This is a genomic window from Streptomyces sp. NPDC042201, assembly GCF_055582185.1.
Genome location: NZ_JBVJDS010000010.1, coordinates 1 through 227,886, shown reverse-complemented (window position 1 = coordinate 227,886; position 227,886 = coordinate 1). Strand labels below are relative to the sequence as shown.

Here is a 227,886-nt window from a genome sequence, read left to right as displayed (position 1 = left end):
GAGGGCTTCGAGATGGTCGAACCGGGTCTGGTGGCCATGCCGCAGTGGCGGCCCGACAGCCCCGCCGACCTGGAGGACCCGTACGCCTTCTCGGGCTTCGCTGGAGTGGGACGCAAGGCGTGATGCCGTCGCAGCCGGCGGGCGCCGCGGCGGACCCGGACGGCCTGGAGGACAGACTCCGGCGGTTCGCGACGATCTGGAGCCGGGCGATCTTCCCGGCAACGGCCACGTCCCTGACGCGCCCCGAATTCGAATCCCATCTGCTGCCGTTGGCAAGAGAGTTGAACGAGGCGCTGCACGCGCGCCACTTCGACTCCGGGCCCGCGCAGCGGGTCGGGGCCGCCCTGGTGGCGGCGCACTGCACCGACCCCGAGGCCCTCGGCCGTACGCTCGGCGTCGTCGACTCGTATCTGGTGCTGTACTGCGGCGCCGAGGAACTCGCCGCGGAGGACAGCCGGGCCCGCTGCGCGCGGCTTCAGCACTCCCTCGCCGCCGGCTTCGCGCAGGCGCTGCGCGAGCGCACCCTCGCCGAGCAGGAGGCCATCGCACGCTCCGCGCTCGCCGCGCGCAGCGACGCGGAGGACGCGCTGCACGCCACCGAGGCCCGCTTCCGCGCGGTGTTCGAGGGCGCGGCCATCGGCATCGGCATCGCCGACCTCGACGGCAATGTGCTGGAGGTCAACGACACCCTCACCCAGATGTTCGGCGGGCTCGAACACCATGTACGCAGCCGGAACGTGAGCGAGTGGGTGCACCCCGAGGACGTACCCCACGTCTGGCCGATGTACGGCGAGCTGGTGCGTGGCGAGCGGGAGCACTTCCGGGTCGAGAAGCCGTTCTTCCGCAACGACGGCACCGTGCTCTGGACCAATCTGACGGTCTCGCTGCTGCGGGACGCCGAGGGCGCTCCGCGCTACCAGCTGGCGCTGATGGAGGACACCACCGAGCGCAGGCTGCTCAATCTGCGGCTGCGGTACGAGGCCACGCACGACGCCCTGACCGGGCTGCCCAACAGGACGCTGTTCTTCGAGCGTCTGGAGAAGACCCTGTCGGCGGGCGACGGCGCGCGCTTCGGCCTCTGCTATCTCGACCTCGACGGCTTCAAGGCGATCAACGACAGCCTCGGCCACTCGTCGGGGGACCGGCTGCTGGTGGAGGTCGCGGACCGGCTGCAGAGCTGCGCCACCGCGCCGGGCGAGATGGTGGCCAGGCTCGGCGGCGACGAGTTCGTGGCGCTCACCACCGGCCATGACTCCCAGCGGTGCGTGGCCGATCTCGCCTCCCGGATCCTCGGCGCGCTGGCCACCCCCATCCGGCTCGACGGCCGGGAGTTCACGGTCCGGGGCAGCATCGGCATCGTGGAGGGGCCCACCACCGGGCGCACCCCCGCGGAGGTGCTGCGCAGCGCGGACATCACCATGTACCGGGCCAAGGCCGCGGGCGGCAACCGCTACGAGCTGGCCGACCCGGAGGCCGATGCCCGCGCCATCACCCGGCACGGACTGACCACGGCGCTGCCCGCGGCCCTGGAGCGCGGCGAGTTCTTCATCGAGTACCAGCCGCTGGTGCATCTGGACGACGGCACGGTGCACGGCGCGGAGGCGCTGGTGCGCTGGTCCCACCCGCAGCACGGCGTCCTCGGACCCGACCGGTTCATCCCGCTCGCGGAGCACACCGGACTGATCGTGCCGCTCGGCCGCTGGGTGCTGGAAGAGTCCGTACGGCAGGCGCGGTGCTGGCAGCAGCAGCTGCCGGAGGGAGCGCTCGGCGCACCGCTGCGTATCAATGTGAATCTGTCCCCCACCCAGCTGCACCACCCCGGACTCGTCGCGGAGACGGTGGAGGTGCTGGAACGGATCGGCCTCCCGCCGGGCGCGCTCTGTCTGGAGGTCACCGAGTCCGCGCTGATCGGGGCCGACGAGGATCTGCTGAAGCCGCTGCGCCAGCTCGCCGAGATGGGCGTGGACATAGCGCTCGACGACTTCGGGACCGGCTACTCGAATCTGGCGAATCTGCGCCGGCTGCCGGTGAGCGTGCTCAAGCTGGACCGCTCCTTCACCCAGGGCATGCAGCAGCATCCGGCGGACCCGGTCGATCTGAAGATCGTCGAGGGCATCGTCTCGCTCGCGCACAGCCTGGAGCTGGCCGTGACGGTGGAGGGCGTGGAGACCGGGGCGCAGGCGGAGCATCTGCGCCGGCTCGGGTGCGACACCGCGCAGGGCTGGTACTACGCGAGGCCCGGGCCGCCCGAGCAGCTTCACATGCTGTCGCTCGCGGACGCCGTGTGAGCCGCTGACCGGGGAGCGGTCCCGGCGGGTGTCCCGGCCGCGGTCCGGGTGGACAGCAGCACCTTCTGCAGTTCGCGGGCGGCGCGCGGCGGGGCGACATCGCTGCGGTGGGCGAGCGCGATCGTACGGCTCAGTCCCGGCCTGGCCAGGGCCGTGACCCGTAGATCGCGCGCCCGCGCCGCCACCATGCTCGGCACGACGGCCACCCCGAGCCCGGCCCGTACGAAACCGAGGACGGCGTCCATCTCGCCGCCCTCCACGGTGAACGACGGCTCGAACCCCTCGGCCCGGCAGGCGGCCACGGTCAGCTCGCGCAGGTCGTAGCCGTGCCGGAACATCACCAGCGGCTCGCCCTGCAGATCGGCGATCCTGACCGGGCGCCGCGGGGCCGGGGCGGCGGCCGACGAGACCACGACCAGATCCTCGTGCAGCAGCTCGACCGTGGTCAGCGCGGGGGACGGGGCCGGCAGCGGCAGCGCCACCAGGGCGAGGTCCAGCGCCCCGCGCGCCAGTTCCCGTACGAGATCGTGCGAGCCGCTCTCCTCGATCAGCAGCTCGATGCCCGGGTGGAGATCGTGGAAGGCGCGCAGTACGTCGGGCAGCAGTCCCGTGCACAGGCTCGGCGGCGCCCCCAGCCTGACCCGGCCGCGCCGCAGCTGGACCAGCTCCTGCACCTCGTGCCGGGCCGTCTCGGCATCGGCGAGGATGCGCCGGGCGAGGGGGAGGAGCGCCTCGCCGGCGTCGGTGAGGGCGACATTGCCCCGGGCCCGGCTGAACAGCTCGGCGCCCAGCTCCTTCTCCAGCGCCCTGATCTGCTGGGACAGGGACGGCTGCGAGACATGGACCCGTTCGGCCGCGCGGGTGAAGTGCCTGGTCTCGGCGACGGCCACGAAGTAGAGAAGCTGCTGGAACTGCATACACCCATGATAGGCGCAGCCTATGGACATGAGCTGGACCATGTCTTGGACCTCTGGCCCATGGCGATCTAGCTTCGTACACATGGCTCTGGCAACGCGGACGGACGGACGGCCGTCCATGATCCGCACCCTCTGGGGATCGACCATCGGGAAGAAAACGGTCATGGCCGTGAGCGGCCTGATCATGCTCGGGTATCTCGTCGCGCACATGTACGGGAATCTCAAGATCTTCTTCGGGCTCGACTCCTTCAACGGCTACGCGCACTGGCTGCGCACCCTGGGCGAACCAGTCCTGCACTACGAGTGGGCGCTCTGGATCGTGCGGGTGGTCCTCGTCGCCGCGGTCGTCCTGCACGGTGTCTGCGCCTACCAGCTGAGCCGCCGCGACATCGCCGCCCGCCCGAGCAAGTACGTCCACAAACGGCCGCGCGCCAGTTACGCCACCCGCACCATGCGCTGGGGCGGGATCATCCTCGCCCTGTTCATCGTCTGGCACATCCTCGACCTGACGACCGGCACCCTGCACCCCGGCGGCTTCCAGTCCGGCCGTCCGTACCAGAACGTCGTGGACACCTTCTCCACCTGGTACGGCAACGTCATCTACATCGTCGCGATGCTGGCCCTCGGACTGCACATCCAGCACGGCTTCTGGAGCGCCGCCCAGACGCTCGGGGCAGGCAGCGCCGCCCGCGACCGCGTCCTCAAGACCACGGCCAGTCTGCTGGCCCTGGTGCTGACCGCCGGCTTCATCGCCGTACCCGTCGCCGTCATGACCGGAGTGGTGAACTGACATGCACGACTACGCCGAATACACCACGGGTGAGCCGGTCGCCGACACCAAGGCCCCGGACGGACCCGTCGCCGAGCGCTGGAACCGGCGCCGCTTCGAGGCCGGGCTCGTCAACCCCGCCAACCGCCGCAAGCACACCGTGATCGTCGTCGGTACCGGCCTGGCGGGCGGCGCCGCGGGCGCCACCCTCGCCGAACAGGGCTACCACGTCGTCCAGTTCTGCTACCAGGACTCCCCGCGCCGCGCCCACTCCATCGCCGCCCAGGGCGGGATCAACGCCGCCAAGAACTACCGCAACGACGGCGACTCCGTGCAGCGGCTCTTCTACGACACCGTCAAGGGCGGCGACTTCCGGGCCAGGGAGTCCAATGTCCACCGCCTCGCCGAGGTCTCGGTCGAGATCATCGACCAGTGCGTCGCCCAGGGCGTGCCCTTCGCCCGGGAGTACGGCGGACTCCTCGACACCCGCTCCTTCGGCGGCGTCCAGGTCTCCCGTACCTTCTACGCGCGCGGCCAGACGGGCCAGCAGCTGCTGCTCGGCGCCTACCAGGCGCTGTCACGGCAGATCGCGGCGGGCGCCGTCGAGATGCATCCGCGTACCGAGATGCTCGACCTGATCGTGGTTGACGGGCGAGCCCGCGGCATCGTCGCCCGCGATCTGATCACCGGCAGGGTGTCCACGTACTTCGCCGACGCGGTGGTCCTCGCGTCCGGCGGCTACGGCAATGTCTTCTACCTGTCGACCAACGCGAAGAACAGCAACGCCACCGCCGCCTGGCGGGCGCACCGGCGCGGCGCCTACTTCGCCAACCCGTGCTTCACCCAGATCCACCCCACCTGCATCCCGCGCTCCGGCGAGCACCAGTCCAAGCTGACGCTGATGAGCGAGTCGCTGCGCAACGACGGCCGCATCTGGGTGCCCGCGGCGCGCGGCGACCAGCGGCCGCCGGCCGAGATCCCCGAGGCCGAGCGCGACTACTACCTGGAGCGGATCTACCCCTCCTTCGGCAATCTCGTGCCACGCGACATCGCCTCGCGGGCCGCGAAGAACGTCTGTGACGAAGGGCGCGGGGTGGGCCCCGGCGGACAGGGCGTCTATCTCGACTTCGCCGACGCCATCGGCCGGCTGGGACGCAAGGCGGTCGAGGAGAAGTACGGCAACCTCTTCGAGATGTACGAGCGGATCACCGCCGAGAACCCGTACGAGGTGCCGATGCGCATCTACCCGGCGATCCACTACACGATGGGCGGACTCTGGGTCGACTACGACCTCCAGACCACCATTCCCGGCCTGTTCGCGATCGGCGAGGCCAACTTCTCCGACCACGGCGCCAACCGCCTCGGCGCCTCCGCGCTGATGCAGGGCCTGGCCGACGGCTACTTCGTCCTGCCGTCCACCATCAACGACTACCTCGCGCGCCACCCGCACCACGACGAGATCGACGACTCCCACCCGGAGGTCGCGGAAGCCGTCGCCGACACCGAGGACCGGCTGCGGCTGCTGCTCGCCGTCGGCGGCGACCGCACGCCCGACTCCTTCCACAAGGAGATCGGCGAACTCCTCTGGGACCACTGCGGGATGGCCCGCACCGAGGAGGGCCTGCGCAAGGCGCTCGACCGGATCCCGCAGATCCGCGAGGAGTTCTGGCGCCGGATCAAGGTGCCGGGCACTGGCGAGCAGCTCAACCAGTCGCTGGAGAAGGCCAATCGCATCGTCGACTATCTGGAACTCGCCGAGCTGATGTGCCTCGACGCCCTGCACCGCGCCGAGTCCTGCGGCGGTCACTTCCGCGAGGAGTCGCAGACCGAGGGCGGTGAAGCGGCCCGCCGCGACGGGGAGTTCTCGTACGCGGCCGCCTGGGAGTTCACCGACACCGGCGCCGCGCCCGTCCTGCACAAGGAAGACCTCGTCTTCGAGTACGTCCACCCCACCCAGCGGAGCTACGCATGAGGCTCACCCTGCGCGTCTGGCGCCAGCCGGACGCCGACGCCCCCGGCGCCATGGTCACCTACGGCATCGACGACATCTCCGAGGACATGTCGTTCCTGGAGATGCTCGACGCCCTCAATGAGGAGCTGATCCTCAAGGGCGACGAGCCGGTGGCCTTCGACCACGACTGCCGCGAAGGCATCTGCGGCGCCTGCGGGGTGGTCATCAACGGCGACGCCCACGGCCCCGAGCGCACCACCACCTGCCAGCTCCACATGCGGCACTTCGAGGACGGCGACACCATTGACGTCGAGCCCTGGCGGGCCGGCGCCTTCCCGGTGGTCAAGGACCTGGTGGTGGACCGTTCCGCCTTCGACCGGATCATCGGGGCCGGCGGCTACATCACCGCCCCCACCGGCGCGGCGCCCGAGGCACACGCCACCCTGGTCCCCAAGCCCGACGCCGACCACGCCTTCGAGAACGCCGAGTGCATCGGCTGCGGCGCCTGCGTCGCGGCCTGCCCCAACGGCTCGGCGATGCTGTTCACCTCGGCCAAGGTCAACCACCTCAATGTGCTGCCGCAGGGCGCGCCCGAGCGCGAGACCCGGGTCCTCGACATGGTCGCGACGATGGACGAGGAGGGCTTCGGCGGCTGCACGCTCGCGGGCGAGTGCGCCACCGCCTGCCCGAAGGGCATCCCGCTGCCGTCGATCGCGGCGATGAACAAGGAGTGGCTGCGGGCGACCCGCAAGGTCGCGCGTTAGGTCCTGTCCGGCTGGCGTCCGGTGAGCCCGGTGAGCGTGGCCAGCCGTCGGTACGAGTCCAGCAGCGCGGCGCGGTCGTACGTACTCGTCGTGACCAGGTACTCGTCGGCCCCGCTGCGTGCCAGCAGCTTCTCCAGACCGGCCGCCACCTCGTCCTCGGTGCCGTACAGCTGCCCGCGCAGCGCGTCCTCGAAGAGCGCGCGCTCCCGCGCGGTCATGGCGGTGGCGAGGATCGCCTCGACGGACCTGAGCGGCGGGAACGCGCCGTGCGTGCGTGAGTACGCCGTGGACCAGGCCTCCGGGAGCAGCAGCCTGCGGGCCTCCTCGGTGGTGGCGGCGACCGCGACCGTCCCGGACACAACCACATACGGCCGCTCGCCCCAGCCGGAGGGGCGGAAGTCCCTGCGGTACCCCTCGATGGCCCGGAGCATCGCCTCCTCGCCCCGTATGGCCGCGATGACCAGCGGCAGCCCGGCCTCGGCCGCGACCCGCGCGCCCTTCCCGGTGGCCAGGACGAAGGCGGGCACCCGCAGCCCCTCGGCCGGAAGGGCATGGACCTGGGGATGCGCGGTCTGCGTACCGGTGAAGTAGCCGAGGAGCTCGGCGAGCTGCCCGGGGAAGTCGTCGGCGTCCTGCTTGTCCCGGCCGAGCGCCCTGCGTATCCCGTCGGTGAACCCCACCGAGCGGCCGAGACCCATGTCGATACGGCCCGGGAAGAGCGACTCCAGCACCCCGAACTGCTCGGCGACGACCAGGGGCTGATGGTTGGGCAGCATGACCCCGCCGGTGCCGACGCGGAGAGTCGAGGTCGCGGCGGCGACGGCGGCCGCGAGCACGGCCGGCGCGGAGCCGGCCACGCCCGGCACGCTGTGGTGCTCGGAGACCCAGAAGCGGTGATAGCCGAGCGCTTCGATCCGCTCGGCGAAGCGCACGGTGTCGCGCAGCGCCTGCGGAGCGTCGTGCCCCTCGCGGGTGCGGGAGCGGTCCAGTACGGAGAACGGGGTCGTCGCTGCGATGCTCACATCACGTTCAACCCCCTGGCCACGCCAGGATTCCCGCACCGGTCCCAGGGGGTGTCCCCCTAGGGTGGCCGTTGTGACAGAGATCAGCAGGCCGCTGGCCGTATTCGACCTGGACGGAACGCTCGCGGAGACCGGCCACCGCCAGCACTTCCTGGAGCGGAAGCCCCGGGACTGGAACGGCTTCTTCGGCGCGGCCGGCCAGGACACTCCGCTGGCCAAGGGCGTACGGCTGGCGGCCGAGGCCGCGCGGGAGTGCGAGGTCGTGTATCTCACCGGCCGCCCGGAGCGCTGCCGCGTCGACACCCTGGCCTGGCTGACCGCGCACGGCCTGCCCGCCGGCCGGGTCTGGATGCGCCGTAACGACGACCGGCGCCCCGCCCGTACGACCAAACTGGAGGTCCTGCGCCGACTGGCCGGGAAGCGGCAGATCCGGATGCTCGTGGACGACGACGAACTGGTGTGCGCGGCGGCCGAGCGGGCGGGATTCAGGGTCGTACGGGCGGACTGGGCCGGCACGTCAGAGGCGCTGAAGGACGCGCAGGAGCGCGAGGGCCGGACCTGACGGGCCGCTCACACCCCGTCTTCCAGGCGGAAGCCGACCTTCAGCCCGACCTGGTAGTGCTCGATGTCGCCGTCGACGATATGGCCGCGGACCTCTGTCACCTCGAACCAGTCCAGACCGCGGAGCGTCTGGGAGGCACGGCCGACGGCGTTGCGGATGGCGTCGTCGATGCCCTCGTGGGAGGTGCCGACGATCTCGGTGACCCGGTAGGTGTGGTGGGACATGGGGTGGCTCTCCTCTTCAGGCGTCGCGGGTGTCGCGCGTGTCACTCCACCGTGCCCCACCGGACGCCGGTCCGCGAGACGTCCGGCGGGCGGGGGCCCGCGCCGCCGCCCGCCGGACGCCCGTACCTGTCCGGCCTGTCCGGCCTATCCGGCCGCGGGCGCGACGTCCGCGGTGTCCTCCGCGCCGAGGTCCGCACGGAGCGGGAGGTCACGCGGCGCCGGCTCCCCGAGATCCCGGTCGTGCGCGACGCTCCCCTCCGCCGCCCCGTCCTCGAACTGCGTGCGGTACAGCTCCGCGTACCGCCCCCGCGCGGCGAGCAGCACGTCGTGCGTGCCCCGTTCCACGATCCGGCCGTCCTCGACCACGAGGATCAGATCGGCGGCCCGTACGGTGGAGAGCCGGTGCGCGATCACGACGGCGGTACGGCCTTCCAGGGCTTCGGCGAGCGCCGCCTGGACCGCCGCCTCGGAGGTGTTGTCGAGATGCGCGGTCGCCTCGTCGAGGATGACGACACGCTGACGGGCGAGCAGCAGCCGGGCGATGGTCATGCGCTGGCGTTCGCCGCCGGAGAGCCGGTAGCCGCGCTCGCCGACGACGGTGTCGAGCCCGTCGGGCAGTGACCGGACGAGAGCGTCGAGGCGGGCCCGGCGCAGGACGTCCCACAGCTCGTCGTCGGTGGCTCCGGGCCGCGCGAGCAGCAGGTTCGCGCGCACGGACTCGTGGAAGAGATGACCGTCCTGGGTGACCATGCCGAGCGTGGCCCGGAGGGACTCGGCCGACAGGTCGCGTACGTCGACACCGCCGATACGGACGGCGCCCTCGTCGGTGTCGTAGAGGCGCGGGAGGAGTTGCGCGATGGTCGACTTGCCCGCGCCTGACGAGCCCACGAGGGCGACGGTCCGGCCGGGCTCGGCGCGGAACGAGATGCCGTGCAGCACCTCGGCGCCGCCGCGGGTGTCGAGCGAGGCGACCTCTTCCAGTGAGGCGAGGGAGACCTTGTCGGCGGAGGGGTAGCCGAAGCGTACGGCGTCGAACTCGACGGAGACCGGCCCGTCGGGAACCTGCCGCGCGTCGGGCCGCTCCGCGACGAGGGGCTGGAGGCCGAGGACTTCGAAGACCCGCTCGAAGCTGACGAGGGCGCTCATCACCTCGACGCGTGCGCCGGCGAGCGCGGTCAGCGGCGCGTACAGGCGGACGAGAAGCAGGGAGAGCGCGACCACGGCGCCGGGGTCGAGGCTGCCGCGCAGGGCGTAGGAGCCGCCGAGACCGTAGACGAGCGCCAGGGCCAGGGCGGAGACGAGGGTCAGGGCGGTGATGAACGTGGACTGCGCCATGGCCGTACGGACCCCGATGTCCCTTACTCTGCGGGCCCGCGCCGCGAACTCGGCGGACTCGTCGTCGGGCCGCCCGAACAGCTTGATCAGGGTGGCGCCCGGCGCCGAGAACCGCTCGGTCATCCGGTTGCCCATCGAGGCGTTGAGGTCGGCCGCCTCCCGCTGAAGCCTCGCCATGCGGGTGCCCATCCGGCGGGCGGGCACCACGAACACGGGCAGCAGGACGAGCGCGAGGAGCGTGATCCGCCAGGAGAGTGTGAGCATCACGGCGAGGGTCAGCAGCAGGGTCACCACATTGCTGACGACACCGGAGAGCGTGTTGCTGAAGGCGCGCTGGGCGCCGATCACGTCGTTGTTGAGCCGGCTGACCAGAGCGCCGGTACGGGTACGGGTGAAGAAGGCGACGGGCATGCGCTGGACATGGTCGAAGACCGCGATCCGCAGGTCCAGGATCAGACCCTCACCGAGAGTGGCGGAGAGCCGGCGGCCGAGGAGGCCCAGACCGGCTTCGGCGAGGGCGATGACTGCGATGAGCAGGGCGAGCCGGACCACGAGCCGCTGATCGCCGCCGGACACGATCGCGTCGACGACACGGCCCGCGAGGACGGGGGTCGCCACCGCGAGCAGCGCGGTGAGGACACCGAGCAGGACGAACTGGATGATGCGGCGGCGGTGCGGCCGGGCGAAACCGGCGATTCCGCGGAGGGTGGCGCGGGCGAACGGCCGGCGCTCGGGGCGGGCGTTCATGACGTTGTGCAACTGCGTCCAGGCTGTGGACTCCATACTCATGGGAGGACCGTAGAACCTCAAGCAACCTTGAGGTCAAATCGTGTGGTCGTCGTACGGAGAACGGGCGGTGAACGGGCGGCGAGCCCCCCCCATTTCCCGTGTGTCCGGGCATTCCCTGTGCGCCCGGGCTTGACCGGCCCTTTGGTCCATACCAAAATCCCACACACCCGTGCGAATGTTTTCGCAACCCCCACGTCGGGCTCTCTCTTCGTGCCATCACGTCCAGAAGGTTGACCTACGTGAAGAACCGCTGTCTCGCCTGCTCCGTAGCCCTGGTGTCCTCCGTCGCGCTCGGCGGCTGCGGCATGCTGCCGGGCGGAGGGGTCAACTCCACCACGGTCACCGTGTGGCTGATGAAGGACAGCGTCTCGGCCGACTTCCTCGACCGCTTCGTGAGCGACTACGAGGCGGAGCACTCCTCCATCGAGCTGGACATCAAGATCCAGGAGTGGACCGGGATCGGTCAGAAGGTGCTGGGCGCCCTGGACAGCGAGGACGCGCCCGATGTCATCGAGGTCGGCAACACCCAGGTCGCCCAGTACGCGGAGAGCCGCAATCTGCGCGATCTCACCCTGGAGTCGGTACGCGACCTGGGCAGCGAGGACTGGCTGCCGGGCCTCGCCCAGCCGGGCACCATCAACGGCGCGCAGTTCGGCATCCCCTGGTACGCGGCCAACCGCATCGTGATCTACAACAAGGATCTGTTCGCGCTCGCCGGCGTCGAGAAGCCGCCCAAGACCCGTGAGCAGTGGCTCGACGACACCGCCAAACTGAACCAAGGCGGAAACCAGGGCATTTACCTCGCGGGACAGGACTGGTACACCCTCGCCGGATTCATCTGGGACGAGGACGGCGAGCTGGCCGTCGAAGCCGGCGGCGACTGGCAGGGCGCCATCGACTCGCCCGCCGCGCTGCGGGGCATGGACTTCTACAAGGACCTCCAGTCGCTGGGCAACGGCCCGAAGAACTCCGACGAGGCCAAGCCGCCCCAGGCCGACATCTTCGCCAAGGGCGATGTCGCGCAGATCATCGCCACCCCCAGCTCGGCCCGGATCATCGAGGAGAAGAACCCCGAACTGAAGGGCAAGCTCGGTTTCTTCCCCATCCCGGGCAAGACAGCGGCCAAGCCGGGAGCCGTCTTCACCGGCGGCTCCGACCTGATCGTGCCGAAGAACTCCAGCCACCATTCGGCCGCCGTCGACGTCGTCAAGGCGCTGGCGAGCGAGAAATGGCAGACGGATCTCGCCAGGACCATGAGCTATGTGCCGAACAAGGCGTCGCTCGCCGGTGTCATCCGCGGCGACGCGAGCACGGCCGCGATGGCCGAGGGCGCGGCGCAGGGCCGGGCCACCCCCAACTCCCCGCAGTGGGCGAGCGTCGAGGCCGACAACCCGATCAAGCCCTATATGACGGCCGTGCTCCAGGGCCAGGATCCGGAGGCGGCCGCGAAGGCGGCCTCCGAGCTCATCACCGCCGAACTGATCTCCGGTTGAGACGCCGCGCCGCCCGCGGGACTCCCCGCCATTCAGCAGCCTCACATCCGCACTCCGCCATGCGGTCATGTCAAATCCAGTCGGTCACGGAAGAAACAAGGTGCCGGGTCGCCGCGCGAGCGGTGGGCCCCGGCCGCCTGCTTTTCCCACCGGCACTGGAGACAGTCATGTCCACCGTCGTCCCCGCTTCCCCGCTCTCCGTATCCCTCCCCGGCCCCACCGTCGTCACCACCGCTGTCACCACCGCGGCCGCCGAGCCCCGCTATGTGGTCTCCCTCGCCCGTGACCAGCAGGACATACGGGCCGCGCAGCGGCTGCGCCACCTGGTGTTCGCCGGCGAACTGGGCGCCCGGCTCGACGGCCCCGAGCCCGGCCTGGACATCGACGCCTTCGACGCGTACTGCGACCATCTGCTGGTGCGCGAGGAGAACACCGGCGAGGTCGTCGGGACGTACCGCCTGCTGCCGCCCGAGCGCGCCCGCGCCGCCGGACGCATCTACTCCGACAGCGAATTCGACCTCTCCCGGCTCGGCCCGATCCGGCACGACCTGGTCGAGGTGGGCCGCTCCTGCGTCCACCCCCAGCACCGCACCGGCGGCGTCATCGCCCTGATCTGGGCCGGGCTCGCCCGCTATATGACCGTCAGCGGGTACAACTGGCTGGCGGGCTGCTGCTCGATCCCGCTCGCCGACGGCGGCGCCCTGGCATCCTCGACCTGGAACACCGTGAAGGACAAGCATCTCGCGCCCGAGGAGTACTGGGTGACCCCGCACCGGCTCTGGACCCCGGCAGGCACCGCCGCCGCGGCCCCCTCCGAGCTGCCGCCGCTGCTGCGCGGCTATCTGCGGCTCGGCGCCTGGGTGTGCGGAGCGCCCGCGCACGACCCGGACTTCGGCGTCGCCGACCTGTACGTCCTGCTGTCGATGCGCCGTACCAACCCCCGCTATCTGCGACACTTCCTCTCCCTCGCGCCCGCCGCATGAGCGCCTGGCTGCCCACCGCGCCCTGCACCCCGCAGGACTGCTCCGGCCATCGCGGCCCCACGGCCGGCCTGCCGGCCGCGGTCGGCAGGCTGCTGGCGGGGACCGCCCTCGTCCTGGCCGGGGCCCTGCTGACGCCGCTCGTCGCTCCGCTGGGCGCGGCGGTACGGGACCGGCTGACCCGGCGCTGGGCACACACGGTGCTCCGGGCCTTCGGGCTGCGGGTGCGCGTCGTGGGCCGGCCGGAGCTGCGGCGCGGCACCGGGGTGCTGGTCGTCGCCAACCACATCTCCTGGCTGGACATACCCCTGGTCGCCGCCGTGCTCCCCGGGCGGATGCTGGCCAAGAGCGAGATACGGCGCTGGCCGGTCCTGGGAGCGCTCGCTGCCCGGGGCGGCACGCTCTTCGTGGAGCGCGAGCGGCTGCGGGCGCTGCCCGGCACCGTACGGACCCTCTCCGCGGCGCTCACCGCGGGCTCGCGGGTCGTCGTCTTCCCCGAGGGCTGCACCTGGTGCGGGCGCGACCAGGGCCGGTTCACCCCGGCCGTCTTCCAGGCCGCGCTGGACGCGGGCGCCGCCGTCCGGCCCGTACGGATCACCTATCGGGCGGCGGACGGACGGTTCTCCGGCGCCCCGTCGTTCGTCGGGGACGACACGATGCCGGCCTCCCTGTGGCGGGTCGTGGCGGCGGGCGGGCTCACGGCGGAGATCACGGTCCTGCCGCTGATCCCCGCCGGAACCCACACCGACCGCCGCGCGCTGGCGCGGGCCGCGCGGGCCGCTCTCGGACTCCCGGAGAGCGCCGTCGCTCAGAGCGCCGTCACCGAGGTCGCCACCACTCGCACCGCCGTCACTGGGAGCGCCACCACTCGCACCGCCTTCACCGGGACCGCCGTCGCTCAGACCGCCGTGGCGAGCGACAGCGCGAACCGCCCCGCCTCATCGGTCCACCAGTGCGTCAGCTCCATCCCGGCCTCCGCCAGCTCGGCCCGGACGCCGTCCTGACGGAACTTCGCAGACACCTCCGTACGTACCTCCTCACCGGCCTCGAAGTGCACCACCAGATCCAGTTCGGGGATCTTCACGGTGAGGGCCCGCCGGGCCCGCAGCCGCATCTCGATCCACTCGTGCTCCGGATCCCAGAGCGCCACATGGCCGAAATCGGCGGGGTCGAAGTCCGCGCCGAGCTCCCGGTCGATGACCACGAGGACGTTCTTGTTGAACGCGGCCGTCACCCCGGCCGTATCGTCGTAGGCCCTGACCAGCACGGATTCGTCCTTGACCAGGTCCGTACCGAGCAGCAGCGTGTCTCCGGGCGCCAGCAGCGCCCGGACCGAGGCCAGGAACGCAGCCCGTTCGGCGGGCAGCAGATTGCCGATCGTGCCGCCGAGGAACGCGACCAGCCGCGGGCCCGGGGTGCCGGGCAGTGCGAGCCCGCCGGTGAAGTCGGCGATCAGCGCGTGCACATGTAGTCCCGGATGCCCGGCGAGCAGCGACTCGGCCGCCCCGGTCAGCGCGCTCTCGCTCACATCGACCGGCACATAGCTGTGCAGCCCGGTCAGCGCGTCGATCAGATGGCGGGTCTTCTCGGACGAGCCGGACCCCAGCTCGATCAGGGTGCGCGCCCCGGTCGCCGCCGCGATCTCCGGCGCGCGGGCGATCAGGATCTCCCGCTCCGCGCGGGTCGGATAGTACTCGGGCAGCCTGGTGATCTCCTCGAACAGCTCGCTGCCCCGGGCGTCGTAGAACCACTTGGGCGGCAGCATCTTGGGCGTACGGGTCAGCCCCTGGAGCACATCGGTGCGCAGCGCGGCGTCCGTGGCGTCCTCGGGCAGGGTGCGGGTCAGCAGGAACGGGCTCACGAGGGTGGCTCCTTGCTCACGAGGGTGGCTCCTTGAGGGGGGAGAGCAGAACGTCGGCGCGGGTCGCCACCAGCAGGGTGCGGTCCGGGACCTCGCGCCAGCGCGGATCGTCGTCGTACGGCTCCGAGGCCACCACCGCACGGCGGCCGGGCTCTGCGAGGTACCAGAGGGTGTCGCCCCAGGCGGTCGCCGCGATCCGCTCGCCGTCCGTGACCAGCAGATTGAGCCGGGACGCGGGGGCGTCCTTCGCGACATCGAGGACGGTGTCGGCCAGCGCCTGCCCGAGCTCGTCCCCGGCCCGCAGCCGGTGCAGCAGCAGCGCCCACACCAGCGCGGAGTCGTTGCGGGCCGCCAGCGAGAGCAGCTCCTCGGCGGGGAGCGACGCGGCCAGGGCCGCGAGGCTCCCCGGCCAGCCGCCGACCGCGCCGTTGTGGCTGAACAGCCAGCGCCCGGCGGCGAACGGCGCGGCGGCCGCCTCCCCGTCGGCGCCCGGCTCGGTCGCGTCCCGTACCGCCGCGAGCAGCGCGCCGGTCCGGATCACCCGGCCCAGATCCGTGAACCCGGGATCGGCCCAGATCGGTCCCTGGCGCCGGTAGCGCGCGGGCAGCGGATCACCTTGCGCGTACCAACCCACCCCAAAACCATCGGCGTTGACCGTCCCGTACCGCTGGCGGCGAGGCTCCCAGGACTGCCGGTACAGCGCGTGAGGAGGCGCGACGAGCATCTCGCCGAGCGCCATCGGCGTCCCCAGGTACGCGATATGACGGCACATCAGGCATCCCTGGCGGTACGGAAGCCGGCGAAGATCTGGCGGCGGACCGGCAGGTCCCAGTTGCGGAACGTGCCGCGGCAGGCCACCGCGTCCACCGCGAACGAGCCGCCCCGCAGCACCTTGTGGGCGCTGCCGAAGAACACCTCCGAGTACTCCCGGTACGGGAAGGCCACGAAGCCCGGGTAGGGCAGGAAGTCGCTCGACGTCCACTCCCAGACGTCCCCGAGCAACTGCCTTACGCCGAGCGGCGACGCGCCCTGCGCATAGCTTCCCGCGGGGGCCGGCTGAAGATGGCGCTGGCCGAGATTGGCCCGCGCCGGGGTCGGCTCGTCGTCACCCCACGGATGGCGCAGCGACCGCCCGGAGACGGGATCGTGCCGGGCGGCCTTCTCCCACTCCTCCTCGCCGGGCAGCCGCCGCCCCGCCCAGCGGGCGTACGCGTCGGCCTCGTACCAGCTCACATGGAGGACCGGTTCGTCGGCCGGGACCGGTTCCACCGCCCCGAAGCGGCGGCGCAGCCACTGCCCGCCCTCGCGCCGCCAGAACAGCGGCGCGCCGATCCCGTGCTCGCGGATCTGCGCCCATCCTTCCGGGGCCCACCACCGTTCGTCCGTGTAGCCGCCGTCCTCGATGAAGTGCTGGTAGGCGCCGTTGGTCACCGGCACGGTGTCGATGAAGAACGCGGGGACGAGCCGCTGGTGGGCCGGGCGTTCGTTGTCCAGCGCCCAGGGCTCGGTAGAGGTGCCCATCGTGAAGGGCCCCGCCGGCACGAGCACTTCGGCGGGCAGACCCGTGGTGTCCCCGGCGGGCGGCGGGGGCGCGGTCAGCGCGGCGGGCCCCCGGCGCAGCTGATGGGTGATGAGCATCGTCTCGTCGTGCTGCTGCTCATGCTGGGCGATCATGCCGAAGGCGAAGCCCGCGTCCAGCAGCGGACCGCCGTGCAGCGGGCTGCGCTCGATCACATCGAGGACTCGGCCCCGTACGTCGGAGGCGTAGGCCCGTGCCTCGGCGGGCGGCAGAAGCGGCAGCGTGGGCCGCGCCGACCGGGGATGCTCGAACGCGTCGTAGACCGAGTCGATCTCGGGGCGGAGGGCGTCGCGGCCCGCGACGGTCCGCAGCAGCCACTGTTCTTCCTGGTTGCCGATGTGCGCCAGATCCCAGACCAGCGGGGACATCAGCGGCGAGTGCTGCGCGGTCAGATCCCGGTCGTCGACACAGGAGGTCAGCAGGGCGGTGCGGTCCCGGGCGGCCGTCAGGGCGACGACAGCCCGGCGCCGAAGCTGTTCGGCGGGTATGTCAACGGTCTCTGCGGGGTTGTTCATGTGCGGAGATCCTTCCCGTTCACAGGCGTGCCCAGATCGTCGGCGGGGCAGCGGCCCGGCAGGACATAGCGCTCGTTGAAGGCAGCGACGGCTTCCTGTACGGCCGGGGTGGCGCCGATGCGCGGAAGCGCCTCCAGGGCGACGGCGAAGCAGGCCGCCGCGACGGTGTGCAGCTCGGGGTCGGCCAGGCCGTGCCGCGCGGCGTTGAGCCAGAGGAGATTGCGCGGAGCGGGCCGCGAGCCCGCCGTCTCGGCGAGTGATTTGACGGTGCGGTAGGCCGTCTCCGAGGCCTCCGGATCGTCGAACAGCGCGGTGGTGACGGCGAGCGGCACCATCCAGCCGTCCTCGCCCGGCTGGGCGTCGATCATCCGCAGTTCCAGATGGCCGCGCGGCCGGACGGGCGGAAAGAGCGTGGTGAGGTGGTAGTCGAGATCGGCGCGGACCGGCGGACGCGGCAGCCCGGACCGTATCCAGTCCCGGAAGGTCAGCCTCTCGGGCACGGCCCAGGGCCCCTCGGCCGCCCGGATACACATCACCGGTGTGTCCAGCGCGTGCGCCGCCCAGGCGCCACGCGGCTCGCGCCGCACCGGCGGCGCGGTGGTACGTGCCGGGTCCAGCTGGGTCCAGAGCGCCTGCCGGGTGGAGCGCCAGCCGGTCAGCCTGTTCTCCCGCATCGGGGAGTTGGCGAACGCGGCGACCAGCACCGCGCCCAGCAGATGGGCGAGCTGCCAGCGCCTGCCGTAGCCGAGCGGCCCCGGCTCCTCGTGGCCCGCGTCCAGACAGACCTGGATGGAGGCCGTGCTCCGCATCATGGCGCGGCCCGCAGGACCGATCCGGTCGAGGTAGGTCTCCATCGCGTCGTAGCGCGGCTCACGCAGCATCCGGTGCGGTGAGTGCCAGGGGTCCTGTCCGAGACCCGCGAGCGCGAGTCCTGACGTACGCAGTGCCGGGCGTACGGCGTCCAGATCCGCGGCGGTGGAGGTGATGCACTCCATCAGGGACGCGGCGGGCGGCGAGCTGAGCTCCAGCTGGCCGCCGGGTTCGAAGGTGAGTGCCGATTGCAGGTGCAACGTCCGCAGGCCGTCGAATGCCTCTTCGAGACGGCGGGCCGGGACGGATCGTTCGGGGGAGTGGAGATCGTGGACGAGCCATTCCAGTTCTACGCCCACGGTGCGCGGTGGTCCCGTCTTGAAGCAGATACCGCGCAACAGATCCTCGGCGTCGTCCTCGCCGAGCGCTGGTCCTTCGTCGGTGAAACTGTCGGGTGGCATGGCCGGATCCTCCTGTCGAAGACCGTGACCGGTACTCCGCCACGGGGTCGGGGCGGAGCGCTTCGTCCAACCTAATGGCACTCTTGCCGCTTCGCACAAGAGTGCCCTCACGGTCACTGTTTCGTCGGAAATCCGGTTGCCCCGAGCGAGATCGTTCACGCAGGATTCCCCGCATGAGCGCACGGTTGCGGGGCATCGCAAAGGAAACCGAGGAGATCGTCCGAACGGGGAAATACCGCGCCCCGAACGGCCGAGAAGTACTGATCCACCCCGCGGTGGACGCCGCGCTGGAGAGCACCCGGCTGTACGGCCCCGACCCGCTCCCGGTCACCCCGGACACGGACCGTACGGCGTACCGCGCGGCGGCCGTCGAGGTCACCGGCGAGAGCAGCCTGGAGGCGGCCGGCCGGCTGACAGCGGCAGGACCGGGTGCGGTGGCCGTGCTCAACTTCTCGTCGGCCCGTAACCCCGGCGGTGGGTATCTCAACGGCGCGCAGGCCCAGGAAGAGGCGCTCTGCCGGGCCTCCGCCCTGTACGCCACGCTGCTGCGCGTCCCCGAGTTCTACGCCCACCACCGCGCGGATCGCAGCCCGTTCTACACCGACCGAGTGATCCACTCACCCGGCGTGCCGGTCTTCCGCGACGACCGGGGCCGGCTGCTCGACACGCCGTACCACGTCGGCTTTCTCACCTCGCCCGCGCCGAACGCGGGGGTGATCGCGCAGCGCACCCCCGACGAGGTCCACCTGATCCCGGCCGCGCTCGCCTCCCGCGTGGAACGGGTGCTGGAGACGGCGGCGGACCGCGGCTACCGGAGGCTGGTGCTGGGGGCCTGGGGCTGCGGCGTCTTCCGCAACGATCCGGCGGCGGTCGCGGAGGCGTTCCGGGCGCCGCTCACCGGCGCCGGCCGGTTCGCCGGCCACTTCGACGAGGTGGTCTTCGCGGTGCTGGACCGGACGCCGGGCGCGACCACGCTGGGCGCGTTCCGGCGGGTGTTCGCGGGATCGCCCCAGCCGTAGAGGCTGAGCACGGCTCGCTCGGCGCGAGCGCCTTCGCCGGTGGGTCAGCGCCAGCCGTAGAGTTCTTTCAGCCGGTTGACGACCAGGTTGAAGCGGCCCCGGTCCAGGGCGCAGGCCTCGCGGCGCATTCCCTTCTCGTGCACCCGCAGCACCCGGTCGACGGCCACCCAGGACTCGCGGCCCGCGCGGTCCCACGGCCCCACCCCGATCGGCACCCACTCCCGGTCGCGGTCATGGCGCTTGCTGGAGAGCTGGACGGCGAGGAGGGTGCCGGCCGTCTCACGGGCGACGACCAGCACCGGGCGGTCCTTGCCGCGCCCGTCGTTCTCCTCGAAGGGCACCCAGGTCCAGACGATCTCGCCGGGGTCGGGGTCGCCGTCGTGCTCCGGGGCGTAGGAGGTGCGGACCTGGCCCACCGCACGGGGCTTGGCCTCGGTCGTGGCGGCGGGGCCGCCACGACCGGGAGAGTCGAAATCGCGGGTGCTGTCGCCGGTGCCGGCGTCGGAGAGGGACGTCATCCGCATGACGGTAGAACCCCGTGTGCCGAGCCCGTGGGGCGGGGCGCCGTACCGGCTACCGGGCTCCGCCCGTGATCGGCGGAAATGCCCCGTGTACGAAGATCGTCACGGAGGTCATGTCCGTACGGGGGTCATATCCAGCCGTCCAGCGACGCCATGAACCCGTCGAAGTCGTCACGGTGGATGGTGTGCCCGGCGCCCTTGACCGTACGGACCTCGAAACCACGCCGCGCCAGCTCCGCCGCGTCCGGCGGGGAGATCATGGGGCTCGGCTCCGCGAGCTGTACGAGCGAGGGGACGACGGGGCGCGCGGGCAGCAGATCGGCGCCGAACGCGGAGGCGAGACCGAACGCGGTGTTCTCGTCCCAGATCGCGAGGGTCTCCACCTCGATGCCGACGTCCACGGCCTCCCACCGCGGGTTCATGGCCGTGATCTCCTCCCGGGACAGGGTCTTGGCAGCGGCGAGCGCCTCGGGCCCCCCGAAACCTCGCTCGGGGCCCGGCAGATGCCAGGCCGGATCGGAGTAGACCGCGCGCCGCGGCGCCAGCCGTTCCACGGCGAGGGAGAGCGCGAGCCCGCCGAGGGAGTGGCCGACCGCCACCTCGGCGCCGGTGGGCAGGGTCTCCACGAGGTCGTCGGCGAACAACCGCGCGCTGTAGTCGCCGCGGGCGGTCGCGCCATGACCGCGCAGATCGACGGCGATCACGTGCAGCCCCCGCGCGGCGAGTGCGGGGCCCACGCGCCGCCAGGTGCGGTGATCGGCCATGATGCCGTGGATCAGGAGCGCGACGCGGTCGCCCGCGCCCCAGGTACGGGTGTGAAGTCGCACGGGTCGTCCCCTTCGTCGATGGTCACGCGGACGCGTGGTCACGCCCGGCGCGGCCCTCTGTCGCGCCGGTGCGCCGGTGCGGCAGAGGGTCAGGTCCGGACCGCCCGACCCGGTCGCCGGCCGGTCTGGAAAGATACCGGGAGCGATGAGACAGTTACCCGAGCAGTCCACCGAGCGCCGCGTTCCGACCAGTGCCGATGTGGCCCGGCTGGCCGGGGTTTCCCGGGCCACGGTCTCGTACGTGCTCAACAACACCGCGGCCGTACGGATCAGCGAGCCCACCCGGCACAAGGTGCGCGAGGCCGCCGAGCGGCTGGGCTATGTGCCGCACGCCGCCGCCCGCAGCCTGCGCGCCGGGCATACCGGGATCGTGCTGCTGCCCACGGCCCATGTCCCCGTCGGGCCGCTCTACAGCCGCTTCTTCAACGAACTCCAGTGGGCGCTGCGCCGGCTCGACTACACGGTGGTGCAGTACGGCAGCCTCGGCCTCGACGGGGACGGAGCGGCCCGCGCCTGGGCCGAGCTGCGGCCCGTCGCGGTTGTCTCCCTCGGCGAGATCGCCCTGACGCCGCACGGGGTGAACGTACTCAAACGGTCCGGCGCGAAAGCCGTGATAACGCTCGGTCCCGAGCGGGTCGAGGGCGCGCACGCGCTGGTCATGGACCAGCGCGAGATCGGTAGCAGGGCGGTGGCGCATCTGATGGAGCGCGGTTACCGCCGGATCGGTGTGGTGATGCCCGAGGAGCCCGGCCTCGGACTGTTCTCCCACCCACGCCTGGCGGGCGCCCGCGCCGCCGCGGAGGCCGGTACTGCCGGTACAGGCGACGGCACCGGCAGCGGCACCGGCGTCCGGATCGAGCCGCTGTCCCTGGCGTACGAGGAGAAGTCGGCGGCCGCCCTCGCCGCCCGCTGGCGCACGCTCGGCCTGGACGCCGTCTACGCCTACAACGACGAGTACGCCATGCTCCTGATGCGGGCTCTGCAGGACGAGGGGATCGGCATCCCGGGGGAGACTGCCGTCATCGGCGCGGACGATCTGCTGCTCGGCAGGCTGCTGCGTCCCCGGCTCTCCACGGTGCGGGTCGACCTCGTGACGGGACAGCGGCTGGCCGAGCTCATCGACCGTGTCGTCCGCGATCCGGGCGGCGAGCCGGAGCGGCACGACCTGATGGGGGCGTTGGCGGTCCACCGCGAGTCCAGCTGACCGGGCCGGGCGGTGTCCGGCTGACCGGTCGGGCGGTGTCCAGCTGACCGGGCGGGCGGTATCCGGTGACGCGCGCCACCGTCGCGACGTGCGCCCCTGTCGCGGGGTGGTTAGCGTCGCCTGCATGAGCACCGTTCCGCAGCGCTTCGAGATCCTGCTGGTCGCCGAGTTCACCGAGAACCATGAGTCCGAGCCCACCTCGGGCCACGCCCTGCGCTCGGCCGTCGTCGAAGCCACCGGCGACACGGGGGAGTCCGGCTATCCGCGCTACGTGGGCCACGGCATGGAGGCGGACATCGACCCCGAGACCCGCACGGTGGAAGCGCTGCTGATCGACGGCGCGGAACTGGACTACGGCATGTCGGTCCGGGTGGTCGCCGTCCCGCCGGCCTGACCCGGGGAGGTCTCCGCGGCGCCGGTCACGCGCTCCTCCAGGGCCGGTGACACCGCACGTTGACAGCGGTCGGAGTCGGGCAGAGACTCGGGCAGGATCAGGTGAACCAACGTTCACCAGGCGAACGACCACGTCGCCGCTGTGGCAGAGAAGCCGGAGATCCGATGAGCATTCGCGACGTCTATATCGTCGACGCCGTCCGTACCCCGATCGGAAAGTTCGGGGGCGCCCTCTCCTCCGTACGTCCCGACGACCTCGCCGCCCATGTGGTGCGGTCGCTGGTGGACCGCTCCCCGGACCTCGACCCGGCCAGGATCGACGATGTGGTCTTCGGGAACGCGAACGGCGCCGGCGAGGACAACCGCGATGTGGCCCGGATGGCCGCGCTGCTCGCCGGCCTTCCGGTGTCCGTGCCGGGCGTGACCGTCAACCGGCTCTGCGGCTCCGGCCTCGAAGCCGTCATCCAGGCCGCCCGCGCCGTCGCCCTCGGCGACGCGTCGGTGGTCGTGGCGGGCGGTGTCGAGTCGATGTCCCGGGCCCCCTGGGTCCTCCAGAAGCCGGAACGGGCGTTCCCGGCGGGACATCAGCAGCTGTACTCGACCACCCTGGGCTGGCGGATGACCAACCCGAGGATGCCCGCCGAATGGACCGTCGCACTCGGCGAGGGCGCGGAGCTGATCGCGGACAAGCACGGGATCACCCGTGAAGAACAGGACGCGTTCGCCCTCGCCAGCCACCGCAAGGCCGCCGACGCGTGGGCCGCGGGTCTGTACGACGGTGAGGTCGTCCCGTACGACGCCATAGCACTCGCACGCGACGAATGCGTCCGCGACAGCACTTCGATGGAGGCCCTCGCAAAGCTGAAGCCCTCGTTCCGCACGGACGGGTCCGGGACCGTGACGGCCGGGAACGCCTCGCCCCTCAACGACGGCGCCGCCGCGCTGCTGCTGGTCGACGAGGACGGACTGCGCGAGACCGGCCGCGAGCCGCTCGCCCGGATCAGGGCCTCCGCGGTCACCGGCGTCGAGCCGCAGCTCTTCGGCCTCGGTCCGGTCGAAGCGGTCCAGCGGGCCCTGGCCAAGGCCGGCCGTACCTTCGCCGACCTCACCACGTTCGAGCTCAATGAGGCATTCGCCGCCCAGTCGCTGGGCTGTCTCGCCGAGTGGCCCGGCCTGGACCCGGGCGTCGTCAACCCGCGCGGCGGGGCCATCGCCATCGGCCACCCGCTCGGTGCCTCCGGGGCCCGCCTCGCCGGGTCCGTGGCCCATCAGCTCGCCGCGGCGGGTTCGGGTACGGGCCTCGCCGCGCTCTGCATCGGCGTGGGCCAGGGGCTCGCACTCGTCCTCGAACGCTGACGAGGTCCGCCCGGGCAACGGACACCAGGGCAACGGACGGGGGAAGCCGACAGGGGAAAGCCCGGACCGAGGTCGTCAAGGACCTCGCCGGGTTTCAACCGGCCCACGGGCCAGCACTGTTGCTACGGGCGTACTGGCGTACGGGCGCGTACCGGCCCGGCCCGTCAGGCCGCCCCCTCGGCGCCCTGTCCGCCCTCGGCGCTCTTGGCCTTGGCGTCCGCCTCCGCGACCGACTTGCGCACCTCGTCCATGTCCAGCGCGCGGGCCTGGCCGATCACGTCCTCCAGGGCGGCCTCGGGCAGCGCGCCCGGCTGCGCGAAGACCGCGACATTGTCCCGGACGATCATGAGCGTCGGGATGGAACGGATCTCGAACGCGGCGGCCAGCTCCTGCTGCGCCTCCGTGTCGACCTTGGCGAAGACGAGGTCGTCGTGACGCTCCGAGGCCTGCTCGTAGACCGGGGCGAACTGGCGGCACGGACCGCACCAGGAAGCCCAGAAATCGATCAGGATGAAGTCGTTCTCCGACACCGTCCGGTCGAAGTTCTCCTTGGTGAGTTCCAGAGTTGCCATGACCTGATACCTCTTCCTGCTCTCGGGGTGAGCCGCCTTCGACAACGGCGCGCGGCATCGGCGTATTCCAGGCCCCTGCCCGAAGATCGTGTGGCCATGCGACGCGCCCCCCACCAGACTGTCCCCATGACGGAAGCTATGGAGTACGACGTGGTGGTGCTGGGCGCGGGACCGGTCGGGGAGAACGTCGCCGACCGCGCCAGGGCCGCCGGTCTGAGCGTGGCCGTCGTGGAGAGCGAACTGGTCGGCGGCGAGTGCTCGTACTGGGCGTGCATGCCCAGCAAGGCACTGCTGCGCCCGGTGATCGCCCGCGCCGAGGCCCGCCGGGTACCGGGACTGAGCCAGGCGGTGCGGGGACCGCTCGACACCGCGGCCGTGCTCGCCCACCGCGACGACTTCACATCGCACTGGAAGGACGACGGCCAGGTCGCGTGGCTCGAAGGCATCGGAGCCCGGCTCTACCGCGGGTTCGGCCGGCTGGAGGGGGCGAAAAGGGTCGTCGTCGCGGGCCCTGAGGGCGATGAGCAGGTACTGACCGCCCGTCACGCCGTCGCCGTGTGCACGGGCAGCCGTGCCGTCCTGCCGGACCTGCCGGGAATCGCCCGCGCCAAGCCGTGGACGAGCCGCGAGGCGACCAGCTCCCACAAGGTCCCGGGACGGCTCCTGGTCGTCGGCGGGGGAGTGGTGGGCGTGGAGATGGCCACCGCGTGGCAGGCGCTCGGTTCCGAGGTCACGCTGCTGGTCAGGGGCGACGGTCTGCTGCCCAGAATGGAGTCCTTCGCCGGTGAGCTGGTCGCCGAGGCGCTGACGGAGGCCGGCGCCACGGTCCGTACGAATGTCTCGGTCGCCGCGGTCGAGCGCGCCGGCGAAACCGGCCCGGTCACCGTGGTGCTGGCGGGCGGCGAGCGGATCGAGGGCGACGAGGTGCTCTTCGCCACCGGCCGCGCCCCGCGCACGGACGACCTCGGTCTGGAGTCGGTCGGCCTGGAGCCGAGCACCTGGCTCAAGGTCGACGACAGCTGCCGGGTCGTGGGCACCGACTGGCTCTACGCGGTCGGGGACGCCAACCACCGCGCCCTGCTGACCCACCAGGGCAAGTACCAGGCCCGCATCGCCGGAGCCGCCATCGCGGCCAGGGCCCAGAAGGTGCCCCTGCTGGAGACCGACCCCTGGGGCGCGCACGCTGCCACCGCCGACCACGCGGCCGTCCCGCAGGTCGTCTTCACCGACCCGGAAGTGGCCTCCGTCGGTCTCACCCTCGCCGAGGCGCAGGCGGCGGGCCACCGCGTTCGCGCGGTCGACTACGACCTGGGCGCCGTAGCGGGCGCGAGCCTCTTCGCCGACGGCTACCGGGGCCGCGCCCGCATGATCGTCGACCTGGACCGCGAGATCCTCCGCGGCGTCACGTTCGCCGGCCCGGGCGTCGGGGAGATGCTGCACTCGGCGACCATCGCGGTCGTCGGCGAGGTCCCGGTCGACCGCCTCTGGCACGCGGTTCCCGCCTATCCCACGATCAGCGAGGTGTGGCTGCGGCTGCTGGAGACGTACCGAGGCTGAGGAGCGGCCACGGTACGCGCCGGGATGCCCTGACGGACCTGCGCGCCGGGCTCCCCTGACGGACCTGGGGGAGCCCGGACTGGCCCGCACCGGCCCGGGCGCGGTGCTCTACGTAACCGGACGGAAGGCCGGACGGAAGGTCGGACGGAAGAGACGTCGCCCCCTTCCGCCGGGACTCACACGCCATTTGGGGGCAACGTGCCCTGCTCACGCCCAAGTTGCTGTGGCAGACTGCCCGTCATGGCGGTGGGAGCTGGGGGGTGGCGCGTGTGAGTGAGCCGAGGTCTGCCCCGACGATCGGTCAGCTGGTCCTCAGCAGGCAACTCCGCGCACTGCGCGAGCAGGCGGGGCTGAGCCGCGAGCAGGCGGGCAAGCTGCTGCACATCACCGCGGCCACCATCCGGCGGATGGAGACGGCCGAGGTCGGGCTCAAGATCCCGTACGTGCAGATCCTGTTGCCCGCGTACGGCGTGTCCGACGCGGACTGCGAGGTCTTCCTGCGGCTGGCGGACGAGGCGACCGAGCCGGGCTGGTGGCAGCGTTTCCACGACATACTCCCGAACTGGTTCAGCGGCTACGTCAGCCTCGAAGAGGCCGCCACGACCATTCGTACCTACGAGCCGCACTTCGTGCCGGGGCTGCTCCAGACCGAGGACTACGCCCGCGAGGTCCTGACCACGGGCGCCGTGGGGCGGACGACCGACCCCGGTAGGATCGAACGCCATGTCGCGCTGCGCCGGGAGCGGCAGGAGCTGCTCACGCGCCCGGACGCCCCGTCCTTCTGGGCCGTGCTGGACGAGACCGTTCTGCGCCGGCCCGTCGGCTCGCCGTCCGTGATGCGCGCGCAGATAGACCGTCTGCTGGACGCGGCCGACCTGCCGAACGTGACCCTCCAGATAGCCCAGTTCGAGGCGGGCCATCACCCCGGCACCTACAGCCCGTTCGCGCTCTTCCGCTTCGATGTCCCCGAAGTGCCCGACATGGTCTACATCGAGTACCTGACCGGCGCGATCTATCTCGACGAAGCCGGCGAGGTCACCGACCACATGGAAGCGATGGACCGGATGGTGGCCCACGCGGAGTCCGCGAGCCGCACCAGACAGCTTCTCGTCGATTTCCGCAAAGAGCTCTGGAGCTCCGACTGAAGAGAGCCCGGGAGCGCCGACCGAGGAGCTGACTCCCGCCCCTCCTTCCCCCCCGTCCGTCGCAGTTCAGAAACGCAATGGAGCTCCCCCCCATGACCGCAGGCACGCCCAAGCCCCAGGTCGACACCAGTAAGCCCCACCCGGCGCGTGTCTACGACTACCTCCTCGGCGGCAAGGACAACTACCCGGTCGACCGGGAGGTGGGACAGCAGCTCCCCGAAATCGGAAAGCTCAGCGCCCGGCAGAACCGGGCCTTCATGCACCGCGCCTCGGCCTGGCTGGCCGGGACCGGCATCGACCAGTTCCTCGACATCGGCACCGGCATACCGACCGCGCCGAACCTGCACCAGATCGTCCAGCGGATCCGTCCGAAGGCCCGGGTCGTCTACACCGACAACGACCCCATCGTCCTGCGCCACGCGCAGGCCCTGCTGGTCAGCACACCCGACGGCGCGACCGACTACATCCAGGCGGATGTGCGCCGGCCGGAGGTGATCCTCGACCACGCCCGTACCTTCCTGGACTTCAGCCGGCCCGTCGCCATGTCCCTCATCGCCCTCATGCACTTCATCCCCGACGAGAACGATCCGTACGGCATCGTCCGCACCCTCGTCGACGCGCTCCCGCCGGGCAGCTGTCTGGTGCTCTCGCACGGCACCTTCGACTTCCACCCGCAGCTGGCGGCCCAGGTCACGGGCACATACGGCAAGGGCGGCATCAACCTGCGATTCCGCAGCCGTGCGGAGATCGAGCGGTTCTTCGACGGGCTCGACCTCGTCGAGCCCGGAGTGGTGACGGCCCCCGAGTGGTACAAGGACACGCCCCCTCCGGCGAACGAGGAAAACGCCGTCTACGCCGGAGTCGCCCGCATCCCCTAGGTCCTGTCCGGTCGATCTTCGTGGATCAGCCCGCGGCGTCCGGTGCGGTGCATCGCAAGGCGGAGGATCGTCCTCGTACTGGACGTACTTGGACGACTCCGACAACGCGGCGAGGTGCCGTGCCGGGCGTCGCGGGCCCGCGAAGATCGACCGGACAGGGCCTAGAAGTCGCCGCCCAGTTCTCCCGCAGCAAGTGACCGCCACCACGGGCTTCCATACTGGGCGCATGTGGAAATGGTCGTTGACATCCGTGGGCGTGAACCTGCTGCTGGGACTTCCCGCTGTGGTTCCGGTATGGCTGCTGTGGTACTTCGCGGCGAACTGGCCGTTCGCCGCGCTCGGCTGGACCCAGCGGGAGCCGACGGAGAACGACGGCATGCTGCCTTGGTTCCTGTTCGGAGGGCCGGTGACGGTCGGGTTCACCGTGCTCTGGTGGCTGGCCAACCGCCCCGTGCGGCGCAGGGTTGCTGTGGCTTCCCCTTGGTACTGGCTGGCCAGTGCCTTGGTGACCTTGCTGCCGACGTTCGTGCTCGTGATCGTTCCATGAGAGAGGAACCGTAAGCGGCGAAGTACGTGCTCACCACCAGCGGCGACGCCATCGCGACGGGATGACGGTCGCTCGGGGTGTTATGGGGTCGGGACGTTGTACGACATCAGGGAGACCTCTCCGGCCGATACGCGCAACTCGGTGACCGCGCAGTTGCGGAGGCCCGGGAACACGCGGCGGTAGTCGGCTTCGGGGATGCCGAGTAGGCGGCACAGGACCAGTCGGAACAGGGTGTTGTGAGCGACCGTCAGGACGCGGCCGCCCTGGTGGGTGTCGGCCAGTCGGCGCAGGGCTGCGGCGCCCCGGGCGGCGGCCGCCGTCGGGTCCTCCCCGGCCGGCAGCGGATGGCCGGCCGGGTCGCCGCGGAACGCCTCGACCTCCAGCGGATGCGACGCCTCGAGTTCGCCGAGGGTCCGGCCCTCGGCGATCCCGAAGTCGACCTCGACCAGGTCGGGTTCGACCACGGCTTCCAGCCCCGTCGCGTGGGCCGCGGGCTCCGCGGTGCGCCGGGCGCGGGACAGGGGAGACGTCACGATCGCGTCGAGCCCGGCGCCGGAGGCCCAGGCGCCGAGCCCGTAGGCCTGCTCGACGCCCCGCGCGGTCAGGTCGATGTCGCTGATACCGGCGTAGCGGTTCTCCGCGTGCCAGACGGTCTCGCCGTGCCGGGCGAGGAAGAGGGTCGTCGGTGCGGGTGTCATCCGTGCTCCCGTGCGTAGGCGGCCGTGCTCGGGGGGAGCCAGCCGCGCCGTTCGAGTTCGTCGACGAGGGTGACGAAGGGCTCGGCGAAACGCCGGCTGACCTGCGGCCGCGGCTCCAGCACCGTACGGACGCGCACCATACCGCGGACGGCGGACAACGGCGTGGAAGCGATCCCGTCGGCGGGCTGAGTGGCAGGCTCGGCGCCGGTCTCGGGATCGGTACCGGGATCGGCGGCGGTCGCTTCGGCGGCCCCGCGCGTCACGCCGTGCGCGGCGAGGACCGCCATGCCGAGAGCGGAGTCGGTGTGTTCAGGGATCGCGGCGGGCAGGCCCAGCACGTCCGCGCGGAGCTGGTTCCAGTAACGGCTGCGCGTGGCGCCGCCCGTGAAGGTGACCGGCGCGTCGACCGGGGCGCCCAGCAGGCGGACGTAGGCCAGGCACAGCCGTTCGACGAGCGCGACGCCCTGGAGCAGCGCGGCGTGGTGATCGGCGTCGTCGGCCGGCCGGCCGAGCACGAACGCCTCGGCGTCGGGGGCCAGGAACGGGAAGCGCTCCCCGCGTGAGACCAGGGGGTACGCGACGACGCTCGCCGGCTCCCGGTCCGAGGCGAGACGATCGAGGCGCGCGAGGTCGGCCCCGGGGAACGCCCGGGCCAGGGCGCCGGCGCCGACGCTGGACGCGCCGCCGGGGAGCCAGTGCCCGTCCGGGGAGCGATGGCTGTAGAGCACGCCCGCGGGGTCGCGGAGCGGGGCCGCGGTGACGCCCTTGAGGACGAGGGTGGTGCCGAGGACGGTGTTCCACCGCCCGATGTCCCAGGCGCCGGAGCCGAGTTGGGCGGCGCATCCGTCGGTCATGCCCGCGATGACCGGGGTGCCCTCGGCGAGGCCCGTACGGTCCGCGGCCTCGCGGCACACCGTCCCGAGCAGGGCGCCGGGGGCCACCACAGCGGGGAAGTCCAGCTCGGACAGGCCCAGTTCCTCGTGGACGCCGACGGGCCACGTACCGGTGTGCAGGTCGTAACCGGTCTTGAGGGCGTGGCTGGAGTCGGTCGGTACGGGCCGCCCGACGAGCCGGGTAGTGATGAAGTCCGCCTGGTGGCACACACGGGCACCCCTCAGCGCGCGGGCACCCCTGAGCGCGTGGTCGCCCCCGAGTACGCGTGCGCCCCCGCGCACCCGAGCGCCCCCGAGATCGGCCGCGACGCCGTCCCGGCCGGGACGGGTGAGCCACACGAGCTTGGCGAGGGCCCAGCTCGGCTGGATACGGTGGCCGAGGGACCGCCACACCTCGGCGCCGGTCTCCTGGGCGTACCGGGCCTCGGCCCCGGCCCGGCCGTCGTCGTACATGAGCGCCGGCGTCAACGGTGTCCCGCGAGCATCGGTGAGCAGTACGGTGCCGGACGTGCCGCACACCGCCAGCCCCCGCACGCGCGCACCGGAGAGGTGACGCAGCGTCCCGCGGATCGCGGCGACGGCGCCCGCCCACCAGTCGGCCGGAAGCTGTTCGTGACGGTCCCCGTCGCGGTGACCGGTGAGCGGGGCGGAGCCACGGCCGAGTACCCGCCCGTCATCGGTGACGGCCAGGGCGCGCACGCTCTGAGTACCGAGGTCGATCCCCATCCACACGTCCTCGTGGCGTGTGTCCGTCACACGTACCCGCCTCACCTTCTCATCGCCCGTCCGGTGATCTCACGACGCTTTTCACACCGTGGTCACGCCTTCGGCCGGATGGGCCGGCAAGCCTCCGCGGGGCGGACATCCCGTTGTCCCACCTGGTGAGGAACGGGTCGTCGCGTCGAACGACGGGTTGACCCGGTCGCCGTCCGTGGGGAACACTGCCGAACGGTACATCACCAATCCATGTTATATCCTCAGGTCTTGATGTTACTGGTGAGGTCTCGGACGGAGGAGTACGCGTGTCCTCACCCGTCCGTGGGCGACGGATCGGAACAGGACCGACGAATGTCACAGGACAAAAACCCCCGGGGCCCCATACAACGCCGCCGGGAGATCTCCGATCATGTGCTGACCGAGGGCTCGGCATCGGCGTCGGATCTCGCGGAGCGCTTCGGGGTGAGTCCGATGACGATCTACCGTGACATCGACGAACTCGAACGCGAGGGCATCCTGCGGAAGTTCCGCGGTGGCGTCACCGCCCAGCCCTCCGGGGTGTTCGAGAGCAATGTCGCCTACCGCAAGCGATCCATGCGGTCGGAGAAGGAGGCCATCGCCGCCAAGGCCGCGACGATGATCGAACCCGGCATGTCCGTGATGATCGACGACTCCACCACCGCGCTGGAACTGGCCCGGCTCCTCCCGCGCATCGAGCCGCTGACCGTCGTCACCAACTTCCTCGAAGCCCTGAACCTGCTCGCGGACGAACGCGGTCTGCACCTGATGGCCCTGGGCGGCGACTACGACCCGCTGCACGACTCCTTCCTCGGCGTGCCCTGCGTGGAAGCGGTCGAGGCCCTCCGGGTCGACCTGTGCTTCGTATCCACATCGTCCGTCTACGGCGACTTCGCCTTCCACCAGGAACAGCGCATCGTCGCCGTCAAACGCGCGATGCTCAAGGCCGCCGGCCGCACCGTACTCATGATCGACCACTCCAAACTCGGCCGCACCGCCCTGCACCGGCTGACCCCCCTCTCCACGTTCGACCTCGTGCTGATCGACGACCGCACACCGCCGGACGTCCTGCGCTCCCTCGACGAGCGCGGCGTCCGCTACGAGGTCGCGCCGACCTGAGCGCGGCAGCACGCCGCCCCGTGCTCCGATCCACCGCCAAGGAGGCCTCGACGATGAGAATCCTCGCCGCGGGCGACCACTTCGTCGCCCCCGAACTGCTCGCCAGGGAACTGACGGCCGAGATCGGCGCCGGGCACACGATCGGTGAACTGCGCCTCCCCTGGCCCCTGACACCCTTCGGGCGGGTCGCCGAGGTCGACGAGGCGTCCGGCGACGAGGACACCGTCCGCGCCGCGCTGCGCGGGGCCCAGGTGTGCGTGACCCAGATGGCGCCGGTGACGCGGAAGGTCCTCGACGGCTCACCCGATCTGCGGCTGGTGGTCGTCGGCCGGGGCGGCCCCGTCAACGTCAACCTGGACGCGGCGAAGGAGCGCGGCGTCCAGGTGTGCAACACCCCTGGGCGCAACGCGGCCGCCACCGCCGAATACACGGTCGGACTGCTCCTGGCCACGATGCGCCGTATCCCGGAGACCTCGGCCGCGCTCGCCGCGGGCCGCTGGGCGGGGGAGTTCTACACGTACGACAACTGCGGTCCCGGCCTGGACGGAGCGACCGTCGGGCTGATCGGCTGCGGCGCGGTCGGCAGCCGCGTGGCACGCGCCCTCACCGCCCTCGGCGCGAACGTCTGCGTGTACGACCCCTACGCCGACCAGGACACCCTGCGCGAGGCGGGCACCCCCGTCGCCCGCCTGGACGACCTGCTGCGCCGCGCCGACGTGGTCTCGCTGCACGCGCGGCTGACCGCCGAGACGCGCGGTCTGCTCGGCGCCCGCGAACTGGCCCTGCTTCCCGAGGGCGCGGTCGTGGTCAACTGCGCGCGCGGCGCGCTCCTGGACGAGGACGCGCTGTGCGACGCCCTGGAATCGGGGCGGCTCGGCGCGGCCGGGCTCGACGTGTTCGCCGTGGAGCCCCCGCCGCCCGGCTCCCGGCTGCGTTCCGCGCCCCGGCTGGTCATGACGCCCCATCTGGCCGGTGCGAACACCTCGGTCGCGCACAACGCGGCGCGCGTCGCGGCGGCCGAGGTGGGCAGATTCGTGCGCGGTGAACCGCTCGCCCACCGCGTCGCCTGAGAGTTCACAACGAAGCCGCGCCGCCGTCGGCCCGACCCCGCGGGGGGAGGCGCCGCAGGCGGCCAGGAAGGGGAGACACGGTGTTCGTCGGACTGGACATGGGAACCTCGGTCGTCAAGGCGGTGGCCTTCGCCGAGGACGGCACGGCCTTACGCGAGGAATCGACGCCGATCTCGCTCGGCGGCCAGGGCGGACACGTCGAACAGGACGTGGAAGAGGTGGTCAGGGCCGCCACCGGCGTCCTGGCGGCGGTGACCGAAGGACGGCCCCCGGTCCTCGTCTCCATCACCGGCCAGGGCGACGGCCTGTGGCTGGTCGACACCGAGGGACGGCCCGTGCGCCCCGCCCTGTCCTGGATGGACGGCAGGGCCGGCGACCTCGTCGCGGGATGGATGGACGACGGCACCGCGGACCATCTGTACCGGCACACCGGAAACGTCCTGTTCCCCGGCTCCCCGGGACCGCTCATGGCCTGGCTCGACCGCAACGAGCCGCGGTCCCTGGACGCGGCCGCCACCGCCGCGTGCTGCAAGGACGTCATCCACCTGCGCCTCACGGGAGAGCGCGGCACCGACCTGTCCGACGCGTCGGTCCCCTTCCTCGACCCCCGCACCCGAGCCTACTCCCCGGACGTCCTCACGGCCCTCGGGCTCAGCCATCGCGCGGGCCTGTTACCCCCCATCGCGACGACCCTGCCCTACGGGGAGGCTCACGGGCACACCCCGGGCCTGACGCGCGGAACCCCGGTCACCTCAGGACCGTACGATCTCCCCGCGAGCGCGATCGGCGCGGGGGTGACCGAGCCCGGTGACGGACTGCTGATCGTCGGTACGACCCTGGCGTGCCAGGTCGTCGTCGAGCGGGTCGCGTTCGAGGACGATCCCGTCGGGTTCCACCTCGCGACGGCCAGGCGGGATCGCCATATGCGGGCCCTGCCGGCGATGACCGGCACGGTCGCGCTCGACTGGGTGCTCGGCCTGACCGGCGCCACCCACGACCAGGTCTCCGGCATGCTGGACGAGACCCCGCGCGGCGCCCGAGGTGTCGCCGCGCTGCCGTACCTGTCACCCTCGGGTGAACGCGCCCCGTTCGTCGACCACACCGCCCGCGCGGAGTTCACCGGCCTCGATCTGCGGGCGTCACGCGCCGATCTGGTACGGGGCATGTGCGAGGCCATCGCCTTCGCCGCCCGGCACTGCCTGGAGGCCGCGGGCCTCACCGGCGAGCTGGCCGTATGCGGCGGTGGCGCGCGCAGCCTCTCCTGGCTGCGCCTCTTCGCCGACGTCCTCGGGCGCCCCCTGCGCGTCGCACGCGGACCGGAACCAGGTGCGCGCGGCGCCGTACTCGCCGCGGTCGCGGCCCATGGCCCGCGGCTCGGACGGGCGCTGGACACCGCCGCCTGGACCGCCCCCGACGCCGTGGTCGACCCGGACCCCGCAGGCGTCGAGTTCTACGAACAGGCCTACGCCGACTACCTGTTCCGCGTCGAAAGCGCCCGCCGCCGCTGGCGCGGCCCCGCCACCGCGCGCTGAAGTCACCGCCTGGGCCCTCTTCGGCGCCGGCCGTATTTCCTCGCTGCCCGGAGGAGGGGGCCGCTACCGTGGGTCCATGCCACACGCCTCCGCGCTCCTCGTCATCGACATGCAGAACTCCCTGGTGGCGCTCGCGTACCGGCCCGCCGAGACTCTCGCCGTGATCGCCGGGCTCCGTGAACGCGCCCGAGCCGCGGGCGTACCGGTCGTGACGATTCAGCACCGGGGCGACGGGATGGAGGCCGGTACGGACGGCTGGCGGATCGTGCCCGAACTCGCGCCCACCGCCGACGAGGCGGTCGTCCACAAGACCAGCGCGGACAGCTTCCTGGACACCGATCTCGACAAGACCCTGCAGGCGCTGGGAACCACCGAGGTGGTCGTCACGGGATTCGCGACCGAGATCTGCGTGGACACCACGGCGCGGCAGGCGCTGAGCCACCGGTACGACGTGGATCAGGAGTAGAAGTTGCGCTGCCACCGGTGCTCGGCCAGCACGGCGAGCTGACCGGCGGTGAGCGGACGCCCGTCGCTCACGGCCGTGTTGCGTTCGACGTTGCGTACGGTGCGCATGCCGGGGATGACAGTGGACACCGCCGGTGAACTCAGCACGAACCGCAGCGCGTTCTCAGCGATCTCCTCGGGGGCGATGCCGAGGTCGGCGACGATCGCGGCCACCCGCTGTTCGACCTGCGCCGGGCGGTCGTCGCGGAAGTAGCGGTTGCGCCAGTCGCCCTCGGGGAATGTCGTGCCGGCGGTGATCCGACCGGTCAGACCGCCCTCGTCCAGAGCCACCCGCACGATGACCCCGACACCGTGTTCCTCGCAGGCCGGCAGCAGCGCGTCGGCGGGTGCCTGGTCGAAGAGGTTGTAGATGACCTGCACGCTGTCCACGGCGCCGCTGCGTACGAGCGCGAGTGCGCTGTCGGGCTGGTGGTCGTTGATGGAGACGCCGAACAGCCGGATCTTTCCCTCCTGCTTCAGCTCGGCGATCGTCTCCAGCCAGTCGCCTCGGCCGAGCCAGTCATCGCTCCAGACATGGAACTGCAGTACGTCGAAGTGATCCAGGCCACTGGCGCGCAGACTGGTCTCCACGCTGGCGCGGATGTGCTCGCCCGGGAACGTCTCGGCCGGGTCCAGACCGGCGGGCGCCGGCCAGATGCCGTTCTTCGGCGGCACTTTGGTCGCGACGCCGACCTCGTCGCCGGTCCGCTCGCGGACGACCCGGCCGACGATCCGCTCACTCTCGCCGTAGCCACGGGCGGTATCGATGAAGTTCACACCGAGGTCGATGGCGCGGTGCAGCGCGCGTACGGACTCGTCCTCCGTGGCCCCCACCCAGCTGGATGCGCCGATCCCCCAGGCGCCGTAACCGATCTCGGACACGGACAGCCCACTTCGTCCCAGCTGGCGGTAGCGCACAGTCATCCTCCACGTCATGGTCCTCGTCCTGGCCGAGCCGAGACCCTTCACCAGGAATCACGCTGACCATTTTCACCACCCGCCCTGGTACATGTGCAGCCGGACGGGCCCCAGCAGGCCGGTGACGCGTTGGCCCGGGAAGACGAAGTGGGTCGGGCTCGTCGCGTCCAGGCGGGGTGCGAGCGTGCCGAATACGGTGATCGCGATCGTGTGGGATCCGGGCCCGGCCAGTCCTGTCACATCGAAGACGTACGGGGAGCACACCCGTACACCGGCGGCGACGCCGTCGACCCGCACCTCCGCCGTGCCGCGCACCCGCCCGAGATCGAGAGTCACCCGTTCCCCGGCGGCGTCGGCGGGCAGCGTCACCACACGGCTGTAGCGCACACCGCCGCTGTATTCGGCGAGGCCGCGTGTCTCCCAGTCCCCGACACGCGTCCGCCCCGGGCCGACCGCGCAGCGCAGGGGACCGGCCAGGGCGGCGCCGCCCTGGTGACCCGGGTGGGTTTCCACGCGCAGGGCGGCGGTCCGCGACCCGGAGGGGCCGTCGGCGGGCAGCTCGACGGTCACGGTGCGCGAGGTGGTGCCGCCTCTGGCACCGCCAGTGGCCGCAGCGTGCTCGTGGCCGTCGACGAACACGGTCGTGTCGCCGTGTGTATCGACCGTCAACCGGGCTACTCCCGGCGGGAGTTCACACCAGAACCACTCCACCGCGGGCCGCCCTCCCGGCACCGCGAATCCGACCGGTACCACGGTGCCGTCGTCGGCGTCCGGGTCCAGCCAGGCGGCGCCGGGCAGCGGGTGCGGTCTGCGGCGCAGATACAGGGCGGCCGGGTCTCCGACCGGCTCGCGACGCACCATGACCGGTACCCGCTCGCCGGCGCGCTCGGCCCACCACAGGGCGTCGCTGTGCGCGGTCGCCAGGACGCCGGCGCCGTCGTCGTAGAGGACCGCGTCCACCAGTACGGCGGGATCGTCTCCGTCGGCGGTCTCCACCGTGATGTCGTTGTCCCCGGCGCGCAGGGCCGCCGCGATGTCGTGCCGCCGCACGCGCGGCACCGCCTGGTCGGCGTACGGATCGAAACCGCCCTGCCTGCCGACCATCTGCCCGTTGACGCGCAGGACGCACGCCCCGCGGGCGGCGACCTGGATGATCGCCCGTGCCGGGATCACCTTCAGGGCCAGGGTCGTGCCGACGCTGGCCCGGCCACCGGGCTCGTGGGGGCCGGCCGCGAGAATCCACTCCGGACGCCGGAACCGCTCCGGATCGCGGACCAGCGCACAGTGCGCCCGCAGATCCACGTCCTGATCGGGGGTCAGGTCCAGTTCGAGCAGCTGCCGGCCCGCGTCCGCACGGACCGGACCCAGGGCGAGATGGCCCCCGTCGTCCAGGGCGACGGGCACCCCGCCGAGCCGAACCGTCTTCGCCGCGGCCGCCCCGACCGCGAGAAACCCGTCGAAGGCGTGGCCGAGCAGCAGCTCGATCCGGACGCGCGCGACCGTCCCGGCGCCCGTCGGACCGATGTGCACGAACTCCTCCGGCACATGACCTTTGGGCCCCAGCACGGCACGGTGGACCGGGTCCTTGTGGATGCCCCGGGTGTCGGACCATTCGAGGGTCGAGCGAAGCTCCCCGTCCGCGCCGAGCACGATCGCGCGCGGTCCGAACGTCGCGTGGACCGGTGGCCGGGCGGCGGCGTCGGCGCGGCCCGCCTCGGCCCATCCGTCGCGTACGCCGTCCTCGCCCGGCCCTTCCACCCGGTGCGCGAACGTACGGCACTCGGTTTCGGCGGGGCCGGCCGGCGGGCCGGCCGGCGGGCCGGTCGCGGGCCGCGCGAAGTCGCCCCAGGTGTTGTCGAGGGTAGGGACCAGGGTCATGTCCCAGGCGGCGTCCGCCGGGATCTCCATCGTGGTGGGGACCGAGCGCCCGGGCGGCGCGGGCGCCTCACGCCCGGGAGCCTCGGCCACCGCCCCCTTCCGCGTCCGCGCCGGAAAGACCAGTACCGCGGCGGGACCGGTGTCGAAGGGCACCTCGAGGTCCACCGCCCGGGCGTCGTCATCGGCCGTCCTGACCGGTACGACGCGGGGTTCGCCGCCGAAGGGGTCGAGCAGCAGGGCCGGGCCCTCGACGTCGCGTACCCGCACCCGCGCGACGCGCGCGTAGCGGCCGGGGTCGAAGTCGTAGCGGGCATCGAGCCAGCCGAGCGCGGCGCCCCGCTCGTCGGGCGCGGCCACGGCCGCCCGAGTCGCGCGGGGGGAGGCCGCCGTCAGGAACACCACCGTGGCGTCCTCCACCCGACGCGCGAGCGCGGGGACCGATGCCCGGACGACCGGGCACGGCGCGCCCGGCGCCACGGCCAGGGCGGACGCGAGACCGGCCGCCAGATCGGCCGTCAGGTTGTCCGTCGCGGGTACGAAGACGGCCCGGCCATCGGCGAAGCACGCGCGCAACTCGTCGCGCAGCTCGTCCAGGGCGGCGGTCCCGTCGGCTCCGTCCAGGCCGACGACCTGGTCGGGGAGGGCGCCGAGCGCGATCACCCTGCCGCCTGCCGAGGCGAACTCCACGAGCCGGCGCGCGGTGTCCCGTTCGAGGACCGTGCACGCGGGCAGCACGATCGTCGCGTACTCCTCGTCCGCGACGCTCAGCCGCACATCACCGTCCCCACCGCCACCGCCACCATCGGTCTCCAGGACAGGGACACGGACAGGGACACGAACACGAACGCGCGCGCGGGCGAGGGACGCGTCGTCGATCACGTCGGCGTCGAGACCCAGCCGGTCGAGCACGCCGGGACGGGTCCGGAACCAGGCCATGTCCCCGACGAGTGCGAGATACGTCGCCTGGGCCGCCGCCGCCTCGGCACAGACGCCGTCGAGGGCGGTGCCCGCCTGCGCCGTGGTGGTGGGCAGCAGAATCGCCGTGTCGCACAGATGGTGACCGAGGCTCAGGATCGCGCACAGCCGGGTCACGGCGTCGGCGAAGACCCGGTGGTGCCGCCAGTAGGGCTGGCGCCAGTCGGTGCCGGGCGGCGCCCACTCCCACCAGCCGCCTTTGGTCGTGTAGTAGACGGCGTGCGGGTTGTAGAGGGTCGCGCCGGCCCGCAGCCACGGCAGGAGCCAGTCGAACGTCTCCTCCAGCGTGCCGCCCCAGCCGGTGGAGTGGAAGGCCTCGATCCAGGTGCGCGGCCGGCCGTACAGGTGCGCGAGCGAGGAGTGGATACGGGCGTCGCCGTGGTGGTCGGAGCCCGGCGCGGAGTACCAGCGGTGGGTACGGGCGTAGTCGGCGTACAGCGTGACGCCGGCGACGGGATGCCCGGCCCGCGCGGGGTCCTGCTGGTCGCAGCCGATGAGCAGCCCGTGGCGCTCGTGCCACGCGGCGAGGGGCCGGAAGAACGCCTCCTCGGCGAGTTCGGCGCGGGTCAGGTGGTAGTCGTGCCGTACCCGTCGGGCGTCCGGGTGCGCGCTGTCCTCGTACAGGGCGTCGAGGCATGGAGTGAGGTCGTAGCCGCGCAGCCGCAGGAAGGCATCGGCGAACTCCGTCGACCAGGTCGGCAGGGCCGGCAGTTCGTCCTGGAACGAACCGACGACGACGGTCCCGAGCCGGTCGCCGAGACGCCGCTCGAACTCCCCGTGCACCCGGTCCAGCAGCGCCGCGCACGCCCGCGCGCCCAGGTAGTCGAAGCCCACGGCCACCTGATGATGGAGCGTCAGCCGCCATCGGCCGGGCCCCGGTGCCCGTACGGCCCCGCCGTACGGGACGAGCGGGATCGCGGGGCCGACGGGCCGGTCCTCCCCGTCGACCGGTTCCGCCCGGCCCGCGACGGGCCGGCCGTGCGCGGGGCAGCGCAGCTCTCCGCCGCCGTCGACCACGGTACGTACGCGTTCGAGCCGGCGGCCGCTGTAGGCGGGCTGTTCGTCGACCAGCCGTGCCTGGAGGTCGGCGCCGGAGAAGCCGAGCTGGTCGTAGAACCAGAGGCTGACGCCGAGGTCCCGCGCGTCGTCGCACACGCCTTCGAGCAGCGCCCACCAGGCTTCGGAGAGAAACGGGGGGTCGTCGGCGTCGCAGCCGAACAGCGGTCCTGACGGCGCGAGGTTGAGCAGGACGAGGTTGAACACCCCGCCCTCCGCGAAGCGTTCGAGCTGGGCCCGCAGCCGCGCGCGGTCGAGTCGCTCCCCGCTCCACCACCAGAGGGCGGTGGGCGAGAAGGCGCGCGGCGGTTCGGCCAGGACCGCCGCGATGCTCGCGGGCAGGGCGCCCGCGCCGGCGGGTGTGTACGTCATGGATCGGTCGTCTCCGTCGGTCGATGCGGGTTCCGCGGCGCCGCCGGGGCGCCGGCTCTCAGCCCTTGAGCCCGCCCGCGAAGCCCTTGATCACGTAACGCTGGAGGAGCAGGAAGACCACCAGGATGGGCAGGGCCGCCAGGACGAGACCGGCGAACACGAGGCCGTAGTCGGAGACGTACTGGCCCACGAACGAGAACACCCGTACGGGGACGGTCTCTTTGCCGGAGCCGCCCAGATACAGCAGCGGGGTGAAGAAGTCGTTCCAGATGAAGACCGCGTTGAGGATGATCACGGTGCCGGTGATGGGCCGCAGCAGCGGGAAGACGATCCGGGTGAACGCCTGGCGGTGGTCGCAGCCGTCGATGAGCGCGGCCTGCGCGTAGTCCGGCGGCAGGGCGCGGATGAATCCGGTGTAGAGGAAGACGGTGAACGGCAGTTGGATGCCCGTGTAGAACAGGACCATGCCGTGGTAGGTGCCGAGCCAGCCGAGATCGTCGACGAGCTTGTACAGCGGGACCATCCCGAGCTGGAAGGGCAGCACGATGCCCAGCAGGAACAGGATGTACAGACCGTAGCCGAGTCCGCGGGCGCGGCGGGCCAGGTAGTAGGCGCCCGTGGAGCCGAGGACGATGAGCAGCAGCAGGCTGACGACGGTGATGATCGTGCTGTTGAGCAGGGCGGGTCCGAGGGACGCGGAGGACCAGGCGTCGCCGAAGTTGCCCAGGGTGGGCGGATCGGGTGGTGACAGGGGCGACTCCGCGATCTGCCGCGGGTCCTTCATCGCCAGGGTGACCAGGGCGTACACCGGGAACAGGAAGACGGCCGCGGCGGCGGTCATGACCAGTTCGAGCCCGTACTGCCCGTACCCCCGCCCCGGCCTTGTGGTGGTGCTCACGTGGTGACCTCCCGAGCGCGCAGATAGCGGAGCTGGACCAGGGAGACCGCGGCGACGAACAGCGCCAGGACCAGGGCGACGGCGGTGCTGTAGCCGAACTTTCCGTAGACGAACGCCTCCTTGTACAGCACGGTCGACAGCGTCTCGCTGGAGGTGCCGGGTCCGCCGTTGGTGGCGGCGTAGACCTGGTCGAAGAGTTTGAGGCCCCCGATGGTCGACAGCATCAGGTTGATGGTCAGCGCCGGGGCGAGGAGCGGCCAGGTGACATGGCGGAAGCGCTGCCATGCTCCGGCTCCGTCGATCCGGGCGGCCTCGTGGAGTTCGGCGGGGACGCCCTGGAGACCGGCGAGGAAGACGACCATCGAGTAGCCGGCGTACTGCCACACGACCATCGCGGCGACCGACCACAGGGCGAGCGAGGGATTGCCGAGCCAGTCCTGCCGCAGCCCGCCGAGACCGACGGCTCCCAGTACGCCGTTGAGGCCGGCGCCGTTGTCGGGGTTGTAGATGTACTTCCACAGGAACGCGACCATGACGGGGCTCACGACGGCGGGGGCGAAGAAGATCACCCGCAGCAGCGACCGGGACCTGATGTTCGCCTGGACGCCGAGCGCGAGCAGCAGACCGATGCCGTTCTGGACGAGGACCACCGCGAGAGTGAGCGTCAGAGTATTGCCGACCGATTCCAGGGCACGGTTGTCGTCCAGCAGCGTGCGGAAGTTGTCCAGGCCGACGAAGGAGAAGCCGCCGACGCCGGACCAGTCGGTGAAGGCGTAGACCACCCCGGCGAGGCTCGGATAGAGAACGACGACGGCGTACACGACGAGCGCGGGTACGACGAAGATCCACGGCGGTACGGTGAGGTCGCGGCGGAGCCGGGCCGGGCGGTTTCCTGACGCCTCCCCGGGCCGGGAGGTCACGATTTCTGTCCGTATGCCTCGTCCATCCGCCCCAGCGCGCCGTTGACGTCCGTCTCGCCCGCGAGCAGGTCCTGTACGGCCGCGAAGTGGGCGGGCTGCACCTCGGCGTTGGGCCAGCGCTGGTCCATGAAGGGGACAGCGCGATTGCCGTCGATGACGGGCAGGAAGTCCGCCAGCACGGGGTCGATCACGGTGGACGCGTCGCGCTTGAACGGGATCGCGGAGACGGCCGTAGCCCAGCGGTTGATGTTCTCCTGCTGTCCGAGGAATGCGACGAAGGCCTTGGCCCCGGCCGTGTTCTTGGCATGCGCGGCGACGCCGAGGCCGACGACGATGCCTGCCGGGATCCACTGCTTCGCGGCGTCGTCACCGCCGGGGAAGGGGAACATGCCGAGGTCGTCGGGGCCGGCGGCGGCCTGGCGGAAGGTGGCGAGGACGGCGGAGACCTGGACGGCCATGGCCGCCTTTCCGGTCGCGACCAGCGAGGTCTGCTGTTCGAAGGTGGTGCCGTTGGGGTTATCGTTGAAGAAGCCCCGGCGCTGCAGCTCCTGGTATTTCCCCAGCGCGTCGGCCCAGCCCGAGCCGCGGAACGTCGCGCTCCCCGCGGCCATCTCCTCGTCGAAGCGGGGGTTCGCGGCATAGACGGCGTTGGGGACCAGGGCGTAGCTGATCAGCTGGGTGACCCACTGGGTCTGCGCGCCGAGGGCGATCGGCACGATGCCCTCGGCCTTCAACCTGGCGCAGACGTCGAGTAGTTGGGCCCACGTCCTCGGCGGCTGGACGCCGGCCTTGGCGAAGACCTTCTTGTTGTAGATCGCGCCGATGACGCTGCTGCCCGCCGAGTACAGATAGGTCTTGCCCTCGCGGCGGTACGCGGCGTCGAAGTTCGACGGGATGTCCCGGGTCCACGCCTGCGCGCCGAGATCGGCGAGCAGCCCGGCCCCGGCCAGCTCGGCCATGGACATCGCGCTGCCGCTGCCGGGGAACAGCACATGCAGATCGGGCGCGTTGCCGCCGGCCAGCTGGGTGCGTACGACGGTCTGCACCTGGTCGGTGGGGGCGAAGGAGGTGGTGAAGCGGTCGTCGGGGTGGCTCTTGCGGTACAGGGTCAGGAGTTCCTCGATCGGCTTCTGCTGGTCGGCGACGCCGACTATGCGTACCGTGCCGGAGCCGCCCGAGTCCGAGCACGCCGTGAGGACCGGGGGCAGTGCGGTGACAGCGGCGACGCCACCGCCGATACGGAGAAACCCTCGGCGGCTGACCCTGCCCTGGCCGGGCAGGCTGCGGGAACCCGTGGTCATGGTGTGTCCTCCTCGTGTTTCGGTGGGCGGCACGGACACGTCGGCGGTGGCCCTGGGCGGCACGTCGACGGGCGGGCGCGCCCGCCGCCGGGGGACCGGACACGGGCACGTCCTCCCTACGCGCCGCAACGGCGCATCACCGCGGTCGCCCGTCGTCACTCGTCCGGCGTGAAGACGACCACGGTGCATGTGAAATCTCACGCCAATTCTGTGGCGTGGAGACTATGAGCCCGCTACGAGGAGTGTCAAGGGTGTTACCGAGAAGCGTGATCCGCCACCGCATAACGTGATCGAACTGCCCATACTGGCGTCTGCGACAAGCATGGGGCTCCAGCGGCGGGTGCTCTTGTGACACCAGATTCGTATGTGATATTCACCGTGTGATTACCACATGAACGGACGTTAAATCACGCGTCGATCCCACCGGGCCAGGCGGGATCCCGCACGACGAACGGACCAGCATTCATGCGTAGGAACAGTGGGACCGGCGGCGCCGGACGGGTGGGCAGACGCGCGATGCTCGCCGCCTCGGGGACGGCCGCGCTGGCGCTCGCCGCGGGCGGGCTCTCGGCCGGCCGGGCCGGCGCCGACGAGCGCTTCCGTGAGGACCCCTTCACCCTGGGAATCGCGTCCGGGGATCCCTGGCCGGACGGATTCGTGCTGTGGACCCGCCTCGCACCCCGCCCCCTCGACCCCGACGGCGCCGGCGGCATGCCGCCCCACTCCGTCGGGGTCTTCTGGGAGGTCGCGGCCGACGAGCTCTTCCGGCACGTCGTGCGCCGGGGGTGGACCCGCGCGGTCGCCGAACTCGCCCACTCGGTCCACGTCGAGGTGAAGGGGCTGCAGCCCGGCCGGGAGTACTTCTACCGATTTCGCGCCGGCGGCGTGCTCAGCCCCGTCGGCCGTACCCGCACCGCGCCCTCGCCGTACAGCCGCCCCAAGGCCCTGAACTTCGCCTTCGTCTCCTGTCAGGCCTGGTTCGAAGGCTTCTACACCGCCTATCAGCACCTCGCCGAGGAGGACATCGACCTCGTCCTGCATCTCGGCGACTACATCTACGAGAACCCCATCGACGCCATGGGCGGGGTACGGAACGTGCCCGTGGCCGCCGAGCTGCGCCCCGAACCGATGAACCTGGTCCAGTACCGGAACCGGCACGCCCTCCACCGCTTCGACCCCGACCTCATCGCCGCCCACCGGGCCCATCCGTGGGCCGTCGTCTGGGACGACCACGAGGTCGAGGACAACTGGGCGCGCGACATCTCGAAGGTCGACACCGAACCCGACGGGGATCCGGCGGTCTTCCGAGAACGCGCCGCGGCGGCCTTCCAGGCGTACTACGAACACCTCCCGCTGCGCCTGCCCAACAAGCCGAGGGGCTTCGACGCCCGGATGTACCGCGGTCTGCGCTACGGCCGGATGGCCACGTTCCATATCCTCGACACCCGCCTGTTCCGTGACGACCAGCCCTGCGGCGACGGCATCAAGAGCGGCTGCGACGAGCGGCTGTCACCCGGCCGCAGCCTCCTCGGCGCGGAACAGGAGCGCTGGCTCTACAACAGCCTCGGGCGGTCGGACGCGACCTGGAACCTGATCCCCCAGCAGATTCCCGTGACCCAGGTCGACACCGACCCCGGCCCGGGACAGTCCTTCGTCATGGACTTCTGGGACGGCTACGTGGCCTCGCGGCAGCGGCTGTTCCAGCAGATCAGCGACCGTAACGTGCGCAACCCCGTGGTCCTGACGGGTGATATGCACCGCCACCTCGCCGCTGACCTCAAGCAGAACTACGACGACCCGGACTCGCCCACGGTCGGCGTCGAATTCGTCGGCACCTCCATCGCCACCGGGAAGGACGGCATGGACCTCGACCCCTCGGGGGCGAGCCTGCTCGCGGCCAACTCGCACATAAAGTTCACCAACTACCAGCGCGGCTACGTCCGCTGCTCACTCACGCCGGAGACCTGCCGGGCCGACTTCCGGGTGCTCCCGTACGTCACCACCCCCGGCGCCCCCGTCTCGACCCGCACCTCCTTCGTGACCGAAGCGGGCCGGCCCGGCGTCAAACCCGCCTGACTCCCGGAGTCGGACGCGTCGGACGCGCCGGTCCGCACGGACCGGCGCTCCGGCGGTTCGGACAACGTTGTCTGAATTGCCCACGAGTTGAGTAAAGGTTAAGTAATCAGTCGAATAACTTGTTGCCTCACAGGCGAAAAAAGGCTGGACCGGTTTATGGACAGGGTCGAGAAACGGCGTCTACGTTGAGCGCCACGCCGAGCGGGCCGCGTCAGGGCCGCCCGCACTCACTGGAGGCCACGGCACATGACCTCGCACCGGACCGCACCCCGCAGGACCGTCACCGCGCTCGCCGGCGCCCTCTCCCTGATCGCCGTGGTGAGCGGCTGCGGCAAGGGAGGCGATGGAGCGCAGAACGACCCGCGGCAGCTGACCGTGCTGTCGCAGTATCTGAAGGGCACACCGGGCGGAAAGCTCTTCTACGACGAGGCCGCCGCCTTCACCGACAAGACCGGCATCAAGGTCAAGATCGTCGAGGCCGGCGAGGACTTGGACGAGTCCTACGAGACCTCGCTCGCCGCGGGCAAGGAAGCCGACGTCGTCTTCGTCAACGTCTATGACAAGACGCTCGGCTGGACCAAGAACGGCGCCGCTGTCCCCGTCGACCAGTACCTCGACGCATGGGGCCTGCGGGCCAAGGTCGAACCACAGGCCCTGAAGGAGTGGACGGACGCCGACGGCAAGGTCATGGGTTTCCCCTTCGCCGCGTTCTCCTGGCCGGTCTGGTACAACACCGATCTCCTCGAGCGGGCCGGCGTCGGCAAGATCCCCGCCACCACCGACGAACTCATCGACGCCGCGGACAAGTTGCGCGAGGCGGGCATCGAGCCGATGGCGGTCGGCGGCAACGACTGGAGCGGCCAGAAGCTCTTCGCGCAGATCGCCCAGTCCTACTCCACCCCCGAGGAGACCGAACAGCTCTACACCAAAGGCGGATTCTGCGCCTCAGACAAGGCGATGAGGGGCATCGGCCTCTTCATCACCCTGCGGGACGCCGGTGTGTTCATCGACAAGGCGCAGGGCTTCACCTTCGACGCGATGCAGAGCACGTACTTCACCGGCAAGGCCGCCATGATGTCGCAGGGCTCATGGGCCTTCTCCGAGGTCCCCGAGAAGATCCGGCAGAACACCGAACTGGCCGGTCTCCCAATGCCCTCGGGCGCCGCCTTCACCAAGCCGACCTCCTACCTCGGCTACACCAGCACCGGCTTCTGGATCAGCCCCAACGGCGACAAGAAGCAGGACGCGGTGAAGGAATTCATCAGCTACTTCTACCAGCCCGACGTCTCCGGGAAATTCCTCGCCGACGCCAGTATCTACCCGGCGCTCAGCCTCGACGCGGCCCACCGCAAGAGCGACGACCCGCTGCTCAACAGCGCGGTCAACGACGTCCCGAAGAAGTCGGTGAACGCGCTGCTGCCCGACCTGTACGTACCGGCCGCGGCGAACACCCCGCTGGTCCAGGCCACCGGTCTGGCCTTCGGCAAGGGCAATGACGCCAAGAAGATCTGTGCTGCCCTGGACCAGGCATACTCCGGGGTCCAGTGATGTCCGCCGCGGTCACGACCGCGGGGCGCGCGACTCGTGACAACACCCCGCCCGCCGCCCCGTCCCCCCGTCGCACCGCGCGCCGGCGCGGCTGGGGACCGACGGTCTTCGCCCTGCCCGCGCTGGTCTGGTACGGCCTCTTCATGGCCGGCCCGGTCGTCGCGATGTTCGTGATCAGCCTCAACACGTGGGCCAGCCTGATCTCGCCGCACGAGTTCACCGGACTGGACAACTACCGGCGGATGTTCGACGACCCGGTCTTCTGGGACGCCCTGCGCAACACCGGCGTACAACTCGCCGTCTCCATCCCGCTGATGATCCCGCTCGCCTTCATGCTGGGCTACTACCTCCAGCTCAAGCCGCCCGGACACCGGACCCTGCGGGTGCTCTGCTTCACCCCGGGCCTGCTGTCGCTCTCCGCCAAGGCGATGATCTTCATCGGCATGCTCGCCCCGGAGGGCGGTGTCAACGGCCTGCTCGACAGCCTGGGCCTGCACGGGGCGACCACGCCCTGGCTGGCCGATCCCGCCACGGCGCTGGCCTCGGTCATCCTCGTCGACGTCTGGAGCGGGATCGGCTACACCGCCGTGCTCTTCGCGGCGCGGCTGGCGAGTGTGCCGGACGCGGTGTACGAAGCGGCCGCCATCGACGGCGCCGGGCACTGGCGGCGGATGTGGCAGGTGGCGTTCCCGGTCTGCAAGGGATTCGTCGGCGTCGCCACGATGCTGCAGTTCCTGTGGACGCTGTTCAACTCCTCCGCGACCGTGCTGATGCTGACCAAGGGCGGCCCGGGCACCTCGTCCACCACGCTGTCGTATCTGATGTACCAGCGGGCCTTCCTCCAGCAGGACGTCGGCTACAGCCAGGCCGTCGGCGTACTGCTGTTCGCCCTCGGGCTCGTGGGCATGGTCGTCATCCGCCGCCTGATCCGCCAGAACTACTGACCACGACGGGAGACGAGGACCAGTGATGACGTCCCGCCGCACCGGCGGCAGGGGCCTGCTCGCCGGGCATGTCCTGGCGTGGCTGTACGCCCTGCTGCTGCTTCTGCCGCTCTACTACCTGCTGACCACCTCCCTCAAGGACAACCTGGAGGTGTTCGCCCACCCCTTCTCCCTGCCGGAGAACTGGCTGTTCGGCAACTTCGCCCGCGCCTGGGACCTGGCCTCGCTCGGGCCCGCGCTGGGCAACTCCGTACTGATCACGGCGGGTGCGGAAGCCATCACCCTGGCCCTCGCGTTCCCCGCCGCCTACGGCCTCGCCCGCAGCGGTGGCCGGACCGCCGCCGTCATGGAGAAGATCTTCGGGCTCGGCTTCCTGATCCCCGCCTTCGCCGCGCTGGTGCCGACGGTGCTGCTCGCCATCCAGCTGGAGATGTTCCAGACCCAGGCGTTCCTGATCCTCTTCCTGCCCGCCACCGCGCTGCCGCTCTCGGTCATCCTGCTCACCCAGTTCCTGCGCACCATCCCGGCCGAGCTGGAGGAGAGCGCCATGATGGACGGCGCCGGCCGCTGGACCGTGCTCCTGCGGATCTATCTCCCGCTGTCCGCGCCCGGCGTCGTCACGGTCGCGATCCTGAACTTCCTGGGGTTCTGGAACGAATACCTCTTCAGCCTTGTCATCCTCGGCCCCGACCCCGACCTGCGCACCGTCCAGGTCGCTCTGCCGTCCCTCATCTCCGCGACGATGGTGCAGTACGGAATCCTCGCCTCCGCCTGCCTCATCACCCTCGCCCCCGTCTACGCCGTGTATGTCGCCCTCCAGCGCCGTATGGAGAACGCCCTGGTCGAAGGGGCCGTCAAATCGTGAATGGAGCACCGCATATGAAGGACGTCACCCCCCTGACCAAGGGCTGGACGCTGCGGCACGAAGCGGCCGCCGTGCCCGCACAGGTGCCGGGCTGCGTCCATACCGACCTGCTCGCCGCCGGTCTCATTCCCGACCCGTTCCTCGGCGCGAACGAGACCGAGGTGGCCTGGGTGGGCCGCCGCGACTGGCGGTACGACACCGTGCTCGGGCCCCGCGCCAGCTCGCACGAGCGCACCGACCTGGTCTTCGACGGGCTCGACACGGTCGCCGAGATCAGCCTCGGCGAGCGGACGCTCGGCCGCACCCGCAATATGCACCGCGGCTACCGCTTCGATGTCACCGAGCCGCTCGGCGAGGCCGGCGCCCCGCTCGCGGTGCGCTTCACCTCCGCGTACACCGAGGCGGAAGCCGTCCGCGCCCAGCTCGGCGACCGGCCCAACTCCTATCCGGAGCCCTTCCAGTTCATCCGCAAGATGGCCTGCTCCTTCGGCTGGGACTGGGGACCGACCCTGGTCACCGCCGGTATCTGGAAGCCGGTGCGGCTGGAGCACTGGTCCACCGCCCGCCTCGCCCTGGTCCGTCCCCTGGTCACCGTCGACGGCGCCACCGGCCGCGTGGAGGTCCGCCTTGAGGTGGAACGCACCGCGTCCGGGGCAGGACGGCCGCTGACCGCCGAGGTGCGGATCGGGGACCGCGCGACATCCGTACGGTTCGACGGGACGAGCGCCACGGTGACGGCGCACGTGCCGGACGCCGCCCTGTGGTGGCCGCGCGGCTACGGCGACCAGCCGCTGTACGACTGCGAGGTCACCCTCCTCGACGAGAACGGGGCGGCCCTCGACCAGTGGTCGCGCCGCGTCGGATTCCGGACCGTCGTGCTCGACACCTCCGCCGACGAGCACGGCACCGGATTCACCCTGGTCGTCAACGGGGAGCGGATCTTCGCCCGCGGTGTCAACTGGATCCCCGACGACGTCTTCCCCTCCCGTATCACCCCCCGGCGCTACCGTGAACGCCTGACGCAGGCCGCCGAGGCGGGCGTCGATCTCGTACGCGTCTGGGGCGGCGGCCTCTACGAGAGCGACGACTTCTACGACGTCTGCGACGAACTCGGCCTGATGGTCTGGCAGGATTTCCTCTTCGCCTGCGCCGCCTACCCGGAGGAGCAGCCGCTGCGGTCCGAGGTCGAGGCCGAGGCCCGCGAGAACGTCACCCGCCTCATGCCCCACGCGTCGCTGGTCCTCTGGAACGGCAACAACGAGAACCTGTGGGGCTTTCGCGACTGGCAGTGGGAGGAGCCGCTCGCGGGAGACTCCTGGGGAGAGGGCTACTACCTGGGCCTGCTGCCCCGCGTCGTCGCCGAGACCGACCCCACCCGCCCGTACTGGCCGGGTAGCCCGTGGTCCGGTTCCTGGGACCACCGCCCCAACGACCCGGCACACGGCACCGCGCACGCGTGGGAGGTGTGGAACCGCACCGACTACACCGACTACCTGACCGATGTGCCGCGCTTCGTCGCCGAGTTCGGCTGGCAGGCGCCGCCCGCGTACGCGACACTGCGCCGCGCGCTGCCCGGCGAGGAGCTGGCCCCCGACTCGCCCGGTGTCCTGCACCACCAGAAGGCCGCCGACGGCAACGGCAAACTGGACCGCGGCCTCGCCCACCACTTCGCGGTCCCACCGGACTTCGACCGCTGGCACTACCTCACCCAGGTCAACCAGGCCCGCGCCGTCGCCACCGGAGTGGAACACTGGCGCTCGCACTGGCCGGTGTGCGCGGGCACCGTCGTATGGCAGCTCAACGACTGCTGGCCGGTGACCTCCTGGGCGGCCGTCGACGGAGACGCCCGGCTCAAACCGCTCTGGTTCGAGCTGCGGCGGCTGTACGCCGACCGGCTGCTGACCGTTCAGACCCGCGACGGCGGCCCCGCCGTCGTCGCCGTCAACCAGGCCGCGGACGCGTGGCGGGCGGGCGTACGGCTGCGCCGGATGACCGCCGACGGCGAGGTGCTCGCCGAGGCCCGCGTGGACCTCGCGGCCCCCGGCCGTACCGTCGCGCATACCGCGGTCCCCGACGACCTGCTGCCCGACGCCGGCTCGGCCAAGGAGTTCCTCGTCGCCGACGCCGGAGACCTGCGCGCGCTGCACTTCCCCGTACGCGACCGCGAGTTCGCCTATCCCGCGCCGCGCTACGACGTGGAGCTCATCCAGCGCGGTGACCGGGTCGATGTCGTGGTGACCGCCCGCACCCTGCTGCGCGACCTGCTGCTCCAGGCCGACCGGCTCGCCCCCACGGCTGTCGCCGACCACGGCCTGCTGACCCTGCTGCCCGGCGAGCGCGTCACCATCTCCGTACGCGGCTGGGACACCCCGGACGCCGAAGCGGTCCGCGCGGCCCTCTTCACGGTGGAGCCGGCATGAGCGGAACACGGCTGACCATCAAGGACGTCGCCGCCCGGGCCGGGGTGTCGAAGGCCGCGGTGTCCCTGGCCTTCAACAACAAGCCCGGGGTGTCCGAGACCACCCGCGCCCATATCCTCGAAACCGCCCGCGGCATGGGCTGGGAACCCAACCTCTCGGCCCGTTCGCTGGCGAAGTCCGGGACCGGCACCGTGGGACTCGCCATCTGCCGGCCGTCCAGGCAACTCGGCCTCGAACCCTTCTACATGGAGTTCATCTCCGGGATCGAGAGCGTCCTCACCGAACGCTCAAGCGCCCTGCTGCTGCGCCTGGTACGCGACGTGGACGAGGAGATCGAGCTCCAGCGGCACTGGTGGAAGTCGGGCCAGATCGCCGGGTCCGTCCTGGTCGACCTCCGGGTGGACGACCCCCGAGTCCCCGCGCTCGGGCAGATCGGCCTTCCCGCCGTCGCGGTCGCCCATCCCTCGCTGACCGGTCCGTTCGCCGCCCTGTGGACGGACGACGGTACGGCCGTCACGGAGGCGGTGCGCTATCTCGCCGCGCTGGGGCACCGCGACATCGCCCGGGTGGGCGGCTCCGCCGACCTGGGCCACAGCGCCATCCGTACGGCGGCCTTCGCCTCGGCGATGACGGAACTGGGCCTGGACGGGGGACGGCAGGTGGCCACGGACTTCTCCGGCGAGGACGGCGCCCGCGCCACCCGTACGCTGCTGGCCTCCGCCACCCGGCCCACGGCCGTGCTGTACGACAACGACCTCATGGCGGTCGCCGGACTGTCCGTCGCCGCCGAGATGGGCCTCGGCGTCCCCGACGACCTCTCCCTGCTGGCCTGGGACGACTCCCAGCTCTGCAGACTGACCCATCCCACGCTCTCCGCGATGAGCCACGACATCCACGCCTTCGGCGCGGAGGTGGCGCGCGCGCTCTTCGCGATCCTCAACGGCGAACGCCTCGCGTCCCGTCAGGTCCGCACCCCCGCCCTCACCCCGCGCGGCTCCACCGCACCGCCCGCACGCTGACCCGCCCGACCGAGACAGGAGACCACCATGAGATCCCGATTCACCGGATTATGCGCCGCGGTCCTGCTGGCCTGTGCCGTGGCCGCACCCGCCGGTCATGCCACCTCCGCAGGCGACTTCACTCTCCCGGGTGACACCGCCCCGGCCGCCGCGGCGGCGCCCCCGGCCGATGTCGTCGGCTATCTGCGGTCCCTCTCCGGCAACCGGACCGTGACCGGCCAGCACAACCGCGAGCCCAACTCCCAGCCGTCGAAGTGGACCGCGAAGGTCCATGACATCACCGGCGTCTACCCGGGGCTGTGGGGCGGGGACTTCCTCTTCGCGTCCGACGATGTCAACAACCGTCAGACGATGGTCAACCAGGCCAGGACCGAGTGGAACAACGGCTCACTGGTCACCCTCACCTGGCATGTCTGCCCGCCCACCCGCGGGTCCTCGTGCGGCTGGGATCCCGGGGCCGGAATCCAGGACAACCTGTCCGACGACCAGTGGAACCAGCTCGTCACCGACGGCACCGCCCTCAACACCGCGTGGAAGCGGCGCCTGGACGAGGCGGTCCCGTATCTGCGGCAGCTGAAGGACGCCGGGGTACCCGTGCTCTTCCGCCCCGTCCACGAGATGAACGACGGCTGGTCCTGGTGGGGCGGCCGCTCCGGCGCGAACGGCAGCCGCAAGCTCTACCAGATCACCCACGACTACCTCAAGAACACCCAGAGCCTCACCAACCTGGTCTGGGTCTGGAACGTCAAGGACCTCGACGCGGGCGGGATGGCGTCCTACTACCCCGGTGACGCGTACGTGGATGTGGTCTCGCTCGACGCCTGGAACAGCAACTTCCCGTCCGCCACCTACTACCAGACCCTCCAGTCGATCGCCGGTTCGAAGCCGCTGGCGCTCGCCGAGGTCGGCAAGGTGCCCTCGCCCGCGGAGGTCGCGGGACAGCCGAAGTGGACCTACTTCATGGTCTGGGCCGAGTATCTGACCGACCCCGCGTTCAACACCGGCCAGGGCGTCAAGAACACGTACTACGACCCCCGCTTCCTGCGTCAGGGCGCCCTCGGCCGCAGAGGCTGAGCCGCGTCACTGACGCCTGCCCGGGGCCGCGTGAGCGCCGCGGCCCCGGCGCTGCGCGTGGGTGACGAGCAGGAAGACGGTGGTGAGGATGGCGACCGCCTGCCCGAGGACGGCGAGTTCCTTCTCGCGGAACCAGACCGGCTCGTACATGTTCGGGATCGGCCCCAGTTCACCGACGTTGACGTAGCGGTAGACCAGCAGGAGTGCGAGGCCCCCCGCCGCGACGAGCCAGGCGAAGGCGTCGGACGGCTTCCGGCGCCAGACCAGGACGAGCAGCGCCGCGAGGGAGGCGAGGCCGGCCTCGATACGGAAGAGCATGCCCTGGCTGATGCTCGCGGAGACGGCGTCGTACCGGTCGGCCAGATGGGCGTGGAGATAGGCGTCCAGCGCGAGGCCGGCCGCGGCCAGCAGCCGGGCCGCGCCCCGCAGGAAGCGGAGTGCGCGTCCTTGACGGGCGGGTACGGCAGAGGTGACTGAGGACATCGCTTCTCCTGTCGCACCGGTGGCCGAGGGGGGTAGGGGTCAGTAGAGGCCGCCGGTGTCCTGTTGCGGGGTGGTGTTCTTCTTCCCGGCGGTGTCGAGGACGTACCAGTTGGCGCCGAAGTCGGTGTCGCCCTGGCCGTTGGTGTCACCGGCCTTGTGGTCGCCCACGAACGTGTACAGGGGATGGCCGTTGTAGGTGACCTGCCGGGTGCCGTCGTCGCGGGTGGTGGTGGAGAGCAGACTCTTCTTGACGCCGCCACTGCCCGCGGTCGGCTCGCCGGTGACGATCAGAGGGGGCCAGGTCTTCACACAGGCCCCCGTACACGTGGACGTGTTCTTCTTGTCCGCCTCGAAGAGGTAGAGGGTGCGGCCCTCGCCGTTGACCAGGATCTTCCCGAGCGGCCCGGTGGCGGCCGACAGCTTGCCCACATCCGCGGCGGGCGAGGACGAACGCGCCGACGCGGAGGCCTCCGCGCGGCCGGCGGGCGGCTGCGACGTCGTCGCCGATCCGCTCCCGCCGCCGGAGCAGCCGCCGACGGCCGCGGCGCACAGCAGGACCGCGGCCGCGGTGGCGGCAGCGGGTGTCCTGGTGTTGCTCCTCATCGAGCCTCCTCGGATCCGGCCGTCCGGCGGACGGCGTACCGCCCGCCAGGTCGCGGCAGTACCACCCACTACACGTCACCCCCGGAGACCGGGCCACCCGGCAGAGCCGTCCGGCGTACGGGCCCGGACGTGCCGCGGCGCCCCGGCCGGGGAGGTGGGGTAGCGTCTGCGGTCGCGAGGGGGAGCAGCCGCACTCGAAGCCCCCGCGACGCGGGAAAGCTGGACGGGTGCCGTGGTCCATTACGTGCTGCTGATCGTGTGCGCGGTGGCGATCTATCTCTCGTGCGAGTGGTTCGTCAACGCGGTGGAGTGGCTGGGCAAGCGGCTCAACGTCGCGAAGATGGCGGTCGGCACCATCCTGGCAGCCTTCGGCACGGCGCTGCCCGAATCCGTGGTGACGCTGATCGCGGTCACCACGGGTGCCAACGCCGAGGCCAAGAACATCGGCGTCGGCGCGGCGCTGGGCGGGCCGCTCGTGCTGGCCACGGTCGCGTACGGCGTCACGGGTGTCGTGCTGCTGCTCAAGCGGCGCAAGCAGAGCGGTCCCGCGCGGTCCGGCGGTCCGCAGCTGGGCGACGAGAAGGACATGAGACGGCTGGCGAAGGACCAGACCTGGTTCCTGCCGATCTTCATGGTGAAGGTCGCTCTCGGCCTGGTCGCTTTCGCTTTCAAGCCGGTGCTCGGCGTGCTGTTCTTCGCCGCGTACGCCGTCTACTTCTGGCGGGAGACGCGCGGTGGCCAGAACGGCGAGGGTGACGACGAGGAGCTCGCGCCCCTGAAGTCGCAGCGCGGGGCGGCCTCCCCGGCGACGTGGGCCGTTGTCGCCCAGACTCTGGCCGCTCTCGCGGTAATCTTCTTCGCCTCGCAGCTGTTCGTGAAGCAGCTGGACGCCATCGGCCCCATGCTCGGGCTTTCGTCCGCTGTGACCGCACTGCTGCTCTCACCCGTCGCGACCGAACTCCCGGAGATCATGAACGCGATCATCTGGGTACGGCAGGGCAAGACGCAGCTCGCCCTGGCCAATATCTCCGGAGCCATGATGATCCAGGCCACGGTGCCCAGCGGCCTCGGGCTGCTCTTCACCGCGTGGCGGTTCGACAGCGCGCTGCTGTGGGCCGGACTGGTCACCATGGCTTCGATCGTCTATCTGCTGCTGACGATGCGCGCACACCGGCTCACCCCCGCCCGGCTGGCCGTCGCGGCCGGTTTCTACGCCGTATTCGGTCTGGGGCTGATTCCCCTGCTCGGCTGAAGTCGGAGACCGACGTTTTCCCACAAGTTTTCCCATGAGCTTTCCCATGACCGGCACGCAGTGAGGAGACCGGTGAACGCAGCAGACAGGGGACCGGCGGACCGGCCCGCCGCGGCGCCGCGCGGGTGCCGCCGCCGGCCGCCGCGCCGCAGGACCGGACGCTCGCTCGCCGCGACCGCCGCCTTCCTGGTGCTGGGTACGGCCGCGGCGGGCGGGTGGTTCTACACCCGGCTCAGCGGCAACATCCATGGCGCCGGGGTGGATGACGCGCTCGGCGACAACCGGCCCAGAGCCACCAAGGGCGGGGAGAACATCCTGGTCATCGGCTCCGACAGCCGTAAGGGAATGGGCGACGGCTATGGTCAGGGCCTGACCAGCATGCAGTCCGACACCCTGATGCTGCTGCACGTCGGCGGCAGCGGGAAGTGGGCCACGGTGGTGTCCTTCCCCCGTGACTCCTGGGTGCGGATCCCCGCCTGCGCCCAGGGCGACGGCACCTCCTCGACACCGCACCACTTCAAGATCAACGAGGCGTACGCGATCGGCGGCTCGGGCGGTGACACCGCCAAGGCCGCGGCCTGCGCGATCAAGACCGTCGAGCAGAACACCCGCGTCCGCGTCGACCACTTCATGACGGTCGACTTCCGCGGGTTCACCGGCATGGTGAACGCCCTCGGGGGTGTCGAGATCTGCCCGGAGCGGCCCGTGCACGACGAGAAGGCCCATCTGGATCTCCGGGCGGGGTGCCAGACGGTGAAGGACGACCAGGCCCTCGGTTACGTACGCGCCCGCTACAGCCTCGGCGACGGCACGGACATCGGCCGTATCGGCCGTCAGCAGGAGTTCATGAAGGCCCTCGCCACCAAGGCCAAGGCCAGGCTCTACAACCCCAAGGCCCTGTACGGATTCCTCGACTCGGCCACGAGGTCACTGACCACCGACCCCGAGCTGGCGGGCCTGAAGCCGCTCTACGAGCTGGCCTCCGGCGTCAAGAGCATGCCCACGGAACGGATCACCTTCCTGACGGTTCCCAACTATCCCCGGGAACGGGACGTCCCCAGCGACAAGGCGAACGTCGTCTGGAACCCGCCCGCGGCCCAGCAGTTGTTCAGCGCGCTCAGCCACGACCGGGAGATGACCAAGGCCCGGCTCGACAAGGCGGCCGGCCAACTGCCCCCGACGGCGAGCAGCGTGGAGGTGACGGTCCTCAACGGCACGGGCATCCCCGGCCGGGCCCGGGAGATCGCGGACCGGCTGGGCGCGCTCGGCTTCCGGATCGTCGCCACCGGCAACGCGCCCGCACCGGCGGAGCGGAGCACCCTCACATTTCCCGAAGGGCGGGCCGCCCAGGCGCGGTTGCTCGCGGCGAGGTTCCCCGGCCTGGCCCCGGTCTCCTCCGCCGAGGCGGCTCCCGGCACGGTGACCCTGGTCATCGGCCCGGACCTGCCTCCACTCGCCGGCTGAGCCGCCCGCAGGCCGCGGACGCCGAACCGCTCGGCCGGCCTACACATGGAAGGGCACGCTCGTCACGACGATCTTCGGCAGATGGCGGAGCGCGCGCCGCAGCCGGCCGGCCAGATAGCTGTGCAGAACCCGGTGCCACCAGTGCCGTACGACGATCTCCGGCAGGATGACGGTGATGGTCAGGTCCGGGCGCTGGTGGTGCAGCGACTCGATATAGCTGATCAGCGGCGCCACGATCGCCCGGTAGGGGGAGATGACGATCCTCAGCGGGAGATGGTTGCCCCACAGGAGCCAGGCTTCGCGGAAGCGTTCGGCATCCTCCTCACTGGGGCTGACATGCACGGCGAGGACGGGCTGCTGGAGCGACGCGGCATAGGCCAGCGCGCGCATGCTCGCCTGGTGCAGCACATCGATCGGGACGACGGAGAGATGACGGATCTCCTCGGGGGTGTCCTCGGTCTCCGCGTCCGACGGCGTACCGGGCGAGGCCCCGGAAGAGGGCGGCGCGGGCGCGGGCGGGGCCGGCGGCGGCGCCGGGGAACGGGTGTCCGGCCGGGGCGGAGTCTTCCGGCCGGGAATCTCGATCGCCTCGGGGTGAAGCCGCAGAGCCAGGCTCACCTTGTCGTAGTAGCGCCGGATCCGTGTCGTCACCAGCAGGAACACGGCGACGGCGAGGATGGCGAGCCACGCGCCCTCGGTGAACTTGGTGATGCCGGCCGTGATGAAGACGACCGCGGAGAGCAGGGCGCCGGTGGCGTTGAAGCACAGGCTCTTGCGCCAGTGCCGGTCACGCTTGCGCCACCAGTGCACCACCATTCCGCTCTGCGACAGGGTGAAGGCGAGGAACACCCCGACGGCGTACAGCGGAATCAGCGTCGCGGTCCTGCCGCCGAAGACGACATAGATCAGCGCCGCCGCCACCGAGAGCAGGATGATCCCGTTGCTGAACGCCAGCCGGTCCCCGAGACGCAGAAAGATCCGGGGGGCGTGGCCGTCGCGTGCCAGCAGGAACAGCACCCGGGGGAAGTCGTTGTACGCGGTGTTCGCCGCGAGCAGGAGCACCAGCGCCGTCGCCGCCTGCGTGAACACGTACATGCCGCCCGACCCGAAGCTCCGATGGGCCAGTTGGGACAGCACGGTCTCCTGCGCCTCGGGGACGACACCCTGGAGATGGACCATGGCGACCGTGCCGGCGAACAGCGCGACGAGCAGCCCGATCATCCAGGACAGTGTCGTGCGCGCGTTACGCCACGCGACGGGCTGGAACGCCGGTACCGCGTTCGAGATCGCCTCGATACCGGTCATCGCCGTCGATCCGGAGGCGAAGGCCCGCATCACCAGCAGCACCCCGACGCCCTCGACCGCGTGCAGCGGGGGAGCCGGGGTGGGGTGGAAGTCACGGCCCGCCGCGTCGTACAGACCGACGGCCACCAGCGAGGCGATGGCGATGATGAAGGCGTACGTGGGAGCGGCGAACAACGCGCCCGCCTGCCGGACGCCCCGCAGATTCCCCGCGAGCAGCACGGCGATGACCAGCACGCCGATCACCACGACATCGTCCGCCAGCCCGGGGAGCGCCGAGGTGACCGCCGCCATCCCGGACGAGACGGAGACCGCGACGGTGAGGATGTAGTCCGTCATCAGACCCGCCGCGGCCACCAGACCCGGCACGCGCCCCAGATTGTCCGTGGCGACGATGTACGATCCGCCGCCGTGCGGATACGCGCGGATCGTCTGACGGTACGACGCCCCGACGGCCAGCATCAGGAAGACGATCGCCAGCGCCACCGGCACGGAGTACGCGAGCCCCGCCGTACCGCCGAGCACCAGGACCGCCAGCAGCGCCTCGGGGCCGTACGCCACTGACGACAGCGCGTCCGCCGAGAGGACCGGCAGCGCCACGAGCTTGCGCATGCGCTCGCGGGCGATGGCCGTGCTCTTCAGCGGCGCCCCGAGGACCGCGCGCCGCAGGCGGTGCGCGAGACGGCCCGGCCCGGTCGTATCCTCCGCGCCCTCCGTGACGTCGATCGTCTCCGTGGCGATCCCCTCCGCCGCGGACGGCTGCTCGATGAGCGTGGGGACGGCTACGAATCGGCCGAAGCGGGCCGGCACGATCTCCGCGGGCTCGGGGTAGCTGCCGACGTCCGGATTCACGGGCAACGCGTTGCGCCACGCGTCGGGGGCGGCGGACACCCGCCCCCACTCGCGCCCCACCAGCCGCAGCAGCATCGCCTGCTCCGCGTCGAGTTTCGGCGCGACGACCGGGGCGCCTGCGGTGTCCGCCGGGTCCTGACCGTCTCGCCCGTGTTCTCCCTGGGTATCCGTCACACCCGCGAGTCTCTTCGGCGGACCGGGCGGCCGGTCCCTCCTGCGGCGGGCGACACACGGGCGACGGCGTCGACCACCCGTTCGGACGTACGGCGGGGCCGGTGCGGGACCGGGCCGGCTACTGGTTGGTCTTCGGCAGCCCCACGGGGTTGAGCTCCGAGGACGGCACGGCCTCGTTCGCGAGGCCCCAGCGCGCCAGGACCTTCGCGTACGTCCCGTTCTCGACCAGGGTGTTGAGCGCCTCGTGCAGCGCCTTGACCAGACCGTTGTCCTTCTTGGTGGTGGCCGCGATCTTTCCCTGGACGTCGGCTCCGCCACCCGAGTACGTACCGATGATCTCGGTCTGGCCGGTGGAGGCGGCGTGGTACGCGGAGACCGGGTTCGGCCCGAGATAGGCGTCGAGGCGCCCGGAGCCGAGCGCCAGGTAGTAGTCGGTGGTCTGCTGGAAGTACTTGATGGCGGTGGGCTTCAGACCCTTCTTCACGTTCTGCTCGCTCCAGGTGACCAGCAGCTTTTCCTGGTTGGTGCCGGAGCTGACACCGATGGTCCTGCCCGCCACGTCCTTCGGTCCCCTCACCTTCCAGCCGGCGCCCTTCTTGGCCTCGAACGCGAGGTTGTCGAGGCGGTAGGTGGCGAAGTCGTACTTCTCCTTGCGCTCCTCGGTCACGGTGATGTTGCTGAAGCCGGCGTCGTACTTGCCGCTGTCGAGACCGACGAAGATGTTCGCCCAGTCGACCGTGTTGTAGTGAAGCTTCAGTCCGAGCACGTCCGCGACCAGCGAGGCGATGTCGGGTTCCACCCCGATCACGGTCTTGTCGTCGGTGGCGTAGAAGGTCAACGGGGGCGCGGAACCTGCCGAGTTGACGACCTCCAGGGTGCCCCGCTCGCGGATCCGCGCCGGCACGAGTGCGGCGATGGAGGCCACCTCGGCCGTGCTGATCCGGTCCTGGTCGGGGCCCAGCTCGATCTGGAAACCGCCCTTGCCCGCGCCCCGGGGCGCGACCTTGTCGGTGGAGCCGTCGGCGGAGGTGCCGCAGGCGGCGGTGAGGGAGAGCGCGGTGACGAGACCGAGCAGGGCGGCGGTGGTGCGGCGGGTACGGCGGCGGGGTGGCACGGAGGACTCCTGGGAGGGAAAGGGGTGATGCGCGGGAAGGGGGATGTCAAGAGATCAAGGGGGATGTCAGAGGACCTTGGACAGGAAGGCCTTGGTGCGCTCGTGCCGCGGACGGTCGAGCACCTCGGCGGGCGGCCCCTGCTCGACGATCACTCCGTCGTCCATGAAGACGACGGTGTCGGCGACCTCACGGGCGAAGCCGATCTCATGGGTGACCACGATCATCGTGGTGCCCGTACGGGCGAGGTCCTTGATGACATCGAGGACCTCGCCCACCAGCTCGGGGTCGAGCGCCGAGGTGGGCTCGTCGAAGAGCAGCACCTTGGGCTCCAGCGCGAGGGCGCGGGCGATGGCCACCCGCTGCTGCTGGCCGCCGGAGAGCTGCCGCGGATAGGCGTGGGCCTTGTCGGCGAGGCCCACCCGTGCTAGCAGCCGTTCGGCCTGTTCGACGGCGGTCCTCCGGGGCCGGCGCAGCGCCGACACCGGGGCCTCGATGATGTTCTCGACGACCGTGAGATGCGGGAAGAGATTGAAGTTCTGGAAGACGAAGCCGATGTGCAGACGCTGCTTGAGCACCTCCCTCTCCTTGAGCTCGTGCAGCGTGGAGCCGGAGCGGCGGTAGCCGATCAGCTCGCCGTCGATGCTGACGTAACCCCGGTTCAGCTTTTCGAGGTGGTTGATGCTGCGCAGCAGCGTCGACTTCCCGGAGCCGGACGGACCGAGCACGACGGTGACGTCTCCGGCGCGGACCTGGAGGTCGACGCCGCGCAGCACTTCGAGCGCGCCGAAGTTCTTGTGGACGCCGCGTATGTCGACCATCAGGTCGCCGTCGGCGATCGGGTCGGGGTGAACACTCATCGCTGGAAACCTCCGGTGGCGGCTGCGGCCCGCATCCTGCGGGTGAGGATCCGGGCACGCTGGAGCGGGCTGGGCGGCGGTGTGCGTTCGGCCCCTCGCGCGAAGCGCCGCTCCACGTAGTACTGGGCGACGGACAGCAGGGTGGTCAGCAGGATGTACCAGGCGGTCGCGACCATCAGCAGCGGTACGACGCGCCCGTTACGGCCGTAGACCACCTGCACCTGGTAGAACAGCTCCCCGATCGCCATCACGGAGACGATCGAGGTGCCCTTGAAGAGGGAGATGACCTCGTTGGCGGCATTGGGCAGGATGGAGCGCATCGCCTGCGGCAGCAGGATGCGGCGCAGTTGCCGCAGCCGGGGGATACCCAGCGCCGCCGCCGCTTCCAGCTGCCCGGCGTCGACCGAGATGACCCCGCCGCGGACTATCTCCGCGGCGTAGGCGGCCTGGTGGAGTGCGAGACCGATGACGGCGGCCGAGAGAGCACCGACCAGGTTCATCGTGTCGAAGCTCCACAGCACGGGCCCGAAGGGAATGCCGAGCCCCAACTCCTGATACAGGTAGGCGAGGTTGAACCAGAACAGCAGCTGGACGATGAGCGGGATCGAGCGGAAGGCCCAGATGTACGTCCAGGCGACCGTCTGCAGCACGGCGCTGCGGGACAGCCGCATGAAGGCGAGGACGACACCCAGGGCGAAGCCCAGCACGGTGCCGTACGCGGTGAGCTGGAGCGTCACCCAGACGGCCTTCAGCACGGTGTCGGTGGACAGATAGCGGAAGAAGACGTCCCACTCCCAGGCCGGGTTGGTGAGCAGGCCATGGATGAACTGGGAGACGACGACCAGCGCGGCCGCGCCGGCGGCCCAGCGCCAGTAGTGGCGCGCGGGGACGACCTTCAGTCCGGCGAGGTCCTCGTGGCGGGAGGCCGTCGGCACGGGTGGTTCGGGCGGTCCGGACGGCGGCGCGGCCGCCGCGGTACCGGTTGCGGTGTCCATCAGGGGGCTCCTGCCGGCTACTTCTGCTCGGGCGGGCTGATCCGGGACTCCTCGATGGCGGAGTCCTGCGTTCCCCAGGTGTCGAGGATCCGCCGGTAGGCGCCGCTGTCGATCAGTTCGGCGACAGCCGCCTGGAACGCCGTGAGCAGGGGTGAGCCCTTGGCGAAGGCGAAGCCCACGTCGAGACGGTGGAACTCGTTCAGGAACCTGACGCCGGCCGCCGGCTGAGCCGCCTGGTGGCGCAGGCCGTTGATGGTCGACATGACCACGTCGATACGGCCCTGCTGGAGGCCGGTGAGCGTGGCGCCGTTGTCGGAGTAGACCTTGACGGTGTACGGCTTCTTGCCGGCGTCGGCGCAGACGCCCTTCTGTGCGTTGAGGGTCGCCTCGAAGGTGGTGCCCGCTCCCACGCCGACGGTCTTGCCGCACAGTTGGTCGAGCCGGGTCACCTTGCCGAGGCTCCGGTCGTCCTCGCGGACCGCGAAACCCTGGCCGTCATTGATATAGGTGACGAAGTCGATCGTCTTGCGCCGCTCGTCGGTGACGCCGAAGTTGCCCGTCCCCACGTCGTACTTGCCACTGCTCAGCGCGGGGAGGATCGCCTCGAAACTCGCCTCCTCGCGCTTCAGTTCAAGACCGAGGAGCTTGCCGACCGCATCGGCGATGTCGATGTCCAGGCCGGCCGGCTGACGGCTCGTCGCGTCGGGGAAGTAGGCGCTGGGCGGGGCTCCGACGGAAGCGCCGATCCGGATCGTCCCGCCCTCGCGGACGTCCTCGGGCAGCAGCTTCGCCAGGGAGGCGTTCTTCTTCAGCGAGGCGGTGACATCGTTCGACGGCGCGGGTGAGGCGGCGCCCGCCGTCTCACGCCCGGCTGCCGGGTCCGTTCCGCAGCCGGCCAGGACGGGCAGCAGCAGGGCGGACACCAGCGCGGCGGACACCTGACGGTGTACGGACGTATGACGGCGCGCGGGCCGCCGGCGGCGCGGCGGCCGGTGCCGGCTCGGGATCAGGGTGCGCACGGGGTCATACCTTTCCTTCGGCGGGGACGGTGAGGTGTTTCTCGAAGGGGAGCGGGCCGATGGTCTCCGGCGCGGCCTTCGTGTCGAACAGCGGCGTATAACCGGTCGTCAGATAGAGCCCGCGGGCCTCCGGCTGACGCGGCCCGGTGGTGAGAAAGATCCGGCGGTAGCCGCGTACGGCGGCGATACGCTCCAGCTCCGCGACGACACGCCGGGCCAGTCCGCGCCGCCGGTGGGCGGAGTGGGTCCAGATCCGCTTGAGCTCGGCCGTGGTGGTGTCGTAGCGGCGGAACGCCCCGCCCGCGACGGGTTCGCCGTCCTCCAGCAACAGCAGCAGCACACCGTGCGGCGCGTCGAACTCCTCGGCCGGGTAGCGGGCCAGCTCGCTGTGCGCGTCCTTGCCGTAGCGGGTGGAGTACTCGTGCCCCAGCTCCCGCAGCATGGGCCGCACCAGCGGATCGGAGAGGGTGGCCCGCAGCCAGGTCGGGCCGCCGGGTTCGGCGACGGACGTCATCAGCCGGCCTCCACCCGCGACTGCGGGCCGCGCGCCGCGCGCTCGGCGTCCCGCTTGGCCACCTCTTCGCGCACCAGCGGGATGACATACCGGCCGAAGTCGATGGCGTCGTCCAGCAGGTCGTAGCCGCGGGCGGAGAGGATGTCCACGCCGAGGTCGTAGTAGTCCAGCAGCGCCTGGGCGACCGTTTCCGGCGTACCGACCAGCGCGTTCGAGTTGCCCGCGCCTCCGGTGGCGGCGGCGGTCGGAGTCCACAGCGCCCGGTCGTAGCGCTCACCGGACCGCGCGATCGAGAGCAGCCGCTGCGACCCGGTGTTCTCCGGATCGCCCCGGCGGTGATGGCGCACCACCGCCGGATCACCCTTCTCCTTACGGGCCTTGATCGCGTCCACCGTCCGGTGTGCCTTCTCCCAGGCGAGTTCCTCCGTCGGCGCGATGATCGGCCGGAAGGCCACCTGGATCCGGGGCGCGGTCGTCCGGCCCGCCGCACGCGCGGCCGCCTTCACCGCCTCGATCTGCTCCGCCGTCCGCTCCAGCGGTTCGCCCCACAGGCAGTAGATGTCGGCCTCGGCGCCGCCGGCCGCGTAGGCGGCGGCCGAGGAGCCGCCGAACGAGACGTCCGGCCGGGGCTGCTGGACCGGGAAGACATCGCTGACGAAGTCGTGGAAGCGGTAGTGCTCGCCCTCGTGGTCGAACGCCTCGTGCGAGGTCCAGATCCGCTTGACGATCTCGATGTACTCGCGGGTGCGGGAGTAGCGCTGGTCCTTGGTGAGCGTGTCCCCCTCGCGGCCCTGTTCATGGTCGTTGCCGCCAGTGATGAAGTGGACCGTGAGACGGCCGTCGCTGATCCGGTCCAGCGTGGCGAAGGTCTTGGCGGCGAAGGTCGGATACGAGACGTTCGGCCGGTGCGCCAGCAGGATCTGCAGTCGGTCCAGGCGGGAGGCGATGTACGCGGCGGCCGGAGCCGGGTCGGGCGAGCCGGAACCGTACGCGAACAGCACCCGGTCCCAGCCATGGTCCTCATGGGCGCGGGCGAGCTTGAGCGTGTACTCCTTGTCGAACGCGGCGCCGGAGCGGGGATTCGTCTCCGACCCGTCGTGGGTGGCGGCGATACCGAGGAACTCCACGGGCATGGCGGACCTTTCGTGCAGGGAGAAGGAAGGGGCGCTCTGGCGCAGGGCAGCGAGAAGCGACCCTGGGCAGCCCGCGGACACGGCGGAGCGGCGGCGGAACGGAGGCAGGCGTGATGACGCGCGGTACGTCAGGGGGAATGCGGCAGCGTGCGCCCGGTGAAGAGAGGGAACTCGGCCCGCGACGGGGTCACCGAGGGAGGGAGGGGCCGGTCAGGCGGCCCGCTGCCGGGTCAGGCGCAACAAGAGGCGGACCACACTCGACCGAAGTCGATGTGGCCGCGGGTGACCAGGGGCAGCTGCTTCTGCATGGAGCCAATTGAGCACGGGACGTTCGGTCACGTCAACAGCTGCTCGCTCTGTGGTCGGCGCCCGCGGGGCCGCTACGGGGGCGCTCCTTGACAGGACCGCCGTTTTCGCCCGTACGATCGAGGCGTGTGCGGCCGCGGAGTGAATACCGGGTCGCACCTGCCGTGTTGAGGGACGCGGTACGCGTGATGACGTCCGGAGCACACCGACCGCCGCCGACCGCATCTCCCGCCGGAGCCCTCTCATGTCCGTACCGCCCGATGTCCTTCGCCCCGACCCCGTCCGGTCAGACCCCGCGTCCCGGAAACCGGACGCGTCCGCGCCGCCGGGGGCCGACGAGGTCTCCCGTATCGTCCCCCGTCGCCACCCCGGCCGTTGGCTCTCGGCCGTCGTGGCCCTGCTGGCCCTCGCGATGGCCGTCAACTCGGTCGTCCGCAACGAGCGCTTCCAATGGAGCGTGGTGGGCCGGTACTTCACCACGCCCGCCGTACTGGACGGACTGCTGCTCACCCTCTGGCTGACCGCGGCCGTGATGGTGCTCGGCTTTCTCATCGGCACGGTGTTCGCCGTGCTGCGGCTGTCCGCCAACCCCGTGCTGCGCGCCCTGAGCTGGGGCTACGTATGGATCTTCCGGTCCACTCCGCTGCTGGTGCAACTCCTGTTCTGGTTCAACATCGGCGCGCTGTACCCGACCCTGGGCATCGGCATCCCCTTCGGTCCCGAGTTCCTCACCTTCAAGACCGTCAACCTCTTCGGCGCGGGCCTCACCGCGCTGATCGGCCTCACCCTGCACGAGGCGGCGTACGCGGCGGAGGTGGTACGCGGCGGCATCCTGTCCGTCGACGCCGGCCAGACCGAGGCGGCGGCATCGCTGGGGCTGAGCCGATGGCGGGTGCTGCGCCGCGTCATCGTGCCGCAGGCGATGCGCTCCATCGTCCCCACCGCGGGCAATATGCTCATCGGCACCCTCAAGGGGACCAGCATCGTGAGCGTCCTCGCGGTGCAGGACCTGCTGTTCTCGGTGCAGCTGATCTACAACCGTACGTACCAGGTCATCCCGTTGCTGATGGTGGCGACGATCTGGTACATCATCGTCACCACCGTGCTCTCCGCGGGCCAGTTCTACATCGAGCGCCACTACGCCCGCGGCGCGGCACGCGAGCTGCCGCCGACCCCGCTCCAGCGCCTGCGCCGGCAGACCGCGGCCCTGACGGTACGGCTCCGTACGGCGAGCGCGCCCGACGCGCCACCGCGCTGAGCCCCGCCCCGCGGGCGCGGGCCGGGGAACAGCGGGCACCGGGCGTCAGGGCAGGACGGCCAGCGTGAAGGAGTGCCCGGCCGGGTCCGAGTAGAGGCGTACATCGCGCGGGCCGCCGTTGTCCTTGGTGTCCAGCGGCCTGGCCCCGAGGCCGATCGCCTCACGCTCCGCCTCGTCGATGTCGTCCTGCGACACCAGGATCCGCAGATGCGCCTGCTGGGAGCTCTCGGGGCGCGGCCAGCTCGCGGGCGCGTGGCCGTGGTCCCTGCGGATCGCCAGATGCACTCCGTTGTGGCCGACGATCTCCACGAAGTCCGGATCGACGCCGATCCGGGTCTCGGCGGCGAGGAACACCGAGTAGAACTCGGCCAGCTCCACGGGTTCGGCACAGTCCAGGACGAGAACGCTGGTCTTCGTGACGGTCATGTGACTGCGTCTACCCCCCGCACGGACCCGCACACAGCGCGTCACGTGGTTGCCCGGGCGGCGAGCGGGTACGCGCCACGCCGCGGTGGGTATCCGCCGCGCCCGACGGAAGGAGAACCGTGAGCGATCGACGGATGGAAGGCCCCGGAGAGCACGGCCCCGGTGTGCCCAGGGACATGCCCGACCAGCAGGTACAGCCCGGCCCCGATCCCCTCGACGTGCGGCCGGCGGGGGAGGACGACTCGGGCGACGAGGACCCGGACCATCGGATTCCCGACGCGGACGAGTCCGGCGCCGGCCGCCGGGGCAGCCCCCACTCGGGCGGGGTGCATCCGGAGCAGCCCGTACCGGACGAATCATCCGGTTGACCGTTCCAGTCGCACACTCGGGGCGCCGGGGCGAGCCTGGAAGCGATCACGCAATCGCCGGGATCCTCGGGGCAGTAGAGAGAGGAAAGATCCACGTGAACAGTGCGGACCATCCCGATGCGCAGGTCGCGGTGGCATTCAGCGGACAGGTGGGGGAGGACGCGCACGCGGTGTTCAGTGTGCTCCGAACGGCTTTCGCCTCCGACCGCGCCGCCGACGACGTCCCGCAGGACATGCCCGGGAAGCGCCCGACCGTGTGGACCGCGACCTTCGATGTGTCCGATGTACGCACCGAGCCCGGGCCCGCGCGGCTGTCGGCGCCCGTCACACTCAGCCTCCAGGGCGGCTACACGGCGGTGGACACCGTACGGAAGACCCTGGCCTCCGCCTTCGCCGTCCGTGTCCTCGGCACGGCCTCCGGCGACCAGGAGGAGGAAGTCCAGTTGCGCCTGGAGAGCCGCTAGGCCCTGTCACGGAAGCGGCCTTCGCGTGCCTGTGTTGCGCGTTCGGCCCAGTGGAGTCAAGCTGTTGGTGACCCAGAAGTGGCTGTTGCTCACGCTTCGTGTTCGGGGGTCGTTGGTACAACGTGGTGAAGCATGTGGGCCTCTCTGTGTGAGGAGCCTTGACCATGACAGTTCCACTCGACCGGCAGTACGTGGTGGAATTGCACGCCTCTCCGGAGCGCGTTTCGCAGATACGGCGCATCGTCGCCGCACACCTTCGGCACTGGAAACTCGAACTCCAGGTCCGGCCCGTCTGCACGGGCATCGACGAACTTCTGACCAATGTCCACCGTCATGTCGGCGACGACAACACCTGCGTGCTCGAACTCCGCTGGACCGGCCGCCATCTCACGGCGTCGGTCGAGGACAACGGTCCGCGCCTGCCCCGGCTGCGCTCCGCCGGCGGGGGAGGACTCGCCCGCGTCGCCGCGCTGAGCGACAGTTGGGGCACCTGCGCCACCGCCGACGGCAAAGTCATCTGGTTCACCCGTGGCGTCGAGACTCCCCAGAGCGTCCCCCGGGTGCCCCGGATCCCCCTCACCGGGACCGACGCCGCGCAGAAGCAGCCCGTCCGCGCCCCTGACCCCGTACCGGCCCTTGTATGACGTCAGCGGCCCCTGTATGACGTCGAAGCGCCGCACACCGGGTGGGCTTTCGCCCAACTTCCGGTGTGCGGCGCTCTCGACAGTTGTAGGGGGCCAGCTGTACGGGGCTCAGCCCATCTCGTCCTCGTCCGAGAGCACGAGATGCACCGCGGCTTCCTCCGCCGACGCCGCGGCGCCGTCGATGCCCACGTCGCTCGCGATCATGTCCTTCTCGGCGTCCTCGTGGGCTCCTTCGTCCGGAGCCACCAGCCGGCCCGAGCGGTCGTCGCCGACCTCGTTGTCCAGCGTCTCGCCCTCGCCGTACGGCAGGTCACCGATGCCGTCCCCGATGGGGACTTCCTGGTCAGGTATCTCCTCCGCGAGCCGCTGGTCGAGGGATTCGCCCTCCCGCTGCTCATTGGCTGTCGTCCCCGTGTGCTCCACGGCCAACGGGCGCTCAGGAGGGGACCAGCCCTCGTCGTAGGGGTCGGCGCCCCGGTCGATGAGCGTGTCCTCGGGGTCGAGGATGCCCTCGTCCTCGGTGACCTCGGCGTCGTCCGGCTGGTAGACCTCGTCGCCCATCGCCTCGTCGCCCCTCGTCTCGCTGCTGTCGCCGCTCACGTCGTACTCCTCGCTTCGTGCGGTCCGGCCGCCGGCCGTTGTCGCGGGCGTCGAAGTGCCGGTACCCCTCCGAAGCCCCGGCAAGCGGCGGTGTGTGGGAGACGATCCAGGATCGGGGCGGTGCTGCGTGGACTCCCTGCCCGGGGGCGGTTCATCCGCTCTGTCCACCCTCCCACCAATCACAGTCGTGTCAAACCGCAGGTGAACCCCCCTGTCACCGGGCGTAGGGGTGCGCCGCGGGGCACCCGCGGTGTTTGTCGCCGCTGTCGGCGGGCACGTGGTCAGTCCGTCCGTACGACCCGAAATGTCACCGTCCGGAGTCGAACGTGAGCCGAGAACGCATTGTCATCGTCGGGGCCGGATTCGCCGGTTACCAGGCCGCCCGCACCCTCTCGCGGCGCGTGCGGGACGCGGCCGAGATCGTCCTGCTGAATCCCACCGATTACTTCCTCTACCTCCCGCTCCTGCCCCAGGTGGCGGCGGGCATCCTGGAGCCACGCCGAGTGACGGTCTCCCTCCCCGGGACGCTGCCGCGGGTGCGCCTGGTCCTGGGCGAGGCGCACCATGTCGACCTGGAGTCGCGGCGCGTCAGCTACACCGGCCCGGAGGGCGAACGGGGTGAGCTGACGTACGACCGGCTCGTCCTCGCCGTGGGCAGTGTGAACAAACTGCTGCCGATCCCCGGGGTGGCCGAGTACGCGCACGGCTTCCGGGGGCTGCCGGAGGCGCTCTATCTGCGGGACCACGTGACCCGTCAGATCGAACTCGCGGCCACCGCCGACGACACCGGGGAATGCGCCGCCCGCTCCACCTTCGTCGTGGTCGGCGCCGGCTACACCGGGACCGAAGTCGCCGCCCAGGGTAAACTCTTCACCGACGCACTGGTCCGTAAGCAGCGGGCCTGGAAGCAGGGGCGGCGGCCACGCTGGCTGCTCCTCGACATCGCTCCCCGCGTCCTGCCCGAGCTGGACCGCAGGCTGTCCCACACCGCGGACCGGGTGCTGCGCGCACGAGGCGTGGAGGTCAGGACCGGCACCTCCGTCAAGGAGGCGGGACGGACCGGGATCACGCTGGACGACGGCGAGTTCGTCGAGACCCACAGCCTCGTCTGGTGTGTGGGCGTCCGGCCCGATCCGCTGGTCTCCGAGCTCGGTCTGCCCGTCGAGCGGGGCCGGCTGCTGGTCGACCCGCAGCTCAACGTGCCGGGCCACCCGGAGGTGTTCGCGTGCGGTGACGCCGCCGCCGTACCGGATCTCACCAGGCCGGGGAAGTTCACCCCGATGACGGCCCAGCACGCGGGCCGCCAGGGCAAGGTGGCGGGCCGCAATGTGGCCGCCTCCCTCGGCTACGGGGAGCGGGAAACCTACAAACACAATGACCTGGGATTCGTCGTGGACCTCGGCGGTGTCAAGGCGGCGGCCAACCCGCTCGGGGTGCCGTTGTCGGGACCGCTCGCGGGCGCCGTCACACGCGGCTACCACCTGGCGGCCATGCCGGGAAACCGGGTACGGGTCGCCGCCGACTGGATGCTCGACGCGATTCTGCCGCGGCAGGCCGTACAACTCGGTCTGGTCCGTTCCTGGACGGTGCCGCTCGAATCGTCGTCCCCCGAACTCGCGAGGGTTCCCGGCGCACCCGGCAAGGAGTGACATGAACAGCGAACAACTGACAGAACTGGCACAGCAGTTGAGGGTCGACTCCGTGCGGGTCGCGGACGCGGCGGGGTCGGGCCATCCGACCTCCTCGATGTCCGCCGCCGATCTCATGGCGGACCTGCTCGCCAACCATCTGCGCTACGACTTCGACCGGCCCGATGATCCGGGCAACGACCGGCTGATCTTCTCCAAGGGACATGCCTCGCCCCTGCTGTACTCCATGTACCTGGCGGCGGGCGCGATCGACGAGAAGGAGTTCCTCACCTACCGCACGCTCGGCAGCCGGCTCGAAGGCCATCCGACACCGCGGCTCCCGTGGGTCGATGTCGCCACAGGCTCGCTCGGCCAGGGGCTGCCCGTGGGGGTCGGTATGGCGCTCGCCGGCCAGCGGCTCGGGCCCGCCCCGTACCGCGTCTGGGTGCTGTCCGGAGACAGCGAGATGGCCGAGGGCTCCATCTGGGAGGCGATCGAGCACGCGGGCGACCAGCATCTGGACTCGCTGACCCTCGTCATCGACGTCAACCGCCTCGGCCAGCGCGGACCCACCCGCCATCAGCGGGACCTGGACGCGTACGGCCGCAGGCTGCGCGCCTTCGACTGGCACACCATCGAGATCGACGGCCATGACATGGACGCCGTCGACGCCGCCTTCAACGAGGCCCGGTCGACGGCCGGCAGGCCCACCGCGATCATCGCGGGCACCCGCAAGGGGCGCGGCGTCGCCTCCGTCGAGGACCGCGAGGGCATGCACGGCAAGCCGCTGCCCGACGCGGAGAGCGCCATCGAGGAGCTGGGCGGGCGGCGGTCGATCCGGGTACGGGTGGCGAAGCCCGCCGAGCTCGACACCCCGGCGCGCGGCGGCGGACGGGTCGCCACCATCGAACTGCCGCGCTACGACGTCGGCGACTCGGTGGCCACCCGTGACGCGTACGGCGCAGCGCTCGCGGCCCTCGGCACGGCGCGCGGCGATGTCGTCGTGCTGGACGGCGAGGTCAGCGACTCCACCCGTACCGAGGCGTTCGCCAAGGAACATCCCGAGCGGTTCTTCGAGTGCTACATCGCGGAACAGCAGATGGTGGCGGCCGCCGTCGGCATGCAGGCGATGGGCCATGTCCCGTACGCGTCGACCTTCGCGGCCTTCCTGACCCGCGCGCACGACTTCATACGGATGGCGGCGGTCAGCCGGGCCTCGGTCAACCTCGTGGGCTCGCACGCGGGTGTCGCGATCGGCCAGGACGGTCCGTCCCAGATGGGCCTGGAGGACCTCGCCATGTTCCGTGCGGTGCACGGCAGTACGGTGCTGCACCCCTGCGACGCCAATCAGACGGCGTCGCTCGTGGCGACGATGCACGAGCTGTCGGGCGTCCGCTATCTGCGCACGCTCCGGGGGAAGACGCCGGTCATCTACGGCCCCGACGAGCAGTTCCCGGTCGGCGGGAGCAAGGTGCTGCGCCACTCGGACGCGGACCGGGCGACGCTGATCGCGGCCGGTACGACGGTCCATGAGTGTCTCGAGGCGGCGGATCTGCTGGCCCAGGAGGGGATCGCCGTCCGGGTCGTCGACCTCTACTCGGTCAAGCCGGCCGACGAGCGCACGCTCCAGGCCGCGGCGTCCGACACCGACTGTCTGGTCACGGTGGAGGACCATCACCCACAGGGCGGCATCGGGGACGCGGTGGCCGAGGTGTTCTCGGACGGCCGTCCCGGGCCGAAGCGGCTCGTACGGCTGGCCGTGGGGAACATGCCGGGCTCGGCGACGCCGGAGGAGGAACTCCGGGCGTCGGGCATCGACGCGGAGTCGATCGCGGCGGGGCTGCGGCTGCTGGTGGCACAGGTCATCCGCTGACGCACCAGAGGTACGCGTCGACGTGAGGGGCGGGTGGCCGGGCATCGCGCCCAGGCTCCCGCCCCTCGGGTCGAAACGAGACAAGTCCGCGATGACCGGGGCGCCCGCCGTTTCGGAGCGAGTCATCGGGTACCCGAAGGAAGACCGCCCGCGATCGTGGGCGTACACCGCAAGACCGAGCGGAAAAACCGAGCGGAAACCGAGCGGAAAAGGAGTCCGGCATGAGTAGGGACATCGGCCCGCGGCCCACACCGGCCGCACCGGCCGTGGCGGGAAGGTCCGCCGAGCGGGAAGGGCGGATACGCACCTGCGTCCCGGCCCGCGCCACCCGGCGGGAGACTCTGTGGAGAGACGGCCGGGAGCGGCAGGAGACGGCAGACCAGGACTGGAACGTGGTGCGGGGAGAGGACTGAATGACTGTGCGGCTGACGACAGCCCAACTGGACACCCAACTGGACATCGGCCATGACGCGGACACCTGGGAGTGGCTGCGGCAGGCGGCCTGCGCCGACGCCGACCCCGAGCTGTTCTTCCCCGTGGGGGAATCCGGGCCCGCCGCCGAGCAGGCGGAGCGCGCCAAGGAGGTGTGCCACAGCTGCCCGGTGGAACGGCAGTGCCTCGAATGGGCGCTGGACACCGGCCGTACCTCCGGAGTGTGGGGCGGTACGGACGAGGAGGAGCGCCGGCGGCTACGACGCAGGGCGGACCGGCGCCGCGGCGCGCAGGGTTCCCCGGCGCGCGCCCGCCAGTCCTCCGCGCCCGGCCGGTCGCGGCGCCCCTGAATCGTGACGTCAGCCGGCTCCGTGCACCCCGCGCGCGGCTCCCGTGTTGCGCGTGCGGGCAGGTCACGGAAGGGTCGGACTGTCGAATCGAGGAGGAATCGCCCATGCCCATCGCGACGGTGAATCCCGCCAGCGGAGAGACGCTCAAGACCTTCGACGCGCTGGGAGCCGAGGAGATCGAGCGCCGGATCGCGGCGGCCGACAGCGCGTTCCGGCAGTACCGCACCACCGGCTTCGACGAGCGGGCGCGGCTGCTGAACCGCGCCGCCGACCTGCTGGAGGAGGACGGGCCGGAGATCGCCCGCACCATGACCACCGAGATGGGCAAGCCGGTCGCGGCCGCCCGCGCGGAGGCCGCGAAGTGCGCGAAGGCGATGCGGTGGTACGCCCAGCACGCCGAGGAGCTGCTGGCCGACGAGCACCCCTCGGACGCCGACGTGAAGGACTCCGGGGCGTCGCGGGCGCGTGTCCACTACCGCCCGCTGGGTGTGGTCCTCGCGGTGATGCCGTGGAACTTCCCGCTCTGGCAGGTCGTACGGTTCGCCGCCCCCGCGCTCATGGCCGGCAATGTCGGCCTGCTCAAGCACGCCTCGAACGTGCCGCAGACGGCGCTGTATCTGGAAGACCTCTTTCGCCGGGCCGGGTTCCCGGCCGGCTGCTTCCAGACCCTGCTGGTGGGATCCGGTGCGATCGAGGCCGTCCTGCGCGACCCCCGGGTGGCCGCCGCGACGCTCACCGGCAGCGAGCCGGCGGGCCGCTCGGTCGCCGCCATCGCGGGCGACGAGGTCAAGAGGACCGTCCTGGAACTGGGCGGCAGCGACCCGTATGTGGTGATGCCCTCGGCGGACATCGAGCGGGCGGCGAAGACCGCGGTGACGGCCCGGGTGCAGAACAACGGCCAGTCCTGCATCGCCGCCAAGCGCTTCATCGTGCACGAGGACGTCTATGACGCCTTCGCCGCGCGCTTCACCGCCGGGATGCGCGATCTGACCGTCGGCGACCCGCTGGACGAGTCCATCGACGTCGGGCCGCTCTCCAGCGAGCAGGGCCGCGCCGATCTGGAGGAACTGGTCGAGGACGCGCTGAGCAAGGGAGCGACCGCGCTCTGCGGCGGACAGCGTCCCAAGGAGCACGAGCGTGGCTGGTTCTACGCCCCCACCGTTCTCGCCGATATCACCGACTCCATGCGGATCCACCGGGAAGAGACGTTCGGTCCGGTCGCCACGCTCTACCGGGTCTCCGGGCTGGACGAGGCCGTGGAGCTCGCCAACGACACGCCGTTCGGGCTGAGTTCCAACGTATGGACGCGCGACGAGGGGGACGTGCACCGTTTCGTACGTGACCTGGAGGCGGGCGGCATCTTCTTCAACGGCATGACGGCCTCGCATCCCGCCCTCCCCTTCGGCGGGGTGAAGCGCTCCGGTTACGGCCGTGAACTGGCGGCGCACGGCATCCGCGAGTTCTGCAATGTCACCACGGTGTGGCACGGCGCCGAGCCGGACGGCCAGGGATAGGGCCCCTCCGGGCCTACGGAGCCTACGGACCCGCAGGGAGATGAGCATGCGCGAGGCGACCACCGGAGCAGCGGCGGCCGGACTCACCGAGGGGGAGCTCGCCGCCCTCGACGCCCACTGGCGTGCCGCCAACTATCTGGCGGTCGGTCAGATCTATCTGATGGCCAACCCCTTGCTCCAGGAGCCGCTGGCGCCGGAGCACATCAAGCCCCGGCTGCTGGGCCACTGGGGGACCTCGCCCGGTCTGAACCTCGTACACACCCATCTCAACCGGGTCATCAAGGCGCGGGAGATCGACGCGCTGTGCATCTGGGGCCCCGGCCACGGCGGCCCGGCCGTCCTCGCCAACTCCTGGCTGGAGGGCACGTACTCCGAGACGTATCCGGACGTGAGCCGGGACCGGGAAGGCATGGAGCGGCTGTTCCGGCAGTTCTCGTTCCCCGGCGGAGTCCCCAGCCATGTCGCCCCCGAGACCCCGGGGTCGATCCACGAGGGCGGCGAACTCGGCTACTCCCTCGCCCACGCCTACGGCGCCGCGCTGGACAATCCCGGGCTGCTGGTCACCTGCGTGATCGGTGACGGCGAGGCGGAGACAGGGCCGCTCGCCGCGTCCTGGCACTCGAACAAGTTCCTCGACCCGGTGCACGACGGCGCGGTCCTGCCGGTCCTCCATCTCAACGGTTACAAGATCGCCAACCCGGCGGTGCTCGCCCGGCTGCCGCAAGCCGAACTCGACTCGCTGCTGCGCGGCTACGGACACGAGCCCCTGCACGTCACCGGCGACGAGCCGCTGGCCGTCCACCGCGCCATGGCCGAGGCCATGGACCGCGCCCTGGACCGTATCGCCCAGATCCAGCACGACGCGCGCGAGGGCCGGGTGACCGAGCGGCCGGACTGGCCCATGATCGTGCTGCGTACGCCCAAGGGCTGGACCGGCCCCCGCGAGGTCGACGGGGTGCCCGTCGAGGGAACCTGGCGTGCGCATCAGGTCCCGCTGAGCGGCGTACGGGACAACCCCGGCCATCTGCGCCAGCTGGAGACCTGGCTGCGCTCGTACGGCCCTGACGAGCTGTTCGACGCGACGGGCGCGCCCCACCCCTCCGTACTCGAATGTGTACCGGAAGGGACGCGCAGGCTGGGCGCCACCCCGCACGCCAACGGCGGTCTGCTGCTGCGGGATCTGCCGATCCCGCCGCTCGAACGCCACGCGGTGCGGGTCGACAAGCCCGGCACCGTGCTGCACGAGCCCACCCGGGTCCTCGGCTCGCTGCTGGAATCCATCATGGAAGCGACGGTGGGACGGCGGGACTTCCGGGTCGTGGGCCCCGACGAGACCGCCTCCAACCGCCTCGAAGCGCTCTACGAAGCCACCGGCAAGGCATGGCAGGCCGAAACCCTCGACACGGACGAGCATCTCGCGCGCGACGGACGCGTGATGGAAGTGCTCTCCGAGCATCTCTGCCAGGGCTGGCTGGAGGGCTATCTCCTCACCGGCCGCCATGGACTGTTCTCCAGCTACGAGGCGTTCGCCCATATCGTCGACTCCATGGTCAACCAGCACATCAAGTGGCTGAGGACCTCGCGCCGGCTGCCCTGGCGCCGCCCCATCGCCTCCCTCAACTACCTGCTGACCTCGCATGTCTGGCGTCAGGACCACAACGGTTTCTCCCACCAGGACCCGGGCTTCGTCGACCACGTCCTGAACAAGAGCCCCGAGGTCGTACGGGTCTATCTGCCGCCGGACGCCAACACCCTGCTGTCCGTCGCCGACCACGCGCTGCGCAGCCGCGACTACGTCAATGTGATCGTGGCCGGCAAGCAGCCCAGCCACGACTGGCTCACGCTCGACGAGGCCCGCGCCCACTGCGCCCGTGGCGTGGGTGCCTGGACATGGGCGGGTACGGAGGACGGCACACGGGAGCCGGACGTCGTACTGGCCTGCGCGGGCGACGTGCCCACCCTGGAGACCTTGGCCGCCGCCGATCTGCTGCGGCGGCATCTGCCGGAACTGGCCGTGCGGGTGGTCAATGTCGTCGACATGGCGCGGCTGCTGCCCCACGAGGAACACCCGCACGGGATGACGGACTCCGAGTACGACTCCGTGTTCACCACCGACAGGCCGGTCATCTTCGCGTACCACGGCTATCCCTGGCTGATCCACCGCCTCGCCTACCGCCGGGCGGGGCATACGAATCTCCATGTCCACGGCTACAAGGAAGAGGGGACGACCACCACCCCGTTCGACATGGTCGTCCGCAATGACCTCGACCGCTACCGGCTGGTCATGGACGTGATCGACCGGGTGCCTGGACTGGGCGTCAGGGCCGTGGGCGTGCGCCAGGCGATGGCGGATGTACGCACCCGCCACCACGCCTGGATCCGCGAGTACGGCACGGACCTGCCCGAGGTGGCCGACTGGACCTGGTCCGGCTGAGGCGAACAGGGCGAACACGGGCAAGGAGAAGACCGGCGAGGAGGACGTGGGGACATGAGCGCGCGGAGCGTACGGGCCGGGCACCGGACCGTGGAGATCCACCGGCCGGAGAAAGTCCTCTTCCCCGAAGCCCGGGCCGGTCATGGGCCCGGCGCCGGCCTTACGAAGGCGGGCCTGATCGACTACTACCGGGGCGTCGCCCCCTTCATGCTGCCCGAACTGAAGGGCAGGCCGCTGATGCTGGAGCGGCACCCGGACGGACTCGGCGGCGCCCGCTTCATGCAGAAGAACACCCCGGACAGCTATCCCGACTGGGTGCGCAGGGCCGAGCTCGCCAAGAAGGGCGGGACCGTCACCCACACCGTGTGCGACACCACCGCCACCCTGGTGTTCCTCGCCGACCAGGCGTGTCTCACCTTCCATCGCTGGCAGTCCCGTGCGGACCGGCCGGACTTCCCCGACCGGCTGGTCTTCGATCTCGACCCCGCCGAGGACGACTTCGAGCCCGTACGCCGGGCCGCGCGGCAACTGGGGGAGCTGCTCGGCGAACTGCGGCTGCCGAGCGCCCTGTTGACGACGGGGTCCAGAGGGCTGCACGTGATCGTGCCGTTGGACGGCCGCGCCGGGTTCGACGAGGTACGCGCCTTCGCCGCCGACGTCGCACTGACCCTGGCGGCCCGCGACCCGGACCGGCTGACCACGGAGGTACGCACCGCCGCGCGCGGCGGCCGGCTCTACCTGGACATCCAGCGCAACGCCTACGCCCAGACGGCCGTGGCGCCCTTCTCCGTACGCGCCCGGGCGGAAGCCCCGGTCGCCACCCCGATCAGCTGGGACCAGCTGAAGGACCCCGACGTCACCGCCAGGCGCTGGACGGTGGCGAACGTCCTGGACCAGGCGCGGACCCGTCCCTGGTCCGGGGTGCCGCACCGCGGACGGGCGCTCGGCCCGGCGCGCCGACGGCTCGCCGCCCTGGGGTAGGGCGGCGAGCCGGTCGTACTACGCCTGCGGAGGCCCGGTCGTCGGGAACTCCCCGGACAGCGCGGCGGCCATCCGCAGATGGGTCGCCGCCTCCGTGGCCCGGCCCTGGCGCTCCAGCGTGCGGCCCAGCATCAGCCGCGCGTACTGCTCCACCGGGTCGCGCTCCACGACGATGCGGAGCTCGGCCTCCGCCTTCGCCAGCCGCGCCGAGTGGTAGTAGGCGCGGGCGAGCAGCAGACGCGGGGCGACCTGCTCCGGGACCTCGTCCACCAGCCCGCCGAGGATGCGGGCGGCCGTGACGTACTCCTTGGCGTCGAAGAACAGCTGCGCGCGGTCCCAGCGCTCCGCGGCCGTTCCGAACTCGTAGTACGCGCTCTCCACGTGCCCTCCTTGTCCGCCATCTGCCTGCGGGCTGTCCTCGGATTCTCCGGGGACCATGCCCTGCGTACGGTTCCAACAGTGCAGGATGGTTGAACATTCCACTATTGTTCGGGTGCGGATCCCGCGTTCTGGTGTGGATCCCGCGCTCCGCCACGCGACTCAGGAATAGGTTGGGCACCATGAGCAATCTTGACCGTCAGGCATCTCTCGCCGTCTGCGGCGGCCGCGGCTTTGTCGTCGCCGAGCCGGTACGTGAGCTGCTGAGCCCACGCCGGGTTCAGCTGGGCGAGTCCACCGAGGTCCGCAGACTGCTGCCCAACCTGGGCCGCCGCATGGTGGGCGCCTGGGCCTTTGTCGATCATTACGGCCCCGACGACATCGCCGACGAGGCCGGCATGCAGGTACCGCCCCACCCGCACATGGGGCTCCAGACCGTCAGCTGGCTGCACGACGGCGAGGTACTGCACCGCGACAGCCTCGGCAGCCTCCAGACGGTCCGCCCGCGCGAGCTGGGGCTGATGACCTCGGGCCGGGCGATCTCCCACTCCGAGGAGAGCCCGCGCACACACGCGCGCTTTCTGCACGGCGCCCAGCTCTGGGTCGCGCTCCCGGACGCCCACCGTGAGGTCCAGCCGCACTTCCAGCACCACGCCGATCTCCCCGTCGTCACCGCCCCCGGCCTGACCGCCACGGTCATCCTCGGCGCACTCGACGGCGCCGTCTCGCCCGGCACGACCTACAGCCCGCTCGTCGGCGCCGACCTGGCCCTCGCCCGCGGCAGCGAGGCCCGCCTCCCGCTGAACCCCGACTTCGAGTACGCCGTACTGGCGATGTCCGGCGAAGCCGAGGTCGACGGCGTACCCGTCCTCCCCGGCTCCATGCTCTACCTCGGCTGCGGCCGCACGGAACTCCCCCTGCGCGCCGCCTCCGACGCGGGCCTGATGCTCCTGGGCGGCGAGCCCTTCGAGGAGGAGATCATCATGTGGTGGAACTTCATCGGGCGGTCCAACGAGGATATCAAACAAGCTCGTTCGGACTGGATGTCCGGAACCCGCTTCGGTGCCGTTGAGGGCTACGACGGCACTCCGCTGCCCGCTCCTGAACTGCCCCCGGTGCCGCTGAAATCGCGTGGACGGGTGCGCTGAACTGGTGTTTTGCGTACAGACAGCAACGCTGTGGGTGGCGTCCGACCTCGGAGTGTCAGGCGGCCTGGAGGGGCAGCCGAGTGCTCTCCGATTCTGGCTCTGCGGGTACGCCACGAGTCGAGGGTCTGGCCACCTGTAGTCACGTGTAGCCGGACTAATGCTGACTCAATGCTGACTTTTCTGACTGGTCGTCAGCCACGTCTTCTGTCGGCTCCTCCGTGGCGACGAGCCCGGCCGATGTTTGGACGAGGCGCGGCGACGGACTCGAACTGGGGCCAGGGCCCTGGCTCGCGATCGTCCGGTGATTGAAAACATCAAAGGCCGGTCGAAGTCGGCTCCTTGCCGACAGGCCTGCAGGCGGCAAGGACCGTCTCCGAGATGAAGCGCGGGGCGTCTGCCTGATCCAGCCGTCCATTGGCCACGTCTGTCGCCGCGCCCTTGATGACGTGGTGCAGGACGCTGGCCAGCCAGTTCGCAGGGAGGTCTGCACGGAAGACTCCTTCCGCCTGCCCTCGGCCAATCAGGTCGCCGACGCGCTGTGCCGGCTTGGCGTGGAGTACGCGCACCCGTTCGGCCGGCAGGATCGCCTGCGCCGCTTCGAGGACAGCGCTCGACTGGGCAATCAGTAGCCAGCTCGATTCGATCAGGGCCCGAAGCGCCTCCCGAGGGTCGCCCATGAGATCCAGTCGTTCCAGGACCTGGTCTCCTTCGGCGAGAAGTTGTTTCAGTGAGGCCTCGATCAGGGCGTCCCGGGACGGGAAGTGCCCGTAAAGGGTCACCCGGCCCACCCCGGCAGCCTGTGCGATCTCGCTCACGCTCGCGTCCGGGTTCCGGCTCAGGCAGGCGACTGTCGCAGCAAGGATCTTCTCGACGTTGTGCTGGGCATCGGCTCTACGTGCCGACTTGGTCACTGCGCGGGACATGCCACCCCTCAAGTTGAACAGCCGTGTATGAGTTACAGTATCCGACAGAACTCAAACACCTCTGTTTGACTTAACTCGAAGGGGTCGAACGTCATGACCGAATCCGTGGCCTCCACCAGACCGCCCCACAGCCCCGACCCACGACGCTGGAAGATCCTCGGACTCGTCGGCATCGCACAATTAATGCTGATCCTGGATGTCACTGTCGTAGCGATCGCCTTGCCCCACATGGGGGCGGAGCTCGGGCTGGAGCGCGAGACACTCACGTGGGTAGTGAGTGGCTACACCCTTGCCTTCGGTGGCCTCCTCCTCCTCGGTGGTCGTGCGGCTGATCTGTTCGGTGCCCGCCGCCTCGCGCTCTTGGGGTTGGCACTGTTCGCCACTGCATCACTGATCGCGGGACTGGCCACCTCCGGACCCATGCTCTTGGGAGGTCGTGTCGCACAGGGCCTCGCCGCAGCAATCCTTTCCCCGGCAGCGCTGTCGCTGGTCGTCACCCTCTTCGAGGGCGACGAGCGGAACAAGGCGCTCGGAATCTGGTCTGCGCTCGGCGGCAGCGGCGCTGCTCTGGGAGTTCTCCTTGGCGGACTTCTCACGGCAGGACCGGGGTGGCCATGGGTCTTCTACATCAACGTCCCCGTGGGGCTCGTGGTGCTTCTGACGCTCCGTGCACAACTCCCGCCGCAGCCGCGCCCAGCCACGAGGAGTCGACTCGACATACCAGGCGCGGCATTGGTGACCGCAGCGACCGGCACTCTGACCTATGCCCTGATCAAGGCTGGGGATCAAGGGTGGGCCACCCTGACGACCGCGGCCTACTTCGTGGCTGCCGCGATCCTTTACGTAGCTTTCGTGGTTCGTCAGCGCCTGGCCGCGAGCCCGCTCATGGATATCAGGCTGCTGATCCGTCGACCGGTAGCGGCCGGAACCCTGTTGATCCTCGTGGCCACCGCTTTGATGATCATGGTCTTTTTCCTCGGCACGTTCTATCTGCAGGACTATCGCGAGTACGGTGCGCTGGCCACCGGCCTGCTCTTCCTCCCAGTAGCCCTTTCGACGATGGCAGGGGCGAGCGCCGCGGGCCGGGTCATCGGCCGCACTGGACCTCGTACGCTCGGAGTGCTCGGACTTCTCGTCGCAGCGGTCGGCATGGCGGTCCCCGCACTCTGGGGCGGGACCACATCAATGGTGATCGGCGTCGCAGTTGCGGCCGCAGGCACCGGAGTGGTCTTTGTGGTCGCTTCCGCCACGGCATTGGGTCAGATCGAACCACACGAAGCCGGCTTGGCGTCTGGAATCGTCAGCACGTTCCATGAGTTCGGGGCCTCGCTCGGCGCCGCTGTCGTGTCGAGCATGGCCGCGGCAAGCATCGCCGGAACCGACGCCGCGGGCTTCTCGCGTGGCTTCGCGACAGGAGCGGTCGTCGCCACCGCGGCCGCTCTCCTGGCATTCTTCATCACGCCGAAGCCACGCTCCGAGTGAGCAAGTGCTGAGCATGGGCGGGTGGAAGCGTGGGCTCCCACCGGTGCAGGAACGGCAGCCTCCGCTCCCGCGGGAGATCCGATCATTGCTGTGGGTACGCGCACTCAATCAGGTGGGCGCCTACACAGTGCCGTTCCTGGCCGTGTACGCCGGCTCCGAACTGGCCACGGCTGTGCTGGGTGCTTTCGGCGTGGGAGCCTTCCTCTCACGCTGGCTCGGAGCGTGGCTAGCGCTACGCATGTCACCCCGCACAGTGGTGTCGACCGGTCTCGCCGCGACAGGAGTGGCCCTGAGCCTCCTCCTCTCAGTGCGGGGTTCGTTGACGATGGTGGGTGCGGCGGCCCTCGTCGGATTAGCCTTCGAAATCTACGAACCCGTCACCTACGAGGCGTTCGCCCGTGCCGCAACGGGCGACGAACGCAGACGCGCATACACCCTGCTGAGTACCGTCCTCGTTGCCTCGGGAGCATTATCCGGCCTGGTGGTGACCGTCCTTCTCCCGCTCGGCACTCACTGGCTGATCCTGGCTGACTCGGCGACCTGCTTCGCCGCGGCAGCAGTGTCGTGGCGTCACCTTCGCCCGGACCGGCCTCTGCCAAGAGCCGAGCGCTTCAGGAGCCGTTGGAAGCCACCGCCCTCCCTCGTCCTCCTGACAGTGGCGGGCACGGTGTTCTCCATCGGCTACCTAGCGGTGGTCATGTTCGTCCCGCTGGCGCTCTTCGACAGAGGCGCGGCAGCATGGGTTCCCGGAATCATCCTCATGGTTTCGGCGGCTGCCGCGCCCCTGCTGTCGGCAGCCCGAAACAGGGTGGCCGGTCACCGGCACCGTCCCCGTGAACTCGAGATCGGGCTGACGTTCACCGCACTCCTCGCAGCCGCCATGACCGCTCTGCCCGGTGTGGTCTGGTTCTCGGCGGTCTATGTGTTGTGGACAGCGGCGAGTGCCGCCCTCCTTGGGGAATGGTCCGCCCGTGTCGCCGATCACGCCCCTCCGCCGGACCGCACAATCTGGTTCGCCTTCCACGGGTCTTCCTGGGCCGTTGCCCAACCCGTTGTGCCGGCCTGCGTAGTGCTACTCGCCCCGGTCGCGCCCGACGCATTCGACGCCGCCTTGTTGGTCGCTCCGGCCGCACTGGCTTTGAGCGCGATACCGCTCCTTCTCATCGCGCCACCTCGTCCACGCGGGGAAACAGCTTCAGCTCCTACTGAGCAGCGTGATGAGAGACGCTGACGCGGATGAGCTCAGCAAGCGGCGACGCGGCCGGACCGGTAGCCCGGAAAGCGAGGACGACGACCATCCCACCTTGCTGTCGGCCGACGAGTGAGAGGGCCAACGTTCCGTGGCGGGAGCTGTCACAGAGGTGACCGCAACATGAGAATCTCGTCGCGATCGGGGCCAAGTACGCACGGGCGCGAACGCTGTTTCCTACCGGTTGGCACCCGGCTGCCAGAGGACGTCCCCTCGGGCGACGTTGGCCTGCCGGGCGAGGATGAAGAGCAGGTCGGAGAGCCGGTTCGGATACATCACCGCGGTGCTGTTCATGGTTTCCCCGTGCTCTTCCAGAGCGGCCCAGGTCGCGCGCTCGGCGCGGCGCACCACGGTTCGGGCCTGGGCTCGGGTCGGGCGCCTCGGAAAGGAAGACGAGAGCAAGCATCAGTGCGGCGTCAAGTCGGCACACCAACAGGCACGGATCGCCGTCGGGCGGAACCGTCGCCGTCCTCGCGTATCCGCTGCGGATCGCTTCCACATCGAGCTCGTTCTCCGGATACCGGGCGTACTCGACCAGGCGCCCGCACTCCACCGAGGGGAATCCCAGCAGGGCGCTCGACCAGTCCAGCAGGGCGACGGCCCGCCCCTGCCGGCGGCGGATGTTGTCGCTACGGACGTCGAGGTGCAGGAGGCTGTCCTCGGTGAGGCTGGTGAGAAGTCCGGCGACGAGAGACGCGTCCGGCGGTTCGGGCCAATCGTCGACAAGGCGGCCGATCTCGGCCCAGCGGCGCCCGATACGTGCGGTGATCGCACTCGCCGTGGACACTCCCTCCGACGCGACGGGCGTCAGGCGCGGCGGTGGCACCTGATGAAGCCGCGCGAGGAGCTGCCCGAGCGCGAAGGAGTCGAGATCCGATCCGTCGTCGGGGACATATGCGGACAGCAGTACGTCGGGGGACGTCGGCTCGTCCGCCAGGACGAGTTCCTTCGCCTGAGCGACGGGCAGACCGTGGGCGGCCAGATGCCTCGCGATCTCGTACTCCTGCAGGAGCAGGGCGCGGGTGTCCACATGGGGGTCATTGGCGTTCGAGTCGAACCGCCGGTGCGCGAGACGCACCGCGACGGGCTGCCCGTCGAGCCCCTGCGCCCGGTAGACAGAGAATTCCAGACCCCTGCCTTCCAGTTCCAGGCCGCTCAGCCCCCACCGCTCGGCCAGGCTGTCCAACTCGGCGAATCGCTCACTCATCATGTGCATCCTCGCGGGCCTTGCGGTCGTCGGTGATCCTGCTGTGCTTCAGCAAGGCGAAAGCAATAGGCAGGCACATCACCAGTGTGACCGCGCCGCCGACCGCGAAGGCCGTCTGCGGTCCCGCCAACGTGCTCAGCCACCCGAAGGGCAGCGCGCCGAGGGGATCGTCCCCCAGGCGATCAACCGGTACACGCCGGTCGCCCGGCCGAGGAGGCGATCCGGGATGAGTCCCTGCCGCAGGGTGACGGCCACGACGTTCCAGACCATCAGGCCGAACCCAGTGGCGCAGTAGGCGACGGTGACCACGTACACGCTGTCGGTCGCTGCTACCGCCAGGCCCGCGACACCCATGAGGGCCAGGTGTCCGATCAGGGTACGGACCCGGCCGATCGCTGCGGTCATACGGCTCGCGGCCACGCTGCCGACCACGCCTCCGGCGGCCAGCAGCGCTCCGTATGCGGCGTCCGGGAGCTCCAACATGTCGCGCACCCGATGACGAAGACGGCGATCTGTCCGAGGTACACAGCGTTGATGACGCCCGCGGAGACGGTCAGGGCGCGCGGCAAAGGGTCACGCAGCACATGGACCAGGCTCTCGCGGATGTCGGCCAGGAGCCGCGGCCTGGCGGTGGACCGCTCGGGCTGCGATCCGCGAACGCCGGTCAAGAGCACTGCAGACATCTGGAAGGAGAGCGCGTCGAACAGGAGGGGAACCGCCCTGCCCACCGTGAACAGCACGCCGCCGAGCACATGTCCCAGCAGATCGCGGCCCACCGTTTGGACCGCGAACGGGAGGCCGTCCGCAGCCTCCGGCTTCTCTTTGGGAACGATGCTTGGCGGCAGCGCGAAGGACGCGCAGCAAATCGGCGATGACCATCAGGCGGCGGCGCTCGAACCGGTCGGTATACGCCCCCGCCGGCCGTCGCGACGAGGCCGAGCAGGTTGCACACGTCGGCGAGGCGGCCGCTGTCCGCCGGATGCCGCCAGGCGAGATCCATCCACATGTCGAGGACCTGAGCCTCTTCGCCCGCGTCATCTTCGGTGGCGAGGAGGAGTGTCGGCGGTGACAGGTGGTGAATCTCTCGTTATGCACTGATGCGCTACTCGCAGGATTGGGGCTCCACCTCGGTGCAGTGGCGTTTCGGGAACAGGTGCGGTGGGAGGCTCGTGCGAGCGTCGCGGCGATGGGTAAGCGGGTCGGTGAGACGGTCGGGCCGGAGCGACGTGCAGGACCTCGGCGCGCCCGGGGCCCTGCAGTTCGAGGTCGTGGCTCCGGGCTATTGATCAGGAGTGACCGAGAGCCGACGAGATCTTAAGGAGGCTGATGTGAGGCAGGGGCAGGTAGAGGCTGGACGGTAGGGTTGCGGTGACGTTACCGCCCGACATGGAAAGTTACTTACTGTGACCACTGCTGCTGTGGCCCCGTCGACTTCGGATTTCTACTGTCACCAGGCCATTCCTGGGCTCACGCCGGTCAAGGTGGTGGCGGAGACCGAGGATGTGCTTGCGTTCGAGCACACCAACCCTGGGCATCCGGTGCATGTGGTGGTGGTGCCGAAGGAGCACATTCCGTCGTTGATTGATCTTGGTGACGGGGGTGAGGAGCTGCTGACGAAGGTCATGGCGGTTGTACGGCAGGTCGCAGCGCAGATCAAGGAAGAGCACGGCGCGGCTTCTGTCACCACGAACGTCGGGCTGTACCAGGAGTCGCAGCACCTGCATTTCCACGTCTACCATCGTGGTGAGTCCGATGAGCAGATCCTTGCCATGTACGGGCACCACGACGGCTGAGCAAGCCCTACCGCGCTTGACGGTTGCGCCCTCGCCTGGCGGCGGCAACGGTCTCCTGCGCGATTAAGTCGGAAGCCCGGTGGATGACCTTCGGATCGGGCCCCTCCCGCGTGGACCGGCTGGGGCTGCCGGCCAGCTCCATGCATGCCTTGGCGAGAGACGCTCCGTCGTATAGCCGCTCGTCGTCGTGGACCACGATGCACTGTCCCGGGTGTCGTCGGGCGTAGGTGGCGGCGTTGTCGAGCTGGTCGCCGCGGCTGACCGTGGCAGGCAGCGGGATGAGTACGGCCCGCTTGCCGAGCGCTTCGAGCTCGGCAAGCGTCGTTGCGCCGGCGCGTCCGATCACCAGGTCGGCGAGCCATAGGGCATCGGCCATCTCATCGTGCAGGTACTCCAGTTGCCAGTACCCCGGTACGTCCTGACGGGAAGGGTCGAGGTTTCCCTTCCCCCGGACGTGAACGACCGCGAAGCGCGCACACAGGGATTCGAGTTGGCTCTGTACGGCGTCGTTGACGCGCTGAGATCCACTGCTGCCGCAGAAGATCAGCAGTACGGGCTTCCCGGCAGGGATGCCGAGTCGCTTGCGCAGTCTTTCCGGTTCGCCGGTGGCGAGGTCGTGGCGCAGTGGTAGGCCGGTGACGGTGGATTTGCGGGCGAGCCATCGCGGTGTGCCGGCGGGGGCGGCGACGGACAGGCAGACCCGGGTGGCCATCCGCGCGACGATCTTGTTGGCGAGGCCGAGGGAGTGGTCGGACTCGTGGACCACGATCGGGACTCGGCAGAGCCAGGCGGCGATTCCGACGGGCACGGAGACGTACGAGCCCTTCGAGAACAGGGCATCGGGCCGTTCGCGTCGCATGGCCCGTACTGCGGCCCCGATGCCGCGCAGCACGGTGATGGGCATCAGCAGGTTGCTCCACGAGCCGTAACGCTTCAGACCCGCGGATGGCACAGGGCGAAACGGGATGCCAGCTTTCTTGGCGTATTCGTGTTCGATGCTGTCCGAGCGTCCGAAGAACACGAGTTCTTTCGCGCCCTGTTCGGGGAGCCGAGCGGCTACGGCAAGGGCGGGGACGACGTGTCCGGCGCTGCCGCCTCCGGTAATTCCAATTTTCATCTAAATCGCACCTGGCTCGCGTAGTCGCGTTTCATTGAAGGGGACGCCCATGTCTTGGTATCCAGCGATGCCCGGCCTCGTGGGCTGGGCGTCTGAGCAGCACTGGCTGGCGGTGACTTGGTCGGGCCGGCTGGATTCGAACCAGCTCCTCGGCAACACTTATGCCGTGCTCCTGCCTTTGAGCTACGGCCCGCTGATGGTTCCGAGGCTAGAAGAAAGGAAGAAGAGCCGTCAACGCCGCACTCAGTATTGGCGGCAAATTTTTGTCACCTCTTTCTTCGTTTTCCGATCTGGTTTTGTATTGGTTTTCGGCAGGCTAATTATGACGCCGGGCGATAAAGGCTGAGCGGCGACTTGAGGTGGGTTCAGGCGGGAATGCGGATGAGTTAGCGCAGGCTCCGGGTGTCCGGGATCTGGCTGATTGGTATTCGGTGCGCCCGGGAGGCCCACCGGTCGATGAACTCGACCTCGTCCTCTTCCTGCTGGGGGGAGAGGACCAGGGTGTGCGGGATGCCGAGGAGGTTGGCGTAGCGGAACTTCTCGCCGGCCGGTTCGGGCCGGTCGTCGACGAACAGAGCCGCTCCGCGGTCTCGCAGGTGCCGTACGACCTGGTCGGTGCGCTCGCGCATGGCGGGCAGATCAGGGCGCAGGACGACAATATGGAGGTCGGCGGGCCCGGTTCCTGCCTTCCACCGGAGCCCGTCCTTGTCGCGTTGGAGGTCGGTGAGGGTCTGCAGGCAGCGGGTGATGCCGATGCCGGAGCAGGCCATGTACGGTGTGCGCGCAGTGCCGTGCTCGTCGGTGAAGGACAGGTTCATCGGGGCGGCGTACTGGGTGCCGAGCTCGAAGACGTGGGCGACCTCGATGGCGCGGGCCTCGCGGTAGTGCCCTTCCTCGCAGTGGCCGCACCCCATGCCCTGGGCGGCTCGGTGGAGGTCGTCGGCGGTGGGAGAGAGGGCCTCCAGACCGGCGGTCCCCGACCAGGCGGCGTTGCGGCGCAGGCCGGTGGCGCCGTCGGAGATGGAGAAGTTCTCCAGGTGGGCGACGGAGGTGTCGAAGAGGGTGGTCGTTCCGGCGCAGTCCCAGGGAGTGAGGGTGCCGGCCTCTTTGCCGAACAGCTCGGGAAGCTGGGCTGGATCCAGGAGGTCGACGCGGGCGGCGCCGGTGGCGGCGGCGAGTTTGCGGGGACTGACCTGGAGGTCGGAGCGGATCGCCACGGCTGCCGGGGCGATCGAGCCGTCGTGGCGGGTGAGCGCGAAGACGATGACGTTGACGACGGGGTCGTTCTGCGGGGCGGGGTGGGCCCGTAGGACGGCAGTGTCGCCGCGGTGGCCGCAGTGGTCGCAGACCAGGATCGTGCTCTGCCCGGTGTCGCCGAGGATCAGGTGCTCGGTGCTTGGGCCTGCCGAGATGCTGCCGCCGTCGGCTGTGGCCTGGAAGACGCCGGTCAAGCCCATCTCCAGCAGGGCAGCGCGGCAGGCGTCGTTGAGGAGGTTGACCGAGGTGCGCATTCCTTCGGGGGTGGTGTCGAAGGTGTAGGCGTCGGCCATGGTGAACTCGCGGCCGCGCATTAGCCCGCCGCGCGGAGCGATCTCGTCGCGGTACTTGGAGGTGCTGAGGAACAGGCGGACCGGGAGATCGCGGTGGGAGCGCAGGTGGTCGCGCACGGTGGCGGCCGCGATCTCCTCGGAGGTCGGGGCAAGACACATCTGTTCGCCGCTCCTGCTCGTCACCGTCAGCAGCGCGCCCTCGGCTTGGTAGGCGGCCCAGCGGCTGGACTGCTCCCACAGTGTGCGGCTTTGCAGGGTGGGGAAGGTGACGGTGTTCGCGCCGCGTTCCTCGAACGCTCTCCGGGCGATCCGGGTGAGCCGGTCATGGACGCGCAACCCCAGCGGGAGCAGGGTGAACACGCCGGTGGCGTCGGTCTTGGCGACGTAGCCGAGGGATTCCAGCAGGTCCATGGTGGAGGCCGTCGCATCGGCGGCACGGCGGCGTACGGGGGGCCACAGGCGGCTGGCGTACAGCGGGGTGTCAGACATGCGTAGCTCCCAGCACGGTCTTCGACAGGTTGCGCAGGTGTGCGGTGGTCGTGGTGATGTCGTGGCGGCGGGCGCTGGTCGCTGCGGCGCTGCTCAGGGTGCGGCGGAGGCCGGGGTCGTCGGCGAGCTGGTCGATGCACGCGGCCAGGCCGGCGGCGTCGCCCGGCTGATAGGCCAGGGCCCCCGCGCCAAGGGTGTGGCGCAGACCGGGCAGGTCGCCGTAGACGACCGGGAGTCCATGGGCCTGGGCTTCGACGGCGACCAGGCCGAACGCCTCCAACTGCTTGGTGGTGAAGAGGAACGCGTCGAAGTCGGCGAAGTGCTCCCACAACTGCTCGCGGGGCATGAACGGCTCGAACCGGACGCGGGCAGTGAGGCCGAGGTCGTCGACGAGGGCTGTGAGGCTGGGCAGTTCGTCGCCGTTGCCGATGACGGTGAGGTGATGCTCGCCGGCGGTACGGGTCATGGCTTCGATCGCGGTGGTCGTGGACTTGTTCGCGTCGAGGCGCCCGGCATGCAGCAGCTGCAGCCGGCGCCTGTTGGTGGGCTGGACGGTGGGGTGGTCCGGTAAGGGGATACCCCAGGGGACGGTGATCAGGCGGTCGGTGAACTTCCCCCGGGTGAGGGTGTTCACCTGGTCGGCCATGGCGGCGTTCGGTACGGCGACGGCCGTACTGGCCGTCACGATCTCGATCAGCGAGTTGCGTGCCTGGTCGTTCTCGGCGGCGGCAATCACGTCGGTGCCGTGCGCGATGGAGATGAGGGGGGTATTGCCCTTGGCGCGGGCGAAGGCCAGCGCGAGCCCGAAGCCCAGGTGCTGGGCGTGGATGAGGTCGGGGCGACGGTGGCGCAGTAGCCGTTCGACCTCCTCGGTCAGCTCCTCGGTGTACCGGGTAAAGCGCGGGCCGTACGGCTGCTTCGCTGCGGCGAGGTCGATGGTTTCCTCGAAGGAGTGCCGCCACACACCGGATCCGGGCAGGGCCAAGAACGTGGTGCGGAAGTCGGGGGCGAGCTGCCGGTACACGTCACTGCACCAGATGGTGGAGCCACAGGAAGGCTCCAGGGGCAGGTCGACGCCGGTCATGATGAGCGGTCGGGTCATCGGGCTGCTCCCGGGGGTGTCTCGGGGCGGTAGGTGCTCAGGCCGGCGCGGAGCATGGCCGACACCCCGGCCCAGCCGATCGCGCAGGCGGCGTCGATGACCGACAGGCCCGGTTCGAAGCCCTGCTTCGGCCAGGCTTGGGCATAGCGCGGGTGCCGGCCGGTGAACTCGTTCCAAGTGACGGTGATCTTGTGTTCGGCGAGCGTCGCGGTGTCGAGGTACTGCCGCGTGCCCGAACCGGCCCACAGCTCGCGCTCGCCGGCTGCGGCGCAGATGTGTGCGAGCCGCTCGGTCTTGCCGTCGGCCGCGGTCGAGGGCATTTGGGAGGTGAGGAGCAGGGAGGTGCGGGAGCCGAGCGCGAGAGCGATCTGTGTCACGAGGTCGGTGTTCAGGTCGGCCAGCCACCGGTGACCGGTCGACAGCGGCGGCTCGATGACCTGGAGCGCTTCGTCGGTGTACGGGCTGCGTCCGTACGCCAGGCGCAGCGTTTTGACCGTGCGCGCCGCGTCGAAGCCGTCGGCGATCCGCGTGTCACGGATGAGCTGCCCGGTTGCGCGAGCCACTGGGACGGTGAGCCAGACGGAGCCGTTGGCGGTCTTGATCCGGTTGCGGTTCTGCCATCCGCCCTGCGTGAACTGGACGTCGTCGTACAGCGCGACGCTGGTGCAGGCGATCAGCGCCTCGCAGAAACCCAGCCACGGCAGGAACGGTGGCTGCTCGATGTAGATCACGACTACTCCTGTTCCGGCACGGGGTGCAGCAGGGTGAGCAGGGGCGTTTCAAACGCCTCGAAGACACGGCCCGCCGCGGTGTCCGAGGGCCGTAGCCGCCATCCGGCCGCCGCCGCGCGCTGGCGGGTGTAGGTCTCGCCCAGATACCAGCGGCCTCGTTGCGACTCGTGCCGGGCCAGCGCCTTGACCTTGTCGTCCAGGAAGGCCGTGATGTCGACGAGGACGCTCGGGGCGAAGGCGCTGCGCGGGGCGTGCGGTTCGCCGTACAGCACGGTGCGGCAGGACGGCACACGGGTGGCGGCGTTGGCGGTGGCCGCCGCGAGCGCGCGGTGGTCCTGGTGGTCGTTGTCCGCGTGCGGGCTGTGGGTGATCACGGTGGTGCAGCGCAGGCGTACGAGCTCGCTCTCGATGGCCGAGATCAGGATCCGGTCGGCGTGCAGTGCCCCGTCGGCGAGGCCGAGACAGGTCACCTTGACGCCCGCACCGTCCCAAGCCGCTTCGACCTCGCGTACGCGCTCGTCCCCGTTGAGGCGGACTCTGCGGGCCACGTCGCTGAGCGAGACACCGTTGGCACCGTGAGTCGCCATCAGCACGCTGACGTCGGCGCCGAGCTGGCGGTAGCGCCGCAGGGTGCCGTAGGCGAGCAACTCGGCGTCGTCAGGGTGGGCCACCACCGCCACCACACGTTCCGTGGCGGTCGAGTCCTTCGTGGGAGGCACCGGGTCACCGCCTCTCGAAGTCGCGGTGGATCTGGGAGGGCATCGCCTGGTCGGCGCCCTGGTACTTGCCGTCGTACAGAACGATGTCGCCTTCGACCGTCCAGAATGTGACCTGCCCGATCCTCAAGTTCGGGTAGATCCTCACGGGCTGCACCGCGTGCAGTTGCAGTGTGAGGTGGTTGTGCGAGCCGATGTCGATCAGGTCGGCGGTGACGTGGACGAACAGTCCGAGCCTGGCCACGGAGGAGCGGGCGCGGATGATCGGCACGAAGTGGTCGCTGCCGATGCGCTCCGCGGTGGCGGCGAGGTAGATCCGGTCCGGGGTGAGGACCATGCCGTCGGGTGGGATCGTGTGCGATTCGAACGGGTTCTCCCGGGCGCAGTCGAGGCTCTCGTTTGAGTACCAGCCGATGGTGTCGCCGAGGTGGAAGTCGTAGCTGTTGGGGCTCAGGAGGGCGGGAGCGAACGGGGAGATCTCGATCTCCCCGTTCTTGACCCGCGTATGAATCTCGGGCCCGGTGAGAATCACGCCGCGGCCTCCTCTCGTACCGGAGCGCCGGCCAGGGCCCGTGGGGAGCAGGGGGACGGGTCGCTGAGCATGCCGTAGTGGCCGAGGTAGGGCATCGGGGCGCCGACCCTGTCCCAGAAGGACACCTGGCCCACACGCATCCCGGGATAGATAGTGAGGGGCTGGACGACGACGATCTCCAAAGTCCACTGGTGGACGGCCCCGAGTTGTCCGAGGTCGGCGGAGATCTGCAGAAAGCAGCCGAGGCGCCCGAGCGAGGACCGGCCGATCAGGGTCGGTACGTAGCGGGGGCTGCCGATCCGCTCAACCGTGGCGCCGAGGTAGACCGTGCGAGGCCGCAGCTCGTACCCGCTGTTCGGGATGCGGATGGTCTCCAGCTCTGTCTCCCTGCGGGGGTCGGCTGGAGTGCCGACGGTGACCTTCAGCACGTCACCGAGGCGGTAGTTGTAGCTGTTGGGATTGACCAGGTCCGGATCGAACGGATCGATGGTGATGTCCCCGCGGGCAACGGCCTGTTGGATGGCGGAACCGGTGAGGATCACAGACCGCCGCCAGTGCCCACGTGGCCCACGTAGCTCTGCTTGAGTAGGCGCCGCTGTCCGGCAGGCACCGCTTCCTGCCCCTGCCCGAGCGGCATCCGACCGTGCGCGTAGCGCCACTGGTCGAAAACGAGCAGTTGGCCCGGCGCCAGCCGGACGGTGGTGCGGTGCTGATAGGCAGCGTCGACCAGCCGGTCGAACGCTGCGGTGATGAAAGGGGCGGTGTCGCTGTCGGCCTCGACGAGGTCGCCTCGCCGGAGGTGGGGGAGCATCTTGCTGGTGAAGCGGATCGGTGTGCCGACGTCGATCCGCTCGGGCAGCACAGCGAACCGGGAGAGGCTCTCGCCAACGCCGTGCACTCCCTCGTCGGTCCAGTAGGAGAAGACCGGCCTGCTCAGCAGGTTCCGGTCGGCGACCGGCAGATCGCCGGCGGCGGCCCACAGGTCGGACAGAGCTGATGCGCCCCCGCCTCGGGGGTCTTCGCGGACGCAGTACAGGGCGATGTAGCGCGGGCTCAGCTCGCGGTCCACCAGGTCGACGTGCAGCCGGTTCTCGCCAGCCCCGTGGGTTCGGGCGGGGTCGACGTCGGTGCGCACTTCCAGGTCGCTCCAGCAGCCGTCGGACGGATACACGCTCAGCACCGGGCCCAGCGCCGACAGCAGTCCGAGACTCAGTTCGAGGTTGCGGCGGTGGTCCGTGCCCTCAAAAGAGACCACCGACTGTCCGGCGCCTTCGCCGGTGAGGCGGTCCGCGAACTCGCGCGGTGCGGTGGGGCCGTGCACCAGGTCATGGCCTTCCAGGGCCAGCACGTCGCTCATCAGGACTCCGTAACGAGATCGGTGAGGATGCCGCGCAGCGTGCGCGGCGGGACGACGGGCCGGGCCGCGAGGCCCAGCCGTTCGGCGAGATAGCTCGTGGTCGCCAGCGAGTACGCAGAGGTCGAAGCTGCGGACGGGGGGTATGTGACTAGTTCCTCGCCGATCAGGCGCGCCTGATCGCGGACCGCCTGTATGTCGCGTTCGCCGTCCACGAGAACGAGGTCGGCGTCGAAGGGGGCACAGTTCATGAGGGACTGGCGGGTGACGGTCTGCGGCAGCCCGTCTCGTAGGGTCCACAGACTGAGGACGAAGGCGTCGGCGCCGGTGGCAGCCTGCGCCCGCTGGGTCAGCAGGCGCGCGACGTCCCCGCGGTCCGGGAGAGGAGCGGGAAGAGCACCGATCCGTTCGGCGCCCCAGGCCGCGTACTGGGACAGCGCCTCCGCCAGCCCATCTGGAGCTGCCGGGCCCGATGCCGCCGAGACAGTCTCGACGGCGAACTGGTGGACGCCGCGGCGATCAAGGCTGAGACGCAGGAATCCCTGGCCGGTCTCCGGCGCCTTGGCGACATGCCGGCCAGCGGACGCCCAGTGGTACCACGGGCCGTGACAGTGTCCGGATACGACCACCGGCAGCGGCCAGCCATTCTCCTGATCGGCGACGTCGAGGCCGAAGCCACTGTGGCTCACGCCGATCACGATGTCGGCCCCGGCGGACAGCAGCCGGTCCCGCTCGGCCGCGATCAGCTCCGCCGACGGATCTACGAACTCGAACCCGGCACGCTCGTGGTCCGGGACGGCTTCGTACGCCTGTCGGCCCAGGTACCCGACGATGCCCACCCTCAGCCCGCGATCCGGAAGCAGCAAGCCGCTTTCCCAACGGCCCGAGAACCCCTTCGGCGGCCTGAGATTCGCACACACCACCGGCGGGAACCGGTCGGGGTTCTCCAGTCGCATCAGATCGGCGAAGTCGTGGTTGCCCGGCACGAGCGCGTCGTACAGGTCCGCCAGGAACCGCTCCTCCACCCTTCCCTGGGAGAACTCGTGGAAGGCGTTGCCGCCGAAGAAGTCCCCGGCGTCCACCACCCATGCACCGCGGGCCCGGTGCTCGCGCGCGGCGGCCAGCAGGGCGTGACCCCCAGGGATGCTGGAGTGGAAGTCGTTCGTGACGATCAGCGGCGGGGTGTTCATCGGAGCCTCTCGATGGACACGACACGCAGCGCCTCGGGTGCCTTCGGCCAGAACTCGGAGCGGGAGATTCCGTCGACCTCGCACAGTCGAAGGCCGCCCGCTTCCTCTCCTGCCGCCTGATACTGGTCCAGCGTGCGGCTCGGCACGACCACGAGCCCGCGTTCCACCTTCGGCGTGGAAGCGAAGACATGCCGTGTGAGCGCTGCCGACAGCTCCCAGTCGAACGGCATGATCGCCAAGAGCACAGCGCCGTGGGTGAGGCCCTCGTCGAGGTCCACCTCACGGACGTCCGAGATGCTGACGCGTGCCCGCGGGCCGAACCGCCGCAGCACGTCCTGGAGGATCCCTCCCAGCCTCCCATCCTTCTCTACCGCCCAGATCCGGCGGCCGGTCTCGGCTACCGCGCCGGACAGCGTGCCCAGCCCAGCCCCCACCTCCAGGACCTGCCCCCGGTCCGGCAGTTCGGCACAGTCCAAGAGCCGGTGAGCCGCGTTTTTCGACCGCAGGAAGTGCTGGCCGAGATCGGTACGGACGTCGAAGCCAGCCTCCGCGAGAAGGTCGGCGGCGGCCAGAGCGTCTCCGGAGAGCGGTGTGCGTGCCCACTCATGGGTGTGTCGCGTCATGCGCGGGGGTGTCCCTTCGAGGTCCTGGGGTGTGGCGGTCACTGAGGTCGCTCCCATCGGCTGTGGGGACGGTCGAGCAGTCGTAGTGAAGGCAAGACATCGTGTGCTGCACATCGGCAGGCCGGCGGTCCGGGCTTCCCGGTCGGCGGTGGAGTACGCGGATCGTGCGATCGGGGACGCTGCGCCAGCACGGTCACGGCGCCCACACATCGTCCTGCCGGGAGGAAGCCGAGTCATTGCCGTCACTGGTTGCGGGCATTGCGGGCAACTCGCAATGCCCGCAACGCCGTTCCCAAGCGCCCTCCCCTCGAGGCGGCTCCTCGGATACCGTGACGCACAGTCAGCCTCATTGCCGGGGGTGCGTAAATGATTACGGTCAGTCGATCGCGCCGCGCCGCTATCAAGAAGACCGCTACCGAGATCCGGGCACGGTGCCTGCACGGCGGTCGCGGTGTCGAACAGACGGTCGAGGTAATCTGTGCTGAACTCGCCGAGGTACGGCTGCTGGAGGCGTGGCGTCTGGCGCTCGGCTGGCCTCGGTCCCGCACCATCGAACAGGTCGGAGCCTTGTACCGGTCCCGCGGACTGCTGCCGCCGGGCCTGTCGGAGTCGATGCTCTGCCGATGGGAACACCGGCCCTACGAATGGCCCAGCCCGGAGTACGTAGAGGCGCTGTGCACGGTCTACCGGGCCCGGCCGGAACAGCTTGGACTCGACCGTGCCGCTGGCCGCGATCGAGCCGAGTGGGGGCAGCCGAGTGTATACAGTGCTCCCGGGCCTGAAGCGTGCGTCCTTCCCGCACGGGAAAGCATGGTGAGCATGACGACCTCTGCCGGTCTGCCGGCTGTCCGGGACTCTCTGCACCTCGCGCTGCTCGCTGACCCGGCGGGCAGCTCGGCAGTCGTGGATCTGACCGAGGCCGCGATCGAGCACTACGCCCTCGGCTACAGCAAGCACCCGCCTCACACGCTCTTCATGGAAGTGCACGGGGCCCGGGGCCTGTTGATGCAGGCCCTTACCAGCAGTACCCACACTCCGGAGCGGATCGAGATTGAACTGCGGCGTGGCGTCGGCTGGCTTTCCGCCCTGCTGGGCAACCTCGCCTTCCACCTCGGCGATCCCACCGGTGCGCGCGTCCACCTTGCCACCGCCGTCACCTACGGCGACCGCGTCGGCGATGCCCGGCTGACGGCCTGGGCCTGGGGCGCTCAAGCGATGGTCGCGCGGGCCGCGGGCCAGCACCCTGTTGCTCTGGCACACGCCGAGCGCGGCGCGGCCTGCGCGCCCTCCGGGCTGCCGCAGGCCCAACTGCACGCCTGGGCACGGCTTCCTTCCCTCGCCGCCCTGGGCCGGGAACGGGAGGCCGATGCCGTGCTGGCCGACGCGACGCGGGAGCTGGAGGCCGACGCACAGGGGTGGGCAGCCGGGCGGTTCGGGTACGACGCCGCTGAGCACGCTCTGCACGAAGCGGACGCTCAGCGCGCCTTGGGACGAGCGGAGCGTGCGATGGCCTGCGCGGAGACGTCTTTGAGTGCGGCCACTGTCGGAACCCCGGGATGGGCCGCCGCCGCCCTGGTCATGGCCCAAGCGGAGGCCGTCGTCCAGCCTTCCGACGCCGCGCAGCGCGCGGTAGAGGTTCTTGCCCGCGTGCCAGCCGCGCGGCTGCGCTCCACGTCGCGTGCCCGCCTCGCACAGCTCGAATCCGCGCTCGCCGGGAGCGACGCGGCCGGGGTTGAGGACCTGCGCGAGCGCGTACGGACCCTGCCACCCTCCATCGACGCGCACGGCGGCGTCGCGAGCGCCTGACACAACGGGCACCGTCGGCCCCATCTGCTGGTTCACTTTGATCACCGCTCCACGGCGTACGGCTGTAGTGGACGGCGCTGGCGGACCGCCGCCTGTGACAGGTCCAGGCGCATGGCCCGGGGATGGGGGTCGAACCCCAACCCGCGGTACAGGCAAGCGCCGGCGTCGGTCGCGGTGAGGGTGATGGCCGGACAGCCGCGGGCCTGCACTTCGGTAATGAACGCTGTGGTGACAGCGGTGGCGTAGCCACTCCTGCGGAAGCGAGGCAGGGTGGCGACGCTCGCTAGGTGCGCGGAGCGGCCGGCAGAACTGCCAGGGCGGCACAGAGCGGGGTGGATGAACCCGACTGCGGCGGAAACGATCTCCATCCCTGCGCCGCCGCTGCCGACGGCGACGACGGCCACCAGATCCGGGTCGGCAGCCAGCAGACGGCGGGCGAGGTCGGCGCGGTGGGTATTCCGCCAGACGTCGGTCACCACATGGCCGAGCCCGCCCTCGACGTGCACGCGCGTCAGTTCGTCCGCGTCGCCTGCCCTGGCGAGCCTGACCACGGGGGCGGTCACCGGAGCACCTCCGTACAGTCCAGGGCACGCAGTTCGGCGGCCATCTGCCGTGCGTTCGGCCGGACTTCGGGGTCGGTAGAAAGGGCACGCCGCAGCAGGGGCCCGTACCCGGGGAGGGCGGCGACCGGCCGTAGATGCTGGCCTGCGGCGATGACCCGGCGCTTGGCCTCGGGGGCACCGGGAGCCGGGTCGATGCCGGCGGCTGCATAGTCGACGGGCCAGGTACCGGTCCAGCCTTGCCACAGTGCTCCGGCCAGGGCATACACGTCGGCTGGCGCCGTCGGTGCCGTCCACCGGCCGTGCAGGAGGCCATCGGTGATCTCCGGTGCCTCCAGGTGCACAAGAGCGCCGTAGTAGGGGAGCCGGATATCGCGCGGGGCCGCCGCCCCGTCGCTGTGCGCCGAGACGAGGTCCAGAACGCGACGACCGGGGCCGAGAAATGGGTGCTCGACACCGGCGGCGAGGTCTCCTCGACGCCGGCGGTCGCCGACGAGGTGGTGTACGTCAGCCGCGACAAGTATGTGTACGCCCTGGACGCGGCCAACGAGGCATAGCCCCCTGCCGGGAACGACGGGCCGGGCCGAGGAGATCTTCGAGGAGAGTACCCGGCTGCTGGCCAGCCGCTCGCTGGCTCGAGCAGTGGCAGGACCTGCGGTGGTTTCGTGGTCACTGGCCCGACCCCGCTTAGCTTGTTCTTTATCTTCCGGCCTCGAACGGCGTCTCGTACTGAGTCGCTCACCTGGGGATTTGCCGGACGTGGGGGCGGCCTTCGTCTGATCATGTGCTCCGACCAAGGTGCACGTGACCAAGACGAAGGCCGTGAGTGTCCCTTCTTGTTCGATCTTGCCTCCGCGCAACGCGCTGACCTGCGGAGAGACAAAGTGCGATGAGACGCTGGAGCCCCGTCGTCTCACTTGACGTTGTCGGCCAACTGCGTTTCTGCGTGCGATGACCGTCGATCGGCAGCGCTCTGGCCTGGGGTGTCTCACTTGACCTTGTCTCTGGCGTGCAAACCGAACAAGGTCAGGTGAGACAGAGGGAAGATCTCGCGAGAAGGGACAGTGAGGGTGAGTCTTCTGCTTGATGCTGTCCGGAGGGAAGCGTTCGCGGAGGCGTCACGCTTCCGGGGCGAGTTCTACGAGTGTCTGACCGCTCGGCGCGACGAACTGTTCGAGTTGGTGGACGCGGTGCTGTGCGCGGACGGTGCGGTGCAGTCCGTGGTCGATCTGACGCTGTTGCCTGAGCATCGACGTGGGCACGGAGCGATGTACGGCGGCCTGAACCGCGGCCGGATCGATGTCGATCGGCTGCGGACGGCGCTGGCCGGACTGAGGTGACCGTCGACATCGTGCACGGTGATACGCAAGGCCAGTCGCTGCCTGTCTTCGGGCTCGCGCACATGCTCGGTGTTCAGCTGCTGCCGCGCATCCGCAACTGGAAGGACCTGACCTTCTACCGGGTCAGCTCCACGGTGAAGTACCAGCACATCGACCCGCTGTTCGGCGATCCGGAGAAGGACGTCACCAACTGGCGGCTGATCGAGAACCATTTTGAGGACCTCATGCGCGTGGTGCTGTCCATCCGGGAGGGGAAGCTCTCCTCGGCCGCGCTGCTGCCACGCCTGGGCAACGAGTCCCGCCGCAACCGCATCTACCAGGCGTACCGCGAGCTGGGGCGCGTGATTCGCACCATCGTGCTCCTGCGGTTCTTGTCGGAACCGGAACTGCGGGAGTCGATCCAGGCGATGACGAACAAGGTTGAGGTGTTCCACAAGTTCAGCAACTGGCTGATGTTCGCCTCCGACGTCCTCCAGGACAACGACCCGGTGCACCAGGAGAAGATCATCAAGTTCAACGAGCTGCTCGCGAACTGCCTGATCTTCCACACCGCTCAGGACATCACGAAGGTCGTCAACGACCTCGTCGACGAGGGCTGGGAGGTCGACCCGGTCGACCTGGCGACCGTCACGCCGTACATCACCAGCAAGATCCGCCGCTTCGGGGACCTGGCACCTGGACATGGAGCCGCCCGAGAGTGAGGCAATCGGGCGGCTGCGGATGGCCGCCTGACCACCACGAACCGTCTGATCAGGGGTTCGGGGAGTATCCGGACAGGGAACACCGGTAGAGCGTTCAGTTTCCTGAACACCTGCTGACGGTGCGGATGAAGTGGAAGGCTGTCGCGGGTGGCAGGTGAGTGGTCGGCGGAACCGTGTGGGACTGCGGGAGAGGGGACGCATGCGTGCGACCGTGATGGACGTGGTGCGGGACGTCGTGGACCAACGGGCCCCTGAGGAACGCCCGTTGGTCGACGATCTGGCGGGGCTGGACTACGGGCTCGTCGTACATCGGGTGCGACAGGCGAGCGACGGAAGGGGCGGCGACCCTCTCGGCTTCGGCCTTTCCGAGGCCACGGCGCTTATCACGCCCGTCGTGCTGCTGGCGGTTGACGAGGCGTGCCGGGCCGCGGTAGCGGACGCGACGGGCCGCCTGCTGTCCCGTGCCACCAGCGCCCTGGGGCGCCTGCGCCCGCCGGGCCGCCGCCAGATTGCCCCGCCCGAGGTCCCGGACTTCGACCGGGACCAGTTGGCGGCCGTACGAAGCCGGGTCCGTGCGGAAGCGGTACGACGCGGGCTCCCCGAGCCGGACGCAGAGGTCCTGGCGGACAGTGTGGTCGCGAGGCTGGCGCTCGCCGGCGCGGAGGAATCCGACCAGGACGGAACGTCAAGGACATGAGCAACGGCACTGAGACCACGGCACCTCGCCCGGATTCCGGGACCGTCCCCTCCGCTTCTGCAGGATCTGACCCCGGCGCCTTACCTGCGGGCACCACCCTGCGGTTCCTCGTGCTGGCCGTCGCCATGGTGGTAGCCACGGTCGCGATGCTGAGTAGCATCCTGCGGCCGTTGCCGTACGAGGACGTGGCGACAGTGTGCCAGTTCGCCGCCGGGTACGACCCTGGGGGCAAGCTGATCGACGAGCTGTTCCGGGACCAGGCACAGGAAGACGCAGTGCGGGCGTGCGTCGAGAAGACAGAGGAGGTTCCACGCTGGTACGGGCTGGCCGGCACCGGTGCCGTGTTGCTGGCGGCCGGTGGGCTGTATCTGCTGATTCCGCGCCGGAAGCGGAGCCAGCCCGGCGTGGAACCGCTGCACACGGGGGATCCGCAGGGTGAGGTGCGGGCCGAGGTCGTCGCATTGGCAGAGCGTGCCGGGGTGCGGTCCCTGCCCGATCTCGTGGTCGACCTGTCCGCGCTAGATCCCGGCGCGGTCGTCTACGGCCGGGCCGGCCGGCGCACGCTGTGCTTGAACAACGGCCTGCTGCACACCCGTCGTGTGAACACCGCTCGCTTCGAGGCCGTGGTCCTGCACGAACTGGCCCACATCCGCAACCGGGACGTGGACATCGCCTACGCGGTGACAGCGCTGTGGCGCGTCTTCCTGGCGTTGGTCGTCGTCCCCTACACGCTCCTGATCGGCGGAAGCCTCGTCGCGGCACAGTTTTTCGGCGTGTTCTGGGGCGCCGACGAGGTCTTCTGGCCAGCCGGCCGACCGACCACGATCAAGGCCATCGGCGTCGCCGCGTTCCTGTTCCTGCTGGTCGTCCTGGCTCGCGCCGACACCCTGCGCCACCGCGAGCTGTACGCCGACCTGGGCGCGGTCGCCCTGGGCGCCGACCCGGCCGTCTGGCAGGCGCAGTCAGAGGGGCGTGCACAAGGCCGGTCGGCGCTGAGGGCCGTTGCCGCGCTATGGCGCAGCCACCCCTCCTGGTCCGAGCGACGGCGTTCACTGCACAACCCGGCGGGGCTGTTCGCCCTGACGGACGTGCCGCTGTTCCTGCTCGGTGTCGTCACGCTCGTCACCGGAAACAGCCTGAGCGCGGTGTGGGACAGCGGCGTTGCCGCCTGGGTCGTCGGAGCCCTGGCCGCGTGCGTCGTGACGGTCGCGGTCTGGCGGGCAGCCCTGTACGCCGCCCACAACCGGACGGCCGGCCCCAGGGGTATCCGGGCGGGGCTCGCCCTCGGGTTCGGTCTGGTCTGCGGGGAGCTGCTGTCCGGGCCGACCGCAGCGCCCGACTGGACGCCCGAGCACGCGGAACCTCTCCTCGTCCTGCTCCTCGGCTCCGTCGTCTACATCACCTGGCTCGCCCAGTGCGCACAACTCCACCTGCGGACCATGCCGGGCGAGCGTGCCGTGCCACGCCGGGCCGTCCTTGCCGCGGCAGCCGCGGGCTCCGTGGTGGCGGCCGGCGGACTGAACTGGTGGTTGCGCGACGGACAGTTATGGATGACAGGAAACTTCCTCAAGGCTGGCGGTCTGTCCGAGCTCGCCCGGCAAATGTTCCCCGGCCCCTGGAACAGCCTTCCCCAGTACGAGTCCGTGCTGCCCTGGATCGGTTCGGTCCTGATCAACCTGGCCGTCGCGGGCACGTACCTGACGACCGTCGCCGGCGCGGTCGTTCTGTGGGCGTACCCGGCGCTGCTGTTGTTGAGGCGGCCCAGGACGGCAGGGCTGCGCTCCACCGTGCTGGCCGGGCTGGCCGGAGGGGTCGTGGGCGTCGCCGTCGTAGCAGCGGCGATGGCATACATGCATTCCTGGCGCCCCGCGCTGGAGGAGCGGACCCTCGCCTTCCAGGCGGTCTACCTGTGGTGGCGGACGGTTGCCCTGTGGGCCGGGGTAGTGGGCACGGCGGCCGTGGTCGCCGCGACCACCCGTACACACCGCCTGCCCCGTGCCCTGACAGCGGCGGCCATCGCGCACATCGGCATGGTGGCCGGCTACTTCGTCCTCCAGGCTGCCGACGGCTGCGTCGGTCCGCTGCGGGTCATGGCCAACACCTGCCACTGGCTGCCCGGCACCTCCTGGATACTGACCGAGATACTCATCCCTCCGGTAACACCGGTCTTCTTCGGCGCCGCCCTCGCCGCGACCGTCATGTCCCAATGGCCCCGCACAGAACGCACGTCGTTGCCCGCCGACACCGTACGACCCTCCTGGCCGGACCGGGCCGTCGTAGCCGTCACGGTGGTGGCCGGGCTCGTTCTCACAGCCGCTGTTGTCGACCCGCAGCGGGCCGGTGGCAGCCCGTTCTCGGCCGTGCCGGTCCGAGCCGAACCGGTCGACACCGACGACAAGGTACGCGACTTCCAGCTCCTGGCCTGGTACAAGGCAGGCGGCCAGGAGGACCTCGTGGCACTGTCCGGCCGCTACCTCGAACTCGCGACGTGGGTGCAAAACTTGAACACCGATAACGGAACCGGCGACGCCGATACTCTTCGCCCTGTCTGCAACGGGCTGGCCCGCGACACGGCCACCGCCCGGCGCCATCTGCGGGTGCCCGACCCCGACCTGGATCAGAAGTGGTCCACTCTGCTGAACCGCGGCAAAAGCGCGGCTGCGGAGTGCAAGGCTGTACTCAACAGCCTGGAGAACGACGTGGACCGCAACACCGAGATGCTGAAGCAGCTCTACGAGGCCGTCAAACACGCCGAGGCGACGCTGCCGCCCCTGGCGGAGCGCGTCTCCGCCACGGCCAAGAGGTGGCCGCAATGGACGGCCGACTGATCGGTCACGGGTCAGATTCAGCATCGAGGACCTGGACGGCTGGACACTCCACCGGCTCCACCTCAGAAGCGACTAAGACCGTGTCCTACATGGTCAGTTGACGGTTGTACTGGGCATGGGGAGTGGACGCTGGGGATGGATCGTTCCGGGCGGGTTGTGGGAGATAGCGAGGCCGTTACTGCCGCCGGCTCGGGTGCGGCCGCAAGGGGGCGGGGTCGCGAACATCGATGATGAGACGGTCTTCGCGGCGATCATCTACGTGCTGGTCAGCGGGTGCGCCTGGCGGGCCTTACCGCCGTGCTTCGGGGCGTCGAAGTCGACCGTGCACCGCCGTTTCGTCATCTGGTCGAGAGCCGGTGTGTGGGGTCGGCTGCATCAGAAGATTCTCCAGCTCTTGGATGAACGGGACTTGATCGACCTGTCCCGGGCGGTCCTGGACTCCGCACACGTTCGCGCCAAAAAAGGGGCGAACTTGCAGGTCCGAGTCCCGTGGACCGGGGCAAGGCAGGTTCCAAGATGCACGTCCTGTCCGACGCGGACGGGCTGCCCCTACGCGTCGGGCTCTCCGCGGCGAACACCCACGACAGCCTCGCGCTGAAGCCGATGCTGTCCCATTTCCACATGGGACACGAATCCCACGCGACGGATTCGAAGCCTCGCCGCCTCCACGCCGACAAGGCGTACGACATCCCCCACCTGCGACGATGGCTCTGGGGCAAACACATCGGGGTCCGTATCGCACGTAAGGGCATCGACTCCAGCCAACGCCTCGGCCGGCGCAGGTGGGTGATCGAGCGCACCATGTCCTGGCTGACCGGCTACCGCCGACTCAACCACCGATACGAGCGTAAACCAGGCAACTACCTGGCCTTTCTCGGACTCGCAGCCGCTCTCTGCTGCTACAAGCGCCTCCTCAAGCTGACCATGTAGGACACGGTCTTAAAGGGCTCGGAAACAGAGATGCCGCCTCGTCGAACCGATTTCCTGCGGTCGGCGGGACCGCCGCGCCGTACGAGGCGGCCTCCGCCTCTTTCGCCGGGTCATGCGTTTACCCTGCGCATTGGCTTCTTCGCTCTTGGTGAGGAGCGGTGTGGGTCTGGACGCCGGGGTTGCCGCCGGGAATTTGGTGGAAGGGAGCGGAACCGTGCCGATTGCTCGTCGCGATGTCCTCAGACTGGGTGGCGTGGCCCTGCTGGGCGCGGGCAGTGCCGGTGCGGTAGCCGCCTGTGAAGCCACCGTGCCCTCCGTGACGGCCGGTCCCTCGGGGAAGGCGGATTACACGCTGCGGATCGCGACGGGGCGTGTGGAGCTCGCGCCGGACACGATCGTTTCCACCACGGTCTACAACGGGCAGTTCCCCGGTCCGCTGCTGCGGTTCACCGAGGGTCGCCCGGTCGTGGTCGACGTCCACAACGACACCGGCACCCCCGAGCTGTTGCACTGGCATGGCCAGCGGGTTCCCGCAGACGTGGACGGAGCTTCGGAGGAGGGCACCCCGTACATCCCCGCGCACGGGATGCGGCGACTGTCGTTCACCCCCGGGCCGGCTGGTTTCCGCTTCTACCACACCCACGTGCCAGCACACAGTGACCTGTCCCGGAGCACGTACTCCGGTCAGGCGGGCCCGGTGTACATCGAGCCCAAAGCCAACCCCGGCGCGTACGACCAGGAAGTGTTCTTGGTCTTGAAGGAGTTCGGGCCCGCCCTCAGCCACGGCGGGGACATGGCTCAGAACTTCCTGGCCGGCTCCCCGGTGCCGGACCTGAAGCGCAGGGGCGAGAAGGCGATGGCCGAGTCACTGGCCCGGGGGATGCCGCACGGCTACGAAGTCGGCTACCGCGCGTTCAGCATCAACGGCCGCAAACTGGGCCACGGTCAGCCGATCAAGGTCAAGGCCGGCCAGCGCGTGCTGTTCCACGTCCTCAACGCCAGCGCCACCGAGATCCGCAGCCTTGTCCTGCCCGGCCACACCTTCAAAGTGGTCGCGCTCGACGGCAATCCGGTACCCCTGCCGACCAGCGTGCCAGTGCTGTGGATCGGCACCGCCGAACGTGTCTCGGCGGTGGTGGAAATGAACCATCCGGGTGTGTGGGTGCTGGGGGACCTGTCCGACGACGACCGGAAAGGCGGCATGGGCACCGTGGTGGAATACGCGGGCCGCAGCGGTTCCCCGCGCTGGATCGCACCGCCCCGCTTCACCTGGGACTACCGCACCTTCGCCCGGTCCGGCTCCCCCACCACCCGGCCCGACCACGTGATCGACCTGCTGGTGGAGAAGCGCAACGCCGCCGACAAGGGGTTCAATGTCTGGCCGCTCAACGGTGTCCCCTTCTCCATGGACACCAACAAGCCGGTGCTGGACATCGACCGCGGCAAGCGGTACCGGCTGCGGTTCCGCAACGCCAGCGACGACATCCACCCCCTCCACCTGCACCGCCACACCTTCGAGGTCACCCACATCGCCGGCACCCCCACCCAGGGGCTGCACAAGGACGTCGTCATGCTCGGCGGCTACCAGACACTCGACCTCGACTTCACCGCCGACCAGCCAGGACTGTCCCTGTTCCACTGCCACCAACAGCTCCACATGGACTACGGGTTCATGATCCTGCTGCGCTGCTCCTGACGTTGCCGGTGGTGATCAACTGGGCAGCCGCAGAGAACCGCCGGAAACGAAGTTTCCCAGCGGCGGGCCTGGCCGGTCAGTGCGAGCATCGGCATGCCAGGCCAGAAGGGCGAGTGCGAGCTGGACGATCTCCAGCCAGAGCTGGTTCTGCGCGGTGGTGTTCAGGGGCAGGTTGCGCAGGCCGGTGTCACGGGCATTTCGGATGCGGTCCTCGGCCTGGGCCCGGTGGTGGTGCGGCAGCTCCAGCTCGGCGATCGCGGTGTCCTTGGTGTTGATGGGGAAGCAGGTGAGCCGGTTGCCGTCGACCCCGGTGAACCGTAGGCGTACTTCGCGAACCGGGTGAGGGCGACAACCGCACAGATGACGGCCCCTCGTTCAAGGGCGCCTACGTCCGGGGGCTCGGGACGCTCAACCGCCAGCTGCCCGAGCACCCCTATGCCGTAACGATCAACTGCTGGGCGAGCAGCGCCTACGACCGCAACCGCAACCCGCTCGACCAGTACGGACCGCACTGGAGCGGCGGGAGCGGCGCGAGCGACTACGGGAGATCAGGTCGATTCGCGCACCACGAGTTCATTCGGCATGATGACCGGCCCTGTGGGGCCGCCGTCGATCAGGCCGAGGAGCAGGTGGACGGCGGCGGTCGCCTGGTCGGCCATCGGGCTGCGCACCGAGGTGAGCGCGGGACTGGTGTACGACGCGGCTTCTATGTCGTCGAAGCCGATGACCGCCACGTCTTCGGGGACACGTCGGCCCGCTTGACGGAGGGTGCGCAGGGCTCCGATCGCCATCAGGTCGTTGGCTGCGAACACCGCGTCGAGATCGGGATCGTCCTCCAGGAGCTGCCGCATGGCTTCGGCGCCGGAGGCTCTGGTGAAGTCGCCCAGTGCCACGATGGAGCGACGGCCGGTGTCACGCAGCGCCTGACGGTAGCCATCGAGACGCTCACGTGCCTCGTACAGTTCGAGCGGCCCGGTGATGGTGGCGATCCGGCGCCGACTGCGCTCCAGAAGATGACGCACGGCCAGTGCCGCTCCGCCGGCGTTGTCCAGCGCCACGTACGGGACGTCCGGTGCGGAGGTGCGGTTGAAGGACACGACAGGCAGGCCCTGCCGGGCCAGTGCGGCCGGCAGCGGATCCGTACCGTGCAGGGCGACCAGGAGCGCGCCGTCCACATGCCCGCCAGCGATGTACCGCACGACTCTGGTCCGGCTCTGGTCCGATTCCGCGAGCATGAGTACGAGCCGTTTGCCCGCCGTCTCGAGCTCTCTGCTGACGGCGCGGACCACCGCGGAGAAGAGGGGGTCGTCGGAGACGACTCCTTGAGGCGGGTCGGAGACCACCACGGCGAGCGTGTCTGTGCGGCGGGTGACGAGATTGCGTGCCGCCCCGTTGGGCACGTAGCCCAGTTCCTGTACGGCGCGCATGACGACGTCTCGGATCTGCGGGGCGACCGTCGTCTCGCCGTTGATGACACGGGAGACGCTCGATTTGGACACGCCCGCTCGGGCAGCGACCACTTCGAGAGTGGGGCGTTTCATACCTGTCCGTCCCCTGTGCCGCCGCCCGGGTTCGTGCGCGGAGCGGGTTTTCTCATCGGGGCGACCTCCGGCTCTGCGTCATGGCGAGGTAAGCAGCGTATCCGCAGGCCGGGGCGGCATGAGCATGCGCGGGAGCGCGTCTCCCTCAGCGCCACCCCCGTGGCTGTCGGTGTGCCACCCGGATCATGAGAGACCGCTCCCTCCGTTTGTCGTAGACGTTACGTCGCTGTTTTTTCAAGGTGAAAGAGCTCTTGACAGCCTTTACCAGCCCCTCCATTCTCCCTTTCAGGGAGCGCTCCCTCACCTCCCCCCCGCTTGAGGAGTCGCCCATGCAAACGCTGCTGCGCCGCTTCAACTTATTCTTGGCCCTCGCGGCCTCACTGCTCGCTTTCATCGCTCTCCCCGCCCCTTCCGCTCAGGCAGCGGAGGTCCTGCTCTCTCAGGGAAAGCCCGCCACCGCGTCGAGTACCGAGGGAGTCTTCAGCGCTCCGAGCGCCGTCGACGGCGACCCCGGGACGCGCTGGTCCAGCGCCTTCACCGACCCGCAGTGGATTCAGATCGACCTCGGGGCAAGTGCCGAGATCAGCCGGGTCGTCCTCAACTGGGAAGCCGCGTACGGCACGGCGTTCAGGATCGAGGTATCGAGCGACGCGCAGACGTGGACAGTCGTCCACCAGACGGCCACGAGCACAGGCGGCACCCAGAACCTGGCCGTTTCCGGCACCGGCCGCTATGTGCGCATGTACGGGACGCAGCGTGCCACCGCTTACGGCTACTCGCTGTGGGAGTTCCAGGTGTACGGCACTGCCGGTGCCGGCGGTCCGGGCGGTAACGCCGACAGACTGCTCTCCTACGGCAGGCCGGGCGCGGCTTCTTCCTCCCAGACCGACCAGAACTGCTGGGAGTGCACGCCGGCCAGGGCTTTCGACCGGGATCCTGCCTCTCGCTGGGCCACAAGCTCCACCACGGGATGGACCGATCCAGGCTGGATCTCCGTCGATCTCGGCGCGACGGCGCAGATCGACAAGGTCGTCCTGCAGTGGGATCCCGCCTATGCCAAGTCCTTCCAGATCCAGGTCTCGTCGAATGGAGCCGACTGGACGCCGATCTATTCGACGACGTCCGGCACGGGCTTCAAGCAGACGCTCGCTGTCTCCGGCACCGGCCGCTATGTGCGCATGTACGGGACGCAGCGTGCCACCCCTTACGGCTACTCGCTGTGGGAGTTCCAGGTGTACGGCACGGGCGGCGATCCGATACAGGCTCCGCCCCTGCCGAGTGACCCCGCGAACCCGCCGCGGCTGGTGTGGAGCGACGATTTCGACGGCGCCGCAGGCGGCAAGCCCGACGCCTCGAAGTGGAGGGCCGATCCGGGCACTGGGCCGAACAACGAGCTGGAGTACTACAGCGACCACCGCAACGCCGCACTCGACGGGGCGGGACACCTGGTGATGGAAGCACGCAAGGAGGTCACCGCCGGATCGTCGTGCCCGCGTGACCCGTTGAGCGGCAGCACCACCTGTCAGTACACCTCAGCGCGGATGAACACCGGCGCGACGTTCCAGTTCACCTACGGGCGCGTCGAAGCACGCATCAAGGTGCCCAAGGGCAACGGTCTGTGGCCCGCGTTCTGGATGATGGGCGGCGACTTCCTGACGGGCCGGCCGTGGCCGTACAACGGCGAGATCGACATCGTGGAAGTCCTCGGCAAGGACGTGAAGACCGCTTACTCGACCGTCCACGCGCCCGCCTACAACGGCGGAGGCGGAATCGGCGCGCCGTACACACTGCCCGGGAACGCCGACTTCTCCGACGACTTCCACACCTGGGCTGCCGACTGGAACAGCAAAGGCATCACCTACAGCCTGGACGGCCGGACCGTCTTCTCCCTCGACAAAGACCAGGTGGAGCAGACACGTGGACCGTGGATCTTCGACCACCCCCACTACATGATCCTCAACCTGGCGGTCGGAGGTGACTGGCCGGGCCCGACAGACGCCAGCACCCCCTTCCCCTCCAAGATGCTCGTCGACTACGTGCGGGTCTATCAGTAGCCCCCAGCCCCCCCCAGCCCCCCAGCCGTCCAGCGTTCGCGAAGCTCCCGGGCCGCTCCACCCGCCCCCTCGGGGCGGCCTGGGGCGCCCGGACCACGCCGCTGCCCGGCTCCTGCTCTCCCCATCGCTGTTCTCCGGCAAGAAGCAGGCCCTTCACCCCCGATGCCCGTGAGGAAGTGACATGCGTAAATATCCTGTCCATCTGTACACACTGTTGGTGAACACTCTGGCGGTCGTGCTGGCCGCCGCCCTGAGCTTGACCGTCTCGGCCCAGCAGGCGCAGGCCGCGACGGTCACCGTCCAGGCCGAGTCCTACGCAGCCCAGTCAGGTGTCGCGTTAGAGGCGACCTCGGACACCGGAGGCGGGCAGAACGCCGCGTTCCTCGCCGACGGCGACTGGCTGCGCTTCGACAACGTCGACCTCGGCGCGGCCGGCCGGCTGACGGTGTCGGCCCGGATCGCTTCCGCCGTCGGCTCGGGCACAGTGGAGTTGCGCACCGCCAGCCTGACCGGACCGCTACTGGCCGTCATACCGGTCTCCCCGACCGGCGGTTGGCAGAACTGGGCGACCCAGGCCACCGAAGTCACCACCCACCCCACCGGTTCACAGACGGTGTTCGCCGTGCTGCGCGGCACGACACCCAACGACTTCGTCAACATCAACTGGTTCTCCTTCGTCGGCGCGGGGGATGGCACAGCGGCTGGATGGGTTCCCGTCGACCAGGCCAAGTGGAACGCTCAGCTGGCGCAGTTCCGTGCGATGACGCCGGCCGCAGTGCCCGCCGGTGTGGTCCGGGTTCCGGAGTTCAACGCCACCTGCACCTACAGTCACTCCAAGCCGGACGACCCCATCGTCCTGCCGGGCCTTCCCGGCGCGTCCCACATGCACAGCTTCTTCGGCAACAAGAGCACCGACGCGTTCTCCACGACCGAGTCGCTGCGGGCCAACACGCCGACCAGTTGCACCCCTCCGGACGACCTCTCGGCGTACTGGATCCCCACTCTCTACGAGAACAACACGGCCGTCGAACCCGAGGGCATGATCGTCTACTACGGTTCCCGGCTCCCCGACCCCTCAGCGACTGTGCCCTTCCCGGAGGGATTCCGCATGATCGCAGGTAACTCCAGGACACAGTTGCCTACCCCGGCGGGATCGCCGGGCCAGTTCTGGTGCGCCGGCGAGGGCGGTGAGATCGGCAGAAGCGCCGACGGCAACTGGCCGGTCTGTGCCCCGAAGGCCCACCTCACCCACCAGCTCGTCTTCCCCGACTGCTGGGACGGCAAGAACCTCGACAGTCCCGACCACAAGTCGCACGTGGCGTTCACCTACGACGGCAAGTGCAGCGGCGCCTACCCCGTCGCCATCCCCAACCTCTCTTTCGTCACCAGTTACCCGACCAGCGGTAGCGCCGCAGGCTTCCAGCTGGCCTCGGGTATGGCGTCGTCCATCCACGGTGACTTCTTCAACGCCTGGGACAACGCCGCTCTCGGACACCGCGTGAAGGACTGCATCAACCAGAAGGCCAAGTGCAACTCCGCAGGCACGTTCTGACTCTGTGACCGGTACGCGCCGTGGCCCTGGCGCTGTTGGCTGTCGGCTGCACCGCGCAGCCGACAGCCGGCACGTCGCCGACAGCCGGCGCCTCGCCGAGATCAGTTGCGCCGCCTGCGCGCTCGTTGAGCACTGGGCGCTGCTGAAGGACGAGCAGGGGCTCGTGTCCGGCAAGCACGGTGGGCAAGGGCGGGTTACCGCGTCCGGGGCGGGCCCGGGATGGCGGAGTGGGCCTTGCTGTCGGATGCTGTCGTGCAGGGCTGCCCAGGCGGGCAGGAGGAGAAGCGCGAGGGCGGCGGTCCAGCCCGTGATCGACGTCGAGATGAATCCCATCCCGGACAGCGGATCGTCGCAATCGCCACGAGAAGGAGGACGAAGGCCGCCTCCACTTCCCTGGGGCGCCTCTTCCCATTCGCCGCCACGCTCGTCGTCCGCCTCTGCTTTCCGTCAGATAGGGGCCTGTGCGCCCGGAGAGACGGCTGAGACGGCCCGACGGTTTTTCCCGCGGGAGCGCGACGCGCCAAAGAGACCTGGGCTCCTGCCGCACTGTCCGGTGGGTGGCTGATGCGCCGCCTGCACGCACCGGCGAACGATTTCGCCTACTACCAGCGCCTACGCCGACTGAACCCCGCTCCTTACGCCGCGTTTCTGCGCCTCGGCGAGGTCACGGTTCTCAGCTCCTCACCCGAGCGATTCCTCAAGGTGGACGCCGCTCGCACGGTAGAGACCAAACCGCCGAAGGCGAGGGTCTTGGACTCGTAGATGCCGCGGGTCCGGTCGTGTCGATGGCGGCGCGGGCGGTGATGGGCCTTCACCAAGCGGTCCAGGCAATTCCCCACGGGCACCGGCCCCTCCTCGCCGCACGTCCTCGACCGGGCACTCGCGTCATGGAGCGGGTGAGGGTCCGGGAGCCGCGTCGGACACCACACGCATGCCCAGCCCGCGCACCCGGTAGATGCACGTGTCATCGCCCCACAGCGACGCGTCCGCCGTCGCGTAGGGCCCCCGCGCGTCCGTGCCGCTCTCCACGATGTCCATGTCCACCCGGATCAGCCGGTTGGCCGGGGTGATCTGGCCGCGGTACGTCCAGGTCGTCTCGCGGCCGGGCAGCACCGGCTCGAACCGGGGGCGTGGAATGCCGTCCGCCGCGCCGCGCTCAAGCAGGTGGCACTGGAGCAGCTGGCACATGGCCTCGACGCCCAACGACCCCGGCTGCACCGGGTCCTGGAAGAAATGGGACCGGAAGAACCACTCGTCCGGGACCACGTCCTTCTCCGACCGCAGCCGCCCGAGCCTCATGCTGCCCCCGTCCGGCCAGGAACCGGTGATCCGGTCGAGCATCAGCAGCATGGGGCCCGGCAGCCGCAGTTCCCCGGCACAGTAACGAGCGGGCCGGGCGGTCAGATCGACCACATGGTCGCAGGGCTCGTCGAGACGGGCCCGGTCCTGGGCCGACGCCGTGAGGCCCTGCTGGTGGTCGAAGGCAGCCGGCGGGAAGTAGCCGAAGACCGTGGAGAGTTCGAACAGCGGCACGCCGTCGGCCGTGCACCTCACCCGGAACGACTCGATGATCATGTCCCCGCTCCGGGAGACACGCGTCAGTTCAGCATGGGTACGGACCGTACCCGTCGCCGGAGTGACCTCACCGGTGACCGTTCCCGCCCCGTCGAGGTTGCGGAACAGCAGATCCGTGTCGGTGGTCAACGCGCTGCCCACGTACGAGGCCAGCCACCCGCAGGGTTGCAGCGCGATCTCCATCAGGACCGCGAACGGCATCGTACGGCCGCCGCTCTGCTCGAAGTACCAGGCCCGCGCGGGCACGTCGTACTCCGCGACGACACTGCTGCCCTCCTGCATATGGCCCTGCGGACCGTCCACCGAGACGATCCGGCTCATGAAGTGGTAGGGGGGACCGGGCAGCCGCGCGACCTTACGGGTGCTGTCGAAGGGCTCGTACGCGGTACCGAACGCCTCACTCGGTCTGCCCCAGGCACACGCCAGCAACGAGGTGTAGTCGAAGGGGAATCCATCGGCCGCCGTCGCCACCGGCTTCTTCTCCCGGTGCCCGGCCAGCCCGCCGAGCAGGGGGAGCGGCACCGGTGTACCGCTGCCCTGCACGACGGGCGGGCCCGAGCGCCGCCAGTGCGACAGCGGCCAGTCAGGTACGAGCCGCAGCGCCACGTCCCGGCCCAGGAACGCTCTCGCCCCGTCCACCGAGCCCAGCACATCGGCGTACAGCGTCGGCACCGGCCCGGCCGAGACACCGCGCACGAACACTTCGTAGACGACCCGCCGGCCGGCCGGAGTCGCCTGGCCGCGGCACATCGTCGTGCAGGGGTGACCGCCGACGGGCTCGAAACGCCAGCCGTCCCGGTTCACGGTGAAGCCCATGGCCGCCAGGTAGAACGCCATCGCCTGGAGACCGCCCTGGAGCATCAGGGTGCCCGGCATACAGGGGTCGTTCTTGAAGTGTCCCGCGAAGAACCAGTCGTCCGGCGACAGCGGGGTCTCGGCCCGCAGATAGCCGCGGCCCCACGGCCCTCCGGCCGGGTCGAACGTGGTCACCTCGTGGAGCAGCCGCAGTTTGCCGTCGTCGAGCCGAGGTGAGCGGACGTGGGCCGCCGTCGCCTCCCAGCCGGGGCCGAAGCAGTCCGCCGGCCGCCCCTGGGCCAGGGCCCGCACCCGGTCCGCGTCGAAGCGGGTCCGTCCGCAGCGCACTGCGGGCGGGTCGAGCGGAAGGTCGTCGCCGGGCGGCCGCTCGGCGGGATCCCACCGGACACCGCCGCTGCCGGCGAGCTCCTCGGGGGTGAAGAACCCGGCCTGGCCCTCGCGGATGCTGAGCCGGAGTTCGCCGTCCACATAGCAGTCGTAGTGGAAGAAGGACAGCCGAACGCTTCCGTGCTCCGCGTGGCCGTCGATGTGGATCTCGTAGCGCAGGGTGTCGCCCGCCTCCGGCGGGCTGCCGTGGTACGTCACCTCACAGCCCAGCAGCCGGTAGGCGCGCTCCCCCCGGTTGAGGAGGTCCACGCCCAGCCAGCTGAGCAGGAGCAGATCCGCCTGGCCCGCCTCGATCAGTAGCCCGGCCGGCATACGTCCGGTGGAGTCCAGGTACCAGCTGTCGGGCCGGACATCGGTCTCCGTCCAGATCGTCCCGTCGGTGCGCACCGGGCCGGGCGCGGCGAGCGCCGCCGGCACGGCGTCGATACCGGTGACCCGGTCCGTGAACAGCATCGGCGGCTCGGGCATCCGCGTCTGCACCACGTACGCGTCCTGCTCGGCGAACCGCGGGCCGAACAGCGTGGAGATCTCCCGGGAGGCGAGGTGCTCCAACTGGGCACGGTCGAACTTCGGCCCCGGCCTCAGGAGTGGTGCGGGTGCCGCTTCCGGCGGGGGAGCGGGCAGGAACGCCGAGCGGGGCGTGGGCCGTGTGGGGAGCGGCGGCGGCCCGGCCGTCGCACGCGGGGCAGGGGGGCCCGGTGGCCGTACGGGAACGGGCACGGAGCTCCGCAGCGCGGTGACGGCGAGAGCGGACAGCTGCAGGAACCGCTGATGGGCCTCGGTGTGCCCGGCGGTGATCTCTTGGTGCAGCGCGGCGACCAGCAGGCTCTGCCGGAGGACTGCGGCGCGAGCGCCCGCCGCCCGCGGATCGCGCCCGTCCGAGCCTGTCGGTGGGACGTCCGGCAGGGGGCGCGGCCCCGCGGGACCGGGGCAGGGCACAGCAGCGCCGCCCGGTGCGTCGGACCGGCCGGCCTCCCGGTCCGGTACCGGCGCCAGCTCGGGGGCCCTGGGCAGGGTTACCAGGGCCGGCTCCAGTGGCGGCAGACACGGAGGCGCGGGTACGGGCACGGTGACGGTGGGCCCGGGACGCGGCACCTCCGTGGCGGCTTCCGCGAGCCGGGCGAAAAACTCCTGGGCGTGTACCGGCACGCCCGCGACGACAAGCTCGGCCACCGCCATGCAGGGCTCCCGCAGCCGGCTGTCGCCCGGGGCATCGAGTGCGACGGCCACATGGTCCCGGTCGCCGAGTACCCGCTTGATCCAGCCGGTGCACAGCTTGCGCGGCCCGTGCTCCACGAAGACCCGGACACCGTCGGCCCACGCCTGCTCGACCGTGGCCGCGAAGTCGATCGTGTTCAGTCCCTGCGCGGTGAGCGCCTCGGCGGCCCGCTCGGCCGTCGGCCGGTACGACTGCCCGGTGGCCCCGCTGTAGAACCGCACACCGGGCACGTCGACGGTCGGACGATGGTGGACTGCCCGCCATACCTCTCGGATCTCCGTCAACTCCGGTGCGTGGGCGGCCATGTCGTAGTCGAACTCGATCGCGCGGTCGGCGCCGATCCTGGCCACGACGGCCGCGCACGCGCGGGACTCGCCGCCGATGACGCAGACTCCGGGGGCGTTCACCGCCATCAGATGGACTGCGACCTCGGCGGCGAGCTCGGCACGGACCGTTTCCAGGGGCGCACTGACCAGATAGTTCGACCAGCGGCAGCCCTCGACGCCCAGACGCTCCCAGTGGCGCCGCACCGCCCGGAGTTCACCGGTGAGTTCGGTCGTGAACAGTCCGCTGTCCCGGGTGGCGTCGTACAGCCCTGCGGCGTCCGGCCAGGCACCCAGCGCCACCAGGGCGGCCGACTCGCCCGAGGAGTACCCGAGAGCGGCCGCCGGCCGGAGGCCGAGCACCTCCCGGGTGAACACCGTGTGGCAGACGGCGAGTTCGGCGGCACCCCAGATCTGGTCGAGCACTCCGCGCTCCGCCCGGGACCGCAGCCGTGCACCGATCGCCCCGTGTCTGGCACGGACGGCCTCGCCGAGCGACGGCAGCGCGAGCATCAGCTCATGGCCCATACCCGGGTACGCTGCCGAGCCGTTGGTGTACACGAACGCGGTCTGCCCCGTGACCGGCCTGCCCCGGTACAGCACATCGGCCGGAAGGGCTCCGCCCTCGGCCAGCCAGCGGCGGGCGGCCTCCTTCCGGCCCGGCAACGCGTCGTCGTCGGCCACGAGCACCAGCCGGGCCGGTCCGGTGTCGGACTCCGCACCGGACTCCAGCGCGGCCAGCACCTCCCGGCGGCCGGCCCCGGAAAAGACGTGCAGGCGCGGAGCCGGGCCCCGCAGCCACGGCCGGGCGTCCTCCGCGCGCAGCCGGACACTCGCGGTGGGCCCTTCCAACGGTGTCACCGCGACCTTCGCGGTGCGCGCGAGGGTCGCGGTATCCGCAGGAACGCCCGGACGCGGCACCGCGCGGTGCTGGAGCGAGAGCGCCGCGACCGCGACGCAGACCAGCCCGTACGCGGCGTGAGCGCGCCCGAAGGCCGACGCCGGGTCGAACACCGCGTCAGGGCCGTCCCCGATGACCACGTCGGGTGCGCCGGCGGTGTCCTCGTCGAGCAGGGCGACGACGGTGTCACCGTCCCTGCGCGCGGTGTCCAAGGACTTGAGGACCAGGACGACGGCGGCGTCCCCCGGTTCGTCCTCGCGGCCGAGATCCCGCTGGGCGGTCTGGTGCACCGTCTCGCAGGACAGGTCGGTGGCACCGACGAGCGCGGCGTCGACCTCCCCCGACCGGATGGCCCGGGCCGCGAGTTCCAGCGCCACCAGCCCGGACGCCTCCTCCGCCGAGACCGCGAAACCCGGTCCCGCCAGGTCGAGTTGGGTACTGATCCGGTTCGCCACCAGGTTCGGCATGGTGCCCACCACCCCCTCCGCGGTCACGGGCGGCAGGAACGCGTCCCGGGCGAGGTCCGCCGACTCGGGTGTGGCGGCGAGCCCGGCCTGCTCCAGCCAGTGGGGAACCCTCCAGCGGGCGCCCGCCCGGGCCACCTCGGGGTCCACCCCCATGCCGATGACCACCATGGTCCGCTCCCGGGGCAGGGACACCGACCGGGCGGCCTCCCGGGCGGCCTCCAGCACCAGGAGCTGATGGCGCACCGTTCGCTCCAGGGCCAGTGGCGGGAAGCACAGGTCCCTCAATTCCACGGCGATCCCGAGGGCGGGGCCACGCCGCTCACCGCCCAGCACCGCCCGCCGGAAGTCCTCCGTACAGGTTCCGTCACCGACTCGGGCGCCGAGGGCGACGATCGCCACCGGCGTACGGCCGCCCGGCGATTCCCGCACCCGGGTCGGGGCGGTCACGGCGGCGGCCGGGCGGATCGGCCGCGGTACGGCGGACACCGGGTCGCCGTCCGGAAGGTCCACCACCAGATGGGCGTTGGTCCCGCCGAACCCGAACGCGCTCACCGCCGCCCGGCGCGGCCCGGACCACGGTTCCGGCGCGGTCAGCACCCGCAACGGCGTGCCCGCCAGCCCCTCCAGCGGCCGTTCCGCGCCGAGCGTCGCCGGACGGACCCCCGCACGCAGCGCGCCGAGCACCTTCAGCAGCCCGGCCACGCCCGCCGAGGCCAGCAGGTGCCCGACGTTCGACTTCACCGAACCGATGGGCACGTCGTCACCGGCCCCGAAGACCCGGGCCATACCGCGCGCCTCCACCGCGTCCCCGACCGGCGTCCCCGTCGCATGGCACTCGACGAGTGACACGGTCTCGGGCGCGACGCCCGCCGCGTCGTACGCCAGTCGCATGGCCCGGACCTGGCCCTCCTCCGACGGGCTGATAAGCCCGGCGCCGCGCCCGTCGTTGGACAACCCGACACCGCGGATCACACCGAGCACGGGCAGATGGGCGGTGCGGGCCTCGGACAGCCGCATCAGGGCGACGAACCCGGCGCCCTCGCCGTGCATCAACCCGTCCGCGTCCCGGTGGAAGGGCCGGCTGCGTCCCGTGCGGCTCGTCGCGGACAGCCCGCAGAAGCCGACATGCAGATAGAGGGGGTCCGCCCGGCTGACCGCACCGGCCACCATCAGGTCCGCCGTGCCGTCGTGCAGTCGGTCGCACGCCAGCTTGATGGCATACAGCGACGACGCGCAGGCGGCGTCGAGCGACCACGCGCCCGCGCCCAGCCCGAGGGCTCGGGCCGCGAGCCGGGCGGGCAGCCCGGACGAGAAGCGATTCCGGGCGTCGGGCCGCCGCCGGCGCTCTCCCGTCAGCAAGGCGTCACGGAGCGGGGGCCGCTGGGCGGACAGCCAGACGTGCTCGGCAAGAGCCGCCCCTGTGGGCGTGGGATAGGACAGGTTTCCCAGCACCAGCCCCGCGCGCGGCAGAGGGCCCTCGCGGCCCGCCTCCGTGAGTGCCTGCCGGATGCCGTACATGACCCAGTGGAACAGCGGGTCCAGCGACAGGATCTGCTCCGGGGCGATGCGGAAACCGCTGGGGTCGAAGACGGATTCGAACCCCCGTACGTACCCGCCGACGTCGGTCCAGGTGCGGTCGAGGTGGTCGTCCACCGAGCCCATGGCCCAGTGGCGCGGCAGCCGCCACCGGTCCTCCGGGATGGCCGACAGGCTGGTGCGGCCCGCGGCGATGTTGTCCCAGAACGTGTCCGGATCGAGCGCGTCGGGCAGCACACAGCCCCGGCCGACGACGGCGATCGGTTCGAATTCCATGCAGGTCTCACTTCACGGCAGGGCGGGGCTGGTTCGGAGGGGCCGGGGCTCAGGAGGGGCGGCGGACGAGTTCCACGCCGAGCAGTTCCAGACGGACGGCTCCATCGGCGTCGATCAGCGCCGCATCGCAGCGCGCCCCCGTGCTGTGAACCTTCCGGCCTCGCAGCACACACCGCACCGGGCCGTCCACCGGGCCGCGCCGGTACACCCTGCACTCCGCGACGGCCATCGGCAGCGTCGCCGCATCGAGTACCTCCTGCGCCCAGATCAGGGCGAGTTGGAGCGCGCCGTCTATGGCGGCCGGGTCGAGCGGCCAGTGCTCACCGGACCATTCCAAGGCGCGCACGCCCGCGACGATCGCCTCGGCTCCGTGTTCCGAAACACCGTGCAGCGAGCGGACGGAGTGGAAGCGGGGGCCGTGGAAGAGGCTCTCCCCGTCGTACAACTCGGTGCGGTCCAGCGGCTTGAGGCCGTCCGGGCTGTCCCACGTGGCCGGATCCCGCTCTTCGGCCCCGGTGTCCAGCACGGCCCGGAAGTGCGCCACCCCGTTTTCCCCGCGCAGTTCCGCCTCCAGCCCCGTCGACGAACCGGCCGCGCCGCGGCTGCCGTGCACGGTGAGCCGGTGGCCTGTGCCGGTCAGTTCGGGCAGGGTGCACTTCTGGTACACCCGCAGGTCGCGCAGGACGAGTGGGCCGGCACTCGGCAGCCAGGCGGTGGCCGCCCCCGCGAACCAGTTCAGGACCATCGCCACGGGCAGCACGGGAACCCCGGTGAGCGCGTGGTCGGCCAGCTGCGGCAAGTTGTCCGCCCGGACCAGCAGCTGCGCCGGACGCGGATCGCCGGCCGGGGACAGGGCCGCCGGATCGTCCCCGGCCACCAGGACGACGCGGGCCTCACCGGCTGTGCCGTCCAGCTCGGCCGTGAAAGCGGCCGCCCCCTGCTCCAGAGGGATCAGCGGAACCCCGGACCGGCCGAAATGCCCGGCCAGAGCGGGCGTGACCATGCCGCCGCGCCACGGCCCCCAGGCGACGCACCGCACCAGGCAGCCGGGGCGGCGGGCCTGCTCCGCTGACGCGACCTGACCCAGGATCTCGTTGGCCATGGCGTAGTCGCTCTGCCCCGCGTTGCCGAACACGGCGGCCACCGAGGAGAACAGGCAGATCACGTCCAGCGGATCGTCCGCAGTCGCGGCCAGCAGTGCGCGCAGACCGTCCACCTTGGTGGACATCACCTGCTCGACCTGCTCGTCGGTCTTGTCGGTGATCCGCTTGTCGGCCAGTACTCCCGCACCGTGCACGATGCCGGTGACCGGCCCCCACACGTCACGTACATCGCGCAGTGCGGCGGCGACGGCCTCGCCGTCGCGGACGTCCACCTGGACGTACCGGACGGGGGATCCCGCCGCCTCCAGCGCCGCCAGCGTTGCCCGTACCTCGCGCGCGGCCAGGATCTCCCGGGCCCGCGCCGCGATCCGGGCGGGCGAGGAGTTCTCCGTGCCCTCGGTCGAACGCTCGGCGAGCAGACGGGTGAGCGCCGGTGTGTCGGCGGCCGAGGCGAGCCCAGCGGGCTCAGGAGCCGGTGCCGTCCTGCCGAGCAGCACGATCCGCGGACGGTGGGTCCTGGCCAGGTCCAGCAGCGCGGCGGAGGTCACCCCGCGGGCCCCTCCGGTGGCCACGATCACCGACTCCGAGGTGATCCGCCGGGTGCTGCCGGGCATCACCGGCGCGGGTACCGTCCGCAGGGTGGTGCGGGTGCCGTCCGCGCGGAGACCTGCCTCCGGGTCAGGGCCGCCTTCCAGCAGTTCCCGCACGATCGCCTCGGCGACCTCCTCGTCGCTCCGACCGCCCCGCTCGCAGTCGACGGCCTTGACCGAGACACCCGGCCACTCCTTCGCCACGGTCCTGGTCAGACCGGCGACGCCGCCCAGCCACGCGCGGTCTGGTGCGTGGCCGTCGAGCCCGAAGTCGCCTCCGGTGTCCTGCACGGTCACGAACAGCCCGCCCCGTTCGGCAGCCCGTGCCGCCACCGCGCGCGCCGCGCGGAACACCGACCGGTGGACCTCCCGCGCATGGTCCGGCGTGCCGCCCCCGGTCAGCCCGCCGAGGTGCACGACTCCGCGCGCGTCCTCGGGCACCTCCGCCACGGCGGTGGCGTCCACGCCGCGCTCCGCCAGCTTCCGCGCGACGAGGGCGGTGATCGCGGCGCCGTCGGCGCCCCCGCCCGCCACCACGAGCGGCCCGTCCAGGAGCCCCGCCGTCGCCAGGCCGGACGCCGGTGACTCCACCGCGCGCGGCACCAGCCTCGTCAGGGCCGTCCTTTGTCCGGACCCGGTGCGCATGGCGGGGATCTCCGGGACGGCGGGGGGTCCGGTCACGGCCGGGGAGTCCGGCGCCGGGGCCCCCGGCGGCCGGCCGGCCGCGGAGAGCGCCTCGACGATCTCGCGCAGCGTGCGGAGTTTGCCGAGCTGTCCGATGTCCCCCGTCGCCACGTCGCCCACCCTCCGGCGTACGGCCGACAGGATCTCGACACGCTTGATCGAGTCGACTCCCAAGTCCGCCTCCAACTCCATGTCCACGTTGAGCATCTCCGTCGGGTAGCCGGTGAGCCGGGCCACCACCGAGAGCAGTAGCTCCTCCAGTTCCGGCGCCGACAGAGGCGCGGCATCGGCGGCCGGTGCCGAGGGGTCCACCGGGACGGCGGCCGGGGCCCGTTTTTCGGCGGCGACCGGTGCGGGCGACGGCGCCTCGCCGGGCCCGGCGGGTACGACGGCGGGCCCGGTCCCGGGAACGCCGACCGCTGCCGGGGGCGGTGTCGCGGGTGCCGGGGCACGCCGGGGCGCCGAAGGACGGGGGAGCGGCAGCGGTGCCGGGGGAGCCGGGGCGTCGGGCAGGGCGCCGACGCCCTGTGCCCCGAGCATCGCGGCCAGGGTGGTCTCGGTCATCCGCAGAAAGGCCATATGGCTGTCGGTCAGCATGCGTTGGCAGGCCGCGTGGGCCTCCGCCGTCTGCCGCTGGACGCTCTCCACCGCGGCGTACCACTCGGGGCCGAGGGCGGCATCGGGCTCGGCGCCGTACGCGGAGACGGGGTCGTAGGCGGGCACGAGGTCGTGCGACTGCTCGGCTCCGTACGCGGGCTCCGGTTCCTGGGCGGGATGCGGGTGGCGTTCCGGCGCGGGCTCGGGCGGCCGCGCTGCGGCGGCTTCGGTGCGGGGCGGGTACAACTGACCGTAGTTGGCTCCGCTGATCTGCACGGTCATCCGGGGCTTGCGCTCCTTCACTGAGGTTCCGGGCGAGGCGTACGGCGCCCAGAGGGGATCGAAGTCCAGCGGGATACCGCGTACGGCGAGTTCACCGAGCGCGGTGTGCAGGGTGCTGACCCCTGACCGGTCCGCCCGGTCCAGGGGGACGGCCGCGTGCTCGCGGTCACCCAGGATCTGTCCGACCAGGCCGGTCAGCGCGGTGCCCGCGCCGACCTCGACGAAGGTCCGCACTCCTGCCGTGTACATCGCCTCGATCTGGTCCTGGAAGAGCACAGGTGAGGCCAGGTGGTCGGCGATCCGGCGGCGTACCCCGTCGGGCGACGACGGGTACGGTTCCGCGTCCGCGTTGCCGTACACGTCGATCCGGGGCTTCGTGAGCGGGACCGTGCGCAGGAACGCGGCGAGCGGCTCACCGGCCGGGGCGACCAGCGGGCTGTGGAAAGCGGTCGAAGTGGTCAGCCGGCGTGTGCCGACACCCTCGGCCGCGAACGCCTTCTCGGCGCGCGCGACAGCCTCTCTCGTACCCGAAAGCACCACCTGAAGCGGGGAGTTGAGGTTGGCCGGCCAGATGTCGCCGAACTCGTCACCGGCCAGCACCGCCACCACGTGCTCGCGGTCCGCCGCCACGGCCAGCATCGCGCCCGGTACGCCGGCCGCGTCCCGCATCAGCTCACCGCGCCTGCGGGCCAGACCGACCAGCGCATCGGCGTCCAGGGCACCCGCGCAGTGCAGCGCCACCAGCTCACCGAAACTGTGGCCTGCCACGCAGTCCGGTCGCAGCCCCAGACCCCGCAGTACGGCCAGCAGGGCGAGCGCGTGCACCGCGAGCGCGGGCTGCGCCCACTCGGTGGCGGCCAGACGCGCGGCCTGGGCTGCGCGTTCCTCGTCGGCGAAGGCGGGCGGCGGGAACACCAACCGGTGCAGGGGCCGCCCGTCGAACCTGGTGCCGCCCAGCCGGTCCCACACGGCCTGGGCGGCCGGTGACAGCATCGCGAGGTCGGCGCCCATCCCGACGTACTGGGATCCCTGCCCCGGAAACAGGAACGCGAGCCGGCCGGGCACGGGATCCCCGAAGGCATACCGGACACCGTTCGGTGTCGAGAACGCCGTGCCGGGCCGCTGCCGGATCAGCGTGAGCGCCCCCGCGTACTTCTCCCACAGGTCCTCGGTGTCCGTGGCGACGACGGCCAGCCGCACCGGATCGGTGGGCGAGAACGCGCGGTGGCTCTCCCGGGCGAGCGCGGCCAGCGGACGGTCGCCGTACGTTTCCGGCGGCACCAGGTCGGACGGCGACGCGCCGCTGAACAGGACGAGTTCGCTCGGTGCGGAGCGATGGCGCGGCGGCACCCCGGCCAGGGTGCCCGAGGGCACGTACTCCTCCAGCGTGACGTGGAAGTTACTGCCCCCGAAGCCGAAGCTCGACACCGACGCCCGGCGCGGATGACCGGCGGACCGCACCCACGGCCGGGCCTCGGTGTTGACGTAGAACGGGCCGTCCGGGGCGGCGGCCGCCGGCATCGGCCGGTCGACCTTGATGGTCGGGGGCAGCACCTTGTGGTGCAGTGCCATGACCGCCTTGAGTAGCCCCGCCGCGCCCGCCGCGCACTTGGTGTGGCCGATCTGCGACTTGACCGAGCCGATCGCGCACCACTGCGCGTCCGTATGTCCCGACGCCTCGAACACCTCGCGCAGCGCCGTCAGTTCGGCGGTGTCCCCGGCCTTCGTACCGGTCCCGTGGGCCTCGACCAGCTCCACGGTCTGCGGACCGTAGCCCGCCTCCTCGTAGGCGCGTCGCAGAGCCCGTGCCTGACCGTCGGGAAGCGGCGCGTAGATCGCCGTACTCCTGCCGTCGGACGAGGTGCCGATGCCCCGGATCACCGCGTGGATCCGGTCGCCGTCCCGCTCCGCGTCGGACAGCCGCTTCAGTGCGTACATGACGACCGCTTCGCCGAGCATGGTGCCGTCCGCCGCAGCAGAGAACGGACGGCAGTCACCGGTGCGGGAGAGCGCGGGCGTCTTGGAGAAGCACAGGAACATGCCGATGTCGTTCCCGGTGTCCACACCGCCGCTGATCACCAGGTTGGCCCGCCCGAGCGTCAGCTCACCGACCGCCGTGGACAGTGCCGCCAGCGAACTGGCACAGGCGGCGTCGGTGGTGTGGTTGGTGCCGTGCAGGTCGAACCGGTTGGCGATCCGGCCCGCGACGACATTGCCGAGCAGGCCGGGGAAGGTCGACTCCTGCCACGGGCTGAAGTGCGCCGAGATGCGGTCGCACACGGCCTGCGCCTCGGCTTCGGCGAGACCGCTCTCCCGCAGCGCCTTCAGCCAGACCGGGCGATGTGCGCGCCCGTACATGTGCGGGAGCAGTTCCAGGGAGGCCGCGCCGAGGACGACGCCGACCCGGTCCCGGTCCATGCCTGACAGACCGCCGGCGTCGGTCAGCACTTGGTCGGCGACCATCAGGGCGAGCAGTTGGGAGGTGTCCGTCGCCGACAGGTTGGCGGGCGGCACACCGTACGCCAACGGGTCGAAGTCCACCTCCGGCAGGAAGGCGCCGCGGCGGGCGTACGTCTTGTCGGGGGCGGCCGGGTCGGGGTCGTAATGGTCCGTCACCAGCCAGCGGGAGGCGGGCACTTCAGTGATCAGATCCCGGCCGCCGGTCAGGATCCGCCAGTAGCCTGCCGCGTCCGTCGCGCCGGGCACCAGGGCGCCGACACCGACCACGGCGATGGGCACCTGCCCGCGGGCGCGGGCGGACAGGATGTCTCCTCGGGGCCGGACGGCTGCCGCTGACGCCTCCGGGGCGCCGGGGCCGCTCATGCCAGCCCGCGCGGGGTGTAGGCGAATGCCTCGGACGGCAACGGAACTCCATAGGTGCGCAGTTGGTGGGCGCGGGTGAGCACCGCAGCGCCTTCGAGCAGGTTGAGCGCGATCTGCACCACGGACCGGTTCGCCGGTTCGGCCAGGAACGTGCCCGCGACCCAGCGGTTGAACGCGCCCGTCGCCGGCCCGCACCAGATCTGGTAGTCGGTACGTCGGGCCGCCTCGCCGGTGATCGCCCACCGACTGGAACTGCCCAGGTACCAGCGGAAGACCAGCGCCATACGGTGCTTCGGATCGGCCCCCGCACGCGTGATCTCCGAGGGGTCGCGCCGCTCCCAGAACGCGCGCGTGTGCTCCCAGACCTCGTCGAACGAGGCGCGCAGCACGTCCCGTTCGATCGCGGCGCGCACCGCGGGTGGGATCTCCTCCAGCGAACCGTGCGCCCGGTAGGCCGTGTAGAGCCTGCCGGCCCGCTGGGCGAACATCGTCCCCCGGGACAGTACTTGCAGCGTGACACCCAGCTCGAACATGTCCGCCGCCGGTGCCATGGCCACATCGGCGACATCCGCCTCGCAGAGCATCGCCTTGGCCTCTTCGGACAGGCCCGCCTCGGTGGCCGTCTGGTTCACCGATCCGACGACCACGTAGGACGCGCCGAGGGCGAAGGCGGCGGCCACCGCGGCCGGCGTGCCCAGCCCGCCGGCCGCGCCGATCCTGACCGGTCGGCGGTAGCCGAACCGCCGGCACAGCGCGTCGCGCAGCAGGGCGATCCTCGGCAGCAGGGCCGACAACGGCCGGTTGTCGGTGTGACCTCCGCTGTCGGCCTCCACGGTGATGTCCTCGGCCACCGGCACCAGGGCCGCCAGGCCGGCCTCCTGCGGGGTCAGCTTCCCCTGGACGACGAGCCGGTCCAGCAGCGCGGCCGGGGCGGGCGAGAGGAACCTCTCGGCCACCTCGGGCCGGGAGACCTTGGCGAGCATCCGCGTGCGCCGGACGATTCCGCCGTCGGCGCCGCGGCGCAGTCCCCGGGCCGAGCACAGCACGACGGCCGGGGTGAGCTCCATGAACGCCGACGCCGAGATCCGGGGCACACCGCAGCGCAGCAGCAGCTCGGCGACGCGGAACTCCAGCGCGGGTTCGGCCGGTGAGTGGATGAGGTTGACGCCCCAGTTCGAACGGGACCGCAGCTCCCCGGCCAGCGTGTGCACGGCCCGCTCCACGTCGGCATATGCCAGGCCGCCGGCGCCGAAGAACCCGAGCATCTCCGCCCGGGCCATCGCGGACACCATCCGGGTGGTCGCGATGCCGTTCGCCATCTCGCCTGCCACATAAGGGAAACGGACGCCGTGCGCCTCGCAGAAGGTGCGCCCGCCGAGCCACTCGGGGTACAACGGCGGCAGCGTCCCGAGCACCGGGCCGTCGGGTACCGGACCGGCCGCGAGACCCAGTTCACGGCCGCTCGGCCCGCTGACGATGTGTACGGGTTCCCGGATCCGTCGGGCCCGGGCGGCGATCTCCTCAGGGGAGAAGACCGGCGGGGACGCGGCGGCGACGGGAGCGGAGAGGACGGACACGGAGGGGCTCCAGCGGGAGAGGAGGTGTGCGGGTCAGGCGTACCGGGCGGACGGGAAGACGGCGGTGGGCGACGGTCCGGCGGGAACCAGGCCCCTCGGGACCAGGCCGGACCACAGGTAATCGAGGTCCACCCGGTCGGAGGCCGCCGACGACCCGAACAGGGCCCGGACCCGGGTGTCGTCGAAGCGCCGTCGGTGGGTCAGGTAGGCCGTCAGACCCGGGTAGAAGTCCACCAGCGCCTCCAGCGCCGACGGGTCGTCCGGCTCCGTGGCGACCAGGTCGATCGACAACTCAACCAGCCGTTCCAGCAGGGTTGCGATCGTCTGCACGGGCACGTCGCGGTCGTGGACGACGTGGTACGTGTCGACTCCGCCCGAGGGCGTCCGGCCGGCCAGCCGCACCATGACCTCGGCCGCGTGCTCCACCTGCATCAGGTTCAGCCGGCCGTGCGGATGACCCATCAACCGGACGCGGGGACGGCCGCCCGGGTCGGCGCCGTGGGGGTCGTCGGGTCCGTCGCCGTCGTGGCCCGGGCTTCCAGGGCCGGCGGTGCGTCGCGCGTCGCGCAGGATCCGCTCGATGACCTGAAGCGGATGCGAGGGCAGTTCCGGGTGCGGCGGCAGGTCCGTGACGAGGATGCTCGGCCGCAGCACCACGACCGGGCGGCGGTGCTCCCGCGACCACGCGTGGATCAGCACCTCCGCCTCGTACTTGGAGCGTTCGTAGGCGTTCTCGAAGCCGTACGCGTCGTCCAGCTCGTCCTCGTACGCCACCCCCTCACGCCGGCTCCCGGCGACGAATGCGGTACTCACGTGGTGGACCACGGGTCTCTCGCGTCCGGCGGCGGCCAACTCCAGTACATGCCGGGTTCCTTCGACGTTGGTCCGGCGCAGCTCGGGAAGGTCTCCCTCCAGGTTGATGCTGCCCGCGCTGTGCCAGATCGCGCCGAGACCGTCGGCCAACTCCTGGAACACGCGCCTGGACAGCCCCAGCCCGGGTTGCTCCAACTCGGTCTCCACCACCCGCAGCCGGTCGGGGAGTTCGGCGACGAACGCCTCGGGCACGCCGGTCAGTGCGAAGAACCGGGTGATGCGGTGCAGCGCGTCACCCGACCCCGCGTGGACCAGGACCGTCACCGACCGGTGCGTGTCGAGCAGACGGCGCAGCAGGCGCAGCCCGAGGAATCCGGTGGCGCCGGTGAGGGCGACGTGCATGACCTTGGCTCCAAGGGCTCCGAGAGGGACAGGACCACCATCGCGTGCGAGGGCGGTGAACGCCGGGGCCGTTGCGGCGGCCGGGGAGGCGAGATGTAGCCGGCCGTCCCACGCGCGGCATGACACCGGCGGTCGCGGCGTGCGCGGCCCGACTCGTCCGGCCGACCCGGTGCAACGGGCGTCCGCCGGTACCTCCGGCCCCGCCGGGGGCTGCTCAGGCCCTCTCTTGGGCTTGATGACCACTGGCGCACGGCACACAGTGTCAGACGGTGGACGGTGATGGAGCCCCCGATCCCACCGGCTCACCCGAATGAAGTACCCACGCCACGGTCCGTGTCTGTCCCGGACGGCTCGTCGGAGCTCCCGCCGCGAGCCGGGGCGCCCGGCCGTACGGACGCAACTGAAGCAGTCGGGAGCGAGCGGGCCGCCCGGCGGACCGTCCCCCTTTCGGGTGATCTCGCGGGCGGTGGCCGGCAGGTGGTCCCGGGCGGCTCCGCGTCCCCGCCGGCGGCCGGTGCCGGGCGTCGAGCCCGGTGGGGCAGGAGGGGAGCGCGTCCTTCGGGGGCTGCGGGCGAGTACGGCCGTTCACCGCGGCCGGATATAAACCGTACCTATTCAGGCCGGTGACGCGGTCGGCGTCGCTGCGGACGTGCACGGGTCGGCGGCCCTTCCGATCGGTGGTCCGTCCCGGTCGGTCGGGGTGGCCGAGCGCCCGGCTTCGCCCCGCCTGCCCGTCCCTTGGCACGAACTGGAGCTCCCCGATGCCCGTGTCCGATCCGTCAGCCCGGTCCGTTCCCTTCCCCAGCTACCCCGCCCACTCGGTCGACCGCGCGTTCCTCAGCATGGAGCGCCGCCACCCCGACGCCCGCTGGGACGCGGGCGGTGTCGCGTACCTGAGCGGTCCGCCCCCGAGCCTGGCGGACTTCCGCGCGTACGTGGGCTCACGCCTGGGCCGGCTGCCCCTGCTCACGAGCCGGGTCGAGGGCGGCTCACGGCGCCCCCGGTGGCGGCCGGACGCGGACTTCACCGTCGACCGGCATGTCCACGAGGTGGTCGCAAAGGGCCCCGCAGGGTGGGACGCCGCCCTGCACACCGCGCTCGACGCGCCGTTCGCGCCCGGCACCTACTGGGGGGTCTGGCTGGTCCACGGCCATGTGCCTGACGAGTACGCCGTGTGCTATCGCTTCCACCACGCCTGCCAGGACGGTTCGGCCGCCGCGATGACTTTCCGGGCCATGCTGGGCGAGGGGGAGCCCTCGGCCCGTCCGGTGCCGAGGAAGGGCCGCCTGGTCGGTCTGCCCCGACGGGTGGGCACAGCAGTCGGGTTGGCCACGATGTTCCTGGCCGGCTCCCTCGCCGTTCGCGGCCACCGTACGGCCGTCCCCATCGTCCCCACGGGAGAGCGGCGGCTGTGGCGGGGCCGCGTACCGGCGGACGCCCTCCGCCGGATCGCTGCGGCACATGGCGGATCGGCCCACGACGTCCACCTGGCCGCGCTCGCCGGGGCGTTGTCGGCCTGGTCGGCCCGGTCCGGCGTACCGCTTCCTCGGGTGACGGCGCTGCTGCCCGTTGACGCACGCCGCCCGGACGAGGAACAGACCTGGGGCAACCGCTGCTTCGCCCTGCCGCTGGAGCTGCCCGTGCGGACCGCCCCGGAACGCGGGGCCGGATCCCGGGACGGCGACTCGCCCCTGCGGCGACTGGAGCACGTCATGGCCACGACCCGGAGACTGCGGGGCGAGGCCTGGCGGCAGGCCATTCAGGACCTGGTGCGCTACATGCCGGACCGCCCGACCGAGTGGTACCTGCGAAGGATGCTCTCCCCGCGCGTCACCGACGTCATGGCGACGTCCATGCCGGTCGCCGACAAGGGAAGTCTGGGGGACAGCCGGGTGACCGGCGTCGCCCTGCTCCCCCTGCTCGTGCCCGGGCACCTCTTCGGAGTGGGCCTGTCGTTCTTCGGCAACTGGACCGAGTCGTCCTTCGTGGCTGACCGCGCCCTTCCGCTCGGGGAGCTGCTTCCGGAACTGTGGGAGCAGGCCGTGGGTGAACTGGAGGGCACCTCTGCGCCGGTGTGAACGCGGAGGCGCCGGGGGCGCACCGATCGCTCGGGTGCGGCCCCGGGCCGAGCCGTGTGTGTCAGACCACCGCTTCGAGTTCTGCCAGGGCCGTCAGCCACAGCCCCGGGAGGTCCGCGCCGCGGGCGAAGGCCGTGTCGTGGACGACGGAGAGCGTGCACTCGTCCCGGTACCTGAGCAGCGTCAGATGGCAGAGCTGACCGGGCAGGGGAGCGCCCAGCCCGAGCGCGCCGTCCAACCGTGCCTCACCGAGGACCGGCTGTGGCACGGCCGCGGGGAAGTAGGTGCCGGTGAGGGAGGCGTGGCGCGGACGCATGAGCAGCCGCAGCGTGCCGAGGCTCACCGGACGCGGCGCGCGCCGCATGAGAGCGCGGGAGGTGTGCATCCTCCGCTCGACGCGCCCGGGCTCCAATTGACGTGAGAGAGAGGCGAGACGGCGCAGAGGAAGGGGCTCCTCACAGGGCAGCCGCAGACGCACCATGGTGAGGAAGTTGCCCACCGCGCCCCGTTCGCCACCGGTCCGGACCGACAGGGGCCAGAGGAGTGTGAGAGGAGCCGGACGCTCTTCCTCGGCCAGGGCGACAGCCCGCATCGCCCCGGTCAGCGCGGTCAGGAAGACCCCGCTGACGTCAGTGCCGAGGGCCCGGGAGACAGCGAGCAGCCGCCGGGTCTGCACCGTCCCGATGGCCGTGGCGAGCTTCCCCGTCGGCGGCCGCCGCAGCTCCGACCAGGTGCCGCTGCCCCGCAGGCTCCGGGCGACGTCGCTCATGATGCCCAGCACAGCACGGGAGGAGACCCGCCCCCCGCTGTCGGCGGGCGGAGACGTGTCCTGGACACCGGGCGACCTTTGCGGTGTGACGCGCGAGGTGAACAGCGTCCGCAATACGTAGTGGTGCCCCGCGCCGTCTTCCAGAGCGTGGTGGATGCGGAACACCAGCACGTACTCGGGCAGGCCGGTGGTACTGGTGTACCCGTGAATCAGCCAGAGGTCCCAGGGCGGGCGGGGTGCGGCCGGCAGCGGCCGCATCAGCACTTCCTGGAGACAGTTCTGCCACTGCTCCCGGGGATCCGTCACGATCAGATCGTGTACATGCTGACGCAGGTCGAGGTCCGGGGCGGGGACGAAGCAGGGACGAGGCCCCAGCCCCTCCTCGACACGGTGGGTCAGCGTCGGAAGGTCCGCGAGCCTGGCCCGTACGTGCCGACGCAGGGCGTCCGGTGAGGGTGGCTCCCCACGGAAGCGCACCGCCCACCCCACCGCCAACTGGTGCGTGCCGGACATCCGGTGGAACAACTGGCTGAGCGGATCACAAGGCGTCGGCCGCCGGGGCGGGGCCGGCCACGGTGGGCAGGGCCGGGACGGCGCTGCGCGCGCGACGCCTGCCTGCTCGGCGTTCCCGGCGGAGGGCTCTTCGGTAGGAGCGGAAGTCAATTTCGATCCCGTGGCGGTAGGTGGACACGTACGTCTTGCGATGGCGGCGCCACTCGCGCGCGATCACCCGCGTCATGTCTGTCGGCGACGGCAGGGCGACCGCGCCCTCGATCAGCTCGGCGATCCATTCCGCCTGCGGTTCGAGCAGCGGGAACGCCGCACCGGAGGGCTGCGCGAGCCCCATGAAGTAGAGCCCGGGGACGCGGGGCGGGACCGTGCGCAGATAGAGCTCCGTGCGGCCGTCCGAGGCGGCGAACACGGAGGGTTCCAGGAAGGGGAAGGAGATCCTGTAGCCCGTGGCGTACACCACGGCGTCCACCGATTCACGGCTGCCGTCCCTGAAGACCGCTGTGTCCCGGCCGAAGGAACTGACGCCGGGCTTCGGTGTGACCGCGCCCCGGGCCAGCTGGGCGAGGAGTTCGTCGGAGGTGGAGGGGTGGCCGGCGAGCGGTCCGCGGACCGGTTCGGGGAGCCCGTAACGAGCCGGCGCACCGCGGGTGAGCCGCAGGAGGAGCCGCAATGCCGGATCCTTGACGAACCGCGGCAGATCGGACAGCGGGCTCCACACCAGATGGTCCGCCGGACGGCCGAGCAGCATCTTGGGGAACAGATGGGCCGCGTCGCGCGCGGCGAGGAACGTCCGCGCCGACGTACGCGAGATCTCCGCCGCGATTTCGCACGCGGAGTTGCCCATGCCGATCACCAGCACCCGCCGACCGGCGTACCGGTCAGGGGTGCGGTAGTCGTGCGAGTGGATCGCGGTCCCCCCGAATTCCTCGGCGCCAGGCACGGCGGGGGCCGGGAGGCGCGGATCCCAGTGATGCCCGTTGGCCACCACCACCTCGGTGTAGCGCCGCGTCTCCTCGGCCACGCCGCCACGGCGCCGGCAGACCACCTCCCAGCCGCCGTCGTCCAGGGGCCGAACCGAGGTGACCCTCGTGCCGAACACGATGTGGCGGTGCAGGCCGAACGACGCGGCGTAGTCCTCCAGATAGGCCAGGACCATGCTGTGGTGCGGAAAGACCGGGTAGGTCTCCGGCATGGCCAGGGAGGAGAAGGACATGCTCTCCTTCGAGATGTTCGCGTGCAGGGACGCGTACACCCCCGACATGCCGTTGTCATTGCCGTACCGCCAGAGTCCGCCGATGCCCGACCCGGCCTCGAAGCAGTCGAACGGAACGTTCCGCGAGGCAAGGACCTTGCTCGCGGCCAGGCCGGACGGGCCGGCGCCGATGACGCATGTTCTCCGCATGACTGACCGTTCTTCCTCGTGCGTGCGTGACATCTCCGGCATCCACATGGACGGGACCGGCGGAGGGGCGCTGCGACGGCGTCAGGACGGGCAGACCTAGCCGCCCGCGCCCGGTACCTGACCCGTGGACCGGGGCGAAACCCGGGCGGACCTGCCGCCCCCAGTCCTGGCCACGCTAGCCGCCCCGGTCGCCCCGAAACCTGTTTCCGCCGGCAAAGCCGCCGCACGTGTGACGCGGTGTGCGCCGGATTGACGGCGTGGAACGGAACCGCTCCTGGTGCCGTTTCCGTTGCGCTGCCTGCTCGTTGGGCACGGGCGGACCGGTTCCGCCGCCCATCGGAAGACGCGTACCGCTTCCGTGGCCATCCGGAAGACCTGGCACGACGGAGCAGCGCGATGGACGTCACAGATGTGCACCACTCCTACCGGCAGCACGCCGTTCTACGGGGCGTCGACCTCCGGCTGCGGCCCGGGGTCCTCGCCGGGATCGTCGGGGAGAACGGCGCCGGCAAGACGACGCTGCTGAGGATCCTCGCCGGTGAACTCCGGCCGGACCGGGGCTCGGTGCACCACAGCGGCAGGTTCGGCTACTGCCCGCAGTCCGTGGTCCTGGACGACTCCTTCACCGTCCGCCAGCACCTTGACTTCTTCCGGCACGCCTTCGGGCTGGCGGACCTGCGGCGAGCCGAGGAAGTGATGGAGACCCTGGCCTTCACCGAGTACCTCGACCAGCGCGCGGGTCTGCTCAGCGGCGGCTCACGGCAGAAGCTGAACCTGACCCTCGCGCTCATGCACGACCCGGACGTGCTGCTGCTTGACGAGCCCTACCAGGGCTTCGACTGGGAGACGTACCTGCGCTTCTGGGAGCTGGCGACACGGCTGCGCGACGCCGGACACTCGGTGCTGGTCGTCTCGCACCTGGCGTACGACATCGAGCGGCTGGACCAGCTGTGGCGCCTGGAGGACGGGCGCCTCCACCGCCAGGACCGGTGCGCGGAGGCGGCGGCATGAGGCGGCACTTGTCCCTGTTCACCACGGCCTCCCGGTACGCGCTGATCGGTCACGCGCGCAACCGGTTCGCGATGCTGCTGGTGGTGCTGTACATCCCCGTGTGGATCGCCCTGGCCTACGTGACCATTCCCGACCGGCCGGCGCCGTTCCGGCTGCGGGCCACGGGCGAGGTCCTGACCCCGCCCGGCAATCACCTCACCCAGATCACCGGCGCGCTGAACGCGGTCACCCTGATCGCCGGGTTCATGATGTTCGCCGCCACTTTCACGGGCGGTGCCTTCGACCGGCGTCTGGCCATGGCGGGGTACCCGCGGCGCCACCTGGTCCTCGCCAAGCTCTCCGCGTTATCCGTGGTCTGCGCCGCCGTCGCGGCATACGCCACGGCCGCCGCCGGCTTCGCCTGGTCCCCCCGACAGCCCCTCATGCTGGCCGCCGCGCTGTTCTGCGCCGCCCTGACCTACGGCGCGCTCGGAGTGGTCTTCGGCTCGGTGCTCCGCCGTGAGGTGGAGGGCATGTTCGCCATCCTGATGATCAGCATTATCGACGTCGCCCTGCAGAACCCCCTGTCGAGCTCCGGGTCGGACAGCGCCGTCGTGCGCTTCCTGCCGTCGTACGGAGCCGTGCAGGCCAGCATGTCCGCGGCCTTCTCCACCGCGCCGGTGGCCCCGGGCCTCGCGATCCAGTTGCTCTGGCTCCTGGGGGCGGCGCTGGCCGGGTTCATGGTCTTCCGCCGGCGTACCCGCGACGCACTCCCACCGGAACGGAAGCGACGTACCCCGGACCACTCCGGGCCCGGTGCCAACGCGGGCGCGCCCGCGCGCACGCCGGAGCCCGGCGCAGTCGCACAGCGCGTACGACCCACCTGACCGGCGGGCCACCGGCCGTCCGGCCTGACGGCCGCCGTGACCTGTGGGAGCCGGAGATCGTTCTGCAACCGGGCGTTGATTCGTCGCCCGACCACCACATTCACGCAAGGAGCGCCATCCCCATGACCCTTTCGCGTACCGTCCGGAGCGCGGTCCTCACCGCGGCTCTTCTGTCCGCCTCCGCCCTGGCCTTCCCCGCCTCCGCGCAGGCGGCTCCGCTGCCGCCCGCGTGTCAGGAAGCGCTGCTCACCCCCCTCGACAAGTTCCCCGTCGCGGACTTCACGGTCCCCGACAAGGTCCAGAGCGCCATGCTGAACGAGGTCGCGAACCTCAGCGAGGCCGACCAGCAGGCCTTCACCGAGAAGGCGTGCGCGGCCTGGAACAACTGGGCCACCAAGAACGGCCAAGCGGTGGCCACGGACCTGGACACCCGCTACCGGAACGCGGCCGGACCCGCGTGCAACAAGTTCACCACCGCCGCCATCGGGACGATCAAGAAGTACGCCCCGAACATCCCAGCCGGGACAAGGGAGTTGGAGAAGGTGGCCAAGAAGGTCTGGCAGAACGCCATGCAGAAGCTCGCCGTGGAGGCCACCAACGCCGACTGCCGTAAGGCCTACAACGGCGTAAAGGCCGGCTGGTAGCGAGACCCGTCGGATGACGCCCGCGTCCGCCGTCTGACGTTTCATCTGTCGCCTGGCGCTTCCGTCCGTCGTCCGACCCGACGGTACGGAAGCTCCAGACGAGACCGCGCCTGTGTAGCGGGCTATCGAACCCGCACGTCTCAGCGGGTGTCTCGTTCTCGGACCCACCGGCGGGAGCCGGGGTCAAGAGCGTCTCCGCCTTCTACCGCAACTTCCAGGCGGTGACCGCGATGAGCCCCATCCAGTTCCAGAAGCAGATCCGGCTGCAGGAGGCCCGGCTGCTGCTCGCCACCCACCCGGGCGACGTCACCGGAGTCGGCCACCGCGTCGGCTATGACAACCCGTCACAGTTCAGCCGGGAATACCGCCGCCAGTTCGGCGCACCCCCCAGCCAGGACGGCCACCCGCCTGCGTCACACCGTGGGCGCCCCCGCGGGCGTCGTCCTTCCCTGACGTGACGGGACATCAGCCGGGCGTGCCCCGATATGCACTGGGTGGTACTTGCACGTTGGTCACTTCGCCTGAGCGAGATGGACCGCATCGGAACCGGCCGGGAATCGGAGCTGGCCGGTCGTGTCGTGCACGGCTCGCCACACCGTCTCGGCGACGTCGCTCTCCTTGGTGAACAGGTCCTGACCCGTGAAGTCGCCCATGGCCTTCTCCGCCCACGGTACGTAGGGCGCCGGGACCAGCTCGTCCAGCGAGGCGCCGTTCGTCGCGTTGGCTGCGAAGTTCGTCGTCAGGCAGGCGCCCGGCTCGACCGTCTTCGCCCGCACTCCGAAGGGCGCGAGTTCGAGCGCGAGGGATGCGGTGAACCCCTCGATAGCCATCTTGCTCGCTTTGTAGACGGCCGAGAGCGGCATGTGGCCCAGCACCACGCTGGAGGTCACGTTGACCACCACGCCGGAGCCGCGCTCGCGGAAGTGGGGCAGCACCGCCTGCGTCGTCGCCATCACACCGAACGTGTTGGTTTCGAAGACTTCCCGCACTCGGGTCATGGGGGTGCCCTCGAACACACTGATCGACGGGACACCCGCGTTGTTGACCAGGACGTCGATGGGCCCCGCTGCCTCGAGCGCGGCGGTGATGGACTCGGGCTTGGTCACGTCTAGCTCGACAACGCGGAGCCGCTCCGACTCTGGCAGGACGTCAACACGCGGCGTGCGCATCGTGGCGATGACGTTCCACCCCTGCGAGTGGAAGTAGAGGGCGGTCTCCCGTCCGTATCCGGATGAGGTACCGGTGATCAGAATTGTCTTCATGGTGTGATCCTTGCGATGTGGTGGGAACCGCGGGTGGGACGGCATTTTCCCGCTCCGCGGAAGAACTCGTGATCCCATTGAATCGCTCTGACCTGCGGTGATAGTAGAACTATCCTCGCTTCCTCTTGCACAATCCTCCCCCGTGGTCCAGCTCGGCTCGGTATCCCAGGAGGAACACCATCCCGTTCGATCGATCGGAGTCGGCTGCAGAGCGGTCTCCGAGGCTCGGCTATACCGTTGGAGGCACACCGCGGCACGCACCCCGGCGTTGCCGTGCGTAGCCGCCGCGGCGTGACGCTGCGGCCAGTCTCCGGGAGTAACCGTGACAGCACACCCTCCCCTCCCGCCCTTCACACGGGAATCCGCGATCGAAAAGGTCCGATTGGCCGAGGACGGCTGGAACAGCCGAGACCCGCAGAAGGTATCCCGCGTGTACACCAAGGACTCCCGCTGGCGAAACCGTAGCGAGTGGGTCACTGGGCGCGACGAGATAGTCGATTTCCTCACGCGTAAGTGGTCCAGGGAATTGGACTACCGGCTCATCAAGGAACTCTGGGCCTTCGGCGGCAACCGCATCGCGGTGCGGTTCGCCTATGAATCACACGACACCGAAGGAAACTGGTACCGCTCCTTCGGCAACGAGAACTGGGAGTTCGAAGAGGACGGCCTGCTGGCCGTGCGGCACGCCTCCATCAATGACGTACCCATCAAGGAATCCGAACGCAAGTACCACTGGCCGCTCGGGCGCCGGCCCGACGACCATCCCGGACTCAGCCAACTCGGCTTCTGAATCTCGGGCTCCACAGCTCCACAGCTCCGCGGACCGACCGGTTGCCGACCCGTCGGACGGCGGTCAGCATGGAAAGGAGCCATGCGCATGGCGTCTCTGGACCAGTACGAAAGGACCAGTACGAAAGGAACCGCACCATGCCCTTCGTCACCGCCAAAGACGGAACGGAAATCTTCTACAAGGACTGGGGATCCGGGCAGCCCGTGGTGTTCTCCCACGGATGGCCACTGACCGCCGACGCGTGGGATCCTCAACTGAAACTCATGGCGGACAACGGTTTCCGCGCCATCGCCCACGACCGGCGTGGCGGCGGACGCTCCGGCCAGACCTGGCAGGGGAACGACCTCGACACGTACTCCGACGACCTGGCGTCACTCGTCGAAACCCTCAACCTGCGCGACGCGATCCTCGTCGGCCACTCGACCGGCGGCGGTGAGGTCACCCGCTACATCGGTACGCACGGCTCCAGCCGGGTCGCCAAAGCCGTACTGCTCAGCGCGATCCCGCCACTGATGCTCAAGACGGACGCGAACCCGGAAGGGCTTCCGATCGAGGTATTCGACGAGATCCGAGCAGGCGTCGCGAAGGACCGATCGCAGTTCTACAAGGACCTCAGCGCCGCCTTCTACGGCGCGAACCGCGATGGATCGACCGTCTCTCAAGGCACCCGCGACGAGTTCTGGCTCTTGGCGATGTCGGTGGGTATCAAGGGCGCCTACGACTGCGTAGCGGCCTTCTCCGAGACAGACCTCACCGAAGACTTGAAGAAGTTCGACGTCCCCACTCTGATCGCACAGGGCGACGACGACCAGATCGTTCCCATCGTGGCCTCCGGAAACAAATCATCCCAGCTCGTGAAGGACGTCGTCTTCAAGGTCTACCCGGGCGCCCCCCACGGCCTCTCGATGGTCCCCGCCTTCGCCGAGCAGTTCAACAAAGACCTGCTCGACTTCGCACGCAGTTGACGTCCCACAAAATGATCAGCTGGACGGGGGTCGGAACGCGAACCGCACGTCGGTCAATTGTTCCGACAACTCCCACAGACGGCGGCCGGTCCCGGCGTCGGCCGCAGCGGGGGACAGCTGTACCCGCGTCGGTCCGCCGCGCAGCTCACCCAGGCCATCCGGCCCGATGAACTGACCGCCCGCCACATCCGGGTCGGTCGCCGCGTACAACTGTGGCAGCGCACCCTGGTCGGGGGACTGGGCGAATGGGGTGAGGATGCGGCCGAACAGCAGCTTCACCATGCCGACCGGCGCGCTCGTCTGCAGATTGGTGGCGGCGTAGCCGGGGTGGGCGAGCAAGCTGCGCACCGGGCTGCCGACCTCGGTCAGCCGCCGGTGGAGTTCCTGTCCGAAGACGGCGTTGGCGAACTTCGACTGGTTGTAGAAGGCCATGGGGGAGTACGTGCGCTCGCCGGCGAGGTCGTCGAAGAAGAGGCGCCCCTGCCGGTGATTGGTCGAACTCACCGTGACCACCCGGGGGTCGTTCCCGTCCGCCAGCAGGTCGAGCAGCAATCCGGTGAGCGCGAAGTGGCCGAGATGGTTGCTGGCGAACTGCAACTCATGGCCCTGCGCGCTCAGCGATCGAGGCGGCGCCATCACGCCGGCGTTGTTGACGAGCACGTCCAGCCGTGGATGGTCCGCACGCAACTGATGGGCGAAGGCGCGAACCGAGTCGATGTCGGCCAGGTCGACGTGGCGCACCTCAAGGCAGGCGCCCGGCTGCTCGGCGGCGATCTTCGCGACCGCCCGGCGGCCCTTTTCCTCGTCGCGTACCGCAAGGATCACGTGCCCGCCCCGGCGGGCGAGCGCCCGGGTGGTCGCCAGGCCGAGGCCGCTGTTGGCTCCGGTGACGACGAACACCCGCTTGGTCTGGTCCGGGATCTGCTCGGCGGTCCAGCGCTGCTGCTGTGTCATGTGGCACAGATTGCCTTTCATGGCACTTAGTGTCAAGACGCTCCTGGGTGTCATGTGAGGCACGGAGGTACCATGGCCCGATGAGTACCCGCCCCGAAGTCAGCCTGGCCCAGCGCAAACGTCAGCTCGTCTCGGACGAACTGACCGAGGCGGCATTGCAACTGCTGGCTCTGAAGGGGTTCGACGTGGTCACCATCGACGAGATCGTGACCACCGCCGGCGTGTCCAAGCGGACGTTCTTCCGGTACTTCGCGTCCAAGGAGGACGTGGTCGTTCAGTTCCTGACCGACATGGGCACCGGCATTCACGCGGAGTTGGCAGCCCGCCCCAGCAAGGAGCGCCCCTCCGTGGCGCTGAAGCACGCCGTCTGGGTTCCCATCGCGGCCTGCGCCGACCACTCCGACAGGGCACTGCGAGTTGTTCAGCTGATTCTGCGTACCCCCGCCCTGCACGCACGCTTTCTGGAGCGCCAGGCGCAGTGGCGCGACGACCTGACGGCGGAGCTGGCGCGCCGCCTGGGACTCGACCCCGCCACCGGTCTGTACCCGCAGCTGGCCGCCGGCATGGCGCTGACCGCCTTCAACACCGTGCTGCAACGATGGAGCGACAGCGACAGCGCCGAGGACCCCGCCGAACTGACCGACCGGGCCTTCGCTGTCATCGCCCCGGCGTTGGACGCCGTCCAAACGGCGGGCCCCCCTCGTACACGCGCATCGCGGTAGCCGACGAGACGGGAACTCGTGCCGGGGCTAACGGTGTTCGGTTGTCAGGGCGGAAAGACCGAGGAGAACGATGCCACCAGCGAATGTTCAATCTGCGCGCGCGGAGGGCCGAGGCCGTGGCTGGTACCGCGGGGACTGTCACGTGCATTCCGTTTTGTCGGATGGCGAACTCACCCCGGATCAGTTGGCAACGGCCGCAAGCGCAGGCGGGCTCGACTTCATCGCGACCACGGAACACAACTCCGCCGACGCGCACGGAGCATGGGGCTCTCGCTGCGCTCGCGACCTGTTGGTGGTGCTCGGCGAGGAAGTGACCACGAAGACCGGGCACTGGCTCGCACTCGGTATCGGACCAGGTCAGGTGGTCGGCTGGGATTACGGTGTCCGGGAAGGGCTGATCGACACGTACGTAGCGCAGGTCCATGACGTCGGTGGAATATGCGTGGCCGCTCACCCACACGCGCCCTACCCGTCGGGCGTCTTCATGTATCCGTACCAGGGCTTTGACGTTGTCGAGGTCTGGAACGGGCTGTGGGCGTCGGACCTGCCGTGGAACGCCGATAACGAGGCGGCTCTGGCGGAATGGGGCCGCAATCTCGGGGCGGACATCCACCAGGGACGATGGCGACCGGCGATGGGCAACAGCGATACCCATCTGCGGGGCCAGATCGGTATCCCGCATACCGTCGTCCTTGCCGAGGAGTTGAGTACGGAGGCGATCCTCGCCGGGATCCGCGCGGGCCGGAGTTGGATCGCCGGTTCGACCGCAACCGAGCTGTCCTTCACGGCCACCGCTGCCGACCGCGGCGCGGGGGTGGGCGAGCGACTGGAGACCCTTGGGGAGCAGGTTGCCGTTCGAGCACACGTCCGCGGTGTCTCCTCTGCGACTGTCAGCTTCCACACCGACCGTGGCAAGGTCCATCGCCAGACACTGCCCAGCCACGGCTCGGGCACCGCCGAGTGGCACACCACTGCGGAGGAGTCGACGTTCGTCCGGATCGAGGTACGCCACCCGAACGGCCACATGGCGGCACTCACGAACCCGATCACCTTGAGCTGACTCCGCGACGAGACCACCGGCGGCCCCTTCCTTTACCGCCGCCACCGCGCCCTGCGCGCCCTGGTTCACACCACCTAGCTCGAACCGGCCGACCTCGCCGGCCCGCAAATATCCGCCGGACGCCGCCTAGGGCGTGTTGCGAAAGTAGCGCCGTCCGCCCGCAGGGCGGGGCTCGCGGCGTCCGGCGCGTGTGATCGCAAGGCGGAGGATCGTCCTCGTACTGGACGTACTTGGACGACTCCGACAACGCGGCGAGCATGCGTGCCGGGCGTCGCGAGCCAGGCGGGACTTTCGCAACACGCCCTAGCCGTCCCGTAGCCACGGCCGCAGCTTCTGCGGATTGCGGACCGCCCAGATTCGGGTGACGCGGCCGTCGGCGACATCGAACGAGGCTACGGTCATGACGACGCCGGCGCGCTGGGCCACCAGACCCGGCACGCCGTTGACCGACCGCTCCAGGAGTTCGAGGCCCGGAGCCTTGTCGGCGAGGGCGACCATGTACTGGGCGATGCGTGCACCGCCTTCGATCGGGCGTAGGACGGTACCGACCATGCCGCCGCCGTCGGCGGTCATCACGGCGGCCGGGTCGAGGAGGTCGACGAGGGCCGCTATGTCCTTGGTCTCCCATGCCTCTTTGACCCGCCGCACCGCGTCGGCCTGCCCGGCCGCCGTCACCGGAGCCCGTGTGACGCGCACCCGCCGCCGGGCAGAGGCCGCGAGCTGCTTGCAGGCCGCAGGGGTCCGGCCGAGGATGCCGGCGATCTCGGCGAAGGGGTACCGGAAGACGTCGTGCAGGACGAACGCCACCCGCTCGGCGGGTGTCATCGACTCGAGGACGACGAGGAAGGCCATGGTCACCGATTCGTCCAGGACCATCTGGTCGGCGGGGTCGGTGCCATGGCCGTGGTCCCACTCGGCGCGGTCGGGCAGCGGATCGGGCAACCACGCGCCGACGTAGCGTTCACGCCGGGCCCGCGCCGAGCCGAGCACGTCCAGGCAGATGCGGCCGGTCACCGTCGTCAGCCAGGCGCCGGGGGACACGATCTCCTCCTGCCGACTTCCTGGCAGCGCGTACCAGCGCGCGTAGGCCTCCTGTACGGCGTCCTCGGACTCGGCCAGTGAACCGAGCAACCGGTAGGCGACATTGATCAGTTGGCGCCGCTCACCGGCTATCTCATCGGTGCTCGCCCCAGGCGTCCCCATGCTCCCGACCGCCTCCTCGCCTTACCTTTCGCAGGCCCGCGTCGTCGGGCTGGTGAGACCTTATCGATCTACTGCCCCCGGGCGGAAAAGGGGACCGTGGCATGGCAACCCAGACGACGGAACAGCACCGCTTCTCGTTTCTGCAGATCGTGATCACCGTGCAGACCCTCACCATCTTCCTTCAAGCGGTCTCCGCCGGACTGCTGCTGACCTCGTCCTACGGAGAGACGCTGCACAGCGTCGGAGCCCGCGTGATGTACGGGGCGTCGATGCTGTATGTGCTCGCGGCGGTGCTGGCGTGGAAGCCGGGCGGCGGCTCGCCCCGGCCCGTCTGGTACGCGTCCGGCTTCCTTGTCCTCGCCTCGGTCCAGGTCGTGCTCGGCATCGCGCACATACCGTCGGTCCATGTCCCCCTGGGCGTCCTGATGTTCGGATTGAGCGTGCTGGCGCTGGCGCGGCGCTGAAGTCCGCCACAGGTGCCAGCAGCTCTACGACCAGCGACCGGCCACCCTGCCCGGTGTCCGGCGTCTGACCTCCACCCTGGTCATGAGGCGCGTCATCGACGACCGGCCACTGCCCGAGCAGCCACCGCCGCAGGGCATGTCCGCGTGACTTTGCGCCACGGGCCAAGTTGACCGGGCATGACGAGTACATCCCGCCCGTTCACCGTCGCTGCCCTCGCCGTCGCAACGGCCGCCGCCACAGTCTCCGGCGCCGTCGCCGCGCCCCAATCCGACCCCGCTCCCTCCCCGGTCCACATCTCCGCGACCATCCCCAGCAAGCAGTTCCACGTCCAGCCCAGGGATCCCAACTTCGGCAAGGACGAGGTCCTGTCCTACAACCCCGTCTCGGGTGAACTCTCCCCACTCAGGGGCACATTCGACGTCAAGAACACAGACGGCAGCGTCCACGCCTACATCGAAGGGGGCCCCGCCTCCCTCTCCAACAGGTCGGACACCGTCCCGTTGACCACCACGTTCAATGGCGTGGGGTTGACAGCAACACCTCAAGAAGTCGTGAACGACGGAGAGTCCACACCCGGAACGCAAGCCGACATGGTGATCGCTGCCGCCAAACCGGCCGACACTCAAACCGGGCTCTACACGGCCGGCTTCACCGTCATCTTCGACGCCGTTCCCCGCGGGTAAGCCAGAAGACCAGATCCCACACGACGTCCAGGGGGCCGGCGCGGGGCGGTACGTTCCCGCCGACCCCACCCCGCGTGAGTCCCAGCGGTGGCAGCACCCGCCGGGCACGAAGATCTCACCAAGGTCTTCGGCAAGGACCGCCGCCCCTGGATCACCGCCGAGGCCGTCGGTGATCTGTGGCCGGGGGAGAAGGCAGCACGTAGCGTGGTGTGCAGATGCCCGGCGGACGTCTCCAGCCCGGTGGCGTGATCGAGCTGCCCGAGAGATTCCGGACCCCGCACGAGGGCGACGGGGTGCCCTTCACGGGGACCGGCGGACAGCGGATCACCGCCGCCGGACAGGGCCGAGCGGGCCGCGCCGACGGAAGGACGGGAAGGTACGGCACAGAGTCGTTTGGAGGTCTCGATGGGTACCGATTCAGCGGCAACGCCCAGTTCCGGCGGGTCCTCGCGGGCCGGTGAACCGGCTGATCCGCCGGTGGAGGGCCACGGGCCTCGGCTGGCGTCCGTCGTGATGTTCGTCCAGGATCTCGACAGCTCGGTGGACTTCTATCGTGAACTGCTGAAAATGCGGGTCACCGTACGCTCGACCACCGCCGCACTGCTCGTCGGCACGGATGGCACTCAGCTGTACGTGCGTGCCGTGGGCCCCGGCGCGGATCACCCGCTCGGCGCCATTGGCATCCAGTACGTGATCTGGACGGCGGACAGCCGCGATGATCTCCGTCGGTGCGAGCGCGTGCTCAAGGACCGCTCGGCTCTTGTCCTCGCCTCCGAACAGGCGGCTGACGGCTTGGCGGAGGTCGAAGGCCGCGACCCGAGCGGTCTGCCCATATTGGTGGCCTACCCCGGCCCCGAGGACGCGGCGCGTCACCAGATCATGCCCCGTGTCTACGCCTGGTGACCGCCTCACTGGTGACCGCCTCACAGACCCGGGAAAGGCTCCGCCAGGGAATTGAGCACGTGATCGGCCTTCGCGGCCCGCAGCTCAGACACGGTGTAGTGGCCGCTGGCGACCCCGATCGCCGTCGCGTTCGCCGCATGGGCCGCCTCGGCGTCCCGCGGAGTGTCGCCCACCACGTACACCTCTTCCCGGGCGAGATCCCGTCCGTGCAGCCGGGCGGCCTTGGCGACGGCCATCCTGGTCACCTCTCCCCGGTCCGGCGAGTCCGAGCCGTAGGCGCCGAACAGGAAGTAGCGGCCGAGCTTGCCCGGTTCCATCTTCGTCCTGGCCGCGCCCTCCATGGCGCCGGACGTCAGGCCCAGGATGATCCCGGCGTCCGCGATCCGGCGCAGCGTATCCTCGACGCCGTCCAGAACCCGGTAGCCGTCGGACCGCCAGATGTCGTCCGACAGGTGCAAGAGGTACGCGGCGAACAGCCGGTTCATCTCGTCGGGGCCGGCGTCCCGGCCGAGCACCCCGCGAAACGTCTGCCGGCCGACCTGCGGATCGGTCTCACCGGCCGAGGTGTGTTCACCGATGTCGGCGGCCACACCGTGCAGTTGATCGAACGCCCATGTCCAGCTGCGCGCACCGGCGCCGCCGGTGTGCACCAGGGTTTCGTCGATGTCGAACAGCACCGCGATCGGGCCCATGTCCCTGCCCCTCTGTTCCGTTGCGAGCTCGGCGACGACCTCCTTTTCAGGATGGCGGAACCGGAGGTGCTCGGCGAGCGGTGGCGACGGTGTCCGGGAACTGGAGCGCCCTGCTGATCGCGACAGCGGGGTGGAACGGCGATACGTTGGAAAGGCGGGCCGGCCGGCGGCGCCGGATGCGCGTGATCCCCCGTACGCGGACCAACCCGCCGTACGCGGACCAGCCCGGCCATGCGCGAACCAGCCCGGCACGCGAACGGCCGCGCCCTCTCACTTCGCAGGTGGGGCAGACGCAACGCACGCGTTGGGTGCAAGGAGGGTATGGAGATGAAGGCCATCACCGTCGTACCCGGTCAGCCCGACCAGGTGGAGACACGCGACGTCGACGAACCCGGCCCGGCGCAGGGCTCGTTGCTCGTCGAGGGCCGGCTGCTCGGCATCTGCGGTACCGACATCGACATCGTCGACAAGGGCTACGGTGCGCCGCCGCCCGGTCAGGGGCGCCTGCTGGTCGGGCACGAATCCCTGGGTACGGTGCTGGAGGCGCCCGAGGGCAGTGGTTTCGCACCGGGAGACCTGGTCGTCGGTATCGTGCGGCGCCCCGACCCGGTCCCCTGCGGACCGTGTTCGCACGGCGAGTGGGACTTCTGCCGCAACGGCCTGTACACCGAGCGCGGTATCAAGGAGCTGAACGGCTTTGGCTCTGAACGGTGGCGGTCAGAACCGGAGTACGCGGTCAAGCTCGATCCCGGGCTGGGCGACCGCGGAGTCCTGCTGGAGCCCGTCTCCGTACTCGCCAAGGCGTGGGAAGAGACTGATCGCATCCTGACCCGGTCCTCCTGGAAGCCCCAGGTCGCTCTGGTCACCGGCGCCGGGCCGATCGGCCTGTTCGCCGCGATGCTCGGGGTGCAGCGTGGCCTGGAGGTGCATGTACTGGACCTCAACGACAGCGGACCCAAGCCTCAGTTGGTCGCGGACCTGGGTGCGACGTTCCACACCGGCGACGTCCGGGACATCGGTCTGGAGCCTGACGTGGCCATCGAATGCACCGGTGTCGGTTCACTGGTCCACGCGCTGACGGATGTGGTCGGGGCCGGCGCCGTCATCTGCCTGACGGGCATCTCCCCCGGCAGCAGGAAGGTCGCCGTGGACCTGGACGCGACCAACCGGGAGATGGTGCTGAAGAACACCGTGGTCTTCGGCTCGGTCAACGCCGGCCGGCGTCACTACGAGCAGGCCGCCGACGCCCTGGCCAAGGCGGACCCGGGCTGGCTGGACCGCCTCATCACCCGGCGGGTGCCGATGAGCGGCTTCGCCGACGCCCTCCACAAGCACAGCGACGACGTCAAGGTCGTCGTCGACCTCCACGCCTGAGCGAGCAGCCTCGTTGGGCCGTCCGGGTGAATCGGTCCCCGTGCGGCAATCCGGGGCGGGGGATGTGCCGAATGCCGTGGTCGGCGCTCTCGCCGCACCGCTGTTCGTCCTCGGCGCTGCCGGCGTCGCCGCGGCCGACAACTCCGACTTCCACAAGTCGAGGACCTCCGTCAACGAGCACGGTGCCTGGACCCAGCAGATCAGCTCGCACGCGAGCACCCGCCGCGACGGCTATGGCCGGTTCGGCGACCGAGGCGCATTCGGCTACGGCGGCCGTGGCGCTCTCCTCGGCGGTGTTCTCGGACTCATCTGAATCCGGGCCTGAGTACGTCTGCCTCTCCCAGCTGCGGCTGGGCGGGGGAGGCGGACGCGTTTCGGGGGGTGGCGTGTCACGGTCATCGGCCCGCGGTGGCGGCGCTGGCTGGGTTCACGGCGACGGCCTTGAAGAACGTGTAGTGGAAGGTCCCGTCGGCCTGTGCGGTGCGGTGCAGGTCGGTGATCCCCCGATCCCAGTCGGCCGCGGTCGTGAGCCCGGCGGCCAGTGCGTCGGCCCGGGCCGATGCGACCATGGCGATGAACGTGTTGCGGGTAAAACCGTCGACCAGTGCGGGCCGGGTCTGGTCGGCGTACACCGTGCGAGGACGAACCACGATGTCCTCGTATCCGGCCTGCGCCAGCAGCGGTTGCACCTGCCGGCCGATCAGCGCGTTTCCGCCGGCGGCGGACTGTAGTTGGACCTGACGTTCGATCGCCGCGTGAGCATATGCGCTGGTGGGATGGAAGAACGCCGATCCGTGATCCCCTTCGATCACGGTGATGGTGCCCTCGGGCCGCAGCACGCGCCGTAGCGCGGTCAGTGCCTGCCGGGGGTCCGACAGATGCTCCAGGACGAAGCAGACGAAGACATGGTCGAACTCCCCCTCGGCGAAGGGGAGATCGAACAGATCAGCGTGATGCCACTCCACATCCGCCCCCGGCGCGTGGGCCGCGACACGGGCGCGGGCCTGTGCGAGGGAATCATTGGCGTGGTCGACCGCGACGATGTGCGCCCCCGGGCTGGCCCGGGCCAGGTGGATCGTCTGGGCGCCGACCCCGCAACCGATCTCCAGCACCCGGCTACCGGCGGGATAGGCCGTGCCCGCGTGCAACAACGCCGCCAAGGTGTCCGCCTGGTCACCGAGCCGGGCCGCCTCGCGTTCCGAGTATCCGTGCACATAGCCGGCCGTCACGCTCGCTTCAGGGGATGTCATCGCTGTGTCCATGCGTTCACCCTGCTGCCACTATGGCTCGATGAACAGGTCCAATCGGCCCTCCTCCGACCAGTCCATAGTGTCCGGATCCGACTTCCTGCAACTGAACATCGACGACGCGCCGGTGGGCAGGCGATCCGACTGGCTGGCCCGGCAGCTTCGGCTCGCGATATCGGACCACCGCCTGCCGGTGGGGACCAGGCTGCCGGCCACCCGGGTACTCGCCGGCGAACTGCGGGTGTCCCGCGGCGTGGTCACAGAGGCGTACCAGCGACTGACAGAGGACGGGCACGTGGCAGGACAAGGGCGCAACGGAACGATCGTTGTCGCCGCTCCCGCCTCGCCGCCGGAAGTTCCCCCGGCCACGCCCGGCGCTCGACCGTCGCCGAGTGCGCTGTTCGCTGCCGCACCCGGTGCGGACATTTTCGACTCGGTGCGAGCGGCACCCGCCCGGATCGACTTGTCGCCCGGCGTGCCCGACCTTGCCGCGTTTCCGCGATCGGCGTGGCTGCGTGCCGAACGCAACGTGCTCGCGAACCTCCCGGCGTCCGACCTCGGATACGGAGACCCTCGTGGGACACCGGCACTGCGTCACGCCATCGCCAACTGGCTCGCCCGCAACCGGGCGATCAGGGCGGACCCGGCCGAGATACTCATCGTCGCCGGCACCTCCCAGACACTCAGCCTGCTCGGACGCGTGCTGTACGACGACGGGATCTCCGCGGTGGCCGTGGAGGACCCGGGATCACTCGGGGCCCGCCAGCTTCTGCGCGATCAACGGCTGGACACCCCGCCGGTCCCGGTCGACTCCCACGGCGCGCGCGTCGACGCACTGCGCGACACGGCCGCTCCAGCCGTTTTGCTGACGCCCGCGCATCAGTTCCCGACCGGAGTGGTGCTCAGTGGTGCTCGGCGTCGTGAACTGATGGGCTGGGCCACCGGGAACGAGGGACTGATCATCGAGGACGACTACGACGCCGAGCACCGCTATGACCGGCCTCCGGTCCCCGCCCTGCGATCCGTACTTCCCCGTCACGTCTGCTATGCCGGGAGCGTATCCAAGCTCCTCGCCCCCGCTCTGCGCATCGGCTGGGTTCTCGCGCCGCCGAGGTATCAGGACGCTCTGATCGCCGCCAAGCGTTTCGCCGACCTCGGCAACGCGGTACTGCCGCAGCAGGTGCTGGCCCAGTTCATGGAATCGGGCGAGATGGAACGCCAGTTGCGGGTCCTGCGCACACGCCACCGCCGTCGCCGGGACGCCATGGTCGACGCGATCAGAACCCACCTTCCGCATGCGGTCGTACATGGCGCCGCGGCGGGCTTGCACCTGATGATCACGTTCGACGCCGAGTTCGCCGACACCGACCTCGCTGCCGCCGCACTTGCCCGTGGTGTGAAGGTGCAGCCACTGTCCTGGCACAGCCAGCACGCAGCACGCCCCGGGCTGGTCCTCGGCTACGCGGCGAGCTCGCCCACGGACATCAGCGAAGGTGTGGCAACCCTCGGCGACGTCCTGCGCCGCCTGCCCTGAACCGAGTGCTTCCTGAGCCGCCCCTGCCTGCGATGGGCTCTGCGGCGCCCAGGGCGCCGCGCTTCGGATGCCGCGCGGTCCTGACGGCCGCACCATGGGAGCAGCGTTCCGTCGGCTGACGTATCGGACAGAACGCCGATCAGAGAGGGAGAGTGACGTGCGAGCAACCTTCTCGCTGGGACGGATCGCCGGGGTGCGGATCGGGGTGCACTGGAGTGTCCTGGTGATCTTCTTCCTGCTCGCGCTGGGCCTCGCGCAGGGCCGCTTCCCGCAAGTGGAGCCCGGGCACACGCCCGCGTTGTACTGGGGTGCCGCACTCGTCACATCCCTGTTCTTCTTCGCCTCGCTCCTCGCCCACGAACTCGCCCATGCCATCGTCGCCCGGCGTAACGGGGTGCAGGTGGAGGACATCACACTGTGGCTTCTCGGCGGCGTGGCCCGGATGAGATCGGAGGCGACGAATCCGGCCGCGGAAGTGCGTATCGCAGGGGTCGGCCCTCTGGTCAGCCTCCTGCTCGGAGTGCTCTTCGGCCTCTGCGCCTGGCTCCTCCATCTCGGGCATGCCTCGGGACTGCTCGTGGAGGCGGTGCTCTGGCTGGCCGTGATCAATGTCCTCCTTGCCCTGTTCAACGCCATCCCGGCCGCTCCGCTGGACGGAGGCCGGCTGCTGCGTGCCCTCCTGTGGCGTCGGACCGGAGACCGGCTGCGGGCGACGATCAACGCGAGCGCCGCGGGACGCGCCTTCGGCTGGCTGCTCGTCGCGGCCGGCTTTCTCCTGTTCGTCGTGACCCGCACCTTCGAGGGACTCTGGCTGTCCCTGATCGGCTGGTTCCTCATCGCCGCCGCCACCGCTGAAGGACGGCAGGCGCAGGTGCGGACCACCTTGGGGGGCATCCCGGTCCGGCAAGCCATGACCCCCGACCCGGTTACCGTGCCGATCGGGCTGACCGTCTCGCAGTTCCTCACCGACCCCCGCCACCGGTATCGGTACTCGGCTTTCCCCGTGGTGAGTGAAGGAGGCAAGGCGGAGGGGCTGGTCACCCTGGACCGTGCCAGGCGCGTACCCGAGGAGCAGCGGGAGTCTCGTACGGTCGGGGACGCGATGCTGCCGTTGGCGCAGGTCACCACAGTGGCGCCGGACGTCCCGCTGGCGGACCTCCTGCCGCGTATGGAGCCCGGCGCGGAGCACAGAGTGCTGGTGCTGGAGGACGAACGGCTCGTCGGCATCATCTCCGCCAGCGACGTCAGCCGAACGGTCACCTACCTGATGGCCACCCACCAGCACACGGGGGAATGGCGAAAACGGCAGTAACACGGCAGGGGTGTCGTCATGTCGATTGACGAGACACGTCGGTGTCCGGGCATGCGTGGCCCTACCGGTCGCGGCATAGTGAGGCCATGACGACGATGCCGGAGCAGCCCTGGGTGCGGCGCCCGGAGACACCCGCGGAGCGGGCCGACCGCAACCTGGTGGAGCTCCTGCAGGAGCTGCGGGTCATTCAGACCGGCGTCCAGATCGTCTTCGCTTTCCTGCTCGGCCTCGCGTTCACCAGTCGCTTCGGCCAGCTCAGTGAGTTTCAGACCGGCGCCTACATCGCGACGCTGCTGCTGACCGTGGTGGCCTCGGTGATTCTCTCCACTCCCGTGGCCCTGCACCGGGGGCTCTTCCACAGGGGCGCCAAACGCCGCATCGTAGACGTGTCCGCACGGCTCGCTCTCGTCGGACTCTTCTTCCTTGCCCTTGCCATCAACGGCGCCGTCCTGCTCGTGACGGATGTGGTACTCGGGCACACGGCGGCTGCCACCATCACCGCCGTCACCGTAATGTTGTTCGCCGCCATGTGGTTCCTGCTGCCCTGGGTGCTGCGTCGCCCCTTTGAGTGTTGACCACAGGTGACGGGACAGGCGCGGCGCAGGCCGTGTCAGGGCGCAAGCCCGGCGCGGTTCCCCCGTTGCTCCCGGCTCGCCTCGCACCGGGAGCAACGGCCGGCCCTCGCCGTCCTTGACGGCCCGACCGGAACAGAGGTCAGAAGGCAGAGGTGTACGCGGTGAAGAAGGGGGCCTTCACCGGCGTTCCGCCAGGGCCGAAGCAGTTGACGTAGAGCTGGACGGCGCCGCCGGGCCTGGCCCAGGGGGCGTACAGGCCGCAGTATCCGGGGCCGCTGCCGTAGGCGGTGGTCTGAGCGGTGTCCGAGGGGACGGCCACCGACGGCAGGGTGACGACGAAGGGCGCTCCCGAGCCGCCGAGGGTGTTGGTGGCGCCGTGGGAGTTGTAGTTGGTCAGCGGGGGCAGCGATCCGTTGTACCAGAGGTAGCCGAACGACCTCGGCGGGAAGGCCGGTCCGTGGACCGCCCGCAGATAGGAGTAGCTCAGGGTCCACTTGGCGTCGTACGGTGCGTTGGACGCGTCGTAGCAGGCGACCACGACGGTCTGCCCGGTGGAGCCCGGCGCCCAGTCGGACACCTTGCAGTGTGCCCCCTGCTGCGCATCGACCGCGGTGACCTGGAGGTTGCCGGCGTAGCCGGACAGCCCGAGACCGGGCAGCCACGCCTTCCAGATGCCGGTCGAGCCCTTGCTCACCGTGTTCACCGCCCCGGTGGAGTTGTACTGGGTGAGAACCGTGCCGCTGCTGTCGGAGTACACATAGCCGTACGAGCCGGTCGGCGTGGCGGGAGCGCCGCTGCTGCTGGTGTAGAGGACGGTGAAGGTGGAGTTGTCGGGTGCGCCGCTGGGGAGATAGCAGTTCACGTAGACGTCCTCACCGGATCCCGCGGGCTGCCAGCCGGCGAGCTGGCACCAGTGAGCGGCGCTGTTGACCGCGGTGACGTGGGCGATCCCGCCCGGGCCGCCGATCTGCGGGAAGTGCACCACGTACGAGCCGAGGCCGAGCTGGTCGACCCTGACGGGGTTGGCGGACGGAGAGACCCAGCTGCCCCACTGACGGGAGGGGTCGGGTACGTAGCCGGGGGGCGGGGTCGCGTTGTCCAGGTAGGCGAACCCCCAGCGGTCGGGGACGGCGGCCTGGGCGGTGCCGGCGGCGGGCAGGGCGGCGGCCAGCAGTGCGGCCAGCATCCCCATGATGAGCAGAACGGCCCGGACGGGTCTGTTCGACGGAGCTGCGGTGCGGGCGTGCATGGGCGTACCCCCTGTTGGTGAGGTCGGTGCTGCCTGCGCGGTCCGGTGCTGTGGTGCGGAAGTCCGGCGTGTGCGGTCGCGGGACGGGCGGCCTCGGCGCTGACCTGCGGCGGCCGTGGAGAACCACGGAAGTACGTGCCCGCCCGCGTCCCGACGGTGCGTCACACGCTTGGAGTCCGGCGCTCACAGTCGCAGAAGAACGGCCCCGCTGTGGCGTTCTCCGCCAGCCGTTCCGGTGCCCGCCGCACCTGCCCCAGGGGCTCCGGAACCCGCTCCACCACCACGGGGCGCGGCGCGCGTCGGCCGGTCCTGCCGCGCCCCTGTGATCTGTCGTCGCACCCCGCCCCTTCCGCCCCACGCCCTCCGTGCGCACCGCTGCCGCACATGGCCGGAACACGCTTTCACGCCCCGGCAGGGCCACCGTGGCAGCCGTCGTAATTGGGTGGCCGACTGCGCTTGTCCGGCAGGATGATGAGCGGGTGAAAGGCTCACAGGAGCGTCCCTCCGCCGTTCTGGACGGGACCAGACGCAAGCTGGACCGAGCGGCCAGTACCGGGAACCTCGTCCGCATCGACAGATCTATCCGGGGCGCCGATTCGATCGAAGGGTTCGTCGTCGGCGCGAGCGGCGCGTGGACGCTGCTCGCACCATGTACGGACGTGCTGGTCGACGGCTATACGGCGGTGCGGACGAGCGACATCACCCGGGTGAAGCGGCGCGGCGATGAGAATTCGCTGACCGTCCGCGCCCTGCGACGGCGCGGGCACTGGCCGGTGGCGAAGCCGATGGGCGGTGTTCTGCCACGTGATCTGCACGAACTACTGGTGGCAGGCAGCCGGCACTACGGCCTGCTCGGTGTCCACACCGAGCACCGGAGGACCGACGCGTGCTGGATCGGCGCGCTGGTCGGTCTCAGGCGGAAATCGCTTGGACTGCATTTGATCGACCCTGATGCTCGATGGCACGACGAGCCGTCCAAGTTCGCGGTCAAGCATGTCACCAGGATCGACTTCGGCGGCCGCTACGGACAGGCATTGCGGGAGTTCGCGGCGCCTCGGCCATGGTTCGCCGACGGCCCGGCATGAAGCCTCTGCCCGGCCGCCGGCGCCCCGAAAGGATGCGGCGTTTCCTGTTCCGTCGACGCGTTAGGCGTCAGGCGGTGTGGAGTGTCAGGCCGTAGCGGCTGAGGACCGGGTTGATGGGCTGGTAGAACGACTGGCCGCCGCTGGTGCAGTTGCCGGAGCCGCCGGAGGTGATGCCCTGCGCCTGGTCACCGCTGATGTAGGAGCCGCCGGAGTCACCGCCTTCGACACATACGCTGGTCTGGGTCATCGAGTACACCGCGCCCTGGCTGTAGTTGACGGTGATGTTCTTGCCCTGGATGACACCGCAGTGCCAGTGTGTGGTGGAGCCGGACCGGCAGATGGAGGCGCCGACAGGGGCTTCGTTGGAGCCGCGGACGAGCTGGTCGGGGACCTGGCCCCAGCCGAGGACCACGGGGGTGGTCCACCAGCCGCTGCCCACATTGACCCAGGCGTAGTCGTTGCCCGGGAAGGTCGATCCCTGGAAGTTGCCTATGTAGGAGCCGTCCCAGCCGCTCACCGAGGCGCCCGCGCCGCCGCAGTGGCCGGCCGTGACGAAGCCGCCGTGGACGGAGAAGCCGATCGAGCAGCGGACGTTGCCGGTGTAGTACGGGTCACCGCCCACCGTGCCGGCGGCCGTCGTGCGCGGGGCCTCGGCGTCCTCGCGGACCGTGACGGGGCCCGCCTTCAGGGCGCGGGAGACGAAAGCCCGGACATCGCTGTCGGCTCGGTCGGCGGCCGCGACGTTCACCACGACACGGTTGGTGCGGTCATCGACCTGCCAGCTGCTGACGCCGCGCGGGGCCTTGAGCTGGTCGATCTTCTTCTTGACCGCGTCCAGCTGCTGGGCCGAGTGCCGCACGACGCGGGGGGTCGCGCCGGCCGCGCGGATCGCGGAGGCCTTCGCCGCGCTGGTGACAGCCACGGTCACCGTGGCGCTGTCGGCGTCGAACCACGAGCCACCGTAGGCGGAGCCGGCGGCTTCCTTGGCCCGGCTCTCTACCGCGGTCGCCTTCTTCTCGGCGGCCAGACGAGCCGTGGCCTGCGGCTTTGTCAGCCCGAGGTCGCGCTGCATGGCGTCGAGCAGACCGGTGGACACGGGCGCCGCCGAGGGGGTGGAGGCGGTGGGGGCCGCCGAGGCCGCAGTCAAGCCGGCCGTGGTCCAGCCGCTGAGCAGCAGGAGGGCAAGACCGGCGCGGATCGCGAAGGCGTTTCTCAAGGCTTTGGCCTTTCTGGGGGGTTGAAGCGCCATGAGGGTGACAGAGGCAAGCCCTGAGAGCGCTCTCAGGGCTTGCTCGGCGGGAGCCTAACCGAGGTCGATTGTCAGGTCTATGCCAATGTCGCGTTTGCTTGGCGCTCATGGCCGTCGGCGGTGCTCCGGAGTGGGCAGAGCGCCCGGGCGCCCGCTATCGAGGTCGCATCAGGTCCAGGTCCTCGCCCCATGCGTCCAGCACCGCGCCGTGCCCGACGAGCCGGGTTGCCGCCTCGACACGAGCGAAGAGACGCCGTTGAAGGGATACGTCGCCCGTCCCCAAGATGCGGTCCACGACCTCCAACAGATGGCCGGTGTCCCAGCCGGGCAGTGGGTACCGCGTGAGTTCCCAGCGCAGGTACTTGTTGTAAGGCCGGGGGCGACGGTCCAGAGCGAAGAGCAGCTCCAGCAGGAAGCCGATGCTGTCGGCGGCGTCGAGCCGGGCGGCGAGCGGCTGTCCGTCGCGGTCGTTCTTCACGGAGCGGTAGAGGGAGTTGGCATAGGCGTCGAGCCACTCGCCGGCACCCCGGAACGCCTCATCGGCGTCGAGCCGTGCCTTGGCGGTCAGAATCCGGGCGATGCCGCCATCGAGACGGTCCAGCACGATGCGGGCGCGGGCGAGCGCATAACGCTCGAAGCCGGGCATCCCGGTGGTCCGGAAGTCGGCGAGGGAAACGAGGACGAGGTCCAGCTCGGCCGTGCGGTGGCCGGCGAAACGAGCGAGCTCCGTCGTCGCGCCATCTGCGAGGACGACGTACAGGTCATGGTCGGAGTGCTCGGTGGCCATGCCCTCGTGAGCGTAAGAACCTTTGAGCACGAGGCCGACGACGGCCGGGTCGGCGGCGGCGAGTTCGAGGAACGTGTCGTAGCTGAGGGGTTGCTGAGCGGTCATTGCGTGATCTCCGGTGGGATGGCGACGGACATGCCTGCCGGGGCGGCCACCGGCTACCGGGGTCGCCCGCACCGTCTGCGGCGGCGGATGGCCGCCGCTCAGGAAATCAACGCACGGGTGGACTCTATCGCCCACGGGCCGGCCGGCGCCGGCGTTCCCGTACCGGACCACCGCTGACGGGCCGTCAGGTCGTTGTCGGCGCCGAGTGCTTCAGGTCCGCGTCCGGGTCGTAGACGACGCACATGATGTCGCGGTCGCCGTCCGCCTTCCTGGTGCTGGTCAGCGGGCTGCTGACCAGCCGCGCCCTCGGCCCGGTGGCCCCTGTCATCGTCTTCGGGATCGGGATGGCGGCGACTGACCTGCGTCGGCGTCGGCGTCGCCACCATCCGCGGCTTCGCCATTCTGGACAAGCGACTGCACCGGCAGGATGGCTGCCGCACGCCTGGCGGCCTGGACCCCGGTCGTGGCCGGGGTGACGGTGGCGACGGGCGGCTGTCTCTATCTCCTCGCCGCCGTCTCCGCCCCGTCCGCCTGACAGACGGCGCGGCCGCGTCCGCCACGCGCCCGACCGTACGCGGGAAAGGCGGTCCCGTCAGGCCGTCTTCTGGATGGTGTAGATGGCGTAGGCCCCGCACTGGGAGCCGGACTGCTGGCTGATGATCACCCCGCCGTAGTGTTCCCATCTGAATCCTCCTGATCGCTTCATTCATCGCGGCTGAGTTCTTGACAGAGCCGCGCTCGCCACCGCCAGCTCAACAGGGCTTCGATTACAGAGCAGTTGGTGACACCCGCCAGCAGGTCAATGCCCCGGGCCGCCGGGTCGTCCAGGGGTGCGTGAGGTGGCGGGGGTGGGATCCGGGTGGGACGGTGGAGAGGAGCTTGCTTGTCTCCAGGTGGGGGTGAGCACCACCATCGGACCGCCACCATGCGCAGCAGGTCGGCCTGGGTGCGTGGTGGCAACAAGGGTACGATTATGAAGGCAGCGGTATACGAAGGACCGCGGACGGTCACGGTGAAGGACGTACCGGACGCGAAGATCGAGCATCCCTGCGACATCATCGTGAAGATCACGACTACCAACATCTGCGGATCCGACCTGCACATGTACGAAGGGCGCACCTCCTTCGAGACGGGGCGCACCCTTGGACACGAAAACCTGGGGAAGGTCGTTGAGGTCGGCTCCGCGGTCAGCAAGGTCAAGGTCGGGGAGTACGTGGTCCTGCCGTTCAACATCTCCTGCGGTTTCTGCAAGCAGTGCGAGAAGGGCCTGACGAACTACTGCCTGACCATGCAGCCGGAACCCTCCCTGGCCGGTGCCGCCTACGGGTTCGCGGACATGGGGCCCTATCAGGGCGGCCAGGCCGAACTGCTGCGCGTGCCGTACGGCGACTTCAACGCTCTGCGCCTGGGCGAGGACGCGGCCCAGCGCCAGTTGGACTACGTGATGCTGGCCGACATCTTTCCCACCGGCTACCACGCCACCGAGATGGCAGGCGTCAAACCCGGAGACCAGACCCTCGTCTACGGTGCGGGCCCCGTGGGGCTGATGGCGGCCTACTCGGCGATCCTCAAGGGCGCCGGCCGGGTGTGGGTGGCCGATCACCAGCCGGACCGGCTGCGCATAGCCGAAGAGATGGGGGCGATCCCCATCAACACCGCCGAGCAGAGCCCGGCCGAGGTCGTGAAGGAAGCAACTCTCGGACTGGGCGCCGACAACGGCTGCGAATGCGTCGGCTACCAGGCTCACGACCCGCAGGGGCACGAGGACGCCAGCCTGACTCTCAACGGCCTGATCGATTCGGTCCGCTTCACCGGCAGCATCGGCGTGGTGGGCGTGTTCCTGCCCCAGGACCCGGGCGGCGCGGACGCTCAAGGAGATCTCGAAGCCCACGGCAAGGTGCCGATCGACTTCGGCCTGATGTGGTTCAAGGGCCAGAAGATCGGCACCGGCCAGGCCCCGGTGAAGAGGTACAACCGGGCCCTGCGTGACCTGATCGCCGGCGGCAAGGCCGATCCCGGCTTCATCGTCTCGCACGAGATCAATCTTGACGAAGCTCCCTCCGCCTACGAGCACTTCGACGCTCGCGACGACGGCTGGACCAAGGTTGTTCTCCACCCGGACGGCCGCGGCTGACACAGCCGACGCCGGCGGGGCGTGCACCCTGCCCAGCGTGCCTCGGCGGCGTACCGGAGCAGCCGAGGCAACACATTCCGCGTCCGCCCCGCTTCGGCGGCGGAGAGACAGTCACGATGCTTCTCACCACCGCCGGAGCGGGCCGTCGACCTCCGCGGAACACTGGTCCCGTGTTCTGCCCGCGGCCACGGCGCCGCCGCGCTCCGGCCATCGTGATGCCAGCAGGCGAGTGATCATGGGCGTCACCAGCACCACGACCAGGAGGCGCAGGCTCTGTACGGTCGAGACCAGGGCGACATCCGCATGCGAGGAGACCGCCGTGGCGAGGACCGCGTTGATCCCTCCCGGAGTCGTGGCGAGATAGGCGTCGATGACCGGCATGCCCGTTGCCTTGGCGAAGATCCACGCCAGTCCGGTGCAGCCCAGGCATACGGCCGCCATCCCGGCCAGGATCGAGGGCAGCAGCAGCCGTACCCGTCGAAGCGTGTCACGGGTGAAGCGCACGCCGACGTCCAGACCGATCAGGACGAAGATGACGTTCTCCAGCAACCCGGTGGGAGCGAAGGACGGCACGACGCCGCTCATGGTGGCGGCGAGGCCGGCGACCATGGGACCGATCAACGCGGGTGTGGGAAGGCGCAGCCGGCGGCCGAGCCGGACTCCCGCCACCGAAACGGCAGCGAGCGTCAGCAGACCGGTCAGCTGGTCCGATCCCGCGACCAGGTGCAGGAGCCCCGGGCCAGGCCCGCCCCCGGCCAGTCCGCCGCCTGGCCCCCCGGACGAGGCGGATACCATCCAGTGGGCGGCCAGTGGCGCTGTGGTCGCGACGAGTCCCACGCGCAGATACTGGGTGAAGGCGACTAGCCGCACATCGGCCTTGAGCTCGTCGGCGCAGGTCACGATTGCGGCCGAGCCGCCCGGCACCATGCCGAGGACCGCACTGGGCCGGCTGATCCGCCCTCTTCGCGCCATGAACAACGCGACCGCCACACTGAGCGCGATCGTGGCTGCGGTGACCGCGGTGAGCGGCAGCGCGGCCGGCGCCGCGGACACCAGGGCGGCCGAGGTCAGATAGCTGCCCATGAGCGCGCCGACGAGCGCCTGGGACGAGCGGTTCGCGGGCCCGGGAAGCCGGTCGCGGACCACACCCGACAGTGCCAGCGCGGCTCCTACCAGCAAAGAGGCCAGGAGGTAGGGAGCGGGAACGCCCAGGGCGGAGGCCGCGAGACCGGCCGCGTAGCCGCCCGCGATGATCAGCGCCCAGCGCCCGGCCGGCACGGAGCGGGGCGTTCGGATCTCGGTAACTTCTGGTGCGGGTTTCGATGCGGGGGTGCGCGAGAGTTCCGGCGCGTGTCCGCTCTCTCGCTGCCGCACGAAAGTCGGAGCCACAATGCCGCCTTTCGTCGGTAAGTGGTACGTCCCGTGGGCTCGGAGCCTCACGGGACGTCAGCAATCACCACTGTGCGGGGTCCGGCCTGTGCGGGCGCTGAGAGCCCCTGAGAGAACGCTGAGAGCGAGCGGCAGACCGGGCGCCGGACAGCCCTTAGACTCGGAATCGGTGATTCAGCCGTTCGGCTGAGCCCCCTGATCGGCGCACGAGGAGATCCCGGTGCGGATACTGGTGGTCGAGGACGAACCGCACATCGCCGCCGCGGTCGAGCGAGGACTGCGCGCCGAGGGCTTCGGCGTGGACACGGCCGAGGACGGCGAGAAGGGGCTGCTCCTGGCCCGGCGCAACGAGTACGCCGTGATCGTGCTGGACCTGATGCTCCCCAGGCGCAACGGCTACGACGTCTGCCGCACGCTGCGCGCCGCCGACGTCATGACACCGGTGCTGATCCTGACGGCCAAGGACGGCGAGTACGACGAGGCGGACGCGCTCGACCTGGGCGCCGACGACTATCTGACCAAGCCCTTCTCGTTCGTGGTACTGCTGGCCCGGGTCCGCGCGCTGCTGCGCCGCAGCGCCCCGCAGCGCGCGGCCGTGCTGACCGCCGGTGACCTGTGGCTCGACCCGGGCGCTCACCGCTGCGGGCGGGGCGAAAGCCTCCTCGAACTCACGCCCCGCGAGTTCGGTCTGCTGGAGTTCCTGCTGCGTCACACCGACACCGTCGTGAGTAAGACCGAACTCCTCGCCGAGGTCTGGGACGCATGGTTCGAGGGTGACCCGAATATCGTCGAGGTCTACATTGGTTATCTGCGCCGTAAGATCGACACCCCCTTCGGCCGCGCCGCCGTCGAGACGGTGCGCGGTGTCGGATACCGACTGGACGGGAGAGGAGGTTGAATGCCTCCGCGCCGCTCCCGCGCCCGCGCGGTGCTCAACCGGTGGCCCCGGCTCACCAGAAGACTGAGCCTGCGTTCCAGAGTGACGCTCTGGGCCACCTCGATCGTCGCCGGAGCGATGATCCTGGCCGGTCTCGGTCTCCTGTTCGGCCTGAGACACTCCATGTGGCGGGACCTGGACACCACAGCCCACCAGCGTGTCTCCGATGTCGCCTCCCTCGTCGAGCACGGCCAACTGCACAGCCTCATCCCCTCGAACGGCGGCGACGCGGACGTGGTCCAGGTGCTTGACGCCTCGGGTCGCGTGCTGGCCAGCTCCGAACTCGAAAGCCGCCCCGAAAGCCGCAGTGGCTTCCCTCACCCGCTGCCCCGGACACTCGTCGACGGCCATCCCGCGACGCTGCACGGCCTCGGGATCGGCGACGGGGGCGACTTCCGCGTCCGCGCCCGGCCTATCCAGGTGGACGGACGCCCCGCCACGATCGTCGCGGCCGTGTCCCTGGCCCAGCCGGAGCGCACCCTCTCCAGCCTGATCACCTCTCTCGCCATCGGCATCCCCACCCTGACGGCGCTGGTCGCGTGGACGATCTCGCTCACGGCCGGGCGCACCCTGCGCCCCGTCGAGACGCTGCGCCGCCAGGCCACCGACATCACCGCGACCGACCTGCACCGCCGTCTGGACCTGCCCGCCTCCCAGGACGAGGTCCACGCCCTGGCAGTCACGCTCAACGACATGCTCGCCAGGCTCGACGCGGCCTCCGCCGCGCAACACCGCTTCGTCGCCGACGCCGCCCACGAGCTGCGCAGCCCCCTCACCGCGATCCGCTCCCAGCTGGAGGTACTCGCCAACTACCCCGAGCCGGAGCGCGACCCCCTGGTGGCCGCCGCACTGCTGGAGGACACCCAGCGTCTGCACGACCTCGTCGAGGGCCTCCTGGCCCTGGCCCGCAGCGAGGATTCCGCGTTGCCGAAGCCGCGTGACGTCGTCGACCTCGACGAGGTGGTCCTCGCCGAGGTCCGTCGTCAGCACGGCCTGAGCGAGACCGTCATCGACGCCCGCAGCGTCTCGGCCGGGCGCGTGCGGGGGGACGCCGAGGCCCTGCGCCGCGTCGTACGCAACCTCCTCGACAACGCCCGCCGCCACGCCGCTCACCGCGTGCGGGTCACCCTGGGCGAGCGCGACGGCATCGTGGAACTCGCCGTCAGCGATGACGGCGCGGGCATCGCGCCCGCGGACCGTAGCCGCGTCTTCGAGCGCTTCACCCGTCTTGACGAGGCACGCTCCCGCGAGGCCGGTGGCTCGGGCCTCGGCCTTGCCATCGTCGCCAAGGTCGTCAGTGCCCACGGCGGTTCCGCCTACGCGGGTGAGGACCCCTCACCCGAGAACGGTGGTCTCGGCGGCGCCCGCCTGGTGATTCTCCTGCCCTCCGCCGATGCGCCGGGCTGAGGTTCGTATCCGCGCTTCCGCCCGGAGGCCCTTCCGACCCGAGGGTTTCGGCCATGGACCGATGCCCCCGTATGGGCAGGTCCCCGATGGACGGTGCACACCCGTTCACCGGGGACCTGCACGTTCGCACATTTTCCATCGTTGAAAATGTGCGTGCACGACTGTTGTTATGTGTTTGGGGCTGTGGCTCAATGTTCGACTATGTGCTGCTGCATCCCGCAGGTGCGAGGCACTTCTGTTCCTTCGACGAGGACGACGCCTTGAGACAACAACCATTTCGCCCCCGAACGCTGCTCCGAGCCCTGGCGTGTACGGCCGCACTTCTGCTGCCCGTCGGTGCCACCCTGGTCCCGGCCGCCGCTGCCGCTCCGCCGGCCGGCGCCGCCTCCGCTATCGCCTTCGCGTCCGACGACCCGGCCACCGATGTGCACGGTCTGAAGGGCGAGTACTTCAGGATGTCCGCGCCGGGGGCTCGCGACTTCGCCGAGCTCGGCGGCGTGGCGCTCGACCCGGAGATCAACTTCCCTGGCCTCACCGGGACGTTCGAGTCCACGACCGGACGCACCGAGAACACGACAGCCCGCTGGACCGGCCAGATAACGGCCCCCGCCACCGGTGACTACACCTTCTCCGCGATCGGCGACAACGGCTTCAGGCTCTTCATCGACGGCAGCGTCGTCATCGACCACTGGGTGCCCGACTGGGACGTCGAGCAGCACAGTGAGCCGGTCGCACTGACCGCCGGTGAGCCGCACGAGTTCCGGCTCGAGATGTTCCAGGACATCGGCGGCGCCAACATGTTCCTCCGCTGGGCCAGCCAGGACCTGAAGAAGCAGATCGTTCCGGAAGAGGCGTTCACCCCGCCGGCCGACTTCGAGGTCTACCCCGTCGCGCTGAGCGTCGCCGAGGACGGTACGCGGCTCCAGGCGACGTTCGACGACAAGGTCGAGAACATCGGCGGCGTCAAGGACCACCTCAAGATCGAGGCCGACACCTCACCGATGCCGGTGAAGTCGGTGGCCAAGGCGTCCAACAACCCCAAGGCCCTCGTCGTCACGCTCGCGGCGCCGATCCAGAAGGGCCAGCAGGTCCGGGTCGCGTACGACGGTGAAGGCGGTCTCCGGGCAGGCGGCGAGACCGTCCCCGAGATCAGCCGTACGGCCAAGAACCGGTCCACGCACCGGCTGACCACCACCTGGGGCGACAAGCTCGACCGCGACCACCCGCTGCCCGAGTACCCCCGGCCGCAGCAGGTGCGCGACCAGTGGATGAACCTCAACGGCCCGTGGGAGTTCGCCGGAGCCACCGAGGGCGAGCAGCCGGTCTTCGGCAAGCGGCTCGGTGAGCGCATCATCGTGCCGTTCCCCGTGGAGTCCCAGCTGTCGGGTCTTGAGCGGCACGAAGACCACATGTTCTACCGCAAGCTCGTCACGGTGCCGAGGAACTGGTCCGTCGGCAAGGGGCACGACGGCGGCAAGCGGCTGAAGCTCAACTTCGACGCCGTCGACTACCGGTCCACCGTGTGGGTCAACGGCAAGAAGGTCGCCGAACACACGGGCGGCTACACCGGATTCACCGCCGACATCACGGACGCGGTCAAGGGCAGCGGCCCGCAGGAGATCATCGTCGCGGTCACCGATGTCACAGGACCGAACCAGCCGAAGGGCAAGCAGTCCACGAACCCGGGCGGCATCGTCTACACCCCGTCCTCCGGTATCTGGCAGACCGTGTGGATGGAGCCGGTCGCGCCCGCCGCGGTGGACTCCCTGACGACCACCCCGGACATCGACAAGGGCACCCTCGCGCTGACCGTCAACTCCGCCGACGCCTCGGCCGGCGCCCGAATCACGGCCGTCGCCCGCGACAAGAAGGGCAAGGCCGTCGGCACGGTCACCGGACCGGCGAACCGCGCGCTGACGCTGCCGGTCAAGAACCAGCACCTCTGGTCGCCGGACGACCCGTACCTGTACGACCTCGAAGTGAGCCTGACGGACGGCCGGTCCAAGGACAGCGTCGACAGCTACTTCGGCATGCGTTCCCTCGCCATCGCGAAGGTCGGCGGCTACCAGAAGCTCGTACTCAACGGGAAGCCGTTCTTCTCGCTGGCCATGCTGGACCAGGGCTTCTGGCCCGACGGTCTGTACACCCAGCCCAGTGACGCGGCGCTGACCTTCGACCTGAAGGCGCAGAAGGACCTCGGCTTCAACGCGGTGCGCAAGCACATCAAGGTGGAGTCGCCCCGCTGGTACTACCACGCGGACAAGCTCGGTCTGCTGGTGTGGCAGGACTTCGTCTCCAGCGACATCAGCACCGACCAGGGCAAGCAGGCGTTCCTCTCCCAGGGCAAGGAGATGATGAAGCAGCTCCACAACTCGCCCTCGATCGGCGGCTGGATCGTCTTCAACGAGGGCTGGGGCGAGTGGGACCGCGTCGAGACCGGAAAGATCACCGAGGCCGTCCAGGCCGACGACCCGTCCCGCGTCGTCAACGCCCACAGTGGTGTCAACTGCTGCTCGTCGAAGGGTGACTCGGGCAAGGGCGACATCATCGACCACCACGACTACGTCAACAACGACGCGCCGTTCCCCGACCACCGCGCCGCGATGGACGGTGAGCACGGGGGCTTCACGCTCCGTACCGCGGGACACATGTGGCCGGGCGCTCCGGCGGCGATCTACAGCGGCGTCGCGGACAAGGACGCCCTCACGGCGAAGTACGTCGACAACACCCGTACGTACTACCTCGCCGCGGCCGGGGCCGAACTGTCCGGTTCCGTCTACACCCAGGTCAGCGACCTGGAGAACGAGCTCAACGGGCTCTGGACGTACGACCGTCGGGAGATCAAGGTCGATCCGAAGAAGGTGCGGCAGATCAATCAGCAGGTCATCGCGGCCGGCGCGGCCGCCGGTGAACGCGACCAGCTGAAGGGCGGCGCCGCCTGGTCGCTGGACGAGAACAAGGGCACGACGGCCGCCGACAGCGGTCCCAACCGGGCTCCCCTGACGCTCAACGAGGGCACCTCCTGGACGCCGGGTGTCCAGGGCTCCGCGCTCAAGTTCAACGGCCAGGGGCAGTACGCCGAGACCCGCGGCCCCGTGGTCGACACCACCCAGGACTACTCGGTGTCGGCCTGGGCGACGCTCGACGCGCTCCCGGGCAACTACGCCACCCTGGTCAGCCAGGACGGCCGGCGGACGGAGAATCCGTTCTATCTCCAGTACGGCCAGGGCGCGTTCGCCTTCAGCACGCCCGGCGGTCACCGCGCTCGGCTGGAGATGAAGCCCGAGACCGGGAAGTGGTACCACCTCGTCGGTGTGCGGGAGGGCGACGAACTGAAGCTGTATGTCGACGGCACGCTCGCGGCGACCGCCCCGGCCGGCCCCGCCGACGTCAGCACCGGGCCGCTCTCCGTGGGCCGTGCCAAGTGGGGCGGCGCGAACGGTGACTTCTGGAACGGCTCCATCGACCAGGTGAAGGTGTACGACACGGTGCTCACCGCGGCGGAGGTGAGCACGCTCCACGACGCCGAACAGCCGTAACGCGCGACGGCCCGGCGGCGACGGGACCGTCGCTGCCGGGCCGCCCGCCGTGGCCCGTACGGGGCCCGGCGGTTCAGATCACGGAGCCCATGGAGCCTCCACCGCCCAGGTGGTGTCCTCGGTGAACGTGGCCGGGTTGTCCCAGACATGACCGCCGCCCGGCGTGGCGAGCCACACCTCCGAGTCGATGTGGCGGAGGTAGCTGCCGGGGAGATTGGCACTGGACAGGCGCACCCCGCCCGTCCCCGCGACCGCGCAGAAGGTGGCGTCGGCCTTGAAGAGGGCCGAGCCGTCGTTCGCGTCCCGGCGGATCCGGAAGTCCCGGTGCCGCAGATACTCGCCGGGATAGTTGCGGGACTCGAACGAGTAGCAGTTGCTGTTGGCGAGACCGGTGACGATCTTCCAGGTGGCGTCGTTCTTGAGCAGCCCGTCACTGCCGCCGTCCACGATCGCGGTATGGGCGAGCTGGTTGTAGTGGCGCAGGTACTTGTTGGTGTGGCCCGGGGTGGTGACCCGGAGCGACTTGTACTGCCCGGTCGGCAGTGTGACCGGCGGGGCGGGCGTCCGGGAGGCCTGGATGAGGGCCTGGTTCGCGGCCTTCACCCGCGCGGCGTCGACCTTGACCACCTGGCGGTCGTAGGTGAGCAGGCCGTTCACCTCGTTCTCGACGTCCGTGATCTCCGTATAGACCGAGGCGGAGAGACCCGCGGGCATCTGGCCGATACGGATGCTGTCGAGCAGACCGACGAAGCGGTTGTTGAGGGCGGCGATGCTCGGCTGGTCCTCGTAGCTGAAGCCGCCGCCCGGGTACCACTCGTGCCCGGGGACCTTGTACCCGAGACCGCCGAACTCGCCGAGGACGGCGGCCCGGGTGGCGGTGGGCGCGGTGTTTCCGGGACCGACGTAGATGTGGTTGTCGACCACATCGCCGTTGCCCCCGTCGACCGAGCCGCAGCAGTTGACCCCGCTCATGTTGTTGACCAGGCGGGACGGGTCGTACGCCTTCACCTCGTCGGCGATCCTGGCCTGGTCGTACTGCCCCCAGCCCTCGTTCTGGTTGACCCACATGACCACGGACGGCGAGCTGCGGTGCTGGTCGATGATCGCGTGGTACTCCGCCTCCCACTGGGTACGGGCGGCCGCGTCGGGGCTCTTTCCGGTGTCCATCGCCGGCATGTCCTGCCAGACGAGGAGCCCCAGCTTGTCCGCCCAGTAGAACCAGCGCTGCGGCTCGACCTTGATGTGTTTGCGGACCATGTTGAAGCCCAGGTCCTTGTGGGCCTGCAGATCCGACTTCAGCGCGGCGTCGGTCGGCGCGGTGTAGATGCCGTCGGGCCAGTAGCCCTGGTCCAGGGTGCCGCTCTGGAAGACGAATTTTCCGTTGAGTACGGGGCGCAGGATGTTGTCGACCTTGGCGACGGCGATCGACCGCATGCCCGCATAGCCGCCGACCGAGTCCACGGCCGTCGAACCGTCGAGCAGCTCGGCCCGCACGTCGTACAGGAACGGGTCGTCCGGGCTCCACAGCCGGGGATTCGGTACGGGTACGGAGATGTCGGCGCCGGCGGCGCCGGTCGCCGTACCGACCGTGGTCCCGCCGCTGGAGACCGTGACCCGGACGCTGCGGCCGCCCGCCGCCGCGGTCTGCGCCTTCACCCGGAGCGTGCTGTTGCCCAGGTTGGGCGTCATGTCGAGGCGGGTGATGTGGGCCGCGGCGACCGGTTCCAGCCAGACGGTCTGCCAGATGCCCGACGCCGCGGTGTAGAAGATGCCACCGCCCGGATGCGGCTTCACGTCGTTGATGCGCTGCTTGCCGACGGCCTGGCCACCGGTCTGCGTCGGGTCGTAGACGGAGACCACGACGGTGTTCGTGCCGCCGTTCAGCTGGGGTGTGATGTCGTACGAGAACGAGTCGTACCCGCCCTTGTGCGCACCGACCTGGGTGCCGTTGACCCAGACGGTGGTCTGCCAGTCGGAGGCGCCGAAGTTGAGCTTGACCCGGCGGCCGTTCCAGTTCGCGGGGACGGTGAAGGTGCGCTTGTACCAGAGCTTGTCGGTCTCGGTGATCCTGCGCTGGATGCCGGAGAGCGCGGACTCGGCGACGAAGGGAACCCGGATCTGGTCGGGGAACGTGCCGGGCTGCCCGGCGTCGCGACCGGTCACCGCGAAGTCCCAGATGCCGTTGAGATTGGCCCAGTCGGGACGGGTGAGCTGCGGACGCGGATACTCGGGCAGCGGATTGTCGACGGGCACCTGGTTGGTCCAGGGCGTGGTCATCGGCGCGGGCTTCGGCGTCCAGGCCGCCGCCTGGGCGGGGGCCGTTCCGGCTCCGACCAGGGCGGTCGCCACCAGCGCCAGCATGCCGGTCGCGGCCGCTAAGCGTTGCCACCACGGCCGGCGGCGGGGGATGGGCACACGGGTCATCGGTCCTTCTCCTTCACGGGTTCCGCTCCCCGCGCCGGATCGGCACGGGGAGCGGTGCGGGTGGTGGTGCGGTGGTGGTGCCGTCAGTGATGCGCGGTGGTGCGTGGTGGTGCCGTCAGGGGTGCGTGGTGGTGCGGTCGGTGGTGCCGGAACCTCTGGAGCGTCAGATCAGCTGCCAGAGGTGGTCGGCGGTGCCGTTGTCGGCGAATTGCACGACGTGGGCGCTGTCGGCGGTGGACATTCCGTCGACGCCGAGGACCTTGCCGGAGTGGCGGTTGCGGACGCGGTACCAGCCGCCGCCGTTGGGGACGAGCTGCCAGAGGTGGTCGTCGGTGTCCGTGTCGCCGAACTGGACGACGTGGGCGCTGTCGGCGGTGGACATTCCGTCGACGCCGAGGACCTTGCCGGAGTGGCGGTTGCGGACGCGGTACCACCCGTCGCCGTTGGGGACGAGCTGCCAGAGGTGGTCGTCCGTGCCGGTGTCCCCGAACTGCACGACGTGCGCGCTGTCCGCCACGGACATACCGTCGACGCCGAGCACCTTGCCTGAGTGCTGATTGCGGATCCGGTACCAGCGGTCGGAGAACCACCGCTCCGCGTCAGGACCGGCCGTCGGGAACGAGGTGATGCGCAGTCGCGCGGCGCCCATCGGGACGAGGGTGACGTCCTCCACCGGCTCGGTGCTGAGTGCCGGACTGTCCTGGAGCGGCGCCACCACATGCTCGCTGTCCGCCGTCCACTCCGGGATCCTGCGGGCCCGTGCGGTCATGCTGACCGGGGTGGTGCCGAGCGTGAAGGGGTTGTCACCGGGGGGACGGCCGGTGGAGTGGTGCCGCAAGGAGTTCTCGTCCAGCACGAGCCCGTAGTTCCAGGGGGAGGTGGCGTGGACCGCGTACTCAGGGAACTGGTCGGTGCCCCCGATGCGCTGGTACTCCTCACCGATCCGCAGCGAGTAGGTGAGCGGTCCGTGGTCGACGCTCACCGAGTCGTGGTTGTCCGCCCAGGTCCGTACGGCAGTGGTCTGGGGGAAGCGGAGTGTGACCGTGTCACCGTTGGCCCACTGCCGGTCGACACGGGTGAAGGCGGGGCCCGCCGGAGCGCTGACCGCACCCCCGTTGACCTTGATCTCCGGCTTCGCGCACCAGGCGGGCACCCGCAGGACCAGCGGGAAGCGCAGGCTCTTCGGGGTTGTGAGAGTGAGCGTGACCGTGTCCGTGAACGGGTAGCCGGTCTCCTCGGTGAACGTGACCTCGGTGCCGTCGGCGACCTTCGCGGTGACCGCGCAGCTCGCGTACATGGCGGCGGCCAGACCACCGTCCGGGGTGGCCAGCCAGAGCTCCTCGGCGAAGTACGGCCAGCCCATTCCGTAGTTGTGCGGGCAGCAGCGGTACTGGTCGACGCCGGGCAGGAACGCCTGCATCGCGAAGCCGTTCTGGAACTGACGCGCTTTCTTGGGCACGTTGTCCAGATCGACACTGTTCGCGCTGGTGATGTAGTGGATGGCCCGGCCCGACGGGTCCAGCGAGGCGGGCAGCGAGTTGAAGGCCAGCTCCTCGCAGCGGTCGGCCCACAGCGGATCACCGGTGATCCGCGTGAGCAGCTGGTGGCTCGCCATGAATTCGACGATGCCGCAGGTCTCGAAGCCCTGGCGCGGGTCGCCGTGCCCGGGGCGGGCGTTCTCGTCCCCGGCGAATCCGCCGCCGGGGAACTGCCCGTACTGGTCCATCGCCTTGCCGTACGTCCCGTACGTGTCCCGGGTGTCCGTGGCCGATCCGCTGCGCAGGGCGTACTGGGCGGGCTCGCGGAAGCCCTGCGCGATGTTGACGTTGTGCGGGTTGACGAGATTGTCGCCCCAGTCCGCCCCGTACCGGTGGATCTTGTCGGCCAGATCGAGCAGATAGGTCTCTCCGGTGCGGTTGAACAGCCAGAAGACGCTGTCCAGCCCGTCGCCCCAGCGCAGCGCGATCCAGCTGGTGTTGAAGGCACCGGGCCCCTGCGCGTTCATGTAGCGGAAGAACCTGCTGAGGAAGGGGATGACGCGGCTGTCGGCGCTGTACTCCTGCCAGGAGCGCAGGGCCTGGATGAGCGGGAGGAACGGCCAGAAGTCGGGGCCGCCGTTCAGTGAGGTCCGCAGGGATTTCGGGCCGAAGAAGCCGTCGGACTGCTGCGTGGTGAGGATCGCGTCGATCCAGCGGCGTACGGCGGCCAGGGCCGTGGCGTCCCGGGTGACGATCGCGAGGTCGGTGTATCCGCGCAGCCAGTACGGGACCTCCTCCCAGCCGCCGCGGTCGGGGCGTACCCAGCCGGTGGCGGTGAAGTCGAGGAAGTGCGAGAACTCCTCGTAGCGACCGCACAAGCCGTCCAGCTGGAGCTTGAGCTGTCCGGCCAGCCAGCCGCGCGGGGTGATGTGGCCCGGCGGCAGCTTCAGGAACGCCGTGGGGTGGAGCGGGGCGGCGTTGGGGGAGTAGTGGCCGCCGCGCGCGGCGGCCACCCGGCCCTCGGCCGCGGTCGCGGTGGTGGCCCAGCGGCTGGTCGCGGCCGTGGCGACCGCGGTGGCCACGGCGCCGGTGACGAGTTGTCTGCGGTTCAGAGGCATGGGTGGGGGCTCCTGCTCTGCCGGCCGTGCGGGCTTCGGCTCATGTCGAGGGATGAGACGGGAGGTGGGGGCCACGGCGAACCGGTTCTGGGCCGGCCTGGTACTTCCGCGCATGGCGAGGGCAGCTGTCGCCTACGGCGGTCCGGGGGCGTCAACTTCCTTGCAACGTTAGAAATTTGGCGTCCGGCGGTATGACAGCACGCCGTCAAGCGGCTGTCCAGAGATGTCACAGAATCGGGGGCCCGCCGTCCGGCCGGCCGGGGTGTCCGGTGCGATGCGCGCCGCCGACACATTTTGGAAACGCATCGACAACTCTCTTGCCGCCTGCGCCGCAGCGCCTATATAACGTTGTAAACCGAGCCGCCGACAGGCAGCGCAGGCTCTCACGGCCGCCATCAGTACAGCTCGTAGCGGGGTCGTGAGGAATGCGGCGTCATCAGCCACCGACGCGGCTGACGACCGTCCAGCCCCGCCCCGGTCCATGCCCTGCCCATGCCCCGACCGCACCCCGACCGGAGTGCCGTCACCCCGCCAAGGAGCGTCCTGCGCATGACTACCCAGCGCCGATCCCGTACTCTCGCCGTCGCCTGCCTGCTCGCCGCCACCGCCACGCTCGCCGTCTCCGGCTGCTCCAAGTCGGAGACCACGGACAACGCGGGCGGTGACAGCAGCCAGGGAGCCCAGGCGGTCAAGACCCCCGAGGCCGCGTCGGGCGCCGGCTGCTCACTGACGAGCTACGGCGCGCCCAAGCTGGACCTGAAGAACGCCGTGGTCGGCTTCTCGCAGTCGGAGAAGGAAGCCAACCCCTTCCGTATCGCCGAGACCCAGTCCATCAAGGACGAGGCCGCCAAGGTCGGCGTCAAGAAGCTCCTCACCACCAACGCGCAGTCGCAGCTCTCCAAGCAGATCAGCGACATCCAGGACATGCTGTCCCAGGGCGCCCAGTTCCTCATTGTCGCGCCGCTGAACTCCGACGGCCTGGAGCCGGCGCTCAAGGCGGCCGCGGCCAAGAAGGTGCCCGTCCTCACCATCGACCGCAAGCTCAACTCCACCGCCTGCAAGGACTATGTCGCCTTCCTCGGCTCCGACTTCGTCGAGCAGGGCAAGCGCGCCGCCGACGCGATGATCAAGACGACCGGCGGCAAGGGCAAGGTGGCCATCCTGCTCGGCGCGTCGGGCAACAACGTCACCACCGACCGCACCAAGGGCTTCGTCGACCAGCTCAAGGCGAAGGCGCCCGGCCTGGAGATCGTCGCCCAGCAGACCGGCGAGTTCGCCCGCGACAAGGGCCAGCAGGTCATGGAGCAGCTCATCCAGTCCAAGCCCGACATCACCGCCGTCTACGCGGAGAACGACGAGATGGGCCTCGGCGCCGTCACCGCGCTGAAGGCGGCCGGCAAGAAGCCCGGCAAGGACGTCAAGATCGTCTCGGTCGACGGCACCCGGAACGCCGTTCAGGCCCTGGTCAACGGTGAGTACAACGCCGTCATCGAGTCGAACCCGCGCTTCGGGCCGCTGGCCTTCGCCACCGCCCAGAAGTTCTACGCCGGTGAGGAGATCCCGGAGAACGTGATCATCGCCGACCGCGAGTACGACGAGTCCAACGCCAAGGCCTCGCTCGGCGGGGCGTTCTGACCCCTTCGCCGCTCGGCGAAGCGTTCCGACTCCTCCGGTTCACAGCCGCCGTGGCGACCCACCCGCCACGGCGGCCCCGGGCCCATCCCCTTGGACCAGCGGAAGGCCAAGAAGACCCATGGCACCACCCGAAGCAGCACCTCAGGCGCCGGAGGAGACCACCCCACCGGCGGCCGGCACCGTCCTCGAAGCCCGTTCGGTGAGCAAGCGGTTCCCGGGCGTCGTCGCTCTCGACCACGTCTCCTTCTCCCTGCGCGCCGGGGAGACCCACGCGCTGGTGGGGGAGAACGGGGCCGGCAAGTCCACCCTGATCAAGGTGCTGACCGGCGTGTACCAGCCCGACGAGGGCGACGTACGGATGACCGGACAACAGGTGCGGTTCGCCCGGCCGTTCGAAGCGCAGCAGGCAGGCATCTCCACGATCTACCAGGAGGTGAACCTCGTCCCGCTGATGAGCGTGGCGCGCAACATCTTCCTCGGCCGCGAGCCCAAGAACCGCTTCGGCCTCATCGACTTCGGCCGGATGCACCGCGAGACCACCGAGCTGCTCGACGGCTTCGGCGTACGCGTCGACCCCCGCCGCCCCCTGCACACCCTGGGCATCGGCACCCGGCAGATGGTCGCGCTGGCCCGCGCCGTCTCCGTCAACGCCCAGGTGGTCGTCATGGACGAACCCACCTCCTCCCTGGAACCGCGCGAGGTCGAGACCCTCTTCCGGGTCATCGAGAACCTGCGCGGCCAGGGCATCGCCGTGATCTACGTCAGCCACCGGATGGACGAGCTCTACCGGATCTGCGACCGGGTCACCGTGCTGCGCGACGGCCGCCACATCCACACCGGCGACCTCGCGGACCTGAACCGGATGCAACTGGTGTCGATGATGCTCGGCCGCGACATGGCAGAGGTCCGGCGCAGCGGCCTGACCAGCTTCGCCGCCGAGGGGCACGACGCGGCACGCACCCCCGTACTCACCGCGACCGGCCTCACCCGCCGTCACCAGCTCGAGGACGTCTCCCTGTCGCTGTACGGCGGAGAGGTGCTCGGCCTCGGCGGCCTGCTCGGCTCCGGACGCAGCGAGACGGCGAAGGCCCTGGCCGGCGCGCTGAGCCTGGACGGAGGCGAACTCACCGTCGGTGGCCGCACCCTGCGCAGGCTCACCTCGGCGGGCGCGATCCGCGCGGGCATCAGCCTGCTGCCCGAGGACCGCAAGGCCGAGGGAATCATCCCCGGCCTCTCCGTGCGCGAGAACATCGTGCTCGCCGCCATGCCCCGCCTCTCCCGCGCCGGAGTGGTCTCGCGGCGCAAGCAGGACCGCATCGTCGACATCTTCATGAAGCGGCTGCGGATCAAGGCGGCAGGACCCGAACAGAAAGTCGGCGAACTCTCCGGCGGCAACCAGCAGAAGGTCCTCCTCGCCCGCTGGCTCTGCCTGGAGCCCAAGGTCCTCCTGCTCGACGAACCGACGCGCGGCATCGACGTCGGCGCCAAGGCCGAGGTCCAGAGCCTCATCGACGACCTCGCAGGCGAGGGCCTGGCCGTCCTGCTCATCTCCTCCGACATCGAGGAACTCATCGAGGGCGCCGACCGGATCGTGGTGCTGCGCGGCGGAGCCGTCGCGGGCGAACTGTCCGGCGACAGCGTGGGCGAGAGCCAACTGCTCGAAGTGCTCGCCGACCACTCACCGGCGCCCGAAGGGAAGGCCCCGGCCGCACAGGAGGACCCGCGATGACCCAGGCCACGCTCACCCCCGCACGCCCCCTGGCCCGGCTGCGCGACCCCGGCTGGTACCAGGAGTACGGCGTGTACGCGGCCGTAGCCGTACTGCTGCTCTTCAACGCCCTGTTCACCGAGCACTTCATGACCGCCGACAATCTGCGCACGCAGCTCGTCCAGGTCGCCCCCATCGTCATCGTGGCGCTGGGCATGGCCCTGGTCATCGGCACCGAGGGCATTGACCTCTCGGTCGGCTCGACCATGGCACTCGCCGCCGCCCTGCTGCCGCTCTACCTCGGATACGGACTCGTGCCCGCGCTCGCCGTGGCCCTGCTGGCCGGAGCGGTCGTCGGAGCCGTCAACGGCACCCTGGTCTCGCTGATCGGGCTGCAGCCCATCGTCGCCACGCTCGCCCTCTTCGTCGGCGGCCGGGGCATCGCCCTGGTCATGGCCGACGGCCAGCTCAAGCAGATCGTCAACCCCGACATCCTCGCGCTCGGCACCGACTCCTTCCTCGGTGTCCCGCTGGTCGTGCTGATCGCCGGGGTGCTCGCCGCCGCCGTCGCCTTCCTGGTGCGGCGCACCACCTTCGGCCGTCAGATCGTCGCCGTCGGAGGCAACCGGCCGGCCGCCGCGCTCGCCGGACTGCCCGTCAAGCGCGTACTGATCGGTGTGTACGTGCTCTGCGGGGTGCTGGCCGCCCTCGCGGGCATCCTCGCCACCGCCAGGCTCACCGCCAGCGACCCCTCCTCGCTCGGCACCCTCATGGAGCTCTCCGCCATCACGGCGGTCGTCGTCGGCGGAACCCCGCTGAACGGCGGGTCCATCCGGGTCCTCGGCACCGTCGCGGGCGCCCTGCTGATGCAGCTGCTGCGCGCCACCCTGGTCAAGCACGACCTGCCCGACTCCACCGCACAGATCGCCCAGGCGGCCATCATCATCGCCGCCGTCTACGTCGCCCGGGAGCGTCGGTCCCGATGAACGAAACCACACCCGCTCTCCGCGCCTCCGCCCGGGCGCCGAAGAAGACCCCCGCACCGGCCGGCGGCGACGCGCCCCGCAAGGTGCCCGCCGCCGAGACGACCTTCACGCAGCGTCTCGCCGAGCTCGTGCAGCGTCAGGGCGTGCTCGCCGTCCTGCTCGCCGTCGTGCTCGTCGCCTCGTTCGTCTACCCGACGTTCGCCACCCTGGACAACGCCCGCGGTGTGACCGTACAGGCGTCGTTCCTCGCGGTGGTCGCCCTCGGCATGACCCTGGTCATCATCACCGGCGGCATCGACCTGTCGGTGGGATCGGTGTTCGCGCTGGGCGGTGTCCTTGCCGCCTGGGCCTCGCAGTGGGGCTTCCTCACCGCGCTGCTGGTGCCCCTCGTGGTGTGCGGGGCCATCGGTCTGCTGAACGGCTTCCTCATCGCCCGCGCCGGAATGGCTCCCTTCATCGTCACACTCGCCACGCTGCTCGCGGCCCGCGGTCTGCTCCTCGCCTTCACCGACGAAGGCGCCACCACCTACCTGGTCCCCAAGGACTCCGCCTTCGCCGAGCTCGGCCAGGGCAGCGTCTGGGGCTTCGGCTACCCGATCCTGATCGCCCTGGTGCTGTTCGGGGGCGGCGGACTGCTCCTCCAGCGCACCTCGTTCGGACAGACGCTCTTCGCCGTCGGCGGCAGCAGCGACGCCGCCACCCTGATGGGCCTGCCGGTCGCCCGTACCAAGATCCTGGTATACACACTCAGCGGACTGCTGGCGGGACTCGCCGGTGCGCTGAACGCGGCCCGGCTGACCTCCGGTGTCACCATCGTCGGTGTGGGCATGGAGCTGGACGCGATCTCCGCCGTCGTCATCGGCGGCACCCTGCTCATCGGTGGCGCCGGATCGGTCAGCGGCACGCTCTGGGGCGTCCTGCTGCTGGCCGTCATCCAGAACCTGATCAATCAGATCGGCTCGCTCAACTCCTCGTACCAATCGGTGGTCAGCGGCGGCTTCCTTATCGTTGTCGTCGTGGCGCAGCGCTATCTGGCGCGCAGTCGTAGAACCACCTGAACGGAGCCGGATCCCGGGTGGCCGTCCGGCCGCCGGGATCCGGCCAGCCCCAGGGCCCCGGACTCACCGGGGCCGGATTTCCCGGTCGAGTCAAGGAGTGTCGTGGGCGTCAGCCTCAAGGACGTTGCGCAACGGGCGGGCGTGTCCATCAAGACCGTGTCGAACGTGGTCAACAACTATCAGCACGTCACCCCCAAGATGCGTGCCAAGGTGCAGCAGGCCATCGACGAACTCGGCTACCGGCCCAACCTCACCGCGCGCCATCTGCGCAAGGGGCGCACCGGGATCATCGCCCTGGCCGTACCGGAGTTCGGCAACCCGTACTTCGCCGAGCTCGCCGGCGCGGTGGTCGACGCGGCGGCCCGGCACGACTACACCGTGCTGGTCGACCACACCGCCGGACTGCGCGAGAAGGAACTCCTGGTCAGCCAGGGCTTCCGGTCGCATGTGATCGACGGACTCATCCTCAGCCCGATCCATCTGGAGACCGAGGACCTGATGGCGCGCACCGAGACCGCGCCCCTGGTCCTGCTGGGCGAGCGGGAGTACGAAGCCCCGTACGACCACATCGCCATCGACAACGTGGCGGCGGCCCGCGAGGCCGTACGGCACCTCCTCGACCACGGCCACCGCCGGATCGCCTTCCTCGGCTCACGTACCGGCCAGGAACGCCAGCCGGCCCATCTGCGCCTGCGGGGCTGGCGCGAGGAACTCCTGTCCGCGGGCATCGCGCCCGACGAGAGCCTCGTGATCGTCACCGACGGGTACGGACGCGAGGACGGCGCCGCCGCCATGGCGGCGCTCCTCGACCGCGGGGAGCGGCCGGACGCCGTCTTCGCGTACAACGACCTCATCGCCATCGGCGCGATGCGCACCCTCACGGAACGCGGTCTGCGCATCCCCGCCGACATCGCCGTCGTCGGCTTCGACGACATCGAGGAGAGCCGGTACGGAGCCACCACGCTCACCACCATCGCCCCGGACAAGGAAGCCATCGCCCGGCTCGCCGTCGACAGTCTGGTCGAACGGCTCTCGGGAAAGCCCGTACCCGAACCACGCAGGCCCCGGCCCGGCTACCGCCTGATCGTCCGCGAATCGACCGGGCCCCGGAACGCGCCCTAGGCCATGTCCGCAAAGTTTCGCCTGGCCGACGACGCCCGGCACGCACGCTCGCCGCGTTGTCGGAATCATCCGAGTACATCCAGTACACGAATGATCCTCCGCCTTGCGATCGCACGCACCGAACGCCGTCGGCCCCGCCCTCCGGGCGGACGGCGCTACTTCGCGGACACGACCTAGGCGGCGGGAACCGAGCGGCCGGACCGCCGCGCTGAACCCCGGGCAGCCCACGTCCCTCCCGGCCATCCGCTCGTCGCAAGGATCCCTGATGCCCAGCCCCACCGCGCACAGCAAGCCGTTCGGCACCGCCCCCGGGCGGGCGGAGGTCGATGTCTGGACGCTCGACTCCGGCTCCGGAGTCCGGGCCGAGATCCTCACCTACGGCGGCATCCTGCACCGGCTCCTGGTGCCCGACACCACGGGAGCCACCGCGTCGGTCGTCCGCTCGCTCGCCTCCCTCGACGGCTACACGGGCAAGAACCCCTACTTCGGTGCCCTCATCGGCCGTTACGCGAACCGCATCGCCCACGGCCGCTTCACCCTGGACGGCGCCGCGCACCACATCCCCGCCAACGACCGGGGCCACGCACTGCACGGCGGCCCCGACGGCTTCCACACCAAAGTGTGGGAGGCGACCGACCACAGCACCGACGGCGCCGCGGCGCTCCGGCTCACCCTGCACAGCCCCGACGGCGACATGGGATTCCCCGGCGCGCTCGACGTCACCGTGACGTACACCCTCGACACCGAAGGCACCCTCGCCCTCGACTACACCGCGACCACCGACCGCCCCACGGTCGTCAACCTCACCAACCACGCCTACTTCGACCTGACCGACGAGGGGGACATCCTCGGCCACACCCTTCAGGTGGACGCCGACACGTATCTCCCCGTCGACGGCGACGGCATCCCGCAGAGCCCCGCCGTCGCTGTCCGGGACACCCCCTTCGACCTCACCGTTCCGCACACCCTGGGCGACCGGATCGGCCTGCCCGACGAGCAGCTCCGTACGGCGGGCGGCTTCGACCACTGCTGGGTCCTGCGGGACCTGGAACCCGGCCGCGCCGACGACCTCCGCCGGGCGGCCCGTCTCACCGCCCCCGACGAGACGAGGGTCATGGAGGTGTGGACCACGGAACCCGGCATCCAGGTCTATACCGCCAACCAGCTCGACGGCTCCCTCACCGACCCGGCCGGCCGGCTCCACGAACGCCACAGCGCCATCTGTCTGGAGACCCAGCACCTGCCCGACTCACCCAACCGCCCCGGCCACCCCAGCACGGTGCTGCGCCCGGGCGAAGTGGCGTGCAGCAGAACCGAGTTGCGGTTCCCGCACCTCAACGGGCGGCGGACGTTATGAGCGACGGGGCGGCGCTGCGGCTACTCGGCTTCGCCAGGGCGTGCCAGGCCCAGGTCGTAAGCGAAGATCACGGCTTGAACGCGGTCGCGTGCGCCGATTTTCGCGAGCATGCGACCGACATGGGTTTTGACGGTGGACTCGGCCAGGACGAGACGTTCGGCGATCTCCCGGTTGCTCCAGCCCTGCCCGACAGCCACCAGGATCTCGCGCTCCCGGTTGGTGAGCGAGCGCAGCCGCTGATCGTCGTGGGGTGTCGATGGGTCCGGTGAGTGGCTCGGCAAATGGTGGGAGTAGGCGTCAAGGAGCCGCCGCGTGAGGCCCGGTGCGATGACGGCGTCGCCCGCGGCGACGGCGCGGATACCCGCCAGCAGTTCTTCCGGGCGGGCGTCCTTGAGGAGGAAGCCGCTGGCGCCGGCGCGCAGGGCGGCGTGGGCGTAATCGTCCAGGTCGAAGGTGGTCAGGATGAGAATGCCTGAGCGTCCCCCCGCCGCGATGATCCGGCGAGTGGCCTCGATGCCGTCCATGCCCGGCATCCGCACGTCCATGAGGACCACGTCGGGGCGCAGTTCCGCGGTCCTGCGCACGGCGTCGGCCCCGTGTGATGCCTCGCCGACCACCTCGATGTCCGGGACCGTTTCCAGCAGGATCTGGAAGGCGTAGCGCTGTAGTTGCTGGTCATCCACGATGAGCACGCTGATCACGAGGCACCGCCTCGGGTGGCTGGGAGGGGCGCGAGGCTGAGGGTCGCCCGTACAGTCCAGCCTCCGCCGGGCCGGGGCCCGGCGGTCACCGTACCGTTGTAGAGAGCCGCTCGCTCTCTCATGCCTGCCAGCCCGTGTCCCTCCTGGTTCGTGGGGCCGCGCCGCGCTGTGCCCGGGCGCGGGCCGGTGTCCTGGACTCGGATGTACAGCTCCGAGCCGTCCACGGTGAGTGCGAGGTCGACCCGGGTGTCGGCACCGGCGTGTTTGAGGGCGTTGGTGAGTGCCTCTTGAACGATGCGGTAGACCGTCAGCTGCACACTTCGGTCAAGGAGGCCCAGATCGCCGTCGGTCCGGTAGACGACCTGTGGCCCAGCGGCCCGGACACGGTCGCACAGTGCGTCGAGGTCGGGGATGCCGGGCTGAGGACTGAGCTCGGGAGCGTCCGCGCTCTCCCGCAGGACGCTGAGCATGCGCCGCAGCTCGCCCAGAGCCTGACGGCCGGTGTCACCGATGAGCTGAAAAGTCTCCTTGCCTCTCTCGGGGGCGGTGTCGGCCGCGTACGAACCGGCATCGGAAAGGGTGATGATGACGGCCAGGTTGTGGCCGACGATGTCGTGCATCTCACGGGCCACCCGGGCGCGTTCGGTGGCGGCGGCCAGCTTGCTGCGCTGGTCGCGTTCGACTTCCAACTGGGCCGCGCGCTCCCGCAGGCCCGCGAGCTGAGCCTGCCGGATCCGCACCGCCAGTCCCAGGGTCACGGGCGCGATTGCGGTGCTGAACAGAAAGAACAGCGCGTCCCCGACGGACACCGCGGTGGCGAACCGCACGGCGATGAACGCCAGCGCGCCGGCCATGGTGGCACACGCCCAGGGCAGGTGCCGCAGTCGGCCGTGCACGGTCAGGCTGTAGAGGGCGACCAGCAGCGCGACGTCGGCGCGCAGCCATACGCTCAGCGACCACTGGATCAGGAACACGGCCGCGATGGCGGCGAAAGCCGCGGACGGCCTCCTGCGCCGCCAGAACAGGGGAACCAGCAATCCGGCCTGCAGCGCCAGCATCCAGGGCAGGGGCGGTTGCGTGAACCTGTCGGCGAACTCTTCCGGGCCACGGCCGCCCTTCACCAGGTCCGGAACGCAGAAGAACAGGAACACTACGCCCACCACCGCTGTGTCCAGCAGCCAGGGACGGGCGTGGTCCGCCTGCCGCAGACGCCGGCCGGTGCGGGACAGCCGGGCGACCAGCGGATGCCCCCACAAGGGATCAAGCCCCAGGGGCGGCGGACGCGAGGGCGCCTCCGTATCGGCGCTGCGGTCGGTGGTCACGGGAGTCACCTGTCCATCGTGTGCGAGGCGTGTCCGCGCGGCGCCGGCGAAAGCCCGTCACCGCGCAGACGGCGGGGTGGACGCTGCCGTCAGGCGTCTGTACGTACCAGCCGGTAGCCGGCCCCCGCCAGCGCGAGAACGACCCAGCTGAGCAACACGACCAGTCCGGCTGTGGGCGACAAGGTGGTGGCGTCGTGGTGGAGGGCGAACATGGACCCGCCCGCGTTGCTGGGCAGGTACGGGCTGATGTTGTCCTGCCACGTGGTCGGCAGCAAAGAGATCAGGCCGGGGACCAGCATCAGGGCGCCCACCAGGACCGATATGCCCGCTGCCACGGAGCGCAGCAGCGCGCCCAAGGCGACGCCGAGCACACCGACCAGACCAAGGTAGAGTCCCGCGCCCAGCAGGCTGCGCACCACGCCTGCGTCCGAGAAGGTCATCGCCGCGCTCGTGCCGGAGACGATCCCGCTCGCGAACAGGAAGGTGGCGAATGCGCCGACCGTGCCGATCACGAGCGCGACCAGGCCGAAGACGGCCGACTTGGACCACAGCACAGGAAGGCGGCGCGGGACCGCGGCCAGGGTGGAGCGGACCATGCCGGTGGAGTACTCGCCCGCGGTGACCAGTACACCCAGCACACCCAGCGCCAACTGCGCGAAGTTTGTGCCGAACAGCGAGAGACTCACAGCCGTGGACGTGGCGAAGTCGGCGTCCATGCGTTGGCCGGAGCTGATCCTGGACTCGTACTGCGCTGCGGCGATGATGCCGAAGGCCACCAGGAACAGCATCGCCAGACCCAGGGTGATCCAGGTGGAGCGCAGGGACCACAGTTTGGCCCACTCCGAGCGCACCACCCGCCTCCCGGTCACGCGATAGGCCGGGCGTGCGGCGGTCGTCGGGACGGTCGCGGAGGTAGGGGCCGGGGTGATGGTGCTCATGCGGCACCTCCGAGAATCTCGATGCCGCCGGTGGAGCCGTGGTACTCAACGGCATCCCTGGTCAGGTCCATGAAGGCCTCCTCCAGCGAGACGGTCCTGACGCTGAGCTCAAACAAGGCGATGCCGTGTTCCGCGGCCTTGAGCCCGATCGCGCGAGCGGAGATACCGGTCACGTACAGCTCCTCCGAGCCGGCGCGTCCGGTGATCTCGACGCCGGGTCCGGCCAGGACCTCGCGCAGGCGGGCCGGTTCAGCCGTGGCCACGGTCACGCTGTCGCCACCTGCCTCGCGGACCAGGTCCTTCACCGTGGTGTCGGCCAGGAGACGCCCGCGGCCCACGACCACGAGATGGTCCGCCACCAGAGCCATTTCACTCATCAGATGCGACGACACGAAGACGGTACGGCCTTCCGCGGCCAGACCTGTGAGCAAATTGCGGATCCACAGCACGCCCTCGGGGTCGAGTCCGTTGACCGGCTCGTCCAGCATGATGGTCTGGGGATCGCCCAGCAGTGCCGCCGCGATGCCGAGGCGCTGGCCCATTCCGAGCGAGAAAGCCCCCGCCCGTTTCCTGGCCACACTCCCCAATCCGGCCAGATCAATGACCTCGTCGACCCGGCGCCGCGGAATTCCATGGGTGAGCGCCAGCGAGTAGAGGTGGTTATAGGCCGAGCGTCCCGGATGAATGGACTTGGCCTCCAAAAGTGCCCCGACCTCCTGCAACGGTGCGGCATGCTGGACGTAGCGGCGGCCGTTGACCTGCACGGATCCGCTGGTCGGATCATCCAGACCGATGATCAGCCGCATGGTGGTGGACTTTCCCGCACCGTTCGGCCCGAGAAATCCGGTGACAGTGCCGGGCCGGACGACGAAGCTCAGATCATCCACCGCGACCTTTTCTCCGTACCGCTTCGTCAACTGGTGTGCTTCGATCATGAGCTGTCTCTCGTTTCAGGGAGGTCAGGCTGTCTTGGACCGCATACTGAAACGCTATAGCTGAGGCCATCGTCATTCGTGCTACCTCAGGGTGAGCTGGGCGGAGCGGGGTGGTACCGCGGTGCCACACCTCACGGCGTACCGCATTTCAGAATGACGACGGCGGTACTCATGACCGCGTTCGAGATGGCGCCCCGCTACGGGTCCACGTGGGTGATACTCAGACGGACATGCTGATCCCGACCGCCGCCACCCGTACCGCGACCGGCAGCGCCGCCCGCGCAGCCGCCTTCACAGTGCTGAGCGGCGCCATGGCGGCCGGGCTGCATCACGCGACAGCGGACTCGCCCGTTTCCTCGCCCGGTCTGGCGCTCGCCGCTGCGGTGATGTTCCTCAGTACCTTCCCCGCCTTCCATTACGGGACGTGCGGCGCCGTCGTCGCTGTCGTGGTGGTGATACAGGCGGCTCTGCCGACGTGGCTCAACGCCACCGAGAGCGCGGTTCTGCGGGACGGGCACCACAGGCTGCCCCCGGTCTGGCACCACAGCAGCCCCGCCATGGCCGTACTGAACCTCACGGTCGGCCTGGCATTGGCCTGGCTGTTGCACGGCGCCTGCGCTCTGCCCTCGCAGGTCTTCCGAGCCTGGACGGAACCGGCCCGGCAGTGGGTAGTACGGCTGGCGAGGGCGCTCTCGCTGCAATTGCCGCAGCCGTACGAGCCCGCTGTGCCGCACCCCGGGCTCCTCGCCCCGCGGGCGCTGTCCTCCCAGACCGCGCACCTCACCCTCCGGCACCAACGGGTGCCCTGCGGTCCGTGAACGACGACGTGCTCCCACGTCCTCACGTGCCGTCCGGCCGTGACGCACCGATCGTCAACGCCGCCCCAGGAGTTTCCGTATGCTCACGCGCCTCGTCGAGGTGTGCCGGGCAGGCTCGGCCTGCCCGCGCCTCCTCGCACACCCCGACGCCCCGTCACCCGCGGAGGTCTACCGACCGCAGGACACCACCCGTACCGGCGAGGGTCTCGTCGACTTCCTGACCTCCGCCCAATCGCTCCTTCTGATCCTCGTGGGCGCCATGGCCGTTGTCCTGTTCGCCGCGACCGCCTGGCGGAGCAGACGCGAAGAACGCGAAGAGAGGAAGAGGCCGCGCTGAACGCGCAGCCGGTCGACCCGCCCGAGAGGCCATCCGTGGAGCTGCGAGGCCCGGCGAACCCGTTCGTACGGGCCCGCCGGGCCCCGTAGGTCAGGTGGTGCTCGCGCCGCCGCGGCGCCTGAACCACCACAGGCCGCCGCCGATGAGGGCGACGACGGCCACGACGAGGGCGGTGATCAGAACCGGGTTCGAGCTGCCCTCCTCCTTGCTCGCCGTGCCGGCTCCGGTGGGTGACGGTGTGTTTGCCGGCTCACTCGCGGCCGGGGTGGACGGTGCGGCCGTGGTGGGTTCGGCGGTCGGGCTGGGGCTGACCGGCTTCGCGCCGGGGGCCGCGGGCTTGAGTTCGAGCATCGGCGCGGGACTGCCGTGCTCGCCCGCCGCGGGCTCTTCGAGTTCGATCCACCGGTCGACGCGGCCGTCGCTGTAGGTCTGTAGCGTCTTGAAGGCGAGGGACTCGGCATCCGGTAGCTGCCGTACGGTCACCGCGTACACGGCGTCCTCGCCCCCGGCGACCGCGGGGCCGGCCACGGTGTAACCCCGGCTCGTCGCCGCGAACTTCCAGCCCTTGGGACCTTCCTTGTAGGTAACGTCGGACGGTGCGATCCCGTCGGGCAGGACCACCTCCAGCTTGGTGATTCCCGCCTTGTCCGACTCCGTCTCGGCGTTGAAGGCCAGGGTGACGTTCTCGGCGAGGGCGACGGCGCTGTCCCCCTCCGCCTCGACCTCCACATGCGCCGACGCGGGAGGGGCCACGGCGAGGGAGGCCGCTATGACAAGAACGGTGACGGCGGACAGACGGCGCGCGGTGCGCGGCCGGTTGATACGGGACACAGGTAACTCCTATGTGGGCGTACGGGCACGCCGAAGCGCGCTTCCGAGGTCAGTTGGCGAGAGCGGACTCCGCCGGAGGACCTCGACGCACCACCGCGTGCGCCAGCACCGGAGAGATACGCGGGCGCGACCGCGACCGCGCTCCTCCCGGCCGCAGAACGCGCGGTACAGGCGGGAGCGGTCCGGCGGTGACCAGCCGTACGAGGATCTCGGCGATCACATCGCCGAGGTGCTCGCCCACGGCCCGGCACGCGGCGTCCGCCCGCTGCAGAAACCAGGCCACGAGCAGGGCCGCCACGATGTGCGCCCCTGTCATCGACACCCCGTGACGGCCGGCGTGCCATGCCTCGTGCGCGTCGTGAGGTACGCCGTGACCGGCCATCACGTGCGGATCCTTGCCGGTGCGTTCTCCTACACGCGTGAGCCAGAGGTGCAGAGCGGCCTGCGCGGCCCCGGTGGCCGACACCACCACGGCCAACGACCTCGGCCCGCGGGTAGCGGGGACCGTCAGGAGGAAGAGCAGACCGAGAGCGGCCCAGACGCTCCGCCAGGGCACCGGATGCCCCGAGGACAGGTGGTGTCCGGTGACGGCGAGCCCCGTACTCACCACGGCGAACACCCCGGCGCGGGCAGCGGCGACCGGCGCACCGGTCAGCCGGTCCGGGCCGGCTCGGCGCGTAGCGCGGGCATCTCTCGTCCACGGCATGGCGGCCCCATCATGAGGCACGGCCACCGGCCGCCGGAACAAAATTCCGGTATGTCCCACCGCGCCCCGGGACGCGGCCCGTAGCGGCCGGGGCGCGGCGCTCCGGCGCAGGGCGTGCGCCGGAGCGCCGCGCCTACGATGTGTTCATGCCCGGACGCCATGAATCCTCAACAGCGAGCGATGCGCATCAGCACACGCCGAGCGTCCGCGAGCTTGCCGCGGCAGCGTCGGTCTTCTCCCTGCTCTCCGACCCCACACGACTGCATCTGGTGTGGCTGCTGACCCGCGGTGAGTCCGATGTGACCACGCTGGCGGCAGCGTGCGGAGCGGCACGGCCCGCGGTGAGTCAGCATCTGGCCAAGCTGCGGCTGGCGGAACTGGTGCAGGCGCGCAAGGACGGCCGTCACGTCGTCTACGCGCTCACGGACGGACATCTTCGTCGCCTCGTCGTTGAAGCGATCAGCCATGCCGACCACCAGGTCACCGGCGAACCCTGGCACGACTGAACACCGTTCCCTCCGACGCTGGCGAGATCAGGCCAAACACGTGCACGATTGCGCACATGTGCACTAGGTTAACGGGCGCACCCGTCCGCCGACCGAGGAGCACGTCCCATGCTCGTTGTGCTGCGCAACCGCACCTATCGGCATCTGTTCATGGCCCAGGTCATCGCCCTCGTGGGAACGGGGCTGGCGACGGTGGCCCTGAGTCTGCTGGCCTACGACATGGCCGGGGCGAACGCGTCCGCCGTTCTCGGCACGGCACTGGCGATCAAAATGGTCGCGTACGTGGGCGTCGCTCCGGTCGTCGGCGCGTTCGCCGACCGGATACCGCGGCGCACGCTGCTGGTGGCGATGGACCTGACCCGCGCCGGTGTCGCGCTCTGTCTGCCGTTCATCGCCCAGGTGTGGCAGGTCTATGTCCTGGTCTTCCTGCTGCAGTGCGCCTCGGCGGCCTTCACCCCGGCGTTCCAGGCGATGATTCCGCACGTACTTCCCGAGGAGCGCGACTACACCCGCGCCCTGTCGCTGTCGCGGCTGGCATACGACCTGGAGAGCCTGTTCAGCCCCGCCCTCGCGGCCGCTCTGCTGTCCCTGATTTCCTACAACTGGCTGTTCGCGGGCACCAGCGTGGGCTTCCTGGCCTCGGGCGCACTGGTCGTATCCGTGCTCCTGCCCACACCCACACCGGTCGAACGCACCGGAGGCGTCTACGCGAAGGCGTCTTTCGGCGCCCGGCTCTTCCTCGCCACTCCCAGGCTCCGAGCCCTACTGGCACTGGACCTGGCGGTCGCGGCGGGTGGCGCCATGGTCATCGTCAATACGGTGGTGCTGGTGCGCGACAACCTGGGGCGGACCGTCGGTGACGTCTCGTTGGCGCTGGGCGCCTATGGAGCCGGCTCCATAGGCGCCGCCCTTCTGCTGCCGCGCGTACTCGACCGCGTCAGTGACCGTACGGTGATGCTGCCCGCGGCCTTCGTTCTGACCGGAGTGCTGACCGCGTTCTCGGCCGGCGCAGCCGTCACACCCGGCCCCTGGGCCTGGCCGGTCCTCCTCGCCGGGTGGACACTGCTCGGCGCGGCCTCCTCCGTGATCCTCACTCCGAGCGGACGCCTGCTGCGCCGCTCCGTCACGGACGCCGACCTCCCCGCCGCGTTCGCGGCGCAGTTCACCCTCTGCCACAGCTGCTGGCTGCTCACCTATCCTCTGGCGGGCCGGCTGGCCGCTCAGGCCGGAATGCCTGTGGCGGCTGCCGCGCTGGCCGTGATCGCACTCGCCGCCGCCATCACCGCGTCGGCCATCTGGCCGCGCGGAGACCCCGACCGCATCGACGCTCCTGCACAGCCACTGGCCCTCACCCCGGCGGACGTTCCGATAGGCGACAGATCGTCACGTCGGCAGTGACTGCTCGGCCCAGACGGTCTTGCCGGAGTCGGTGAAGCGGGTGCCTTGGTGCTGGGTGAGCTGGGTGACGATGGACAGGCCGCGGCCGCCTTCATCGCTCACCATCGGCTGACACCGACGCGGGCCCGCGCTGCTGCTGTCGGACACTTCGCAGATGAGTGTGCGTTCATCACGGATCAGACGAAGCCCTACCGGCCCGGCGGAGTAGCGGATGGCATTGGTGACGAGTTCGCTGACGACCAGGGTGGTGGTGAACGCGAGTTCGTCGAGCATCCATGTCGCCAACTGCCGGCTGGTCCAGGTACGGGCGACGGAGACAGCGGCGGGGTCCGGCAGCAGATTCCGGGTGGCGACGTTCCCGGCCTCCAGGGCCCGGGTGCGGGCGATCAGCAGGGCCGGATCGCGGCCCGGGGACGGGGCGTGAGCGACATGGGCGAGGACTTCTCGTACGTCCGGTCCGCATCGGGTCGTGGCCTCGCGCAGCTGCTGCGTGAACGGGTCGAGAGCGGCGTGCGGTCCGTCGGGACCGTCACTTCGCAGGAACAGGATGCTTCCCGGGGGAGCGTCGAACTCGGTGATCTCGAAGGGCCGGCTCTCGACGCCCAGGGGCTGGTGAGAGGCGAGGCGAGGGGCGCTGACGGTGCCGTCAGGCTGGGCGGTCATGAGAAACGCGGTGCCCGCCCGGGACGCGGTGCAGCGCCCGGTGACAGGGTCATGGACCACGTACAGGCAGCCGGCGCCGATCTGCTTCTGGTCGCGGGGGTGCTGATCGGCCAGGCGGATCACCACATCGTCCAGATGGGCGAGCAATTCGTCGGGCCGCAGGTCGAACGGAGCGAGGGTGGTGATCGACGCTCTCAGCCGGTTCATGCCCGTCACGGCGTGAACGCCTCTCCCTTCCGCCCTGCCCACCACCAGGGCCACCCTCGCGCTGGACAGCGGGAGAACGTCGAACCACTGTCCTGCTGAGCCTTCCGCCGCGGCGTCACCGTGGGCCGCCTCGAGCGCGCTGGCGGGCGGAATCACCTCGGGCAGCAGGGACCGTTGCAGAAGCCGGGCGAGGGCGTGCTCCTGGATGTGGCGGCGGATGGTGTCCAGGCACTGCGCGGCCCGGTTCGCGAGCCTGGCGGCCGCGTGGAGGTCCGCCTCCTCGAAGGGCGCAGAGTCGGCCCGCCGGTACAGGACGGCCAGGCCGAGGGCCACCCCCCGGACCGTCAGCGGCAGCACGATGAGGGAGTGCGCCCCCGCCTCCCGGAGCAGCCGCGCGGGCGTGGGGTAGCGGGCGAGCCATCGGCTGTCGTGGTCCAGGTCGCGGATGAGACGCGGGCGCAGATCGATGAGGCTCCGCCTGCAGGGGGTCGCGGGCGGGATCCGGCTCACGTCACCGACGGCGTACGGGCTCCTGATCCCTCCTTCCTGCGTGGAATGGGCGGAATGGAAGGCGGCACGCCGCAGCCGCATGTCCGCGTCCACCGGTCCTGGCGGGGGCGCGTCGCCGCGGAGCAGTACCTCCAGCACATCGACCGAGGACGCGTCGGCCAGCTCGGGCACCGCGGCCTCGGCGAGTTCCTGGGAGGCGCGGAAGAGCTTCTGCGAGGTGACGGGGGCCTGGACTGTGGCGGTGCGGGAGGGCATGGTGATTGTCCTGAATAGGAGACGCCGATCGGATGATCTCCTTCCAGCCTGACGCGTGAGCGGTTCCGGGGCGTTCGCACTGACCCGCAGACGGGCGTCCGTAGTACGCCCCGCCTGCTTGCGGGGTTGCACCGTCGGCGCGGAGTGCCGCGGGCTCGCCGCGGCCGCGATCCTCCGGACCGCACGGAGCGATCCCGGGATTTACGGTTGTTCCATGGACGTCGACCGCGGTGCCAGCGGGGAGGCGGCCGCGCCCCACCTGACCGTGGTGCTCGCGGACGACCACCTGGTCGTCCGCGCGGGCATGAGGCTGCTGCTCTCCCAGGACCCCACGTTCGAGATCGTCGCCGAAAGCACCACCGTTCCCGAGACCTTGCGGGCGGTGGAGCGGCACCGTCCCTCCGTGCTGGTCCTGGACCTGACCCTGACGGGCCGGTCCAGCCTGCGGTCCATCCCTGAGCTGCTGGCGGTGTCACCCCGTACCCGGATCCTGGTCCTCACGATGCAGGAGGATCCCGCGTTCGCCCGCGAGGCGCTGCGGACCGGCGCGGCCGGCTACCTGCTGAAGGAAGCGGCCGCGGAGGAGCTCCTCGGCGCGCTTCGCCAGGTCGCCGCGGGAGCCGCTTACGTTCAGCCCTCCTTGGGCGCCCGCCTGGCCGTCGCCGGCCCGGAGGACGACGACTCCCTGACGGCGCGCGAAGTGGAGGTGCTGTCCCTGCTCGCCCTGGGGCACACCAACCAGGAGGTCGCGGAGAGCCTGCATGTCTCCGTTCGGACGGTGGAGACACACCGGGCCAGGATCCGGGACAAGCTCGGGACCGAGACCAAGGCGGACCTGATCGCCGCGGCGCGAGAGCGCGGGCTGCCGGCATGACCGACACACCGCGAGCGCGCGCCAGCTCCGTCATGGAGACCGCGGGCTCGCTCCTCCTCGTCGTCGCTCTCGTTTTCGAGATCGCCCACCACTCGCTGCGCTTCGAATTCGCGCTCTGCCTCGCCGCCGCCGTCTCCTTCCTCGTGGCCGCGGCCCTGAGCGCCGATTCGCGGCGGTCGTGGCTGGTGATCATCAGTGGTATCTCGCTCGTGATCGCCGTGACACTGCTGGTTCACATCGTGCGGCAGCCGCTGCTCAACGGTCTGCACCTGGTTCCCCTCACACTGATCGCCTGCGCCGCCGCGATCGGACACCGGTCGGCTCTGCGCCACCGCAGTGTCGATCGGGAGTGGAGCCGGGCCCGTCGTGACGGAGAAGAACGAGAGCGACGACGCTGGGCCCGTGAGTTGCACGACGACACACTCCAGGAACTGGGCGCCGTCCAGATCGTGCTGGCCTCGGCAGCCGTCGGCAGCAGGCCCGATTTCATGAAGGAAGCCATCGACCAGGCGCGGGGCCTGATCGGCAACCAGATCACGTCCCTGCGGCATCTGATCGCGGAGCTGCGGCCGGCCGCCCTCGACGAGCTCGGACTGCGACCGGCCCTTGAGGCGCTGTGCCGGCGAACCTCGGAGATCTTCGGCGTCGACGCCGAGCTGCGCGTGGGGGCGCGCTGGAACCAGCCCGGCGCGAAGCTGTCGCCCGAGGCGGAGGCCCATGTCTACCGCATCGTGCAGGAAGCGGTGACCAACGCGGTCAAGCACGCCCGGCCGACCCGGATCCGCGTCGAACTCGACAGCGACGAACGCGTGATCTCCACGACGGTTACGGACAACGGCAGCGGGATGACGGCTGAGCCCGCTGCGTCCGCCGTCCGCCCTTCCGCTCGCGCGACCACCGCCTCCCCGCTGGCGTTCGGAGGGATGGGCCTCGTGGACATGCGTGAGCGCGCCGATCTGCTCCATGCGCGCCTCACGGTGCGCTCGACGCCCCAGCACGGCACGTCGGTCACCCTGCAGATCCCGCGCCACGGGAAGCGGCGGCAGACGACGAAGCCGCCGAAGGCATCGGGATAGGACCGCAACGCCCCCGGCGGAAGGGGGATGATGCCGGGAGCGCCGTGACCGCGCCCGCGCGGGCGGGACCAGTCCTGGAAACGCCGTCGCGCGGCGCGGCTCTACGGCCGGGTGGCGCGGCGGAACAGGGCTGTCCAGAGGAACGGTTCGCCGAAGCTGGGGGACTCGGGCGGTTCGTCGTGCATGCGGCGCAGTTCGATCTCTGTCAGGTCGGAGAAGATCCAGCGCAGGGACTCGGGCGTGTAGGCGAGGCCGCCGTGGAGGCGGGAGTGGCGGTAGAAGTCGGAGTCGGGGAGTTCGGACCCCATCCCGCCGGCCGCGAAGCAGGTGAGGGCGAGGAAGCCGCCGGGCGCGAGGACCCGGTCGAGGAGGGCGAGGTAGCTGATGCGGCGGTGCGGCGGCAGGTGGTGGAAGCAGCCGGAGTCGTGGATCAGGTCGTACGGGCCGCCCAGCTCGGTGCCGGTGAGGGTGAAGGCGTCACCGCATCGGAATCGGACCTCGGCCCCCGCCTCGCGGGCGCGGTCCTCGGCCCAGGCGATGGCCGCGGGGGAGAGGTCGACGGCGTCCACCGTGAAGCCCAGCGAGGCGAGGTGGAGCGCGTTGCGGCCCGGGCCGCAGCCCAGGTCGAGGGCGCGACCCGCGGTGATCAGGCCTCGGTCGAGGTAGGAGACCAGGTTCTCGTCCGGCTTCGCCACGAAGAAGGGCACCGGCTTGGAGCGGTCCGCGTAGAAACTGTCCCACCAGGAGCCCGCGCCGGCCGTCCAGCGGTCGGCCTCCGGCGCGAACAGGCTGTCCAGCAGCTTCAGTACATCGTCCACCGTGCGGATATGACGGTCCATCGGGGCCACCTTTCTCGGTCAGGCGATCGTAGGTCCGACAGGCACGAAAGCCCAGGTCAGGCGGTATGACCGGAGGCGGTGGCCGACCCGTGAGGGGCTCGGTCGAGGAGGGGGAAGGCCGTCACCCGCAGGCGCGGGTGAACCACCGCGCATGCCCCCGCCGCGGGTCGTCACGGGGGCAATCCCGGCCGCGCCGATCCGGGTTTCTGTCAACGTCCGCGCGGCGAGGGCCACCTTGGAAAGCGGTAACTATCCGGTTAGTCAGTGCGTGGCCCACTCCCCAGCCTCCCACACGGGCAGTGGGGTGTTCCGGCCGGGCTTTCCATCCAGTTAGTACGTTACGCTGGCGCGATGATACGAGACGCTCAGGCCACCCGGAAACGGCTGCTGGAGGCCGCCGCGGAAGAGTTTTCGCGGTACGGCGTCGCGGGGGCGCGGGTCGACAGGATCGCCGCCGCCGCCCAGAGCAACAAGGCCCAGATTTACCACTACTTCGGCAGCAAGGACCGCTTGTTCGACGCGGTCATGAACTCGATCGTGGTCACCACCGCGAGCGAGATCCCCATCGATGTCCACGATCTGCCCAGGTACGCGGGACGGCTCTTCGACCGCTACGAGGAGAGTCCACAGATCGCCCGGCTCGCCACGTGGTACCGCCTGGAACGTACGAATACGACGGAACAGGTCGAGGCGCTGGCCGACACCATCCACGAGGAGCTGGAAGAGATCCGCAAGGCCCAGGTGGCCGGCGTCCTTCCGTCGCGATACCGTCCGGCCGACCTGCTGAATCTGGTGCTGCACCTGTCATTTCTGTGGGCCTTCGTGTTCCCGGAACTCCAGGGGCACATCAAAGGGAACTCGCGCAGCCATCGCCGCCGCGTGCTCACCGACGCGGTGGCGGCCCTGCTGAAGGAGGACGACAGCGCTCCCGCCGGCACGAGCCGGTCGTGACGCTGATCGGGGGACCGGACCCGGTCTCTTCCCCTCAGTCGGAGAGTCCGGCCATCGCACGGGGGTTGATGACGCGGTCGTAGTCCTCGGCGGTGAGATAGCCCGTGGCGAGGGCGGTTTCGCGCAGGGTGGTGCCCTGGTCGGCCGCCCGGTGGGCGATTTCGCTGGCCCGGTCGTAGCCGATCTCGGGGGAGAGGGCGGTGACGAGCATGAGGGAGCGGGAGACATCCTGGTCGATGCGGTCGCGGTTGAGCTCCGTGCCCTCGACGCAGTAGACGCGTAGTTTCTCGCTCGCGTCGGCGAGGATCCTGGCGCAGTGGAGCACGTTGTTGATGATGACCGGGCGCATGGCGTTGAGTTCGAAGTTGCCCTGGCTCGCGGCGAGCGCGACGGCGCTGTCCTCGGCGAGGACCTGGATACAGACCATGACCATGGCCTCGCACTGGGTCGGGTTGACCTTGCCGGGCATGATCGAGCTGCCGGGCTCGTTGGCGGGCAGGACGAGTTCGCCCAGGCCGCAGCGCGGGCCGGAGGCCAGCCAGCGCAGATCATTGGCGATCTTCATCAGCGGTACGGCGACCCCGCGCAGTCCGGCCGAGGCGGCGGCCATCGCGTCCAGCCCGCCCTGGGCGGCGAAGTGGTTGGCGGCGACGGTGAAGGGCGTGCCGGTCAGCCGCGCCAGTTCGGCGGCGACCGCGGGACCGAAGTTCTCCGGTGCGTTGAGGCCCGTGCCGACCGCGGTGCCGCCGATCGCCAGCTGGTGGAGCGCGGGGAGGGTGGCGCGGACCCGCTCGTGGGCGTCGGTGAGCTGTGCGGCGTAACCGGACCACTCCTGACCGACCGTGAGCGGGACCGCGTCCTGCAGATGGGTGCGGCCGACCTTGACGACATCCCGCCACGACGCGGCCTTGTCCGCGATGGCTTGGGTGAGCGCGGCCAGCGACGGCATCAGATGGTCGTGCAGGGCCCGCACCGTGGCGAGGTGCATCGCGGTGGGGAACGTGTCGTTGGAGGACTGCCCCATATTGACGTGGTCATTGGGGTGGACCGGCGTACGCGAGCCGAGGGTGCCGCCCACCAGCTGGATCGCCCGGTTGCTGATGACCTCGTTGACATTCATGTTGCTCTGCGTGCCGGAGCCGGTCTGCCAGACGTAGAGCGGGAAGTGCGCGTCGAGTTCGCCGGCGATCACCTCGTCGGCGACCCTGACGATCAGGTCGGCCTGCCAGCCGGGCAGGCGGCCGTCGCGGCCGTTGACCAGAGCGGCGGCCTTCTTGACGTAGCCGTAGGCGTGGTAGACGGCCTTGGGCATCCGGTCGTCGCCGATCGAGAAGTGGATCAGCGAGCGCTGGGTCTGCGCGCCCCAGTACCGGTCGGCGGGCACCTCGACGGTGCCCAGCGAGTCGCGTTCGGTACGGGTGCCCTCCGCATCGATACCGATTCCCAGATCCCGCACCACCGGCGGGGTGCTGTTCATCGGGCACTCCCCGCGTCGGGAAGGGTTTCGTAGCGCGGCTGCCACATCGCGTCCTGGACGGCCTGCACCAGGTCCTCGGGGCTGTTCTCGGCGACGCCGTCGGAGATCGCGGCGCGCGCGACGGCGACGGCCACGGTGGCGGAGGACGCACGCAGGTCCGCCACGGGCGGCAGCAGGGACGCGCCCGGGGCGCCGACCCGCGCTTGGCCCGCGACGGCTTCGGCGGCGGCAAGCAGCATTCCGGGTGTCACGCGCCGGGCCCGTGAGACCACGGTGCCCAGGCCCAGCCCGGGGTAGAGCAGGGCGTTGTTGGCCTGTCCGATGACATGCCGGATCCCGTTCAGTTCGACAGGGTCTACGGGGATGCCCGTGGCGATCAGGGCCTTGCCGTCGCTCCAGGTGAGGAGGTCGGCGGGCATGGCCTCGATCCGCTCGGTGGGGTTGGACAGCGGAAAGATGACCGGCCGCTCGACGTGTTGCGCCATCGCGGTCACCACCTCACGGGTGAAGGCTCCGGTGGCGGTCGAGGTGCCGATCAGAAGGGTGGGCCGCGCGCCCCGTACGGTGGCCGGCAGGTCGATGCCGCCCTCGTCCGACCAGCCCCGCACTTCGGCGGCGGGGCGGGCGTAGCCGCGCTGGTAGTCGCGCAGATCGTCCATGTCGTCGGTGAGCAGCCCCTGCTTGTCCACCAGCCACACGCGGCGTGCCGCGTCAGCCGGCTCCAGGCCGTCGCGGACCATCGCCTCCACCAGCTGGTCGGCGATCCCCACGCCCGCGGTGCCGGCTCCGAAGATCACCAGCCGCTGGTCCCGGAACGGTGTCCCGGTGACCTTCAGCGCCGAGACGACAGCTGCGAGGGTGATCGCGCCGGTGCCCTGGAGGTCGTCGTTGAAGATCCGGTAGCGGTCGGCGTTCTGTTCCAGGATGCGACGGGCGTTGTCAGGACCGAAGTCCTCGAAGTGCAGCAGCGCGTGCGGGAACAGCTCGGCGGCCGTCTCCAAATAGGCGGCGACGAACTCGTCGTAGCGCTTCCCGCGGGTACGGCTGCGGCGTACGCCGAGGTAGAGCGGGTCGTTGAGCAGCGTCTCGTTGTCGGTGCCCACGTCCAGCACCACGGGGACGCAGCGGTCGGGGTGCAGGCCGGCCGCCGCGGTGTAGACGGCGAGCTTGCCCACCGAGATCTGCACCCCGTTGACGCCCCAGTCACCGATACCAAGGATCTCCTGCGCGTCGGTGACCACCAGCAGGTCCACATCGTCGGGCCCCAGCCCCCGCCGCTGGAAGGCCGGCCGCACATCCTGCGGACGGTCGATGGACAGGAACACCCCTCGCGGGCGGCGGTATTCGTGGCTGTACCGCTTAATCGCGTCCCCCACCGTGGGGTCGTAGACGATCGGCAGCAGTTCGGTCAGATGCTCGCCGAGCACCCGGTAGTACAGCACCTCGTTACGGTCGTGCAGCTGCTCCAGGTACACGTTCTTGGCCAGCGCGTCAGGCTGCCTCTGCAGCTGTTCGTACGTGCGCCGATGCTGCTCCTCCAGAGACAGAACCGCGTCGGGCAGCCATCCCACCAGCTCCAGCCTCTCGCGTTCCTCCGTGGTGAACGCGGTGCCGCGATTGGTCAGGGGATCGGACATGACCGCGGGCAGAGCCTGGGACACGGGAGCACTCCTCATCGAAGATCCTGCACTCCTTGTATGGTCGTCCCCGGGCGCGCGCCCCGCTCGCGCAGACCGTCCGACCGCGGTGAACGGGTGACGGCGGTGAACGGGTGACAGCGGCTCCGGAACGGCTCCGGAGAAGGGCGGTTGGCTATGTCACCGCGGTCAGCGTCGCGTAGATCACGATGTTTCCCTGATAGCCCGTCCGCCGGGAGTAGCCGCCGCCGCAGGTGATCACCCGCAGTTCGGCCCGGCCGGAGCTGCCGTAGACCTTCTCGTCCGGGAAGCCCTTCTTGTCGTGGACCTCCACGCCGTCCACGGCGAACACGGCCGTGCGCCGGTCCGCCCGGCTGATCTCGATGAGGTCGCCCTTGGTCACGGCGCCGAGGTCGTAGAAGACACCGGGGCCGGTGGGTGTGTCCACGTGCCCGGCGGTGACGGCTGTCCCCGCGGAGCCGGGAGCCGTGCCGTCGCCGTACCAGCCGGCCAGGCCGGGCTTGTCGGCGGGCGGGGGCCGTAGCGCTCCCGCCGCGTCGAGGTTCAGTCGGGTCAGGGGGGCGTCCACGCCGATGGCGGGGATCCGAAGCCGGACCGGAACCGACCGGGACAGGGGCAGGACGGCGGCGGGCGCGGCCGAGGGCCGTGCGGAGGCGGAGAAGGCCTGGGCGGCCGAGGGCTGCGGTGGCCGCTCGTCCTGTGCCCCGTCGATCACCAGCAGGCTGCCCGCCATCAGTGCGCAGGCCAGCAGCATGACCGGCGGGGTGAACCAGTCGGAGGAAGATTCGATGGTGTAACCGGTTTCCCTCACGGCTCAGCCTCTGCTTCGCAACGGGGCGGGGTTCTCGCGGCCCCCGGCACCGGTGTGGTGTCCGGGGGCCGGTGTGGCGGGAGTCCGGCGGTCAGCTTCCGGGACCTCGGGGGCGGCGGCGGATCCTGGCCACACTCCCGGCGGCTGCCGCGACGAGCAGGGCGGCGCCCAGGGCGAGCCGTGTCTCTTTGTCCTCGGCCCCGAAGCCGGCGTCGACCGCGCCGCTCGGGCGGCGGCCGGAGACCTGGTAGGTGCCCGTGAGCTTGATCCGCGGCGGGCACTTCACGATGACGGTGTCGCTGCCGGACCGGGCCTCGTCCGGGATCTGGAACTGGCCGGTGAGCACGCCCTCACGGTCGCCCTCGAAGAGGTGGAACGCCCCTCCCGCCTTCGACTCGCCCTTGCCGTAGGTCACTTCCGGGCCGCATGCCTTGGTACTGACGGTGACCGTCGAGCCCGGGGCTGCGTCCCCCGGGCTGATCTGTATGCCCGTGTCACCGGCGGGGGCGCCGGCGGCGGCCGCGGCCGGGACCGGCAGAACAAGGGCGCCGAGAACCAGGGCTATGCCTATGCCACATCGTGCGTTACGCATGTAGATCCTCCAACGGAGCAGTATCCGGCCTGTCTGCGCGGCGTCTCTGCTGTGCTCCGCTTACGAGGCAACCGACAGCCCGTCACCACCGCAACACGACGTATCGGCACCTGTGTCACCCGGGCGGCCGCAGAGGCTGCTCCCGTCCGGTCGTTTACGCAGGTCACCGGAGTAGCGGCGGTCGCCGGGGAGGAAACACCGGAAGGACGGCGAACGGGCTACGGACGCCGTCCCGGCCGGGTCAGTAGAACCACTGGGGCGCGGGGGCGGACTGGTCGGCGACGGCGCAGAACCTGCCCCCGAGGAAGCCGAGCGGCTCCCCCTCCCGGTCGGCGAGCCGGTCGACCCGGCCGACGATGATCTGGTGGTCGCCGGCCGGTACGACCTGCTCGACGGCGCATTCCACATGGGCCAGCGCGTCGGGCACGACCGGAACGGCGAAACCGCGGCCGTGCTCCAGGGGGAGCCCGGCGAAGTGGTCCGTACCGCGATGGGCGAAGCGGAGCGCGATCCGCTCCTGTCGCGCGGAGAGAATGCTGACGCCGAACCGGCGGCTGCGCACGATCGCCGTCGTGGTGCGGGCCGAACTCGCCAGGCACACCAGCAGCAGAGGCGGTTCCAGCGAGACGGACGTCAGGGAGTTCGCGGTCATTCCATGGGCCGCGTCGTCGTCCACCGCCGTCACGACCGTCACCCCGGTGAGGAACCGGCCCATGATGCGCCGCATCTCCAGGCTCTCGATCATGGCGCGTAGTAACGTACTTCGAAGGTCGTGCAGCCTTCGGTGGTGCGCCACGGCCCGTGCTCCATCCCGGGCGGCCGGCAGGCGTACATGCCCGCTGTGAAGGTCTCGCCGAGCCTCAGGTCCGTGATCGAACCGGTGAGAATGTAGACCTCTTCCCAGAAGTCGTGGGTCAGCACGCCGTTCGGTGTCGTGTCGGTCCCGGGGGCGAAGGTGAGGATCCGGGACGCCGCGCCGGAGTGGGGGTCCAGCGAGAGGACGCGCTCGCTGAGTGCCGGTACGTCCCCGGCGCAGGGTGTGGGTTCCACGGACTCGGCCGGGAAGAATTCGTACGCGCGCTTGGCCATCGCCTGACGCCTCCGTTCGGTTGCTCGGCCCACCGGCCGATCGGGTGTGGGCTATTCGTCGCTGCCGTAGCTCGCCAGGAACCTGTCGACCTCGTCGACGGCCTCCTCGTAGCCGTAGTTGCGGAACGCGTAGCCCTTCGCCACGAACGGGGCCCCCGCGTAGAACATCTCGTACTGCTGGTGGCGGCCGCCGAACTCGCTGCCGAACGAGTCCCAGGCCAGCTTGAAGAGCTTGACCCGGTCCTCCGCGTCGACTCCGGGGGACCTGACATAGCGGTCGATGTCGGGGCGGGTGGTGGAGCTGCGCATGTCCTCGACGCTGGACGGCACTTGCAGGACACCGCCGCCCACCAGCTCGCGCAGGATGGAGACCGCGCGTGGATACAGCTCCGACTGGAGCCCCATGGCGCCGTAGAGCGCGCGGGCGCCCGGCCGCCAGATCCCGGCGTCGTCCGGGGTCGCGGTGTGCTCGGCGGCGATCACGCCGGATTCCACCACCGAGGCGATGGCGGCGAGTTCACCCAGCTTCTCGACCACACCGGGTATCCGGTCGATGCCGTTGACGGCGGCGACCTTGCGTGCGATCCCGGCGAGGAACTGGAGTTTGACCGCCAGTCTGATCTGGGCCTGCCAGTTGCCGAAGACATGCGCGCCGGTGTCGAAGAACTGCCGCTTCAGGCCGTCGACATCGCGGTCGACGAAGACCCGCGACCACGGGACGAACACGTCGTCGAAGACGACCAGGGCGTCGGTCTCGTCGTAGCGGCTGGTCAGCGGATAGTCGTAGCCACTGGTCGCGGCGGGCGCGTAGGGCCGGCGGCAGTGGAACTTCAGGCCGTCGGTGGCGATCGGGAGGACGAAACTCAGCGCGAAGTCGCGGTCCTCGGGGCCGAGCGGCTTGATGCAGGAGACAAGGATCTCGTCGGCCACGGCGGCGCCCGTCGCGAGCATCTGCGCGCCGGACACCACCAGGCCGTTCAGGCCCGCCGCCGCCACGCCGACCTGGACGAGATCATCACCCCAGGCGTGTGCGGTGGTCGCACGCGACATCTGTGGCGGGATGATGGCGTACGAGACGTAGAGCTGCTCGCGCTGGACCTTGCGGTGGTACGCCGTCACGTTCTCGCCGAGCTCGCGCCCGCCGCTGTTGAACTCCTCGGGATGCGTCGCGAACGCGGTGAGGAAGGCGCCGACATGGTCGGGGCTGCGGCCCACCCAGCCGTGGCTGTGCCGGGCCCACAGCTGCACCGCCCGGCGGTAGGCGGCCAGCTCTCTCGGGGTGCGCGGGGCGGTGAAGACCCGGTTCGTCTCCTCTCCCGTCGCCTCGTCCACGCACGACATGCGCGAGTTCGGGTCGGCCGCGACGTCGTACAGCTCGGCGACCGTACGGGCGATCGGGGAGAAGGCCGGATGGGCCGTGACGTCCTCGACGCGCGCGCCGTCGACATAGACCTCCCGCCCGTCCCTCAGAGCGGCGAGATACTCAGCACCGGTACGCATCAGGGCCTCCTCCGGCCGACGTGGTAGGTGTGCGCCAGATGCGCACGACCCGGCATGGTGAGGGCGATGTCCCACCGCCTTCCGGGCTCGAACCGGCCGTGCAGCAGCGGCAGGGTGCCGCAGAAGAGGGCCAGGTCGCCGGCGTCGGGTGCGAGGGCATCGGGTGTCAGGGCGTCGAGTGCGCGCCGCCAGAGGTCGCCGGGCGTGCGCAGGCCGCCGAGCGTTCCGTCCTGGTACGCGCGGCCGTCCACGGCCGACGTGGCGCGGACGGCGTCGAGGTCCACCGAGGACGGCTCGCCGGGCAGGGCCAGCACCGAGGCGCCGACCGGCTTGGGGCAGACGGCCTTCGACTCGAGGACACCGCGCCGCTCCAGTTCCCGGTCGGTGTGGTCGGATCCGACGGCGAGATACCACCGGCCGCCGGCCCGGATCAGCACCGGTTCGACTTCCCCGGAGGTGTGCTCGCCGGTGACGGCGATGTTCTCGGCGGTCGTCAGGAGCCGTGGGTCGAGTGTGTAGAACATCGGGACCGTCGGCGGGGGTTCCACGCCGATCTCGGCCAGCTCGGCTATGTGGGCACGTACCGCGGTCTCGTCACGGCCGGTGTAGCCCGCCACGATCAGCCGCTGAGGCCGGACGACGACCTCCTCGTCGCTGCTGGCGACACGCAGCTCCAGCCGGGGCGCCACGGGGGTCGCGAGACGTGAAGGGCTCGGAGGGTTGGGGGGTCTTGGAGTTTTTCCGGGTCTCGAAGGGAGTGTCATCGGCCGCCGTCCCATCCGGTGAAGTGGTAGTCCGCCCATCGCTCGCGCACCTTGGCGAGGTCCTCGGCCGCCGGCGCCACGGTCGGCGGGAAACGCGCGCCGTTCCACTGCGGCTGTGGCTTGAAGCGCCAGGTCTTGGTGGCGTCGATGAGCATGCGGTTCCACAGCCCCGCGCCGAGGTCGTCGACGGAGCGCTCCTCCAGCGGGGTGCTCGGGTCGATCGGCGACCCGAAGGTTCCCGGGAAGACCACGATGTCGTCGGTGCCCGGCCGTACCCGGTAGGCGATGGCCCAGTCGGTCGCCGAGTAGTCGCCCGGGTCGATGTCCTCGTCTACGACGATCACGTACTTGTAGCGGTACAGCGCGGCGCCGCTCGCCCACAGCGCGGACGCGACCCACTTCGCGTGCCCCTCGTTGACCTTGCTGATCTGCACGACGATCGTCGTGCCGTTGTTGACGGGATGGACGAAGATGTCCCGTACACCGGGAACCCCGGCGGTTTTGAGCGTCTGCCAGGCGATGGCGGCCCGCTGCACGGACGACATATAGCTGTTCTCGCCCGAGGCTCCCGGCAGCGATCCTTCGAGCGTTCCCCTGAAGACGGGGGAGTCGCGGTGGGTGATCGCGGTGACCTGGATGGTCGGGCGCCGGGTCGGCACGTCGCTGACGTATCCGGTGAACTCCCCGAAGGGGCCTTCCATTTCGTAGCTCTCCGGGTCCGGCGAGATGAATCCCTCGACGACGATCTCGGCCGTCGCCGGTACCGGCAGGTCGACGGTCCGGCCCCGGACGAGGGGTACGGGCTCTCCCAGGTAGGCGCCCATCACGTCGTACTCGCACACGTCCGGCGGGAGCGGGCTGCCGGCGAGGAAGTCCATGACCGGATGCCAGCCGTAGACGCAGGCCACCGGCATCGGTTCGCCGCGCTGGACGTACTTCGCCCAGTGCCGGCCCCAGTGCTGGCTGGGCACCATCAGCATCGGGATCTTGTCCGGCCCTGAGATCATCCCGCGGTAGACGCCCGCGTTCACCGAGCCCGTGTCCGGGTCCTTGGTGATCACCGCGCCGAAGGTGTTGATGTAGCGACCGCCGTCGAGGTGGTGCCACTGGGGGACCGGCAGCTCCCGCAGGTCGATGTCGTCGCCCAGGACGACGTTCTCGTGGACCGGGCCGTCGTCGACGAAGACGGGCGGGATCCGTTCGGCGTTCATGCGCAGCACGTGCTGCACCAGTTCGTGGTTGCCGATCTCGTCGTCGAATCCCAGCAGCAGCGAGATCCTGCGGTGGCCGGCCAGCAGGCCGGTGGCCAGTTGGCCGCACCGGGCGCCGGGGAGGCCGTAGTCCTTGATGTTGCTGAACAGCAGGGCGGGACCTTTGCGGCGCAGCACCTCGCGGGCGACCGTGCCGAGTTCGCGGTTCCAGTCGACCTCCCCCTTGACCTCGGCGAGTTCACCGTGGGCGGCCAGCATCGCCATCGCTCGGCGCAGGTCCATGTCCGTCGGGGGCGGGGAAAGCGGCAAGGAAAGCACCTCCAGTCCGGAATCAGCCGGAGCCGGGCCGGGATGCGGCCGGGAGCCAGGATTCGGCGGGGAGTCGGGATTCGGCCGGGACGGCCGAACCACGCTGCAAGGCTGCGCCGTGTGGGCGCCGGGCAGCAATAACGTTCCGGCTATGGCGCCCATAGCCATTGGCCGACCGCCCGGACGCACGGGGGCGGTTAGTGTGTTTCCGCCGGTGACGGAGTCGGTGGCGGTGACAGAGTCAGTGTGGAAGGCGGCCATGGCGAAGCAGCGGTTGATCGTCGCGCTCACCGGCGCATCGGGGGTCGTGTACGGAATTCGCGCCCTCCAGATGCTGCGGCCCGACCCGGACGTGGAGACGCATCTGGTCATGACGAAGGCCGCGTGCGCGACGCTCGCCCAGGAGTGCGATCTGACCGTCGCCGATGTGCGCGGACTCGCCGATGTCGTCCATGCCGACGGTGATCTCGGCGCGGCGATATCGAGCGGCTCCTACCGCACCGCCGGCATGCTGGTCGCCCCGTGCAGCGTCAAAACACTGTCCGGTATCGCTCATTCGTACGACAACTCGCTGGTGGTCAGGGCCGCCGATGTGACGCTCAAGGAGCGCCGCCGGCTGGTCCTCCTGCTGCGGGAGACCCCTCTGCACGCCGGTCATCTGCGGTTGATGAGTGAGGTCACCACGGCCGGGGCGATCGTGATGCCGCCCGTGCCGGCGTTCTATCTCCGGCCGCGGTCCGTCGAGGACATCGTCGACCACACCGTCGGCCGCGCCCTGGACCTGCTGGACGTCGCACCGCCCGGCCTGCGCCGATGGGACGAGGACGGGCGCTCAGCCCGCTCGTCCGGCCCCGCCGTCGCCGTCGAGGGGATCTGGTAGGCCGAGAAGGCCGGGCGGCTCCGCCGTTCTGCCCCGGCCCGAGGCGGACGCCAGATGCGAGGCGGACACCAGATGCCTGACGATCGCGCGGGACGGCGGCGCCAGACCGCCCCCGCCGCGCCACACCACGACGAGGTCGCGGTGCAGATAGGGCTCCTGGATATGTACGGTGGGAAGCCCGGCGTCGGCGGCGAGTTCGGGCAGTACGCAGATACCGATGCCGGCCCGGACCATGGCCCAGACGCTCGCCAGATGGCGCGCCTCGATCGCGATGGCGGGCGCGAAACCCACCCGCCGGCAGGCCGACTCCATCAGCTCGCGCAGCGCGCTGCCCGCCGGCATGGCGACGTAGCTCTCCCCGGCCAGCGCGCGCAGGCTGGTCTCGGACCGCCCGGCGAGCGGGTGCCCGGGCGGCAGCACGGCCGCCAGCGGTTCGCGGGCCAGCGGCATCCGGCTCAGCTCGGCCTGTACGGTCTGCTTCCGCACCGCGGCCAGGTCCAGCCGGTTCGTACGGACCATGTCGACGAACTCCTCCGAGGAGTCGCGTTCGACCACCGAGACCGTGACCTCCGGATGCTCGCGGCGCAGGCTCGCGAGGGCGCCCGGGAGCAGCCCCGCGCCCACGCTGGGCAGCACCCCGAGCGTGACCCGCAGCCGGGCCGCGGGCCGCTGCGCCTCCCGTACGGATTCACGGGCCCGGTCCAGCTCGCCCAGCGCCCGGTTCGCGTGCTGGAGAAAGACCTCGCCGGCCGCGGTGAGGGTGACGTGCCGCCCTGACCGTTCGAACAGGGCTGCACCCAGCTCGTGTTCGAGCTTGCGTACCTGGACCGACAGGGAGGGCTGAGCCAGATAGAGGCGGGCGGCGGCGGCCGTGAAGCTCCCGGTCTCGGCAATCGCCTGTACGTAACGGAGTTGGTGTATCTCCATGCCGGCTCACGTCCTATCGCGCGGCGGAGGCCGCGGCCGGCGGCCGGCGGGTGGCGCGGAGCCGGTCCAGCAGGGCGTGGACGACCGGCCGCCAGTCGGCCACGACGCCGAGGTCGGCCGTACGGAACACCGGCGCGTCCGGATCCCGGTTGACGGCCACGACGGTGGCCGCGCGGCGCACCCCGATGGTGTGGTGGTCCTTTCCCGACAGACCGAGGGCGAGGTACACCTCCGGAGCGATGCTGCGCCCGGTGACCCCCACCTGACGGCCGTGCGGCTGCCATCCCCGGTCGGTGACCTTGCGTGTCGCGGCCAGCTCCGCGCCGACCGAGGCGGCCAGCTCCCGCAGCAGCGGGTAGTCGTCCGGGTCCACACCGGCGCCCACGCCGATGACGATCCGCGCCGAGGCCAGTTCGTCGATCCCGCTGTCGGTCCACTGCCGTACATGCGCCACCCGGCTGTCCGCCGGGGCCGTCAGCGAGGTCACCGGGATCCCGGCGGGTACCCGGGAGACCGGCGTCGCCAGCACCCCCGGGCGGACGGTCACGAGCTGGACGGCGGAGTCGGCGTACACGGCCGCGAGCGTACTGCCGCCCGCGACCGGCTTCTGGCAGATCACCTGTCCCTCCTCCAGGGCCAGCTCGACCGCGTCACCCACCAGCCCCGCGCCGAGGCGGGCGGCGATCCGCGCGGCCACCTCACGGCCCCAGCTGGTGCCGGGACCGAGCAGCACACGGGGGCCACGGTCCAGGCACCAGCCGGCGACGGCGGAGGCGATGTCCTCCTCGGCCGACGGGCGGCCGGGGAGGCCGGAGATGATGACCGCCTCGTCGGCGCCCCAGCATTCGGCGGTCTGCGGGGTGAGATCCGCCCCGGACAGGACGGCCGTGACCCGGCCGGGACTCAACCGGGCCGCCTCGCCCAGCAGTTCGCGGGTGATACGCGGCCGGCCCGGCTGGGCCAGCACGGCCACCATGTACGCGCCGGCCTGCCCGGCCCCCCCGGGATGCGGCCGGGCCGGGGCGGTGTCGGCCGCGGCCGATTCCAGGATCTCCGCGATCCGTCCGGCCTGTGCGTCGAGACCGTCGGCGAGGACCGTTCCGGCCCGTACGGACGTCAGCCGGCGCAGTGTCCCCACCCGGGTCGGGCTGCCGGCCTGGCCCCATGGTCCGGCGCCGAGGTCCGCCGCCGTCACCAGCCGGATCCGGTCGCGCAGTGCGGGTGTCTCGACGGCGTCGGGGCGCTTCGCCGGCGCGCACAGCCGCTCGGCGCAGGACAGGACGGCGGGCAGCGCGACCACCGAATCGCGCCAGCCGTCGTCCCGTTCGGTACGGGCGGTCAGGACCTGGCCGGCGAGGCGCAGCTCGCGCACGCCGGCCAGGAACGGCAGGCCGGTGAGCTCCGCGAGCTGCGGCCCGACCTGCCCGGTGTCGGCGTCCACCGAGTTGCGCCCGGTCAGGATCAGGTCGAAGGGGCCGGCCAGGGTGAGGGCCGCCGCGAGCGCCCGTGCGGTGGCCAGGGTGTCCGACCCGGCGAACGCGGGGTCGCTGATCAGTACGCCGTCGTCGCAGCCGAAGTCGAGTGCCTCGACCAGCACCTGACGGGCCGTCATCGGCCCCATGGTGACGACCGTGCAGTTGCCGCCGGCCGCGGCGGCCAGCTCGACCCCCTTGGCGACGGCCCGCCGGCAGTGCGGGTTCATCTCCATCGGCACGCCCGAGCGGGCCAGCCTGCCGTCACGGTCGAGCGCGATCTCCTCGATCAGCGGGACCTGCTTGACGAACACCGCGATCCGCATCGGCCCGCTCACAGGATCGTGAGCCGCGGGGGCAGCCGGTTGACCGAGCGGGCGCCGTCCTCGGTGATCACGAAGGTGTCGCCCATGAAGACCCCCTTGGTCACATCGGCGCTGCACGGGTGGATCTCCACACAGCAGGCCATGTTCGGCTCCAGCACGATGTCCTTGTCCGGCCGGTGCGAGGTGCCGACGAAGGGGCCCGCGTCGAGGGGGTTGAAGACGCCGTGCACGAGCGGGGCGACGACCTGGTATCCGCGGTCGAGGATGATCTGCCCGGCCTCCCGCAGGTCGCGTGCGGTGCAGCCGGGGCGCAGTGCCTCGGTCACCTGCTCGTACGCGGTGAACATGACGTCCAGGAGGTCTTCGTACTCCGGCGGCGGTGCGCCGAAGACGATCGGCTTTCCGGTCTGGGCCTCGTATCCGTGTCCGTCGCGGGCGCCTATCTCCATCAGCAGGACATCGCCCTGCGCGATGGTGCGGTCGATCGGGCGGGGCCGCTGGAATCCGCTGACGGGCGTGAACATCGATTCCGCGCAGGCGAGGACCATGCACGGGATCTCGCCCCCCTGGTCGGCGATCGTCTGGTAGATGATCCGGAAGAGGTCCTTCTCCTGCATGCCGGGCCGCAGTTCGTCGATCACCGCCTGTACGGCGGCGTCCCCGATGCGCCCGGCCTCTTCCAGGCAGACGAGCTCCTCGTCGGACAGGACGGTCCTGATCCGCCAGAACTCGTCGGAGAACTCCGGGAATTCGGCGCGGGGAAACGCCTCGCGCAGCGCGTCGTGATGGTCGCGCGGCAGCGAGAGCCAGGGCGCCGGCTTGACGATGCCGATGCGTCCCGTCTCCAGGCGCAGTTCCCGCAGCCGCTCCACCAGGATGCCGGAGGTGTTCAGCGCGCCGCGCACGTCCGGGATGACCGAGCGCGCCACCCGGTCGGGAAGGCGGGCGTTCAGTCCCAGGACGGCGAGGGTCGGCTCGCCCTCGCGCGGGAAGATGACGAAGGAGTCGAGTTCCATCGTGCCGATGTAGTTCGACAGCCATCGGATGTTCGCCCAGCCGCGTTCCCAGATCGCGTTGCTGCCGCTGACCAGCAGGCAGTCGAGGTCGTGCTCGGCCATGAATCTCCGGGTGAGGTCATGGCGCCGGGTGAACTCCGCGTCGGAGAACGTGGGCCACCGATAGGCGGCGCGGTCGATCTCATCGTCGTATCTGATGATGCCGTTGCGGATCGACATGCGGGACTCTCCTTCCTGGTATGGGGTCGTCTTCCTGGTGTTGATCGTCGTGTCGGGGCCTGCGCCGCCCGAGCGGCCCGTTCAGCACCCGCTGACCGCGGCGCCCCGGCGGCTGTCCGCCACCGCGTACGGCTTCGCCCCCGGGCCCGTGCCCACCACCGTGCAGCTGCCGAAGAGGTCGTCGTCGCGGAACTCGGCGACGGCCACCGGGTGCCCGAGCCGGCGCAGGCCGTCCGCGTGCTGCTCCGGGAAGCCCTGTTCGAGGTGGAGCATTCCGTCGTCGACGTTCCGGCGCGGGGTTCCGTGCAGCCAGCGGGGCTGCTCGACCGCGGCCAGCGGCGCCATCCCGAAGTCGAGGTGGTTCACCAGGACCTGGAAGTTGGTCTGCACCTGCCCGCGCCCTCCCGGCGTGGCGCCGGCGATCACGAGCCGTCCGTCCCGCTTGGCCATGTACGTGTTCAGGGTGTGCAGCGGCCGCCCGCCGGGCACGAATTTCGGACCGGGGCCGCCGTCCAGGCGCAGCCCGGCCAGCCTGTCGTTGAGTACGACGCCGGTGCCCTCGACGATCTCGCGGGAGCCGAACGTGTTGAACAGGCTGTGGATCAGCGTCACCGTCGTGCCGTCCGCGTCGGTGATCGCCAGGCAGGTCGTGTCGTTCCCGCCGGGCAACGGGATCCGGCCGCCCTCGGCCCCGGCCGTCAGCCGGTCCCGCCACCACGCGGCGCGGGTGGGGGAGAGCCGTTCGACGATGTCCGGGAGTGTCAGCTCCTGGGCGTTGCGCAGATCCGAGAAGGCCGCCACCTTGCAGCGCACCATGAGATCGACCAGCTCCACACTGCCCGGTTCCGTCCCGGACAGGTCGAACTGTTCCAGGAGGGCGAGTTCGGAGAGCATGAGCATGCCCATGGAGACGGGCGCATGCTGGTAGATCCGGTATCCGCGGTAGCCGACCGAGAGCGGTTCGGTCCACTGCGTCAGATGACCGGCGAGATCGACCGCGTCGAGCAGCCCGCCGGTACGCCGCATCTGGCCTGCCAGCTTTTCGGCGAACTCCCCCCGGTAGAACCAGTCGGTCCCGTAACGGCCCAACAAGTCCAGGCTGCGGGCCAGATCGGGCTGGGTGAAGACCTCGCCGGCCCGCCGGCCGTTGCCGGACAGGAGTGAGGACAGCCCGGGATACTCCTCGTCGCCGGCCGCCGCGACAGCGGCCACGGCCGCCGCCGTACGGTGGTCGAGCGCGAATCCCTTCCCGGCGAGGCCGATCGCCGGTGCGAGCAGCGCCGCCAGGGGCATCGAGCCGAACCGCTCAAGGGCCAGGCTCCACGCCATCGGAAGCCCCGGTACGCCGACCGACAGCGGCCCGAACCTCGGCAGCCGGTCACGCCCGGCGAGCGCCGCACCGCGGCGGAACGGCGCGGCCCCGCTCCCGTTGAGAGCGACGACACCGGTGTCCTCGCGATCCACCATCAGGAACAGGTCCCCGCCCAGACCGCACCACGGGAACTCGACCACGCACTGCGTCGCGGACGCGGCCACCGCGGCATCGATCGCGTTGCCGCCGGCCGACAGCACGGCCGCGGCGGTGTCCGCTGCCTGCCGGCTGCCGGCCGCGACCACGCCCTGGTCACCGTAGACGAGGGAGCCGCCGCGCGGCCCCGGCTCGGCGGCGGGGCCGGTGCTCAAGCCTGTGCGGGGTGAGCGCCGGGCGCCGGGGAGTCCCACGGCGTCGACAGCAGACGGAGGTAGTCGCAGGCGTTCCCGCCCATCAGCTTGCGCAGCGCCGGCTCACCGATCGTCTCGCCCCAGGCGAGCACATGATCGGTGTGTTCGGGGAACATGCACTCCGGGTGCGGGAAGTCGGAGGCGTACATGAGCACGCCGTCACCCAGGATGTCGTTGGTGGCCTTGGTGAGCTGCGGTCCCTCGTGGGCCTCGATCGCGCAGAACACCTTGCCCATCTGCACGTACTCCAGAGGCGTGTGCTTCAGACCGGGCTTGACCCCGCCCTTGACGTAGGAGACCTGGCTGGTCAGCCGCACGATCCAGTGGGCGAGCCAGCTGTGCCCGGTCTCGACCGTGGCCAGGCGCAGGTTCGGATAGGTGTCCAGCATGCCGCTGATCAGGACGTAGGACATCAGCCGCTGGGCCCCCCACACATGTGCCGCCGTGCGGGCGACGATCGGGTTGTCCCAGATGTCGCGGTAGCCGGGGAAGTAGGGGGGCTCGTAGAAGAAGCTGTGGTGCAGCAGCGGGAGGTCGGCCTCGTCCATGGCCTCCCAGATGGGCGCGAGATCCGGATCGTCCACCGGCACCCCCTCCGGCAGGAGCGGCCAGGCCGCGGCGACCCAGTCCTCGCCGGCCAGTTCGCGGATCGTCTTGGCGGCCCACTCCGGGTCGGCGGCCGGCGCGAGGACCAGGCCCTTCAGCCGCCGGCTGTCCGCGCTGCAGTAGTCGGCCTGGTAGCGGTGGTAGGCGCTGTACATCGACTTCGCGAGACTCAGATCGAGGGCGGTGCTGCCGGGCGCCCACGGCGCGGGGATGAGGACGTTGATGTCGACGCCCTCGACGTCCATGTCGAGGAGCCGTCCCTCGGAGTTGTCGTGCTGGATCCCGTCGCGCGGCTTGCCCGTCGCGATGTTCTGGACACGGCCCTCCAGCGCGCCCTTCCCGCCGCCGCCCTCGCCCTCCTCGCTGTCGCTCTTCATTCCGGCGACCCGCTTGTACGGGCGGGGGTCGACCCGTACCACGTCGTAGTCGGTGGTCGGGTGCCCGCGGCCGGGGACGGGGGTCATGGTGCGGGTGTACGGCGCCAGCTCGGCCTTCCGGTCGAGCAGCTCCCGGTCGGCGTAGCGGAGCAGGACCTCCAAGGAGGGTGTGACGTGGGTGTCGACATCGACCACTCTGTAACCGTTGCGCATGAAGAGCACTCCCTATCAAGGTGCGGGACGGACGCTCGCTACGGCCGAGTCCGAGGTACGGACCCGTTCCATGAGCGCGTGTGCGGTGAAGTTGAGGTGTTCGAGGGTGATGCGGGCGGCTTCCTCGCCGTCCCCGGACGCGATGGCCCGCAGGATTTCCTCGTGCCCGAGCGGGCCGCGCCCGATGGGCTGCTGGCCGGGCCGGCCGAACACCCGCCAGAAGGCGGGCCGTTTGAACAGCAGATGGCGCGCGGAGTGGTAGACCTGCGCGAGCACCGGATTGCCGCCGGCGACAATGACATGGGTGTGGAACTCCATGCTCAGCGTCTGGTAGGTCTCCGGATCTCCCGGCTCCATGGCCGAGACGATGTCGTGCAGTACGGCGAGGTCCTCGGCGGTGTGGTGCGTGGCCGCGAGCCTGGCGCCCTCGACTTCGAGGAGTCTGCGCGTGGCGAAGACCTCCTGGATCGACGCGCGCACCGCGAAGGCGCCGTAGTCGACCTCGTTCTCGGGTACCTGCTGCGCGTCGTTGACGATCAGCTTCTTCGCCCGGCGATGGACGAAACCAGCGACCTCCAGCCCACGCAACGCCTCCCGGACCGTGGTGCGTCCGACGCCGAAGGCCTCGCCGATCTCCCGTTCCGTGGGCAGCGCCGTACCGGACGCGAGACGCCCGGACAGGATCTGCTCGCGCAGCCTGGTCAGCACCGTCCCGGCGAGCGTGCTGCGCCGGATGGCGCCGCTCGGGAGCGTGGGGGACTGGTCCTGTGAAGTCTGGTCGCCGGTCATGAGCGTGTGAACCTCCGTGGCCCGGCTGCCCCGTTCATCCGGGCTCGGGCCGACTCGTTGTCGCTTACTGTCAGACAATAAGATAGAGCTCCAGCGGCGCTCGTCAAGACCGAGTCGGCCGGAACCGGTCGCCGGGGCCGACTTCTGCCCTGTGATACCGCATGTTTCCGTCATGTTTTTTCGCGTCGCATCGCTTGACGCGGATGCCATGGGTGGTGATGCTGAGGGCCAACTTGGTCAGACAAACGGTCAAACAGTCCGGCCTTGGAGGGTACGGATGGACGCCATGAACCGCAGGGGAGCGGACCGCGCTCCGATGGATTTCGAGTGGGCGCTCCGCTACGTCATGAAGGCGCGGGAGTTGGGCGCCGAGCGGGGGCTGCGCGTCACCGTCGCCGTGCACGACGCGGCCGGACACCCGGTCCTCGTCGCCCGTGGCAGCGAGAAGTGGCACGGCCCGTACATGGCGATGGGAAAGGCCCGACTGGCCGCCGCGTTCGGAAAGCCGACGGCGGTCCTACTGGAGAACTGGCGCGACCGGCCGCTGTTCGCGTCCAGCCTGAATGATGTGCTGCCCGGAGGAGTGACCTTGAATCCGGGCGGCTACCCCATCGCGGTCGACGGCAGGATCGTCGGAGCGATCGGGGTCGGGGGCGGGACCCCTGACGAGGACGACATGGTGGCACGCCTCACGGTCGAGGCGCTCGCCTCGGGGGACTCCGCATAGGAGGTATGCGACCTCCCTTATTCACCGCGCCAGGCGGTGGACCAAGAAAGGACCCCAGGAGATGGGTTCACTCCGAGCAAGACAGCTGATCGGCTTCATAGGCTCCGGCGCGATCGTAATGTCCGGCCTTACCGCGTGCGGCGGTTCGCCGTCCAAGGCGGACAAGGGCCCCGGCGCGCTGGTCGCGGCAGTATCCACGGAACCGTCCACGCTCGACCCCCAGCTCAGCAATGACCGCAGCACGCGGATCGTCACCGACAACGTATTCGAGACCTTGCTCGTACGGGATGTGAAGGCCGCGATCCAGCCCAAGCTGGCGACGGCTTACGAGCGGGTCGACGACACCACCTGGCGGCTCACCCTCCGCAGTGGTGTGACCTTCCAGGACGGCTCTCCGTTCGACGCCGATTCGGTCGTCTACAGCATCGAACGGATCATCGACCCCGACTACGAAACACAGCGCACCTCGTACATCGAGGGAATCGCCGGCGCCCTCAAGGTGGACGAGCTGACGGTCGACATCAAGACCGACGGCAAGAACCCCATTCTGCCGGCCGAGTTGACCAGTATCCCGATGGTCTCGGAGAAGTCCGCGTCGGCCAAGGGCTTCGGCCAGAGCGTCGTGGTGGGCACCGGGCCCTACCGGTTCAGTAAATGGGACCACGGACAGGACATCCAGCTCACTCGCTACGACGGGTACTGGGGCAGCGACCCGTCGATCGAGCGATTCACCGTCCGGGTGATCGCCGACTCGCAGACCGCGCTGTCCGCGCTCCAGGCCGGCGAGGTCGACCTCGTCTTCGACCTCCTGCCGGAACAGGCCCAGCTCGCACCGCAGGTGAAGGAGATCAAAGCCTCCGACTTCAGCTACGCGGCCTTCAACACCTACAAGAAGGAGCTGTCCGACCCGCGGGTCAGGGTCGCGATGAACCTGGCGGTCGACAAGGAACTCATCGCGAAAACGAGCTATCAGGGACACGCGACCCCTAACGCCGCACAGAACCTCGGGGAGGGCATGATCGGGTTCAACTCCGCGGTCTCCGCCTTCCCCTATGACCCCGAGCAGGCAAAGAAACTGCTCGCCGAGGCCGGCTACCCCGACGGATTCGACATTCAGCTCAATGTCCCGATCGGGCGGTACAGCAAGGGCGAGGAGACGGTCGAACTCATCGCCGACGAGCTCAAGGACGTCGGCATCAGGGCCGAGGTCGTCAAACACGAGTGGAACGAGTACCGCGCCGCCGGGCGGGTCAAGGGCACCAAGAAGGGCGCCTTCGACATCAAGTACGGCTGGAACTCGAACGAATGGTTCGACGCGGCCCGGATCGAGGCGCACATCACCTGCGACGGCGATTCCAGCAAGTACTGCAACAAGGACGTCGACAAGCTCATGGCAAAGGGGCTGACGACCTTCGACCAGACCGAGCGGCAGTCCATCTACGCCGAGGCGTGGCAGGAACTGCACGACGACCCCTACTCCATCTATCTGCTTCAGCAGAACTACATCTACGGCACAAGCAGCCGACTGGTGTGGACGCCCCGTCCCGACGACACCTACTTCGTGTCGACGATGAGCTTCACGAGCGAGTGAGGGTGATCCGGAGATGACGCTGACGACCGTCGCGCGCCGCAGCGGTGCCGCGCCCGCCCGCAAGGGCAGGGGGTCACGGCGAACCGCACTCGCCTGGATCGTGCTGCGTCGGTTGCGCGACGCCGTCGTCGTCCTCGCCTTCGTCCTGGTGGCGATCTTCCTCATCGGGCACTTCGTCGGAGACCCGGCCTCGGCATACGCGCCACCGGACGCCACCGACGCCCAACTGGCCCAGCTCCGGCACTCACTCGGACTCGACGAACCGTTCTGGGTGCAGTTCGCGGATTTCCTGCGCGACGTCGTACGACTGGACACCGGTACGTCCATCTGGCAGCAGCGGCCCGCGATGGACGCCGTCATGGAGGTGCTGCCGAACACGGTCCTCCTGGCGGCGGCCGGCACCCTGGCCGCGGGGGTGGTCGGGGTGCTGACCGGGGTGCTGGCCGGCGCGAACCCCGGATCGCTCGCCGACAGAATCATCAACGTGTGCTCGGTGGTGTCGCTGTCGGTCGCGAACTTCTGGGTCGGTCTGCTGCTGATCATCGTCTTCGCGGTGCAACTCGAACTCGTGCCCACGTCGGGCTGGTACGACTGGCGTGGCCTCGTCCTGCCGATCGCCACACTGGCCTTCATCCATGGCGGGCGCATCTGCCAGGTGACCCGCTCCGCGGTCCTCGGCGAGATGACGAAACCCTATGTGCAGGCCGCGCGGAGCCGCGGCCTGCCGCGATGGCGCCTGGTGGGCGGGCACGTCGTGCGCAACGCCGGTACCACGGTGCTCACGACGGTCGGCTGGGAGTCCGCCCGGATGCTCGGCGGCTCGCTGTACCCGATCGAACTCGTATTCGGCTGGCCCGGGGTCGGACCGTTGATGACGACCTCGGCGTCCAGACACGACTTTCCGATAGTGGAGGCTGCCGTGCTGGTCACCGCATCTCTGGTGATCCTGATCAATCTGGTCGTCGATGTGGCGACGCATCTGTTCGACCGACGGTCGCAGGCGACATGAGCGCCCCGGCGCTGCGCGCCGCCGCCGTCCGATGGCCCGAACTCGTGGCCGGTATCCGGTCCAGGCTGTGGTGGATCTGGGGCGCCCTCCTTCTCGCGCTGCTCGTCGTGGCCGTCGCGGGGGACCGGTTCGCCTCCCAGGAACTGCTGGCCCAGGCACCGACCGACCGGCTGCTGCCACCGCTGTCGCGTACCGCGACAGGACTCCATGTGCTCGGTACGGACGAACTCGGCCGCGATCTGCTGTCCCGGATCATCGTGGCGGCCAGGCTGACGGTGTTCATCGCGCTGAGCGCGTCGGTGATCGGCCTGGTCGTGGGGGTCACGGTCGGGATGTGCGCCGGCTACTTCGGAGGCTGGATCGACCGGGTGGGCATGCGCCTGACGGAGATGCAGACCGCCCTGCCGATGTTCCTGTTCGTGATCATGCTGATGACGGTCACCGGCCCGTCGGTGACCAATCTGGTCGTACTCCTGCCCACCTTCGTCTGGCCGACCATCGCCCGTGTCGTACGGGTCGAGACCCAGCAGTTGCGCGCGGCGCCGTTCGTCATCGGAGCCGTCGCGCTCGGCGCCGGCAACCGGCAGGTCCTGCTCGGGCACATCCTGCCCAACCTCGCGCCACGGCTCGCGGTCCTGTTCGTCATCGAGATCGGACAGGTCGTGCTCGCGGAAGCGGGGCTGAGCTTCCTCGGCGCCGGGATCCAGGACCCGGACCTCACCTGGGGACTCCTCATCGCCTCCGGACGCGACTTCCTCGCGGTGGCCTGGTGGCTCACGATCATGCCGGGCGTCTTCCTGGCGTGCGGCGTGTTCGCCGTGAACATGCTGTCCCGGACATTCGAACGGAGGTCGCAGGCATGACGGTCGGAATCCCCCTGCTGGAGGTGAAGGACCTCACGGTCGTGTTCTCGACACCGAGCGGCCCGCTGCGGGCGGTCGACGGAGTCTCGTTCCGGCTCGACCGGGGGGAGGCGCTGGGCGTGGTCGGGGAGAGCGGCAGCGGCAAGTCCGTCACCGCCTCCGCCTTGCTGAGCCTGCACCCGGTCCTGAGCCGGGTGCGGGTCAGCGGCGAGGCACGGCTCGACGGAACCGATCTGCTGACGATGCGGGAGGCGGCGCTCCGCCGGATCCGCGGCAGTCAGATCGGGTATGTCTTCCAGGACCCGCTGACGGCGCTCAACCCGGCCATGAAGGTCGGCGCCCAACTGGCGGAGACCCTACGGGTGCACCTCGGACTCGACCGGAGCTCCGCGCGCCGCCGCGCCGTGGAACTGCTCGAACTGGTCGGCATCCCGAATGCGGCGGGCCGGCTGGACGACTATCCGGACGAGTTCAGCGGCGGGATGCGGCAGCGCATCCTGATCGCCGCGGCCGTGGCGTGCGAGCCGAAGCTGCTCATCGCCGACGAGGCCACCACCGCGCTGGACCCGACGGTGCAGGCCCAGATCCTCGTCCTGCTGGGAGATCTCCGGCGCGAACTGGGCATCGCCATGATGATCATCTCGCACGACTTCGGCGTGGTCGCCGCCACCTGCGACCGGGTGCAGGTGATGTACGCGGGACAGATCGTCGAGAGCGGTCCGGTGGGCCGGGTGCTCCGGAGCCCCCGGCATCCGTACACCGCGAGTCTGCTGCGGCTCGCACCGCGGTTCGAGGTCAACCAGCACCGCAGACTGCGTCCGATCCCCGACCGCGCGCTCACCGTGATCGACGAGCGGAGCGGCTGCCGCTTCGCACCCCGCTGCGAACTGGCCCTCGGCCACTGCGGAACCCAGGATCCGCCGTGGTCGGCCGCGACCACCGAAAACACCCATGGCGCCGCGTGCTGGCGGGACGAGGACGAGGTCGCCGACTTCGCCCTGGCCTCGGCGGCCGAAGGAGGAGAACCCTCGTGAGTACGATCCGGGAACCGGACGTGGCGGCGCCGTCCGCCCAGCCGGCGAACGCACCCGTCCTGACCCTGGAGAACCTGACGGTCCGCTATGCCGGCCCGTCGGACACGGAGATCACGGCGGTGGACGGAGTCTCGCTGAAGATCTGGCCCGGCGAGACGGTCGGGCTGGTCGGTGAGAGCGGCTGCGGGAAGTCCACGCTGGCGCGGGCCGTGCTGCGGCTCCAGCCGGCCGCCGAAGGCCGCGTCGTCTTCGAGGGCCAGGACCTCGGCGGAATCGACGCGGTCGATTTGCGTCGGCTGCGGCGGCGCCTCCAGGTCGTCTTCCAGGACCCGCGCGCCTCGCTCGACCCGAAGATGCGGCTCGGTGAGCTGATCACCGAGTCGCTGAAGCTGCACGGGCTGGCCGACCGGCGGGAACGCCGCGCGGTGGCCGTGGAACTGCTGGGAGAAGTGGGTTTGGACCCGGCGCTCGCCGCACGCCGTCCCGCCCAGCTCTCCGGCGGGCAGCAGCAGCGGATCGCGCTGGCGCGCGCCCTGGCCAGCAAGCCGCGTCTGGTGGTCCTCGACGAACCGGTGTCCGCGCTCGACGTCTCCGTACAGGCACAGGTCATCAACCTGCTCCAGAGCCTCCAGGAGAACCACGGGATCGCCTATCTGTTCATCGCCCACAACCTCGCGGTCGTCCGCCACCTCAGCCATCGGGTGGCGGTCATGTATCTGGGCAAGCTGGTCGAAGTGGCGCCCGCCCACAATCTGTTCGCCAACCCGGTCCACCCGTACACCAAGGCGCTGATCGCGTCCGTCCTGCCGCCGCAGGAAGCCGCGAGACAGCGGCTGGAAACGGCGCGCAGGCTGGCGCCCGGCGAGGTGCCGAGCCTGACCGACATCCCGAGCGGCTGCCGCTACAGCACCCGCTGCCCCTTCGCCGACCAGCGGTGCAGAACCGAGGAACCGCAGCTGGCACCGATCGAGGGCGGTCACTCCGAAGGGCACCTGGTCGCCTGCCACCACTGGCGCAGAGTCGCCGACTCGCTCGGGGAGGTACGAGCCCGATGAGCAGACGGACCCCGGTCTCCACACCGGAGGCACCCACCCCCACCGGTCCCTTCAACCAGGCGGTCCGCGCCGCGGGACTCGTCTTCACCGCCGGCCAGGCCGGGCGCAACCGCGAGACGGGGGTGATGGGTGACCTCGCCGAGCAGACCGACTGGGCGCTGCGCAATCTGGACGCGATCCTCCGGGCCGGCGGCTCGTCGCTGCGGGACGCGGTGAAGCTGACGATCTTCCTGCGGGAGGGCGCCGACCCGGCGCCGCTCAACCGGGTCTACCAGGAACACCTGCCCGAGCCGCGCCCGGCCCGAAGTCTTGTCCTCGTCAGCCGGCTCAAGGGCCCGGACATGCTCGTGGAGATCGAAGCCATCGGTGTCGTGACCGGTGACCCCGAGCCGTAGCCCGTCGGTCTCCCGGGACGTACGCCCCCCGTCAGTGCGGCACCTGCTCCAGAGATACGCCGGGATCCGCGGCGAACTGGCGCAGGACGTCCACGTAGTCCTGGAGGAAGCGTTCGGCCCAGCCCTCGCTGTACTCCCGGGTATCCGTCCTGAGCTCCACGAGAGCCGTGTCGCCCGCGTCCCGGACGAGCATCCGGATCCCGCCGCGGGGCACCTCGTTGCGGGGGATGCGTGTGGTCCTGATGCGCAGCTGTGCGGTGTCGAGTCGCCAGGCCGCCCCCGCTCCTGACACGTCGAAGTTCACATATCTCGGTCCCTGCCCCAGCGCGGAGCGGTGCCGTATGCCGTAGTGCGCCGCGTCGATCTCCCGGGTCATGAGAGCGTGCGGCAGTTCCTGGTGCCGCAGAGCGCCGAAAATGGTACGGCTCTCCCGCTGCGCGGCCTCCGCGAGTGTGGGTGCGCCCGACAGGTCGGTCCTCAGGACGCAGGGCGTCGCGAAGTAACCGACCGCGCGCTCCAGTTCCTGATGGTTGCGGTTCGCGAGCGATCCCATGATCGCCACGTCCGAGGCGATGTCCTCGGCCACACCGAGCCGGCGGCGCCAGTGGCGCATCGTGATCTTCAACGCCGCCGCGAAGACGGCTGACGGAGTCACGCGGTGCTGCCTGGCGGAGCGGGCGAACTCGGCGTACAGCGGTCGCTCCAGGGTGAATCTCCCCACCCGGAGCCGTGGTTGACCACCCGGCGGCCCGTCGGGGTCGGTCAGCAGCGACGCCGGGACGGTGCCCACACCGGCCAGCTTGCGACGCCAGTACTTCATCAGCCTGTCGAGTTCGTCTCCCCGCAGGAACTGACGCTCGGAGAAGGCGAAGTCACTGAACTGGAAAGGCAGGGGCGGCAGCTCGGCGTGGGCCGGCGCGCTGCCTGCCGCGTACAGCGTGAAGAGGTCGTCGGCCAGGATCTGGCACGACGCGCCGTCGGCGATGACATGGTCGATGACAAAGCCCACCAGATGGCGGGCCGGGGCGGTACGGATACACAACACGCGTATCAGCGGGCCCTGCGAGAGATCGAAGGGCACAGCCGCGGCATCCGCGATCAGCTGTTTCGCGGTGTCCATGGCTTCGTCGGCGTCATCCGTCTCGGTGGAGAACTCCTGGAAGTCCACCTCGTCCACGGCGCGCAGATCCACCGGGTACGCGCCGGTGCCGGTCTTGGGAAAGACCCATCGCAACGCCTCGTGACGTCGCCGCAATCCGATCAGCGCGTCCCGCAACCGGCCGGGTTCGAGGTCTCCTTCGACCTGGCAGCCGAAGACCAGGACATTGTTCATGAGGTGGATGTCGCGGCCGTGGGTGAGGCGCTCTTCCTGCGTGAACGAGGCGAGTCGCGGCCCGGAGCGGTCCGCCGGGAACAGCTTCATCCGGAACACAATGCTCCTTCGGGAGTGTGAGCGAGTGCCGCGGCGAGATCGCGGGGACGGGCGGCCGCGCCGAGCAGGGCGCGGTGCAGTGGTTCCAGCAGCCCGGGCCCGAACTTCTCGGCACGCCAGTCCTCGTAGCGCACCGCGAACCCGAGTCCCGTCCACAACTCGGCGTTGCGCGCCTCGTGTTCGCCGGAGGGTTCCAACAGGACGAGCGGGGTGGCCGACCAGAGAGAGTCCAGCAGGGTGCCGCCGCCCGGCTTGCTGACCATGGCGCGTGCGTGACGCGCGAGATCGTAAGAGGTGTGGTGCGTCGTACCGCGGCTGTACCGGACCGTCGACATGTCCTGACCGGGCAGGATCCGGCCGAGCGGCGGATAGCCGTCGTCGAGCCAGGGATGCCATGCCGGGTCGATCATGAAGTAACGAGACCGAGGGCCACCCCCCTGGGCTTCGGCCGCCTCGTGGACGACGAGGTCGAGCGCGTGTCCCGCGCTTTCCAGGGTTACGGCGCGGTCGCGGTACGTTCCCATGCCCCAGCCGCCGCCGTGCACCAGCAGGCGCTCGTCGCGTTCGGCCCAGGGCACGGGCGGCCGCGGGTCGACCGGCACCGTCCACGGCAGCGCCTGGTCCGCCGCGGAGGCCAGCCAGATCTGCTCGGTACCCGGGGGCAGCGGCCCTGCCCGGCGGAAGGACGGGGAGACAGCCGAGTCGACATGGCAGATCACCACCCGGGGCGGCCGCGCCGAGCGGCGCGCGAAGTCGTCAGCGATGCTCAGCCAGAATCCGGAGAAGACGACGAGGGTACGCACGTTCTGGTCCGTCCAGCGCTGCTCCAGTTCGGCGAGCGCGCCGGCCGGGACCGACCGCGCCGGGTCGGAGGCGAGGCGCTGGCCGGCTCGCGCCGTACGGAAGTCGCGGTGGAAGAGGGTCCGGGAGGCGGCCACCGCGTCGCGCCGGTCCTCGGGCAGGAGGCGCTCCAGTACGTTCACCATCACCTCGGCGCCCTGCTCGCGCAGCCGCGACGCCAGCAGCAGCCCCGGGACGTGTACGCCGAGAGCCACCCCGGAGGTGAGGATCGCGATCATCCGCGCTCCCCGGCGGCGGACTCCAGCTCCCGCAACGCGGCGACGAGCTGAGGTCCCACGGTCCGGCGTGCCCAGAGCCGTTCCTCGGCCGGACGGTCGCGGGGAACGACCTCCACCAGCATGATCAGATAGAGGTAGCCGCGGTACAGCGCCAGGCGTCGGCGCACCGACGCGTCAAAGACCGTGGAGCCGCCGCCCGCGGCGTATCCGGCCAGGAAGTCCGCGTCCTCCTCGATGTTCGCGAAGAGGGCCAGGGAGACGAAGTCGGCGACGGGGTCGCCCCAGAACATCCGCTCGCCGTCGATGATCCCACTGAGGGTCCGTGTCCCCGCCTCGCCGTCGAGCAGCAGGTTTCCCTGCCACAGGTCGAAGTGGACCAGGGCCGGCCTGCTGACCTCGTCGAGTACGTCCGAAGCCGCGGCGAACAGTTCTCTGATCCGGGCCAGGGGCACGGGCAGCCACGCCTGATAGCGCTCCGCGTCGCCCAGTACCGCGTCGGTCATCGCGGTGAACGCCTGCCGCCAGGTCGCCGCCAGTGGGCCCAGGGGCTCCGCGGGATATCCGAAACCGGGTCCTGTCACGGTGTGGAGTGTGGCCACCAGGTGTCCCAGACGCTCCCTGAGCCTGCGGCGCTCCTCGTCCGGCAGGGTCTCGGCCGCCTCGTGCCAGGGCGATCCGGGCCGTCCGGTCATGATCAGGTACGGGTCCGGCGTGGTGGTCCCGTCGAAGTCGCTGTGGACGACCTCGGGAACCGGTACGTCCCCCGCGGTGGCCGCGGCGGTGTAGAAGACGGCCTCACCCCGCAGCAGTTCGCGTTCGTAGCTGAGCCCCGGGGTGTCCGAGGGCGGCGGGATCTTCACCACCCACTGCCGCCCGTCCGGGAGCGTGACCCGGACGACGGTGTTGTAGGTGCCGCCGGCGAGTGGTTCGTACCGTGCTGTCTCCGCGTCGGTCACGCCTGCGGCTTTGAGGACCAGGGCGGCGCGGTCCTCCTGGTGATGCTCGTTCACGTACGTTCCTCCTCGGGCCCGGTCGGAGCCACTCGCTGACGTGCTTCCTGATGAATGGCGGCCATGCGTGCGATCCGGGGACCTGACGCGTCGAGTTCGGCGCCCCAGTGGCCGCTGTCTCCCCGCATGAGCCCGCGGATACGCGCGAATTGCTGGTGGTAGTACGAGACCGGCGCAGTCCGGGTGACGGTGGTGTGACCGGCCGACGTACGCACGGCGAGATTCAGCGGGACGGCGCCCCGTGCGGGCAGCAGTACACCACGTATGCGTACGGACGCCTCGGCGAAGACGAACGTGTGCTCGGCGACGTGCCGAGGGCCGAAGGAGCACTCCAGCCGCGCGAGGCGTCCCGAGGGAAGGCGCAGGGAAGCGGAGAACGTGCTGTCCACCCCACCGGGACCGTCGAAGTCCGAGCGGCCGGCGCCGTCCGTGCCGTCAAGACCGACGGTGTCCTGAAGCGCCTGGAGCCAGTAGCTCGCCGCGTCGAAGAAGCAGCCGCCACCCAGGTCCCGACGCAGGCGGTAACCGCCGCGCCGCGGTACGGCGAAGCTGAACTCACTGCGGACCTCGCGCAGTTCTCCGTACCGCCCCGAGCCGATCCACTCCCGCACCGTCGCATGCCAGGGGTGGCCCAGCGTGGGCAGCGCTTCCAGGACATGTCCGCCGCCGCGGCTCTCGGCTCGCTCGATCGCCGTGTGGTCGTCCGAGCTGAGGCAGAGCGGCTTCTCGACGACGACGTATTTGCCCGCGGCCGCGGCGCGTTCGGCCCAGACCGCGTGCGCCGAGTTGTGCAGCGAGACATAGACCAGCTGGATGTCAGGATCGGCGACGACATCGGCGTAGCGGAGGTGGGCACGGCCGAGACCGTGCCGGAGAGCGAACGCCTGCGCCCGGCCGGTGTCGGACGCGGCGACGGCTCGTACCCTCATGTCCTGGTGGTCCGCGCTGGGCTGGAGCATCGTACGGACGGCGATGTCGGTGGCCCCGATCAGGCCGATACCGAAGGTCATGGCGCCGCGCTTTCCGCCGCGCTGGTTCTTCCCGCGTCGATTCCGGCCCGCCGGGCACAGTCGCGCGTGTACGACCGCCAGGAGGAGAAGTCCTCCGGCGGGCAGAACACGGCGCAGACCAGGCGGCCCCGTGGAGCCAGGATCGCGCTGCCCACCAGGGGAAGGACTCCGGCCCGGCCACCGCCCGTGTACAGCAGGCCGTCCGCTGCCAGCGCCGCGAGCAATGTGTCGATCCCGGTGCCCGGCGCCACCGAGACATCGTCCTGCCACAGATGGGAACGCAGCCCGTGGGTGCGCGCGCGACGGTCCAGCTCCAGATTGAGCAGGCCGATCGACTGCCGGGCGTTGATCTCGACGACAGGCACCCAGCTTCCGTCGCGCAGCGTCATCGAATCGATGCCGACCGGCCCGAAGTAGCCCTCGGCGGCCAGCTCCTGGGCGACGGCGCCGAGCAGCGCACCGTACTCCCGCCGGGCGAGCTCCACTTCGAGCCGGTGCGGAACGGGAAGGGAGGCGGCATGCCGGTATCCGTTGTTGCTCATGCGCTGAAGCCCGAGCCGATGCCAGGAGCCGTCCTCGTTGATCATGAGGTGGGCCGAGAAGTCCTGGTCCCGGTCGTAGCGGTCCTGCACCACGAACTCGATCCGCGCGCCGCGCTCCTCCTGTCCGCGCAGGTGGCGGAGCAGCCGGGCGAGCGCGCGCGGGGTGGCGATTTCGAGCGTGCCGCGGCCCGCGACCCCGTACGAATCCTTCACCAGGGCGATGCCGGCGCCGGCCTCACCGATGACGGCGTCGACAGCGGATTCCAGCTCCTTGGCCGACCGCACCACCTGCCCGGCGCCGGGCAGTCCGATGCGGTCGGCCACGGCGGACGACCAGGCTTTGCCGTTGACCCGTACGACCGCCTCCTGCGGCGGCAGGCCGTGTGAGGCTTGCATCTCCCGCGCCAGCTTCGTGGTGGCCGGAAGCACGGCGAAGGGACTCAGCCCGCCCTGCCCGGCCACAGACCGTCGAAGTGCCGTATCGCGCAGGAGGGCCTCTTCGACGCTCTCCGCCGGCCCGGCGTGGGCGGCCAGGTGCCGGAAGGTGAAACCCGCCGCGCCGAGGGCTTCCCACTGGGCCGGGTCCAGCGGGTTGTGCGTGATCAGGAGATCGTCGGGAGAGGCCAGGCCGAACAGCATCTCGTCCAGCCCCGCGACGACGGGGTCGGCTCCTCGCGCGGCCAGCCGGGGCAGTTCAGCCAGGTCGGTGGGGCGCCAGTGCTGTTCGGCGTCGAAGGTGCCGAAGCGGACCGCCCCGGTGGAGGCGGTCACGGACGCTCGTCCTGCCCCCCGATGACCTGCGCGCTGAACTGCCGCACGGAGCGCAGGTGCTCCAGGCTCAGCGTCTCGTAGTCCAGCTCGATGTCGAATTCGTCCTCGATGCGCAGCAGGAACTGGATGGCCTGCAGGGAGTCGAGACCGAGCTCGCCCACCATGTCCGCGTCCGCTGATATCTCGTGCGGCGCGAACTTGCCCCCCAGAATCTCGGACAATACCTTCTTCACCCTGATCTCGGTGTCGGCCGGGACAGTCACGTCACACTCCGTTCAGATAAAGGAGAATGCACTTCGAGCACACGGGCATCATGCCGGTATCGGCGAGGATCGAGCGGACCCGGCGGAACTTCTCGCTCTGCCACAGTTCGAGCGTCGGCGTCTCGTAGAGATTCCCCACCACGAACTCCGGGAAGAACTTGCACGAACTCACATTTCCGTCCGCATGTACTTCCATGCGATTGGTCACCGCGAGACAGCGTGTCCGTTTCTGCGCCGGCTGAGAGGTGCCGGTGATGAACGACTCGATCTCGCTCTCGTCCAGTTGCGGCTGATACCGGACGCGAGGCCCCCAGGTACGGCCGGCGAGCCTGGCCATCGAGTCACGCAGTACGGGGAGGAGCTCCGAGGGGAGCTGGTAGGTGTACGAGTGCCAGGTGGGCCGCGCGGTTCCGGTTTCCGGCGCGAGCCACTCGAAATGTTCGCGGTAGACGTCGTCCATCGCGTGCGCCACTTCAGGGCTGATGTACCAGGGAAACTGGAAGTAGACGGTGTTGACGTCCAGTTCTTCCGCCCATTCCATGAACTCGTACATGCGGTGCACGGTGACATGGGACACCATGCAGGAGACCGAGAGCTCACCACGGAATTCGCCGCGCCGCTTCAGGTCCAGCATGGCCTCGATATTGCGCACGGTCCGGTCGAACGTCCCCCGGCCCCGCAGCTCTTCGTGATCCTTTCCGAGTCCGTCCAGGCTGACCAGGAGGTTCAGGTTCTGTCCCATCCGCAGCAGGTCGTCCATCCTGCGCTGGAAGAGCAGTCCGTTGGTGCACATGTTGACGGTTCTCGGATACGTCTCGATGAGGCGCGACACCTCGTCGAATTGAGTGTGCATCAAGGGCTCGCCGCCCCAGAGGAAGAGCTTCCCCCGTACCTCGGCCGTGTCCTTCAGGACGTTGGCGACCACCGCCGTGTCCAGCTCCGTGCGCTGCTTCTCGACACTCCAGTCCCGGAAGAATCCCTGTTCGTTCCACTGGTAGCAGTGGGTGCAGCGCAGATTGCACCGGTAGGTGAGCTGGAGGCTGACTTCTCGCGGAATGTCCGACGCGTAGGAGGCGTTGCTGCGCAACTGGGCCCGGGACTTCGAACGGATCGACACCGTGTGCTTGATGTCGGCGAATTCCTTCTCGGTGAGCGTGCGGCGTGTCTGTGGGTGCATGACTCTCCCTAGGCTTCACGGACGTGACTGGCCGATGGCGCTGGGTGCGGCTTCTTCGTGACGGCCGGGATCCTGCTCATCCGGACGACGGAGGGGACAAGGAGCAGAACGGCGCAGCCCAGGACGAGGAAGGCGGAGGAGCTCAGCAGCACGGTCGCCGCGCCGACCTGGGCGGCGGCGGGCCCGGTGAGAGCCCGGCCGACCGGCATCAGGCCGGTTGAGCCGATGACGTCGTAGGCGGAGATCCGGCTCAGCGCGTGCGGGGGCGACTGCGACTGTACGGCGGTCGCCCAGGTGACGGCCCAGAAGGCGTTCGCGGTACCGCCGAGGACCATGGCGAGCGCGAGCACGGCGAGCGGCGCCTCAAGGGCGATGGCCGCCGGCAGCGGTGCGAGTCCGGCCAGCGCCGTTATCCCCGTACGCAAGGGCCTCCCGGGTTTGATCCACAGTCCGAGCAAACCGCCCGCGATGGCGCCGAGGGGGAAAGCCGAGATCAGCAAACCGTAGGTCGACGCGCCGAACCGGTCTATCAGCAGGACCGCTTTGAGCACGTCGAAGGGGCCGAACACCACGAGTCCGAAGAGCGTGAACATCGAGACGACGGACCACAGCCACGGCCGCGAGGAGAACTCTTGCCAGCCGGTGGCCAGATCGAGCCAGACCCGTGGCGGACCGGTGGGGCGCGTGGCCGGCGCCTTCCGGATGCGCCAGAGCAGCCAGCCGCTCGCGGCGTACGAGAGGGCGTCCATGGCTATGACCATGGAGGCGTCGGTCACGGCGATCAGAAGGCCGGCCAGGGCGGGGCCCGCGAGCGCCACGATCGATTCCGTGGTGCGGACGGTCGCATTCGCCTCTTGGAGCCTTGTCGGTGCCAGCTGTCGGAGCAGCCCCGCCACCCCGGGCTGGAAGAACGCCTGGGCCACCCCGATACTCGCGGACAGGGCGATGATCTGCCACATGGCAGGCCGGCCGGTCAGGAACAACAGCGCGACGCAGCCCTGCAGAAGACATCGGGCAAGGTCCGCGACGATCATGGGAATTCTGGGATGGAAATGATCCAGAACAACGCCACCGACCAGCATCAGTAAGACGACGGGGCCCATGGCGGCGCCCAATACGAAGCCGACTTCGGATATTCCGTATCCCGCACTGAGCATGGCGGCTGTCAAGCCGATGGGATAGACCGCGTCGCCGAGCCTTGATAATGCGCGAGCGACGACGAAACGCCTCACGTCCGTATCGCCTAATATACTGGTCATCAAATCGCGACTTCGTCTCCGGCCTCCGGCGCACCGATATCCCACCTGCTCGGGTAGGAGTGAAGCGGGTTGCCGGGGCACTGTCAACAGTGCCCCGGCTTCACGAGGCCCCGTCCGGTCGGTCTCCAGGTGGCGCGATAGCGACGGTGGTTCAGGCCCACTCTGTCCCCTATTGCGGGCAGAGGTTCCTGGCGATGGTCAGGAAGACATAGAAGTTCGCGATACCGCTGATCGGCTTGCTGGACCAGGGGCTGGATTCGCCCGCCCTCATGATGTGGACCCTGCCCGCCGTGACGCGGATCTCCTGGACGCCGGACCAGGGGAGATGGTGGTGCCTTGTGGTGGCCAGGCCGGTGCGGGAGACCGTGAAGTCACCGAAGGTCATTGCCTGGCCCTCCAGGATCGTTTTCAGTACCGCCGGGCCCTGAGCGCGGACGACGGCCTCCTGCATCAGAGGGCCCCAGGTTTCGGGGCCGTCATAGAATTCCGTGATCCTGGCGTTGGTGAGCCCCGGGCCGACGGCGGAGTAGGCGTAGGTGACAGGGCCGGGGATACCGTTGATGATCTTCTGGGTGATCTCCTGATAGAGCCTTACGGAATCCCAGCGGATGGCGACCATGCCGTCGCCGAGCTGCGGGTGCACGATCATTCCGTTCTCGAACAGGTGGAGCCGCTTCGCGGCCTGCTTCCTGCTGAAGTTCGGGGTCCGGCGCAGCCACCAGTAGAACAGCAGGCCGGGAATCACGAAGAGCAGTAAGAGATGGACGGCCGAAAAGATGTGGAGGGCGACGAGCAGTTTGCCCAGGCGTTTGGGGACGAAGGAGCGCTGAAGCGCGCCGAGTCGGTGACGGGTGGCCAGTTCGGCGGCCGCAGGCGGCAGGGGAGAGGTCATCGCCGTGTCCTCGCGATCAGTTGAGCGAGCAGACGCGTGCGGGGTGCCATCCACTCGACCACGACATGCTCGGTGTCCGCGTGGGCGCCGCTGCCGACGGCGCCTATGCCGTCCAGTGTCGGACAGCCGGTGCCCGCGGTGTAGTTGCCGTCGGAGGCGCCGCCGACGGCGATTCCCCGCAGCGGCTCCTGGCCCAGCTCCGAGGCGATCTCGGAGGCGAGGGCGAACAGTTCGGCGGAGGACGCCGGTTCCATGGGCGGTCGTTTCTTGCCCCCCAGTACCCGCAGCCGCGCTCCCTGCGTCCGGGCGGTCAGCCCGCGTATGAGGTCGTCTACCAGGTCCTGCGCCGCCAGTGTCGGAACGCGCACGTCCACCGATACGCGCGCCAGCGCGGGCACCGTGTTGAGCGTGCTGCCGGCCGACAGCAGGGTGGGCGTGATGGTCGGGACTCCCAGGACGGAGGGAGCGGCGCGGTCCATCGAGGCCGCCAGGCCGGCGATGGACAGGACCTGATGCGCCGCCTCGACCGCGGCGTTGACCCCCTTCTCCGGTTCGAGACCGGCATGGGCGGCCTTGCCGTGCACCACGACCTCGTACCGTGACGTGCCCTTACGGGCGGTCTTGAGTGCGCCCTCCGCGTTCGCGGACGCCTCCAGTACGAAGGCGGCCGCGCAGCCGCGCGCGGACTCCTCGATCAGCTCCCGGGAGGTCGGGGAGCCGACCTCCTCGTCCCCGTTGACGAGCACGCACACGCCGTCCGGGGACGGCAGGGAAGCCAACGCGTGGAACATCTGCACCAGCCCCGCCTTCATGTCCAGGACACCGGGGCCCCTGGCGATCCCGTCGGCCACCGACCAGGGATGGGTCTCCAGTGAGCCCATGGGCCACACCGTGTCGTGGTGTCCCACCAGGAGCACCCGCGGGGTGCCGAAGGTCCACCGCAGATGGGTCACACCGTCGATCACGATCGTCTCGGGCACGGCGCCCAGCAGCCTCGCGCCCTGGGCGCCGACCACCTCGGCGCTGCGGGCCACTGCCGAGTGGTCGGCCGAGAAGGACTCACAGACCACGAGTTCCTTCAGATCGGCCAGCATCGCCGGTAACGCGATCGTGGCTCCCGCGGTCACCGGACCCGCCCCGTCTCGGCCTTCTGCGACAACAGCACGCTTCCTCCAGGGATTTGATCGTGGGGATGTCATGGCGGGCCGCAGTGGCGAGGGTGACCTCGAACCGCGGCCAGGTGATCGACGTTAGGAGGGGACAAGACATTCCACCAGCGACTAGATTGCATGTGAGCCATGCATAGGAGGAATGTGTTCGAGATCGACGCACTGCGTCTGCTGGTGACCGTGGCCGGAACCGGGTCGTTCACCGGAGCGGCGACGCGGCTCAATTACACGCAGTCCGCGGTGTCCCGGCGGATCGCCTCGCTGGAACAGCAGGCGGGCGGGCCGCTGTTCGAACGGCTCCCCAGAGGCGTACGGCTGAACCCCGCCGGTCACGCGCTGCACCGGCACGCCGTGGACGTGCTGGAGCGCCTGGCGAGGGCGGAGCAGGAACTCGCCGTGATCCACGCGGGTCAGGGCGGGACGCTGCGCGTCGGGGCGTTCGCGACGGCCAACATCTCGTTGGTACCGACCGCCTTGCGGGCGTTCAAGCAGGCCAGGCCGGAGGTCGAGGTCATCGCGACCGAGGGCCGGAGCGGCACGTTGACGCAGCGGCTGGCGGACGGGGCGCTCGACCTTGCCGTGGTCAGCGACTACCCGTCAGGTCTGCCGTCGGCCGACGGTGTCACGACGGCCTTTCTGCTGGAGGACGAGTTGCTCGTCGCCCTCCGGCGCGAGCATCCGCTGGCGGGAGCCGGGACCATCGACCTGTGGGAACTGCGCGACGAGGCCTGGCTCCAGGACGCGCCCGCCGGCGGTCCCACACTGCTCCTCGACGCCTGCGCCCGGGCGGGCTTCAGGCCGAAGAAGCTCATCAGGATCGCGGAGTGGACCGGGAAGTTCGGTTACGCGGCCGCCGGTCTCGGGATCGCGCTGGTCCCGTCACTGGCCGCGTGGGCGGTCCCGGCGGAGCTCGTCCTCTGCCGGCTCGGTGACCTGGCTCCGCGCCGGACCGTACACATCGCGCTGCCCGCCGCCCCGCTGCCGGCGGCACGGGGACTGCGGGATCTGCTGCGTGACACCGTTGCTGACGGGTGGTCGCGGGTCCACGAAGATCGACCGGACAGGACCTAGTAGGGCTTTGTTAGCTCTCTAGGCAGGTGGTCTTTCTGGTGGTTTCCTGCTGGTATGAGGGCAGAT

195 protein-coding genes, 1 tRNA gene and 6 pseudogenes (1 of these 202 only partly in view) are annotated in these 227,886 nt (G+C 70.2%); 102 read left to right on the top strand and 100 right to left on the bottom strand.

The genetic code is table 11. The features are described from left to right. Positions 1 to 123 carry the 3' portion of an SAM-dependent methyltransferase gene (locus tag ACZ6MZ_RS24620; protein WP_384333565.1) on the top strand. It extends 690 nt beyond the left edge of the window, so 123 of the gene's 813 nt are visible here — the last part of the coding sequence; its start codon lies off the left edge, out of view; it ends in the stop codon at positions 121 to 123. Further along, positions 123 to 2,288, top strand: coding sequence for a putative bifunctional diguanylate cyclase/phosphodiesterase (locus tag ACZ6MZ_RS24615; RefSeq protein ID WP_469354320.1), 2,166 nt, complete (start codon positions 123 to 125; stop codon positions 2,286 to 2,288). Before ACZ6MZ_RS24620 ends, ACZ6MZ_RS24615 begins: the two co-directional genes overlap by 1 nt. On the opposite strand, the gene ACZ6MZ_RS24610 is transcribed toward ACZ6MZ_RS24615, so the two are convergent. Continuing rightward, positions 2,258 to 3,205, bottom strand: coding sequence for a LysR family transcriptional regulator (locus ACZ6MZ_RS24610; RefSeq protein WP_469354318.1), 948 nt, complete (start codon positions 3,203 to 3,205; stop codon positions 2,258 to 2,260). The genes ACZ6MZ_RS24615 and ACZ6MZ_RS24610 overlap by 31 nt on opposite strands. 82 nt (positions 3,206 to 3,287) lie before the next feature. Between ACZ6MZ_RS24610 and ACZ6MZ_RS24605 the strand changes: the two genes are divergently transcribed. Genes ACZ6MZ_RS24605 through ACZ6MZ_RS24595 form a run of 3 tightly spaced genes read left to right on the top strand, consistent with a single transcriptional unit; the run spans position 3,288 to position 6,689 of the window. Continuing rightward, entirely contained in the window at positions 3,288 to 3,995 is a 708-nt protein-coding gene (locus tag ACZ6MZ_RS24605) for a succinate dehydrogenase (protein WP_389791785.1), read from the top strand. Between the two features lies 1 nt (position 3,996). Further along, positions 3,997 to 5,946, top strand: a complete 1,950-nt coding sequence (locus tag ACZ6MZ_RS24600; protein ID WP_469354315.1) for a fumarate reductase/succinate dehydrogenase flavoprotein subunit — start codon at positions 3,997 to 3,999, stop codon at positions 5,944 to 5,946. Then, positions 5,943 to 6,689 carry a succinate dehydrogenase/fumarate reductase iron-sulfur subunit gene (locus ACZ6MZ_RS24595; protein WP_384187513.1) on the top strand — a complete coding sequence of 249 codons (747 nt, stop codon included), beginning with the start codon at positions 5,943 to 5,945 and terminating at the stop codon, positions 6,687 to 6,689. Before ACZ6MZ_RS24600 ends, ACZ6MZ_RS24595 begins: the two co-directional genes overlap by 4 nt. On the opposite strand, the gene ACZ6MZ_RS24590 is transcribed toward ACZ6MZ_RS24595, so the two are convergent. Continuing rightward, positions 6,686 to 7,705 carry an LLM class flavin-dependent oxidoreductase gene (locus ACZ6MZ_RS24590; RefSeq protein WP_469354408.1) on the bottom strand — a complete coding sequence of 340 codons (1,020 nt, stop codon included), beginning with the start codon at positions 7,703 to 7,705 and terminating at the stop codon, positions 6,686 to 6,688. The two genes, ACZ6MZ_RS24595 and ACZ6MZ_RS24590, sit on opposite strands and share 4 nt — an antisense overlap. A 79-nt stretch (positions 7,706 to 7,784) precedes the next feature. On the opposite strand from ACZ6MZ_RS24590, the gene ACZ6MZ_RS24585 reads away from it, so the two are divergent. Beyond that, the gene (locus tag ACZ6MZ_RS24585; protein WP_469354312.1) at positions 7,785 to 8,273 is read left to right on the top strand and encodes a phosphatase domain-containing protein; all 489 of its coding nucleotides are present in this window, start codon (positions 7,785 to 7,787) and stop codon (positions 8,271 to 8,273) included. 8 nt (positions 8,274 to 8,281) lie between these two features. On the opposite strand, the gene ACZ6MZ_RS24580 is transcribed toward ACZ6MZ_RS24585, so the two are convergent. Continuing rightward, positions 8,282 to 8,497 (bottom strand): dodecin, encoded by a 216-nt coding sequence (locus ACZ6MZ_RS24580; RefSeq protein WP_384187522.1) that lies wholly within the window; start codon positions 8,495 to 8,497, stop codon positions 8,282 to 8,284. A 144-nt stretch (positions 8,498 to 8,641) separates the two neighbouring features. Further along, positions 8,642 to 10,621, bottom strand: a complete 1,980-nt coding sequence (locus ACZ6MZ_RS24575) for an ABC transporter ATP-binding protein (protein ID WP_469354310.1) — start codon at positions 10,619 to 10,621, stop codon at positions 8,642 to 8,644. Positions 10,622 to 10,860: 239 nt separating this feature from the next. Between ACZ6MZ_RS24575 and ACZ6MZ_RS24570 the strand changes: the two genes are divergently transcribed. The 3 genes from ACZ6MZ_RS24570 (at position 10,861) to ACZ6MZ_RS24560 (ending at position 14,098) form a co-directional block, all read left to right on the top strand. Next, on the top strand, positions 10,861 to 12,114 hold the full coding sequence (locus ACZ6MZ_RS24570; protein WP_384187525.1) for an extracellular solute-binding protein: 1,254 nt from the start codon (positions 10,861 to 10,863) through the stop codon (positions 12,112 to 12,114). A 167-nt stretch (positions 12,115 to 12,281) separates the two neighbouring features. Beyond that, a complete protein-coding gene (locus ACZ6MZ_RS24565; protein WP_389672396.1) occupies positions 12,282 to 13,097 on the top strand; it encodes a GNAT family N-acetyltransferase in 816 nt (271 codons plus the stop codon). Beyond that, positions 13,094 to 14,098, top strand: a complete 1,005-nt coding sequence (locus ACZ6MZ_RS24560; protein WP_469354307.1) for a lysophospholipid acyltransferase family protein — start codon at positions 13,094 to 13,096, stop codon at positions 14,096 to 14,098. Before ACZ6MZ_RS24565 ends, ACZ6MZ_RS24560 begins: the two co-directional genes overlap by 4 nt. Here the strand turns inward: ACZ6MZ_RS24560 and egtD are convergent. The 4 genes from egtD to egtA are packed head-to-tail and all read right to left on the bottom strand — an operon-like array spanning position 13,993 to position 18,320. Next, the gene (gene egtD / locus ACZ6MZ_RS24555) at positions 13,993 to 14,955 is read right to left on the bottom strand and encodes an L-histidine N(alpha)-methyltransferase (RefSeq protein ID WP_469354305.1); all 963 of its coding nucleotides are present in this window, start codon (positions 14,953 to 14,955) and stop codon (positions 13,993 to 13,995) included. The two genes, ACZ6MZ_RS24560 and egtD, sit on opposite strands and share 106 nt — an antisense overlap. A 16-nt stretch (positions 14,956 to 14,971) precedes the next feature. Then, positions 14,972 to 15,727 carry an ergothioneine biosynthesis protein EgtC gene (gene egtC / locus ACZ6MZ_RS24550; protein WP_469354303.1) on the bottom strand — a complete coding sequence of 252 codons (756 nt, stop codon included), beginning with the start codon at positions 15,725 to 15,727 and terminating at the stop codon, positions 14,972 to 14,974. After that, a complete protein-coding gene (gene egtB / locus ACZ6MZ_RS24545) occupies positions 15,727 to 17,049 on the bottom strand; it encodes an ergothioneine biosynthesis protein EgtB (RefSeq protein WP_469354301.1) in 1,323 nt (440 codons plus the stop codon). The genes egtC and egtB overlap by 1 nt, the downstream gene beginning before the upstream one ends. Next, on the bottom strand, positions 17,046 to 18,320 hold the full coding sequence (egtA, locus tag ACZ6MZ_RS24540) for an ergothioneine biosynthesis glutamate--cysteine ligase EgtA (RefSeq protein ID WP_469354299.1): 1,275 nt from the start codon (positions 18,318 to 18,320) through the stop codon (positions 17,046 to 17,048). The genes egtB and egtA overlap by 4 nt, the downstream gene beginning before the upstream one ends. Before the next feature lie 173 nt (positions 18,321 to 18,493). Here egtA and ACZ6MZ_RS24535 point away from each other — a divergent pair, with 173 nt between their 5' ends. Next, the gene (locus ACZ6MZ_RS24535) at positions 18,494 to 19,339 is read left to right on the top strand and encodes a TIGR02452 family protein (protein ID WP_469354297.1); all 846 of its coding nucleotides are present in this window, start codon (positions 18,494 to 18,496) and stop codon (positions 19,337 to 19,339) included. A gap of 44 nt (positions 19,340 to 19,383) precedes the next feature. On the opposite strand, the gene ACZ6MZ_RS24530 is transcribed toward ACZ6MZ_RS24535, so the two are convergent. Together ACZ6MZ_RS24530 and ACZ6MZ_RS24525 are read right to left on the bottom strand one after the other, a co-directional pair. Then, entirely contained in the window at positions 19,384 to 19,857 is a 474-nt protein-coding gene (locus ACZ6MZ_RS24530; RefSeq protein WP_469354295.1) for a type II toxin-antitoxin system PemK/MazF family toxin, read from the bottom strand. A gap of 131 nt (positions 19,858 to 19,988) precedes the next feature. Then, complete coding sequence (locus ACZ6MZ_RS24525) at positions 19,989 to 20,687, bottom strand: alpha/beta fold hydrolase (protein WP_469354293.1); 699 nt, start codon at positions 20,685 to 20,687, stop codon at positions 19,989 to 19,991. Between the two features lie 145 nt (positions 20,688 to 20,832). On the opposite strand from ACZ6MZ_RS24525, the gene ACZ6MZ_RS24520 reads away from it, so the two are divergent. The 3 genes from ACZ6MZ_RS24520 (at position 20,833) to ACZ6MZ_RS24510 (ending at position 23,640) form a co-directional block, all read left to right on the top strand. Next, entirely contained in the window at positions 20,833 to 21,891 is a 1,059-nt protein-coding gene (locus tag ACZ6MZ_RS24520) for a LacI family DNA-binding transcriptional regulator (protein WP_469354291.1), read from the top strand. Positions 21,892 to 22,015: 124 nt separating this feature from the next. Beyond that, positions 22,016 to 22,285: a hypothetical protein gene (locus tag ACZ6MZ_RS24515; RefSeq protein ID WP_389791819.1), complete on the top strand. Its 270-nt coding sequence runs from the start codon at positions 22,016 to 22,018 to the stop codon at positions 22,283 to 22,285. 164 nt (positions 22,286 to 22,449) lie between these two features. Continuing rightward, positions 22,450 to 23,640, top strand: coding sequence for a thiolase family protein (locus ACZ6MZ_RS24510; RefSeq protein ID WP_389791821.1), 1,191 nt, complete (start codon positions 22,450 to 22,452; stop codon positions 23,638 to 23,640). 164 nt (positions 23,641 to 23,804) lie between these two features. Here the strand turns inward: ACZ6MZ_RS24510 and trxA are convergent, their stop codons facing one another. Further along, complete coding sequence (gene trxA / locus ACZ6MZ_RS24505) at positions 23,805 to 24,212, bottom strand: thioredoxin (protein ID WP_389672415.1); 408 nt, start codon at positions 24,210 to 24,212, stop codon at positions 23,805 to 23,807. Positions 24,213 to 24,338: 126 nt separating this feature from the next. On the opposite strand from trxA, the gene ACZ6MZ_RS24500 reads away from it, so the two are divergent. The 4 genes from ACZ6MZ_RS24500 (at position 24,339) to ACZ6MZ_RS24485 (ending at position 28,339) form a co-directional block, all read left to right on the top strand. Continuing rightward, positions 24,339 to 25,769, top strand: a complete 1,431-nt coding sequence (locus tag ACZ6MZ_RS24500; protein WP_469354288.1) for a dihydrolipoyl dehydrogenase family protein — start codon at positions 24,339 to 24,341, stop codon at positions 25,767 to 25,769. Positions 25,770 to 26,038: 269 nt separating this feature from the next. Then, on the top strand, positions 26,039 to 26,914 hold the full coding sequence (locus ACZ6MZ_RS24495; RefSeq protein WP_384187573.1) for a helix-turn-helix domain-containing protein: 876 nt from the start codon (positions 26,039 to 26,041) through the stop codon (positions 26,912 to 26,914). A 92-nt stretch (positions 26,915 to 27,006) separates the two neighbouring features. After that, the gene (locus ACZ6MZ_RS24490; protein WP_469354286.1) at positions 27,007 to 27,792 is read left to right on the top strand and encodes an SAM-dependent methyltransferase; all 786 of its coding nucleotides are present in this window, start codon (positions 27,007 to 27,009) and stop codon (positions 27,790 to 27,792) included. Positions 27,793 to 28,018: 226 nt separating this feature from the next. Further along, positions 28,019 to 28,339, top strand: coding sequence for a hypothetical protein (locus ACZ6MZ_RS24485; RefSeq protein ID WP_389787319.1), 321 nt, complete (start codon positions 28,019 to 28,021; stop codon positions 28,337 to 28,339). A gap of 80 nt (positions 28,340 to 28,419) precedes the next feature. Here ACZ6MZ_RS24485 and ACZ6MZ_RS24480 read toward each other — a convergent pair whose 3' ends face one another. Continuing rightward, entirely contained in the window at positions 28,420 to 29,037 is a 618-nt protein-coding gene (locus ACZ6MZ_RS24480; protein WP_389787292.1) for a histidine phosphatase family protein, read from the bottom strand. Next, complete coding sequence (locus tag ACZ6MZ_RS24475) at positions 29,034 to 30,656, bottom strand: FGGY-family carbohydrate kinase (protein ID WP_469354406.1); 1,623 nt, start codon at positions 30,654 to 30,656, stop codon at positions 29,034 to 29,036. The genes ACZ6MZ_RS24480 and ACZ6MZ_RS24475 overlap by 4 nt, the downstream gene beginning before the upstream one ends. Before the next feature lie 261 nt (positions 30,657 to 30,917). Here ACZ6MZ_RS24475 and ACZ6MZ_RS24470 point away from each other — a divergent pair, with 261 nt between their 5' ends. From ACZ6MZ_RS24470 to ACZ6MZ_RS24455, 4 genes and pseudogenes are all read left to right on the top strand, one after another. Further along, the gene (locus ACZ6MZ_RS24470; protein ID WP_389787316.1) at positions 30,918 to 31,784 is read left to right on the top strand and encodes a DeoR/GlpR family DNA-binding transcription regulator; all 867 of its coding nucleotides are present in this window, start codon (positions 30,918 to 30,920) and stop codon (positions 31,782 to 31,784) included. 53 nt (positions 31,785 to 31,837) lie between these two features. Next, positions 31,838 to 32,854 (top strand): 2-hydroxyacid dehydrogenase, encoded by a 1,017-nt coding sequence (locus ACZ6MZ_RS24465; protein ID WP_469354284.1) that lies wholly within the window; start codon positions 31,838 to 31,840, stop codon positions 32,852 to 32,854. Positions 32,855 to 32,934: 80 nt separating this feature from the next. Then, positions 32,935 to 34,386 carry an FGGY family carbohydrate kinase gene (locus tag ACZ6MZ_RS24460; protein WP_469354282.1) on the top strand — a complete coding sequence of 484 codons (1,452 nt, stop codon included), beginning with the start codon at positions 32,935 to 32,937 and terminating at the stop codon, positions 34,384 to 34,386. A gap of 76 nt (positions 34,387 to 34,462) precedes the next feature. Continuing rightward, positions 34,463 to 34,840: pseudogene (locus ACZ6MZ_RS24455) on the top strand (cysteine hydrolase family protein); the annotation flags it as partial. Between the two features lie 2 nt (positions 34,841 to 34,842). Here ACZ6MZ_RS24455 and ACZ6MZ_RS24450 read toward each other — a convergent pair. The 5 genes from ACZ6MZ_RS24450 to ACZ6MZ_RS24430 form a co-directional block, all read right to left on the bottom strand. Continuing rightward, positions 34,843 to 35,808: an aldo/keto reductase gene (locus tag ACZ6MZ_RS24450; RefSeq protein ID WP_469354404.1), complete on the bottom strand. Its 966-nt coding sequence runs from the start codon at positions 35,806 to 35,808 to the stop codon at positions 34,843 to 34,845. Between the two features lie 72 nt (positions 35,809 to 35,880). Then, entirely contained in the window at positions 35,881 to 40,089 is a 4,209-nt protein-coding gene (locus ACZ6MZ_RS24445) for a hypothetical protein (protein WP_469354280.1), read from the bottom strand. A gap of 58 nt (positions 40,090 to 40,147) precedes the next feature. Then, the gene (locus ACZ6MZ_RS24440; protein WP_469354278.1) at positions 40,148 to 40,987 is read right to left on the bottom strand and encodes a carbohydrate ABC transporter permease; all 840 of its coding nucleotides are present in this window, start codon (positions 40,985 to 40,987) and stop codon (positions 40,148 to 40,150) included. Beyond that, positions 40,984 to 41,907 (bottom strand): carbohydrate ABC transporter permease, encoded by a 924-nt coding sequence (locus ACZ6MZ_RS24435; protein WP_469354276.1) that lies wholly within the window; start codon positions 41,905 to 41,907, stop codon positions 40,984 to 40,986. Before ACZ6MZ_RS24435 ends, ACZ6MZ_RS24440 begins: the two co-directional genes overlap by 4 nt. Continuing rightward, complete coding sequence (locus ACZ6MZ_RS24430; protein WP_469354275.1) at positions 41,904 to 43,208, bottom strand: ABC transporter substrate-binding protein; 1,305 nt, start codon at positions 43,206 to 43,208, stop codon at positions 41,904 to 41,906. The genes ACZ6MZ_RS24435 and ACZ6MZ_RS24430 overlap by 4 nt, the downstream gene beginning before the upstream one ends. Before the next feature lie 465 nt (positions 43,209 to 43,673). On the opposite strand from ACZ6MZ_RS24430, the gene ACZ6MZ_RS24425 reads away from it, so the two are divergent. From ACZ6MZ_RS24425 to ACZ6MZ_RS24395, 7 genes are all read left to right on the top strand, one after another. Further along, positions 43,674 to 45,284 (top strand): alkaline phosphatase D family protein, encoded by a 1,611-nt coding sequence (locus ACZ6MZ_RS24425; RefSeq protein ID WP_469354274.1) that lies wholly within the window; start codon positions 43,674 to 43,676, stop codon positions 45,282 to 45,284. A gap of 246 nt (positions 45,285 to 45,530) precedes the next feature. Next, complete coding sequence (locus ACZ6MZ_RS24420; RefSeq protein ID WP_469354273.1) at positions 45,531 to 46,832, top strand: ABC transporter substrate-binding protein; 1,302 nt, start codon at positions 45,531 to 45,533, stop codon at positions 46,830 to 46,832. After that, positions 46,832 to 47,776: a carbohydrate ABC transporter permease gene (locus ACZ6MZ_RS24415; protein WP_389787268.1), complete on the top strand. Its 945-nt coding sequence runs from the start codon at positions 46,832 to 46,834 to the stop codon at positions 47,774 to 47,776. The genes ACZ6MZ_RS24420 and ACZ6MZ_RS24415 overlap by 1 nt, the downstream gene beginning before the upstream one ends. A 25-nt stretch (positions 47,777 to 47,801) precedes the next feature. Then, entirely contained in the window at positions 47,802 to 48,641 is an 840-nt protein-coding gene (locus ACZ6MZ_RS24410; protein ID WP_389787265.1) for a carbohydrate ABC transporter permease, read from the top strand. Between the two features lie 14 nt (positions 48,642 to 48,655). Continuing rightward, positions 48,656 to 51,061, top strand: a complete 2,406-nt coding sequence (locus ACZ6MZ_RS24405) for a glycoside hydrolase family 2 protein (protein WP_469354271.1) — start codon at positions 48,656 to 48,658, stop codon at positions 51,059 to 51,061. Beyond that, positions 51,058 to 52,080, top strand: a complete 1,023-nt coding sequence (locus ACZ6MZ_RS24400; protein WP_389672443.1) for a LacI family DNA-binding transcriptional regulator — start codon at positions 51,058 to 51,060, stop codon at positions 52,078 to 52,080. Before ACZ6MZ_RS24405 ends, ACZ6MZ_RS24400 begins: the two co-directional genes overlap by 4 nt. A 27-nt stretch (positions 52,081 to 52,107) precedes the next feature. Continuing rightward, positions 52,108 to 53,154, top strand: a complete 1,047-nt coding sequence (locus tag ACZ6MZ_RS24395) for a glycoside hydrolase family 26 protein (protein WP_469354268.1) — start codon at positions 52,108 to 52,110, stop codon at positions 53,152 to 53,154. A gap of 6 nt (positions 53,155 to 53,160) precedes the next feature. Here ACZ6MZ_RS24395 and ACZ6MZ_RS24390 read toward each other — a convergent pair whose 3' ends face one another. Together ACZ6MZ_RS24390 and ACZ6MZ_RS24385 are read right to left on the bottom strand one after the other, a co-directional pair. Continuing rightward, the gene (locus tag ACZ6MZ_RS24390) at positions 53,161 to 53,637 is read right to left on the bottom strand and encodes a hypothetical protein (RefSeq protein ID WP_469354266.1); all 477 of its coding nucleotides are present in this window, start codon (positions 53,635 to 53,637) and stop codon (positions 53,161 to 53,163) included. Positions 53,638 to 53,676: 39 nt separating this feature from the next. Beyond that, positions 53,677 to 54,240 carry a COG4315 family predicted lipoprotein gene (locus tag ACZ6MZ_RS24385; protein WP_469354265.1) on the bottom strand — a complete coding sequence of 188 codons (564 nt, stop codon included), beginning with the start codon at positions 54,238 to 54,240 and terminating at the stop codon, positions 53,677 to 53,679. A gap of 232 nt (positions 54,241 to 54,472) precedes the next feature. Between ACZ6MZ_RS24385 and ACZ6MZ_RS24380 the strand changes: the two genes are divergently transcribed. Then, entirely contained in the window at positions 54,473 to 55,492 is a 1,020-nt protein-coding gene (locus tag ACZ6MZ_RS24380) for a sodium:calcium antiporter (RefSeq protein WP_469354264.1), read from the top strand. 72 nt (positions 55,493 to 55,564) lie between these two features. Beyond that, positions 55,565 to 56,956, top strand: coding sequence for an LCP family protein (locus tag ACZ6MZ_RS24375; protein WP_389787245.1), 1,392 nt, complete (start codon positions 55,565 to 55,567; stop codon positions 56,954 to 56,956). A 39-nt stretch (positions 56,957 to 56,995) separates the two neighbouring features. Here ACZ6MZ_RS24375 and ACZ6MZ_RS24370 read toward each other — a convergent pair whose 3' ends face one another. The 7 genes from ACZ6MZ_RS24370 to ACZ6MZ_RS24340 all read right to left on the bottom strand — a co-directional run bounded on the left by ACZ6MZ_RS24370 (position 56,996) and on the right by ACZ6MZ_RS24340 (position 64,917). After that, positions 56,996 to 58,870: an APC family permease gene (locus tag ACZ6MZ_RS24370; RefSeq protein WP_469354402.1), complete on the bottom strand. Its 1,875-nt coding sequence runs from the start codon at positions 58,868 to 58,870 to the stop codon at positions 56,996 to 56,998. A gap of 532 nt (positions 58,871 to 59,402) precedes the next feature. Next, positions 59,403 to 60,398 (bottom strand): ABC transporter substrate-binding protein, encoded by a 996-nt coding sequence (locus ACZ6MZ_RS24365; RefSeq protein ID WP_469354262.1) that lies wholly within the window; start codon positions 60,396 to 60,398, stop codon positions 59,403 to 59,405. Between the two features lie 66 nt (positions 60,399 to 60,464). Then, positions 60,465 to 61,256 carry an amino acid ABC transporter ATP-binding protein gene (locus ACZ6MZ_RS24360; RefSeq protein ID WP_384187634.1) on the bottom strand — a complete coding sequence of 264 codons (792 nt, stop codon included), beginning with the start codon at positions 61,254 to 61,256 and terminating at the stop codon, positions 60,465 to 60,467. Continuing rightward, on the bottom strand, positions 61,253 to 62,251 hold the full coding sequence (locus ACZ6MZ_RS24355; RefSeq protein WP_389787237.1) for an amino acid ABC transporter permease: 999 nt from the start codon (positions 62,249 to 62,251) through the stop codon (positions 61,253 to 61,255). The genes ACZ6MZ_RS24360 and ACZ6MZ_RS24355 overlap by 4 nt, the downstream gene beginning before the upstream one ends. 17 nt (positions 62,252 to 62,268) lie before the next feature. Beyond that, entirely contained in the window at positions 62,269 to 63,261 is a 993-nt protein-coding gene (locus tag ACZ6MZ_RS24350) for an ABC transporter substrate-binding protein (protein ID WP_469354400.1), read from the bottom strand. Positions 63,262 to 63,274: 13 nt separating this feature from the next. Then, positions 63,275 to 63,784 carry a GNAT family N-acetyltransferase gene (locus ACZ6MZ_RS24345; RefSeq protein ID WP_384187640.1) on the bottom strand — a complete coding sequence of 170 codons (510 nt, stop codon included), beginning with the start codon at positions 63,782 to 63,784 and terminating at the stop codon, positions 63,275 to 63,277. Beyond that, complete coding sequence (locus tag ACZ6MZ_RS24340; protein ID WP_469354259.1) at positions 63,784 to 64,917, bottom strand: LLM class flavin-dependent oxidoreductase; 1,134 nt, start codon at positions 64,915 to 64,917, stop codon at positions 63,784 to 63,786. Before ACZ6MZ_RS24340 ends, ACZ6MZ_RS24345 begins: the two co-directional genes overlap by 1 nt. Before the next feature lie 550 nt (positions 64,918 to 65,467). On the opposite strand from ACZ6MZ_RS24340, the gene ACZ6MZ_RS24335 reads away from it, so the two are divergent. Beyond that, a complete protein-coding gene (locus ACZ6MZ_RS24335) occupies positions 65,468 to 66,481 on the top strand; it encodes an amino acid ABC transporter permease (protein WP_469354257.1) in 1,014 nt (337 codons plus the stop codon). Positions 66,482 to 66,526: 45 nt separating this feature from the next. On the opposite strand, the gene ACZ6MZ_RS24330 is transcribed toward ACZ6MZ_RS24335, so the two are convergent. Continuing rightward, positions 66,527 to 66,907, bottom strand: coding sequence for a VOC family protein (locus ACZ6MZ_RS24330; RefSeq protein WP_384333444.1), 381 nt, complete (start codon positions 66,905 to 66,907; stop codon positions 66,527 to 66,529). A gap of 119 nt (positions 66,908 to 67,026) precedes the next feature. Between ACZ6MZ_RS24330 and ACZ6MZ_RS24325 the strand changes: the two genes are divergently transcribed. The 3 genes from ACZ6MZ_RS24325 (at position 67,027) to ACZ6MZ_RS24315 (ending at position 68,383) form a co-directional block, all read left to right on the top strand. Beyond that, positions 67,027 to 67,275: a hypothetical protein gene (locus tag ACZ6MZ_RS24325; RefSeq protein WP_384187650.1), complete on the top strand. Its 249-nt coding sequence runs from the start codon at positions 67,027 to 67,029 to the stop codon at positions 67,273 to 67,275. 95 nt (positions 67,276 to 67,370) lie between these two features. Further along, positions 67,371 to 67,739, top strand: coding sequence for a hypothetical protein (locus tag ACZ6MZ_RS24320; RefSeq protein ID WP_384187653.1), 369 nt, complete (start codon positions 67,371 to 67,373; stop codon positions 67,737 to 67,739). Between the two features lie 164 nt (positions 67,740 to 67,903). Then, positions 67,904 to 68,383: an ATP-binding protein gene (locus tag ACZ6MZ_RS24315; RefSeq protein ID WP_389787229.1), complete on the top strand. Its 480-nt coding sequence runs from the start codon at positions 67,904 to 67,906 to the stop codon at positions 68,381 to 68,383. Positions 68,384 to 68,491: 108 nt separating this feature from the next. On the opposite strand, the gene ACZ6MZ_RS24310 is transcribed toward ACZ6MZ_RS24315, so the two are convergent. Next, positions 68,492 to 68,944 (bottom strand): DUF5709 domain-containing protein, encoded by a 453-nt coding sequence (locus ACZ6MZ_RS24310; RefSeq protein WP_389787305.1) that lies wholly within the window; start codon positions 68,942 to 68,944, stop codon positions 68,492 to 68,494. 365 nt (positions 68,945 to 69,309) lie between these two features. Between ACZ6MZ_RS24310 and ACZ6MZ_RS24305 the strand changes: the two genes are divergently transcribed. The 7 genes from ACZ6MZ_RS24305 to ligD all read left to right on the top strand — a co-directional run bounded on the left by ACZ6MZ_RS24305 (position 69,310) and on the right by ligD (position 78,195). After that, a complete protein-coding gene (locus ACZ6MZ_RS24305; RefSeq protein WP_469354255.1) occupies positions 69,310 to 70,632 on the top strand; it encodes an NAD(P)/FAD-dependent oxidoreductase in 1,323 nt (440 codons plus the stop codon). A gap of 1 nt (position 70,633) precedes the next feature. Beyond that, positions 70,634 to 72,484: a transketolase gene (locus ACZ6MZ_RS24300; protein ID WP_469354254.1), complete on the top strand. Its 1,851-nt coding sequence runs from the start codon at positions 70,634 to 70,636 to the stop codon at positions 72,482 to 72,484. Positions 72,485 to 72,705: 221 nt separating this feature from the next. Continuing rightward, positions 72,706 to 72,897 carry a hypothetical protein gene (locus ACZ6MZ_RS24295; protein ID WP_384333429.1) on the top strand — a complete coding sequence of 64 codons (192 nt, stop codon included), beginning with the start codon at positions 72,706 to 72,708 and terminating at the stop codon, positions 72,895 to 72,897. Beyond that, positions 72,898 to 73,266, top strand: a complete 369-nt coding sequence (locus tag ACZ6MZ_RS24290) for a WhiB family transcriptional regulator (RefSeq protein ID WP_384187665.1) — start codon at positions 72,898 to 72,900, stop codon at positions 73,264 to 73,266. A gap of 104 nt (positions 73,267 to 73,370) precedes the next feature. Further along, positions 73,371 to 74,780: an NADP-dependent succinic semialdehyde dehydrogenase gene (locus tag ACZ6MZ_RS24285; protein ID WP_469354251.1), complete on the top strand. Its 1,410-nt coding sequence runs from the start codon at positions 73,371 to 73,373 to the stop codon at positions 74,778 to 74,780. A 46-nt stretch (positions 74,781 to 74,826) separates the two neighbouring features. Continuing rightward, positions 74,827 to 77,214, top strand: coding sequence for a phosphoketolase family protein (locus ACZ6MZ_RS24280; protein WP_389787215.1), 2,388 nt, complete (start codon positions 74,827 to 74,829; stop codon positions 77,212 to 77,214). A gap of 54 nt (positions 77,215 to 77,268) precedes the next feature. Next, entirely contained in the window at positions 77,269 to 78,195 is a 927-nt protein-coding gene (gene ligD / locus ACZ6MZ_RS24275) for a non-homologous end-joining DNA ligase (protein ID WP_389787212.1), read from the top strand. Positions 78,196 to 78,213: 18 nt separating this feature from the next. Here ligD and ACZ6MZ_RS24270 read toward each other — a convergent pair whose 3' ends face one another. After that, complete coding sequence (locus tag ACZ6MZ_RS24270; protein ID WP_389787210.1) at positions 78,214 to 78,576, bottom strand: tetratricopeptide repeat protein; 363 nt, start codon at positions 78,574 to 78,576, stop codon at positions 78,214 to 78,216. A gap of 179 nt (positions 78,577 to 78,755) precedes the next feature. Here ACZ6MZ_RS24270 and ACZ6MZ_RS24265 point away from each other — a divergent pair, with 179 nt between their 5' ends. Continuing rightward, complete coding sequence (locus tag ACZ6MZ_RS24265; protein ID WP_469354249.1) at positions 78,756 to 79,721, top strand: pirin family protein; 966 nt, start codon at positions 78,756 to 78,758, stop codon at positions 79,719 to 79,721. Positions 79,722 to 80,035: 314 nt separating this feature from the next. Here the strand turns inward: ACZ6MZ_RS24265 and ACZ6MZ_RS24260 are convergent, their stop codons facing one another. Then, positions 80,036 to 80,644, bottom strand: coding sequence for a TetR/AcrR family transcriptional regulator (locus ACZ6MZ_RS24260; protein ID WP_469354247.1), 609 nt, complete (start codon positions 80,642 to 80,644; stop codon positions 80,036 to 80,038). Positions 80,645 to 80,737: 93 nt separating this feature from the next. Here ACZ6MZ_RS24260 and ACZ6MZ_RS24255 point away from each other — a divergent pair, with 93 nt between their 5' ends. Then, a complete protein-coding gene (locus ACZ6MZ_RS24255; RefSeq protein WP_469354245.1) occupies positions 80,738 to 82,126 on the top strand; it encodes an MFS transporter in 1,389 nt (462 codons plus the stop codon). 112 nt (positions 82,127 to 82,238) lie between these two features. Further along, entirely contained in the window at positions 82,239 to 83,357 is a 1,119-nt protein-coding gene (locus ACZ6MZ_RS24250) for an MFS transporter (protein ID WP_469354243.1), read from the top strand. A gap of 195 nt (positions 83,358 to 83,552) precedes the next feature. On the opposite strand, the pseudogene ACZ6MZ_RS24245 reads toward ACZ6MZ_RS24250, so the two are convergent. The 3 genes and pseudogenes from ACZ6MZ_RS24245 to ACZ6MZ_RS24235 form a co-directional block, all read right to left on the bottom strand. Next, positions 83,553 to 83,738 (bottom strand): annotated as a pseudogene (locus ACZ6MZ_RS24245) (ATP:cob(I)alamin adenosyltransferase); the annotation flags it as partial. A gap of 121 nt (positions 83,739 to 83,859) precedes the next feature. Beyond that, positions 83,860 to 84,582: pseudogene (locus ACZ6MZ_RS24240) on the bottom strand (phosphotransferase family protein); the annotation flags it as partial. Between the two features lie 135 nt (positions 84,583 to 84,717). After that, positions 84,718 to 85,065 (bottom strand): hypothetical protein, encoded by a 348-nt coding sequence (locus ACZ6MZ_RS24235; protein ID WP_469354241.1) that lies wholly within the window; start codon positions 85,063 to 85,065, stop codon positions 84,718 to 84,720. Positions 85,066 to 85,453: 388 nt separating this feature from the next. On the opposite strand from ACZ6MZ_RS24235, the gene ACZ6MZ_RS24230 reads away from it, so the two are divergent. Continuing rightward, positions 85,454 to 85,651, top strand: a complete 198-nt coding sequence (locus ACZ6MZ_RS24230) for a hypothetical protein (RefSeq protein WP_469354239.1) — start codon at positions 85,454 to 85,456, stop codon at positions 85,649 to 85,651. 334 nt (positions 85,652 to 85,985) lie between these two features. Then, complete coding sequence (locus ACZ6MZ_RS24225; RefSeq protein ID WP_389787189.1) at positions 85,986 to 86,375, top strand: HIT domain-containing protein; 390 nt, start codon at positions 85,986 to 85,988, stop codon at positions 86,373 to 86,375. 7 nt (positions 86,376 to 86,382) lie between these two features. On the opposite strand, the gene ACZ6MZ_RS24220 is transcribed toward ACZ6MZ_RS24225, so the two are convergent. The 11 genes from ACZ6MZ_RS24220 to ACZ6MZ_RS24170 all read right to left on the bottom strand — a co-directional run bounded on the left by ACZ6MZ_RS24220 (position 86,383) and on the right by ACZ6MZ_RS24170 (position 95,779). Further along, positions 86,383 to 87,492, bottom strand: a complete 1,110-nt coding sequence (locus ACZ6MZ_RS24220) for a UDP-N-acetylglucosamine--N-acetylmuramyl-(pentapeptide) pyrophosphoryl-undecaprenol N-acetylglucosamine transferase (RefSeq protein ID WP_469354237.1) — start codon at positions 87,490 to 87,492, stop codon at positions 86,383 to 86,385. A 118-nt stretch (positions 87,493 to 87,610) separates the two neighbouring features. After that, a tRNA-Thr gene (locus ACZ6MZ_RS24215) sits at positions 87,611 to 87,685 on the bottom strand. Positions 87,686 to 87,878: 193 nt separating this feature from the next. Continuing rightward, on the bottom strand, positions 87,879 to 89,531 hold the full coding sequence (locus ACZ6MZ_RS24210; protein ID WP_469354235.1) for a proline--tRNA ligase: 1,653 nt from the start codon (positions 89,529 to 89,531) through the stop codon (positions 87,879 to 87,881). Next, complete coding sequence (locus ACZ6MZ_RS24205; protein WP_469354232.1) at positions 89,524 to 90,633, bottom strand: glycosyltransferase family 4 protein; 1,110 nt, start codon at positions 90,631 to 90,633, stop codon at positions 89,524 to 89,526. The genes ACZ6MZ_RS24210 and ACZ6MZ_RS24205 overlap by 8 nt, the downstream gene beginning before the upstream one ends. Further along, complete coding sequence (locus tag ACZ6MZ_RS24200) at positions 90,630 to 91,364, bottom strand: WbqC family protein (protein WP_389787178.1); 735 nt, start codon at positions 91,362 to 91,364, stop codon at positions 90,630 to 90,632. The genes ACZ6MZ_RS24205 and ACZ6MZ_RS24200 overlap by 4 nt, the downstream gene beginning before the upstream one ends. Positions 91,365 to 91,366: 2 nt before the next feature. Beyond that, on the bottom strand, positions 91,367 to 92,083 hold the full coding sequence (locus ACZ6MZ_RS24195; protein WP_389787175.1) for a PIG-L deacetylase family protein: 717 nt from the start codon (positions 92,081 to 92,083) through the stop codon (positions 91,367 to 91,369). A 4-nt stretch (positions 92,084 to 92,087) separates the two neighbouring features. Continuing rightward, positions 92,088 to 92,612, bottom strand: a complete 525-nt coding sequence (gene dcd / locus ACZ6MZ_RS24190; RefSeq protein ID WP_389787173.1) for a dCTP deaminase — start codon at positions 92,610 to 92,612, stop codon at positions 92,088 to 92,090. Continuing rightward, entirely contained in the window at positions 92,609 to 93,154 is a 546-nt protein-coding gene (locus tag ACZ6MZ_RS24185) for a dCTP deaminase (RefSeq protein ID WP_389787170.1), read from the bottom strand. Before ACZ6MZ_RS24185 ends, dcd begins: the two co-directional genes overlap by 4 nt. Beyond that, positions 93,151 to 93,969, bottom strand: a complete 819-nt coding sequence (locus ACZ6MZ_RS24180) for a TauD/TfdA family dioxygenase (RefSeq protein ID WP_384328168.1) — start codon at positions 93,967 to 93,969, stop codon at positions 93,151 to 93,153. The genes ACZ6MZ_RS24185 and ACZ6MZ_RS24180 overlap by 4 nt, the downstream gene beginning before the upstream one ends. After that, on the bottom strand, positions 93,969 to 95,156 hold the full coding sequence (locus tag ACZ6MZ_RS24175; protein ID WP_389787166.1) for a metallophosphoesterase: 1,188 nt from the start codon (positions 95,154 to 95,156) through the stop codon (positions 93,969 to 93,971). The genes ACZ6MZ_RS24180 and ACZ6MZ_RS24175 overlap by 1 nt, the downstream gene beginning before the upstream one ends. Continuing rightward, positions 95,153 to 95,779: an rRNA adenine N-6-methyltransferase family protein gene (locus ACZ6MZ_RS24170; protein WP_384328163.1), complete on the bottom strand. Its 627-nt coding sequence runs from the start codon at positions 95,777 to 95,779 to the stop codon at positions 95,153 to 95,155. Before ACZ6MZ_RS24170 ends, ACZ6MZ_RS24175 begins: the two co-directional genes overlap by 4 nt. A gap of 819 nt (positions 95,780 to 96,598) precedes the next feature. On the opposite strand from ACZ6MZ_RS24170, the gene ACZ6MZ_RS24165 reads away from it, so the two are divergent. Further along, positions 96,599 to 97,585, top strand: a complete 987-nt coding sequence (locus tag ACZ6MZ_RS24165) for a Twin-arginine translocation pathway signal (protein ID WP_389787161.1) — start codon at positions 96,599 to 96,601, stop codon at positions 97,583 to 97,585. Positions 97,586 to 97,626: 41 nt separating this feature from the next. Here the strand turns inward: ACZ6MZ_RS24165 and ACZ6MZ_RS24160 are convergent, their stop codons facing one another. Together ACZ6MZ_RS24160 and ACZ6MZ_RS24155 are read right to left on the bottom strand one after the other, a co-directional pair. Further along, positions 97,627 to 98,148, bottom strand: a complete 522-nt coding sequence (locus ACZ6MZ_RS24160; protein WP_389787158.1) for a GNAT family N-acetyltransferase — start codon at positions 98,146 to 98,148, stop codon at positions 97,627 to 97,629. Then, positions 98,145 to 98,489, bottom strand: coding sequence for a protein kinase family protein (locus ACZ6MZ_RS24155; RefSeq protein WP_389787155.1), 345 nt, complete (start codon positions 98,487 to 98,489; stop codon positions 98,145 to 98,147). Before ACZ6MZ_RS24155 ends, ACZ6MZ_RS24160 begins: the two co-directional genes overlap by 4 nt. A 54-nt stretch (positions 98,490 to 98,543) precedes the next feature. On the opposite strand from ACZ6MZ_RS24155, the gene ACZ6MZ_RS24150 reads away from it, so the two are divergent. From ACZ6MZ_RS24150 to ACZ6MZ_RS24120, 7 genes and pseudogenes are all read left to right on the top strand, one after another. Continuing rightward, positions 98,544 to 98,702, top strand: a complete 159-nt coding sequence (locus ACZ6MZ_RS24150) for a PQQ-binding-like beta-propeller repeat protein (protein ID WP_389787152.1) — start codon at positions 98,544 to 98,546, stop codon at positions 98,700 to 98,702. A gap of 513 nt (positions 98,703 to 99,215) precedes the next feature. Then, positions 99,216 to 99,479 (top strand): annotated as a pseudogene (locus ACZ6MZ_RS24145) (transposase); the annotation flags it as partial. Positions 99,480 to 99,496: 17 nt separating this feature from the next. Then, a complete protein-coding gene (locus ACZ6MZ_RS24140; protein WP_389787150.1) occupies positions 99,497 to 100,186 on the top strand; it encodes a Tn3 family transposase in 690 nt (229 codons plus the stop codon). A 199-nt stretch (positions 100,187 to 100,385) separates the two neighbouring features. Continuing rightward, entirely contained in the window at positions 100,386 to 100,883 is a 498-nt protein-coding gene (locus ACZ6MZ_RS24135; protein ID WP_384328147.1) for a hypothetical protein, read from the top strand. A gap of 146 nt (positions 100,884 to 101,029) precedes the next feature. Continuing rightward, positions 101,030 to 103,711 (top strand): M48 family metallopeptidase, encoded by a 2,682-nt coding sequence (locus tag ACZ6MZ_RS24130; RefSeq protein WP_469354226.1) that lies wholly within the window; start codon positions 101,030 to 101,032, stop codon positions 103,709 to 103,711. 115 nt (positions 103,712 to 103,826) lie between these two features. Next, positions 103,827 to 104,641, top strand: a protein-coding gene (locus ACZ6MZ_RS24125) for an IS5 family transposase (RefSeq protein ID WP_389787143.1) whose coding sequence is annotated in 2 segments (ribosomal slippage) — positions 103,827 to 104,175 and positions 104,175 to 104,641 — 816 coding nt in all. Because the reading frame shifts where the segments join, the coding sequence is not laid out codon by codon here. A gap of 112 nt (positions 104,642 to 104,753) precedes the next feature. Beyond that, positions 104,754 to 106,337, top strand: coding sequence for a multicopper oxidase family protein (locus tag ACZ6MZ_RS24120; protein ID WP_469354224.1), 1,584 nt, complete (start codon positions 104,754 to 104,756; stop codon positions 106,335 to 106,337). Here the strand turns inward: ACZ6MZ_RS24120 and ACZ6MZ_RS24115 are convergent. Both ACZ6MZ_RS24115 and ACZ6MZ_RS24110 read right to left on the bottom strand, forming a co-directional pair. Beyond that, positions 106,333 to 106,685: pseudogene (locus ACZ6MZ_RS24115) on the bottom strand (transposase); the annotation flags it as partial. The gene ACZ6MZ_RS24120 and the pseudogene ACZ6MZ_RS24115 overlap by 5 nt on opposite strands. A 200-nt stretch (positions 106,686 to 106,885) precedes the next feature. Beyond that, positions 106,886 to 107,878 carry a LacI family DNA-binding transcriptional regulator gene (locus ACZ6MZ_RS24110; RefSeq protein ID WP_469354222.1) on the bottom strand — a complete coding sequence of 331 codons (993 nt, stop codon included), beginning with the start codon at positions 107,876 to 107,878 and terminating at the stop codon, positions 106,886 to 106,888. A gap of 329 nt (positions 107,879 to 108,207) precedes the next feature. Here ACZ6MZ_RS24110 and ACZ6MZ_RS24105 point away from each other — a divergent pair, with 329 nt between their 5' ends. The 3 genes from ACZ6MZ_RS24105 (at position 108,208) to ACZ6MZ_RS24095 (ending at position 112,246) form a co-directional block, all read left to right on the top strand. Further along, on the top strand, positions 108,208 to 109,932 hold the full coding sequence (locus ACZ6MZ_RS24105) for a discoidin domain-containing protein (RefSeq protein ID WP_469354220.1): 1,725 nt from the start codon (positions 108,208 to 108,210) through the stop codon (positions 109,930 to 109,932). A gap of 181 nt (positions 109,933 to 110,113) precedes the next feature. Then, complete coding sequence (locus ACZ6MZ_RS24100; protein ID WP_469354218.1) at positions 110,114 to 111,484, top strand: DUF1996 domain-containing protein; 1,371 nt, start codon at positions 110,114 to 110,116, stop codon at positions 111,482 to 111,484. 564 nt (positions 111,485 to 112,048) lie between these two features. Further along, positions 112,049 to 112,246 (top strand): chorismate-binding protein, encoded by a 198-nt coding sequence (locus ACZ6MZ_RS24095; RefSeq protein WP_469354216.1) that lies wholly within the window; start codon positions 112,049 to 112,051, stop codon positions 112,244 to 112,246. A gap of 123 nt (positions 112,247 to 112,369) precedes the next feature. Here ACZ6MZ_RS24095 and ACZ6MZ_RS24090 read toward each other — a convergent pair whose 3' ends face one another. From ACZ6MZ_RS24090 to ACZ6MZ_RS24075, 4 genes are read right to left on the bottom strand one after another with little or no spacing between them, the layout of a single operon-like run. Next, positions 112,370 to 118,984 carry a beta-ketoacyl synthase N-terminal-like domain-containing protein gene (locus ACZ6MZ_RS24090; protein ID WP_469354214.1) on the bottom strand — a complete coding sequence of 2,205 codons (6,615 nt, stop codon included), beginning with the start codon at positions 118,982 to 118,984 and terminating at the stop codon, positions 112,370 to 112,372. 49 nt (positions 118,985 to 119,033) lie between these two features. Continuing rightward, a complete protein-coding gene (locus ACZ6MZ_RS24085) occupies positions 119,034 to 125,063 on the bottom strand; it encodes an SDR family NAD(P)-dependent oxidoreductase (protein WP_469354212.1) in 6,030 nt (2,009 codons plus the stop codon). Continuing rightward, positions 125,060 to 126,640: a PfaD family polyunsaturated fatty acid/polyketide biosynthesis protein gene (locus ACZ6MZ_RS24080; protein ID WP_469354210.1), complete on the bottom strand. Its 1,581-nt coding sequence runs from the start codon at positions 126,638 to 126,640 to the stop codon at positions 125,060 to 125,062. The genes ACZ6MZ_RS24085 and ACZ6MZ_RS24080 overlap by 4 nt, the downstream gene beginning before the upstream one ends. A 33-nt stretch (positions 126,641 to 126,673) precedes the next feature. Then, positions 126,674 to 127,855 (bottom strand): SDR family oxidoreductase, encoded by a 1,182-nt coding sequence (locus ACZ6MZ_RS24075; RefSeq protein WP_469354208.1) that lies wholly within the window; start codon positions 127,853 to 127,855, stop codon positions 126,674 to 126,676. A 761-nt stretch (positions 127,856 to 128,616) separates the two neighbouring features. On the opposite strand from ACZ6MZ_RS24075, the gene ACZ6MZ_RS24070 reads away from it, so the two are divergent. Continuing rightward, positions 128,617 to 129,933, top strand: a complete 1,317-nt coding sequence (locus tag ACZ6MZ_RS24070; RefSeq protein ID WP_389790189.1) for a wax ester/triacylglycerol synthase domain-containing protein — start codon at positions 128,617 to 128,619, stop codon at positions 129,931 to 129,933. A gap of 61 nt (positions 129,934 to 129,994) precedes the next feature. Here ACZ6MZ_RS24070 and ACZ6MZ_RS24065 read toward each other — a convergent pair whose 3' ends face one another. Continuing rightward, positions 129,995 to 131,215, bottom strand: a complete 1,221-nt coding sequence (locus ACZ6MZ_RS24065; protein ID WP_469354206.1) for a wax ester/triacylglycerol synthase domain-containing protein — start codon at positions 131,213 to 131,215, stop codon at positions 129,995 to 129,997. Between the two features lie 25 nt (positions 131,216 to 131,240). Then, entirely contained in the window at positions 131,241 to 132,617 is a 1,377-nt protein-coding gene (locus ACZ6MZ_RS24060; protein ID WP_469354204.1) for a flavin-containing monooxygenase, read from the bottom strand. 396 nt (positions 132,618 to 133,013) lie between these two features. Here ACZ6MZ_RS24060 and ACZ6MZ_RS24055 point away from each other — a divergent pair, with 396 nt between their 5' ends. From ACZ6MZ_RS24055 to ACZ6MZ_RS24040, 4 genes and pseudogenes are all read left to right on the top strand, one after another. Further along, entirely contained in the window at positions 133,014 to 133,628 is a 615-nt protein-coding gene (locus ACZ6MZ_RS24055) for an ABC transporter ATP-binding protein (protein ID WP_384328096.1), read from the top strand. Beyond that, positions 133,625 to 134,494 (top strand): ABC transporter permease, encoded by an 870-nt coding sequence (locus ACZ6MZ_RS24050; protein WP_469354202.1) that lies wholly within the window; start codon positions 133,625 to 133,627, stop codon positions 134,492 to 134,494. Before ACZ6MZ_RS24055 ends, ACZ6MZ_RS24050 begins: the two co-directional genes overlap by 4 nt. Before the next feature lie 122 nt (positions 134,495 to 134,616). After that, complete coding sequence (locus ACZ6MZ_RS24045) at positions 134,617 to 135,138, top strand: hypothetical protein (protein WP_384182677.1); 522 nt, start codon at positions 134,617 to 134,619, stop codon at positions 135,136 to 135,138. Between the two features lie 188 nt (positions 135,139 to 135,326). After that, positions 135,327 to 135,591: pseudogene (locus ACZ6MZ_RS24040) on the top strand (helix-turn-helix transcriptional regulator); the annotation flags it as partial. Between the two features lie 59 nt (positions 135,592 to 135,650). Here the strand turns inward: ACZ6MZ_RS24040 and ACZ6MZ_RS24035 are convergent. Further along, a complete protein-coding gene (locus tag ACZ6MZ_RS24035) occupies positions 135,651 to 136,400 on the bottom strand; it encodes an SDR family oxidoreductase (protein ID WP_469354200.1) in 750 nt (249 codons plus the stop codon). Between the two features lie 322 nt (positions 136,401 to 136,722). On the opposite strand from ACZ6MZ_RS24035, the gene ACZ6MZ_RS24030 reads away from it, so the two are divergent. Next, positions 136,723 to 137,190: a nuclear transport factor 2 family protein gene (locus tag ACZ6MZ_RS24030; RefSeq protein WP_469354198.1), complete on the top strand. Its 468-nt coding sequence runs from the start codon at positions 136,723 to 136,725 to the stop codon at positions 137,188 to 137,190. Between the two features lie 137 nt (positions 137,191 to 137,327). Continuing rightward, a complete protein-coding gene (locus ACZ6MZ_RS24025; RefSeq protein WP_389790201.1) occupies positions 137,328 to 138,155 on the top strand; it encodes an alpha/beta fold hydrolase in 828 nt (275 codons plus the stop codon). 15 nt (positions 138,156 to 138,170) lie between these two features. Here ACZ6MZ_RS24025 and ACZ6MZ_RS24020 read toward each other — a convergent pair whose 3' ends face one another. Further along, a complete protein-coding gene (locus ACZ6MZ_RS24020; RefSeq protein WP_469354195.1) occupies positions 138,171 to 139,109 on the bottom strand; it encodes an oxidoreductase in 939 nt (312 codons plus the stop codon). A gap of 80 nt (positions 139,110 to 139,189) precedes the next feature. Here ACZ6MZ_RS24020 and ACZ6MZ_RS24015 point away from each other — a divergent pair, with 80 nt between their 5' ends. Then, on the top strand, positions 139,190 to 139,831 hold the full coding sequence (locus ACZ6MZ_RS24015; RefSeq protein ID WP_469354194.1) for a TetR family transcriptional regulator: 642 nt from the start codon (positions 139,190 to 139,192) through the stop codon (positions 139,829 to 139,831). A gap of 70 nt (positions 139,832 to 139,901) precedes the next feature. After that, a complete protein-coding gene (locus ACZ6MZ_RS24010) occupies positions 139,902 to 140,891 on the top strand; it encodes a CehA/McbA family metallohydrolase (RefSeq protein ID WP_469354192.1) in 990 nt (329 codons plus the stop codon). 303 nt (positions 140,892 to 141,194) lie between these two features. Here the strand turns inward: ACZ6MZ_RS24010 and sigJ are convergent, their stop codons facing one another. Beyond that, complete coding sequence (gene sigJ / locus ACZ6MZ_RS24005) at positions 141,195 to 142,094, bottom strand: RNA polymerase sigma factor SigJ (RefSeq protein WP_389790181.1); 900 nt, start codon at positions 142,092 to 142,094, stop codon at positions 141,195 to 141,197. 101 nt (positions 142,095 to 142,195) lie between these two features. Here sigJ and ACZ6MZ_RS24000 point away from each other — a divergent pair, with 101 nt between their 5' ends. The 4 genes from ACZ6MZ_RS24000 to ACZ6MZ_RS23985 all read left to right on the top strand — a co-directional run bounded on the left by ACZ6MZ_RS24000 (position 142,196) and on the right by ACZ6MZ_RS23985 (position 144,145). Further along, complete coding sequence (locus ACZ6MZ_RS24000) at positions 142,196 to 142,558, top strand: hypothetical protein (RefSeq protein ID WP_389790180.1); 363 nt, start codon at positions 142,196 to 142,198, stop codon at positions 142,556 to 142,558. A gap of 177 nt (positions 142,559 to 142,735) precedes the next feature. Next, the gene (locus ACZ6MZ_RS23995) at positions 142,736 to 143,242 is read left to right on the top strand and encodes a CS1 type fimbrial major subunit (RefSeq protein ID WP_469354190.1); all 507 of its coding nucleotides are present in this window, start codon (positions 142,736 to 142,738) and stop codon (positions 143,240 to 143,242) included. Between the two features lie 87 nt (positions 143,243 to 143,329). Next, entirely contained in the window at positions 143,330 to 143,491 is a 162-nt protein-coding gene (locus tag ACZ6MZ_RS23990; protein WP_389790177.1) for a hypothetical protein, read from the top strand. A gap of 156 nt (positions 143,492 to 143,647) precedes the next feature. Then, on the top strand, positions 143,648 to 144,145 hold the full coding sequence (locus ACZ6MZ_RS23985; RefSeq protein ID WP_389790175.1) for a VOC family protein: 498 nt from the start codon (positions 143,648 to 143,650) through the stop codon (positions 144,143 to 144,145). A gap of 20 nt (positions 144,146 to 144,165) precedes the next feature. Here ACZ6MZ_RS23985 and ACZ6MZ_RS23980 read toward each other — a convergent pair whose 3' ends face one another. Next, positions 144,166 to 144,837, bottom strand: a complete 672-nt coding sequence (locus ACZ6MZ_RS23980; protein WP_386875479.1) for an HAD family hydrolase — start codon at positions 144,835 to 144,837, stop codon at positions 144,166 to 144,168. A gap of 327 nt (positions 144,838 to 145,164) precedes the next feature. On the opposite strand from ACZ6MZ_RS23980, the gene ACZ6MZ_RS23975 reads away from it, so the two are divergent. Both ACZ6MZ_RS23975 and ACZ6MZ_RS23970 read left to right on the top strand, forming a co-directional pair. Continuing rightward, positions 145,165 to 146,211 (top strand): glucose 1-dehydrogenase, encoded by a 1,047-nt coding sequence (locus tag ACZ6MZ_RS23975; RefSeq protein ID WP_469354398.1) that lies wholly within the window; start codon positions 145,165 to 145,167, stop codon positions 146,209 to 146,211. A 64-nt stretch (positions 146,212 to 146,275) separates the two neighbouring features. Next, positions 146,276 to 146,524 (top strand): hypothetical protein, encoded by a 249-nt coding sequence (locus ACZ6MZ_RS23970; RefSeq protein ID WP_469354189.1) that lies wholly within the window; start codon positions 146,276 to 146,278, stop codon positions 146,522 to 146,524. 82 nt (positions 146,525 to 146,606) lie between these two features. Here the strand turns inward: ACZ6MZ_RS23970 and ACZ6MZ_RS23965 are convergent, their stop codons facing one another. Further along, complete coding sequence (locus tag ACZ6MZ_RS23965; protein WP_469354187.1) at positions 146,607 to 147,461, bottom strand: methyltransferase domain-containing protein; 855 nt, start codon at positions 147,459 to 147,461, stop codon at positions 146,607 to 146,609. 40 nt (positions 147,462 to 147,501) lie between these two features. Here ACZ6MZ_RS23965 and pdxR point away from each other — a divergent pair, with 40 nt between their 5' ends. The 3 genes from pdxR to ACZ6MZ_RS23950 all read left to right on the top strand — a co-directional run bounded on the left by pdxR (position 147,502) and on the right by ACZ6MZ_RS23950 (position 150,879). Beyond that, the gene (gene pdxR, locus ACZ6MZ_RS23960) at positions 147,502 to 148,992 is read left to right on the top strand and encodes a MocR-like pyridoxine biosynthesis transcription factor PdxR (RefSeq protein ID WP_469354185.1); all 1,491 of its coding nucleotides are present in this window, start codon (positions 147,502 to 147,504) and stop codon (positions 148,990 to 148,992) included. A 157-nt stretch (positions 148,993 to 149,149) separates the two neighbouring features. Beyond that, complete coding sequence (locus ACZ6MZ_RS23955; RefSeq protein WP_469354184.1) at positions 149,150 to 150,304, top strand: site-2 protease family protein; 1,155 nt, start codon at positions 149,150 to 149,152, stop codon at positions 150,302 to 150,304. A gap of 86 nt (positions 150,305 to 150,390) precedes the next feature. Then, positions 150,391 to 150,879 (top strand): DUF6328 family protein, encoded by a 489-nt coding sequence (locus ACZ6MZ_RS23950; RefSeq protein WP_384182638.1) that lies wholly within the window; start codon positions 150,391 to 150,393, stop codon positions 150,877 to 150,879. A gap of 139 nt (positions 150,880 to 151,018) precedes the next feature. Here ACZ6MZ_RS23950 and ACZ6MZ_RS23945 read toward each other — a convergent pair whose 3' ends face one another. Next, the gene (locus ACZ6MZ_RS23945) at positions 151,019 to 152,128 is read right to left on the bottom strand and encodes a hypothetical protein (protein ID WP_384328043.1); all 1,110 of its coding nucleotides are present in this window, start codon (positions 152,126 to 152,128) and stop codon (positions 151,019 to 151,021) included. 422 nt (positions 152,129 to 152,550) lie between these two features. Here ACZ6MZ_RS23945 and ACZ6MZ_RS23940 point away from each other — a divergent pair, with 422 nt between their 5' ends. After that, positions 152,551 to 153,213 (top strand): hypothetical protein, encoded by a 663-nt coding sequence (locus tag ACZ6MZ_RS23940; protein WP_469354182.1) that lies wholly within the window; start codon positions 152,551 to 152,553, stop codon positions 153,211 to 153,213. Positions 153,214 to 153,280: 67 nt separating this feature from the next. Here the strand turns inward: ACZ6MZ_RS23940 and ACZ6MZ_RS23935 are convergent, their stop codons facing one another. The 3 genes from ACZ6MZ_RS23935 to ACZ6MZ_RS23925 all read right to left on the bottom strand — a co-directional run bounded on the left by ACZ6MZ_RS23935 (position 153,281) and on the right by ACZ6MZ_RS23925 (position 155,682). Continuing rightward, entirely contained in the window at positions 153,281 to 154,462 is a 1,182-nt protein-coding gene (locus ACZ6MZ_RS23935) for a S1 family peptidase (protein ID WP_469354180.1), read from the bottom strand. A 154-nt stretch (positions 154,463 to 154,616) separates the two neighbouring features. Next, a complete protein-coding gene (locus tag ACZ6MZ_RS23930; protein WP_469354178.1) occupies positions 154,617 to 155,354 on the bottom strand; it encodes a hypothetical protein in 738 nt (245 codons plus the stop codon). A gap of 184 nt (positions 155,355 to 155,538) precedes the next feature. After that, on the bottom strand, positions 155,539 to 155,682 hold the full coding sequence (locus ACZ6MZ_RS23925) for a hypothetical protein (RefSeq protein ID WP_469354176.1): 144 nt from the start codon (positions 155,680 to 155,682) through the stop codon (positions 155,539 to 155,541). A gap of 645 nt (positions 155,683 to 156,327) precedes the next feature. Here ACZ6MZ_RS23925 and ACZ6MZ_RS23920 point away from each other — a divergent pair. Continuing rightward, entirely contained in the window at positions 156,328 to 157,488 is a 1,161-nt protein-coding gene (locus ACZ6MZ_RS23920; protein WP_469354174.1) for a glutathione-independent formaldehyde dehydrogenase, read from the top strand. 123 nt (positions 157,489 to 157,611) lie between these two features. On the opposite strand, the gene ACZ6MZ_RS23915 is transcribed toward ACZ6MZ_RS23920, so the two are convergent. Next, the gene (locus ACZ6MZ_RS23915; RefSeq protein ID WP_469354396.1) at positions 157,612 to 158,862 is read right to left on the bottom strand and encodes an AbrB family transcriptional regulator; all 1,251 of its coding nucleotides are present in this window, start codon (positions 158,860 to 158,862) and stop codon (positions 157,612 to 157,614) included. Positions 158,863 to 159,097: 235 nt separating this feature from the next. On the opposite strand from ACZ6MZ_RS23915, the gene ACZ6MZ_RS23910 reads away from it, so the two are divergent. The 3 genes from ACZ6MZ_RS23910 to ACZ6MZ_RS23900 all read left to right on the top strand — a co-directional run bounded on the left by ACZ6MZ_RS23910 (position 159,098) and on the right by ACZ6MZ_RS23900 (position 164,760). Next, positions 159,098 to 159,775, top strand: a complete 678-nt coding sequence (locus ACZ6MZ_RS23910; protein ID WP_469354173.1) for a response regulator transcription factor — start codon at positions 159,098 to 159,100, stop codon at positions 159,773 to 159,775. After that, on the top strand, positions 159,776 to 161,221 hold the full coding sequence (locus tag ACZ6MZ_RS23905; protein WP_469354171.1) for a sensor histidine kinase: 1,446 nt from the start codon (positions 159,776 to 159,778) through the stop codon (positions 161,219 to 161,221). It begins immediately after the preceding gene. A 191-nt stretch (positions 161,222 to 161,412) separates the two neighbouring features. Further along, complete coding sequence (locus ACZ6MZ_RS23900) at positions 161,413 to 164,760, top strand: LamG-like jellyroll fold domain-containing protein (protein WP_469354169.1); 3,348 nt, start codon at positions 161,413 to 161,415, stop codon at positions 164,758 to 164,760. A 78-nt stretch (positions 164,761 to 164,838) separates the two neighbouring features. On the opposite strand, the gene ACZ6MZ_RS23895 is transcribed toward ACZ6MZ_RS23900, so the two are convergent. Beyond that, a complete protein-coding gene (locus ACZ6MZ_RS23895) occupies positions 164,839 to 167,184 on the bottom strand; it encodes an AbfB domain-containing protein (RefSeq protein WP_389790146.1) in 2,346 nt (781 codons plus the stop codon). A gap of 163 nt (positions 167,185 to 167,347) precedes the next feature. Then, positions 167,348 to 169,780 (bottom strand): RICIN domain-containing protein, encoded by a 2,433-nt coding sequence (locus tag ACZ6MZ_RS23890; RefSeq protein ID WP_469354167.1) that lies wholly within the window; start codon positions 169,778 to 169,780, stop codon positions 167,348 to 167,350. Positions 169,781 to 170,329: 549 nt separating this feature from the next. Here ACZ6MZ_RS23890 and ACZ6MZ_RS23885 point away from each other — a divergent pair. The 6 genes from ACZ6MZ_RS23885 (at position 170,330) to ACZ6MZ_RS23860 (ending at position 177,646) form a co-directional block, all read left to right on the top strand. After that, positions 170,330 to 171,415, top strand: a complete 1,086-nt coding sequence (locus ACZ6MZ_RS23885) for an ABC transporter substrate-binding protein (protein ID WP_469354166.1) — start codon at positions 170,330 to 170,332, stop codon at positions 171,413 to 171,415. Between the two features lie 118 nt (positions 171,416 to 171,533). After that, positions 171,534 to 173,144 (top strand): sugar ABC transporter ATP-binding protein, encoded by a 1,611-nt coding sequence (locus ACZ6MZ_RS23880; protein ID WP_469354164.1) that lies wholly within the window; start codon positions 171,534 to 171,536, stop codon positions 173,142 to 173,144. Further along, positions 173,141 to 174,109 carry an ABC transporter permease gene (locus ACZ6MZ_RS23875; RefSeq protein ID WP_389790138.1) on the top strand — a complete coding sequence of 323 codons (969 nt, stop codon included), beginning with the start codon at positions 173,141 to 173,143 and terminating at the stop codon, positions 174,107 to 174,109. The genes ACZ6MZ_RS23880 and ACZ6MZ_RS23875 overlap by 4 nt, the downstream gene beginning before the upstream one ends. Continuing rightward, on the top strand, positions 174,106 to 175,167 hold the full coding sequence (locus tag ACZ6MZ_RS23870) for an ABC transporter permease (RefSeq protein ID WP_386875454.1): 1,062 nt from the start codon (positions 174,106 to 174,108) through the stop codon (positions 175,165 to 175,167). Before ACZ6MZ_RS23875 ends, ACZ6MZ_RS23870 begins: the two co-directional genes overlap by 4 nt. Positions 175,168 to 175,269: 102 nt before the next feature. Then, a complete protein-coding gene (locus tag ACZ6MZ_RS23865; RefSeq protein WP_469354162.1) occupies positions 175,270 to 176,289 on the top strand; it encodes a LacI family DNA-binding transcriptional regulator in 1,020 nt (339 codons plus the stop codon). 265 nt (positions 176,290 to 176,554) lie between these two features. Next, positions 176,555 to 177,646, top strand: coding sequence for an aldose epimerase family protein (locus tag ACZ6MZ_RS23860; RefSeq protein WP_469354160.1), 1,092 nt, complete (start codon positions 176,555 to 176,557; stop codon positions 177,644 to 177,646). A gap of 20 nt (positions 177,647 to 177,666) precedes the next feature. On the opposite strand, the gene ACZ6MZ_RS23855 is transcribed toward ACZ6MZ_RS23860, so the two are convergent. From ACZ6MZ_RS23855 to ACZ6MZ_RS23840, 4 genes are all read right to left on the bottom strand, one after another. After that, positions 177,667 to 178,347, bottom strand: coding sequence for a response regulator (locus ACZ6MZ_RS23855; protein WP_469354158.1), 681 nt, complete (start codon positions 178,345 to 178,347; stop codon positions 177,667 to 177,669). Beyond that, positions 178,344 to 179,618, bottom strand: a complete 1,275-nt coding sequence (locus ACZ6MZ_RS23850; RefSeq protein WP_469354394.1) for a sensor histidine kinase — start codon at positions 179,616 to 179,618, stop codon at positions 178,344 to 178,346. Before ACZ6MZ_RS23850 ends, ACZ6MZ_RS23855 begins: the two co-directional genes overlap by 4 nt. Before the next feature lie 140 nt (positions 179,619 to 179,758). Then, complete coding sequence (locus ACZ6MZ_RS23845) at positions 179,759 to 180,607, bottom strand: ABC transporter permease (RefSeq protein ID WP_469354156.1); 849 nt, start codon at positions 180,605 to 180,607, stop codon at positions 179,759 to 179,761. Next, positions 180,604 to 181,542, bottom strand: a complete 939-nt coding sequence (locus tag ACZ6MZ_RS23840) for an ABC transporter ATP-binding protein (protein ID WP_469354154.1) — start codon at positions 181,540 to 181,542, stop codon at positions 180,604 to 180,606. Before ACZ6MZ_RS23840 ends, ACZ6MZ_RS23845 begins: the two co-directional genes overlap by 4 nt. A 230-nt stretch (positions 181,543 to 181,772) precedes the next feature. Here ACZ6MZ_RS23840 and ACZ6MZ_RS23835 point away from each other — a divergent pair, with 230 nt between their 5' ends. After that, the gene (locus ACZ6MZ_RS23835) at positions 181,773 to 182,360 is read left to right on the top strand and encodes a hypothetical protein (protein ID WP_469354152.1); all 588 of its coding nucleotides are present in this window, start codon (positions 181,773 to 181,775) and stop codon (positions 182,358 to 182,360) included. Positions 182,361 to 182,439: 79 nt separating this feature from the next. After that, complete coding sequence (locus tag ACZ6MZ_RS23830; protein ID WP_469354150.1) at positions 182,440 to 182,697, top strand: hypothetical protein; 258 nt, start codon at positions 182,440 to 182,442, stop codon at positions 182,695 to 182,697. A gap of 90 nt (positions 182,698 to 182,787) precedes the next feature. Here the strand turns inward: ACZ6MZ_RS23830 and ACZ6MZ_RS23825 are convergent, their stop codons facing one another. Both ACZ6MZ_RS23825 and ACZ6MZ_RS23820 read right to left on the bottom strand, forming a co-directional pair. Next, complete coding sequence (locus tag ACZ6MZ_RS23825; RefSeq protein ID WP_469354148.1) at positions 182,788 to 183,528, bottom strand: DUF1775 domain-containing protein; 741 nt, start codon at positions 183,526 to 183,528, stop codon at positions 182,788 to 182,790. Positions 183,529 to 183,577: 49 nt separating this feature from the next. Continuing rightward, positions 183,578 to 184,234, bottom strand: coding sequence for a hypothetical protein (locus ACZ6MZ_RS23820; RefSeq protein ID WP_469354147.1), 657 nt, complete (start codon positions 184,232 to 184,234; stop codon positions 183,578 to 183,580). A 146-nt stretch (positions 184,235 to 184,380) separates the two neighbouring features. Between ACZ6MZ_RS23820 and ACZ6MZ_RS23815 the strand changes: the two genes are divergently transcribed. Both ACZ6MZ_RS23815 and ACZ6MZ_RS23810 read left to right on the top strand, forming a co-directional pair. Continuing rightward, positions 184,381 to 184,740 (top strand): ArsR/SmtB family transcription factor, encoded by a 360-nt coding sequence (locus ACZ6MZ_RS23815; protein ID WP_384182584.1) that lies wholly within the window; start codon positions 184,381 to 184,383, stop codon positions 184,738 to 184,740. 108 nt (positions 184,741 to 184,848) lie between these two features. Next, positions 184,849 to 186,138, top strand: a complete 1,290-nt coding sequence (locus tag ACZ6MZ_RS23810) for an MFS transporter (RefSeq protein ID WP_469354144.1) — start codon at positions 184,849 to 184,851, stop codon at positions 186,136 to 186,138. Here ACZ6MZ_RS23810 and ACZ6MZ_RS23805 read toward each other — a convergent pair. Further along, positions 186,124 to 187,773, bottom strand: coding sequence for an ATP-binding SpoIIE family protein phosphatase (locus ACZ6MZ_RS23805; RefSeq protein WP_469354143.1), 1,650 nt, complete (start codon positions 187,771 to 187,773; stop codon positions 186,124 to 186,126). The two genes, ACZ6MZ_RS23810 and ACZ6MZ_RS23805, sit on opposite strands and share 15 nt — an antisense overlap. Positions 187,774 to 187,987: 214 nt before the next feature. Between ACZ6MZ_RS23805 and ACZ6MZ_RS23800 the strand changes: the two genes are divergently transcribed. Both ACZ6MZ_RS23800 and ACZ6MZ_RS23795 read left to right on the top strand, forming a co-directional pair. Next, on the top strand, positions 187,988 to 188,647 hold the full coding sequence (locus ACZ6MZ_RS23800) for a response regulator (RefSeq protein WP_469354142.1): 660 nt from the start codon (positions 187,988 to 187,990) through the stop codon (positions 188,645 to 188,647). Beyond that, the gene (locus tag ACZ6MZ_RS23795; protein ID WP_469354140.1) at positions 188,644 to 189,723 is read left to right on the top strand and encodes a sensor histidine kinase; all 1,080 of its coding nucleotides are present in this window, start codon (positions 188,644 to 188,646) and stop codon (positions 189,721 to 189,723) included. Before ACZ6MZ_RS23800 ends, ACZ6MZ_RS23795 begins: the two co-directional genes overlap by 4 nt. A gap of 101 nt (positions 189,724 to 189,824) precedes the next feature. Here the strand turns inward: ACZ6MZ_RS23795 and ACZ6MZ_RS23790 are convergent, their stop codons facing one another. Then, positions 189,825 to 190,562, bottom strand: coding sequence for a class I SAM-dependent methyltransferase (locus ACZ6MZ_RS23790; protein WP_386875432.1), 738 nt, complete (start codon positions 190,560 to 190,562; stop codon positions 189,825 to 189,827). Between the two features lie 351 nt (positions 190,563 to 190,913). Between ACZ6MZ_RS23790 and ACZ6MZ_RS23785 the strand changes: the two genes are divergently transcribed. Further along, positions 190,914 to 191,513, top strand: coding sequence for a TetR/AcrR family transcriptional regulator (locus ACZ6MZ_RS23785; protein WP_469354138.1), 600 nt, complete (start codon positions 190,914 to 190,916; stop codon positions 191,511 to 191,513). Between the two features lie 34 nt (positions 191,514 to 191,547). Here the strand turns inward: ACZ6MZ_RS23785 and fumC are convergent, their stop codons facing one another. The 9 genes from fumC to ACZ6MZ_RS23740 form a co-directional block, all read right to left on the bottom strand. After that, positions 191,548 to 192,990: a class II fumarate hydratase gene (gene fumC / locus ACZ6MZ_RS23780; RefSeq protein ID WP_469354136.1), complete on the bottom strand. Its 1,443-nt coding sequence runs from the start codon at positions 192,988 to 192,990 to the stop codon at positions 191,548 to 191,550. After that, positions 192,987 to 194,651 carry an NAD-dependent malic enzyme gene (locus tag ACZ6MZ_RS23775; protein WP_469354135.1) on the bottom strand — a complete coding sequence of 555 codons (1,665 nt, stop codon included), beginning with the start codon at positions 194,649 to 194,651 and terminating at the stop codon, positions 192,987 to 192,989. Before ACZ6MZ_RS23775 ends, fumC begins: the two co-directional genes overlap by 4 nt. Positions 194,652 to 194,802: 151 nt before the next feature. After that, a complete protein-coding gene (locus ACZ6MZ_RS23770; protein ID WP_469354392.1) occupies positions 194,803 to 195,402 on the bottom strand; it encodes a class F sortase in 600 nt (199 codons plus the stop codon). A gap of 148 nt (positions 195,403 to 195,550) precedes the next feature. Continuing rightward, entirely contained in the window at positions 195,551 to 196,051 is a 501-nt protein-coding gene (locus ACZ6MZ_RS23765) for a sortase (RefSeq protein ID WP_469354133.1), read from the bottom strand. A 241-nt stretch (positions 196,052 to 196,292) separates the two neighbouring features. Beyond that, a complete protein-coding gene (locus tag ACZ6MZ_RS23760; protein WP_384182556.1) occupies positions 196,293 to 196,796 on the bottom strand; it encodes a flavin reductase family protein in 504 nt (167 codons plus the stop codon). Beyond that, positions 196,793 to 197,140: a cupin domain-containing protein gene (locus ACZ6MZ_RS23755; protein WP_389941633.1), complete on the bottom strand. Its 348-nt coding sequence runs from the start codon at positions 197,138 to 197,140 to the stop codon at positions 196,793 to 196,795. The genes ACZ6MZ_RS23760 and ACZ6MZ_RS23755 overlap by 4 nt, the downstream gene beginning before the upstream one ends. Before the next feature lie 51 nt (positions 197,141 to 197,191). Next, on the bottom strand, positions 197,192 to 198,640 hold the full coding sequence (locus ACZ6MZ_RS23750) for a 4-hydroxyphenylacetate 3-hydroxylase family protein (protein WP_469354131.1): 1,449 nt from the start codon (positions 198,638 to 198,640) through the stop codon (positions 197,192 to 197,194). After that, positions 198,640 to 199,329 (bottom strand): DUF2848 family protein, encoded by a 690-nt coding sequence (locus ACZ6MZ_RS23745; RefSeq protein ID WP_469354129.1) that lies wholly within the window; start codon positions 199,327 to 199,329, stop codon positions 198,640 to 198,642. Before ACZ6MZ_RS23745 ends, ACZ6MZ_RS23750 begins: the two co-directional genes overlap by 1 nt. A 71-nt stretch (positions 199,330 to 199,400) precedes the next feature. Continuing rightward, positions 199,401 to 200,924, bottom strand: coding sequence for a UbiD family decarboxylase (locus ACZ6MZ_RS23740; protein ID WP_469354127.1), 1,524 nt, complete (start codon positions 200,922 to 200,924; stop codon positions 199,401 to 199,403). Positions 200,925 to 201,156: 232 nt separating this feature from the next. Between ACZ6MZ_RS23740 and ACZ6MZ_RS23735 the strand changes: the two genes are divergently transcribed. After that, entirely contained in the window at positions 201,157 to 201,804 is a 648-nt protein-coding gene (locus tag ACZ6MZ_RS23735; RefSeq protein WP_389791135.1) for a UbiX family flavin prenyltransferase, read from the top strand. Here ACZ6MZ_RS23735 and ACZ6MZ_RS23730 read toward each other — a convergent pair. The 6 genes from ACZ6MZ_RS23730 to ACZ6MZ_RS23705 form a co-directional block, all read right to left on the bottom strand. Next, complete coding sequence (locus ACZ6MZ_RS23730; protein ID WP_469354125.1) at positions 201,757 to 202,731, bottom strand: LysR family transcriptional regulator; 975 nt, start codon at positions 202,729 to 202,731, stop codon at positions 201,757 to 201,759. The two genes, ACZ6MZ_RS23735 and ACZ6MZ_RS23730, sit on opposite strands and share 48 nt — an antisense overlap. A gap of 13 nt (positions 202,732 to 202,744) precedes the next feature. Continuing rightward, positions 202,745 to 204,529, bottom strand: a complete 1,785-nt coding sequence (locus ACZ6MZ_RS23725) for an FAD-binding protein (RefSeq protein ID WP_469354123.1) — start codon at positions 204,527 to 204,529, stop codon at positions 202,745 to 202,747. Positions 204,530 to 204,537: 8 nt separating this feature from the next. Further along, complete coding sequence (locus tag ACZ6MZ_RS23720) at positions 204,538 to 205,764, bottom strand: M24 family metallopeptidase (protein WP_469354121.1); 1,227 nt, start codon at positions 205,762 to 205,764, stop codon at positions 204,538 to 204,540. Between the two features lie 81 nt (positions 205,765 to 205,845). Next, positions 205,846 to 207,447: a gamma-glutamyltransferase family protein gene (locus ACZ6MZ_RS23715; protein WP_469354119.1), complete on the bottom strand. Its 1,602-nt coding sequence runs from the start codon at positions 207,445 to 207,447 to the stop codon at positions 205,846 to 205,848. Next, complete coding sequence (locus ACZ6MZ_RS23710; RefSeq protein ID WP_384182527.1) at positions 207,444 to 208,682, bottom strand: amidohydrolase family protein; 1,239 nt, start codon at positions 208,680 to 208,682, stop codon at positions 207,444 to 207,446. The genes ACZ6MZ_RS23715 and ACZ6MZ_RS23710 overlap by 4 nt, the downstream gene beginning before the upstream one ends. A 15-nt stretch (positions 208,683 to 208,697) precedes the next feature. Beyond that, positions 208,698 to 209,471 carry a FadR/GntR family transcriptional regulator gene (locus tag ACZ6MZ_RS23705; RefSeq protein ID WP_384182525.1) on the bottom strand — a complete coding sequence of 258 codons (774 nt, stop codon included), beginning with the start codon at positions 209,469 to 209,471 and terminating at the stop codon, positions 208,698 to 208,700. Positions 209,472 to 209,757: 286 nt separating this feature from the next. On the opposite strand from ACZ6MZ_RS23705, the gene ACZ6MZ_RS23700 reads away from it, so the two are divergent. The 7 genes from ACZ6MZ_RS23700 (at position 209,758) to ACZ6MZ_RS23670 (ending at position 216,145) form a co-directional block, all read left to right on the top strand. Then, the gene (locus ACZ6MZ_RS23700; protein ID WP_389791144.1) at positions 209,758 to 210,198 is read left to right on the top strand and encodes a GlcG/HbpS family heme-binding protein; all 441 of its coding nucleotides are present in this window, start codon (positions 209,758 to 209,760) and stop codon (positions 210,196 to 210,198) included. Positions 210,199 to 210,316: 118 nt separating this feature from the next. Beyond that, positions 210,317 to 211,789, top strand: coding sequence for an ABC transporter substrate-binding protein (locus ACZ6MZ_RS23695; protein WP_469354117.1), 1,473 nt, complete (start codon positions 210,317 to 210,319; stop codon positions 211,787 to 211,789). A 13-nt stretch (positions 211,790 to 211,802) separates the two neighbouring features. Beyond that, positions 211,803 to 212,798: an ABC transporter permease gene (locus tag ACZ6MZ_RS23690; RefSeq protein WP_389791148.1), complete on the top strand. Its 996-nt coding sequence runs from the start codon at positions 211,803 to 211,805 to the stop codon at positions 212,796 to 212,798. Further along, on the top strand, positions 212,795 to 213,661 hold the full coding sequence (locus tag ACZ6MZ_RS23685; RefSeq protein WP_469354115.1) for an ABC transporter permease: 867 nt from the start codon (positions 212,795 to 212,797) through the stop codon (positions 213,659 to 213,661). The genes ACZ6MZ_RS23690 and ACZ6MZ_RS23685 overlap by 4 nt, the downstream gene beginning before the upstream one ends. After that, a complete protein-coding gene (locus tag ACZ6MZ_RS23680; protein WP_469354113.1) occupies positions 213,658 to 214,695 on the top strand; it encodes an ABC transporter ATP-binding protein in 1,038 nt (345 codons plus the stop codon). Before ACZ6MZ_RS23685 ends, ACZ6MZ_RS23680 begins: the two co-directional genes overlap by 4 nt. Further along, complete coding sequence (locus tag ACZ6MZ_RS23675) at positions 214,692 to 215,750, top strand: ABC transporter ATP-binding protein (protein ID WP_469354111.1); 1,059 nt, start codon at positions 214,692 to 214,694, stop codon at positions 215,748 to 215,750. Before ACZ6MZ_RS23680 ends, ACZ6MZ_RS23675 begins: the two co-directional genes overlap by 4 nt. Next, complete coding sequence (locus ACZ6MZ_RS23670; RefSeq protein WP_469354109.1) at positions 215,747 to 216,145, top strand: RidA family protein; 399 nt, start codon at positions 215,747 to 215,749, stop codon at positions 216,143 to 216,145. Before ACZ6MZ_RS23675 ends, ACZ6MZ_RS23670 begins: the two co-directional genes overlap by 4 nt. Before the next feature lie 31 nt (positions 216,146 to 216,176). Here ACZ6MZ_RS23670 and ACZ6MZ_RS23665 read toward each other — a convergent pair whose 3' ends face one another. The 10 genes from ACZ6MZ_RS23665 to ACZ6MZ_RS23620 form a co-directional block, all read right to left on the bottom strand. After that, a complete protein-coding gene (locus ACZ6MZ_RS23665; protein WP_469354107.1) occupies positions 216,177 to 217,568 on the bottom strand; it encodes a condensation domain-containing protein in 1,392 nt (463 codons plus the stop codon). Beyond that, positions 217,565 to 218,656 carry a glycosyltransferase family protein gene (locus tag ACZ6MZ_RS23660; RefSeq protein ID WP_469354105.1) on the bottom strand — a complete coding sequence of 364 codons (1,092 nt, stop codon included), beginning with the start codon at positions 218,654 to 218,656 and terminating at the stop codon, positions 217,565 to 217,567. The genes ACZ6MZ_RS23665 and ACZ6MZ_RS23660 overlap by 4 nt, the downstream gene beginning before the upstream one ends. Beyond that, complete coding sequence (locus ACZ6MZ_RS23655; protein WP_469354103.1) at positions 218,653 to 219,666, bottom strand: phosphotransferase family protein; 1,014 nt, start codon at positions 219,664 to 219,666, stop codon at positions 218,653 to 218,655. Before ACZ6MZ_RS23655 ends, ACZ6MZ_RS23660 begins: the two co-directional genes overlap by 4 nt. Further along, positions 219,663 to 220,676, bottom strand: a complete 1,014-nt coding sequence (locus tag ACZ6MZ_RS23650; RefSeq protein WP_469354101.1) for a Gfo/Idh/MocA family protein — start codon at positions 220,674 to 220,676, stop codon at positions 219,663 to 219,665. The genes ACZ6MZ_RS23655 and ACZ6MZ_RS23650 overlap by 4 nt, the downstream gene beginning before the upstream one ends. Beyond that, positions 220,673 to 221,989, bottom strand: coding sequence for an ATP-grasp domain-containing protein (locus ACZ6MZ_RS23645; protein WP_469354099.1), 1,317 nt, complete (start codon positions 221,987 to 221,989; stop codon positions 220,673 to 220,675). Before ACZ6MZ_RS23645 ends, ACZ6MZ_RS23650 begins: the two co-directional genes overlap by 4 nt. Further along, entirely contained in the window at positions 221,986 to 222,252 is a 267-nt protein-coding gene (locus ACZ6MZ_RS23640; RefSeq protein ID WP_384182491.1) for an acyl carrier protein, read from the bottom strand. The genes ACZ6MZ_RS23645 and ACZ6MZ_RS23640 overlap by 4 nt, the downstream gene beginning before the upstream one ends. Position 222,253: 1 nt before the next feature. Next, entirely contained in the window at positions 222,254 to 223,429 is a 1,176-nt protein-coding gene (locus tag ACZ6MZ_RS23635) for a radical SAM protein (protein ID WP_389672557.1), read from the bottom strand. 8 nt (positions 223,430 to 223,437) lie between these two features. Beyond that, entirely contained in the window at positions 223,438 to 224,688 is a 1,251-nt protein-coding gene (locus tag ACZ6MZ_RS23630) for an MFS transporter (RefSeq protein ID WP_389791167.1), read from the bottom strand. A 169-nt stretch (positions 224,689 to 224,857) separates the two neighbouring features. Further along, complete coding sequence (locus tag ACZ6MZ_RS23625; protein WP_389791169.1) at positions 224,858 to 225,580, bottom strand: DUF6585 family protein; 723 nt, start codon at positions 225,578 to 225,580, stop codon at positions 224,858 to 224,860. Continuing rightward, entirely contained in the window at positions 225,577 to 226,674 is a 1,098-nt protein-coding gene (locus ACZ6MZ_RS23620; RefSeq protein ID WP_389791173.1) for a M20 family metallopeptidase, read from the bottom strand. The genes ACZ6MZ_RS23625 and ACZ6MZ_RS23620 overlap by 4 nt, the downstream gene beginning before the upstream one ends. A 219-nt stretch (positions 226,675 to 226,893) precedes the next feature. Between ACZ6MZ_RS23620 and ACZ6MZ_RS23615 the strand changes: the two genes are divergently transcribed. Further along, a complete protein-coding gene (locus ACZ6MZ_RS23615) occupies positions 226,894 to 227,820 on the top strand; it encodes a LysR family transcriptional regulator (protein WP_469354390.1) in 927 nt (308 codons plus the stop codon). Positions 227,821 to 227,886: the final 66 nt, after the last annotated feature.

Coding starts and splice junctions, on each gene's coding strand:
- ACZ6MZ_RS24615 (WP_469354320.1), top strand. CDS start 123: ATGCCGTCGCAGCCGGCGGGCGCCGCGGCGGACCCGGACGGCCTGGAG.
- ACZ6MZ_RS24610 (WP_469354318.1), bottom strand. CDS start 3,205: ATGCAGTTCCAGCAGCTTCTCTACTTCGTGGCCGTCGCCGAGACCAGG.
- ACZ6MZ_RS24605 (WP_389791785.1), top strand. CDS start 3,288: ATGGCTCTGGCAACGCGGACGGACGGACGGCCGTCCATGATCCGCACC.
- ACZ6MZ_RS24600 (WP_469354315.1), top strand. CDS start 3,997: ATGCACGACTACGCCGAATACACCACGGGTGAGCCGGTCGCCGACACC.
- ACZ6MZ_RS24595 (WP_384187513.1), top strand. CDS start 5,943: ATGAGGCTCACCCTGCGCGTCTGGCGCCAGCCGGACGCCGACGCCCCC.
- ACZ6MZ_RS24580 (WP_384187522.1), bottom strand. CDS start 8,497: ATGTCCCACCACACCTACCGGGTCACCGAGATCGTCGGCACCTCCCAC.
- ACZ6MZ_RS24575 (WP_469354310.1), bottom strand. CDS start 10,621: ATGAGTATGGAGTCCACAGCCTGGACGCAGTTGCACAACGTCATGAAC.
- ACZ6MZ_RS24565 (WP_389672396.1), top strand. CDS start 12,282: ATGTCCACCGTCGTCCCCGCTTCCCCGCTCTCCGTATCCCTCCCCGGC.
- ACZ6MZ_RS24560 (WP_469354307.1), top strand. CDS start 13,094: ATGAGCGCCTGGCTGCCCACCGCGCCCTGCACCCCGCAGGACTGCTCC.
- egtC (WP_469354303.1), bottom strand. CDS start 15,727: ATGTGCCGTCATATCGCGTACCTGGGGACGCCGATGGCGCTCGGCGAG.
- egtB (WP_469354301.1), bottom strand. CDS start 17,049: ATGAACAACCCCGCAGAGACCGTTGACATACCCGCCGAACAGCTTCGG.
- egtA (WP_469354299.1), bottom strand. CDS start 18,320: ATGCCACCCGACAGTTTCACCGACGAAGGACCAGCGCTCGGCGAGGAC.
- ACZ6MZ_RS24535 (WP_469354297.1), top strand. CDS start 18,494: ATGAGCGCACGGTTGCGGGGCATCGCAAAGGAAACCGAGGAGATCGTC.
- ACZ6MZ_RS24530 (WP_469354295.1), bottom strand. CDS start 19,857: ATGACGTCCCTCTCCGACGCCGGCACCGGCGACAGCACCCGCGATTTC.
- ACZ6MZ_RS24520 (WP_469354291.1), top strand. CDS start 20,833: ATGAGACAGTTACCCGAGCAGTCCACCGAGCGCCGCGTTCCGACCAGT.
- ACZ6MZ_RS24515 (WP_389791819.1), top strand. CDS start 22,016: ATGAGCACCGTTCCGCAGCGCTTCGAGATCCTGCTGGTCGCCGAGTTC.
- ACZ6MZ_RS24510 (WP_389791821.1), top strand. CDS start 22,450: ATGAGCATTCGCGACGTCTATATCGTCGACGCCGTCCGTACCCCGATC.
- trxA (WP_389672415.1), bottom strand. CDS start 24,212: ATGGCAACTCTGGAACTCACCAAGGAGAACTTCGACCGGACGGTGTCG.
- ACZ6MZ_RS24500 (WP_469354288.1), top strand. CDS start 24,339: ATGACGGAAGCTATGGAGTACGACGTGGTGGTGCTGGGCGCGGGACCG.
- ACZ6MZ_RS24490 (WP_469354286.1), top strand. CDS start 27,007: ATGACCGCAGGCACGCCCAAGCCCCAGGTCGACACCAGTAAGCCCCAC.
- ACZ6MZ_RS24485 (WP_389787319.1), top strand. CDS start 28,019: ATGTGGAAATGGTCGTTGACATCCGTGGGCGTGAACCTGCTGCTGGGA.
- ACZ6MZ_RS24480 (WP_389787292.1), bottom strand. CDS start 29,037: ATGACACCCGCACCGACGACCCTCTTCCTCGCCCGGCACGGCGAGACC.
- ACZ6MZ_RS24475 (WP_469354406.1), bottom strand. CDS start 30,656: ATGGGGATCGACCTCGGTACTCAGAGCGTGCGCGCCCTGGCCGTCACC.
- ACZ6MZ_RS24470 (WP_389787316.1), top strand. CDS start 30,918: ATGTTACTGGTGAGGTCTCGGACGGAGGAGTACGCGTGTCCTCACCCG.
- ACZ6MZ_RS24465 (WP_469354284.1), top strand. CDS start 31,838: ATGAGAATCCTCGCCGCGGGCGACCACTTCGTCGCCCCCGAACTGCTC.
- ACZ6MZ_RS24445 (WP_469354280.1), bottom strand. CDS start 40,089: ATGACGTACACACCCGCCGGCGCGGGCGCCCTGCCCGCGAGCATCGCG.
- ACZ6MZ_RS24430 (WP_469354275.1), bottom strand. CDS start 43,208: ATGACCACGGGTTCCCGCAGCCTGCCCGGCCAGGGCAGGGTCAGCCGC.
- ACZ6MZ_RS24425 (WP_469354274.1), top strand. CDS start 43,674: ATGCGTAGGAACAGTGGGACCGGCGGCGCCGGACGGGTGGGCAGACGC.
- ACZ6MZ_RS24420 (WP_469354273.1), top strand. CDS start 45,531: ATGACCTCGCACCGGACCGCACCCCGCAGGACCGTCACCGCGCTCGCC.
- ACZ6MZ_RS24415 (WP_389787268.1), top strand. CDS start 46,832: ATGTCCGCCGCGGTCACGACCGCGGGGCGCGCGACTCGTGACAACACC.
- ACZ6MZ_RS24410 (WP_389787265.1), top strand. CDS start 47,802: ATGACGTCCCGCCGCACCGGCGGCAGGGGCCTGCTCGCCGGGCATGTC.
- ACZ6MZ_RS24405 (WP_469354271.1), top strand. CDS start 48,656: ATGAAGGACGTCACCCCCCTGACCAAGGGCTGGACGCTGCGGCACGAA.
- ACZ6MZ_RS24400 (WP_389672443.1), top strand. CDS start 51,058: ATGAGCGGAACACGGCTGACCATCAAGGACGTCGCCGCCCGGGCCGGG.
- ACZ6MZ_RS24395 (WP_469354268.1), top strand. CDS start 52,108: ATGAGATCCCGATTCACCGGATTATGCGCCGCGGTCCTGCTGGCCTGT.
- ACZ6MZ_RS24390 (WP_469354266.1), bottom strand. CDS start 53,637: ATGTCCTCAGTCACCTCTGCCGTACCCGCCCGTCAAGGACGCGCACTC.
- ACZ6MZ_RS24385 (WP_469354265.1), bottom strand. CDS start 54,240: ATGAGGAGCAACACCAGGACACCCGCTGCCGCCACCGCGGCCGCGGTC.
- ACZ6MZ_RS24370 (WP_469354402.1), bottom strand. CDS start 58,870: ATGCGCAAGCTCGTGGCGCTGCCGGTCCTCTCGGCGGACGCGCTGTCG.
- ACZ6MZ_RS24360 (WP_384187634.1), bottom strand. CDS start 61,256: ATGAGTGTTCACCCCGACCCGATCGCCGACGGCGACCTGATGGTCGAC.
- ACZ6MZ_RS24355 (WP_389787237.1), bottom strand. CDS start 62,251: ATGGACACCGCAACCGGTACCGCGGCGGCCGCGCCGCCGTCCGGACCG.
- ACZ6MZ_RS24345 (WP_384187640.1), bottom strand. CDS start 63,784: ATGACGTCCGTCGCCGAACCCGGCGGCCCGACCTGGCTGCGGGCCACC.
- ACZ6MZ_RS24340 (WP_469354259.1), bottom strand. CDS start 64,917: ATGCCCGTGGAGTTCCTCGGTATCGCCGCCACCCACGACGGGTCGGAG.
- ACZ6MZ_RS24335 (WP_469354257.1), top strand. CDS start 65,468: ATGTCCGTACCGCCCGATGTCCTTCGCCCCGACCCCGTCCGGTCAGAC.
- ACZ6MZ_RS24330 (WP_384333444.1), bottom strand. CDS start 66,907: ATGACCGTCACGAAGACCAGCGTTCTCGTCCTGGACTGTGCCGAACCC.
- ACZ6MZ_RS24315 (WP_389787229.1), top strand. CDS start 67,904: ATGACAGTTCCACTCGACCGGCAGTACGTGGTGGAATTGCACGCCTCT.
- ACZ6MZ_RS24310 (WP_389787305.1), bottom strand. CDS start 68,944: ATGGGCGACGAGGTCTACCAGCCGGACGACGCCGAGGTCACCGAGGAC.
- ACZ6MZ_RS24300 (WP_469354254.1), top strand. CDS start 70,634: ATGAACAGCGAACAACTGACAGAACTGGCACAGCAGTTGAGGGTCGAC.
- ACZ6MZ_RS24295 (WP_384333429.1), top strand. CDS start 72,706: ATGAGTAGGGACATCGGCCCGCGGCCCACACCGGCCGCACCGGCCGTG.
- ACZ6MZ_RS24290 (WP_384187665.1), top strand. CDS start 72,898: ATGACTGTGCGGCTGACGACAGCCCAACTGGACACCCAACTGGACATC.
- ACZ6MZ_RS24285 (WP_469354251.1), top strand. CDS start 73,371: ATGCCCATCGCGACGGTGAATCCCGCCAGCGGAGAGACGCTCAAGACC.
- ACZ6MZ_RS24280 (WP_389787215.1), top strand. CDS start 74,827: ATGCGCGAGGCGACCACCGGAGCAGCGGCGGCCGGACTCACCGAGGGG.
- ligD (WP_389787212.1), top strand. CDS start 77,269: ATGAGCGCGCGGAGCGTACGGGCCGGGCACCGGACCGTGGAGATCCAC.
- ACZ6MZ_RS24265 (WP_469354249.1), top strand. CDS start 78,756: ATGAGCAATCTTGACCGTCAGGCATCTCTCGCCGTCTGCGGCGGCCGC.
- ACZ6MZ_RS24260 (WP_469354247.1), bottom strand. CDS start 80,644: ATGTCCCGCGCAGTGACCAAGTCGGCACGTAGAGCCGATGCCCAGCAC.
- ACZ6MZ_RS24255 (WP_469354245.1), top strand. CDS start 80,738: ATGACCGAATCCGTGGCCTCCACCAGACCGCCCCACAGCCCCGACCCA.
- ACZ6MZ_RS24235 (WP_469354241.1), bottom strand. CDS start 85,065: ATGTTGGAGCTCCCGGACGCCGCATACGGAGCGCTGCTGGCCGCCGGA.
- ACZ6MZ_RS24230 (WP_469354239.1), top strand. CDS start 85,454: ATGACCATCAGGCGGCGGCGCTCGAACCGGTCGGTATACGCCCCCGCC.
- ACZ6MZ_RS24220 (WP_469354237.1), bottom strand. CDS start 87,492: ATGAAAATTGGAATTACCGGAGGCGGCAGCGCCGGACACGTCGTCCCC.
- ACZ6MZ_RS24210 (WP_469354235.1), bottom strand. CDS start 89,531: ATGTCTGACACCCCGCTGTACGCCAGCCGCCTGTGGCCCCCCGTACGC.
- ACZ6MZ_RS24205 (WP_469354232.1), bottom strand. CDS start 90,633: ATGACCCGACCGCTCATCATGACCGGCGTCGACCTGCCCCTGGAGCCT.
- ACZ6MZ_RS24180 (WP_384328168.1), bottom strand. CDS start 93,969: ATGAGCGACGTGCTGGCCCTGGAAGGCCATGACCTGGTGCACGGCCCC.
- ACZ6MZ_RS24175 (WP_389787166.1), bottom strand. CDS start 95,156: ATGAACACCCCGCCGCTGATCGTCACGAACGACTTCCACTCCAGCATC.
- ACZ6MZ_RS24170 (WP_384328163.1), bottom strand. CDS start 95,779: ATGACGCGACACACCCATGAGTGGGCACGCACACCGCTCTCCGGAGAC.
- ACZ6MZ_RS24165 (WP_389787161.1), top strand. CDS start 96,599: ATGACGACCTCTGCCGGTCTGCCGGCTGTCCGGGACTCTCTGCACCTC.
- ACZ6MZ_RS24135 (WP_384328147.1), top strand. CDS start 100,386: ATGCGTGCGACCGTGATGGACGTGGTGCGGGACGTCGTGGACCAACGG.
- ACZ6MZ_RS24130 (WP_469354226.1), top strand. CDS start 101,030: ATGCTGAGTAGCATCCTGCGGCCGTTGCCGTACGAGGACGTGGCGACA.
- ACZ6MZ_RS24120 (WP_469354224.1), top strand. CDS start 104,754: ATGCGTTTACCCTGCGCATTGGCTTCTTCGCTCTTGGTGAGGAGCGGT.
- ACZ6MZ_RS24110 (WP_469354222.1), bottom strand. CDS start 107,878: ATGAAACGCCCCACTCTCGAAGTGGTCGCTGCCCGAGCGGGCGTGTCC.
- ACZ6MZ_RS24105 (WP_469354220.1), top strand. CDS start 108,208: ATGCAAACGCTGCTGCGCCGCTTCAACTTATTCTTGGCCCTCGCGGCC.
- ACZ6MZ_RS24100 (WP_469354218.1), top strand. CDS start 110,114: ATGCGTAAATATCCTGTCCATCTGTACACACTGTTGGTGAACACTCTG.
- ACZ6MZ_RS24095 (WP_469354216.1), top strand. CDS start 112,049: ATGCGCCGCCTGCACGCACCGGCGAACGATTTCGCCTACTACCAGCGC.
- ACZ6MZ_RS24090 (WP_469354214.1), bottom strand. CDS start 118,984: ATGGAATTCGAACCGATCGCCGTCGTCGGCCGGGGCTGTGTGCTGCCC.
- ACZ6MZ_RS24085 (WP_469354212.1), bottom strand. CDS start 125,063: ATGAGCGGCCCCGGCGCCCCGGAGGCGTCAGCGGCAGCCGTCCGGCCC.
- ACZ6MZ_RS24075 (WP_469354208.1), bottom strand. CDS start 127,855: ATGCACGTCGCCCTCACCGGCGCCACCGGATTCCTCGGGCTGCGCCTG.
- ACZ6MZ_RS24070 (WP_389790189.1), top strand. CDS start 128,617: ATGCCCGTGTCCGATCCGTCAGCCCGGTCCGTTCCCTTCCCCAGCTAC.
- ACZ6MZ_RS24065 (WP_469354206.1), bottom strand. CDS start 131,215: ATGTCCGGCACGCACCAGTTGGCGGTGGGGTGGGCGGTGCGCTTCCGT.
- ACZ6MZ_RS24060 (WP_469354204.1), bottom strand. CDS start 132,617: ATGCGGAGAACATGCGTCATCGGCGCCGGCCCGTCCGGCCTGGCCGCG.
- ACZ6MZ_RS24055 (WP_384328096.1), top strand. CDS start 133,014: ATGGACGTCACAGATGTGCACCACTCCTACCGGCAGCACGCCGTTCTA.
- ACZ6MZ_RS24050 (WP_469354202.1), top strand. CDS start 133,625: ATGAGGCGGCACTTGTCCCTGTTCACCACGGCCTCCCGGTACGCGCTG.
- ACZ6MZ_RS24045 (WP_384182677.1), top strand. CDS start 134,617: ATGACCCTTTCGCGTACCGTCCGGAGCGCGGTCCTCACCGCGGCTCTT.
- ACZ6MZ_RS24035 (WP_469354200.1), bottom strand. CDS start 136,400: ATGAAGACAATTCTGATCACCGGTACCTCATCCGGATACGGACGGGAG.
- ACZ6MZ_RS24025 (WP_389790201.1), top strand. CDS start 137,328: ATGCCCTTCGTCACCGCCAAAGACGGAACGGAAATCTTCTACAAGGAC.
- ACZ6MZ_RS24020 (WP_469354195.1), bottom strand. CDS start 139,109: ATGACACAGCAGCAGCGCTGGACCGCCGAGCAGATCCCGGACCAGACC.
- ACZ6MZ_RS24015 (WP_469354194.1), top strand. CDS start 139,190: ATGAGTACCCGCCCCGAAGTCAGCCTGGCCCAGCGCAAACGTCAGCTC.
- ACZ6MZ_RS24010 (WP_469354192.1), top strand. CDS start 139,902: ATGCCACCAGCGAATGTTCAATCTGCGCGCGCGGAGGGCCGAGGCCGT.
- sigJ (WP_389790181.1), bottom strand. CDS start 142,094: ATGGGGACGCCTGGGGCGAGCACCGATGAGATAGCCGGTGAGCGGCGC.
- ACZ6MZ_RS24000 (WP_389790180.1), top strand. CDS start 142,196: ATGGCAACCCAGACGACGGAACAGCACCGCTTCTCGTTTCTGCAGATC.
- ACZ6MZ_RS23995 (WP_469354190.1), top strand. CDS start 142,736: ATGACGAGTACATCCCGCCCGTTCACCGTCGCTGCCCTCGCCGTCGCA.
- ACZ6MZ_RS23985 (WP_389790175.1), top strand. CDS start 143,648: ATGGGTACCGATTCAGCGGCAACGCCCAGTTCCGGCGGGTCCTCGCGG.
- ACZ6MZ_RS23980 (WP_386875479.1), bottom strand. CDS start 144,837: ATGGGCCCGATCGCGGTGCTGTTCGACATCGACGAAACCCTGGTGCAC.
- ACZ6MZ_RS23975 (WP_469354398.1), top strand. CDS start 145,165: ATGAAGGCCATCACCGTCGTACCCGGTCAGCCCGACCAGGTGGAGACA.
- ACZ6MZ_RS23965 (WP_469354187.1), bottom strand. CDS start 147,461: ATGACATCCCCTGAAGCGAGCGTGACGGCCGGCTATGTGCACGGATAC.
- pdxR (WP_469354185.1), top strand. CDS start 147,502: ATGAACAGGTCCAATCGGCCCTCCTCCGACCAGTCCATAGTGTCCGGA.
- ACZ6MZ_RS23950 (WP_384182638.1), top strand. CDS start 150,391: ATGACGACGATGCCGGAGCAGCCCTGGGTGCGGCGCCCGGAGACACCC.
- ACZ6MZ_RS23945 (WP_384328043.1), bottom strand. CDS start 152,128: ATGCACGCCCGCACCGCAGCTCCGTCGAACAGACCCGTCCGGGCCGTT.
- ACZ6MZ_RS23935 (WP_469354180.1), bottom strand. CDS start 154,462: ATGGCGCTTCAACCCCCCAGAAAGGCCAAAGCCTTGAGAAACGCCTTC.
- ACZ6MZ_RS23930 (WP_469354178.1), bottom strand. CDS start 155,354: ATGACCGCTCAGCAACCCCTCAGCTACGACACGTTCCTCGAACTCGCC.
- ACZ6MZ_RS23925 (WP_469354176.1), bottom strand. CDS start 155,682: ATGACAGGGGCCACCGGGCCGAGGGCGCGGCTGGTCAGCAGCCCGCTG.
- ACZ6MZ_RS23920 (WP_469354174.1), top strand. CDS start 156,328: ATGAAGGCAGCGGTATACGAAGGACCGCGGACGGTCACGGTGAAGGAC.
- ACZ6MZ_RS23905 (WP_469354171.1), top strand. CDS start 159,776: ATGCCTCCGCGCCGCTCCCGCGCCCGCGCGGTGCTCAACCGGTGGCCC.
- ACZ6MZ_RS23900 (WP_469354169.1), top strand. CDS start 161,413: ATGTTCGACTATGTGCTGCTGCATCCCGCAGGTGCGAGGCACTTCTGT.
- ACZ6MZ_RS23895 (WP_389790146.1), bottom strand. CDS start 167,184: ATGACCCGTGTGCCCATCCCCCGCCGCCGGCCGTGGTGGCAACGCTTA.
- ACZ6MZ_RS23890 (WP_469354167.1), bottom strand. CDS start 169,780: ATGCCTCTGAACCGCAGACAACTCGTCACCGGCGCCGTGGCCACCGCG.
- ACZ6MZ_RS23885 (WP_469354166.1), top strand. CDS start 170,330: ATGACTACCCAGCGCCGATCCCGTACTCTCGCCGTCGCCTGCCTGCTC.
- ACZ6MZ_RS23880 (WP_469354164.1), top strand. CDS start 171,534: ATGGCACCACCCGAAGCAGCACCTCAGGCGCCGGAGGAGACCACCCCA.
- ACZ6MZ_RS23875 (WP_389790138.1), top strand. CDS start 173,141: ATGACCCAGGCCACGCTCACCCCCGCACGCCCCCTGGCCCGGCTGCGC.
- ACZ6MZ_RS23870 (WP_386875454.1), top strand. CDS start 174,106: ATGAACGAAACCACACCCGCTCTCCGCGCCTCCGCCCGGGCGCCGAAG.
- ACZ6MZ_RS23860 (WP_469354160.1), top strand. CDS start 176,555: ATGCCCAGCCCCACCGCGCACAGCAAGCCGTTCGGCACCGCCCCCGGG.
- ACZ6MZ_RS23845 (WP_469354156.1), bottom strand. CDS start 180,607: ATGAGCACCATCACCCCGGCCCCTACCTCCGCGACCGTCCCGACGACC.
- ACZ6MZ_RS23840 (WP_469354154.1), bottom strand. CDS start 181,542: ATGATCGAAGCACACCAGTTGACGAAGCGGTACGGAGAAAAGGTCGCG.
- ACZ6MZ_RS23835 (WP_469354152.1), top strand. CDS start 181,773: ATGCTGATCCCGACCGCCGCCACCCGTACCGCGACCGGCAGCGCCGCC.
- ACZ6MZ_RS23830 (WP_469354150.1), top strand. CDS start 182,440: ATGCTCACGCGCCTCGTCGAGGTGTGCCGGGCAGGCTCGGCCTGCCCG.
- ACZ6MZ_RS23820 (WP_469354147.1), bottom strand. CDS start 184,234: ATGCCGTGGACGAGAGATGCCCGCGCTACGCGCCGAGCCGGCCCGGAC.
- ACZ6MZ_RS23815 (WP_384182584.1), top strand. CDS start 184,381: ATGCCCGGACGCCATGAATCCTCAACAGCGAGCGATGCGCATCAGCAC.
- ACZ6MZ_RS23810 (WP_469354144.1), top strand. CDS start 184,849: ATGCTCGTTGTGCTGCGCAACCGCACCTATCGGCATCTGTTCATGGCC.
- ACZ6MZ_RS23805 (WP_469354143.1), bottom strand. CDS start 187,773: ATGCCCTCCCGCACCGCCACAGTCCAGGCCCCCGTCACCTCGCAGAAG.
- ACZ6MZ_RS23800 (WP_469354142.1), top strand. CDS start 187,988: ATGGACGTCGACCGCGGTGCCAGCGGGGAGGCGGCCGCGCCCCACCTG.
- ACZ6MZ_RS23795 (WP_469354140.1), top strand. CDS start 188,644: ATGACCGACACACCGCGAGCGCGCGCCAGCTCCGTCATGGAGACCGCG.
- ACZ6MZ_RS23790 (WP_386875432.1), bottom strand. CDS start 190,562: ATGGACCGTCATATCCGCACGGTGGACGATGTACTGAAGCTGCTGGAC.
- ACZ6MZ_RS23785 (WP_469354138.1), top strand. CDS start 190,914: ATGATACGAGACGCTCAGGCCACCCGGAAACGGCTGCTGGAGGCCGCC.
- fumC (WP_469354136.1), bottom strand. CDS start 192,990: ATGAACAGCACCCCGCCGGTGGTGCGGGATCTGGGAATCGGTATCGAT.
- ACZ6MZ_RS23770 (WP_469354392.1), bottom strand. CDS start 195,402: ATGCTGCTGGCCTGCGCACTGATGGCGGGCAGCCTGCTGGTGATCGAC.
- ACZ6MZ_RS23765 (WP_469354133.1), bottom strand. CDS start 196,051: ATGCGTAACGCACGATGTGGCATAGGCATAGCCCTGGTTCTCGGCGCC.
- ACZ6MZ_RS23760 (WP_384182556.1), bottom strand. CDS start 196,796: ATGATCGAGAGCCTGGAGATGCGGCGCATCATGGGCCGGTTCCTCACC.
- ACZ6MZ_RS23755 (WP_389941633.1), bottom strand. CDS start 197,140: ATGGCCAAGCGCGCGTACGAATTCTTCCCGGCCGAGTCCGTGGAACCC.
- ACZ6MZ_RS23750 (WP_469354131.1), bottom strand. CDS start 198,640: ATGCGTACCGGTGCTGAGTATCTCGCCGCTCTGAGGGACGGGCGGGAG.
- ACZ6MZ_RS23730 (WP_469354125.1), bottom strand. CDS start 202,731: ATGGAGATACACCAACTCCGTTACGTACAGGCGATTGCCGAGACCGGG.
- ACZ6MZ_RS23725 (WP_469354123.1), bottom strand. CDS start 204,529: ATGCGGATCGCGGTGTTCGTCAAGCAGGTCCCGCTGATCGAGGAGATC.
- ACZ6MZ_RS23720 (WP_469354121.1), bottom strand. CDS start 205,764: ATGTCGATCCGCAACGGCATCATCAGATACGACGATGAGATCGACCGC.
- ACZ6MZ_RS23710 (WP_384182527.1), bottom strand. CDS start 208,682: ATGCGCAACGGTTACAGAGTGGTCGATGTCGACACCCACGTCACACCC.
- ACZ6MZ_RS23705 (WP_384182525.1), bottom strand. CDS start 209,471: ATGACCGGCGACCAGACTTCACAGGACCAGTCCCCCACGCTCCCGAGC.
- ACZ6MZ_RS23700 (WP_389791144.1), top strand. CDS start 209,758: ATGAACCGCAGGGGAGCGGACCGCGCTCCGATGGATTTCGAGTGGGCG.
- ACZ6MZ_RS23695 (WP_469354117.1), top strand. CDS start 210,317: ATGTCCGGCCTTACCGCGTGCGGCGGTTCGCCGTCCAAGGCGGACAAG.
- ACZ6MZ_RS23690 (WP_389791148.1), top strand. CDS start 211,803: ATGACGCTGACGACCGTCGCGCGCCGCAGCGGTGCCGCGCCCGCCCGC.
- ACZ6MZ_RS23685 (WP_469354115.1), top strand. CDS start 212,795: ATGAGCGCCCCGGCGCTGCGCGCCGCCGCCGTCCGATGGCCCGAACTC.
- ACZ6MZ_RS23680 (WP_469354113.1), top strand. CDS start 213,658: ATGACGGTCGGAATCCCCCTGCTGGAGGTGAAGGACCTCACGGTCGTG.
- ACZ6MZ_RS23670 (WP_469354109.1), top strand. CDS start 215,747: ATGAGCAGACGGACCCCGGTCTCCACACCGGAGGCACCCACCCCCACC.
- ACZ6MZ_RS23665 (WP_469354107.1), bottom strand. CDS start 217,568: ATGAAGCTGTTCCCGGCGGACCGCTCCGGGCCGCGACTCGCCTCGTTC.
- ACZ6MZ_RS23660 (WP_469354105.1), bottom strand. CDS start 218,656: ATGATCGCGATCCTCACCTCCGGGGTGGCTCTCGGCGTACACGTCCCG.
- ACZ6MZ_RS23650 (WP_469354101.1), bottom strand. CDS start 220,676: ATGACCTTCGGTATCGGCCTGATCGGGGCCACCGACATCGCCGTCCGT.
- ACZ6MZ_RS23635 (WP_389672557.1), bottom strand. CDS start 223,429: ATGCACCCACAGACACGCCGCACGCTCACCGAGAAGGAATTCGCCGAC.
- ACZ6MZ_RS23630 (WP_389791167.1), bottom strand. CDS start 224,688: ATGACCAGTATATTAGGCGATACGGACGTGAGGCGTTTCGTCGTCGCT.
- ACZ6MZ_RS23625 (WP_389791169.1), bottom strand. CDS start 225,580: ATGACCTCTCCCCTGCCGCCTGCGGCCGCCGAACTGGCCACCCGTCAC.
- ACZ6MZ_RS23620 (WP_389791173.1), bottom strand. CDS start 226,674: ATGCTGGCCGATCTGAAGGAACTCGTGGTCTGTGAGTCCTTCTCGGCC.